The organism is bacterium (assembly GCA_020444065.1).
In the GTDB taxonomy this organism is placed as follows: Bacteria; Sumerlaeota; Sumerlaeia; order SLMS01; family JAHLLQ01; genus JAHLLQ01.
The window spans coordinates 692,059-863,781 of record JAHLLQ010000002.1 but is presented as its reverse complement, the minus strand read 5'-3'; the positions used below and the strand labels follow the sequence as shown (position 1 = coordinate 863,781).

At 59.9% G+C, this 171,723-nt stretch carries 129 protein-coding genes and 2 tRNA genes (1 of these 131 only partly in view); 58 read left to right on the top strand and 73 right to left on the bottom strand.

Going from position 1 to position 171,723, the window contains the following annotated elements; genetic code table 11:
• The coding region (locus tag KQI84_07890; GenBank protein ID MCB2154794.1) for a VCBS repeat-containing protein at positions 1–1,363 on the bottom strand (1,363 nt) is incomplete at its 3' end.
• Positions 1,364–1,559: 196 nt separating this feature from the next.
• Positions 1,560–2,336, bottom strand: coding sequence for a uracil-DNA glycosylase (locus KQI84_07885; protein MCB2154793.1), 777 nt, complete (start codon positions 2,334–2,336; stop codon positions 1,560–1,562).
• A 412-nt stretch (positions 2,337–2,748) separates the two neighbouring features.
• Here KQI84_07885 and KQI84_07880 point away from each other — a divergent pair, with 412 nt between their 5' ends.
• The 14 genes from KQI84_07880 (at position 2,749) to KQI84_07815 (ending at position 17,997) form a co-directional block, all read left to right on the top strand.
• Positions 2,749–3,231 (top strand): hypothetical protein, encoded by a 483-nt coding sequence (locus tag KQI84_07880; GenBank protein MCB2154792.1) that lies wholly within the window; start codon positions 2,749–2,751, stop codon positions 3,229–3,231.
• Positions 3,232–3,243: 12 nt separating this feature from the next.
• Complete coding sequence (locus KQI84_07875; GenBank protein MCB2154791.1) at positions 3,244–3,684, top strand: prepilin-type N-terminal cleavage/methylation domain-containing protein; 441 nt, start codon at positions 3,244–3,246, stop codon at positions 3,682–3,684.
• Between the two features lie 139 nt (positions 3,685–3,823).
• Positions 3,824–4,816 carry a hypothetical protein gene (locus KQI84_07870; GenBank protein MCB2154790.1) on the top strand — a complete coding sequence of 331 codons (993 nt, stop codon included), beginning with the start codon at positions 3,824–3,826 and terminating at the stop codon, positions 4,814–4,816.
• A gap of 30 nt (positions 4,817–4,846) precedes the next feature.
• The gene (locus tag KQI84_07865) at positions 4,847–7,345 is read left to right on the top strand and encodes a lamin tail domain-containing protein (protein MCB2154789.1); all 2,499 of its coding nucleotides are present in this window, start codon (positions 4,847–4,849) and stop codon (positions 7,343–7,345) included.
• Positions 7,346–7,433: 88 nt separating this feature from the next.
• Positions 7,434–8,405, top strand: coding sequence for a type II secretion system GspH family protein (locus KQI84_07860; protein ID MCB2154788.1), 972 nt, complete (start codon positions 7,434–7,436; stop codon positions 8,403–8,405).
• A 13-nt stretch (positions 8,406–8,418) separates the two neighbouring features.
• Complete coding sequence (locus KQI84_07855; protein ID MCB2154787.1) at positions 8,419–9,132, top strand: hypothetical protein; 714 nt, start codon at positions 8,419–8,421, stop codon at positions 9,130–9,132.
• A 32-nt stretch (positions 9,133–9,164) separates the two neighbouring features.
• Positions 9,165–9,962: a prepilin-type N-terminal cleavage/methylation domain-containing protein gene (locus KQI84_07850; protein MCB2154786.1), complete on the top strand. Its 798-nt coding sequence runs from the start codon at positions 9,165–9,167 to the stop codon at positions 9,960–9,962.
• 112 nt (positions 9,963–10,074) lie between these two features.
• The gene (locus KQI84_07845; protein MCB2154785.1) at positions 10,075–10,863 is read left to right on the top strand and encodes a type II secretion system GspH family protein; all 789 of its coding nucleotides are present in this window, start codon (positions 10,075–10,077) and stop codon (positions 10,861–10,863) included.
• A gap of 69 nt (positions 10,864–10,932) precedes the next feature.
• Positions 10,933–11,586 carry a prepilin-type N-terminal cleavage/methylation domain-containing protein gene (locus KQI84_07840; GenBank protein ID MCB2154784.1) on the top strand — a complete coding sequence of 218 codons (654 nt, stop codon included), beginning with the start codon at positions 10,933–10,935 and terminating at the stop codon, positions 11,584–11,586.
• 171 nt (positions 11,587–11,757) lie between these two features.
• Positions 11,758–12,750 carry a S1C family serine protease gene (locus tag KQI84_07835; protein ID MCB2154783.1) on the top strand — a complete coding sequence of 331 codons (993 nt, stop codon included), beginning with the start codon at positions 11,758–11,760 and terminating at the stop codon, positions 12,748–12,750.
• A 46-nt stretch (positions 12,751–12,796) separates the two neighbouring features.
• The gene (locus KQI84_07830) at positions 12,797–14,608 is read left to right on the top strand and encodes a hypothetical protein (protein MCB2154782.1); all 1,812 of its coding nucleotides are present in this window, start codon (positions 12,797–12,799) and stop codon (positions 14,606–14,608) included.
• Positions 14,609–14,641: 33 nt separating this feature from the next.
• The gene (locus KQI84_07825; GenBank protein ID MCB2154781.1) at positions 14,642–15,496 is read left to right on the top strand and encodes an ABC transporter substrate-binding protein; all 855 of its coding nucleotides are present in this window, start codon (positions 14,642–14,644) and stop codon (positions 15,494–15,496) included.
• A gap of 473 nt (positions 15,497–15,969) precedes the next feature.
• Positions 15,970–16,614, top strand: coding sequence for a ribonuclease HI (gene rnhA, locus KQI84_07820; protein ID MCB2154780.1), 645 nt, complete (start codon positions 15,970–15,972; stop codon positions 16,612–16,614).
• Between the two features lie 99 nt (positions 16,615–16,713).
• Positions 16,714–17,997, top strand: a complete 1,284-nt coding sequence (locus tag KQI84_07815; protein ID MCB2154779.1) for a hypothetical protein — start codon at positions 16,714–16,716, stop codon at positions 17,995–17,997.
• Position 17,998: 1 nt separating this feature from the next.
• Here the strand turns inward: KQI84_07815 and KQI84_07810 are convergent, their stop codons facing one another.
• The 11 genes from KQI84_07810 to KQI84_07760 form a co-directional block, all read right to left on the bottom strand.
• Positions 17,999–21,898, bottom strand: coding sequence for an EAL domain-containing protein (locus KQI84_07810; protein MCB2154778.1), 3,900 nt, complete (start codon positions 21,896–21,898; stop codon positions 17,999–18,001).
• A gap of 609 nt (positions 21,899–22,507) precedes the next feature.
• Entirely contained in the window at positions 22,508–22,723 is a 216-nt protein-coding gene (locus tag KQI84_07805; GenBank protein ID MCB2154777.1) for a hypothetical protein, read from the bottom strand.
• Entirely contained in the window at positions 22,723–23,682 is a 960-nt protein-coding gene (locus tag KQI84_07800; GenBank protein ID MCB2154776.1) for an FAD binding domain-containing protein, read from the bottom strand. Before KQI84_07800 ends, KQI84_07805 begins: the two co-directional genes overlap by 1 nt.
• On the bottom strand, positions 23,679–25,754 hold the full coding sequence (locus KQI84_07795; GenBank protein MCB2154775.1) for a xanthine dehydrogenase family protein molybdopterin-binding subunit: 2,076 nt from the start codon (positions 25,752–25,754) through the stop codon (positions 23,679–23,681). The genes KQI84_07800 and KQI84_07795 overlap by 4 nt, the downstream gene beginning before the upstream one ends.
• Complete coding sequence (locus KQI84_07790; protein MCB2154774.1) at positions 25,751–26,317, bottom strand: (2Fe-2S)-binding protein; 567 nt, start codon at positions 26,315–26,317, stop codon at positions 25,751–25,753. The genes KQI84_07795 and KQI84_07790 overlap by 4 nt, the downstream gene beginning before the upstream one ends.
• A gap of 206 nt (positions 26,318–26,523) precedes the next feature.
• Positions 26,524–27,564, bottom strand: coding sequence for an ankyrin repeat domain-containing protein (locus KQI84_07785; protein ID MCB2154773.1), 1,041 nt, complete (start codon positions 27,562–27,564; stop codon positions 26,524–26,526).
• A 132-nt stretch (positions 27,565–27,696) separates the two neighbouring features.
• Positions 27,697–28,668: a hypothetical protein gene (locus KQI84_07780; GenBank protein ID MCB2154772.1), complete on the bottom strand. Its 972-nt coding sequence runs from the start codon at positions 28,666–28,668 to the stop codon at positions 27,697–27,699.
• A 19-nt stretch (positions 28,669–28,687) separates the two neighbouring features.
• Positions 28,688–33,103 (bottom strand): hypothetical protein, encoded by a 4,416-nt coding sequence (locus KQI84_07775; GenBank protein ID MCB2154771.1) that lies wholly within the window; start codon positions 33,101–33,103, stop codon positions 28,688–28,690.
• Positions 33,100–43,464 (bottom strand): carboxypeptidase regulatory-like domain-containing protein, encoded by a 10,365-nt coding sequence (locus KQI84_07770; protein MCB2154770.1) that lies wholly within the window; start codon positions 43,462–43,464, stop codon positions 33,100–33,102. The genes KQI84_07775 and KQI84_07770 overlap by 4 nt, the downstream gene beginning before the upstream one ends.
• A gap of 226 nt (positions 43,465–43,690) precedes the next feature.
• A complete protein-coding gene (upp, locus tag KQI84_07765; GenBank protein ID MCB2154769.1) occupies positions 43,691–44,317 on the bottom strand; it encodes a uracil phosphoribosyltransferase in 627 nt (208 codons plus the stop codon).
• Positions 44,318–44,511: 194 nt separating this feature from the next.
• The gene (locus tag KQI84_07760) at positions 44,512–46,380 is read right to left on the bottom strand and encodes a hypothetical protein (protein MCB2154768.1); all 1,869 of its coding nucleotides are present in this window, start codon (positions 46,378–46,380) and stop codon (positions 44,512–44,514) included.
• 199 nt (positions 46,381–46,579) lie between these two features.
• On the opposite strand from KQI84_07760, the gene KQI84_07755 reads away from it, so the two are divergent.
• The 13 genes from KQI84_07755 to KQI84_07695 all read left to right on the top strand — a co-directional run bounded on the left by KQI84_07755 (position 46,580) and on the right by KQI84_07695 (position 66,217).
• The gene (locus KQI84_07755; GenBank protein MCB2154767.1) at positions 46,580–47,254 is read left to right on the top strand and encodes a hypothetical protein; all 675 of its coding nucleotides are present in this window, start codon (positions 46,580–46,582) and stop codon (positions 47,252–47,254) included.
• 167 nt (positions 47,255–47,421) lie between these two features.
• Complete coding sequence (locus KQI84_07750) at positions 47,422–50,526, top strand: choice-of-anchor D domain-containing protein (protein MCB2154766.1); 3,105 nt, start codon at positions 47,422–47,424, stop codon at positions 50,524–50,526.
• A gap of 196 nt (positions 50,527–50,722) precedes the next feature.
• Positions 50,723–51,238, top strand: a complete 516-nt coding sequence (locus tag KQI84_07745; GenBank protein MCB2154765.1) for a hypothetical protein — start codon at positions 50,723–50,725, stop codon at positions 51,236–51,238.
• A 38-nt stretch (positions 51,239–51,276) separates the two neighbouring features.
• Positions 51,277–52,449 (top strand): hypothetical protein, encoded by a 1,173-nt coding sequence (locus KQI84_07740; GenBank protein MCB2154764.1) that lies wholly within the window; start codon positions 51,277–51,279, stop codon positions 52,447–52,449.
• Between the two features lie 19 nt (positions 52,450–52,468).
• Positions 52,469–55,996, top strand: coding sequence for a hypothetical protein (locus KQI84_07735; protein MCB2154763.1), 3,528 nt, complete (start codon positions 52,469–52,471; stop codon positions 55,994–55,996).
• An 8-nt stretch (positions 55,997–56,004) separates the two neighbouring features.
• On the top strand, positions 56,005–58,200 hold the full coding sequence (locus KQI84_07730) for a hypothetical protein (protein ID MCB2154762.1): 2,196 nt from the start codon (positions 56,005–56,007) through the stop codon (positions 58,198–58,200).
• Complete coding sequence (locus KQI84_07725; GenBank protein ID MCB2154761.1) at positions 58,197–58,973, top strand: hypothetical protein; 777 nt, start codon at positions 58,197–58,199, stop codon at positions 58,971–58,973. The genes KQI84_07730 and KQI84_07725 overlap by 4 nt, the downstream gene beginning before the upstream one ends.
• A 97-nt stretch (positions 58,974–59,070) precedes the next feature.
• Positions 59,071–59,499, top strand: a complete 429-nt coding sequence (locus KQI84_07720; protein MCB2154760.1) for a universal stress protein — start codon at positions 59,071–59,073, stop codon at positions 59,497–59,499.
• A gap of 311 nt (positions 59,500–59,810) precedes the next feature.
• Positions 59,811–61,721 carry an ATP-dependent zinc metalloprotease FtsH gene (gene ftsH / locus KQI84_07715; protein MCB2154759.1) on the top strand — a complete coding sequence of 637 codons (1,911 nt, stop codon included), beginning with the start codon at positions 59,811–59,813 and terminating at the stop codon, positions 61,719–61,721.
• A gap of 5 nt (positions 61,722–61,726) precedes the next feature.
• Complete coding sequence (locus tag KQI84_07710) at positions 61,727–62,593, top strand: hypothetical protein (GenBank protein ID MCB2154758.1); 867 nt, start codon at positions 61,727–61,729, stop codon at positions 62,591–62,593.
• Positions 62,590–63,222, top strand: coding sequence for a methyltransferase domain-containing protein (locus tag KQI84_07705; GenBank protein MCB2154757.1), 633 nt, complete (start codon positions 62,590–62,592; stop codon positions 63,220–63,222). Before KQI84_07710 ends, KQI84_07705 begins: the two co-directional genes overlap by 4 nt.
• 60 nt (positions 63,223–63,282) lie before the next feature.
• Positions 63,283–64,620, top strand: coding sequence for a type IV pilus twitching motility protein PilT (locus KQI84_07700; GenBank protein MCB2154756.1), 1,338 nt, complete (start codon positions 63,283–63,285; stop codon positions 64,618–64,620).
• Positions 64,621–64,639: 19 nt separating this feature from the next.
• Positions 64,640–66,217: a hypothetical protein gene (locus KQI84_07695; GenBank protein ID MCB2154755.1), complete on the top strand. Its 1,578-nt coding sequence runs from the start codon at positions 64,640–64,642 to the stop codon at positions 66,215–66,217.
• Here the strand turns inward: KQI84_07695 and KQI84_07690 are convergent.
• The 9 genes from KQI84_07690 to KQI84_07650 all read right to left on the bottom strand — a co-directional run bounded on the left by KQI84_07690 (position 66,206) and on the right by KQI84_07650 (position 74,134).
• Positions 66,206–66,904, bottom strand: a complete 699-nt coding sequence (locus tag KQI84_07690; GenBank protein ID MCB2154754.1) for a glycosyltransferase family 2 protein — start codon at positions 66,902–66,904, stop codon at positions 66,206–66,208. The two genes, KQI84_07695 and KQI84_07690, sit on opposite strands and share 12 nt — an antisense overlap.
• 8 nt (positions 66,905–66,912) lie before the next feature.
• Entirely contained in the window at positions 66,913–67,785 is an 873-nt protein-coding gene (gene ilvE, locus KQI84_07685) for a branched-chain-amino-acid transaminase (GenBank protein MCB2154753.1), read from the bottom strand.
• 119 nt (positions 67,786–67,904) lie between these two features.
• Positions 67,905–68,834, bottom strand: a complete 930-nt coding sequence (locus tag KQI84_07680; protein MCB2154752.1) for a metal ABC transporter substrate-binding protein — start codon at positions 68,832–68,834, stop codon at positions 67,905–67,907.
• The gene (rpmG, locus tag KQI84_07675; protein MCB2154751.1) at positions 68,834–69,016 is read right to left on the bottom strand and encodes a 50S ribosomal protein L33; all 183 of its coding nucleotides are present in this window, start codon (positions 69,014–69,016) and stop codon (positions 68,834–68,836) included. The genes KQI84_07680 and rpmG overlap by 1 nt, the downstream gene beginning before the upstream one ends.
• Positions 69,017–69,177: 161 nt before the next feature.
• Positions 69,178–69,531, bottom strand: a complete 354-nt coding sequence (locus KQI84_07670) for a PASTA domain-containing protein (GenBank protein MCB2154750.1) — start codon at positions 69,529–69,531, stop codon at positions 69,178–69,180.
• A gap of 73 nt (positions 69,532–69,604) precedes the next feature.
• Positions 69,605–70,006, bottom strand: coding sequence for a type II secretion system GspH family protein (locus tag KQI84_07665; protein ID MCB2154749.1), 402 nt, complete (start codon positions 70,004–70,006; stop codon positions 69,605–69,607).
• Positions 70,007–70,171: 165 nt separating this feature from the next.
• Positions 70,172–70,588: a prepilin-type N-terminal cleavage/methylation domain-containing protein gene (locus tag KQI84_07660; GenBank protein MCB2154748.1), complete on the bottom strand. Its 417-nt coding sequence runs from the start codon at positions 70,586–70,588 to the stop codon at positions 70,172–70,174.
• Between the two features lie 251 nt (positions 70,589–70,839).
• On the bottom strand, positions 70,840–72,285 hold the full coding sequence (locus KQI84_07655; protein ID MCB2154747.1) for a sigma-54 dependent transcriptional regulator: 1,446 nt from the start codon (positions 72,283–72,285) through the stop codon (positions 70,840–70,842).
• Positions 72,286–72,391: 106 nt separating this feature from the next.
• Positions 72,392–74,134, bottom strand: coding sequence for a hypothetical protein (locus KQI84_07650; GenBank protein ID MCB2154746.1), 1,743 nt, complete (start codon positions 74,132–74,134; stop codon positions 72,392–72,394).
• A gap of 227 nt (positions 74,135–74,361) precedes the next feature.
• Between KQI84_07650 and KQI84_07645 the strand changes: the two genes are divergently transcribed.
• Positions 74,362–75,594, top strand: a complete 1,233-nt coding sequence (locus KQI84_07645; GenBank protein ID MCB2154745.1) for a type II secretion system F family protein — start codon at positions 74,362–74,364, stop codon at positions 75,592–75,594.
• A 63-nt stretch (positions 75,595–75,657) separates the two neighbouring features.
• On the opposite strand, the gene KQI84_07640 is transcribed toward KQI84_07645, so the two are convergent.
• The 3 genes from KQI84_07640 to KQI84_07630 form a co-directional block, all read right to left on the bottom strand.
• Positions 75,658–76,779 carry an aldo/keto reductase gene (locus KQI84_07640; GenBank protein MCB2154744.1) on the bottom strand — a complete coding sequence of 374 codons (1,122 nt, stop codon included), beginning with the start codon at positions 76,777–76,779 and terminating at the stop codon, positions 75,658–75,660.
• Between the two features lie 30 nt (positions 76,780–76,809).
• Complete coding sequence (yaaA, locus tag KQI84_07635) at positions 76,810–77,622, bottom strand: peroxide stress protein YaaA (GenBank protein MCB2154743.1); 813 nt, start codon at positions 77,620–77,622, stop codon at positions 76,810–76,812.
• Positions 77,623–77,913: 291 nt separating this feature from the next.
• A complete protein-coding gene (locus tag KQI84_07630; protein MCB2154742.1) occupies positions 77,914–78,678 on the bottom strand; it encodes an ABC transporter permease in 765 nt (254 codons plus the stop codon).
• A gap of 267 nt (positions 78,679–78,945) precedes the next feature.
• Here KQI84_07630 and KQI84_07625 point away from each other — a divergent pair, with 267 nt between their 5' ends.
• The 4 genes from KQI84_07625 (at position 78,946) to rpmE (ending at position 80,366) form a co-directional block, all read left to right on the top strand.
• On the top strand, positions 78,946–79,461 hold the full coding sequence (locus KQI84_07625; GenBank protein MCB2154741.1) for a hypothetical protein: 516 nt from the start codon (positions 78,946–78,948) through the stop codon (positions 79,459–79,461).
• A gap of 121 nt (positions 79,462–79,582) precedes the next feature.
• Positions 79,583–79,658: transfer RNA gene (locus KQI84_07620), tRNA-Ala, on the top strand.
• A 169-nt stretch (positions 79,659–79,827) separates the two neighbouring features.
• A complete protein-coding gene (locus KQI84_07615; GenBank protein MCB2154740.1) occupies positions 79,828–80,073 on the top strand; it encodes a hypothetical protein in 246 nt (81 codons plus the stop codon).
• Positions 80,073–80,366 (top strand): 50S ribosomal protein L31, encoded by a 294-nt coding sequence (rpmE, locus tag KQI84_07610; GenBank protein ID MCB2154739.1) that lies wholly within the window; start codon positions 80,073–80,075, stop codon positions 80,364–80,366. Before KQI84_07615 ends, rpmE begins: the two co-directional genes overlap by 1 nt.
• Positions 80,367–80,464: 98 nt before the next feature.
• Here rpmE and KQI84_07605 read toward each other — a convergent pair whose 3' ends face one another.
• From KQI84_07605 to KQI84_07590, 4 genes are read right to left on the bottom strand one after another with little or no spacing between them, the layout of a single operon-like run.
• Positions 80,465–82,063: a hypothetical protein gene (locus tag KQI84_07605; protein ID MCB2154738.1), complete on the bottom strand. Its 1,599-nt coding sequence runs from the start codon at positions 82,061–82,063 to the stop codon at positions 80,465–80,467.
• A 29-nt stretch (positions 82,064–82,092) separates the two neighbouring features.
• Positions 82,093–82,920, bottom strand: coding sequence for a hypothetical protein (locus KQI84_07600; GenBank protein ID MCB2154737.1), 828 nt, complete (start codon positions 82,918–82,920; stop codon positions 82,093–82,095).
• A complete protein-coding gene (locus tag KQI84_07595) occupies positions 82,917–83,807 on the bottom strand; it encodes a glycosyltransferase family 2 protein (protein ID MCB2154736.1) in 891 nt (296 codons plus the stop codon). Before KQI84_07595 ends, KQI84_07600 begins: the two co-directional genes overlap by 4 nt.
• An 18-nt stretch (positions 83,808–83,825) precedes the next feature.
• Positions 83,826–84,716 carry a glycosyltransferase family 2 protein gene (locus KQI84_07590; protein MCB2154735.1) on the bottom strand — a complete coding sequence of 297 codons (891 nt, stop codon included), beginning with the start codon at positions 84,714–84,716 and terminating at the stop codon, positions 83,826–83,828.
• A gap of 164 nt (positions 84,717–84,880) precedes the next feature.
• Between KQI84_07590 and KQI84_07585 the strand changes: the two genes are divergently transcribed.
• The 8 genes from KQI84_07585 to KQI84_07550 all read left to right on the top strand — a co-directional run bounded on the left by KQI84_07585 (position 84,881) and on the right by KQI84_07550 (position 96,142).
• Positions 84,881–85,516, top strand: coding sequence for a carboxymuconolactone decarboxylase family protein (locus KQI84_07585; GenBank protein ID MCB2154734.1), 636 nt, complete (start codon positions 84,881–84,883; stop codon positions 85,514–85,516).
• 100 nt (positions 85,517–85,616) lie between these two features.
• Positions 85,617–86,141, top strand: coding sequence for a peroxiredoxin (locus tag KQI84_07580; protein MCB2154733.1), 525 nt, complete (start codon positions 85,617–85,619; stop codon positions 86,139–86,141).
• A gap of 191 nt (positions 86,142–86,332) precedes the next feature.
• A complete protein-coding gene (locus KQI84_07575) occupies positions 86,333–87,304 on the top strand; it encodes a GGDEF domain-containing protein (protein MCB2154732.1) in 972 nt (323 codons plus the stop codon).
• A gap of 13 nt (positions 87,305–87,317) precedes the next feature.
• Positions 87,318–90,701, top strand: a complete 3,384-nt coding sequence (locus KQI84_07570) for a PD-(D/E)XK nuclease family protein (GenBank protein ID MCB2154731.1) — start codon at positions 87,318–87,320, stop codon at positions 90,699–90,701.
• On the top strand, positions 90,698–94,477 hold the full coding sequence (gene addA / locus KQI84_07565) for a helicase-exonuclease AddAB subunit AddA (protein MCB2154730.1): 3,780 nt from the start codon (positions 90,698–90,700) through the stop codon (positions 94,475–94,477). Before KQI84_07570 ends, addA begins: the two co-directional genes overlap by 4 nt.
• Before the next feature lie 173 nt (positions 94,478–94,650).
• Positions 94,651–95,328, top strand: coding sequence for a peptidoglycan-associated lipoprotein Pal (gene pal, locus KQI84_07560; GenBank protein MCB2154729.1), 678 nt, complete (start codon positions 94,651–94,653; stop codon positions 95,326–95,328).
• A gap of 2 nt (positions 95,329–95,330) precedes the next feature.
• Positions 95,331–95,966, top strand: a complete 636-nt coding sequence (locus tag KQI84_07555; GenBank protein ID MCB2154728.1) for an OmpA family protein — start codon at positions 95,331–95,333, stop codon at positions 95,964–95,966.
• A 100-nt stretch (positions 95,967–96,066) separates the two neighbouring features.
• Positions 96,067–96,142: transfer RNA gene (locus KQI84_07550), tRNA-Phe, on the top strand.
• A gap of 72 nt (positions 96,143–96,214) precedes the next feature.
• On the opposite strand, the gene yihA is transcribed toward KQI84_07550, so the two are convergent.
• The gene (gene yihA / locus KQI84_07545; protein ID MCB2154727.1) at positions 96,215–96,850 is read right to left on the bottom strand and encodes a ribosome biogenesis GTP-binding protein YihA/YsxC; all 636 of its coding nucleotides are present in this window, start codon (positions 96,848–96,850) and stop codon (positions 96,215–96,217) included.
• A 112-nt stretch (positions 96,851–96,962) separates the two neighbouring features.
• On the opposite strand from yihA, the gene KQI84_07540 reads away from it, so the two are divergent.
• Positions 96,963–97,964 (top strand): KpsF/GutQ family sugar-phosphate isomerase, encoded by a 1,002-nt coding sequence (locus KQI84_07540; GenBank protein ID MCB2154726.1) that lies wholly within the window; start codon positions 96,963–96,965, stop codon positions 97,962–97,964.
• Between the two features lie 158 nt (positions 97,965–98,122).
• On the opposite strand, the gene KQI84_07535 is transcribed toward KQI84_07540, so the two are convergent.
• Together KQI84_07535 and KQI84_07530 are read right to left on the bottom strand one after the other, a co-directional pair.
• Positions 98,123–99,166, bottom strand: coding sequence for a Gfo/Idh/MocA family oxidoreductase (locus KQI84_07535; GenBank protein MCB2154725.1), 1,044 nt, complete (start codon positions 99,164–99,166; stop codon positions 98,123–98,125).
• A gap of 54 nt (positions 99,167–99,220) precedes the next feature.
• Positions 99,221–99,598 carry a hypothetical protein gene (locus KQI84_07530; protein MCB2154724.1) on the bottom strand — a complete coding sequence of 126 codons (378 nt, stop codon included), beginning with the start codon at positions 99,596–99,598 and terminating at the stop codon, positions 99,221–99,223.
• 174 nt (positions 99,599–99,772) lie between these two features.
• On the opposite strand from KQI84_07530, the gene KQI84_07525 reads away from it, so the two are divergent.
• Together KQI84_07525 and KQI84_07520 are read left to right on the top strand one after the other, a co-directional pair.
• Complete coding sequence (locus tag KQI84_07525; protein ID MCB2154723.1) at positions 99,773–101,296, top strand: 8-oxoguanine deaminase; 1,524 nt, start codon at positions 99,773–99,775, stop codon at positions 101,294–101,296.
• A gap of 136 nt (positions 101,297–101,432) precedes the next feature.
• Positions 101,433–105,476: a hypothetical protein gene (locus tag KQI84_07520; protein MCB2154722.1), complete on the top strand. Its 4,044-nt coding sequence runs from the start codon at positions 101,433–101,435 to the stop codon at positions 105,474–105,476.
• Positions 105,477–105,485: 9 nt separating this feature from the next.
• Here KQI84_07520 and KQI84_07515 read toward each other — a convergent pair whose 3' ends face one another.
• The 4 genes from KQI84_07515 to KQI84_07500 all read right to left on the bottom strand — a co-directional run bounded on the left by KQI84_07515 (position 105,486) and on the right by KQI84_07500 (position 111,138).
• A complete protein-coding gene (locus tag KQI84_07515) occupies positions 105,486–107,780 on the bottom strand; it encodes a cation:proton antiporter (protein MCB2154721.1) in 2,295 nt (764 codons plus the stop codon).
• Positions 107,781–107,855: 75 nt separating this feature from the next.
• Entirely contained in the window at positions 107,856–108,716 is an 861-nt protein-coding gene (locus tag KQI84_07510; protein ID MCB2154720.1) for a universal stress protein, read from the bottom strand.
• Positions 108,717–108,856: 140 nt separating this feature from the next.
• Positions 108,857–110,377: an argininosuccinate lyase gene (gene argH / locus KQI84_07505; GenBank protein ID MCB2154719.1), complete on the bottom strand. Its 1,521-nt coding sequence runs from the start codon at positions 110,375–110,377 to the stop codon at positions 108,857–108,859.
• A gap of 17 nt (positions 110,378–110,394) precedes the next feature.
• Positions 110,395–111,138, bottom strand: coding sequence for a hypothetical protein (locus KQI84_07500; protein ID MCB2154718.1), 744 nt, complete (start codon positions 111,136–111,138; stop codon positions 110,395–110,397).
• Between the two features lie 464 nt (positions 111,139–111,602).
• Here KQI84_07500 and infB point away from each other — a divergent pair, with 464 nt between their 5' ends.
• Positions 111,603–114,263 (top strand): translation initiation factor IF-2, encoded by a 2,661-nt coding sequence (infB, locus tag KQI84_07495; GenBank protein ID MCB2154717.1) that lies wholly within the window; start codon positions 111,603–111,605, stop codon positions 114,261–114,263.
• Positions 114,264–114,399: 136 nt separating this feature from the next.
• Here infB and KQI84_07490 read toward each other — a convergent pair whose 3' ends face one another.
• Positions 114,400–115,269 (bottom strand): acyltransferase, encoded by an 870-nt coding sequence (locus KQI84_07490; GenBank protein ID MCB2154716.1) that lies wholly within the window; start codon positions 115,267–115,269, stop codon positions 114,400–114,402.
• A gap of 254 nt (positions 115,270–115,523) precedes the next feature.
• On the opposite strand from KQI84_07490, the gene KQI84_07485 reads away from it, so the two are divergent.
• The 3 genes from KQI84_07485 (at position 115,524) to KQI84_07475 (ending at position 120,789) form a co-directional block, all read left to right on the top strand.
• On the top strand, positions 115,524–118,241 hold the full coding sequence (locus KQI84_07485; protein MCB2154715.1) for a DUF5110 domain-containing protein: 2,718 nt from the start codon (positions 115,524–115,526) through the stop codon (positions 118,239–118,241).
• A gap of 91 nt (positions 118,242–118,332) precedes the next feature.
• Entirely contained in the window at positions 118,333–119,688 is a 1,356-nt protein-coding gene (mgtE, locus tag KQI84_07480) for a magnesium transporter (protein ID MCB2154714.1), read from the top strand.
• Between the two features lie 135 nt (positions 119,689–119,823).
• On the top strand, positions 119,824–120,789 hold the full coding sequence (locus KQI84_07475; protein ID MCB2154713.1) for a polyprenyl synthetase family protein: 966 nt from the start codon (positions 119,824–119,826) through the stop codon (positions 120,787–120,789).
• A 10-nt stretch (positions 120,790–120,799) separates the two neighbouring features.
• Here the strand turns inward: KQI84_07475 and KQI84_07470 are convergent, their stop codons facing one another.
• Complete coding sequence (locus KQI84_07470) at positions 120,800–121,861, bottom strand: peptidase M14 (protein ID MCB2154712.1); 1,062 nt, start codon at positions 121,859–121,861, stop codon at positions 120,800–120,802.
• 178 nt (positions 121,862–122,039) lie between these two features.
• Between KQI84_07470 and rpe the strand changes: the two genes are divergently transcribed.
• The 3 genes from rpe to tkt all read left to right on the top strand — a co-directional run bounded on the left by rpe (position 122,040) and on the right by tkt (position 126,261).
• Positions 122,040–122,807 carry a ribulose-phosphate 3-epimerase gene (gene rpe, locus KQI84_07465; GenBank protein ID MCB2154711.1) on the top strand — a complete coding sequence of 256 codons (768 nt, stop codon included), beginning with the start codon at positions 122,040–122,042 and terminating at the stop codon, positions 122,805–122,807.
• Between the two features lie 71 nt (positions 122,808–122,878).
• Positions 122,879–124,075, top strand: a complete 1,197-nt coding sequence (locus KQI84_07460) for a hypothetical protein (protein MCB2154710.1) — start codon at positions 122,879–122,881, stop codon at positions 124,073–124,075.
• 167 nt (positions 124,076–124,242) lie between these two features.
• Positions 124,243–126,261 (top strand): transketolase, encoded by a 2,019-nt coding sequence (gene tkt, locus KQI84_07455; protein ID MCB2154709.1) that lies wholly within the window; start codon positions 124,243–124,245, stop codon positions 126,259–126,261.
• 86 nt (positions 126,262–126,347) lie between these two features.
• Here the strand turns inward: tkt and KQI84_07450 are convergent, their stop codons facing one another.
• Positions 126,348–127,718 (bottom strand): tryptophanase, encoded by a 1,371-nt coding sequence (locus tag KQI84_07450; GenBank protein ID MCB2154708.1) that lies wholly within the window; start codon positions 127,716–127,718, stop codon positions 126,348–126,350.
• A gap of 186 nt (positions 127,719–127,904) precedes the next feature.
• On the opposite strand from KQI84_07450, the gene KQI84_07445 reads away from it, so the two are divergent.
• Positions 127,905–128,666, top strand: coding sequence for a hypothetical protein (locus KQI84_07445; protein MCB2154707.1), 762 nt, complete (start codon positions 127,905–127,907; stop codon positions 128,664–128,666).
• A gap of 17 nt (positions 128,667–128,683) precedes the next feature.
• Complete coding sequence (locus tag KQI84_07440) at positions 128,684–129,988, top strand: serine/threonine protein kinase (protein ID MCB2154706.1); 1,305 nt, start codon at positions 128,684–128,686, stop codon at positions 129,986–129,988.
• Here KQI84_07440 and ispF read toward each other — a convergent pair.
• The 4 genes from ispF to serS are packed head-to-tail and all read right to left on the bottom strand — an operon-like array spanning position 129,974 to position 133,199.
• Positions 129,974–130,462, bottom strand: a complete 489-nt coding sequence (ispF, locus tag KQI84_07435) for a 2-C-methyl-D-erythritol 2,4-cyclodiphosphate synthase (protein MCB2154705.1) — start codon at positions 130,460–130,462, stop codon at positions 129,974–129,976. The two genes, KQI84_07440 and ispF, sit on opposite strands and share 15 nt — an antisense overlap.
• Positions 130,459–131,160 carry a 2-C-methyl-D-erythritol 4-phosphate cytidylyltransferase gene (locus KQI84_07430; protein ID MCB2154704.1) on the bottom strand — a complete coding sequence of 234 codons (702 nt, stop codon included), beginning with the start codon at positions 131,158–131,160 and terminating at the stop codon, positions 130,459–130,461. The genes ispF and KQI84_07430 overlap by 4 nt, the downstream gene beginning before the upstream one ends.
• A 12-nt stretch (positions 131,161–131,172) precedes the next feature.
• A complete protein-coding gene (locus tag KQI84_07425; protein MCB2154703.1) occupies positions 131,173–131,922 on the bottom strand; it encodes a hypothetical protein in 750 nt (249 codons plus the stop codon).
• 2 nt (positions 131,923–131,924) lie between these two features.
• Complete coding sequence (gene serS / locus KQI84_07420) at positions 131,925–133,199, bottom strand: serine--tRNA ligase (protein MCB2154702.1); 1,275 nt, start codon at positions 133,197–133,199, stop codon at positions 131,925–131,927.
• Between the two features lie 243 nt (positions 133,200–133,442).
• Between serS and KQI84_07415 the strand changes: the two genes are divergently transcribed.
• Positions 133,443–134,096 carry a hypothetical protein gene (locus tag KQI84_07415; GenBank protein MCB2154701.1) on the top strand — a complete coding sequence of 218 codons (654 nt, stop codon included), beginning with the start codon at positions 133,443–133,445 and terminating at the stop codon, positions 134,094–134,096.
• Entirely contained in the window at positions 134,089–134,409 is a 321-nt protein-coding gene (locus KQI84_07410; GenBank protein MCB2154700.1) for a transcriptional regulator, read from the top strand. Before KQI84_07415 ends, KQI84_07410 begins: the two co-directional genes overlap by 8 nt.
• A 280-nt stretch (positions 134,410–134,689) precedes the next feature.
• Here KQI84_07410 and KQI84_07405 read toward each other — a convergent pair whose 3' ends face one another.
• The 13 genes from KQI84_07405 to KQI84_07345 all read right to left on the bottom strand — a co-directional run bounded on the left by KQI84_07405 (position 134,690) and on the right by KQI84_07345 (position 147,610).
• On the bottom strand, positions 134,690–135,277 hold the full coding sequence (locus KQI84_07405) for a hypothetical protein (GenBank protein ID MCB2154699.1): 588 nt from the start codon (positions 135,275–135,277) through the stop codon (positions 134,690–134,692).
• Positions 135,274–135,912: a sigma-70 family RNA polymerase sigma factor gene (locus tag KQI84_07400; protein MCB2154698.1), complete on the bottom strand. Its 639-nt coding sequence runs from the start codon at positions 135,910–135,912 to the stop codon at positions 135,274–135,276. Before KQI84_07400 ends, KQI84_07405 begins: the two co-directional genes overlap by 4 nt.
• Complete coding sequence (locus KQI84_07395) at positions 135,912–136,829, bottom strand: hypothetical protein (GenBank protein MCB2154697.1); 918 nt, start codon at positions 136,827–136,829, stop codon at positions 135,912–135,914. Before KQI84_07395 ends, KQI84_07400 begins: the two co-directional genes overlap by 1 nt.
• 129 nt (positions 136,830–136,958) lie before the next feature.
• Positions 136,959–138,356, bottom strand: a complete 1,398-nt coding sequence (asnS, locus tag KQI84_07390) for an asparagine--tRNA ligase (protein MCB2154696.1) — start codon at positions 138,354–138,356, stop codon at positions 136,959–136,961.
• 111 nt (positions 138,357–138,467) lie between these two features.
• On the bottom strand, positions 138,468–139,991 hold the full coding sequence (locus tag KQI84_07385) for a cation:proton antiporter (protein MCB2154695.1): 1,524 nt from the start codon (positions 139,989–139,991) through the stop codon (positions 138,468–138,470).
• A gap of 143 nt (positions 139,992–140,134) precedes the next feature.
• Entirely contained in the window at positions 140,135–141,745 is a 1,611-nt protein-coding gene (locus tag KQI84_07380; GenBank protein MCB2154694.1) for a phosphodiester glycosidase family protein, read from the bottom strand.
• Positions 141,735–142,037 (bottom strand): EutN/CcmL family microcompartment protein, encoded by a 303-nt coding sequence (locus KQI84_07375; GenBank protein ID MCB2154693.1) that lies wholly within the window; start codon positions 142,035–142,037, stop codon positions 141,735–141,737. The genes KQI84_07380 and KQI84_07375 overlap by 11 nt, the downstream gene beginning before the upstream one ends.
• Positions 142,034–142,324: a EutN/CcmL family microcompartment protein gene (locus KQI84_07370; GenBank protein ID MCB2154692.1), complete on the bottom strand. Its 291-nt coding sequence runs from the start codon at positions 142,322–142,324 to the stop codon at positions 142,034–142,036. The genes KQI84_07375 and KQI84_07370 overlap by 4 nt, the downstream gene beginning before the upstream one ends.
• Positions 142,324–143,151: a nickel pincer cofactor biosynthesis protein LarB gene (gene larB / locus KQI84_07365; GenBank protein MCB2154691.1), complete on the bottom strand. Its 828-nt coding sequence runs from the start codon at positions 143,149–143,151 to the stop codon at positions 142,324–142,326. The genes KQI84_07370 and larB overlap by 1 nt, the downstream gene beginning before the upstream one ends.
• Before the next feature lie 172 nt (positions 143,152–143,323).
• On the bottom strand, positions 143,324–145,243 hold the full coding sequence (locus tag KQI84_07360) for an amylo-alpha-1,6-glucosidase (protein ID MCB2154690.1): 1,920 nt from the start codon (positions 145,241–145,243) through the stop codon (positions 143,324–143,326).
• Between the two features lie 110 nt (positions 145,244–145,353).
• Positions 145,354–146,499, bottom strand: coding sequence for a glycosyltransferase family 4 protein (locus KQI84_07355; GenBank protein ID MCB2154689.1), 1,146 nt, complete (start codon positions 146,497–146,499; stop codon positions 145,354–145,356).
• Between the two features lie 67 nt (positions 146,500–146,566).
• Entirely contained in the window at positions 146,567–146,974 is a 408-nt protein-coding gene (locus tag KQI84_07350) for a PilZ domain-containing protein (GenBank protein MCB2154688.1), read from the bottom strand.
• Positions 146,975–147,169: 195 nt separating this feature from the next.
• Entirely contained in the window at positions 147,170–147,610 is a 441-nt protein-coding gene (locus KQI84_07345) for a PilZ domain-containing protein (protein ID MCB2154687.1), read from the bottom strand.
• Positions 147,611–147,772: 162 nt separating this feature from the next.
• Here KQI84_07345 and KQI84_07340 point away from each other — a divergent pair, with 162 nt between their 5' ends.
• Both KQI84_07340 and KQI84_07335 read left to right on the top strand, forming a co-directional pair.
• A complete protein-coding gene (locus KQI84_07340) occupies positions 147,773–148,408 on the top strand; it encodes a hypothetical protein (GenBank protein ID MCB2154686.1) in 636 nt (211 codons plus the stop codon).
• A 15-nt stretch (positions 148,409–148,423) separates the two neighbouring features.
• A complete protein-coding gene (locus tag KQI84_07335; GenBank protein MCB2154685.1) occupies positions 148,424–149,038 on the top strand; it encodes a hypothetical protein in 615 nt (204 codons plus the stop codon).
• Here the strand turns inward: KQI84_07335 and KQI84_07330 are convergent.
• The 15 genes from KQI84_07330 to KQI84_07260 all read right to left on the bottom strand — a co-directional run bounded on the left by KQI84_07330 (position 149,026) and on the right by KQI84_07260 (position 165,313).
• Positions 149,026–151,194 carry a hypothetical protein gene (locus tag KQI84_07330; protein ID MCB2154684.1) on the bottom strand — a complete coding sequence of 723 codons (2,169 nt, stop codon included), beginning with the start codon at positions 151,192–151,194 and terminating at the stop codon, positions 149,026–149,028. The genes KQI84_07335 and KQI84_07330 overlap by 13 nt on opposite strands.
• 6 nt (positions 151,195–151,200) lie before the next feature.
• On the bottom strand, positions 151,201–152,976 hold the full coding sequence (locus KQI84_07325) for a 30S ribosomal protein S1 (protein MCB2154683.1): 1,776 nt from the start codon (positions 152,974–152,976) through the stop codon (positions 151,201–151,203).
• 143 nt (positions 152,977–153,119) lie between these two features.
• Positions 153,120–153,497 carry a DUF4190 domain-containing protein gene (locus tag KQI84_07320; GenBank protein ID MCB2154682.1) on the bottom strand — a complete coding sequence of 126 codons (378 nt, stop codon included), beginning with the start codon at positions 153,495–153,497 and terminating at the stop codon, positions 153,120–153,122.
• A 166-nt stretch (positions 153,498–153,663) separates the two neighbouring features.
• A complete protein-coding gene (pckA, locus tag KQI84_07315) occupies positions 153,664–155,256 on the bottom strand; it encodes a phosphoenolpyruvate carboxykinase (ATP) (GenBank protein MCB2154681.1) in 1,593 nt (530 codons plus the stop codon).
• Between the two features lie 420 nt (positions 155,257–155,676).
• A complete protein-coding gene (locus KQI84_07310) occupies positions 155,677–155,964 on the bottom strand; it encodes a F0F1 ATP synthase subunit epsilon (GenBank protein MCB2154680.1) in 288 nt (95 codons plus the stop codon).
• A 15-nt stretch (positions 155,965–155,979) separates the two neighbouring features.
• Positions 155,980–157,425, bottom strand: a complete 1,446-nt coding sequence (gene atpD / locus KQI84_07305; GenBank protein ID MCB2154679.1) for a F0F1 ATP synthase subunit beta — start codon at positions 157,423–157,425, stop codon at positions 155,980–155,982.
• Positions 157,426–157,463: 38 nt separating this feature from the next.
• Complete coding sequence (atpG, locus tag KQI84_07300) at positions 157,464–158,339, bottom strand: ATP synthase F1 subunit gamma (GenBank protein ID MCB2154678.1); 876 nt, start codon at positions 158,337–158,339, stop codon at positions 157,464–157,466.
• A 43-nt stretch (positions 158,340–158,382) separates the two neighbouring features.
• Positions 158,383–159,906, bottom strand: a complete 1,524-nt coding sequence (gene atpA / locus KQI84_07295; GenBank protein ID MCB2154677.1) for a F0F1 ATP synthase subunit alpha — start codon at positions 159,904–159,906, stop codon at positions 158,383–158,385.
• Between the two features lie 43 nt (positions 159,907–159,949).
• A complete protein-coding gene (atpH, locus tag KQI84_07290; protein ID MCB2154676.1) occupies positions 159,950–160,510 on the bottom strand; it encodes an ATP synthase F1 subunit delta in 561 nt (186 codons plus the stop codon).
• Entirely contained in the window at positions 160,507–161,031 is a 525-nt protein-coding gene (atpF, locus tag KQI84_07285) for a F0F1 ATP synthase subunit B (GenBank protein ID MCB2154675.1), read from the bottom strand. The genes atpH and atpF overlap by 4 nt, the downstream gene beginning before the upstream one ends.
• A gap of 117 nt (positions 161,032–161,148) precedes the next feature.
• Positions 161,149–161,394, bottom strand: a complete 246-nt coding sequence (gene atpE / locus KQI84_07280; protein ID MCB2154674.1) for an ATP synthase F0 subunit C — start codon at positions 161,392–161,394, stop codon at positions 161,149–161,151.
• Positions 161,395–161,502: 108 nt separating this feature from the next.
• Complete coding sequence (gene atpB / locus KQI84_07275) at positions 161,503–162,609, bottom strand: F0F1 ATP synthase subunit A (protein MCB2154673.1); 1,107 nt, start codon at positions 162,607–162,609, stop codon at positions 161,503–161,505.
• Complete coding sequence (locus KQI84_07270) at positions 162,602–163,030, bottom strand: hypothetical protein (GenBank protein MCB2154672.1); 429 nt, start codon at positions 163,028–163,030, stop codon at positions 162,602–162,604. The genes atpB and KQI84_07270 overlap by 8 nt, the downstream gene beginning before the upstream one ends.
• Complete coding sequence (locus KQI84_07265) at positions 163,027–163,281, bottom strand: TMEM134 family protein (GenBank protein ID MCB2154671.1); 255 nt, start codon at positions 163,279–163,281, stop codon at positions 163,027–163,029. Before KQI84_07265 ends, KQI84_07270 begins: the two co-directional genes overlap by 4 nt.
• Positions 163,282–163,579: 298 nt before the next feature.
• On the bottom strand, positions 163,580–165,313 hold the full coding sequence (locus KQI84_07260; GenBank protein ID MCB2154670.1) for a hypothetical protein: 1,734 nt from the start codon (positions 165,311–165,313) through the stop codon (positions 163,580–163,582).
• Positions 165,314–165,774: 461 nt separating this feature from the next.
• Here KQI84_07260 and KQI84_07255 point away from each other — a divergent pair, with 461 nt between their 5' ends.
• Positions 165,775–166,902 (top strand): hypothetical protein, encoded by a 1,128-nt coding sequence (locus KQI84_07255; protein ID MCB2154669.1) that lies wholly within the window; start codon positions 165,775–165,777, stop codon positions 166,900–166,902.
• Between the two features lie 400 nt (positions 166,903–167,302).
• Positions 167,303–168,427, top strand: coding sequence for a hypothetical protein (locus KQI84_07250; protein ID MCB2154668.1), 1,125 nt, complete (start codon positions 167,303–167,305; stop codon positions 168,425–168,427).
• A gap of 81 nt (positions 168,428–168,508) precedes the next feature.
• Here the strand turns inward: KQI84_07250 and KQI84_07245 are convergent, their stop codons facing one another.
• Both KQI84_07245 and gltB read right to left on the bottom strand, forming a co-directional pair.
• Positions 168,509–169,951, bottom strand: a complete 1,443-nt coding sequence (locus tag KQI84_07245) for a glutamate synthase subunit beta (GenBank protein MCB2154667.1) — start codon at positions 169,949–169,951, stop codon at positions 168,509–168,511.
• Positions 169,952–169,998: 47 nt separating this feature from the next.
• Positions 169,999–171,723, bottom strand: the 3' end of a protein-coding gene (gene gltB, locus KQI84_07240) for a glutamate synthase large subunit (GenBank protein MCB2154666.1). The gene runs 2,877 nt beyond the window's last position; only the last 1,725 of its 4,602 coding nucleotides appear in the window; its start codon lies beyond the right edge, outside the window; the stop codon is at positions 169,999–170,001.

The following is a 171,723-nucleotide window of genomic DNA, read 5'->3' as shown; positions in this document are numbered from 1 at the left end:
CGAAGTCCGCGCTCGCCTCGTCCAGCCGGTTTTCATACCACGCGATCCGGTCGTCGTCATATGAAGCGGAGAGGACGTCCTGGTCGCCGTCCCCATCGAGATCCACTGCAAAGACGGATTTGGCGCCATCGGCGGCAGTGGTGATGGTCTGCTGGGGGCCGAAGTCCGCGCTCGCCTCGTCCAGACGGTTTTCATACCACGCGATCTTGTGGTCGTAGAATGAGGCGGAGAGGACGTCGACATCCCCGTCGCCGTCGAGGTCCGCTGCGAAAACGGATTTAGCACCATCGGCGGCTGTGGTGATGGTCTGCTGGGCGCCGAATGTCCCCGCCCCGTGGGTGTTCTCATACCACGCGATCCGGTCGTCGTCATATGAAGCGGAGAGGACGTCCTGGTCGCCGTCGCCATCGAAGTCCGCTGCGAAGACGGAATAAGCGCCATCGGCGGCAGTGGTGATAGTCTGCTGGGAGCCGAAGTCCGCGCTCTCCTCGTCCAGCCGGTTTTCATACCACGCGATCCGGTCGTCGTACCTCGAAGCGGAGAGGACGTCCTGGTCGCCGTCGCCATCGATGTCCGCCGCGAAGACCGAGTTGGCGCCATCTGCGGCAGTTGTGATGGTCTGCTGGGGGCCGAAGTCCGCGCTCGCCTCATCCAGCCGGTTTTCATACCACGCGATCCGATCGTCGGCAGAGGAAGCGGAGACAACGTCCTGGTCGCCGTCGCCATCGAGATCCACTGCAAAGACGGATTTGGCGCCATCGGCGGCTGCCGTGATGGTCTGCTGAGGGCCGAAGTCCACGCTCGCCTCGTCCAGCCGGTTTTCATACCACGCGATCCGGTCGTCGTAATATGAAGCGGAGAGGACGTCCTGGTCGCCGTCGCCGTCCAGGTCCGCCGCGAAGACGGAATAAGCGCCGCTGGCGGCTGTCGTGATGGTCTGCTGGGGGCCAAAGTCCGCGCTCGCCTCGTCCAGCCGGTTTTCATACCATGCGATCCGGTAGTCGGAACTCGAAGCGGAGAGGACGTCCTGGTCGCCGTCGCCATCCAGGTCCGCTGCGAAAACGGATTGAGCGTCATCGGCGGCTGTGGTGACGGTCTGCCGGTGGCCGAAGTCCGCGCTCGCCTCGTCTAGCCGGTTTTCATACCACGCGATCCGGTCGTCGTAATATGAAGCGGAGAGGACGTCCTGGTCGCCGTCGCCGTCCAGGTCCGCCGCGAAGACCGCGCCGGGAAAGTCGATACCGGGCCCCACGATGTTCCGCATGGGCCCGAAGGACGTTTGTCCCGGCAAGAGCGCCGGCAGCATGGAAGCCAGAATGGCCAGCAGGAAATAGCGGTGAATCCGGTTCGTGAACAGCATCATCACCTCTCTCCAAATCGCCCCGGGGAAAAGGGACGGAACGATCCTGAGTCCTCTTCCGACCGCTTCGTCGCGCCCGGCGAAAAGTCCTCCCCGGCAGAAGACTGGCCACAAGAATGGTTTACATCCGTACAGGATGCAAGCAAAGAAACGATCGCCAGGTGTTTTGAGATGGCAGGATAGGCGCTCGGCCAGGGCGCTACTTCTTCTCGACCGTCTTGCCGAACACTTTCATGACTTCCTGCATGTCTTCCCAGACGTACTTCTTCTGGTTCGGGGAGCGCAGGAGATAGGCGGGGTGGAAGGTCGGCATCAGGGGGATGCCTTCGTATTCGAGCCATTTGCCGCGCATTTTGGTGATGCCGACACGGTTGTGTTGGGGCAGCAGGCCCATGAGGGCGGTCTTGCCGAGGGTAACGATCACTTTCGGGCGGACGATTTCGAGTTGCCGGCGCAGGTAGGGCAGGCAGGCGGCCATCTCGTCGGCCTCGGGCTGGCGATTTTGCGGGGGGCGGCACTTGACGACGTTGCCGATCCAGACTTCTTCGCGGGTAAACTGCATGGCGCCGATGATCTTGGTCAGGAGATCGCCGGCGGCTCCCACGAACGGACGGCCCTGCCGGTCTTCCTCGGCGCCGGGGCCTTCGCCGATGAACATCAGTTCGGCCATGGGATTGCCTTCGCCGGGGACGACGTTGTTCCGGCTATGGCAGAGCCGGCATTTCTCGCAGGTGGCAACCTCTTCGCGTGCGAGCGAATCGAGGGCCTCGACGCGCTCTTCCAGGCTAAGGGGCTCGTGGGCCTGCCAGTCGCTTGGGACCAGGTTATCGGAAAACGGTCCGGGTACCGCGGGCTGGCGTTCGTCCACCGGCTCGGGCTCTTCGGTTGCCAAGTCGACTTCCTCCAGGAAGCCAAAACCCATGTCTTTCAGAATTCGAAGCTGGTTCCGTGCTGGATCGAGGGGCTGTCGAGCCATGCCAAATCCCTGATATTGATTGGTTTAGAAAATCGAACTTCAAGCATCCCGGCAAGCCATGGAGAATATTCCGGCTGCGCGGGCTCTGCAGATTGCTTCCCGGGCTGTGTGCGGCGTGTGGAATCGAATTGTCAAGCATGTTGACACCCCCCTGAGGGTGTCCCACAAATTGCCCAGGTTAAGCTGGAGCAGACTGAGGCGCTCGGCCTGTCGGCAGTCGTTAGACGAATCGGCCGCGAAAGCGGTTTGACTGCCTGCAATTCGGTGTCGCGGAGTTGCTCGAAGGCATTGACACGATCACCGCCATCAGCGAGGATTGCCGTTACGAGTCATGAGTGAAACGTCCGCCCAATCTCGAGCCCTGAAGTCCGGCTCCCCTTCCCTTGGCGGAAGAGGAGCGCGCGGCTTTTCGTTGGCCGAGATCCTGGTCGTTCTGGTGATTCTGGCCCTTGGTTCGACTATCGCGCTTTACAGTTATTCGAATTACCGCAAGTCCCTTTCCGTTCAATCTTCCGCACGCAAGCTGCAGGCTGCTCTGAGCACCGCTCGGGGGTTCTCGATCAACACGAATCGGCGCCACAGCGTCGTTATCGATCTCGATCGTCAGCTCTTCTGGATTGATGCGCTGAACGCGGCGGGGACGGACACGATTCCGAAGGTCGTCCCTGAGGAGGCCTTTGCGGAGTTTGTGGTCGTGGATCAGTTGCGGATCGATTCGAATGTCTACACCGATGGTCGACGGACGATTCCTTTCACACCCGATGGTGGGAATCCGTACGTGGTGATTTTGTTGAGGCGTGAGTTCGACGACCCCTCCGCGGACGAGAGCTTCTTCTCGATACGAATGGAGTCTAACTCCGGCGAGCCCCAGATCCTGCCTAAGCGGAAGCTGTAAAGGAGCCGGACGATGCGCAGGCGATTCCCGCCCGCGGGGAACGGAAGAGGCTTCACTCTCATCGAAGTTCTGGTAGCCTTGGCGATTCTTCTCGCCGGGGTGGTGGCTATTGTCCAGCTCTTCCCCGTCAGCCTGCGCGCCCACACAGATGCGGCCCTGAAGGGCACGGCAGCGCTGCTGGCGCACGAAAAAGTGGAAGAAATTCGACGGGATCGCGACAGGCAATCCCGGATTATCCAAGAGATTGAAAACCGACACGCACCGACGGATCCGATTGTCTGGCCGTTGGATGAGCGATTGACGTATTCCTACTCTGGCGAGTCGTTGTTCTCGAGCAACGATACGCCTGGCGACCCGCGAGACGACGTAAATGTCGCACGAGTCATTGTGCGGTTGGCGCAGGATTTCGATCCTGACCAGCGCGTGGTCTACGAGTTGAGGTTCGATCGGTGATGAGAAAGCCGCTCGGAGGGTTTTGAAGCACGAGATTGGCGTGGCAGCCGGCAGCGGCTGCCCCATATTTTGTCCAGGATCATAAGGTTCAAGAATCGGGGGAAAACCGAGCCCGGAAAACGGAACTCGAAAGCGAAGGATGAGACAGATTCGGCCAAACATTCGCAGGGCTTCGACCCACTCGACGCGCAGAGCGCTGAGCCTTGTGGAATTGTTGGTCGCGCTCGTGATTGCCCTGGTCTTCATGGGCAGTGTCGTTACGGCCTTCGTCCAAATCTCTCGCGCCACCGATGATGCCGAAGCCCAGATCCGCGCTCACACCCGGGCACGCATTGCGGTCGACACAATCGTTCGCGATCTTCGCAAGGTCCGCAAGGATGCAACCCTGGGGACGCAGTACTTCCAACTGACATCCAACACGCTGACCTACGGCGACAATGTCGACAATGATGACGATGGGTCGACCGACGAGGAAACGCTCGACGGATTCGACGACGATTTGAGTTGGAACGCCGCCGATGATGACCATCACGCGGTGATCGGAACCACGACGGAACGCGAGGCCTTTGTCGGCGTGCCGGACGTGGGAGACTTCAACGTCGATGAAGACGTTGTCTTCTCGAACGACATGTTGAGCATCCGTGTCCCGGCGGACCCGGGAATGGGCTCCCCCGCCCAGATCATCACCTACGAGATTGGCAACTTCGACGGCATGGACCATGTGCTGCTTCGCGAAGTCGTGACGAATCCCGGCCAGTTGACAGAGGAGACGACGGTCGCGCCGTTGATCTTCGACGTTGTCAGCCTGGACTTCCTGGCCTGGAACCCGAACGACGATGTGGTTTCACCGACGGCAGCGCCGCATCCGTACTGGCAAGAGAATTGGGACGCGGCGAATTACTTCTTCCCTGCCCAGCGCCCGATTGGCGCGCCCTTCGGCGTTCCGCCGTTCGTTTTCCCGGCAGCCGTCCGGGTGCAGGTGACAGTCAGCGCCGAACGCATTCCGCTCGAGGATATCGGCGGCTGGCCACTCGGATCGCGGGAATTGTTGACCGAATCGCTGGCCACGGTTGTCGACCTGGAAGTTGTGATCAAAGATGTCAGGTATGAGTTGTTTGTCCGCGAAATGTAGACGGGCGCCAGAAGCTGAGAGGCCATCGCAATGAAACGACGCGCGATTGGACAGACGAGGATTCAGCAGATACGGCCCGGTCGCACCGACCGCGGGTCGACGATTCTGTTAGTGATCGCGATCCTGTCGCTGCTCGTCCTGATGGCCATCACGCTGTCGTTCACAAGCCGACTGGAGATTGCCTCGGCCGATAACTTCGCCAGCGGCGTGCAGAACCGCATCGCGTCGCTGACCGGCGTGGACTCGACGTCGTTGCTGCTGGCGAACGACCTGCCCGAAGGCCCAAGCAGCCGGCTGGATCTGTCGCTCGACAAAGAGTTCCTCAAGCTCCGCCCCGGCAAGAACGCCGAGGCCCAGTACGTGCTGGCGCTCAATGAGCCGGAAGCCCTCGGGCGCGAAGAATCCCGGAGTCTTATCCAGGAGGGGACGACCCGCCAGCCCCGCGTGCTGCGTCCCCTGGTCGGGACGGAAACATCGATGGTTTCGCTGTTCGACGCTTCCGCGAAGATCAACATCAACGCTGCGGACGAAGTGGTCCTGGCGCGGTTCTTCGATGCGCTGGGCGACGAGGCGAATATCTCGGTGAATGGCAAGAAAGTGGCCGCCGCAATCATAGACATTCGTTACGGTCCAGATGGAATGCCTGGCGCTGCCAATGTCGATGATGATTTCGATAAGGATGAGTCGGAGCGTCTGCAGCCGAATGAGCAGGCGCTGAACGCGGCCGGATTGGTCGATCATGTCTCGCGCGACCCAAAGAAGTTGATCGCCAAAGTCCGCGAGGACGTCTGGGTCGTCGACGAAGACGAGGAGCAGGCCCGCAGCGAATGGCGCCAAGGCTTCGTGACCGGCGTGGATGAAGCGGATGAGTACATCGCCGACATCCGCCTGCCGGCCTACGGCGACGATGTGCGGTTCTCTTCCGTCCAGGACTTGCTGAACTACCCAAAGATTACCGGCGCCGGCGTTTCGCGCGAACTCCTGAACGCCGGGTCGATTTATATGACAACGCTCAGCATCAGCAAGGACGAGCGCCTGGTCGATCTGCAGCCTGATGATAAAGTCGATCTCAACACGGCGACGCCGATTGAAATCTACAATGCGCTCAAAAAGCTCTACAAGTACGAGGCGAAAGACGACGCGATGCTGCAGCAGTTTGCGGTCAACGTCGTCGATGCGCGCGATTTCGATCGCATCCCGACGGTGTTCCCGGGAACGGGCGGCACGAATCGCATCCTGGGAGTCGAGCGCACTCCCTACATCGTCGAAGCCTATGCGAATTCCCTGACCCCGGATGAAGAGGGCGACGACGGGCAATACGTCGAAATCTACAATCCGTGGGATGAAGACTTCGATCTGACCGGCTGGAAACTGGTCGGCGCGGGCGAAGTGGTCTCGCTGAACGGACGGATCAAGCCGAAGGGCTTCGTGCTGATCACGGACGATTTCGATAACTCAGCCGATGAACTGGATTACCACACGCCAGGGACTGGCAGCGTTTACGATATCTTCGATGTCGTCGCGAACACGGCCAGTCGACGCTCCATCACGGCGCCGGGCTTCAATCTGCTGCACAGCCCGGGCGCGTACACGCTCTCGCTCTTCGATGATGACGGAAACCTCATCGATTCAATGACCTACAAGCCTGACAGCGATGACGACGGCGAGGGCCTGCTGTCTTACCAGCGCGTAAACCCGATGGTTCGCGAAGCCACGAAGCTACACGCGAACCCGTTCGATGTCGCGCCGCGGGATGAATTGCCCGACACGCAGGTTCTGCGGAAGTTGCGCAACTACCCGATGGATGGGCCGTTCGTCTCCCCTGCCGATGTCTTCCAGGTCTTCGCGGGCTACGCCCCGGAGAATGGCGGCGAAGGAATCCGGTGGAATTTCCCTGCTCTGGCGACTCCCCGCAGCGCCGATCTCGAAGACGTCGATCTCGCCAAGAAGCCGAGCATAATCGACGCCCGTCTGCTGGACGTGTTCACCGTCAAGCTGCCTCGCTTGCAATCCAGGGAAAGCACAGAGATGTCGAAGAGCGAGGCGGATCGGCTGGCCGAGGAGATGACCGGCCAGGAATTGGCTCATTATGGCGAGATGAACTTCGCCCACGGCTGGGACGTCCGGCACGGACGGATCAATCTGAATACTACACTTGGGATGGGCTACGTGTCCCTCCCAGGGATCGATTGGGACCAGGCCGAGGACCTGATGGAGCGGCGCGCAGAGCTGGAGCAGGATGCCCAGGATGGCCTTCTGGAGGATGGCGTTCTGTACCGCGGACTCAGCGACGTTCTGGTTGACGACACGCTGTTTGGTGACGCCCCATCGGATGATGACCGGCTGGCTCGCTTCCGCACGCTTCTGCCTCACATTACGTTGAGTTCGGAAGCCTTTCTGCTTGTGGGCCAACCCAAGGTGGAACCAGACTCGCCCGAAGGCATCCAGCAGGCCACGCGCATAGAAGCGTTGGTGACCTTGGATCGGGGCGCGCCGGAGTACGTTTACTGGCACCGGTTGGCGCCGTAAAATCAGTGACGAGAAGTTGACGCCCCTGGTTTTGAGAGCCATTCTTTGGCCAGCCCATAGGACGACTAGTTGAGGAGACAAGCCAACAGTGCTTCGGAAACGCGGACATAGCAGCAATCGCCGGGCTTTCACACTCGTTGAGTTGGTGATTGTGGGAGCGCTGATTGCGCTCTTTTCGGGCCTGGCGATTTTCGGCGTTCAGCAGCAATTCCGATCCAACCAGCGCAAGGCGATCATCGGCGAAACCCGCCAGATCGCATCGGCACTGGATTTCGCATACAACGATGTGGGCTTTTTCCCGAAGCTCTGCTTCATGGATGACAGTAAGGACCTGCTAAAGTTAGCTGGACAGAGGGCCTTCGGCAACCCGGGGACTCAATCTTACGCCTTCATGAGCATCCTCTCCGTATCGACGGTTCCCCAAGCTACTCATATCGAACAGAACTGGCTCGGCCCCTACTTCAGCGCTTCTCAAGCCCGATCCGGAGTCTCTCAAGGACGCGGCGGTTCCAAAGCCATGCGGTTGCCGGACTTCGAAGCGGGCAATCCACCTGTGGGCATTCCGGCGACCACGGCGGAGAATGCGACGTTCCAGTGGCCGGTCGATCCGTTCAACGGTCCGTACATGGTCTATATGCTTAACGTCGACCGGACCGATCCAGCGAATCCGACACTGTATTTCGCGTCGCAGGATTCGACGAACGTGACGTTGTCGTCGTCCGGCGTAACGGGCAATTTCATCAACGCGGTTGTCAGCTACGGTCCGAACCAGTTGCCGGGTGGCGGAGAATTCTTCCGCCCGACCGCTGGCGATATCTTCAACGTCAACGACACAGGGCCATACGGCCTGCGTCTTTTTGTTGGTAATCCGAACGACACATCTTTGTCGCTCACCTATTTGCTGGAAGACCAGTTCACGGACGAACGCGCGAATGCGTGGAGCTGGGAATATGGACAGAACTACGGAATGAACGCAGCGTCGTTCGCCCTTTCGGATGATCAGTCGACCCCGATCGGAATTACCGATCCGGGTTCAGACGACGTGGTCTTCTCCTTCTGAGGAGGGAGTACCCGTGAAGACTCAAGGAGCCGAGAAGCCGATGCAGCAAGCGGCACGTAATCATAAGCGAGGCTTTACCGCGGTGGAAATCGCGATGGTGGCGAGTGTGATCGCCCTGATCGCCTTGCTGATTCTCCCGATTTTCCGCCAGCGCACACGAGAGGCCCGTATTGTGGCCGCCAACGACGAGTTGTCCTCGATTGCAAAGGCGCAGCTTCTGGTCGAGGCGGACGCCGGCATTCAGGCGCGCCTGCAAGACTTGGATAACGGCCCGCGGATTGAAGGTGAGGGTTGGGATCCTCCGACCCACCCACCGCGCCTGTATTCGGAACAGGATTTTGGCGTGGCTTGGAATGGCAAAGTCGCCATCAGTGGCGATGCCATTGAGACGAACTGGGGGGGGCCGTATCTGGCCTTCAAGCGCGAGATATCGATGTCAAACATGCCTGATTTCTACCTGTCTACGTTTGGCGGTCCGATCTTTGTCGATGGGGCCACGCCGGATACTGTTCTGGAGCGCGATCGCTACCCGGTCGACCCGTGGGGTCAGCCCTACCTGTTCTTCGGCACGGAAACGTCCTTCAATTCCAGCGTGATATTCTCGCTGGGTGAAGACGGCATTCCAGGCGATGCATCGGCGCCGGGCGTCTCTTCTGATTACGAGCGCGCGCCATTGCAAAACGCGATTCAGAACGACAATGGCGACGATATCGAGTACCGGTTCTGATGTTTGAAGGACGATGCAGAAGGATTCCGTTGATGGCCCGAAAAGGTGACTCTGTCATGCAACACCGGATGAGGACATATCGCAAGGCAACACGGGGTTTCTCGATCATCGAGTTGCTGATCGCGATCATCATTATCGGCATTCTTGTGTCGATCGCGATTCCGATTATCGCGAATCGCACCAAGCAGGCCCGTGAGGCACGTGCGATGCAGGATCTGGAGCACTACGCTTCAGCAGAAGAGCGCGTGGCGATCGATACGGCCTATTACGTTCGCCTGTTTATGTTGAACGATACGGTGACCCGAGACTCCACTCAGTGGGAGCGTGATGCCCCCAACGACACCATTCAATCCTACAACTATAACACTGTCGGATACTTTGAAAACCAGGATCGACTGTTCCTGGATCCGCAGACCGGTGAGTTGGTCGATGGAAACCCAGTGGGGCGAGGCCTTCTTGATCTGCTTCAGAACAATGAAACATCCTTCAATTGGAATGGGCCGTATGTGAACTGGCAGAAAGATTCGAATAACTATACTAACACGCCGGACGATGATGACGGCGGTTTGCCGGACGGCATTCCGGATGACCCGTGGGGAAATAACTACCTCCTGTTCACGCGCGTGGGCATGGTGCTCGAGCCGAACGGCGACATGGTCCAGACGGCCGACTTCCCGATCGGATCTCTTTCTCCGATCCTGACAGCCGTGCCGACCGATGTGTTTGATCGTATCACGGTACTGAGCCTGGGGCCGAACGGTCTGCCGGGCGACGGAGCCGGTAGCAACCTTGGAACGGGTGACGATTTTGTCCGCTCGTTCGGGCGATAGAGCTGGAAGAAGGTGCAGGAACAGGCAGTTGACGGTTTGATTCGAATGCAGGAAACTCATAGAGAGCCCGAAAACCAGAAGGGCATCGCGACTTTCGGAGGACTTACGTACCATGAAGACTTTTGAAAACAGAGCAATGCGGGCTGTGACGCTGACGGAGTTGCTCGTCGTGCTGGCGATCATCTCGCTACTGGCGACGATCGCTGTGCCGGTATTCGTCCAGAAGACGCACCAGGCGCGAATCGCCACGGCGCGGATGGAAGTTCGTGAGATCGCGATGGCCCAGGACATGTGCGCCATGACTCATGGTTACTATGTCCCCATTCACATCCTGGACAATGTGCCGAATTTGAATGTCGGCAGCACAGGCACGGCGCACGACAACTTCGCCGACTACCCCACCGCGAGCACGACCTACGTCGTGAATCCGTTCCTGGATCTGGCAGAGCAGGTCTCGGCCGGCCAGGATGACCTGGCCGTCGGCACGGCGGATCCGAACGATCGCGTCGCCCAGATGATCAACTATTGGCAGGGTCCGTTCCTGAATGCGAAGCGCGTCTACACGGGCAACGACATCGTCAACGATCCCCAGGATCTGACGCAGCAGGAAGTCTCTTACGACTTCGTGCTCGATCCCTGGGGCCGTCCATATCGCTTCTACTCGCCGATCGGCATCATCAGCACGGCGAGCGAGTCGACAATCAATGCGACGCCGTCCAACAACGATATCGATGATGGCAACATCAACCAGAACCAGGACGATCGGTTCGATCGCTTCGCCATCGTCTCCTTCGGCTCGAACGGCGAATCGGATTCCTCGACGGTGCAGGAATTCGACGATGACATCTTCTACGAATTCGGCCCGGTCGCGAACGAAACGGCTTTCAACTCGATCTTCTAATCGATCCGAACTTGTTGGTAAGTAGTCCCCCGAAACGAACGCTCCAAAAGCCCGGTGGAAAGCTCGAAAATGAACAAGCTCTTCAATAAAGGCGTAACGCTGATCGAGTTGATGGTCGTGCTGCTGATTGTATCGCTGCTTTCGACAATCGCCGTCGGCGTCTATACGAAAGAAGTCCTTCGAGCAAAGGTGGCCAGAACCCGGGCTGAGATCCGGACGATGGAAGTGGCCATCAATCGCTATCAGATCGACGTTGGACAGTTCCCGCCCTCCAGCACGGGGACCGCTATCGCCCCGAGCAATCTGGACCAACTGACGCCCGCGCAGGGCTGTGGCTACATGCAGTTGGCTTTGCGCGGCAGCCTGAACGGGAACATGTACACGCCCCTCAGCACCCGTTGGGAAGGCCCCTATCTGGATTGGGACGATAACAAGCTGGGAACGTTGACCGGCGGCGCCCTGACGACCGGATTGTCGCGCGCTCAGATTCAGTTCCTCGATCCGTTCGGGAGCCCGTACTACTACATTCAGTACCGGGAATACTCCTCCCTTGGCGGCGCCAGACTGCCATCCGATCATCCGTACTACTCGACGGAAACTTACTACAATCCGGCAACGTTCCAGATCCTGTCGCAGGGACCGAATGGAACGACCGGTGTGACGGTCGGCGGCCTGATTCCGGATTCCGACGATATCGTGAACTGGGAAAGCCCGAATATCTGATCGTACTGCTCAGAATTCAGTGCCCTCTGCGCCGCCGAGACTTGCTCTCGGCGGCGTTCCTTTTTCTTCCGGCTCTGCAACGGGATTCTCTCTTGCCGCGGGGCTTCTGTTCTGGCTTCCTGACGATAGTCAATTCTGGTTCGCGGAACCGCTCGGGAAGAGGCCTGTTTGATGATGACTCGGATCGCCTGGATCGCCACGCTGGCAATACTGCTGACGACAGCGAGCACTCACGCTGCGGATGATGACCAGATGTACTGGCGCCTGCGCGGTGGTGGCGAGGTGGTCGGGCAGTTGGTGAAAGAAACGCCCGAGGAAGTTTTCATCGATATCGGCCCGACGATCATCCGTCTGTCTCCCGACAATATTCTCTCTTCGGAGTCGCTTTCCGAAGCAGCCAGCGGGGAGACGACGCCGACGCTGGGGCTTGGCTCCGGGGTCTTCGACCCGGAAACCGGGTCGGTGATCTTCCGTGCCCGCGAAGGCGCCTCGCAGGATGTCATGTCGCGCACCCAGATCGTCGATGAGGCGAAGCGAAGCGTCGTTCTGATCTCGAACCCACACGGATCCGGCTCGGGCTTCATCTACAACGACGAAGGACTAATCGTCACAAACCACCACGTGATCAATGGCGAGAAGTATCACACGGTCAACGTTTTCGAGAAGGATGGCGACCAGTGGCGCCGCGAGACGTTTGAGGATGTCGAGGTCGAGGCCTTCAGCCCGCTCTACGACATCGCACTGCTGCGTCTCAGCCCTGAGAAGGCAGCCGAGAAGGGCGTGACACTACGGCCGCTGCCGATCGCGCCGCCGCGTTCGCTGGAAGTGGGCGATGATGTGTACGCCATCGGCAATCCGGGGATGGGCCGCCGACTGCTCGAGCACACTGTCAGCCAGGGCATTGTCAGTTCGCTGGCGCGCAACGTGAACGACATCCTCTATCTGCAAACGACGGCGGCGGTAAACCCCGGCAACAGCGGCGGGCCGCTTGTCAACGTACGCGGTGAAGTCGTGGGGCTCGTAACGCTGAAAGCCTCCTTCCAGGAAGGCATCGCTTTCGCCCTGCCCGTGGAATTGATCAATGTCTTCCTTCAGAACAAGGAGTCCTTCGCTTATTCCGAGCAGGCAGAGAACGAAGGCTACAGGTACCTGCAGCCGGAGTGAGGCCGGAGGGCATCCAGGCGGCACAAATCGACTAAGGGGAAATACCATGAAGATCATCCGGGATGGGTGGCGGAGCATCGCTCTAATCCTGCTGCTGGCGATCGTTTCGATCGCTCCGGCACGGGCGAAGGATCTGACGAGTCAGTTGCCCGAGGACACATGGCTGCTTATCGCGATCAAGGACATGGGAGCCCTGCGCGAGAAGTGGGCTGCCAGTCCCTATCAAGAAGCCTGGAAGAGCCCCGAGTTCGCTGCCATTCGCCAGACCATTGAGAAAGGTTGGGATTCCTTCAAGGAAGAGGATCTGAAGGAGCTCGACATCGACATCGAGCAAATCCTCGGCATGATGAATGGCTACGTTGGCGTCTACTCCACGATGAACGAGTACCGCGCCGACGGCGACTATTCCATGCACGAATGGGACACGGCATTCGTCGCGGAAGTCTCTAAGAAGGATCACAAGGAGATCCGCCGCGTTCTTGACGAGTTGCTGGCGGATACGCCTGAGGACGCCAAGAAGAGCGTCGAGGAATTCAAAGGCGAGAAGATCTACGTCATCGAGTACTACGAGGAAGGCCCGGCGGAAAACTCACCCGATGAACTCGAGGGCCTTCAGTTGATGGAGGAGATCCCCATTCACATCGAGTACACACTGACGGACAAGTACTTCATCCTGTGCGAGGGCCGAAGCAAGCCGCTCCGGCCGACTCTTTCGGGACTGATGGGCGACAATCAGAAGACCATCGGCGCCGTCGATCGCTTCGAGGACATCAAGCGCAGCGTTGGCGAACAAGGCGATGTGACGGTCTACTTCAATCTTGCGCGCCTGCTCGACCAACAGAAGGCCAATCCGGATCATGAAGAATTGATCGAGGGCCTGGAGAGCCTGGGGCTCTCTGGCACGGGTCCGATGATGGCCTCCTGGGGTTTTCACGAAGGGGGACTTGCTTCCAATGCCGTGATCGCCGTTCCTGAAGAGCACCGCGGCCTGTTGTCGATGCTCTACGCCGGTAGCAAGAATGAACTCACTTCCGCGAAGCTGGTGCCTTCGAACGTTCTGTCTTACGCTTCGTTCACGGCGAATCTCGAGGAGATCTGGAAGACCGTCCGCGCCATGGCTCGCATGGTCAACCCGCAGGCGGACAGCATCCTCAGCGCATATCTGATGTCCTCTGTCAGTAACTTCAACGTCGATGTGGAAGCGGATATCATCAACAACCTGAAGGGCGAGCACGCCTACTACTCGCGGGAATTGCCGAGCGAAGTGAAGACAGAACTGGAGGAAGAGGGAATGTCATCCTCCTCGGTCAGTTCGGAAGTCTTCCTGCTCAAGACGACGAATGGCGAGAAGCTTGTGGCGACCCTGGATCAGTTCTTCGATCGCCTGACCGGCGAACCCTATCAGATCCCGCTGGAGCACTTCACGCAGCGCGGATTCAACATCTGGACGATGAAGCAGATGCCGGGCGAAGAGACGGCGCTGCGCTTCTCGATCGCCCTGACTCCGAGTCACCTGATTCTGACGAATAACCTGATCGAGGCACAGGACGCAGTGCGACGCGTGACGGGCGAGAGCAACAATTCCTTGGCCACAAGCAAGGCGTTTACCGAGACGCTGGCCGACCAAGGACTTGAAGGACTTCGTTTCTTCTCCTACTCCAGCCCCGAAGCGGCAGCAAATGTCTCTGAGCAACTCCAGGAGGTATTTGCACTGGGTCTCTTTGAAGACGTTGATCTGTCGGAAGATGATGTCCCGCCGAAGGAATGGTGGCAGCGGTATTTCCGTTCATCGCGCCAGTCGGCTCAGTTCTTGCCCGACATGATCGTTCTCAGATCGCAGATGTACACTGCCGAATGAGAATCGGAAATTCTTGCACGCAACAGGAGTAAGATGAGCACACCAAACGAGACACGCACACTGACGCTTGGGCACTCGCCCGATCCCGACGATGCCTTCATGTTCTACGGCCTGGCAATCGAGGCGATCGAGACGGGGGAATTGCGCTTTGAGCATATTCTGCAGGACATCCAAACACTGAACGAACGCGCCATGCGCGAGGAACTCGACATCAGCGCAATCAGCATCCACGCCTACGCGTCGGTGTTGGACAAGTACGCTCTGCTGCCGTGCGGCGCGTCGATGGGCGACAACTACGGCCCAATGATCGTCGCGCGCAATGCCTTCCCGGTCGATGATCTGAAGAAGAAAAAGATCGCCGTGCCAGGCCTGATGACGTCCGCCTATCTGGCGATGAAGATCTTTATGGACGGCGAGTTCGATCACGTTGTCGTGCCGTTCGATGAGATCATGGACGCGGTGCGTTCGGGCAAGGCCGATGCCGGTCTGCTGATTCATGAAGGTCAATTGACGTACGAAGCCGAGGGCTTTGCCAATATCGTGAATCTGGGCGAGTGGTGGTACGAGCGGACAAATGGACTGCCGCTGCCTCTCGGTGCGAACGTCGTGCGTAAGTCTTTTGGCAAGCCGATGCTGAGCCGCATCAATCGCATCCTGCACGAGTCGATTCGCTACGGCCTTGAGCATCGCGACGAGGCCGTGAAGCACTCGATGCAATGGGGTCGCGGTATGAGCCAGGAACTCGCTGATGAGTTCGTCGGCATGTACGTGAACGATCTGACGCTGGACTTCGGCGATCGCGGTCGACGCAGCGTCGAGTTGTTCCTGAAGGAAGCGCACGACAAGGGCTTCATCCCGGCTCCCGTCGAGCTGGAATTCGTCGAGTAATCAGCAGCGCAAGCGCTCAATCCAAACCAGGAGTGGAGTTCATGGCCAAGGCCAAGTCACCGGTCGTGTTGCGGGCCGCTGTGCCCGAAGACGCGGAGATGATCTCGCGCATGATTCACGAGTTGGCCGTGTACGAACGCGCGCCGGAGGACTGCTACGCAACGCCGGAGAACGTGCGCGAGCGTCTGTTCGGCCCGCGCCCGTTTGCCGAAGCAATCATCGCCGAGTACAACGGCGAGATCGCGGCCTTTGCGTTGTTCTTCCACAATTTCTCGACGTGGGAATGCGCCCCGGGACTTTACCTGGAGGATTTGTTCGTGCGCCCCGCGTATCGCCGTCGGGCGATCGGCAAGCGCATGCTGGCGCGCCTTGCACAAATCGCCGTCGAACGCGGCTGTAAGCGTTTCGAGTGGGCCGTACTGGATTGGAACAAGCCGGCACGCGACTTCTATCACACGCTTGGCGCACGCGGGATGGACGAATGGGTGCTGTATCGCCTGGACGGTGAGGCGCTGGATCGATTAGCGGCGGGCGAAGATCCGCCTGCTCCCTCCCCTGCCGAAGAGGTTCCGAAAGACAAACCGAAGTTCGATCCCAAGGAGCCGATTGTCATCCATACGGACGGCGGCTCGCAGCCCAACCCGGGCGTTGGCGGTTGGGCGGCGGTGCTTCGATGGGGCGACCAGGTTCGACGCATTAGCGGTGGCGAACTGGGCACCACAAACAACCGGATGGAACTGACGGCGGCGATTCGTGCGCTGGAATCCCTGAAGCGCAAATGTTTCGTTGAGCTCCACACCGATTCGACCTACCTGCGCCAGGGAATCACGAAGTGGATCAAGGGATGGAAGAAGAACGACTGGATGCGGGGTAAAGGCCGAGATCGTTCGCCAGTCAAGAACGCCGATCTCTGGAAGCGCCTCGACGCGGTATGCGAGAAGCAGGATGTTGAGTGGCATTGGCTCCGCGGTCATTCCGGCCATTCGGATAACGAACTGTGCGATCACTTGTGCCAGGAAGAAATCCGCCGACAGATTGCGAATAGCACTCGCGCCGAGCGCGACGAAGCCCTGCAAGTCGAGTACCGCCGCCGCGAGGAAGAAGAAGCGCGCGGCTGAGAATTACGCCTCAAACAATTGCCATCATGCTGAAAGGCGCTTGATGCGAGGAATCCCGAGAGCTAGATTCCTCGTAGAATTCCTTCTTGGGAGTGGGCCATGAAATCGACTCGTTTTGTCGCTTTGATTTGCACGATGCTTCTCTTACACGGGCTGCTGCTTGCCCAACAGATCGATCCTGCGGCGATTCGCCAGGTTGCGGAGGAACGTCTGCTGCAAGGTGTAGCCGCCTACCCGGACGAGGTCGCAGCCGCGATCCTTCAGGTGGCTCAGGATCCGGCAGCGCTCGCCGCCGGCAAGGCACCGGACTCCGCCTCCGGCCAGGCGGCTTACAAGTACCTCGAACAATATCCCGGCGTGCTCGACATCCTGAAGCAGAACCCTGCAAGCACCGCGGCACTGGGCCAGTACGCAAAGAAATCCGGCACGCAGATCTGGGACAAGATCGATGCCGTTCGACAAGACATGAACATCACGAAGTCCGTAGAGAATCAGGCCAATCCGCTCAAGGGAACGGCCTCGCAAGTCCGGCAGGGCGTGGTCGAGATTAACGACAAAGCCGTCGGGCAGTATGAGGGGGCGACCAATGTTGTGAAGGATCGCCAGGGAGACATCTCGTCCCAGAGCGCAGGTCAGGCATCGGTCGGCGGAGGAAATCGCTGGGCCAATGCAAGCCACGAAGGAACGACAAATTACAACCCGAACGAACAGTCGGCAAATTCGCAGCACGCTGTAAACTATAGTGACTCAGCAGGTCGTTCTGGCCAGGTTCAGCAATCCAGTCAATCGGCCGCAACGGAAGATGGATACACTCGGCAAGGCAGCGGCAGCGCAACAACCAACAAGGGCTCGGGCGCGTGGAATCGTACAGCGACTGGCACTCGGACACAAACGGGCGCACGGGTTCAGTCTCAAACACACGTGCAGACGGGGTCCGGCACACAAGTCGACGTCGACCACACGACTGACATCGAGCAGACGAACACGGGCTACGACGTGACGCATTCTGGAAGTGCGACGTCCTCCAGCGGGCAATCCGCGGACTGGCAGCGCGAGACGAGCGCAACGCAGACTGACGATGGCCTTGCGCTGCAGTTCTCTCGTCCGACGGGATCGGCTTCGGGATTCTCGATGCAGAACATGGATGCAGCAGCGATGAATCAAACAATGCAGCGCGCGATGAATCAGCAGCGCCAGGCATTCCAGTCGCAGGAACAGAAGCTCTCCGGCGCCGGGATGAATCGCTCATCGGCGCCCTCGTTTTCTCCGCAGCAAAGCATTGAGAAGAAGGCCAGCGGAAGCCGGGGCGGCGGGAATAGCAGCGGAAACAGAGGTGGCAACAGCAGTCGCGGTGGAAGCGGCGGTGGGCGCGGGCGGCGCTGACTTACCAGTAATGCACACCGTCCGACAAGATGTCATTGATGATGCCGGCTGCCACCGGTTTTGAAAAGTAATTACCCTGGACATGATTACAACGAAGAGCTCGCAACTGTGCGAGCTCTTCTTCTGTCTCAACGCCTTCAGCGATCACAGACATTTCCAGATTGTGCGCGAGCGTCACGATCGTCCGAACGATCTCAAGATTCTCATCGAGGGTGATTCGATTGCTAACGAAAGACCGATCGATTTTCAGGGTATCGATCGGGAAGCGCTGGAGATAACTGAGCGACGAATAGCCGGTTCCGAAATCATCGATGCACAGCCGGATATCGAGATCCTTCAGCCGAGCGAGGTGCTCCATCGCCGCCTCAATGTCCTGCATCAGGATACTCTCAGTAATCTCAATCTGCAGGCTATTCCCATCCAGACCGGATTCATCGAGGGCAGCTTTCACCTGCTCGACGATGTCGGGCTGCATGAACTGCCGGGCGGACAAGTTCACGCAAACGGCCTGGGGTGCGTTCACGCCAAACCGCCGCTTCCACTCCTGCAACTGCCGGCAGGCCTCGCGCATGATCTGCAGACCCATCGGAATGATGAGGCCTGTTTCTTCGGCGGCGGGAATGAAGTCGCCGGGCATCACGAGTCCACGATACGGGTGCTGCCAGCGCGCCAGTCCCTCGATGCATTCGATCAGTCCTGTGCGAAGGGAAACGATCGGCTGGTAGAAGACGCGGAACTCCTCGCGCGCGACGGCGTGCTGAAGATCCGTCTCCAACTGCAGCAGCGCCACGGCGCGATCGTGCATGCCGCGATCGAACACCATGTATCGCGCCTTGCCAAGTTCCTTCGCGCTGTACATTGCCGTATCCGCATCCCGCAGCAAGTCTTCCGGGCGTTGATATCCACTGTGGCTCAGGGCGATTCCAATGCTGCCATTTGTGTAGACAATATGCCCGCCCAGATTGAACGGCGTTGTGATCTCACGCAGGACCTTGTCCGCGATGCTGGTCGCATCGGAGACATCGCTGATGCCTTCGAGGAGAACGGTGAACTCATCTCCACCAAGGCGCGCCACGACATCGCCCGTACGCACGCAGGACTTCAATCGCTCTGCCAGCGCAATCAGCAACTGATCGCCGAGTGTGTGCCCAAGGCTGTCGTTGATGTTCTTGAACCGATCGAGATCGAAGAACAGAACGGCGTACTGATAGGAATCGGAATCGCGGCTGCGGATGATGCTGCGCCACAGCCGATCCATCAAGTAGGCGCGATTAGGCAAGCCGGTCAAAGCATCGTAATATGCTGCCTGTAGCAACTGCTCCTCGGCGACTTTTCGTTCGGTAATATCCGTTTGCGAACCGGCCATGCGGTGAAGCTGTCCCGCACGATCACCGACGGCCAGGCCACGGCATAACATCCAGCGATACGCTCCGTCCCGATGGCGAACGCGGTGCTCGCTCTCGAAGTGGGCCGTGTTGCGATCGAGATGTTGATCGATCTCTGCCTTCACACGATCGCGATCTTCGGGATGAATGCGATCCATCCATTCGCTGGGGGAATCGCCAACCTCGTCTTCATCATAGCCCAACATTGTCTTCCATCGGGGCGACAGGTAAATTCGATTTGTGCGGAGATTCCAATCCCACAGGCCATCGTTCGCGCCGCGGGCCGCCAAGGCGTAGCGCTCCTCGCTCTCGCGACGTTTGCGCTCTTCGCGTTGGCGCTCAAGTTCAGCCCCTGCACGTGAGGCGAAGATGCTGAGGATCGAGCGCATCTGATCTTTCGATTCCATCGTTTTTGTGTCGAAGACGCAAAGCTGCCCGATCACTTCGCCGTGGGAATCTCTGAGCGCCAGACCCATATAGCTCTCGATTCCAAGAGTACTAATGTGGACGTTATCCGGGAATTCTTTCTCTAAGCCGGATTCGCAAACATAGAAGTTGGCTTCGGCAACTCGCGCGCACGGGCTGTTCGCCGGAGGCTGAATCGTCTTCTGCAAGGGATTCTGGGTATCGCAGAAGGCCAAAACGTGCGTGGAATCAGGATACTCGGGATCGCGCTCCGCGATGAGTGCAAAGCGGTTGTCCAGCGCGCCGGCGAGCTCGCTGACGAGAACGTGGAAGAACTCCTCGCCGACGACAGCAGCAGTGCCTGCCACAAGGCGACGTAGCGCTTCTTCGTAACGCTTCTGCTGGGTGACATTTCGGACGACCGAAAGCTTCACTTCGGAGAAGAGAGGATCGCGCAGGCGATTGCTGTTCACCAGGACATCGATCAGTCGACCGTCTTTTCTGACGTACTGATACGGGACCTCACGCACGGAGCCGGTGCGCATGTACTCCGGCATGATCTGCGAGTCTCTTCTATTAGCTGACTCTGGAGTCATTACGGTTTCGAGCTTCTTGCCAATGATCTCTTCGCGCGTGTAGCCGGTCTCCTCCAGCCACTTCTCGTTGACATCCAGTACAGTCCCATCGCGGTCGACCGAGTGCATCATCACGGGCGACTTCTCGTAGATTTCGCGGAAGCGCGCCTCGTTGCGTCGCCTCTCTTCCTCGGCCTGCTTGCGTTCGATTGTCCGGGCAATCTGGTGCGACACGAAGCTGAGCACGTTCATGTCATCTTCGGTCAGCGCCTTGCCTGTCGTGTAGCTTTGCAGTCCGATCGAGCCGACGACTGTCCCGGAAGAGATCAACGGTACGGCGAGCCACGACTCGGCCATGGCGCCGACCTGCTCAATTTCTCCGCGCTCGATCAATTCCTCAATCTCTGCGCGCTGGCAAAGCAGCGGCTTGCCGGTTCGTAAGACGCGACCGGTCAAAGTCTTGCCAAGACGATCCTTCGGGATCCCGGAGATGTGATCTCTTTCGTCAGACAAATAAGGGACGGAGACCATATCGCGATCGGTATCATAGAGCGCGATGAAGAAGTTCTGGGCATCGATGATCGTCGCAAGTGTCTGGTGAATCACGTGAAAGAGTTCGTCCAGATTGTCTACCTGCACCGAGGCTTCGGCAATCTCATAGAGGACCTTTTGAATCATTTCGGCGCGCTTGTGGACTGTCACATCCGTCGCCACGCCGATCACGCCCTCGATGGTTCCATCTTCGGCATGCAATGGGGCAAACAGCGAATCGAAAAGCACGCCACCGACATCGAGGACTTCCGATGCGTGCTGTCCCCGCAGGGCTGAATGGATGTTCTCGATGATTCTAGGGAAAGCCTTGTAGAGCTCGAAAGCAGACATCCCAACGACTTCGCCCGGCTTCAGACCAATGGACTCGAGGCCTTTTCCCTCGGAGAGGGTAAAGTACCCATCGCGATCCAGGGCAAACAGCACAAGGGGCGCATTCGCAACGACGGTCGTGAGGCGATCTTCTGTCTTGCGCAATTCACGTTCAGCGCGCTTGCGATCGGTCACATCGCGAACTACGACGATGCCGCGATCATCTTCGCGCGCGATCGCTCGCGCCTCAAAGTCGCGCAATTCACCGCCGATCGGAAGCTGATACTGAATGAATGTTGGTGAGCCCGTGGCGAAGGCATCCTGCAAGCCTTCCTCGACGACACGTGCCACTTCCGGGGGAAGGACTTCGCGGATGGGCTTGCCGAGAAACTCGCGGGGTGGAACATAGAGTGAGTCCTCTCGTCCGGCCTGGAAATCGAGGAAGACGTTATCTCGGCTGATGTGGAAGATCAAGTCCGGGAGAATCTCAAGGAGAGCCTGGTTTCGCGCCTCCCAGCGCTCCAGATCTTCCTGACTTCTCTTGAGCGTTGTCAGATCCGTCGCACAGCCGATGCATCCTTCAATTTCCCCATCGGGCTTGCGAGAGGGCGCGATGTGAATTCCGTAGATTGTGCCTTCGCGCTCGCATTCGTATGCGACGCTTTCACCTTCCAACGCCCGCCGATGGGCCTCATCCAGGCCTTCGAACTGCAGACCTTGCCCGACTGGACGCTGGAGCGCTTCATCGGGATCGATTCCGGCCGCAGCAAGTCCACTGCCGGACAGGGTCAGGAGCCGACCGTCGCAGTCCGCGGTCCAGAGGATACTGGGAATGGAAGCAGAAATCTGTTGGGCGGGTGCGTTCAGGACGGGAGCCTCCTCTGGCAGAAGCCTGCAGGACGGCAGACACTAAGTCTGTCGCCAACGAGGAGGAGTCTGTGTCCTGCACTCCCCTGCAGATTCTGTCCGGATCTTGCCGTACCCATCGTATCGTCCCTGTCCCTGAACAAGCTCCCACCTGCCTGGAAGGCGTCACAGCCCATCGACCCACCCCACGACTCCCCAATCGCGACGACGGAGTGTTCGATCGCTGAGGATTCTTCTTCGGCCAAAACCGGGATCAGAGCAAGTACTTTCGCCCCGCATTAAGGATGCACATTAGTAAAATCGAAAATGGCTAAAAAAAGGCCAAAAAAAGCCACCTCTGTGAGGAAAAGAAGATGGGCGATTCCCATCATCCGAGGGAATCGCCCATGGTGTTTTTCATTCGATTTCCCAGGCTGATCAGTCTGGTGTTTCGAAGCACTCCCGACCAGCCTGGCATTTGGCAGGACTTGCGACATCCCGATCCGGGCCCAGGTCGTCGCTCGTGTGCCAGCACCAGTAGCTCATGGCATTGCCATCGGGCAATTTCCCCGGGCGTGTATCGGATCGAATGAACATCGCCTTGCAGCGCAACCGCACGCAGCAGCCGCGAATTGGCTCATCTCCGTGGGACATCAGACAGCCTCCTTTCCGTCGGCAGCGAGCAGCGCGCGTCGGACAGCCGTTTTCGCCACCTTCATCCGCCAGGCATTGTCGGACATGGGTTTCGCCTCCTGAAGTGCAGCCGCAGCGGCCTTGTCGGCCAACTCGGCGTCGATCGAGGCCTTGCCTTCCAGGATTCCCTCGGCTGCTTCAGATCGCCAGGGAATCGGTGCGACCGCCCCCAGGACAACGTTCCAGCGCTTGCCATCGTTGACAACCGCACAGGAAGCAATCGGCCAGTCGAAGGACTGCTTCTCGCGGAACTCCACATAGGCGGACTTCGCCGGTGGTTTGATTCGCACTGCGGTGATGAGATCGCCATCCGCGAGGACGTTTTCGCTCCGCATCCGGTCCAGCGGCAGCGCAAAGAACTCGCCCGCTGGGATAATGCGCTCGCCGCTCTTGTTCAGCACGACGATTTCCGCCCCGGCGGCGACCAGCGATGGTGCCGTATTGGACGGATGAACGATGTGACAGGGCCCATCGCTGAAGATGGCGTGGTACCGATTGTCGCCTTCGACGGCAAAGCACTGATACCCGCCCTTCTTCAGGCAGTGGTACTCCTTGTCACGGAAGTACCAGCACCGTGGACGTTGGCAGAGGTTTCCACCGAGCGTCGCCTTTGCGCGAACCTGAGGAGTCGCGGCGTCAGCAGCGGCCTTTGCCAAGGCAGGGAACTTCGACTGGATCAGAGTGCTGGCTCCGATCTCGCGCAGCGTCGTCGTCGCGCCGACCTGAATCATGCCGTCGGCCTCGGAGATCCCGCTGAGTTCCTTGATTTCGTGGATGGTCACGAACTTGTCGTGCTCTTCCGTGCGCTCCTTCAGACGGTCGAGCAGATCGATGCCGTTCGCCTTTACCTTATAGCCTTTGCCCATCGCAACGATGGCCCCGGCCGGGTTCTCGGCAATTGCATAGTCGAACGCTTTCATGCGGAGCCTCCTTTCGCTTCGAGGGCGGCAAGCACACGCGCAGGTGTGATCGGCAAGTCGCGAACGCGCGCGCCGATGGCGTTCGTGACGGCGTTCGCGATGGCGCCGCTGGTCGGAATCGTCACCGGCTCGCCAAGCGACTTCACGCCGGTGTCCTTCTCTGTCCAGTCCAGGATCGGGATGATCTCGGGAATGTCGACAGAGCCGGCGATCTTGTAGGTCTGGAAGTCCGCATTCACGACTCCGCCGGTCGGCCCATCGAGAAGACGATCCTCGAACAGCGCGTAGCTGATTCCCTGGATCACGCCGCCGCAGACCTGGTTCTCGGCGGTCATCCGATTGACGACCTGGCCGCAAGTCTGGATGGCGACGATCTTCTTCACACGAACGATGCCGGTCTCGGTGTCGACTTCGACTTCGGCGAACTGGACAGCGTCGGTGCCGCCCTCGCCCCAGTATTTGCGTTTCGATTCACCGCGAAGGGAGAGCTTCTCGCTGCTTATGAGGGCGGTGGCCTTACTCCAGGCCATTGTGCGATCGCCGTCCTTCTCGCGGAAGATCGAGGACGCGTCGTATTCGACATCCTCCGCATCGATTCCCCACTCGGTGGCCACAAGCGCCTTCAGCTTGTCCAGCGCCTGGTAGCATGCATCCATGACCGCCGGAGCGGTCAAACGCGCCGTCACGGAGCCTCCGCTCATGGGACCTTCCGGATAGTCAGAGTTGCCGACCTTCGCGACAATCTGATCCCGATTCACACAGAGAACCTCAGAGGCTACATCGACGATTACCGTGCGTGTGCCGGTCCCGATGTCCTGCGAGCCGGAACGAAGTTCGACGTTTCCAGTCCGATAGATGTCGAGATCGACAAGGCACTCGCCCGGCCAGATGAACCAATTGCCACCTGCAACACCGATTCCGCGCTTGATAGGCCCTTTGTCCGCGCCGTCGGGCTTGCGCTTGTCCCAACCGATCAGCTTCGCGCCGTAATCGAGTTGAGTCTTGCGACGTTCACTGGATTCATTCAGCTTCCGGAACTCGACCGGGTCCATGCCCAATTTTGCCGCAAGTTCATCCATCATGGATTCGACGGCGAAGATGCCCTGGGGCATGCCTGGCGCGCGGAATGCCCGAGGACGACAGGCCGTGAGAGTGATTTCGGCTTCACTACGTTCGATGTCGCCGAAGTTGTAGTTGCCGGGGTTGTTTGCTCCCCCGCCGCCGGGTTGATGACCAACGATTCCGACACAATGCACACGGCCGCCGAGCAGTTTCCCGTCGTTTGCAACAGCGATCTTCATGTATTGAACGGAGCCAGGGCGATTCCCCGTATCCATCTGATCGTCTTCACGATCAAGGAACACGCGAACGGGTCGCTTGAGCTTCCGCGAAAGGCGCGCTGCGAGGTTTCCTTCGGGTCCCGGGCCGTTCAGTTTACTGCCAAATCCGCCGCCGATGTACTCGCAGTGAACTTGAATATCCGACTGGCGGAGGCCCGTCGGGCTTTGCATGCCTTCAAGCACCGAATACGTGCCCTGGGTCGAAGCCCAGACGGTAGCAGTAGTCCCACGGTGATCGACGACGGCGCCGTGGGTTTCCAGGCAGGAGTGATTCTGGATCTGCGTCGTGTAGGTCGCTTCGACAACGACTGCGGCCTTCTTGTACAGATCGTCCAGTTCCTTCTCCCGGTCCTTGGCGACGTTGGGAACGCCCTCGTAATGATCCTGCCAGCGCGTGCGATTTTCGCCGCGCTCGAACTCCAGTTCCAGAGCCTCCATCGCATCGTCGACCGCTGCACGCGATTCACCGACAATGTGCCCGATTCGAGCACCGGCATAGGGGGCGGACCCATCCTCGAGCTCAATCTCGACGATGCCGGGCATACTTCGCGCCTCGTCGAGCTTCGCGCTCTTCACCTTGCCGGTTCCGTATGGGAAGCGAATGAATCGGGCGAAGAGCATGTTCTTCGGGTAGACGTCGGAGGCGTATCGCGCGGCGCCGGTGACTTTCTCCAGCACGTCGACACGGGGGGCATTGTTCTCAAAGGCAACGTTATTATCGCGCTGCATCACCTGCCTCCCTTCTTGGCCGCGGCGGCTTCAACGGCGGCGAAGATCTTCGAGTACGTTCCGCAGCGGCATAAATTGCCGGCCAGGCCTTCGCGAATCTGTTCGGCGTCAGGCGACGGAACCTGCTCCAGGAAATCCGCCGTGCGAACGACGAAACCCGGGATGCAGTAGCCACACTGCGCGGCATCATGCTCCACAAACGCGTCGATGATGTACTTGTACCTGGGATCGGCGGCGAGGCCTTCGATCGTGACGACGTCGTGTCCCTGGGCATCCATCGCGAGCGTCATGCACGAGCTGACGGCAACGCCGTCCAGCAGGACCGTGCAGGCGCTGCACGCTCCGCGGTTGCAGACTTCCTTGCTGCCGGTCATGTCCAACGTCTCGCGCAAGACGTCGAGCAGTGTCGAGCGGGGCTCCACGTCAACCTTGTGAGCCTTGCCGTTGATGGTCAGTGAAATTGACTGCTTCTTCCGCCCGAGTTCCTTGAAACCGGGCGATTCCTTCGATTCCTGAGCGGTGACGGTGGTTGGCCACACGGCGACTGCTCCCGCCGCGAGGCCCATTCCTTTCAGAAAGGAACGCCTGGAGTGAGGACCCAGGATAGGGGTACCGCCTCCCGCTTCATCCGGAGATTTATCTGCGGACATTCGCGCCTCCTGTTTGAGGTGGAAAACCTGGCGGCGGCAACTCATACAAGGGGACAAGCCAAGTCAAGCGCCCCGGAGGCCGGGCCAGTTGATGGGAAGCATCGCGGAAATGCGCTGACCTGTCAAGGAGGGCCGGAGGACGGCTCGGCCGGCAGGAGCTTGACAACGTCTTCGTGATCCGCCGAGGTGGCCAGTTTGCGCGCCGTCTGGCCAAGTCGCGTTGTCATGGTGGCATCCGCTCCAGCATCCAGGAGCACCTTGACGATCGCGACATTGCCTTGCTGGGCCGCCATCATCAATGGCGTGTAGCCAAGATCCGAAAGCTGGTCGATCTCGGCTCCGGCCTTCAGGAGTTTCTGAACAATGTCGGCCGAACCGACGCGAGAGGCGATATGCAGGCAGGATTCGCCCATGTCGCTGCGCAAGTTTGGATCTGCTCCTGCCTTGAGGAGAAGCTCCACCATGATCGGCTGGTCATTCTGGGCGGCGAACATCAACGGAGTCAGCCCATAGCGGTAGCGCGCATTCGGATTCGCTCCGTGAGAGAGCATCTTCTCCGCGAGATCCGGCTTCTTCGCCGCGACAGCTCCCACAAGGAGTTCATCCCAATCGATGGCGGGCTCGGAAGCCGTCGTTGGAGAATCGTCGACGGCGGGCACATCGCTGGTCGTTTGCTCGCCCAGGAGCGCTTTCATTTCCGCGTGGTCATAGCGTTCGGCCAACTGCACGGCCGTGCGACCTCCCTCGGCTTCCAGCGATGGGTCCGCCCCGCGGGCCAGGAGCATCTTGGCAATCTCAACGCGGTTATCTGCCACAGCCGCCATCAACGGAGTCACTCCATAGAGACCGCGCGAATTGGGGTCGACACCGCGCTCGAGGAGAAACGTCACGGCATCCAGGTGCCCACCCGCGATCGCATGGAAGATGATTGGCGTGCCCATGCGATCGCTGCCCTTGGGGTTTGCACCCGCAGCAACCAGTTGGAGTGCTTCGGTCTTGTCGCCAGCATACAGGGCGAAACCGAGCTTCTCCTCAATGGAGTCCTCGCGATCGATCGCAGCAGGGCCACTCAGCCGATCGATGTTCGAGTGTACCTCGTCCTGCTGGGCCGCTGCGATGGACGTCAGGCAGATAACCAGAAGAAGCGGGAAGAGCTTTTTCACAGGCGTTCTCCGTTGATCGATTCAAAGCACCCATAGGCTATCGGGGTGGGTGCTGTAAAAGCAAATCCCGCCGGCGAACCTTGTGGGAGCCGGCGGAATCTGCCTCAAGGAGGGGAGGAGTGATGGAAAGCGCTACTCTTTGGTGGTTGCAGCCTCGTGTTCGCGGCGCAGTTCCTCGCGATCGATCATCGTGCTGCCGTGAACGATGGTCTCCTTCTGCGGAACCGGCTTGTTCATGCTGTTAGGCAACAGTCGCCAGGAGATGATGCCTCGCTCGAGCGGACGAGCCTGCGCGAAGCCCTGGCGCTGCAGCCTGGTGCAAAGCTGCCCGCCGATTCCCGAACCGTCATCGACGATCACGACTGGGACCTGTGCCCGTGCGGCACGGTCGATGGACAGCGAGCGGACGATTTCCCCCGCCATGGCGTCCTCGACGGCCTGCTTGTCCGACTTCAGGGATTCGGCTGCGCGCTGGCCGGCCTCTTTCGGCAACGCAACGTGTGCCCAAATCGTGTCCGTTCCGATCTGGCTGGATTTCTCCGGGTTGAGCAGGAGGGGAACATTTCGCGAACGACTCACACTATCGGTCTTGAAGGATTTGGCATCGCGAATGTCAACTATCTGGACCGGCATGCCTGTGAGAATCGCCTCACGAAGGTCTTCCGCTGTAATCGGATCCGCGCCGGTATCCTCGACGACGCCAGTCTGTTGGACCAGCGGAACATCGCGATTGAGCTTCGCCTTCTGCAGCCCGCCGCGAAGCACAAACAGCCGCGAGGGATCGATATCCGACGACGCCTCGATCGCGCGCCGGCTGGAGAGGCCGGAAAGGTCGTTGTCACAGAAGACAATATCGACGTCCGGCGGCAGCGAATTGTGCTGCAGCACGTTCAGCGGAATGTTGATCGCTTCGGGCAGGTGCTGGCGCTCGAAGAGGGATGCAGGCCGTACGTCGATCAAGACGTAGTCGTGCCCGGCCGCTTTCCACTGTGCCAGCGTATCCATGTCAACCAGTTGCTCGGCCCGGGCCTGGCCAATCACGAGACAGCAGGCGGCAATCAGAAGTGCAAGAACGAGGTTTCTTTTCATTGTTGTCCGTTCCATTTTGGTCTCCGTCCCTCTTTTACCAGATCGTCATGATTTCCGACGGTGTTGTCGGAAGGATCGTCACAGTGACCTGTTCCGTACTGCCGGTCAAGTCGCCGTCGTTTGTGATCAGTTGGAATGTCAGAATCGTCGATGTGTCGACGCCCGGCGACCAGAAGGTCGGCGTGGATGTGCTGGCGCCGCTGAGTTCGACCGTCGGTCCGCCGATCTGTGTCCACTGGTAGTAGATCGTATCGCCTTCGTCGTCTGTTGTTCCGGTCCCATCCAGCGTCACACGTGCATGCTCGTAGGCGCTGAAGTCGATGCCTGCGTCGGTAACCGGCGGATCATTGAACGTGCCAATGTCGATGTTCACGCGATCCGGCAGCGAGGGCTGCAGATCGTCCGCAATATACAGATCGAAGGCCACCGTGTAGGGCACGCGGCGATCGGTCGCGGTGAAGGTGGGCGTGGAACTCGATGCATCGCTCAGTGTCACCGGAGCGCCGATCTTCTGGATCCAGTTGTAGACAATCGGGAAGCCGTCCGGGTGATAGCTGGCGGTTCCGTCGAGCATCACCAGGTCGCCGGGCATGACGCTCTGGTCATCACCCGCAACGGCAACCGGCTGCTGACGGACTTCACGGACGATGACTTCAACGAAGTCCGGCGCACTGAGATCCGCCTCATCTTCGACGGTCAACTGGAAGCGCATTGTCTCATTTGTCACCACTTCCGGCGCCGTAAAGGTCGGCTTGCTCGCCGAGGAACTGCTGAGCGTCGCCGTTGGGCCGCTGACTTGGATCCAGTGATATGAAATCGGGAGGTTCTCCGGATCGTAGCTGGACGAGCCGTCAAGCGTCACGGCGGTCTTCTCGTTCACGGCCTGATCGAAGCCTGCGCTTGCGATCGGCAGTTGGTTCACGCGCGGCGCGATGCGAACATGCACATCGTCGGGCAACGAAGTGTACTGCCCGTCCTTGACCTCCAGGCGCAGCGTCACCGTCGTCGGCACGGTCACATCGGGTGCCACGAAGCTCGGCTGGAAGGGCTTTGTCAGGTCGAGGGTCACCGTCGGCGACGTGAGCACCTGCCAATGGGCCGTGATGGGATCATCGTCGGGATCGCTGCTGCCCCGTGCATCGATGTTCACAGTCTGCAAACCGAAGGTATCGATGTCTGGTCCCGCATCGGCGATCGGAGGATCGTTCTGCGGACGCACGGTGATCAACACCGTGTCCGGCGGAGAGCTGTGCTTCGCGTTCACGACGACCAGTTGCATCGCCAGCGTCTCCGTCTCGGGGACCGCGGGCATGATGAAGGTCGGTGTTGCCGTGTCGCCGTTCTGCAAGGTCACTGTCGTTCCGGAGACCTGCGACCACACGTACGTCAGGGGATCGCCAAGCGGATCAAAGCTGGCCGTGCCATCCAATTGCACAAGGGCGCCACTGGACGACAACTGATCCGGTCCAGCATCGGCGATCGGGAAGTCCAGCATCGCCACGCGGACCTGCCAGGTGCCGGAGCGCCGGTCCTGCCAGGCAAGTCGGCGATTGTTGGCGGCCACGTAGTCCTGCTCCGAATCGTCCAGAGTGACCGGCAGCATCACGTCTACGCCATCGATCAGGGCGGCGATGTTCGGATCGGCAATGCCCGCCGCGAAGTCCGTGAAAGCCGTGTAGTTGGCCCATGCGGCGGCGTTCTTCTGGTCGATGGTATCGGGCGTCAGAATGTCGAATGCACCACCGGGGAGGAGCATCGAGTAGATGTCGCGGTAGCTGTTGCGCTGGTCCGTCCAGACGATGCGATTGCCGTAGATGTCCGGCTCGCTTTGCTGCGACAGGTTATCAGTGATACGCGTCTCGGTCGCAGTTCCGATGTTGTAGACATAGATCTCTGACAAACCGAAGCGGAAGTCCTCGAAGACAACAAGGTCGCCAACGATTCGCGGATTCTTCTGCGGCAACGAAGCTGTCACAATCGGCGTCGTAACGGCACCGACCAGATCGCGCAGATAAAGATCGAAGCTGCCACTGCTATTGTCCTGATAGACGATGTAGTCGCCTGAAATGTCGGGCTTCATCTGGTCGCCACTGCCCGAGGCAATCGGTGTGATGGCGCTCGAGGTCAGATTGTACATGTAGACGTCGTAGTTGCCGGTGGAATCGTCCTGGAAGACGAACCGATCGCCATCGATGCGGGGATACTCCTGGTTGCCCGCCCACGTGATGAGCGAAAGAGGCGAACTGGTTTCCAGATCGTAGCCGTAGATGTCGGAGTTGCCGCTGCGGTCGTCTTCCCAAACAACGTGACTCGGGCCGACGCTCGGATGCGTCTGATTTGACGACGTCGGATCGAGCGCAACAGAATCAACAGGTTCGTGGGCAGTGAATTCGTGCATGGTGGACGTAGAGTGTCCAAGAGGGTCGGCCACGGTCAGACGCAGCGTGTACTGTCCCGGTGGGATAAGCGCGCCGTTCTGCCCACGACCGTTCCAGACAAGGACCTGCTGGCGACCGCCATCGAGTCGTTCGGTGCTCGAGAAAACCTCAGGCAACGACTCGAAGTCCGCACGCCGCGGAACGCCCGCCGAGCCTCGGCGGATTTCCAGCGTGTAATCCAGAACAGGAATCGCATTGTCGGTCGCCGTCACACGCGTCAGGAACAACGCATCCTCGCCTAAAACAGATGGTGCGGGCGTGAAATCCGTCGGCGCATAGAACGAATCGATCGTCGGTGCGGTCAAGTCGGTCACGAAGGTAAAGATCTTCGACTCCTCGACGTTGCCGGCGCGGTCGACGGAATAGAACTCGACCGTGTGCGGCCCTTCGTCGGGCAGTGTCAGAGGATACGATGGATAGAAATCCGAGCCATCGATGCTCCACAGAACATTCGCGACACCACTGACATCGTCCTCCGGCAAGAGGAAGAACTGCGTCGCATCGGTGCCGTAGTAGAGCGGGAACTCACCGAATTTCGGCTCCTGCACGACTTCCACGGTCGTCGGCGGATTGTGATCCGGCGGAGGCGGTGCGAACTCCAGCATGTATGTGGCCGTCGGATCGAGGTCGATCAAGTGGAACGTCCACTCAACATGATCGGGTTCGCCGAAGCGATGGCGCGGAATACCGACGATCCACGAGTTTTCGGGAATCAACACATCCTTGCCGTCGCTGCGCGTTACGCCGACGAGGTCAAGCAGACCCTGCGATGGGTCGTCGACCTTGGTGTAAACCCATCCGGATGGCGGATTGTCGAGCGTCAGCTCAACGAACGGATCCTCTGCCGTCGGGAAGCGATTCGTCGTGCTGTCGACGACGTTGACCGGGAATTCCTGACCTTCAGACGAGAAGATCGCGTTTGGATCGTAGTTATCGTCCTCGGTATCCGTATCCGCGAGGAAGTCGAAGATGTTGTCAAATCCCGGCTGATCGATCAGCATCGTGTGGACGAGGAACGAGTAGTCGAGGTCTTCGATCAGCGACGTTAGTTCGCCGCCCAGTTCATCGGCGTGCGTGTAGCTGGCGCTCAGCGAGACGAACTTGCCTTGGAGCGTACTGACCATCTTCCATCGTCCGACCACGGTGGATTGCTCGGCAACATCGCCGAAGTCCATGGTCAGAGAAGGATTCGGATCTTCGTCTCCCATCACGTAACTGGCGAGCAGTCGGAACGCGATCAGCAGATTCTTCTCGTTCTCGACGATCTTCGGCTGTGCGCTCTCCAGTTTCATCTTGTTCGCGGGTCCCCATCCGACGTTCCTGATCCGCACACCCAGATCGAACGGGATGGCCGCCTCGATAGTATCGAGGGTGAATGGATCGTCTGCGATCACTTCGTAGGGCTGGAAGTAATCGATATCGAGCTTCGGCTGCGGCAGGATTGTGATGTCGTCCGGATAGACGGGAAGCGAAGTCGGCTCATCATTCACAGAGAGATACAACTCGGCGCCGATGTAGTAGTTCTCGCCGCGAGGATCCGTCCCGCCTGCGTAGCTGGCCGGAATCATCAGGTAAGTCAACTCCGCCGCGGCGCCTGCCGGGATCACACCGGTACCGTCCGGCATACCGGTCATGTTCTTCACTGTTGGATCTTGAATGAAGAGCACAGGCGATGTCGGGGTGTCCCCATTGTCGTCGAAGACCTGCAGGTCGACGCGGACGTCGGTGAGCTCCGACTCAACATTGTTAGTGATGCGCATGCGGCCCTCGAAGCCCTGGCGCTCGAATGTGAGCTCCTGGAGGATTTCGATTTTGACCTGCGCGCACACGCCACGGTCAGGCGGCGGGGCCTGTGCACTGCTGATCGCTGGCGCGAAAACGCAAGCCAGCATCAGCAATGCAGCGGCCCAGCCTGTTGCCGTGTGCGCGTTCATTCTATTCATCATCAGCCGCAAGAGTTTCATCATTCGCACCTTGGTGGCGAGATCGTCAATTCGGGTAACTGTTCTCATTGGTCGCCTCCTGAGGAGCGTCCAACCGGCACACAGGGGCTGAAACCAATGCCTCCTGAGCCGCCGTAGCCACCGGAGTAATTGCCGCCTCCGTCGCCACCGCCGCCTACGACGACGCTATTGCCCGGCGGTGCGGGGAAGAACTGGCCGAGACACTTGGCTGCATTCCAGATGCCCGGACTCAGGATCGCGCTGCAGCAATCATTGCAATTGAATGCCGCACAGGCCACGCCTGTCGGATCCAGTGCACCGGCGGCACCAACGGCGGCCGCACCGACGACCGGATTGATCGCGTGCTGCTGGCCGGTCGTGATGGTTTCCAAGCGGCAGATATAATCGAGGATTGCCAGGATCTGTCCCGCCAGGTGGCAGTCCAGAGGCGTGGACGGAAGATCGCGTTGGCTGCCCCAGTTCGGCAGTGCGATGCCCTTGTCCTTCCAATCCTCGTAGGTCATGTCGGACGAACGCCTCGTTGAGCTGGCCGTCTCATCCAGCACGACGCGATACGGAATCGTCAGGGTCTGCATCGGCAGAATGATGTCGATCTCGTCGACAAGCAATTCCACGCGCATACCTGGAGAACTGGCGATCGGATCGAGGTTGAAGTGGTTGCCAGCGATCAGACCGCGGTTCGTCGCATCGAACTCCGCGTAAGACGTTCCCGGACGATCCATCAAGTGGACCAGCGATGGCGGATCGATGATCAACACCGGAGCCGGAACGTGCGTTTCGAAGGTGGATTCCAGCTTGATCTCGTAACGATCTTCGACCGGATGCGGCTCCACGGTCCATTCCACGGTTACGAACTGGTTGACCAGGAATGCCCGAACGACCTCGGTCTGATCGGCCTTCACGACTACGCGACCGACGACGTTGGTATGGCCCGGCGCGCTGACGCGGTAGCTGTATTCACCCGTCGGCACATCGTCGAGCAACCATTCGCCGTTCTCGTCCGTGTAGCCTTCGTAGTTGAAGAGGCTGGACAGCAGACTGCGAACCTCAACGCGTGCGCCCTCGAGTTGCGGCGACAGAACGTCTTCAACCTGGAAGAGCACGTCGCCCTGCAGAGACGAGGTCAGCGTCGGGAACACGTTGATGTTATACGGAGCGAGGTTGTCGCTCAGGATCTTGAAGCTCTCGGAGTAATTACCCGGATCGACCGTACCCTGCGGATTGATCTGGATTCCGATAATCCGAGTACCGCCGGGAACAATATTACCGAGGTTCGTCTCGGTGGTATACTGAATCCAAGGTACGGACGGATCGGCCAGGCGAGCATTCTTCAAATCGTCGAAGCCCACATTGGTGATCTTGATCTCGGCCGCGTGCGTGTCCTGCGTGCTCATCACGGTCTTGATGAAGCTCGGATCGGCGCGCAGAATCGGATTGGCTTCCGAGAGTTCGAAGTCGATTTCACTCGTCGCATTCAGGCCCTCTGTCGAGGTCAACCGAACGGTTCCATTCGCGATCGAGTTTGCATCGATCGGCGCGTAGACCTGCACGTCGATCCAGCCGGAGCTGTCGCCGTTGATCGCTGTCCCATTGCGCAACGTCATCGTGGTTACGATATCAGTCGCGTTCGGATCGGGCAGCCACTCGGTTGCAAGGCCGGTGAAGTCCAACTCGCCCAGATTCGAGAAGCTGATTGAGAAGTTCAGGTACGAGTTCTTTGCCATGCGCAGCCGTACTGGGCTGCCGATCGTCAGACCGGCGATGTCGAACTCATCCTGGATTGGCTTGTCCAACACATCAGGATGCACGCCCCAGACGAGGTAATGGCCGGACTCGCGCGAGAACGGATAGAACATCGTCGAGTAGTCGCCGTTCGAATCGGTGTGGACATCCAGATAACGCGTAAAGCCGCGCACTGAGAGTCCAACCTTCACGTCGACGTCGGGAACCGGGTTATCGGTGGTGTTGCTGTAGGCCGTGCCGCTGATCGGGATCGGCGTTCCGAGCGAGTAAATCAGGCCGGACACCTCTGCCGTTGCGCGGTAGTCGGTTTCCGTCGGCGTACTGTCCGCGTGCCCGGTCATGCCGGCGCCGATGACCTGGTCGGCCTGATCATAGTGATAGTAGACCTGGTCGACGACGCCCTCGATGCGGATGTTCGTCGTCGCATCAAGAGGAACGACAGGATAGATCGGCCCGGTCAGGAATTCGTCGCCCGGCTGCAGCACCGCGCGAGCATGCGACGGCGTGTTGATCACGTTCGTGCCGGAGAGTTGGAATAGCGACGCACTCTCGCGGAATGTTCCATCGCTGTCGTAGATATTCACATGCACGTCCGGACTCGGGTTGCCGTCCAGAGCCGTCAGGATATCGATCGGCACCGGGCTGGCGTTGACGAGCCTCAAACGAACCTCTGCAGCCGTTCCGCGGACGGTCGGCTCCGGATAGATTTCCAGTCGAGTGCCAACGGGCCGCAGCACGATGGTCTTCACGGCCAGGCTACTCACGGTGGCGCCCGGCTCGCCGGTGCTGACGAACGCCGTGAAGCGCGCCTTCGCGGCGTAGCTGGCAATGGGAACGATCATCGTCACCGGCTGCGTTTCACCGCCGGCAATGACCTGATTCAGGGTCTTCGTATAGTTCTCCAGCACCGTGTCGTCGCCGGCCAGCATCTCGACCTTGAGAGACTGCACCGTGGTCGACGATCCGGCGGGATTGCTCAGCGTCGTATCGAACTGGTGGATTGTGTTCGGTTCGATGGTCAGTCCGGCCGAGTCGACATCGATCTGAATCGGACGGTGCGTGGCCTCGCGCGCATCGCCCGGCGTCCCGCCATCTGTGACGGCGCGCACACCATACAAGGCCGAGCTGTTTGCCGGCGCGGCGGTGTCTGTGTAGCTCGTCGCGGTAATTGCGGACGGAGTAATGCGAACGCCGTCGCGGAAAACAATGTAACCACCGAGCGCTCGCCGCGATACAGCCGGCCACGTGAGCTTCGCACCCGTCGTCTTCTGATAAGCGATCGTCAGGCTGCTCGGTGCGGGCAGCGGCGTCTCAAAGAAGAACGGAGCCGAGTTGGAAGGCGTCGATTCGTTGCCCGCGGCGTCAATCGCCGTCGCGGCAAAGACCTGGTCGCCGACGGTGGCCGGATCGACGAGGGCAGTCAGGCCCGTGACATTCGATGCGACGCGCGATGCGCCGGACGTCGTCGTGATCGGGTTCGTTCCCGCCTTGCGATACACGTGGTACTTCGCGGGGGTTTCACCACTCGGCGCCGACCAATCAACACGCACCTTCTCAAATTCGCCAGTTGCGGTCAGGTTTTGCGGCGGATTCGGAGCAACGCGGTCGGCGGTGGCGGAGACGCTCGATGAGAGCAGTCCCGTGTTCCCGACGCGATCGGTCGCGGTCAGCGCGTAGCTCCACTCGCCATCGCTCGGTGGCAGGTCTGTGTACGCATTCGAGTAGATCGTCCCGTGTACCAACGTCGCACTTCCGAGATTCACCGTGGTCGTGCCGGACTGGCGATACAGTTGGTAGTTGTACGGCTGGCCTGTCGCGGCGTTCCACGAAATGCGAATGTAGCCGTTGGGCTGCGAGGCCGCGCTGACGCTCGATGGCTTGCCTGGCGGTGTCTGGTCGATCGTCCAGTTCTTGCCGTTGTTGATCGTCGTTCCGATATTGCCAACGGCGTCCACGGCAGAGACATCGAACGTCGCAACGCCTTCGCCCATTCCGGCGGCGATTGTCAGACTGCCGGTCCAGTTGGATGGGCCACCGGTGAGTGTCACGTTCACGGGCGAACCCGCAGGCGGCGTAAATGTGCACGTCGGTGCCTGCGAGACGGCCTCGTCGAGGTAGATAGTCACAGTCTTCAGACCCGTACCTACGGAGTAGCTGTAGGAGGGCGACATCGAGATGTTCGTGATCACGGGACCGCGAGAATCGATATTCACCGTGCTGGGCGAAACAACAGTGCCCGTGTTGGTGGCAAGGTCGGTGCCCTCGAAGGTCAATGTCCCGTAGCCATGCTGCACGTTGGTGGGCACATCGAATGCGCCCGGCCAGTTCACTCCGCCATCGGTGCTCTCTGCGAAGACGCCCGGAATCACAACGCCGCTCAGCGGTGTCAGATCCAGCGTCGGCGTCGTCACAAGCGGTTCCGACGCGACGAGCGTAAACGTGCGCACTCCAGGTCCCAGCGGCGGAGCCGGCGCGTCGAAGTTCACCGTCGCCGTCGGCGGAGTCAGATCGACTTCATTGATTGTCAGTGTGCGCGCCTGGTTGAAGACGAAGCCGGAATCAACGTCCTTCAAGGTAACGTTGTAGAGACCGGCCGGCGCGAAGTTGTCGGTGCCGTCCTTGCCGTTCCAGAAGCCCGTGTAGTTGCCCGGACTGCCGGAATCGGAGAGCGCGATCGTGGCGACAAGACCCACACGCGCCTGAAGATTCAGTCCGCCGAGCATATCCACTTCGACCGTCACGCCTGGATCGGCGATCGGCGTGAAGGGGTTCGGGCTGAGTTCGAAGCGCGTGATCGTGGAGATCGTCACTGAAGTACTGATGGGGAACAGGTCTCCCCCGCCGTCGCGGATCTCGATCGTCACCACGCCGTCCGGCATGATGTCGCCGAGGTCATCCTTGCCGTCCCATTCGGCCACGTAAGTGCCGACCGAACCTTGCTCAACGAGCGGCACGTCGACCCGCTTCGGCCCGTTCGGGTGTGTGAACTCTGCGGTCAGCCCCGTCTGTCCCGGATCGGCCAGCACCGTTACGGTGGCGACGTTCGAACCGGTCGGCGTGAACGGATTGGGGGCGACCTCGATATTAAACACGGCTTGTTCAACCGTGAACTCCTGCACTTCGTAGTAGTACTCGGATGGAGCGGTGTTCGTCTTGGCCAGAATTCTGTATTGGTTCGGGCCAGTGAAGTTGCCGTTCTCGTCGCGGCCGTCCCACTCTGCGGCGTAATTGCCGCTGGCTTCAATCGTCGGCAACGTCCGCACGGTGAAGTTCGTCGCCACGTTCTGAATCTCGACAAGCGGATCAAGCCCAGCCACACCGTGCAGCGTGATCGGCAGCAACGCGCCACCGCCAGGCGTGAACGTCGGAGAAGTCGTAATGTCGTTGATGCCCCGGATCTCCAGCGTCTCGGTGTTGTTCACCAGGGCGCCGTTCTCATCGTAAATCCGCAGTTCATACGATCCATCCGGGAACACGCGGCGAATGTTTGACGTTGTCTTGGCAATGCCGTTCCAAGTGCTACGATAAACGCCTGCTTCCACTTCGTCAAATGTCAGGAAACGACCATTATAGTAGTCGGTTCTCTGCGGTCCAAAGAAGTGCGCATAGAGACCCCGCACGGCTTCGCTGCCCTGCACGGTGATCGTCGTCACGTTGTTTCCATCCGCGACGAGAATTGTGGGATTCAATTCTGCACCGTTGATGCGAGTCCCAATCGTCACGTCGCGGTAGAGCGGATAGCGATAACCAGTCTGGTCATGATAGACATACCAGCGGAACGATCCCGGACCGCAGACGTTCCCATCTGAGTCGCGCCCATCCCACCCGTAGGAATATGGCGAGGTGGAACTCAACTGCACCGATGGATAGAGTGTCTGGATCCAACTGCCGATGCTGCCATCGGGATTGATCGGCGCGCGGAAGAAGGCGCGCGAGTAACTCTGACCGGACGTGTTGCCACCGAAGGCATACAGCCAGCCATCGCGCGCAACGCCACCCGCGTATTGCAGGTATGTCGGGAATGCGTTCGGGGAAACTTGCCATGCGCCAAGCGTCCCGTCCGGGAGAATCTCCGCATAGGAGACATTCTGGCGCGCATTGCCGTCAGTACCGCCGATTGCATAGAAGTAGTCGCCGTACTTGACCAGGTGGAAGGACTGGCGATTGTAGTTGAAGCTGCTGAGAGCCTCCCAACTGCCGAGCGTTCCATCTCCCAGAACTTCGGCGCGGTGGACTTCGCTGTCGTGGTAATGGCCGCCGAAGATGTAGAGGTAGCCATTCAGGTAATAGGCCTGGAAGTAGTACATCAGGTCCTGCAGTGTGCCGATGTTCTCCCAGGCACCGAGTGAACCATCGGGATGGATCTCAGCGCGCTCAATCGAGTTCAGGCGACCACTGCTGTAACCACCCATCACATAGAGATAGTTGCCGATGACGACAATGGAATGGCCGTAGCGCGATTGGTTGAGCGAGGCTTCGTACTGCCACTCGCCCAAACGCCCGTTGGCAAGGACTGGTGCACGCTCCACGGTGCCAATTCCCAGACTACTTCCGGAATAGCCGCCGGTTGCGTATGCCCAGCCATTGTAGGCAGTCGCCGCCATGTAGGATCGCGTCTCATTCATCGGCGTCAGCGTCGATCCTCGCAGCTTCCTTCCATCCGGCTGGAAGCCGAAGTACTCGCCGGAGGCCGTGTATCCGACGCTGTATTCCTCGCCGCCAACGATGTAGGCGCGATCGTCGTACAGGAATGTCGAGTTGTTCAAACGTGTCCGGCCGAACAGCAGGCCGGTGTAGCGTTCATTGTAGCCGTACATCGTCGCCCGCAATTCCAGATCCGGCTCGCCATCCATGGTCAACGTGCTGACTTCATCCTGTCCGCTCGTTGGATAGAAGGGACTCGGCGTATTGTTCAAATTGCGGATGTGACGAATGGTCACATGAGTATTCAGTCCAGTGTAGATGCTGTTCGCATCGTAAAGGTAGACTGTGTTGTTGGTCGTCTCGCCATGGAAGATTCCGTTTGTCTGCACGAAGTCGAATTCATCCTCGTAAACGCCTGGAGAGACTTCCTGCAAGTACCGCGTTTCCCCGTAGGAGTAGTACAACCCAACTTGGCCGGGAGAACCCGTCGCGCGGAATGTCGCCGTATTGTTGCCCTCGGGGACAAACGTTCCCGGAACGAATTCGAAGCTCGACAGGACGTCCTTGATCGTAACGTTGGCGTTCCGACCATAGAATGGAACGCGGGTGCGAGATTGAATCAAGCGCCCATTATAGGTGCCGGAAGGAGCCAGGTTGCCAAGCGCATCCCGCCCATCCCATGCGGCGCGATAGGTACTCGTATTGGCGCGACGGCTGCCGGGCTCTTCGACCATCGGCAGTTCGCCCCAGAGATCCGACTGGAAGTCGCCAAGCGTTCCATCCGGTGCGACGTCGGCGTAGTACATGCTGCGATGCTGTCCGTCGCCGCCCATCAGGAAGATGCGGCCGTTACCGTTCTCCACCATCGCAAAGCGCGAGTTCCGCGGACTGCGTATAGAGAGCAGTTCCCAGGCGCCTAGTGTTCCGTCCGGGAGAATCTCCGCACGCTCAATGGTCTGTTGATCTGATTCGCCTTCGCCGCCAACGGCAAAGAGGAAGCCCTGCGATTCAACGAGGCCATAACGATAGCGGTACTTGTTCAGCGAAGAGAGCGCTTCCCAACTGGACAGCGAACCATCCGGCAGAAGAGTTGCCCGATAGAAGTTCTTTCGGTAGCCGGATGCGTATCCGCCGCCCAGGTAAATCTGATCATCAACGAGCACGGCCTGATGTCCGTAGAAGGCATACGGCAAGGTGCCGATCTGAGTCCACGCGCCGAGACTGCCGTCGGCATGATTGATCGGTGCGCGATAGACCTCATTGTGCTGGCCACCGGAGTATCCACCGAAGAAGTAGATGTAGTCGCCGTTTGTCAGTGCCGGAGCGATACCACGAGTGGCGGGCAGTGAGTTCGTCTCCTGCCAAGGCTGAATACCGCCGCTGGGCAAGCGATGGGCGTACTCGACATTGGCGCGATCGGTAGAGTAGCCACCGATGATATACAATGTGGTGGATGTCAGGACCGCCGCAGAGGCTTCGCGCGTGTAAGTCATGCGCGAAAGCGGCGACCAGCCTGTCATGTTGGCACTGCCATCCAGCGTTGTGTATTCGGGAGTCAGATTGGCACTGCCGGTTCCGTAGCCGCCGACAACGTAGATACTCGTTCCGTCCGTCACTCCGGCATGCGTAATCTCATCGCGTCGGTTCACCATCCCCGCTTCTGCTTCGCTGTCTCGCCTGATCTGGATCAGCAGATCCTGTCCCGGTTCGCCGGATAATGTGAATGTCGTCACCTCATCGATGCTTGGAGCGAAGTTCGTGGGCGAGGCGCCGACACCGGCAGTGTGAATAATCTGAATCAGCCCCGTGGTCGCGTTGTATTGATTGTCCTCATCGTACATGTACATCGTGTAGTTATTCGGCTGCACAATCTCACCGTTATCGACGAAATTATGAGTGGTCACATACACGCCCGGCGAGGTCTCGCTGATCGCGAAGGTCTCCCCTGCCGTGCTGATGCGCGTATTGACCATGCCTGGATCGGCAGTCACGGTGATGGTTGTGACGTTATCGCCTTCGGGCAGGAACGGATCAGGATCCGCAACGATGGAGTCGACATGGTAGTCGAGTTCCACATCCCTACTGCGTTGATAGTAATAAAGATTCGCTGCGTTATAAAGGTAGGCAATGTAGCGATCGCGCCGCACGGGATTGCCTGCTTCGTCCTTCAGATCCCATGTTCCGGTGTAAGTACCGGGAGGCGATTCGACCAGGTCGAGAACGGCGTAGTCCGTGAAGCTGGTGCTCCCGCCGGTGATGCTGCCATCGGAGAGCACATCGGCCCACTCGACGCCGCGTGTGTCCGAAGCAGATGTTGTGTACCCGCCGGTCGTGAAAACACGATCACCGACAGCACACATTCCGATGTACTGGCGCTGGACGGAAGTATCCCCCACTGAGGTCCATCCGCCAAGGGTTCCATCCGGCAGAATCTCGGTCGTTTCGATTGAGGAAAGGTATGCGTAGCCATTGTTCTGATTATAGCCATCGGCAACAACGATATGGCCGTTCGCAATGGCGGCACCGTGCCCGTAGCGGCCGGTGCTGAGAGAGGCGACGGCCTCCCAGGCTGCCAGGCCGCCGCCCGGAAGAATCTGGGCACGCTCGACGCTCGCTTCGGCCGAGCCGTAGCCGCCGATCGCATACAGCCATTCATCAGTCGCAACAACGGAGAGATACTGGCGTCCAATCAATAGCTGCGACGTTGCGGCAAACGTACCGAGCGAGCCGTCCGGATTGATTGGCGCGTAGTAGACCTCTTTACGATTACTGTAACCGCCGACGACATAGAGCGTATCGCTCGTGGCGACGGCGTCGTGGTAGTAGCGCGTTGCGGGCAGCGTACTGGCATCGAAGACCCACTCACCGAGCGAGCCGTCAGTGTTCACGGGGGCACGCATCACGGTGCTTTTTGCGCCGCCATCGTAACCGGCCACGCCGTAAAGCCAGTCGTTGTAGTAGACGAGCGCCATGCCGGTGCGTTGTTCGGGCATATAGGTCAGGCGCCGCCATTGCCCTGGCGTGCCATCTGCCTTCAACGGAGCACCCTCCGCCCAACCGGCCGCGGCATTCTGATTGTTGTCGCCTGCCGAGTAAATCCACCCGTAGTCGCCCTTGTCGGGTGCACTGGCGGCAGAGTGGTTCTGGCGCTCGTAGAACATACCGGCCTGGCGTTCGCTGTCCAGTTGGATGATCGCACGCGGAGTCAGTCCCGGAACGCCAGTGGCAGTAAATGTGGCCGTGTCCCCGGCCGTCGGATACTGCCAGTAAGAATCAACGGTGAAGTTCGAGAAGGTCGCAATCTGAAGAGTGGTATTCAGGACCGCGTAGATCGTATTGTCGGTCGTCCGCACGTAGACAGTCCGATTCCCGTTGTTGGGAATCGTCGTCCCATAGGTAAGCGTCGTCGTTGTGTAATAGACGCCGGAGCCGACGGGCTGCTCGGTCAGTGAGTACTCGCGATAACCGCCGTCGTAAAAGTAGATCTCCGTGTCGGTCGCATTGGGAGCGCCCTCGACGCGAAAGGTTACTTCTTCGATCCCGTCGGGCGAGAAGGGATTCGGATCGATCTCGATCAAGCTTGCAATGCGCTCGGTGCTGATGGTTCCGAACGGTCCGATGTAGGTCGTCGTGGCAAGGCTGTAGACGCGCATATAATAATCGCCGGCCGGGACTTCGACATTACTTCCATTCCGTCCATTCCACAGGGCCGTGTACGTGCCAGACGAATCGCCTTGCTCGGTCAAGGTCAGGCCGGAACGCACAAGCGTCGCCTGGTCGTCCTCGAAAATATGGACCTCGAGCCCAGTAACAGCCGGGGTTCCCAAAACAGTGATCGTCGAGTTGTCAACGCGATCCGTGTTGAACGGATCCGGACTCGCCGTCACTGAGGAAATCACCGTCTGCGCGAATGCCCCGTGTGGCAGAAGGAAACTGCCGAGAGCTAGCGCCAGGACTGTCAGATAAAAACGCATCGGGCGACGCAGATGGCCGCCTTCGTTCACAGCAAGTAACGAGTTCATAATCCCGCCAAGAGTCATGTCGAAGTGTCGGCCTTCAATACATAAAGGCCGAGTTCCCGTCCGTTCGTCTACAGGATGGGCACATTGGAATGGTCGTTGTGCTATTTTGCAAGGCCAATCTCCCCGATCCCTGGCAGGGAGAGGACCCGAACAAGCCCCTATGGGGCGACTGGATGGTTTCGTGCGATATTTGGAATGCAGAATATGGCTAGCAAGAAAGACACCGCTACAACGTGCCGAAAATCCGATCTCCTGCGTCGCCAAGGCCCGGCACGATGTAGGCCTTCTCGTTCAGTCGCTCGTCCATGGCGCCGACGTAAACGTTGACGTCGGGATGATCGCGCTCCATGCGAGCGGCGCCTTCCGGAGCGGCCAGAAGGCAGATCGCCTTAATCTCCTGCGGCCGACTCTTCTTAATAAGGTCAACGGCCGCGCTCATGCTCCCCGCGGTCGCAAGCATCGGATCCACCACCAGCACGGTCGAGCCACTCAGATCGGGTGGGATATTGTAGTAATAAGTCCGCGGCAGTGCCGTTTCCTCATCGCGCTGCAGACCGATATGTGCGACCTTTGCCAGCGGAAAGATGTTCAGCATTCCCTGGACCATTCCGAGCCCGGCGCGCAGGATCGGCGTGATCACAAATCGACCGTTTTCAAGCGTGCGAGTCTTCATCCTGCAGATTGGCGTATCGATCTCGCACTCCACCATGGGAAGGTCCCAGGTCGCTTCGTAGGTCAGCAGGAGCGTAATCTCCGAGACGATTTCGCGAAACTTCTTGGTGCTGGTTTCGGCGTCGCGGATGATGCTGAGTTTGTGTGTAATCAGGGGGTGATCGACGATCTTAACGGCCACAGGCGTCTCCTCGGCACGGGCGGGCCCGATGGGTCCGTCCACTGGGTTTTGATGAACCGCATGTCCGAGAGAAAACGCTGTACGACGCGGAGGGGCGATTCAAGGCATTTCGGAGCCGGGTTCACCGATTTGGACTGTGTTAGTGGCGTCGGCGGCATGAGCGGTGGTGGAGATCGTCAGTTTTGGGGAGGACGTCAAAACGTTGGAACAAACGCCACAAATCGCTCATCTCCATAGACTTGCCGCCACGGACGACCAGCCCAATCGAATCCATCCGGGAGTCCTGCAGAGTCTGACAATTCGAGGTATTGCCGCAATTCCAGCCGACTGATCAGGAGATAGTCGGTGTCTGGTGCCAGCGTGTCGGGCCATTCCAGATTGCGCACAATCGTGTCGATCTCAGGCCTCCACATGAGCGCCAGATGATCGCCACCTTCCCCTAGATCGTATGTCAGAGTGGCATCGGGCGGAATCGTTTCGATCGCCCACTCGTACAGGGCACGACGGTGCTCCGGCATCTGTCCAAGCGCGTCTTGCTGGACGGGATATCTCCGGCCGCGATCATTGGCTACCTGCTGCATGTTCTGGGCGATCGTGAATTGCCACAGGTCTCTCGCCGCAGCAACCCCGGTCCCAAGCGCGGATAAGATCCAAACCGCGAGCAGAGTGTTGTTCCAGATCCGTCCACGCCTTCCTTCGCTGCTCAGCCAGAGCGCTGCCAGGGAAAGCGGCAGCATCAGAAAGAAGACAAGATCGAAGCGCGCCCACCAATTGGCTGGAATCGCGAACAGCCAACTCGTCACGAGAAGCATGGCGGCGGAAAGGCGCCATCTCCTCCGAATCATCGAGACAGGAAGCGCAATGAGCCAGATTGGTATCGCAAGATATGCGGCGTGCCAGCCCCATCCGCCTATGCGTTCTCCCCATATGACTGCCGGTACATTCGTCGCGAATAAGCTCTTTGCCAATGCACCCAGACCGGTCCGCCCCTCCAATTGCTCGGCCGTACCGATGTACTCTTCCAAGGTGTAATCTCCCTGGAAGATCGTGTGCCCTGCGAAAGCCATCGTGACAGGGTGCACGGGATTGTCGTAACGGCTGTAGTTAATAAAAAGCCAATAGGATGAGAAGGCAAGAACCAGAGCCAAACCGCCCGCCGTGGTCGCCATTATTGTCTTCAGCCCGCACTTGCGGATTGCAATTGTACCGAGCAGCCCGATCGCTGCAATTCCGCCCAAAATGAAACCACTGGCTTTGACGCCGGGACATAGACAGATCGCAATTAGAGCTGTCGCAATGCGCCCTACATCGGGCGGTTTCGAAATCATCCAAATGTCGAGAATTAGAGCAAGGGCCACCAATAGGAGTGCCGCCTGAATCAGGTCGCAGTCTCCAGCATGCCGTGTCAAAGCCAATAGAACTGGCGGCGCCGCGATGCTCAGAATCATCAGGAGAAAAGCGATACGGGGGCATAGATTCAGCCTCCGAAGGGTATACGTACCCGCGGCAATGGCTGCTGCCCATGCGAATAGGGCCAACAGGTTCAACATCGGCAGCCATTGGCTGACAGGAATAAGCCATGCGGCTGTGATTTCGCCATTCTTGGGGAAGGTGTTGATGTGTCCATACATGCCCGGCAATTGCCAGAAGCGTCCCTCCTGCAAGAACAGGAGGCTGATGGGTTGATGGTAAGAAATCGCATCCCAGTTGGGCACAGGATAGCGAAGGTGGATTGAGACAACCGCCAAGACGGTAAACAAGCCCAGTGCAAGAGCAAACGGAAGAGAGAAATCGGCACTTGACTCTTCAAGAATCAGTAGTCGCCAGCGCCGCCAGGGCAAGCTCCTGGCAACGGCGAACCCCGAGGCGGCAATTCCCAACGGCAAGACGATGAATGCGATTTGACTGAATGCACCGAGAGGCGGGAGCAGCAGTCCCGAACTGATGATCAGTCCTGCCCAGAGCGCGAAACCTCCTCCAATTGCGAGATCGGGAGAGCGTCCCCCGAGAAGTCGAGCAGACCACAATGCGCATCCCACCCAGCCCGTCAGAAACAAGATCATTGCGCAAAGACAACGCAGCAGAACTTCAAGGGGAACAGGGGGTAATACGTGCAGCATATACGACACCAAGTGTATGCGATGAAAAGCAATCTTCTCTGGCATAATTGAACGGAATCAATGGCTTTTCCACTTGTTCACAACCAAAGCCAATGGGAATCTGAAAGCAGCATTGCTCCGTTTTAGACTGGAGGCCCAAGAGGTGGCGGATCCTTCACGCCGGAAGCTTCGAATTCCGCGACGCGGTGCGATCGAGGCGGCCATCGCTGTTGCCGTAGTGATCGCGGCGATTCTCTTCTGGTTCGGGAGACCTCCAGGGATTCGGGCCTCCTGGGATTGCTGGTTGGATGTCTCGAGCGAACTCGCATCAGAGCTGAATGCGCGCTATGAGGCCGATGGCCGCTACCCGGCTGATCCCAGCGATCCGACGAAGCTCGATCCGGCTATTCTGGCAATGCGATTGCGTATCTCCAAGTCGGCCGAAGAAACCGGACGGGGAATCCGATTCAAGGGCCGTGCGCTGGATCCATTTTCAAGAGATCCCGGGCACGCAGATGATGAGCGGAGATGGGGCTACTACTATCATTCAGCTTCTGCTGAGCTCGGGTGCTGGGCTCGAGGCTACCTCCCCCGCTCGGCAGTGTCGTCGGATGGGCAATGGGCAGTCCTGGTCTCCGTGGGGCCGAATGGGGTTCTGGATACGCCGCTTGAGGAGGTCGTCAAGCTGGCTCCTCCGGATGGCGAGGAGGGGCTTACCTTCCTGGTCGAGGAACTCTCGAAGTATCGCGTGACGGGCATGAGCGATCCGGACACCTCCAAGGGCGATCTCATTACCCTTCTTTGGAATGGCGAAGCTTACCGAATCTGGCTCCAATAGGGACACGTGGTGACTCCGTCCCCAGGCAATGAAACGGGTTGACCATTCGCTCCGCCCGTGCTGCCGTTCATGAGTTCAAATACCCCGCATTTCGCGAGATGATCCTCAAGGGATAAACGGGAGGGGGATCGTCCAGCGCAACTCTTCGTTTTCCTTGGAGGAGGACCATGAAACTCAGAGCACTGATGGCGGCACTTGTTGCCGCAGTGGTTTTTGCCTTTCCCAGCAGCACAAATGCATTCTCAGGTTCCGGACTGGGAACCGTCGGAGATCCTTACGTCATCACAGACGTCGGACAGCTTCAGGAGATGAGCGATGATCTCGCCGCGGCCTATGAACTGGGCAATCACATCGATGCCACGGCAACGCTCGGATGGAACGGCGGCGGCGGATTCGATTGCGTTGGATCGACGGCAACGCCCTTCACGGGATCTCTGGATGGCCAGGATTACATCATCACAGGCCTCTGGATCGATTGGCCGACATCCGAGACCGTAGGATTGATTGGTTCTGTCGATGCCGCAGCGGCGATCTCCAACGTTCGCATAGTCGGGGCTGCCGTCACCGGCGAGCAATACGTCGGCATCCTCGCCGGCGTAAATGCCGGCACGATCACGAATTGCGACACGGCCGGAGCCGCCACGGGAGAGCAAAGCGTCGGCGGCCTGATTGGCGGGAATGCTCTGAATGTGCAGGATTGCCACAGCGATGCCGTCGTCATCGCGACATTGGAATCTGCCGGTGGATTGGTTGGTCTGAATTCCATGGGAGGCACAATCCAGGAGTGCTACAGCAACGGTCTGGTTTCCGCTCCCGTGAATGCTGGCGGTTTTGCGGCCATCAACATGCCATTCGCAACAATCATGAACTGCTACAGTCTTGCCACCGTCTCCGGCGAGGTCGGGGCCGGCGGTTTCGTCGGCTCTTCGTGGTATTTCGGGACAGTAGGCGCCTGCTACAGTGCCGGATACGTGACGGGAAACGCGCTGGTAGGAGGCTTCGAAGGCTACACGGTTGGGGGCACGGCTTCCTCCTGCTTCTGGGATATGGAATCATCTGGCCAGCCAACATCTTCCTCGGGGACGGGCATGACCACTGCCGAAATGAAGCAGCAGGCGACGTTCGATCCGCCATGGGATTTCTCGACTGTCTGGTCGATACACGAGAATCGCAGCTATCCCTTCTTCTACGAGGGAAGCCCCACTCAAGACATCGACGTGCAACCGTCCAACGCGATGTTCGGCAACGTCCCGATCAATCAGGGGGCTGCCACGCGCGAGATCTTCATCTTCAACCAGGGCAGCGTGAACCTGACCATCGCGAGTGTCGTACTGACCGGAGATTCCGAATTCTCGATTTCGTCAGACACCGGAGACGCGTTGCTTGCTCCGTCGACGGCTCGCGCGATCGAGATTTCATTCGATCCGGATTCACTCGGGGACAGATCGGCTCTACTGACGATCGTCAGCAATGATCTGGACGAGGCCATCAAGACCATTTCTATCAGTGGAACGGGCTACAACACGGCTCCCATCGCCGCCGAGTACGCCGCAAACAGCGCTGTGGCACTCGACGGTGACAATGAGTCCGTCAGCCTCGCTGCGAATGCGGCATTGCAGATCTCAGGCGACATTACTCTGGAAGCGTGGGTTTACCCAAACACGATCTCCGAGCCAACGCAGCACATCATTAACTGGGGAGGTCCAGGAAGCGGAGAGGGCGATAATTACCTGTACGCCATGCGGATTCGCGACACAGGCGATATCGGGGTCTATCACGAAAACGGCGGAGTGGCTGGAGCCGATGTCATTCTGGACTTTGAAACGAACATCCCGGTCGATCAATGGACCCACGTGGCCGTCGTCCGCGACGCCACGGCGATGACCTACGAGGCATTCGTGAATGGCGTTTCGGCGGGTACGCTCAGTTACACCGATCCGCCGACCGGCGGCGATGTCGGAGTGGCGGCCGCGCACATTGGGGCCAATGCCGCCTTGAGCAACGTATTCAATGGCCTGATCGACGAGGTACGCGTCTGGGATGCTCAACGTACCGGCCCTCAGATCGCTGCCGACATGTATCATGAGCTCAACGGCGACGAATCCAATCTTGTCGGCTACTGGCAGTTAAATGAGGCCGATATCACGAAGGTCACGCCGGATCTGACCGGCAACGGCAATGATGGCACTCTGGAAGGTGAGGCCTATATCTACAGTCCGTCTGAGGCGATGGGAGTCAACTCCGAGGTCGCAGCCACAACGAGCGAAGATGCGGACACGACAGTGACGCTGTTCGGATTCGATGCGGATGGCGATACGCTGGCCGCGGTGATTACGCAGCTTCCGAACGCGGGAGAAGGGCGACTCTATCAACTCGCCGCGCCCGGCCCCGTCCGCGGTGCGGAAATCACAGCGATCGAAACGGCGCTCACGGATTCGGGAATGCGCTTCGTGTATGCGCCCGAGAACCGCACCAGCGATTACGAGTCAATCGTCCGTTGGAAGGTCGACGATGGCTTTGTTGAATCGACAAACGCAACGACCTGCACGCTGTCTGTGATTGCCGACGGCGATGCCCCGGTCCTTGTCGCCGATTCGCTGACAATCGATGAAGGCGGACTGGAGACGCTGGGCACGGTGAATCTGGAAGCAACAGGCGATTGGGCGGTCTCATTCCGCGTCGACACATTGCCTCAGTTCGGAACCTTGCGGCGAAACGCCGTCGCGCTGAACGTCACTGATAGCTTCACCCAGCAGGATGTTTCCGACGGATTGCTCGAGTACGAACACGACAGCTCGGATACAACCGCGGACGATTTCGACTTCTCCTATCAAGATGCCGACTCCGGCTGGATCGGAGGCAACACGTTCACCATTACGGTCAATCCGGTGAATGATCCCCCGGTGCTGACAACGAATAATCCGCTGTCCTGCGAACGCGGCGGATCGGCTGTCATCACGGATTCCTACCTCGCTGCCATCGATGATAATCCTGCTGATGAGGTCATTTATACCGTGACGGCGTTCCCGGTCCATGGATCGTTGACCGTCGATGGGACGGAACTCCTGCCGCGGCGTGCCCCCGATACATTCACGCAGGCCGACATCAACGCGGGGCTGGTCAGCTACACAAACGATGGCGCGGGGTTGGATCCGGACTCCTTTGAGTTTGGTTGCGACAGCGGATCGGGCAGCCCGATCTCGGCGACATTCAATATCACAGTGAACGTGCCTGCCTCTGTCGACGACTGGAGAATCCTCCAAGCCGAATAGGTCACCGAATCAGGTCCTTCCGTCAACTCCCGGGCTTTGCGCAATGCTGGCGAAGCCCGGGATTTCATTGGCCAGATTCGCCGCTGCGGGAAGTTTGTTTTTTTGTCCGATTTTGGTTGGCGCCGGCTTTTGGCTGTGCCTATGGTGACACAGTAATGGAGATCAGACGATATTTTTGGGGATTGGACCGCCGAGGATGAATTGGCTTCCGAAAGCCATGGCGGTTGGTGCGTTCTTAACTCTCGCCGTTCTTGCCGGTGGGGGCAGTGGTAATGTGCATCCAGCCGACACGGACTACGATGGCGTGATTACGCGGAGCGAAGTGCTGGCCTTCGAGGCTCGCTGGCATGCGGGTGAAGAAGGCCTTCTTGATGCTTTAACGAACGCCAGTTACATCGAACAGAATGGCGGATGTTATCGATGGGACCAGGCGGCGGCCAATTATATTCCCGTCTCCTGCGATGCGGGCGTTTCTGCACCAGTGGTCCACTTCTTTCGCGCAGAGCGCAGGACTGAAGTTGTTGCACCGGCGGTACACTTCTATCGCCAGATCCCGGAGAATCAGGAAGTCGTCGCTCCGGCCGTGCATTTCTACCGGCAAGTCGAATCCCAAGAAGTTGTTGCTCCCGCCGTGCACTTCTACCGGCAAGTGGAGCTTGATGAATCCGTGGCACCTGTTGCGCATTTCTACCGCGAGGTGCCGGCACCCTGAAGCCCAGCGGGCAATAGACCGGAAAAGGAAGGTTCGTCATGACGTGGCGCAAACTAATCTCGATGCTGGTGATGCTGATGGCGGTGGCCGCCTCGGCCCCGGCCATTGATTCCGGAAGCGATGGCTCCGATGGGACGTTCAATCCCGTGAAGGGTGCGACGCCGTGGGATGAAGACGGCGATGGAATCGTTGCACTCCGCCCGGAGATCTTCTCGATCCCGGGTGGCCGTTCCTTCGACGCCCGCAACGGAATCTTCAACTTCACGGAAGTCAACATTCCATCCGACATTCAGGTCGTGTTGCGACGTGATCGCCTGACCTCGGCAACATACAATCCGCCGATTCACATCCTCTCCCAGACGACCATGAACATTGATGGTGAAATCAATGCCGATGGCTCTTACCAGGGCGGATTCGATTCCGGCGCCGGCGCTCCAGGCGGATTCGACGGCTCGCCGAATGGCGCCTACGCGATGGGCCCATCGTCGAGCTACTATGTCGGCTCATCGATCGTTCAGCCCCCGATTGGCGGCGGCGGAGATCAGCAGGGCACGGGCCTATACGCCTCCGGCGGTGGCGGCGCGGTCGTTCTTGCAGCAGATCAGGTCATTACGGTCAGCGCCACGGGCCTGGTCCGGGCGATCGGCGCAAACAATACTGTGAACTTCAATGCCGGCGGCGGCCCGGGCAGTATCCGGGTGGTCTCCAGCGAAGTCGTTATGGAGGGTCGCCTGTGGACCCAGAGCGGTCAGGGCGGCTTCAGCGGCCAGTTGACCTACGGACCGATTCGCGTGGAATCCTACCTCCTGAGTGGCAACGGCACTTTCACAGGCAATGTGACCTTTGGCGAACCCGACCCTGTTTTCTTTGAAGCCAACACCGGCGAGCCGCGGCTCTTCATCGATCGCCTGATCGACAACAACGCAGTGGTCGTCGACTTCCCCGAGTGGGATCCGACAAATCCGGATGTCTACAAGCCTCTAGTTCTTCCCGCGACTCTGGTGGAGCCGTTCACGGTCGTGGTGCGTGCAGAGAATATCGCCGAAGGCCGTCAGGTCCGCGTGATTGCGCCCCAGACGACTCGCAACGGCACGCTGGCTCTGAATGTTGAAAATGGTCAGATCGAAGCCGCAGTCGTGTTCAACGGCGGCAGCGATTTTGGCACGTATGAGAACCTGAACACGATTTACGCAGACTTGGTCGCCGAATAAACCGGCCGAAGGGATTCCCGTGAATCGGGTAGCGACAATATCGCGCTCCAGCCTCTCGCGGCGAGTGGCCGCATTTATGGCGCTCTTCGTCGGCGTTGCAGGCCTGTGCTTCGCGCAGGGCGGCGGAACGGCCACGCGGGATCTGCCCGCGGAGATGGTCGCGCTGACGCCCTACGACGTGACGATCTCGGTCGTCCCGACGGACCCGCCGTCTTCTCCCGTGGCAATGGCCGTGGAGGAAGACCTCCCGACTGGATGGTCTGCATCCGCACCGACAAGTGGCGGCCTGATTACAGCTACGGATATTCGGTGGGGTCTGTTCGAAGGCGAAGATATCCATCCCGTGACGTTCCAGTACACGGTGACTCCGTCCCTGGATCATCTGGGGTCGGTGGCGATCAGTGGACGCGCTTCCTTCGATGGGGTGGGAATCACGATTGGGGGCGACACGAGCGTCACCGTCACCGTGCCGGACTCGCTGCTCCAGACGACGGTCGACGTCTACCCCACCGACGGGTCGGCCGATGTCGCCTGGACGGAAGCCCCCTACCCGAATCTCGAACGTTACGACGTGCGCCGCGATGGCGTTGTCATCGGTACGTTGCTCCCGACCGCGCCGGATCTCCTGTGGACAGACAACTCGTACTCCGCCGCTGATGGCGCGACTTACACCGTCCAGGCCATCGGCCCCTCGGATTCGATCCTCTTCGAGCGCCACACGCAGGTGTTAGCTCTGCATCCGTTCGTCGGTCAGAGCGTCGACTCCATCGTGCGAGGCACGTTCCAGAGCGTCGATTACGGTGCATTGAGCGGAAGCAATTCGGAGACGAATGTGGCGTTCGATATGCGCCTCGCCAATCCCTCGCCTACAACGACCGATCCCGCTATGATTCCGAACGCGGTCTTGCCGGCCAACGGATCGACATCGGCAACGACGGTTCTGGCTATCGATCGTGCCGGCTTCACAGACCGCGACATTGCGTTCATCGTCGAACAACTCCTGCCCCAGGAATACGCCGAGGTCTTCTTCCACGAGACAAAGACGGTTTCACAGATATCCGGAGGCCAGGAAATTGAGCTCTTCGCCGATCCCATGGTTCGAGGCGTCCCTGTCGATGTTTCGGTGCGCATCACGAACCCTGGTCCTCTCGATCGCCAGGTCATCACGCAGCGCGACAGCGGACATTCCGACGTCATCGTCGGCCTGTATGATACCTTGGGCAACCTGCTGACGGAGAGTTACCTCGACCAGTCCGCGCCCACCGGCGGCGCGCAGTTTGGCGCTAACAAATCGTTCGCGACGATCGCACCCGGTGAATCGTTCCTGACGGAGCCGATCAGTGTCCTCGTTCCGCTCGATGCGCCGGACGAAGTGCTGCTGCTGGCGACCGTGCCGACATTCTACTACGATATCGATTCTGCCACCGAGCAGACCGTGCCGGGCACGGAAGCAGCCCTCGGCGCGACCATCACCTCGCCACCTTATCTGGCGAACGTTGCAGCCGAGTTCGAGTACTACGCTTCCGGCTCGGAAGTCCGAATCTTCGGCAATGCGTACGATCCCGTCTCATTGAATCCTGAGCCCGGCGTGAATGTGAAGATCGGCATTAACGTCAAGGGCTTCGATCGCTTCGAGTACGCGAAGACGGACGTGTACGGAAACTTCATCTACACATTCCGCCCGTTCACGACCGAGGCAGGCAACTACACAATCTGGGGCGTCCATCCCGACGTTGAAGACCGGCCTGCACAGGACACGTTCATCATTTCCGGACTACGTTTCCAGCCGCCGGATTTGACAGTGACGATGCCGCGTAATTCGACGTTCCCGTTCAACGTCTCGCTGAAGAATCTTGGCGAAGACTTGCAGACGCTGACATCCGTAGAGTTCCTTCCCGCGGGGCAAAGCGCCGACTTGACCGCGACAGTCAACTCCTACCCCGCAACGATCGGGGCGGGCCGGACATCGAATATCTCGGTCACCATCGATGCGACAACGAACAGCCCGACAAACACGCAGTTGATTCTGCTGGCGCAAGGCAATCACGGCAGCCAGGCGGAGTTGACTCTGGACGTCGAAACGTATGTCGGCGGTCCGGTGCTCTCGGCCGATCCGTCCTATATCGAAACCGGCGCCATCGTCGATGAAGTCACCGTCGCGACGACCGAGATTTCGAATGTGGGGACGGAGCCGCTGCTGAATGCGCGCGTGACTCCGCCGACTCGTTCTTGGATCGATTTGTCGATCGATCCGGTGCTGGGCGATATTGCCGCCGGCGCAAGCCGCGAAATTCCAATGACACTGCTGCCCGATTCCAGCGTCACGCCCGGCATTTACTCCGAAACGGTTCGTATCGAGAGCGATAACCTCGCACCGTTCGACGTCTACATGTCGATTCGCGTGATCGGCACCGATAGTGGCGATCTGCTGGTTCGCTGCGGAACGCTGCTTGCCACGGAAGAGCCCATTGAAGGCCTTGAAGTCCTGATCCAGGAAGCCAATCCAGCGGGTCCGACGCCCCTTCGTCTGAGCGGCGTGACCGATGCCGACGGCCTTCTGTTCTTCGAAGGGCTTCCCCCGGGCGACTTCGATTACACGATCGGTGGCAGCGGCTATCAGGTGGAGATCGGAACTGTCACGATCAAGACCGGCGAGCTGACCGAACTGCATCTGCTGATGCGCAAGGACTTCGTAACGGTTGGCTTCACGGTGACGCCGATCACCATCGAGGATCGCTACGAGATCGTGATCGATGCAACATTCGAGACAGATGTACTCGCACCGGTGATGGTTCTGGATCCGCCCCATCTCGAGCTGATGCCGGTCGCCGGAACATCGATGCACAATAACCTGATCATCGCCAACAAGGGCCTGATCGCGATGCGCGATGCACAGTTCCCGGTGATCGAAACCTCGGACTTCCGAGTGGAACCGCTCGTCACGGAGTTGGGCGACATTCCTGCTCGCGATGCGATCCAGGTTCCGTTCCGTATCGTGACGCCCTATCCGGAAGAAGCGCCGACTCGCCGTACGGCCCTAGCCGACATGATGGACAAGGGACACCGCGGAACGATCGGGGATCTCTTCCAGATTGTCTGCGATATCTTCGAAAAGTGCGACTTCGATCCCGAAATTCCAATCACGGCCGGTGCCGATCTCTGCGGTGGTACGGCAACCGTGTACGGTTCTGTCAAACTGAGTGTCCTCTGTAAGATTATCCCGAAGATTCCGACGTCTCTGGGCGACCTCGCTTCGTTGCTGCTTCCGGATCATCCAGCGCTGACGTGCGCGAAGGAATCGCTCCAGGGCGGTGGCGTCCCAGGCAGCGGCTGCCTGTGCGAGTTGGCCGGCGCAATCACCGGCGACTCCGGAGTGACGCCGTGCTGCAAGGCCCTGACCGGTCTCGGCCTGAAGGACATGTACGATTGCATGTGCAAGTACACCAAGTGCGACTGCCCGACGGGCGCCGGAGGCGGTAGAGTCTGGGCGCAAGGCGGCGGTGGCGGCGGCGGTGGCGGCGGCACCGTGAATGATCCGTGCGATTGAGGCAAGCGATGACGTGTAGAGCCACAAACTGGATCGTTCTGTTGATCGCCCTGATGGGCCTGGCGGTGTCACACGCCTCTGCGCAGACGTGTGCCCGCGTCAAGATTCAGATCAAGCAGGAACTGACATTCGAACGCGTCGCCTTCGACGCGCGACTGACGCTTGCCAATAACCTGACCGACAAGGCGCTGACCAACGTCAACGCCGCGATCTCGATTATTGACAATAACGGCGATCCCGCGGATGCCCTCTTCTTTGTCGGCGATGCGGAACTGAAGGATGTCACCGCCGTCGACGGGACGGGCCGGATTGAAATCGGCGATACGGGCGAAGCCTCCTGGCTGATCGTGCCCACGGTCGGCGCAGGCGGCAGCGATCCCGCCGGTCAACGCTACTACGTCACCGTCGACCTTTCGCTCGGGCCGGAAGGCACTGCCCCGGTCGATTTGATCGTTCTTCCCGACTCGATCGTCGTACATCCCCAGCCGCTTCTGAAGCTCGAGTACTTCTTCCCGCGCCTGGTGATCGGTGACGATCCGCTGACCGAGAACATCGAGGAGCGCAGCGAACCGTTCACATTCGGTCTGCGCGTGACGAACGATGGGCACGGTCCGGCCAATAGCATGAAGTTGAAGACCGGCCAGCCCGAGATCATCGAGAATGAGAAGGGCCTGCTGGTCAGCTTCCTGATTCTCGGAACGCAGGTAAACGGCGAGGCTCGCACACCTTCGATGCTCGCGAGCATCGGCGATCTGCAGGCGGCGCAGGCTGCCATGGTTCGCTGGACAATGACGTCCTCGTTGCTCGGCGAGTTCATCAACTTCAATGCGACTTACAAACACGCCGATCAGTTCGGCGGAGAAAAGACCTCGTTGATCGACGGGATCAGCACACGGACGCTCGTGCACAACGTGCGAGTGGACGAGCCCGGCTCAGACGACATCCTCGATTTCCTCGCCGACGAGGACCAGGATCCTGATTTCATTCCGGACAACATCTACGCTTCGGACGGCACCGACATTCCGGTGACGCACGTGGCCGCGGGAGTATCCAACGTTGTCGACTCGGGCAATCCCGATACGACGCTGACCTTCACGGCGCCGGGTGCTGTCTGGGCGTATGTGCGCATTCCCGACCCGGCGAATGGGAATCTCGGTTTCGTCAGCGCGGAACGGTCAGATGGCAAAATCCTTCCCGTCGAGAACGCGTGGGTAGATCAGCTCCGAATCGACCCCAAACGCGCCGCTGCGCTCCGCGTCGATACTGCTCCGTTCTTCCATCTCGTCGATTACGGTTCGACCGGGCAGTACACGCTTCATTATCGCCAGAAGCCGGTTCTCGACGATCCAGGGGACAAGGCAGTGGTCGTTGGGAATTCGCTGGACTTCACGTTGGTCGGCACGGTGAGCACTGGGCTGACGGAAGAATACTCCATGGAGTTCACGGACGGCATTCCCGCCGGACCGGCTCCGACGTTCAACACCGCGACGGGCGCTTTCAGTTGGTCGCCGGACATGAGCCAGATCGGCGTCTACGAAGTGACCTTCCGTCTGAACGACGGCGGCGACCCTCCGCTCGAGGACTTCCGCATTATCCAGATCAGCGTCGACAATCCGAACCTGATCGTAGACGCGGGTCCCGATATGGTCGCCATTCCCGGCCAGGTCGTGACGATCGACGCCACGGGCACGCAAGGTCCATCGCCGCTGGACATTTCCTGGAACCAGACAGTCGGCCCGCCGGTTGTCCTTCTGAGCCCGCAGACCAAGGAGCCGCGCTTCACGGCGCCGGAGGTCACGGAGAATACCCTGATGACCTGGGAACTGACCGTGACCGACAATCAGGCCCGCTCCTCCAGCGACACCATGAACGTCATCATTGCGGTCAGCATGCCGAGCGCACACGCCGGCCCTGATCAGACGGTCGATGGTACCCAGACGGTCTACCTGGATGGCAGCGCATCGATCGGCGATGGCCTGTCTTATTCGTGGACGCAGACATCCGGCCCGCCGGTGACTTTGATTGGCGGCGACACGGCGACCCCGGAATTCACGGCGCCGAGTTCGCTCGTGGTTGAGACGGTTCGCTTCCGCCTGACCGTCGAGGATAGCCTCGGCCTGACCGATGCGGATGAGATTGTGATCACAGTGCGCTCCGTGCCGCCTCCGACGCCTGTGCCTTGGGAAGGAATGATGGTCCGATGATTCGTCTGCTTGTGACATTGCTGGTGCTGGGCTGTGCGTCGACCGCATTGGCCGCCACCCCGATCTCGGTGGAGGACCTTCAGTCTCTGCGCGAGAACGGGCAGCGCGTGATGGTCGTCGACGTGCGGTCCGAGACGGATTTCGCCCGCGGCCACATCGTCGGAGCAGCCTCCATCCCCGCGGCAACGATCCCGTATCGGGCCATTCCGACGGACCTTACGATTGTCGTGGTCGACGACGATCTCAGCGCCCAGACAGCCGACAAGGCCGCGGCCGCGCTGGAAGATGCCGGGGCGGCCGAAGTCCGCACGCTCACCGGCGGCTATACCGCATGGCGTCGCGCAAAGGCCCCCACCGTCTCCCCCGCCGGGACGAGCACCGAATCTGTTGCGACGAAGGTGACCGCCGCGGATCTGCGCGAGGCCCTTCTGAATGAAGCGGGACGCACCGACTCTGGAAAGCAGATCCGCGTGATCCAACTGACCCGCGATCTGAAGCGAGCCCCGGAAGCAGTCATCCCCGGCGCAGAAGTCGTGGCGTTCTCCCGGGACATCAAACCGACCGACTATGTCGATCGCGCCGCACGCAGCGACGAAGTCGTCGTGATCGCGGATGATGGCACCGCAGACGCATCGCGCTGGGCGGCGGCATTGCTGGCCGCTGGCCACGATGCCCGTGTCCTTGCCGGCGGCACGGCGGCGTGGCGCCTGTCCGAGCCTAAGACCGCCACCACAGAAGAATCCGCCAAGGCCACAGACGACTCAGAAGTCTGACCTTCCCCTCCCCCATTACCTTGCGTTTCCGTCCCCGGTCCCTTACGATAGGGCCCATGGGCAGGTTGTGTTTCGCCTGCCGGATCGGAGGGCAGACATGAGTTGGCTCCCAAAGAAGAAAATCGTCGTTCCGCTCGATTTCTCCGACTTCTCGATGACGGCGCTGAAGACCGCACGAGAACTGGTTTCGAAGTCATCGGACCTGTACATTATCCATGTAATTCCGCCGCTGACTCCGATGGAGCCGGGTGTAATCTGGCCGGAGTCCAATGACATGGCCCGAATCGAGCACGCCGAAGAGGCACTGGCGGCCCGGTTGAGCGCTCCGGAATATGAAGGAGCCGCCATGGAAATCCGGATCGGATCGCCATCGCGAGAGGTGGCCGACTTCGCCGAGGAGATCGAAGCGGAACTGATCGTGATCCATTCTCATGGACGAACAGGAGCGGCCCATTTGTTAATCGGATCGGTCGCGGAGCACATCGTGCGCTACGCCCACTGCCCGGTTTTGGTGCTGCGGGACTAACTTTAGTAAAGCCAGTCATTGGGCCGTTTGACCTTGACCGGTGCGGAATGAAACTGGTCCGATGACGACGGGAATCTGGAATGCGGCGGTGTTGTCACACTCCTTGCTACCAGGTTTCGTGGGAATTTCGCTCTGCCGGAATATCGCTCCAAAAGCTGGAAACCAAGGACTCTCACTGACTGATGAATAGACTCAAATCCGTTTCCCTCTGGATCATCATCATCGTGGCCTGTGTCTTCCTGTTCATTCAGATGCAGGAACGCACCGAGCCATTGAAGCTGACGGTGATCGAATTCCTGGACGTTGCTGCCATGAACACGGTGACCGACGACAATGGCGTTGTCGTCGACAACCAGGCTTTCAAAGACGATGTGCGGGATATGGACGGCAAGATCGAGGGGAAGATCGCCGCCAGCGCGAAGCTGCCCCAGTCAGTCTCCGCTCGCCTGAATCGCGCGGCGACGAATCGCAAGGCCGGCGAGCCCATTCCGTTCGTCACGGTGTATCAGCCCCTGCAGGCAGAACTGATTCTCTCGCGGATGCTGGATGACCGCGTGAACAGCTATATGCCTTCACCGCAGTCGCGCGTCTTCACGCAGATCCTGCTGCCGCTCATGATTCCGGTTCTGCTGATCGTGGCCCTGTGGGTGCTGTTCGTGCGCCAGGTCCAGAGCAGCGGCAACAAGGCGATGTCCTTCGGCAAGTCCCGCGCGAAGCTGATCTCAGAGGGCCAAGTCAAGGTCCTGTTCGAGGATGTGGCCGGCGTGGATGAGGCCAAGGAAGAGCTCTGTGAAGTTGTCGATTTCCTGAAAGATCCAAAGAAATTCAGCCGCCTCGGTGGCCGCATTCCGAAGGGCGTTCTGCTGTTCGGTCCTCCAGGCACCGGCAAGACGATGCTCGCCAAGGCCGTGGCCGGCGAAGCCAACGTGCCATTCTTCTCGATCTCCGGTTCGGACTTCGTCGAGATGTTCGTCGGCGTCGGCGCCAGCCGAGTCCGCGACCTGTTCGAGCAGGCCAAGAAGAGCAAGCCCTGCCTCGTCTTCATCGACGAAATCGACGCCGTCGGCCGTCATCGCTTTGCCGGCATTGGCGGCGGGCATGACGAACGCGAGCAGACCCTGAACCAGTTGCTCGTCGAGATGGACGGCTTTGCCACGAACGAAGGCGTGATCCTGATCGCCGCGACGAACCGCCCGGACGTTCTGGATCCGGCGCTGCTGCGTCCCGGCCGCTTCGACCGCCAGATCGCCGTGGATTACCCGGATGTGCTGGGCCGCGAGAAGATCCTGAAGGTCCACGCCAAGAATGTGAAGCTGGCCAACAACGTCGACATGCTGGCGATTGCCAAGGGCACGCCCGGCTACAGCGGCGCGGACCTGGCCAACATCATCAACGAAGCGGCGCTGCTGGCTGCCCGCCAGAACAAGCCCGAGATCGATCAGCGCGATCTGGAAGAAGCCAAGGACCGCGTGATGATGGGTCCGGAACGCCGCAGCATGAAGATCACGGAAAATGAGAAGCACGCCACCGCCGTGCACGAAGGCGGCCACGCAATCGTTGCGCGCTTTACCGAAGGCTCCGACCCGGTGCACAAAATTACGATCATCCCACGCGGTCGCGCGTTGGGTGTGACGCACTTCCTGCCGGCCGAAGAAAAACACAGCCACACGCGCACGGAACTGAAGGCCAAGCTGGTTGCGATGCTGGGCGGCATGGCCGCCGAGCAGATCGTCTTCGCAGAAACCGGCACCGGCGTTGGTAACGACCTGCACCGCGTCACCGATCTGGCCCGCCGCATGGTCTGCGAGTTCGGCATGAGCGAACGTCTTGGGCCTCGCACGTTTGGCGAATCGCGCGGCCAGGTTTTCGTCGGTCGCGACATGAACAGCGACAACCGCGACTACAGCGAAGAAGTCGCCCAGATCATCGACGACGAAGTTCGGTCGCTTGTCGAAGAAGCCCACACACGCGCGGTCGACATTCTGACCGAAAAGCGCGAGTTGCTCGACAAGCTCACCCAGGCGCTGATCGATCGCGAGACGATCGACGCGGAAGAATTTGAGATGCTGATCCGCGGCGAGGACTTGCCGCCGCTCTTCAAGAAGGGCGACGACACGCCTCCTGGGGCTCCACCGGAGCAGGATTCCGGCAAGGAAAAGAAGAAGGCCAAGCCACCGCGCATCGGCGATTTCCTCGACAAGCCGCGACACGTCCCCGGCTGACCGCGATGCTCCATCGGACCTCAATCCGCACTGCGTTCTTTCTGGCCGCGCTGGCGATTCCAACATTCGCCGGCGCGGCGCAGTTGTCTTTGGACGACGTCTTGACCACAACTTCTACGACGACTGCTCCCGAATCGGGGCCGCTTTCTGGCGAAGCCGCGGCACGAATGATTGCCGAGGCAGAAGAGGACCTGGCCGCCGGTCGAATCGAACGCGCCGCTGAAGCCGCCACCCGTCTACCAGAACGAATTCCACCGAACGATCCCTTCTACTCGGATGCACTTTGGCTGTCTGTGAGAGTCTCCGAGGCAACGGGCGATTCCGCGACCGCGATGAACTCGGCCCGCGAGTACCTGAAGTTCGCCCCGACCGGAGCAAACGCCGCCGCGGCACAACTTGCCATTGCGCGCGGCGAGGCAATGGCCGGCAACTGGTCCGCGTCTGCAGACCAGTACCTGGCACTGATAAACTCCTTCGGTAATCCCGCAGAGCACCTGGAGTCGGACGCATTCCTGGGAGCCGCAGAAGCCTGCGTCCAGGCGCGTCGTCCTGCCGACGCTCGGACCGCTCTGAAGTACGCCATGGCGAGTCCGAATCTCTCGGTCGGCGCCCGCGCGTCGGCAGCCTACTGGATGCTGGAGAGCCTTCTCCTGGAAGACGATCCGTCGGTGCCGGTCCCCGCCGGAGTTTCCGAGGGCATGCCATTGCAGCACGCGATCGCACTGCGCCGAGCGCTTCTTTTCGAGATGCGTGGAGAATCCTACCAGGCGCGGCCGCTCTACGCGGAACTGGCCTGGGAGCGCGACAGCCTCTCCCCCGGTGAGCGCCAGATACTTGATGCGCGTACCTCTGCACTGGAATTGGCACAGTGAAAGAGCAGTTCACGCCGGACCACCCCGAATATTGGAACGAAAGCTACGAACAGGGCGCCCGAGCCGCCTGGAACACGGGCGCGCCGGCTCCCCCGCTGCGCCGTTACTTCTCTGATCCGAAAGCTGAACCCGCCCCTCCAGCGCGGATTTTCGTGCCCGGATGCGGACATGGTCACGAAGTCGTGATGCTGGCAAAGATGGGGTACAATGTCACCGGCGTCGATCTGTCTCCGCTGGCGATCGAACATGCGCGTACGAATCTGGGCGATTTGAATGCGACGCTCCTGGCGGCGGACTTCTTCGACTTGGCGCTGCAGCCCGAGTACCGTGGCGCATACGACGCCGTCGTGGAGTACGTCTGCTTCTGCTCGATTCGTCCGGGCCGCCGCGAAGAGTACGTGACGGCAATGGCGAACCTGCTGCGGCCTGGCGGGCTGCTCGTGGGTCTGTTCTTCAATACGCAGCGTCCCGGCGGCCCACCGTTCGACGTGACGGCCAACGAGTTGCGCACGCTTCTTCGAACCAGCTTCGAGATCGAGCAACTCGGCATTGCACCCGATTCGATCAAGCCCCGTGCAGGGCGCGAGCTGATTGCCGTGATGCGGCGCAACGCATCGCCCTTGCGCTGAAGGCCACAAGCCCGACAAGCTGTTGGGCAGTTGACGATTTGAACCGAGGAGGCGCCGCCAATGGGTCTGTTCCCGAAGAAGAAGCCGGATGAGACGCCCCATTCTCCCCCGCCGGAGAAGCGGTCTCCCGATGCACTGAGGCCGCCATCCGCAGCGCAAGGGCCGCCTCCGCCGCCAAACCCGCCGAGCGTAAAGCTGCCGCCGCGGGCCGCCGCGCCGAAGCAGGCGCAACAGGGCCCGATTCAGCCCGGACAGCGCCTGCCCGAGCGCGCTCCGGGAGGCCAGGAAGGCAACGTCGAAGTCGTACGCCCGCACCGACGTAAGGAAGCGCCCAAGAATAGCGATCAGCCGCTGTCGCTGGTTTCGCTATTGAATCAGGCGGTGGAGCGCGGCGCATCGGATCTGCATCTTTCGCGCGGCGTGCCGCCGACTTTGCGTCTCGACGGGTACCTGGTTCCATTGAACTACCCACCGCTGACAAAGGCTGCGTGCGAGCAGTTGATCCTGACACAACTGACTCCCGTGCAGCGCCAGAAATTCGACGAAACATGGGAGCTCGATCTCTCGCTGGATCTTCCCGATGTCGGGCGATACCGTGTTAACGTCCATCGCCAGCGCGGTGGCGTAGAGGCCGCATTCCGCGTCGTGAACGATATCATTCAGCCGATCCGCAAGCTGGGACTTCCGGGAGTGGTTGAAGAGATCGCTCGGAAACATCAGGGCCTTGCTCTGGTGACGGGACCGACCGGATCCGGCAAGTCCACCACAATGGCGGCCATCGTCGATCAGATCAACAACGAGCGCCAGTGCATGGTCGTGACGATCGAAGATCCGATCGAGTACGTGCATTCGAACAAGCGCTCGATCATCAAGCAGCGCGAAGTCACGAGCGATACGCGATCTTTCTCGGCGGCGTTGCGCCACGTGCTGCGCCAGGATCCGGATGTGATCGTGATCGGCGAAATGCGAGATCTGGAAACAATCCAGACCGCGCTGATCGCGGCGGAAACGGGTCACCTCGTCTTCGCCACGCTGCACACGCCCGATGCGTCCCAAACGATCGATCGAATGATCGACGTCTTTCCTCCGCACCAGCAGGAACAGACCCGCATCCAGGTGGCGAACACGATCATTGCAATCGTCGCCCAGCAGCTTCTGCCTGTGCCGGGAAATCGCGGCCGCGTCGTCGCGACCGAGATCCTGATTGCGAACTCGGCGGTTCGCAAGATCGTCCGCACCGGTAAGACGGAGCAGTTGTTCTCGACCATGCAAACCGGTTGGGAGCAGGGCATGGTGACGATGGATAAGTCGTTGAAGACGCTCTACCAGCAGGGATTGATTTCCTTCGAGGATGCAGTCTCACGATGCAAGTACCCGCTTGAATTCGATCAGCTCTAACCCTCTCCGGAGTTCCCCGTTGTCTGAAAACGAAACCAGGCCCTGTCCATGCCGCTGGATTGCTGCGGCAGCGATTCTCTTCTGTGCGGGCGTGCTCGGGCGCGAAATCTACGTGCTGGCCCAAGGCGTCGACTTCCTCGTGCGCCACATCACGATTGACGACACGTTCTATTACCTGAACACGGCATGGTACGCGAAGCAGATGGGCTTTGTGACATTCGATGCGGTGAACCCAACGAACGGTGTGCAGTTTCTCTGGTTCTGGATTCTCTATGCGTTCTCATTCCTGTTCGATTCGCGGGGCGCACTCTTGACCGGCACGATGTGGATGCTCGTTATTCTGAACGTCGCGGCTGTTCCGCTGATGATGGTGTTCGGCAAGCGGCTCTGGGACTGGCGAGGCGCGATCCTGGCCGGCGCGATGGCGTTCTTCCTGGCGTGCCAGGGGAAGTACCTGATGATGGGGCTGGAGAACACAATCCACCTGATCGTGTTCCTGCTTGCGGCGATTTCGCTGCTCCGATTCCTCCAAGATCGATCGCCCACTTGGTACATCACGACAATGGCGCTGCTGGCGTTGAATGTTTGGGCGCGATTGGACTCGGCCGTCGTCAGCGCCATCATCGGCCTCTACGCCACAATCGTTTTGCTGCGGAGCGATTCACTGCCGCTCCCCCGTCGCGCGATGTTCGTCACGATCGCAGCCGCAATCTGTGGCATTTCAGCCGGCGTTCTCTTCTGGGGGAACTACAAGATGGGGGGCAGCTCCGTGCCTGTCTCCGGCTTGTGGAAGAAAGCGCCGATCGACTGGGCGGCCGTGCTGCCAACGTTCTTCGAACTCTGGGGACGAACGCTTCCCGCTGTCTTTCCGATTGATCGTATCACGCCCGACGGGACCGAGAACATCGTCACCTTCCTGCTGACAATTGCAGTCGTCGTGTTTGAGGTGCGTGCAATTCGCAACGGCGATCGCACCGTGGCGCCAGGGGTTCTGGTGCTGATGGGGGCGCTTTTCGTACACACGATCGTGCTCTCCATTGCCGTCGAACCAAGCCACTCGCTGCGAGGCGTCTGGTATCAGAGCCCGCACTTCGCGCTGATGATCGGTCTGATCGTACGCATGGTCAGCCGCATCCCGAATCGGCCTCTTCCGCGATTCGACGGCATCTCCGTCCCCACTTTTTCGGCAGGTCTGCTGGTTATTGCGATCACATTGTTCGCGGCCAAGAACGCTGTCGGCTACGTCGGCGACCACGACGAAACGAATCTTCACGGCGAACGCCTTGTACTCGCGCGGTGGATTCGCGAGAACCTTCCGGAAGATGCTCGCCTCGCGGCGTTCAACACGGGCGAGTTGGGATTCTTCTCCGAGCGTCGTGCGACCAACCTGGATGGACTGATCAACAGCTTCGAGTACTTCGAATACCGCCAGAACGGCGGTACGATTATCGACTATCTGAGATCGCAGGGAATTGATTACTTCGTCGATTACAACATCCCGCCCGAGGTCGCCGCGCGAAGCACCGTGGTACACGAACACCCGCTGCCGGAGCGCGATCCGATTCAGGTTCGCCGCATGGACTTCTCAGCGGAATAGTGCGTACCGGAAGATCGTGAAGAGAATCTTGTAGCCCGCTCGGAAGGTGCCGCTGACCGTGCCGGTGATCTTGGAAACGCCGACGCGTTTGCGATAGCTGACCGGCACTTCCGCGCATCGCAGCCCGTGCTGCATTGCCTTGATCTGCATCTCGACCGTCCAGCCGAAATTGCGATCGCGCATCCCGATCTGTCGCAGGGCCTCGCGGCGGATGGCGCGGAACGGACCGAGATCCGTCCACTGGCGATTCCAGATGATCTTCATCAAGGTACACGCCAGCCAATTGCCGAATCGCGCCTGCGGCAGCAGCGCCCCGGGCTCCGATTCACCGCGCATTCTCGAACCGATGACGAAGTCCTTCTTCCCGCTGAGAATCGGCGCAACAACGCTTCGGAGCTCTTCCGGATGATCGCTGTAATCACCGTCCAGAAAGACAACGATGTCGCAAGGCTCGAGCGCAGCGATGCCGGTCAGACACGCCTGGCCATAGCCGCGACGCTCTTCGCGCACGACACGCACGGGTCCGTCCGCCGCCAGGGCAACTTCGCCCGTGGCGTCTGTGCTGCCATTGTCCACAACGACAACCTCCCGCAGGTGCTTCATCGGCAGGTCGCGAAGCACGAGCGGGAGGGATTGCTCTTCGTTGAAAGCAGGAATGACGACGGAGATGCGCGCCTTTGGCTGCATCGGCGAACTCAGATCTTCGTCCCGTCGGTCGCGGTAATGGCCCGGAACTCCTGCAGCAGTTTGTTCGTGATCGGGCCGGGCTTGCCGTTTCCAATCGTTCGGCCGTCGACCTTCACAACAGAGATGACTTCGGCCGCAGTGCCGGTCAGGAACATCTCGTCCGCGTCGTAGACTTCATAGAGCGCAAACGGTTCCTCGCGCACGGTGTAGCCTTGGTGGCGCGCGATATCGATGGCGGCGTCGCGGGTGATTCCACGCAGCGCACCGATGTACGTCGGTGGCGTCGTGATCATGCCATCCTTGATCAGGAACACGTTGTCGGCGGTGGCCTCGACGACATAGCCCTCGCGATTCAGAAGCAGAGCTTCCGGTGCGCCGGCGTTCTGAGCGTTGATCTTTGCCATGATGTTGTTGAGGTAGTTCAGGCTCTTCACGCGGGCCGAGAAAGTGTCCGGCGCAATACGCCGTGTCGCCGCCGTCACGATCTGCAAGCCGTTCTCGTACAGTTCCTTGGGGTACAACTGAATGCCGGCGGCGATGATGAAAACGCTGGGCTTCTTGCAGATCCATGGCGCCAGGCCAAGATCGCCGACTCCGCGTGTGACGACCAGGCGAATGTAGCCATTCGTCAGCCCATTGCGACGGCAGGTCTCGCACGTCGCCTCGATCATCTCCTCGCGGGACATCGGGATATCGAGCATGATCGAGCGCGCAGACGACCACAGGCGATCCAGGTGTTGCTCGAACCGGAAGATGTTCTTCTCGTACAGGCGAATCCCCTCAAATACCCCATCGCCGTAAAGCAAACCGTGATCGAACACGCTGATCTTGGCGTCGCCTTTGGCAACGAATTCCCCGTCCAGATAGATCACTTCTTCCATTTCCACGGCACCTTTCGTAGAGGCTCTATCTTCGATCTGTTCCTGTTTTGTCATAAAACCCCGCCACGAGCGGAGCAACAGGAACTAGCCCCGGATCGGTTCGAGCGCAACGGCGTTTCCTATTCTGCTGTCTCTGGAATCGAGGAGAGCGCAAGCGCCAGGTTCATGGCATTTCGCTGCATTTCGCGCAGGTAAGCTCCCCGATCGGTCCGGCCCTCGATGATCGGATCGAAAGCAACAACCTGGAGATTCAATTCCTGAGAGAGCGCTTGCACGAGCGGATCGCGGCCCTGGGATGTCATGATGAAGACGCGCGTCGTGCTGGATCCCGCCGCCGCACGGAACTCGTCCATGGAAGGGGTGACCAGTGCGCGCTCAACGCTCGGGAACAGGGTTCCTTCAACTTCGAATCTATACCGATCGAGGAATGGCTGCACGCGGGGATCTTCGATGAGAACGGCGCGTTTGGAAAGACCGCCGAGGAGATTCTCCAACTTGGCGTCGAGGTCTTTCACGCCAGCGCGCAGTCGCTCTTCGTTCTTGGCGATTCTCGTCGCCTTCTTCGGATACAGGTCCTGGAGTCGAGCCGAGAGGTGGGCGATACCCTGCCCTGCATTCTCCGGATTCATCCACAGGTACTCGGGCTCCTTGGGATCTTCGAAGATGCGGACCAGTGTTTCAGGGCTACCACCGAACTCATCCCATTGGTTGGCGGCAAACGCGTCGAGCGTCGTATCGGCGATCACCAGTCCGCGTGCTCGCCGCAGGATGTCCTGTTGGACGGGAGAGAGCTTTGGTTGGGCTGCGGTTACGGTCTCATCCAGAAGGACGACCGGCTGGTCGACGTCATCCAGAAGGGTTGCTGTCCAGTCCTGGACAACGCCGAAGCTTGTTACCAGACGCGCTTCGCCGCTGGCGGGAGACTCCGGCTTGGGAGGAGCCTTGCAGCCCATCGCCCACAAGCAACAAAGCACCGCCCCTGCCCAAAGACAGAGGCGGCGAAAGCCTGCTCGAAGCGAAACGGCCCGGTTGGTCGGGCTGGTCGCCATTACTTGACTTCGCGGTGCACCGTGTGGCGCTTCAGGAACTTGTTGTACTTCTTCAGTTCCAACCGAGCGGTCGTATTCTTGCGGTTCTTGATGGTCACGTACCGGGAAACGCCCGGGACGTCCGAATTCCGCGACTCGGTGCACTCAAGAATCACTTGGACGCGGTTGCCTTTTTTTGCCATCGGTCGATATCTCCTGCGCGTTGTTGCTCTGCGTATTCGCTGTATTCAAGGGGCAGCGCGATGTGCGCCGCATCCAGGGGCGGGAGAGCTTCGGAGAAAGCCCCTTGGCTTGACAAGCCAAAAATGCGTGTTTGCTCGGTATTTCAGGAAGAAAATCGGGTTTAGCGGGCAATCGTGAGCAGTATCGTCGACCCCGGCTTCACCCAGGTTCCGGGGCTGGGGCGCTGGGCCAGGACGAAGCCCTCGTCAAGCACCTCGCTGCTCTCCTCTCCGGCGATCCGGGTCGAGAATCCAAGCTGCGAGGCATGAACAGTTGCCTGGCGTAAATCCAGAGTCAGGAGATCGGGCGCCTGCAGCTCCGGCTGCTGGATCAGATATCGGACGGTCGCGTAACCGCTGACACCTGCCAATCCGAAGAGCAGCACACCGACAATAACAAGACGCCACAGGGTGCCAAAGAGACCCGGCGGGCTGGAAATATCGGAGGAGGATTGTTGTTTCTTTCGCGTTCCCATGATGGGAAAGCCTAGCGCGGGGAAGGTTTACAAGGCCAAGGAGAAACTGAATGAGTTGGAGGAGAAAACACAGCTACGAGCCGTTGCTCTCATCATTCTGAACCTGCTCCAGAACGTGGGGAAACTCCTCGTTCTGGTAACTGCAAACGACTGGCTGGTAAGCATCCGCGTAGGTAACTGTGTAGGTTCCCTGTGAGGGACAGCGTGGCATCGAGCGAATATAGCTTGCCGTACCAACGAATTCAGAAGGCCACATGGGGCCAAGGTCGATGAATCCGGGCGTGGATGTTTCGATGATGTACTGCTGAATCGCGCCATCGATCCTCAGGAGATTGTCCTGGCAGGCAGTCTGGCGCGATTTCTCACGAGCCCTCAAGAATCCTGGCAGGGCAATGATCATCAGTGCGGCGACCATGCCTACGACGATCATGATCTCCAGGAGAGTAAAACCTCGTCTCTTATGTCGGCTTTTCATCGTCTGGCTTCCCCGGTCTCGTCGTGCGTCTGGAGGCAATGGCCCAATCCCAAGCTATACATGCCTCGCGGTTCCCGGTGAATAAGAAAGAGGGCGGGCTTGTGGAGCCCGCCCTCAAGGTCATTGCTTAACTCCACTCAGCGTGGATCAAGTCCTCAACTGAGATCAGGTGCCAGCACCTTCAGCCTGCGGGTACGGGTGAGCGATGTCACTCGTGCCTTCCTTGACGTAATCGCATTCGACGGGCGAAGCGGCATCGCTGGTGTCGGCGATCGAGTAGACGCCGGAGCTCGGGCACTTGGGCGTGTAGCGAATGTACAGGTCCGGGCCAACGAGCACCGCGCCCCAGTCAGCAATCAGGGTGCCGTACTCGGTGACGAACGCAGCCTGGTCAGCGACGTTGTACTCAAGGATGTACTGCTGCACGGCGGAGTCGATCTTCGTCTGGTTCTCCTGGCAGCTGTTACGACGGGACGTTTCACGAGCTTTCAGGAAGCCCGGAACGGCGATGGCGATCAGGATGCCGATAATGGCGACGACGATCATGATCTCAACGAGTGTGAAGCCTTTGGTTTTGCGAATCATTGAAGATTCCTCCTGTCGAGTCTTAGGGGCTGTGTCCGCCCGCTTACGGGGGGAAGAGAAAGCGAGTGCGGTGCCAATGAAAACAAAGGCCTTCCCGTCAGATCGAACCACGCTGCAAGCTTAGTATTACCAGCCATCTACGCCGAAAGGATCCGCCCTGATTTTCCACATTTTGCTTTTCAAGGAGATATTGCGGGGGCGCGGGCTGGGAAACGAGTAACACGTTACACGCCCCCTTGTTTCCTGGCTTACTCATCGAACAGGCCGTAGCGCACCATCTTGTTGTGCAGGCTCTTGCGGCTGATGCCCAGAAGATCCGCCGTTTCCTGTCGCTTCCCGCCGGTTTTCTCCAGCGCGGCTTCGATCAGGAACTTCTCGACATGGTCGGAGATCAACGTCAGGCGCTCTGCCAGGGGCGTGCTGAAGTCGTCTGTGCAAAGGAGAGCAGATAAATCGAGACCATGGAAGGCCGACGCCTCCGGAATCTGATCGATCCGCTGGTCGCTCGCCGCAGACGGAGTGGAGTGGATTGTCGGAGGCAGGTCCTCCAAGGTGATATTCGACCCCCTGGCCATTAGCATGATTCGCTGAACCATGTTCTCCAATTCGCGGACATTGCCGGGCCATGGGTATTCGAGCAACTTCGCCAGGGCTCCCTGACTGAGTCCCTGAATCGTCCGCCCAAGACGTGGGTTGTAATACTGAATGAAGTGATCGATCAGCAGCGGAATGTCTTCCTTCCGTTCGCGAATCGGCGGGAGGTAGATGGGCATGACGTTGATGCGATAGTAGAGGTCTTCCCGGAACTGGCCGGCGGCAACGAGATCTGCCAGATTCTTATTCGTCGCACAGATCACACGAATATCGACTTTGATTTGCTTCGTCGATCCCACGCGTTCGATTTCGCGCTCCTGCAGGACACGAAGCAACTTTGCCTGCAACGGCAGCGGCATATCTCCGATTTCGTCGAGGAACAGTGTTCCACCATCGGCCGCTTCGACTTTTCCGATCTTTTGCTGGATGGCGCCGGTGAACGACCCCCGCTCGTGGCCAAACATCTCGCTTTCTAACAAGGTCTCGGGAATGGCGACGGTATTGACTTTTATAAAGGGGCCGTCGCGCCGCGGGCTGTTGTAGTGCACTGCCGCCGCTACGAGTTCCTTGCCGGTGCCGGATTCGCCGGTGATCAGAACAGAGACATCGTTGTCAACGACTCGCGAGACGAGGTTGTAGACCTCCTGCATGACCCCTGACTGGCCAACGATGCGATCGAATCGATAGCGGGACTGCGCTTCCTCGCGGATCTCGTGGATCAGACGGATCAATCGAACCTTCTCCGCGGCGCGCCGAACGACGACTCGGACCTCGGTCAGGTCGAATGGCTTGGAGAAGTAGTCGTATGCCCCGTTTTGGATCGCTTCCAGCGCTGTCTTCTGCGTTCCGTGAGCGGTGATGATCAGCACGAGAACCTCGGGATTGTGTTCTCGAATCTGCTTCATCGCCTCCATGCCGTCGAGCTTCGGCATACGAAGGTCCATGATGACGATGTCGAATGGCTCGGCCTTGCACTTTTCGACCGCATCGAGCCCATTCACGGCCTGATGCGGCTCGAATCCCTCGCGGGAGAGCACTTCCGAGAGAACAAAACGAATGTTCTCTTCGTCGTCGACGATCAGGATCTTCGCAGAGGTCATGTCGGTTCGTGTTCGCTCCTGAGACTGGCCGGTAGATCGCTCTTCCGTGGAGAGAAATCGTAGAAGTGGAGGCTGCGGGGCGCAAGCCACGATGCAACGACTGGAATCACTCGGGAAGGCTGTCGAGCGCCAGATCCAGACTCCCCCACTGATTGGCGGGAGTGGCCTGAAGCGCTTTTGCGCGCCCGAGCGCTTCCTGCCCTGCGGCGTTCCGATCCTCCGCGAACAGGACGATCGCATAGCCTTCCCATCCCGGAGCGTAAGTTGGCTCCCGCTCAAGGATGTACTTCCAGGTGTTCTCAGCTTCCTCGAAGTTCCCGGCATGGGCTTGGAGCCAGGCGTACTGCGAAGCCAGGACGCGGGAGGGTGGCAGAAGTCGCATGCCCTCGGAGACAACCGCGATTGCCTCGTCGCGCCGCCCGAGCGCTTCGAGGGCCGAAGCCTTGAGTGCCCAGGCATGCTCCTCATCCGATTCGGGGTTTTCATAATAGGGGTAGTTGGCAAGGACTTCCAGCGCTTCCTCCGGCCGGCCGGCGCTGAGCGCCACCTGGGCGTACCCGACCATCGTCTCGCGCGTGTCGGGGGTCGTATTGTAGGCATCGGTCCAAAAGGTTGCCGTGTTCTGCCAGGCAAATCCTCGATTCAGAGACAACCCACCCAGAATGATAAACAGGATGAGCGCGGCGATTTGCCAGAACTCGCGATCGGCAGGCATCGGACGATCGGTGTTGGCAAGCCTGTCTGATGTCGCGACGACTACAATGGCTAGGATCAGCGCCACGCCTGCGAGCGGAAGGTACAAGAAGCGCACGGCCATCCATTGGATCATTGGAATCAGGTTGCTGAAAGGCACCAATGCCGCCGCAAACCAGATGAGACCGGCCGAGATGCCGGGTCTGGTGTTCCTGAAGTGCCAGACGGCCCAGGCCATCGCCGCGATCAAGACAATCCCAATGAAAGGAAGGGGCGACACCAGACCCGACGGCTGGATGTAGGAGTAGGTAATTCGCAGGTGCGCAGGGAAGACAATCAAGCCAATGTATCGAACCAGGATGCCCAGCATCGTCCACATGGTGACGGGGAACGTCCCGCCCATGGGGCGATCGATCTGTGCCGTCATTCCTACCACTTGGGATCTGAAGAACAAGTAAACCAGGACGAATGGAATGGAAACGCCGATGACGGTCAGCGCCCGCTTGAGGGCGGGAGAATCCATCAGCCCCGCACGCCAACGACTCCAGAGTGCGGCCAGTGCCAGCGCCGGGAAGACGACGGTGTGCTCCTTCGAGAGCAATGCCGCGATCAGAAGCAAAACGCTGGAAACAGAGGACTTCCAGCTCGACCCAAGCATCGCCCAAATGGCCCAGATCAGCAACGCCGACCCCATCAGGCCATCACGTTCCTTGGCCCAGAGCACGGATTCCGACTGCACTGGATGCACCGCGAAGAGCAGCGCGGCAAGGAAGGCGACGCGATCATCCAGCCCCATGCGCCGAACCAGGAGGAATAGCCCGAATACGGCTGCCCCGTGCCACAAGAGATTCACCAGATGGAACCAGAGTGGAGACAGGCCGGCGATCGAGTAGTCGATCAGGTACGAGAGATTCCGCAATGGCCGCCAATAGACGTGTTGATACCCGGAGAGGCCATTGGCTTCCCGAGTTGTCAGCAACATCTCCAGATTATCCCAGCTTCGGATCCAGGGATTCTCCGTAATGTAGATCTGATCGTCGTAGATGAACTCGTTCCAGAGACCTGGAAGAAAAACGACGAGTCCCGCCAGAACTGCCAGGAAAGCCAGACGCCGGTTCCATCGCGAATCGTTTGGGGGAGTGGCGGCGACGTCCAACAGAAACTCCGCTGGGGCAGGGGACTTGGGATCTGCCGGACGGTCCCAAAGGCAATGGCCAAGGGCAAGGGGGAACTCGCCGGGAGCACATGAACATTCGGTCACACGCCCCGTTTAGCCGTTGACAGAACCGGCCTGCGGCACGAAATTGTTAGGTGTGCTCGGACGACATGCGTTTCGGGCAATTCGAGCTATTGGTCCGGTTCCACCCGAGAAGGAGTAGCGACATGCCTGAGTTTTTCTACGAAGCACTCGACAAAGGCGGCAAGCAGGTCCGCGGCCTGATCGACGCCTCCAACGAAGACATCATTATCGAAAAACTCCGCACGATGGGGTATTATCCCCTGAAGGTCGTCCAGCATAAGAGCAAGGCGTCGGACCTGGATATCTTCGCGCTTCCCGGTGTTCGTAACATCATGCACCGGATCAAGACGAAGCATATCATGACTTTCTCACGCCAGCTCGCGACCCTGATCGATGCCGGCCTGCCGATTCTGCGCTCGCTGTTCATTCTGACGGAGCAGGTGGAATCGGTCGTCTTCAAAGAGAAGATCCAGGCAATCATGAAAGACATTGAAGGCGGTTCGTCGCTCTCCGAAGCGCTGGCGAAACACCCCAAGGTCTTCGACGCTCTGTACGTCAACATGGTGCGTGCCGGAGAGATCGGCGGCGTGCTCGAGGCAGTGCTCGACAAAATTTCCTACTTCCTGGAAAAACGCCAGGCCCTGAAGGGCAAAGTGAAGTCCGCCATGATGTACCCGCTCGTCGTGTCTGTCCTGGCAATCCTGATCGTGGGCTTCATTCTCTGGAAGATCATTCCGAAGTTCGTCGGTATTTTCGAACAGCTGGGTGCAGAGCTACCAGGTCTGACCATGTTACTTGTGCGAGCATCTGACATCCTACTCCACAAAACCTGGATGATTGTCCTGTTCGCTGTCGCCGTCTGGTTCATCTTCAAGAAGATTAACGGCACTCGCGACGGAAAGTACGTGATCGACAAGATAACCATGAAGATCCCTGTCTTGGGATCGCTGGTTCAGAAAGTCGCTATCACCCGATTCGCCGGTACGTTGGCTACGCTGATCACGTCCGGTGTGCCGATCTTGCAGGCACTCGACATCGTGCGCGATACGTCCGGTAATGAAGTGATCTCGCGCGCGATGGAGCAGGTTTATCAATCGGTGAAGGATGGTGAGTCAATCCACGAGCCTCTGGCCGAATGCGAAGTCTTCCCGCCGCTTGTCGTCCACATGGTCGCCGTCGGTGAAGAAACCGGTGCTATCGATCAGATGCTCACAAAGGTTGCTGAAGCCTACGAACGCGAAGTGGACGATACGGTGAACGCGCTCGCATCCATCCTCGAACCGATCATGATCGTGTTCCTGGGTGCGATCGTCGGTCTGATCGTTATCGCGCTTTACCTGCCGCTGTTCTCGATCCCGAAGGTCGTCGGTAACTAAGTCACGACGAGAATTGGGAGGAAATCCAATGACGCCGAGGCCGTCTGGTCTCGGCGTCTTTCTTTAGCCTGTGGCGCCGTACAGACGAGCGATGAGAGATTCCGGCACGCGAGACTTCGCCAGCAGCGCCAGGTTCTCTCGCACGTGGTCCAGGTTCTTCATTCCGACAAGCGCCGTCGTCACGCCGGCCGCCGAACGGGTGTGCTGGAGCGCTCGCTGAGCATCCGTGTCCAGACCGGGAAAAACCTGCTGCAGCGCGGCCGGCAACCCACCGGCGAGTTTTCCCTGCATGATGGAAGCACTGGTCATCACAAACAGCTCGAGCTCATCCGCAACCTGCAGCACATTCTTTCCTGGGTGATGCTCCGGATCGTGCTCGATGCGCAGGGCCTCGCTCATCATCAGATTCACGGGCAGTTGCACGGCGGCGAAGTGATGATTCGGCCCCTCGACCTCGACGGCGAGACGTTCCAGCTCGTCCAAATCCAAACGTTCTTGTGAATCCGCTTCCTGGCGCAGTCCATTCCACGTCGCTACGCCGTACCACCCGATTTCGCCCTCGACGACTTTCTGCGCAAGAACATCGAAGGCAGCTTTGATGCGACTCAGTACGTCCGCACGCGGCAACTCGGCAAACTGCATCTCGACGTTGTGCAGGTAGTAGATGTCGATGGTTTCCAGCCCGAGATTCCGCCTGCTTCGCTCAATCTGATCCTCGATATAGGCCGGAGCGATGCACTGGCATCCGCCGGCGATCTCATCCTGAGGGCACAGGCCGGACTTCAGAAAAGACTCCGTCAGATACTGGCGCGGGTTGTCCATTCCCTGCTCGAAGTCGAGTGGCAGGAAGCCGCCCTTTGTGCTGACGATGATCTCATCCCGTTGAATCTCTCCGGCATCGACAGCGGCCCGAATCGCCTTACCCAGGTCGCGCTCGCTCATCTGACAACGATAGTTGATGGCCGTGTCGAAAACGTTCACGCCGGACGTGACAATCTTCGCAATGGCGGATTGGAAAACGTCGCTCTCCTCCGGTTCCCCCAGGTACGTCCCCATTCCGATGCTGGAGGCATGCAGCCCCAGTCGTTCGCGGTACGTCCCGACCGGGAAGTCGGGAAAGCGACCGACATAGCGAGCGGTTCCCTCAGCCGTTGCACGGCCGGGCATCAGGGTCTTGTCAGGCATGAGATGTCCTTCGCTCTGTGAAATGGCGCGTCACTCGGCGGCGAATACGAGCAGGGCCTTCCGGCGGTTCTCGACGCTCAGCGAAGGCTCGTAGTGATAGCCGTCGGGATGCGTGAAATCGCGCAGCGCGCGGGGCGAGGTCGCGTCCTTCGAGAGCAGATGGCGGATCAAGGCGCCCTTGAGCGCCTTCGAGTGATGACTGATCGTCTTCCACTCGGCGACGCCGCTCCGGATGACGCGCTTCACGAATTTGACCTGGTGACAGGCTTTGATCTCCCCCGAACCGTCCCACACGCGCCGGTGCTGGTCCGGCAGGAAGTCCCACACGACCTTGCCACGAAGCTCCTGGCGCAAGATCTCACTGACCGGCTGGCGCCAGTAGTTGGTCACCTTACCGATCATTCCGCCGATGTTCGAGTTCATCTTCAGTTTGTAGGGTGGGACGCGGTCGGTCGGCCGAACGAGCCCGAAGAGGCCCGTGAAGATGAGGACTTGCTTGTCGAAACGCTTCTTCTCCTCTTTGCCAAGCGTCTTGTACTCGATCGCCTGGTACATGATTCCTGTGTACAGTTCGCGGGCCGGCATCGTCTTGGATTGCCGAATGCCGCGATTGAGGCGAATTGCCTCTTCCAACGCCTCTCCGCGAACGTCGAAGACGTCTTCCAACCCGCCGGAGCGCTTCAGGACGGCGTCGATCGCTTCCAACAGGCGCTCGCGGTAGGGATTCAATTCGCGAAACGAGTTCGTCCGCTTCTGCTTGAAGGCATTCTCGAATGCCATTCCATTCTTCGGCGGCCTGGCCTTCGATTCTGATGGGGAGAGAAGTAGAACCCAGTCGCTCACAGGAGAACCTCCGAATTAGTCGCGCTGCGCTCCGCCACCCGTTCGAGGACTCCTGAGAAGCCGTCCAAGCTGTTCTGCGTGAGGTGGCACGCACCGAGGATGTCCGACCCATCACCGAGTCGATCCAAGCGTCCTTTGTGCGAGACCAACAACTGTAGAGGTCGACCGACACACAGCAATTGCAGGGCGCCCTCTTTCTTCAGACCGCTCAAGGGTCTCGGCACAGTGAACAAGTTACCAATGCAGGCGAGGGGGTGTCAAGACAGCACACTTGGTGGGACGGTCAGGAAATCAGCCGAACATCGCGCGGGTCAGGAGGAAGTCCGCAACGAGGATCATCGTCAGGGAGACGACAACGGCTCGCGTCGTTGAACGACCGACACCCTCTGCGCCCCCGGTGGTGGAAAGACCATGGTAAACGCAGATGGTCGAGTAAAGCGCACCAAAGACGAGCGCTTTGATCAGACCGTGAGTGATCTCTTCCAGGTCCACGGTGTTGAAGGTCCGAATCCAGAAGACCGAACTGGGAATGCGGAAGTACGCCGTGGCCAAGACCCAGCCGCCGATCAGACCCGTCGCCGTCGAATAAACCGTCAGCAGCGGATTCATGATGAGCGAGCCAACCACGCGCGGCATCGCCAGGAAGCGAGCCGGTGGGATACCGAGAACGCGCAGGGTATCGACCTCTTCGCTGACGGCCATAGTGCCGAGTTCAGCGGTCATGGCGGCACCCACACGGGCCGCTACGATGAAGGCCGTGAAGACCGGAGCGAACTCGCGCACGATGGCGACACTCAGGATCGATCCCAGCCGATCGATCGCGCCGTAGTCCTGCAGCGGAAGACCGATGTTGAGCGAGAAGATCATTCCGGTGAAGAAGCCGATCATCGCCGCCAGCGGCAGCGAATAAACGCCGATCTGGAGCATTTGGCGGAACAGACGCGACAAGTCCCCCGCGCGGAACCGGATGTTCAGCAGGCTCTGGACGAACAGAACAAAAATGCCGCCACTCGTTGCAAAAAGTGTCTGAAAGGCGTTTTCAATTCGCGTCCACATGCCTGTCATGCTGCTCCGGTTGCGGGAATGGCTAAAAATCGAGGTCCAAAAGTCTCCGAACCAGAGTGACGGACGCAAGCGGGATAGTTGCACTCTCACGATCCAGGGCTGTGCCGAGATCCAATCGATCCGTCGGCGGGGAGTTGCTTGTTTGTCCCAGATTGTTCGATTCCATGCCGGGTTCCGCATAAAAAACAAAAGCCCTTGCTCTGCCGCTCAAACGTCAAAATACTGGACGCAAATATATTCCTATGTGGAGGAAGACGGATGATTCGGAAGCGGATTCTGATCGGCACGACATTGCTCGCCCTGGTGATCGCGATGCTATTTCTTGACCAAACTGCAGTGGGCAGCGGGAAAGAGCTCTCCCCCAAAAGCAAGGATACCTCCCGGGGTGCCTTGGCATCCCTGGATCGAGGCAATACTCGTACGGAGTATTCTGTCAACTTACTCTCCGAGACCGTGTCTTCCCAATCAACCACGTTCGATGCTTCGACCGAAATCGACATCACATCCGCGACAATCTCTACATACATTTTCGAAGTGGACACATGTCTCGCGAATGTCTATCTTGGCCAACCTGGATTTGTGTATCCACTCAACGTGGCTGTTAAGGAATCGGGCGTGCAGCATCTGACCTTCGATCCACCAATCAGAGCTCGAGCAGGCGACGCCATCAATGTAGATCGCTTGCAGCCTGTCGTTGGAGACATCCGTGTGGAAGTGAGTCTCTTCGGTACCGTTCCTGCACCAACAAAGTCTGATTTAATGTACGCGCATTGATTCGAATCTGAGGCTTCCAGGCAGGAGAAAAAACCTGCGACAAAGGCCTTGACGCGCCGAGCGGGGTTGGGCTTATCTCCAAGCCCTCGCGGGGGGGAGCCCCTCCGCTGGGCCCTCATGTGGGGCGTTAGCTCAGCTGGTAGAGCACTACACTGGCAGTGTAGGGGTCACCAGTTCAAATCTGGTACGCTCCACCACGAAAGAAACGGCCTCGAAGCGTCTGCTTCGGGGCCTTTTTCGTGATCATGGGCAGAAGCCTGGGAAAAACGCAAAAAACGGCTTGCATTGGGGCCCGTCGTGCGTACTCTCCTGGGCTCCCTGGACAGGGCATCGCACGCGATCCCCCAGGTGAATGAGGGTGCGCCAATGATCAACCCGGAACTGCTCGAAATCCTCGTCTGTCCGGAAACCAAGGCCCCCCTGGTTGTAGATCAGGATGGCAATCTGGTCTCGACCGACGCCTCCAGCCGCCGCAAGTACCGGGTCGACGAGGGCATTCCGATCCTTCTGATCGATGAGTCCGAAGTCATCACCCCCGAAGAACACGGCAAGGCCATGAAGTGGGCGGAAGAACACCCGATCGGAAAACAACCGAGGAAGGCTGACCAATAATGAAAGCGAAGATTCACCCCAAGTACGGCCCGGTTCTCTATCGCTGCGCGAGCTGCAAGCAGGAATGGACCGGAATGTCCACCAAGGACGAAGGCAAGACCGAAGAGATCGATGGCGTTCCGCACACCGTGATCAGCCTCGAAATCTGCTCTAGCTGCCACCCCTTCTACTCCGGCAAGAAGTCCTTCGTGGACTCTGCGGGCCGCGTCGACAAGTTCAACCGCCGCTTCGCCGGAACCAAGGTCATGTCCAAGAAGGCCCAGAAGAAGGCCGAGGCCAAGGCCGGCGAATAACGCCGTTTCGTTCTGCGGAACACGGGATAATGAGATGAAGCAAAGGCGCCCCTGCCTGGGGGCGCCTTCTTGCGTTCTTCATCGACCGATTCGATTGTTCAGGATCGAAGCTTCTCGAAGTACTCGAATACGCCAACTTCCTTCCAGATCTTGAAGTACTCGTTGTCCTCTGCCGCACCAAAGAGGCGCGACAGGCACAAGCCTTCGTAGGTCGTGGCGATGAACTCGTCGAGATTCGCGATACGCTGGCCCTGACCAGGCAACGTGTGCTGGCGGGCTTTCTTCATGAGATCCTCTGCCTTGTTTCGCTCGCGCGGCGTCAGTGAGTCGGCGATCATATAGCCGAACTGGCGCGCGAACCGGAAGTGCTCCGGTCGCAGCGCAAGGAATTCATCAAGGCGAGTGTGAGCCTGAAGCTTCGTCGCGAATGCGCCGACGGCTTTCGGGTTTGTGCCGTCGAACTCGAAACGCGCTTCGACGGGCTTCGGGTAGATATCGCTGAGGCGCACATCCAGCAAATGCACACGCGCGGTCGCCTTCTGGCGGATCATCTGGGCGTGGAAGTTCGCGATCGGCTCGACGGCGGCGCGCACGATACGGCGTTCCAGCCCCGTCATGACGGGCAGGTCGGGACAGAGCTTCTCCCAAGCCTTCCATTCGTCTTCGGTGGGTTCTTCCGGCAGCGCACCGGGGAATTCCGGAACGCGCTGAATCATTTCGCTGGCTGCCCAGCCGAAGTACGAGCCGAAGCACCGTCCGTCCAGTTCCAGTGATTCGCGGAACAGCCGCATGGCCTCGGTGTAGTCCAACTCACGCAGGGCCTTCTCCCCCGCCAGCATGCGGGAAATCGCGTGGCTGTCGAACTGGTCCTCGGCCTTCTGCGCTTCTTCCCCGAGACACTCCTGGGTCAAGAGCTCCGTACTGATCGGCGTGTAATCCTTCCGATCCGCGGCCAGCCGCTCCGCCTCTTTCTGAATGCCGAAGCCGGATGGCTCCATGTGGATCGTCTCGAAGGCTTCGTGCACGCGATCGGCGCCAAGATGATGGCGAGCGGCATCTTCAAGCATCCCGTACAGGCGGCTGAACTCCAACTGTTCTGCCTGCATTTCCTCGGCCAGAACCTCGCCGCGGCGGAAGGCCTGCTCGTACAGTTCGCATGCCGCGCGCAGGTGCGTGACGGCCGCTTCGTGCTCGCCGCGACGGAAGTGGCACTCGCCCACAATCGCGAACAGATACATCGAGTCCGGCGCCGCCTTCAGCGGATCGGCCATCTCCTTCAGCACGGCCTCGTAGTCTTCCTCGCCGAGACGGTAGCGTCCCAGGGCGGCGGCAATCTCACTTTCCGAAGGACGCTCGGCCAGCATGCGCTTTACTGGTGCAGTGACTTCGCCGATACGGTTCTCATTGAGGTAGTGGCGCAGCAGGCCCTTCAAGACCGGCAACGGACAGTCTTCGTCGTGGGCCAGCGCGTGGATGAGTCCTTCGGCCCAGTCGTCCCGATCCATTTCGGAGAGCATGTTGATGATCTCGAGCTTCAGATCCACATCCTTCGGATCCGGTAGAGCTTCATCAAGGGCCCGGAGACTGGACTCGCCTTCACAGGCGCCGGCAGTCAGTTCCTTGATCTGCTCCAGGAGCCGTTCGCGCTCCTCCTCTTCCTTCGTCTTTCCTCCGAACAGTCGCGAAAACAGGCCCATCGTAAGTCCTTGCCGAGTTGAATGAATTGTCAGTCGTTCCGTGGCGCGCCGCGCAGCAGCAGACTGCGCTCGAAACCGCGAATCGTTAGCAGAATGACCGCAACGGCCAACGCCCCAAGGGGCAACACGAAGCCCGCGAGGGCAACACTCTTTAGGAAGGAGATGTTGGTCAAAGCGGTCAACCAGATCCCCAGCCCAAAGATTTCAGCCTTACCAAGCGCCAGCCGTCGGCGCCGCACCAGGTCGCCGAGCGCGCGCCCAACCAGCGCCCCGGTGATGATGCCCGCCAGGCCGAAGCTGGCTACCGATTGCTGTTCCCCACCGCTCAGCCAGATCACCCCCGCCATCGCAAGGCCGAAAATGCCAACGCCGAGCGGGATGAGGCTCACCAACTCGACGATGCTGGCCAGCAGGAAGAGCCAGAAGGTGGTCAGGATCACCTGGCCGACCATGCCGACAGCGACGGTTCCCTTCAGCGGAATCGTCAGAATCGCGATCGAGAATCCAGCGCTGAAGAGTGCAATGCCGCTGAGCAGAAGCCCCAAAGCGTGCCGTTCGCTGCGCGGGCGGCCGAAGTCGCTCAGCAGCGCCGCAATCACCAACGGTGCCGCTGCCAGTGCCAGAGGCCAGAGGGAAGGCCCCATGCGAAGGCCGTCGCTTCCGGGAATGCGGTCCTGGAATACGCCGGCCAGCAGCGTCGAGACCATCAGGCCAACCCACAGCCCGAGGCCGGTTCGCAAAGGTTCGCGATCCTCGCCACCTTCCTTGGGAAGCCACTGGCGTCCCGCCGGCAGAATGGCTTCTGCCAGTAGCGTCACAATCAGCGCACCGAGGAATAACGCGGGGAAGGGCGTCATGCTGTCTTCCTCCCCAGGCGCCTGAAGAATACGCTGACAAGTTGCAGCACGCAGCGAGTCGTCACCATACCGGCCGTCGCGACATCCAGGAAGATCAGCTCGCGGCTGTAGTGCTTCTTGTAGAAGCGATACATTGAGCGATGCCGCGAGAGTATCGGCATGAATGGGTACTTGGCAGACGTCTGGCCGATGTAATGCACGACCGACGCGATGGGCAAATAGATCACACGATACCTGGCCTGCCAGACGCGCAGGCAGTAGTCGACATCCTCGGAGTACATGAAGAAGCGCTCATCCAAACCACCGATGGAGTCGTAGACTTCGCGCCGAGCGATCAGGCACGCGCCGCTGACCCAATCCACGTCGTGGATCTTGTCGTCTTCGATGTCGGACATCAAGTAATTGGCCGAATACGGGTTGTTGGGAAACAGGCGGGTCAACAGACTGTATCGATTGAAGAGCGCCTGCTGAAATGTCGGGAACCGTCGGCAGGAGAGCTGACGCGAACGATCAGGGTTCAGCAGCTTCAAACCTGCCGTGCCAACGTCGGTATTCGCATCAAGGTACTCGACGGCCTTGGCAAATGCGTCTGGCAATGCTTCCGTGTCGTTGTTCAGCAGGACCAGGTATCGGCCGCGGGCAATCTCCAGCCCCTGGTTATTGGCCCGGGTGAAGCCGGCGTTGTCCTTGTTCGGAATCAGCCGGGCTTCCGGAAATTCCTTCTCGACCATCTCGGGGCTGCCATCGGTGCTGCCGTTGTCGACAACGATGGCCTCCCACGTAATGCCTGCGCAGGCCGCCGGCAAGCTCTGCAGGCAGTCTCGCAGGAGTTGCACTCCGTTGCGGTGGACGATGATCAGGCTGATGTCAAGATCCGGCGTGCTCATTCCGGTGATTTCAGCCTCTCAGGATGTGCTCTCGCCAGGGGCGGTCGTCAGGCGCGGACTGTCGTCCGTCAGGCCCCAGTCGAGGCGCTTCATCTTCAGCCAGAACAGGATGCCGCTCTTCAGGTGCGCGAAAGTGAATCGATTGAAACCGGCGCGACTCAGTTGCTGGACCTTGTGAATGATTCGGGCGCTTGGGCAGAAAGCGATCTTCCAACCCAGACGCTTTGCCCGCCAGCACCAGTCGACATCCTCGAACCCGAAGTAGTATCGATCGTCGAACAGGCCGACTTCTTCGATGGCTTCGCGCCGCATGCAGAAACACGCCCCAGCCACCCAATCGCCGAGGAAAGGGCGATCGTGATCGCGATCCAGCATCAGGTGCTGACGATTCCAGGGATTATTCGGCCAGAGGACTCCCACGGGCGAACGCCGGACGGCGATCGTTGCCAGGCTGTAGAAACGCTTCACGTTGTACTCGATCGAGCCGTCCGGACGCCGTGTGTGACCGCCGCAGGCGCCCAGGCGCGCATACCGATCCATGAACTCCACCAGCGCGTCGAAGCAGCCCGGGAGAATCTCCGTATCGGCGTCCAGCATCAGACAGTAGCGGCCGCGGGCAGCCTCGATGCCGACATTGCGCATCTCCGCGATTCCGAAGATCTCGTGAGTGATCAGCCGGACTTCTGGGTACTCAGCGCAGAGCTCTTCGGTGCCGTCTTCGCTTGGCTTGTTGACGACGATGATCTCGCGCGAAATGCGGGATTCCTGGCGTCGAATGCTCGGCAGAACACTGGCGAGGTCCTTGCCCATTCGCCAGTTGATGAGCACGACAGAGAGATCGGGCGAATCCGGACGGAGTTCGTCGGATGCTCGATCCGATTGTTTCTTCGTGACACGCCTTGCCGCCATGCAATGTCTGCCTGAGTCAGATTCCTGCCGCCCGGTCGGCTGGTACAAATGTTGATCCTCCAGCTGCCCCGGCGAGCCAGAGAATCTGTGCGCGGGCGAGGCCGGACGTCAACCTCTCCGCGCGATCAACCGGGGAAAAAGCCGCACGTACGAGAGGAGAAGCAATGAGCGACGAGTTGAGACCATGGGATGGGGCCGAAACAACGGAAAAGGCACAGCGGGCGCTGGAACGCTTGAAGGAGGCGATGAAGGTCGATGAGCTGCCCTCGGGATTGGCTGGTCTGGCCGGTTCCGAGTCCGGAATCCAGGACCTCTGCCAGAACCTGAAGCGGCACCTTGATGGCGGTGAACTGGCCAATCCGACGAAGCTGCTGGTGGCGACAGCCGTTGCTGCGGTGATCGGTTCGCCTGAGGCCACGCGCTTTCTGGGCTCTGCGGCTCGCGAGGCCGGTGCAGAACCCCGGCAGGTCGCCGATGCCATCGCCATCGGAACCACTTGCATCGTGTTCAACGGGTATTACCGATTCCGCGGCTTCGTGCAGGATCCCGATTTTGACGCCCTCCGCGCGCCGTTCAGTGCCAATGCCTTCATCAGGTCGTCTCTGACACAGCTTCAGGTGGAATTCATCTGTATCGCGGTGTCGTCCGCGAACAACTGCTCCACTTGCGTCAAGGCACACGTGAAGAAGGGCCGCGAGTTGGGCATGACGGTCGAGCAAATCGACGAAGCCATCAAGGCCGCCGCCACGGCCGAGGCACTTGACCGGATTTCGAATGCCCTGGCTGCTCCTGCCGGCTAAATGGCAATCGTTTTGCTTGCGATTTTCCGGCTGACACGCAGGCGGCCACCGGGTGGGATGGAACGGCGTTTGAGCTATGCAAGAATGAGAGGAAGTCACCATGATCCAAGTCGGACAGCAGGCCCCGGACTTCAAGGCGGAAGCCCTGGATGGAACTGAGTTCAGGGAAATTACCCTGAGCCAGTATCGAGGAAAGTGGGTCTGTCTGTACTTCTGGCCGTTGGATTTCACGTTCGTCTGCCCGACAGAGATCAAGGCCTTCAGCGACATGACTCCGGAATTCAAGGAACGGGGATGCGAGGTGCTGGGGGGCAGTTGCGACAGCATCTATAGCCACCTGGGGTGGACCCAGGCCAAGAGCGAGTTGGCCGATGTGAGACACCCGATGTTCTCGGACTACACGAAGTCGATCAGCGCATCACTGGGCGTTTTGGACCAGGAGAGAGGCGTCTCCCAGCGTGCCACATTGCTGATCGATCCGCACGGGATTGTCCGTTTCGTCTATGTGACCGATATGAATGTTGGCCGGAGCCCCGAGGAAGTCCTGCGCGTGCTGGATGCGCTGCAGACCGACGAACTCTGCCCCTGCAACTGGAAGGTGGGCGAAGAGACGCTCCACGTCTAAGATTTCCCTCCCTCCCCTGTCATCGATACGGCCGGCTCCGCGACGAGCCGGCCGTTTCTATTTCGCCTTCCTGGCCCGCAAGAGAGATTTTCCTTTGCGCGCGCCCCCCTACTCCGGGAATATACCGTTCTGCTAGAAGGCTTGCTGTGGCGACACGTGTTCGAAACCAATTGGGGAAGACGTCTGGGTTAATGACGGATCACGCCAAAGAGCCTGAACAAGAGTTCAAGTGTGATGATACCGAGTCGACAGCGATCAATGAGAAGTCGCTGTATCGCCATCGGACCGGTCCGGAAACGTTCCGGCCAGTCTTGATATGTCTCGGCGGCCCCGCAAAGGGGCAGCGCAAGTCCCTCCACAAGCCGCAGATCGTAATCGGACGCAGCACGTCGGTCGATTGGGCTCTAAATGATCCGACGGCCTCGCGCATGCACACCAAGATCGAATACGAGAATTACGATAAGCCGACCGAGATGCCTTGCTGCTACATTGAGGATCTCGGCTCGCGAAACGGCACCGAGGTCAACGGCCGGCAGATCGATGCGCGCATTCAGTTGGAAGAGCATGATCGCCTCTTGATCGGTTCGTCGTTAATCGGATTCTTTGTCCGAGACGAAGGCGAATTGCGCCACGACGAGTCGCTCTATGAATCCGCAACACGCGACGTGCTGACGGGACTCGACAATCGCCGCCAACTTCTGGCCCACATGAAACATCACCTGGCCCGCACGGGGCGTCTGGGCATCCAGTTGTCGTTTCTCCTGCTCGACCTGGATCACTTCAAAGAGGTGAACGACCAGCACGGGCATGACGTCGGCGATGAAGCGCTCTGCCATGTTGCGAACATTTTGAAGCAGGGCTGTCGCGAAAGCGATCTTGTCGCGCGTTGGGGCGGTGAGGAGTTTGCCATCTGCCTGCCCGACACGGGGAACGACGAGGCGCTGACACTTGCGGAGCGACTTCGCAAGTCGGTCGCGAGCAGCGAACTCGGCGTAGGCAGCAAGACGTTGCGATTCACGATCAGTATCGGGGGCGCGTCCTATCGCAAAGGCGACGACAGCATTTCCATTTTCCAACGCGCCGACAGGATGCTCTACAAGGCAAAGAACGCGGGACGAAACTGCGTCGAATTCAACGACGAGACAGTCGATCTGAAACCTTAGGAGAGAGCGCGGGATGGGATTGCGATTCGTCGCCGGCCCGCCGGGAAGCGGCAAGACGGAGTGGATGCTGCGCGCCGTGCGGAGCGAGGCGAACCGCGAACCGGAAGGCCCTCCGCTCATTCTCCTGGTCCCGGAACAGGCTTCCTATCAGACAGAGCAGGCACTGATTCGCACCGATCTGAGCGGCACGGTGCGCGCCCGCGTCCTGTCCTTCGCGCGGCTGGCCCAATGGGTCTTCTCGATGACGCCGGGGCCGGCGTTGCCGCGCTTGGGTGACATTCATCGGCGCGTTCTGGTGACCGCGATCATCGCGCAAATGCGCCGGGAGAATCGAGCAGGCCGTCTGCTGCGTGTCCGCAGTATCGACGAGAGCGTCGCCGCCATGCTCTCCGAGATGAAGCAATTCCGTGTCTCGACGGAGCGCCTGCGCGATCTGGCCAACGATGTGGGCACAATCAACGATGTCCTTGCGGAGAAGTTGTCCGAACTTGCGGACGTAGCCGAGGACTATGATCGCCGTATCGCAAACCGTTTTCAGGATCCGGAACAGACACTGATGGAGTTGCGTCGCCTGATCGAAGCGAGCGATGAGCTTCAGGGCGCGCGCGTCTATGTGGATGGCTTTCACGGATTCACGCCGATTGAATTGGAAGTGCTGGCCGGATTGATGAAGCGCGCGGAAGAGGTGAACCTCGCACTGTCCATCGATCTGGATCGTTTCCAATCGGTACGAAATGGCGACGCGCCGGATGAGGAATCGCGCTCCTTTCCAACGGAAGAAACGCTCGAGCAACTTCTGGCACTGGCGACGGACAACCAGGTGCAAGTGTGCGAATCGATCGCTCTTGATGATGCGCCGCGCTTTCAGACTGACTCGCTGCAGAAACTCCAGAAGGCTCTCAAGGCCGAGCCACCGCATCCGCCGGAAAGCGATCCCCCGGAGTGGGTTCGTCTCGTGGTCGCGGCGAATGGACGCGATGAATGCCGTGCGGCGGTTGAGCAATTGCTCGAGTGGAAACGCGATCGCGCCTGGCATTGGGGACGAATGGCGATCCTGACTCGCCAGTTGGATTCATACGTTCAGCCATTGTCGGAATACCTGCACGCGGCGGGGATCCCATTCTTCATCGATCGCCACGAACCCCTGCAGAACCACCCCGCCATCCAGGGATTACTTGCTGCACTGGAGGCGGTTCTCGGCGGCTGGCGAAGCGGACCGATTCTCGAGTTTGCCAAGTCGGGGCTTTTTGCATTCGACCGCGACGCGGTGTCGAAGCTCGACGAATTCGTCGATGCCTATCCGCGCCGAGCCGAAATGTGGGTAAGTCGCAAGGAATGGAAGCCCCCCCCCGCGCGATCTCCCTTCGAAGAGCCGGATCACGTGGAGGAGCCGAAAGGCATCGATGAGTTGGATGCCCTTCGCCGCGAGGTCGTTGCGCCATTGCAGCGGCTGCTGGTTGCGCTTTCGGAGGCGAAAAACGATGCGGGCGAGTATTGTCTCGCGGGTTTCGTGCAGGCCGCGTGCGGTCTCCTGGCAGAGGCAATGCCGGAGCCATCGGAGACCGACGAACCGATCCTGACGGAAATCGGTGAAGTGATGCAGGCCATGGTGGAATCGTCGGCCGATGACGCGTTCGAGGCGGAAGTTTGCCTCGAGTTGATGCGCTCGACGTTGGGCACGCTGACGCTGCCACGAATCCCACCGCGTATGAACCAGGTAATCGTCGGACAGGTGGATCGCACGCGCTTACCCGAAATGCAGGGCGCGATTGTGTTGGGCCTGGCGGAAGGGCGTTTCCCGCTTCCGGGGGCGAACGCGACGCTGCTGACCGATCAGGAGCGCGATGAGTTGCGCACGTTGGAAGGCAAACCTGTCGAGCTCAAAGCATCCAGCCGTCGGCTGTACATGCGCGAGTTGTTCTTTGCGCAACTCGCCCTGACGCGAGCCAGCCATGCGCTGACACTGCTGCGCCCATTCTCGGACGATGCGGGGCAGGCCCTGATGCCTTCACCCTACTGGAGTGAAGTTGAGCGTCTCTTCCCTCAATGTCCCATCGAACACACGGTCCCTGAACTCTCGCCGGATCGCGTGCTGCGAGCGCGGGAGGCCGCGGCGATTCTGTGTCGTGAGATCTTCGAGACGACCGACCGTGACTCCGTCCCCCCTTTTTTCGGCGCCAAAGAGTTCGTCGATGGACTGCCATTGCGAGAACGCGAGGGCTTCCTCCAGGTCCTCTGCACTGCCGGCTTGCGAAATGAAGCGCGAATTTCGTCGGAGATGGCACGCCAGTTCCTTGGCGATGAGTTGCGAACCAGCGTCTCTGCCCTCGAGAGCTTCGCGAACTGCCCGTTCCAGTATTTCCTGAATGCGATGATCCGTCCCGAGGTGGCTCCGGATGCAACGCTGACCCGGGCCGACGTCGGTAGCCTCGCCCACGCCGCGTTGAAGGAACTGACAGACAAGCTGATCGCGGAGTCGAAGAGCTTTGCCGATCTCGAAGACGATGCGATTGCCGCCGAGGTCGCGCAGGCATTTGCCGCGCCCGTCGAACGCATGCAGCAAACCGGTTTGTACGAAACAGCGGGGGGCAAAGCGATCGTCGAACTCGTGAAGCGCCAGGTCACGGACCTTGTGCATTTCATCGTGCAGGCTGCCCGGGCGATGAGCTCGCGGCCAATCGGGACGGAAGTCACTTTCGGCCCGCGCGGCGAGTTGGACGCGTTGCGCCTGGAGGTTCACCTCGATGACGGTTCGGAACTTCCGGTTCTACTGCGCGGACAGATCGATCGCATCGATGTGGCCGAAAGTGGGGACGGAGACAAGTGGCTGATTGTCGTGGACTACAAGCTTGGAAGCAGGAAACAGAACTGGGCGGCCGCCCGAGATGGCAAGAGCCTTCAGTTGCCGGTGTACCTGTGTGCGCTGCAGGCGAATGCGAAGAAGTTGCTTGATGGCGAGGCGGCGAAACTCGGTGGCGCGGTCTACCTGGGAATCGTGCAACGCGACGACACGGGGCGCACGTACCGCGGAATCGTTCCCGCAACGGCCAATGCAACGCTTTGGGTCGACCCGAACGGGATGGCACTTGTTGGTCGGACTCCCGGCGATCCGGCCGTCAAGACGGCGCACTACGGCGATGCGATCAGCGATCCGCAGTTCGAGCGCCTGCTGATCAAGGCGAAAGAGACTATCGGCCATCACGTGAAGGCGATCGCGCGAGGCGATGTGCAAGTGGGGCCCGCTTTGCAGGGAACCTCAACGCCTTGCGGATGGTGTCCTTATCGGCCCGCCTGCCGACTCGACTACTCGATGAACTCGCGGCGACTTGTCCCGAACTTGAAGCGCTCGGATGCCGTCGAATCGTGGCTTGGCCCACCTGAAGGAGGGCAGCCGTGAGCGAGATCAAATGGACAGCGGCGCAGCAGAGCGCCCTCGACGTGCGCGGCCAGAATGTGCTCGTAAATGCAGGTGCCGGAGCCGGCAAGACGGCAACGCTGGTCGAGCGCGTCCTTCGCTTGCTGAAAGATCCGGAGAATTCTGTCTCGATCGAGAACATGCTGATCGTGACGTTCACGCGCGCAGCCGCCAGCGAAATGAAGGAGCGTCTGGGCAAGAAACTGCGTGACGAAATCGCACGACTCCGCTGGGAGGGCGCGGATCACAAGACGATCCGCCATCTGCAGAATCAACTCACGATACTGCCCCGCGCGCCGATTTCAACGCTTCACAGTTTCTGCCTCGCACTACTGCACGAGAGCTCTGCCGAGATTGATCTCGCCCCGGACTTCGACGTCATGGCGGAAGAGGAAGCGATTCTCCTACGCGAAGAGGTCATAGACGAGGCGCTCGCGGACGTGCTCGACGATCCGGAAGAGGGACCTGTTCTGTTTCAGATTCTGGAACAGCTCTCCCCCGCCGATGGGCTGGAAATGATCGGCAAAACGACTGGCTCGATCATCAGTTTCCTCGAGGCCCTCACCGATCCTCACGCCTTCGTGTTCGAGCGGGTTCTGCCCTTCTACGAGGAGGCGGCAAACGACACGATTCCGTTTGAGGATTCCGAAGCTGGGAAGCGCATTTCCAAGTGGGTGCTCGAACCGCTGCGCACCATTGTGTCTGCAATGTCCTCCCTGCGAAGAGCAGCGGGGCTGGATTCCCTCTCTGCAAACTGGGCGAAGAAGTATTGGCAGGCGATCGCCGATCTGGAGAGTCAACTCGCCACTCTGATGACCAATATCGATCCCGCGCAGCCGCTTCCGGACTTCAAGCAGATGCTGAAGCTGCCGCGGCGCAGTGGTCTGACGAAGAATGCTTCTGCGGGCGATGCGGTCCTGCACGCGGCAAGCGCGTCGCTGAAGGAAACCGTTGAGGAGGCGAAGAAGGCGCTCGAAATGCTCGAGCCGGATGTCTCCATGAATGACATGCGGGCGCAGGTCGCTTCCACGATGCCTTTCGTCCGTCTGATGCTCGATCGCCTGGGGCTCAGGCTGATTGATGAGTTGCTGGCGCGCCACAAGGAGCAGCGCCGTTTGACTTACGGGCACTTGGAGCGCCTCGCCCTGCAACTCTTGTCATCAAAGGACGACGCACCGACTGCCGCCGCCAAGCGCATGCAGGAGAGATTTGAGTACGTACTTGTGGACGAGTTTCAGGACGTGAACGAGCTGCAGGCGACGCTGCTGAAATGCGTGTCGCGCCCGGCCTCGGAAGCGGAGCAAGGGAACCAGTTCGTTGTGGGTGATGTGAAGCAATCGATCTACGGTTTCCGGCAAGCCGATCCGACGCAGTTCCAGAGTCTGTATGATCGCTATCGGGATTATGCGCCTGATGTTTTGGCATCGCCTGGTGCGCGAATCGATTTGCAGGAGAATTTCCGTTCCGCCCCGGCGCTGCTTCGCGAGCTGAATCGCTTCTTCGAATCGCTCTTCTGCCCTCGCATCGGAAGCGTTCTCTATGATCATCGCCATACGTTCGTGCCCGGCCGCGCGGAGTCGGGGTCGCAGGCGACACGGCTCGAGGTGCACCTCCTCGAACAGACGGCTGCAGATCATGATGACGAGGCGGAAGAGACGGCAGCGACCGACGAACTGCTGCTCTACGATTCCTACGAGAAAGAAGCGCACTACGTTGCGCAAACAATTCTGTCGTTGGATGTGCCGCGACGCGACATCGCGATTCTGCTGCGATCGTCGTCGGGCTATGCGACAAAGCTGGTCGAGGCGTTCAAACTGCACGGCATCGAGTACTTCACGCAGGAGTCCATCGGCTTCCTGACACAACAGGAAGTCGTCGATGTGCTCTCGTTGCTGCATGTCATCGACAATCCTTATCGCGACGTACAGTTGATCGGCTGCCTCCGCGGGCCGGCGGGTGAATGGACCGAAGACGAGTTGGCGATGCTGCGCCTGCACGATCGCAAGGGGCGCCTGTTCGATAATCTGAAAGCCATCGCCGCAGATTCCGAGCATCCTCTGCAGTCCAGATCGGCCGACTTCCTTGTGCGATTGCGAACGTGGCAGAGCGCCGCGCGGCGCGAAAGCATGGGCGACTTCTTCGCGCGGCTATACGATGAGCTGGATCTTCGGGAACGTCTCGCAACATTGCCGAACGGCGATCAGAGGCGTCTGAATCTGCAGTATCTCCAGGATCGCGCCGTGCAGTTCGATTCATTCCGGCGCACGGGACTCGGCCGATTCCTGGAGTTCATCGAAGATCTGATCCAGCGCGGCGAAGACTTGGGCCAGCCATCGGCGGCCCCGCCCGAATCCGATGTCGTCCGCATCATGACGATCCACAAGAGCAAGGGACTCGAGTTCCCCGTCGTCATCGTGCCGTTCATCGGCAAGCGCTTGAACTTCCAGGACGCCCGCGCCGATGTCGTGTGGGATCGCGAAGCGGGTTTCGCGGTGCGGTATTTGCCCGAACGCCGCTATGGAGAGTCGCGACGTTCGATCGCGCGAGAATTTCTCGTCGATGCGATGCTCGATCGGGCGCGCTCGGAGGAATTGCGGCTTCTCTACGTTGCCATGACCCGCGCGAAGGAGCGCCTCTTCCTGATCGGCTCGGCAAAGAACGTGTGGAGCAAGATCCAAGGGCATCTTCCACTCCCCGCAGTCACGCAACCGGATGGCGAGGGCGATACGGCGGCTGCGAACTCGGTGATGGATTGGACGCTGCAGGCACTGCGCGGGCGCGAGGAGTTCCAGGCAATCGATCGCGACAATCCGATCGGTCCGACCGGCGGCGACGGATTGCATGTGCGCATCGTGGATGTTCCGATGGCTGCGGTGCCCTCCTCCGGCGAAGTCGCTGGAAGCCGCGAGAGCGATCAACTGGATGGCTTGAAGGCCGCCACCCCGATGCTTCTGACGATGATCGAGCGCCTTCGCGGAATCCAGATGCGCGCCACGGATGGGGCTGTGCGCGCGAAGCTCTCCGTCACCGAGGCCAAGCGTGCGTACGAGGCGATTCACTACGAGGACAACCCGCCTGCGCGGCGCCCCGGCTCCGATGCAGAGCCTCCTCCCCCGCCGGTGCCCCCGGATTGGCTGCCGCCATTCATGAGCGGCACGGCCCCCGCGGCCGGAAGACGCGCCGGGACGCTGACGCATCGGCTCTGCGCCCTGCTGGACCTGGTCGCAGTGCGGGATGGGCGCGCCGTGGCCGACGAACTCGCTCGCCTGACGGAAGCCGGCTACTTCTCCCCCGAGGAGGCAGCAATTCTCCGAACCGACGAGGTGCAGTTGTTCTTTGAAGAGCCAATTGGGCAACGCATCCTGGCCTGCGCCGAACGCGTCCGCCACGAGGCCCCCTTTACGATCGGTGTTCCGGCCGGCGATCTCCACGACGGATTCGAGGCTGCGGACGAGCCGATGATCTTCCAGGGCATTGTCGATTTGTACTTCGAGGATGCCGAGGGTCGATTAGTGCTCCTCGATTTCAAGACGGACTGGTGCGGCAAGCACGGCGAGAAGCTCCCCGAACTCGAACGAGCCTATACGCCGCAATTGGTGCTCTACCAGGTCGGGCTGGAGCGGGCTCTTCGGCGGCCGGTGGATGAGGCGTGGATCTACTTCCTGCGCGCGGGCCAGGCATGCCGAATGCCGTCGCCGGGAGCCGAAAAAGACTGGCTGGAATACCTTCGCGCCGGCGCCTGCCTACCGACAGAGTAAATCGCGCTGAAATCCTTTCGTTTTCTCTCAAAAAGTTCTTGATGCTGTTTCCGTCCGGTCCGTAGCTGTTCGGACGGAATCCATTGAGGCGCAGTGGATTCTCTCCCGGTCGAATTATCCCCTTCGCTCCGGCTCGAAACGCCCAGTTGACGTGTTCCCAGGAGGTTCCTTCGATGGTCCGCACCCGTTCCTTGTTCGTAATCTTTGCTGTTTTGGCCTCGGCCCTTGCCGTTACAGGCTGTGGCCACAAGAAAATGAATCCCGAAATCCGGCTTGATGGCGCATCCGCATTTGCGCCAACCGCCGAAGAACTTGCCCAAGCTGGTGCCCGCTCCAGCGAGTGGAATCCCGTCGGTGCCCCGTCTGCCGCGAACCCGAACGGCGTGCCGGATGCCCAGTACGATCCTTTCAGCTTCGATGCGGACGCCACGGGCAGCATCCCCAACACCGCGGACACCGATGGCGTTGAAGATGCCGTCGAGATCGCGGATCTGGAGATGGTCCACTTCGACTACGACCGTTCCGAGCTGAAGCCCGAGTGGCAGACCATTCTTGAGCACCATGCCCAGTGGCTGGTCAGTCACCCGCGCGTCTCTGTACAGGTCGAAGGCCACTGCGACGAGCGCGGCACCGAGGAGTACAACCTGTCTCTCGGCCAACGCCGTGCCGATTCCGTTCGCACCTACCTGGTTGAGAAGGGCGTCGATCCGAACCGCATCTCCACCATCAGTTACGGCAAGCTTCGCCCGTTGACCTTCGACGAGAATGCCGAAGCCAACGCGCTGAACCGCCGCGCGATGTTCCTGGTCTACCAGCCAGGCCCCGACACCATGTCTGCGAGTAACTACTGACGATGTCTCGTGCGCTGACTAATCGAATCTTCCTGCGAGTCGCAGGCGCCCTCCTTCTGGGGGGCGTCTTGCTGCTGGGCACAGCCTGCAAGGGGGAGAAGGGGTTCATCTCCTTCTTCCCGGATCGCGTGTCCGATAAGAAATCCAACAAGGACGCCGTTCAGGTCGAAGAGCAGGCCGAGGCGAGCATCCCCTCCAGCCTCCCCGCCTCGGAACGTCCCGACGCGCGCTGGTACGATCACCTCACGGGGCTTCCTGTCGAAGCCAGCCCTGTCGAGGAGAACCGCCCCGCCGGCGTCGCGATCCCGGAGTTGGCGATGGTTCACTTCGCCTTCGACAGCTGGGAGCTGACCCCGGAATCCAAGGCGGCTCTGCAGAAGAACATCGCGTACCTGAAGGCGAACCCGGAGATCAAAGTCCTGCTGCGTGGCCACACAGACGATCAGGGGACCGAGGAGTATAATCTGTCGCTCGGCAGTCGCCGCGCCCAAGTCGTGCGTCAGGCCCTGATCGAGATGGGGATCGCGCCTGATCGCCTGGAAACAGTGAGCTTCGGCGAGGGCCTTCCGCTTCAGGAAGGCGACGACGATGCCTCGCGCGCCATGAATCGCCGGGTCGAGTTCTTCGTCTACGAGTGACGGAGAAAAAAGGGGAAAACGGGCCATTTCCGCTTGACCCACGAGGGATCGGATCACAGGCTCCCAAACCTGTTTGGCGCATGTCTGACGCGCCGTTCGTGGACAGGTAGCTCAGTTGGTAGAGCACGGGACTGAAAATCCCGGTGTCGGCGGTTCGACCCCGCCCCTGTCCACCACAAGTTTCCGAATAGAGAAAGCGCCGGCACGATGCCGGCGCTTTCTCTATTCCTGAATCTGCTGAGCATCCCTCAGCCCGCTTCGCTCCAGTTTCCGAGCTCATAGATGTCCTGCAGCAACCCGATCCGGCCTTTGCCGGTCTGGGAAGAGTAGACGCGAATCGCCTCACGCGGGATCTCGAGTTTCGTCGAGATCGCGCCCAGGTGCTTGTGCTGGCGGGTGGATCCGATCTTGTCGGCCTTCGTGGCAACTGGCAGGATCGGCACGGCGTTCTCTGCAAGAAACTCAAACAGCTCCGCGTCCTGCCCCGTCGGCGTATGTCGAATGTCAAGCAACGTTACGCAGGCCCGCAGCAGCGGGTTCGCATGCAGGAAGCTGGCCATCATCGGCAGCCACTGGGCCTGAACGGCTTTCGGGGCCTTGGCATAGCCGTATCCCGGCAGGTCGACGAAGTGCATTCGCCTCTCTTCGCCATCAAGTCGAAGCCTGATTTCAAAGACGTTAATGGCCTGGGTTCGGCCCGGGGTCCGGGATGTTCGCGCCAGCGCCTTGCGCCCGACGAGCGAATTCAGTAGCGAGCTCTTCCCCACGTTGCTGCGGCCGGCAAAGCAAACCTCGGGCAATTCCTCGAGTTCGCCCGGCCTCCATTTCGGCCAGGAAACGAGGAATTGTGCGTCGAGGACTTCGACTTGTGGGGATGGAGGCATGTGAATTCGGTTCCTGAGAGGGATGGGCAATGACGAACGGCCATTGTCTTTACTCTTGGCCCTGCTGCGCCGTGGGCGCTAGGTGGATTTGAGTCTGTGAGGTGATTGCATTATGAGCAAGCCGGCAAGTACACAATCCGCCCACGAAGAGGGGCGCCGCGTTCTGGGGTTCGAAGCCGAAACACTGCGGCGGCTGTCCGAGAACCTGGATGGCGAGTCGTTCAATCGCGCGACGGAGATTCTTCTCGGCGCGAAGGCCCACGTCATCGTGACCGGGATGGGGAAGAGCGGCCATGTCGGCGCGAAGATCGCCGCGACGTTTGCCTCCACGGGCACGCCGGCCTTCTTCCTTCACCCCGCGGAGGCCGTCCACGGTGACCTGGGAATGCTGACCCGGGACAACGTCCTGCTGGCGCTCTCTCACAGCGGAGCGACGGACGAAATCCTCAACTTGCTCCCGTATGCGCAGCACGAACGAATCCCGGTCATCTCCATCACGGGACGGATGCAATCGGCGCTCGCAGAACGCTCCGATGTCGTTCTGCTGACCGAAGTGGATCAGGAGGCGTGTCCGCTGAATCTGGCCCCGACGGCGTCGACGATTGCCCAGATGGCCATGGGAGATGCACTGGCAGCGGCCCTGATGCAGTTGCGAGGTTTCCAGGCGGAAGATTTCGCGATTCGCCACCCGTTGGGCTCGCTGGGGCGGCGGCTGCTCGTTCGCGTGCGAGACCTGATGGTCACCGGCGACCAGAATCCGGTTCTGCCGGAGACCGCTACGGTCCGAGAAGCAATTGACGAGATGACAACGAAGCGCCAGGGCGCCGTGGCCCTGACCGACGAGGCCGGCACGTTGACCGGGATCTTCTGCGACGGCGATCTGCGGCGGCTCTTCCTGCGCGGTCCGGTCGACGTCAACTCAGAGGTCCGCGAAGTCATGGTCCGCCAGCCCAAGCGCGTCCATGGCGACCTTCACGGTGCCAAGGCCGTGGACTTGATGGAAACGCACAAGATCACCGTCCTGCCCGTCGTGGATGACGACGATCAGGCGATCGGCATGATCCATCTACACTCGTTGATTGAAGCGGGTATCTGGAGCGAAAAGAACCGATAAATCTAGTAGCGAGAGGCGTGGATTCGTCGCAGCCAGCGGGCTTTTGGGCAGGGAGCACTCGAAGCCGGCGCGCCTGAATCCCCCTCCGCCTCTCGCTGGCCTTATTATCGACCCACGCTATCCAAGTGTCACAATGATCGGCGCTTTTTCGCCCCGAATCAGGGCTCGGGCACTTCCACGACCTTGCCGGACAGCCACGCCTGCTCGATCGATTCGTTGACCAGAATCTGCAGCAGCCCGTCTTCCGCCGGCGACATCGGACGCGTCGGATCCGACAGGCACAGCGAGAAGTGCTCGATCTGGTGCAGGAAGTGATTCGCACCGGGGATCTCGATCGTCTCTGCGTTCATCCCGTGTTGCAGGTAAATCGCCGTGCGCTCCCAACCGGGAATGAAGGGGTGCTCGATCGAAATCCGCCCGAAGGTCCCTTCGATTTCGCAGTACTGGTTGTTGAAGCTCGCCAGGCTGCCGGAGATCAGCGCCATCCGGCCGTAATCGAAATCGAGAATTGCCACAGACGTGCGATCCACCTTGTCCGGCGTCGATGTGTCCGCGCGCGCACTAACGTTGATGGGCTCGCGACCGTATAGCATCCGCGCGACGTTCGCAGCGTAGCAGGTCACGTCGTAGAGCCCCCCCCCGCCGAGAGTGCTGGACCAACGGTGGTCGTGCGTGTTGTGCAGCGGCCCGCAGAGGCCGGCGCGGATGAGGCGGACCTCGCCGATCCGTCCTTCCTTGATCAGCGCACGCACCGTGTCCCACTGCGGGTGGTGGCGGTACATGTAGGCTTCCATCAGCAGCACGCCGGCCTCCTGACTGGCCTCGACCATCCGCTGGGCGGCGGCGCTGTTCAGGGCCAGGCTCTTCCCGCAAAGGATGTGTTTGCCCGCCTTCGCAGCCTTAATGACCCATTCCTCGTGCGTGCCATTCGGCGTGCCGATGAAGACCGCCTGGATCTCCGGGTCGGCCAGGAGTTCTTCGTAACTGCCATAGGATCGCTCGGCCTGCGCCTCGCGCATCTTGCGCTGGGCGGTATCCGCGTCACGACTCGACACGCCCAGCAAACGCGTCATGGGCGACCAGCGGATCGCCGGACAGATCGCGTGGGTAGCAATCATGCCGCAGCCGATGATTCCCCATCGAATGGGGGTATCGAGCTTATCGCGCAGCTTCGGGATTGCGCCGGAAGAAGAGTGGCTCATGGACGGGTGCTCCTGCGACGAAATGGGCCCCCGCGAGGCCGGGGCGCCGGGCCTCTAGTCGACCGTTTCCAGGCCGTTATCGTCGAGCCATTTCTCGACTTCGTCGCGGATTTCCTGCTCATCGCGCCCACCCAATGGAGTAATCGGGAAGTACCGCTGATCGTCCTGCTCGAAGATCATTCCTTCGTCATCGAAGCCTTGCGCGAGCCATTGGATTTCATCGGCGATACGCTGGGCCAGAGGCAAATCATGCGAATCGGAAAGCTGCAGGTCGGTCCCCTCGCCCCGGCCGAGGCAGTACTCGACCACGTCGTGTGGCACCTGGATGATCGCGCCATCCTCGGCGTCCAGGAAAAACCGCACATTGTAAACAGTGAAGCCGGAGAAGGCCTCGATCAGAACGGCTTTGGAAATCGCGATGGGACGCGCCATGAGAGACTCCTCTTCGTCGCGGAATGGACTTCTTCATGCCCCTTCGAAATGGATACGCAAGAAGCGGTACAGGCAGGCGTGGATGGCATTTCGGAGTTGCCGCCCGCGCTCTTGCCGTGTGAAAGAAAAGGTTTGGGCGGCGAAGGGCCGATTTTCACTGGAGATTGAGCGATCATGACGAACGATGCCAAAAACACTCAGCCTGAGAGGTTGTTGATCGAGAACTGCCGATGCCTGGCGACCTTTGATGACGATCAGCGCGAGCTGAAAAATGTCGATATTCTGATCGAAGGACCTCAGGTCATCGCGATCGGCGAGAATCTGCGCCAGGCGAACTCGCTGCCCCCGGATATCCCGGCCATCGACGCCTCCTCGCACCTCGTGATGCCCGGCCTGGTGAACTGCCACCACCACATGTACCAGGTGCTGACGCGAGTGGTCGGACGTGCGCAGAACGCCGAGTTGTTTGAGTGGCTGATCGAGCTTTACCACATGTGGGAGCACGTCGACGCGGAAGGCGTCCATGTCGCGGCGCTGATCGCGATGGCGGAACTGCTGATGACGGGCTGCACGACGACGATGGACCACCATTACTTGCACCCGGAATCGGCCCCGGTCGAACTGATCGACGAGGAAATCCGCGCGGCCCAGTCGCTCGGCATGCGCTTCCACCCGACGCGCGGCTCGATGACGCTGGGAATCGATCGCGGCGGACTGCCGCCGCTGTCGCTGGTCGAGAAGCCGGACCGCGTGCTGGCCGACTACGATCGCGTGATTCAGAAGTACCATGACGATTCGCCGTTCTCGATGCTGCGAATCGCGCTGGCGCCGTGTTCGCCCTTCAACGCCGACGAAACGATCTTTCGCGAAACCTCCAGGGTCGCGCGGCACTATGGCGTGCGCATGCACACTCACCTGGCCGAAACGCTCGATGAGAACGACTACTGCTGGGAGCGCTTCGGCTGCCGGCCGTTGGACTACGTTGCAAAGATGGGTTGGGAAGGCCCGGACGTCTGGTTCGCCCACGCCGTGTACCTGAATGCGGCAGAGCGCAAGCGCTGCGCTGAGAACGGCACCGGTGTCGCGCACTGTCCGGCGTCGAACGGTCGCCTCGGCAGCGGCATCGCTCCGATCCCGCAAATGGTTGCCGCCGGAATGAAGGTCGGCCTTGGCGTCGACGGTTCCTCCAGCAACGACAGTGGCGACATGCTTGGCGAAGCGCGTCTCGCGTTCCTGACGCATCGCGCCGCGCAGGGCGTGCAGGCAATCGATACGCGCAAAACGCTGTGGCTCGGCACACGAGGCGGTGCCGACATTCTTGGCAACGACAAGATTGGTCGCATCGAAGTAGGCTGCGCTGCGGACATCATCATGCTGGACCTCAACCAGTTTGCCTTCGCCGGCGGCGCGAGCCTCGATCCCATCGCCGCGTCCGTGATGTGCGGCACGACGCACCACGTGGACTACTCGATTATCAACGGCAAGATCGTCGTCGAACGCGGCAAACTGAGCGGCGTAACCGAAGCCAGTGTCGTGAAGAAGGCGAACGAGATCAGCGAGAAGATTCTCGATAAGGTCAACACCGAGCGGAAGATGGATTACACCATCCGCGTGGACTGGCCAATGAAGGTTCACCCGCCCCACCCGGGCGACGAAGAAGCGCGTTCCAAAACCCCGGAGAAGAAGCCGGAGAGTTGAAGATAGAGAATACATTGAAGCACTTGCACCGGCCCCCAAACCCAGGGGCCGGTGCTTTTCGATTGTCTGCTTGAAGTGACTGTGATTCCGTTCGGTTACAAGAATCGGACATTCTCGGCCACTCGGGAGCGGGGTTATGAGACGTCTTCGGCTGCTCATTGCAGGAGTGCTGGTATTTGCTGTGCATCTGTGCTGTGCGGATGCACTGACTGCTCTGCCCGATCTCGCCGCGGAGGACATCTGGCGGGATGCGGACTCCTCGATTCCCTGGATCTCGATCACAAACGCCGGCGACCAGGAGGCGGATGGTTCCATCGAATGCACGCTGTCTGTCGATGGGACCGGAGTCGAAACAATCGCCACGGGCAACCTGGCGCCCGGCGAATCCAGGCAACTTGCTTTCACAGCACCGATTGATTTGCCTCCGGGTGCAATCCACGTCTCCGTGCAGGTCGATTCCGGCGGCACCATTGCGGAAGGCGACGAGACCAACAATACGCGTGAGGAGACCTGGTCATCTGACCAAACAGCTCCGAGCTTTGTGACCCTTCCCGTGATCGACTCGATCGCCGCCGATGCGGTTGAGATTTCCGTGGAGGCAAACGAGCCCGTCACGGTTCGGGTTTACTACGGAAAGACCCTTGGGTCGCGTTCGGCCTACGAGGAGATTCTGACACCGAGTGCCTCGCACATCGTGCGCATCGAGGGCTTACTGCCCGACACCATGCACGAGGCCGCAGTGAGAATCACCGATGCAGCGGAAAACGCGACGTCGTCACTGCCATTCAATTTTCGGACGGAGATGACGACGCCCGATGCTGAATCGCCCGTCATCGGACTCCCTCTTCCAGAAACAATCAGCGGCAGAACCATCATCGCGCCTGAAGTCAATGATCCCTCTCTGGATCGTGTAAACTTCATGATCGATGGTGAGTTGATCGCGACCGATTACTCCGCCCCGTTTGAACTCGATTTCGACGCGACTCAGTACCCCAATGGATCACACAATATCAACGTCGAGGCCGTCGACCGTGCCGACAACCGCGCGAGCGATAGCGCGGATGTTTCCATCGCAAATGTCATCGATACCACGGTGCCCACCGCGCAAATTGTCTACGATTTCCTTCCACCAGTCCAAGGATACATCACCTTTGAGGGTCATGGAGATGACGATGTCGCTGTCGCCGAGCTGAATTTCTACGTCGATGGAATCTGTCGCGATAGTAGGAAGTACACGCAGGTCCAGCAAGCTCCCAGCAAGTTCGCTCTCTTCTCCTGGGATACGCGCAAGGAGCAAAACGGCGAGCGCTATCTTGTCGTCGAAGCCATCGATACCGATGGAAAAAAGGGTTATGCGAATCGCCTGGTGAACATCGAGAATCCCCCACCGGTGAAGTACAGCTGGATGCTCTCGAAGCATGACGTGATGTGGCAGAACTTCGGCGGAGAAAACTACGTGCGCGTTGTGATCGAACTCTTGAACAACGGAAACCAGGAACTCAACAACGTCGAATTCCTTCAGTACGAAGTACATGGTTTTCAGATCTTCAACTTCGAGGTTATCTCTTCCGCCGGGCTCTTTTACGATTACAGCCGGACCTGGCACATCGAAGGCGGCTGCCGCTACGAGATGGAAGGCAAGGCCATCAAGACGATGAAGCCTGGCGACACGCTGCAGATCACGCTCGATATGGTTCCTGTGCTGGCGGCACCGATTCCAGCCGTTCCAGCGTTCGGAGAGGCCTTCAAGTTTCGCTATCTCCAGCGCTCATACGGTTCGCCGACTGTGGAAGAAACGTATGCTCCGCAGAATATGGTGGCGGGTGGAATGACGCCCGCAGCGCTTCACAAAGCGATGTGCGCGCAGTCGGATTACATTATCCTAACGTGTCCAGGAGAGCTCTTTCGACAATACGCCGGCGGTTACTCGTTCGGTTCGGAAATGGAGGCCTATCAGGCGGCGAAGTGGCTCAACAAGAAGGTTGAGAAACTGCTTCGCAAGACCGCGGAGCTCGCACGATGGCGAAATGGAGTTCTAGGATTCGTTGCGCCAGAACTGATTGTTGATGACAGCGAGATTACTCCTTTGCTCGCGAAGAACTCTGGCGTGTGGCAGAAGCAAATGGCAAACGGCTATTGGGGAAATGGCTACCTGCTTCTCGTGGGCGAGCCAAACATCGTTCCCGCGAGCGCCTTCAGTGTTCCGAATTACTTCAATGAAGAGCCAGGGGATAACTTGTATTGCTGGCCGTCTGATATTCTCTACGCGAACACTGTTGGCGACTATATCGTTCCTGAGTTGAATGTCGGTCGAATCATCGGCAATACGCCTGACAAGCTGATGAAGCACATTCAGAACAGCCTCGATCTCGATCCTGGCCCTTATGCACTCGGCGGACCGAGTTCAACAATGTATCTGCTGGCGGGCGAAGGGAAGTCCGAGGGGCTATTCATTTCCAAGATCACATCGATGCGCGATTCGCACACAACGATCTATCCACACATAACGGTGCAGGCGGATTTCTTGTCACAGATCGTCGAGAACACAGAGCGCACAGTCTTCGACTCCAAAGCCCCGTCTTCCGGCCTGATCGGATACTTCGGACATGGCTGGACGGATGGCTGGGATGATATCGTTCCGGCATCGTTTCCATTAGGGTATTTCGGCAATACGCGTCCTATCATGATTGGAACGACATGCCTGTCCGGTTCCTACTACCCAAACTCGTGGATCAACTTCTCCGGCAATGGGATGCCCGATGCGCTGGTCGAGCGCGGAGTACCTGCGTACATCGGTGCGATTCAGGTCACCGGCAACAAGGTGAACGATCCGTCGATTGGTCAGCTCTTCTGGTACCTGATCAATTACGACAAGGGTATCGGGTATGCCCTGGATCGCACGCGAAGCGATCTCTATCCCGATTCATCCTGGCACATCACGAATGCCCTGCGAAATGAGTGGATTGTCAGCTACAACCTCTATGGCGATCCGAAGATCGGGAAACACATTCACGATGCCTTCTATCCTACTGGTGGCCCCCGCGTAGAGGCGCCGCAGCGCCTGAGGCGCTCTCAGGAAGTCATCATCGACGTACCAGATTACTCACTGAACGCGACCGACGAGGGAGATATCATCGAGATCGGCAACCAGCCCTTTGTGCTTGAGACGGGCAAGCCCCTCGTGCCGTCCTACACGGAGGAAGTGCTCCTCGACGGAAGCCTGGATGTCTCTGATGTGATCCTGCTGGAGAAGTCCGCGGGCGAAGTCTTCTCGGCCGATGTGGCGCTCGCACTTTTTGGTGGAGCGACGTACTATGATCCGAAGATCTATGCCGGAGGTGCGGGACCTGAGAAGGAAGTCTGGCCGGATCACGAATTCTCATGGAGTACGCGACTCCTTCCATCTGGGGATCGATTGCTCCGAATCACAGTCTATCCCCTGCAGCAATCTCACCTGGATGGGGTCGCCGAGTTCACGAATCAGTTCCGCTTCCAGGTTGAGACTCAAGCTGTGGGATTCGAGCTAACTTCCTTCAGTCTCACCAATCAGCAACCCTTCCGCGGCGACTCGATTGATGCGAACGTGGAGTTCTCTTGGACTGGCGGTGCAGGACCTTTGTACGCCGGAGTTCGAGTTCTTGATCGCGCTGGCGTGGAGAGCACTGCAGGCGGGACGGAAGTCCGAACGCTCGCCGCGCAAACTCCGCTGGGCCTCGTCGCATTCCCTATCGACACGTCCGATCTTCCTATCGGGGCTTATGTCGCGCAGGCAGAAGTCTGGAATGAAGAGGGGACGATCCTGGCCACGACGCAGCAATCGTTTGACGTGCGAGCGGCGCGGCTCGAACTCGGCCAACTGACTGCCAATCACGGCGTCTACTACGCCGGCGATACAATCGCCTTGCAGGTTGATGTGACGAACAATGGGATCGCTTCGACGGATGGCACGTTGATCGTCGAGGCGTTCGACAGCCAGTCCGATGTTGTCCAAAGCTGGGAAATGGCGCTTCCGACTCTGGCGCCAGCCGGATCGATCACCGAGGAATGGTCCTTCACGATTCCAGGCGTCGCGGAGCCGGCCTATCGTGTGACATCGTTTGTGATCTACGAAGGGCGCCAGTCGCCCGCGAGCTCTCTTCTGCTGACGGAACACACGAGCGATTACTGGCTGCTTCAGTAGCCCCTTGCGTCAGATGTTTTCCTCCTCGAACGACCAGCAGAGGTCGAGTACGTGCTGGCGCAAGTCATCGGTTGTCTTCGCCTGGCGCCACGCCTGCTCGAATCCGTCCGACTCGGCGAGTCGCGCAATTGTTGACAGTGCATGCAGATGCATCTGGCGGTCTTCTTCGGAGCCAATCAGAACAAATGCCATCGTGACGGGTTCGTTCTGATCTGGAAACGCGATGCCTTTCTCTGCGCGGACAAGCGCAATGTGCAGGCCAATGACGCCCGGTAGCGAAACATGAGGAATCGCCATGCCCGGTACGAGCACCGTCGAGAATTCGCGCTCACGCTCGCGCAGGCTGTCGGCCAGATCGCTCTCCGTCACGTCGAGGCGCGAACTCAGGCTGCCGGCGACGCTGACGAGGAACGTCTCGAAGCTCGTCTCGTTCTGAAAGTCCAGCACTGTGCCCATCGCAACGGATTCCGCGAAGCGGCGTGTGAGTTCTCCCCCACCGGTGTCACGCCGCATACAAATGATCTCGTCCCCCGGCTTGAGCTTGTCGTCTTCCGCAGCAAATCGCGCGCGATCTTCGCGTCGAATGAACAGTGGAAGTAGGGCGCGCGACTTCGCGAGTCGCAGGCATGCCTCGCTCCAGGTTTCGGTTTCTTCCGCTTCGACGGTTTCTGTTTGCGCAGGATGACGCCCTGCAACGCGCGTCCATGGATCGAGCAAGTGTGCGCCCTCCAAGTGCGGCCAGATCGGGGCGAGGGTTGATCCGTGGATGGCGCTTTCTTCCTCTGGCGAAGGACGCGCTGTGCGGACGCGCGGAATGCCGAACAGTTCGCGGGCGCGCTGGGCGACCAGTGAATTGATCGTCGCGTTCGTGGTCATGGCAAGAAGCGTCGACGCTTCGCGCGCTCCGGCCAGGATCAGTACTTCTTCACGCGTGGCACTTCCGCGAATGGCCTCCAATCCCTCTTCCTGCGCCGCTCGACAGTGATCAGGATTCGTATCGATCAGGCACACGGGTTCCTTTGTCTCGTGGCGGATTCGCTGTGCGACCGCTCTACCAAGTGCATCCGCGCCGACGATCACGATGCCTTCGCGTTCATCGTCCATGCGCGCCAGCTCGCCGTGCTTCTCAAGCCACTTCACGCCGAGTTTCAGGCCAATTGGTACCGTCAATGTTGTGAAGAACGCCATCAGAACAAGTGCCGAGAACAGGTTGGCATCGATGATTCCGAGACCAAGAGCGATCTCTGCGATGATGATCTCAACGGCACCCCGACCGTTCATGCCGGCACCAATCACCATACCTTCGCGCCATCCATTGCCGCTGAAGACATAGAACCCTGCCGTGCCGAAGATCTTCGCCAGCGTGGCGGCCGCGATGACAAGAATCACAAACACCGGCTCCGCAAACACGACGTCGAGACTAACATGGAAGCCAACCGTGACAAAGAAGATCGGTGCCAGGAAACCCAGCGACATGTCTCGCACGACACTCGCGATTTCGTGTGAGAGTTGGTGCCGCAGGACTCCTCGACGCATGAATGCGCCGGCCATGAAGGCGCCAACAATCGCGTGCAATCCCAGCAGATGGGCCAGTTCCGCGTACACCAAAGCAACGAGCATCACGTAGGTGAAGCTGCCCGTGCGCTCCGACATGCCGAGTCGCTGAAGCAGACCTTCACTAAAGGGAAGAACCTTTACGCCCAGGACAATCGCGATGGCAAAGAAGAGTATCGCCTTCACCACAACGAGCACCAGATCCATCGCATTGAATCCCTCCGGCCCGACGATGCCGATTGCGAGAGCAAAGACGACGAGCGCTCCGACATCTGCGAGCAGCGCGCCGGAAAGAAGAACGTTCGCGATACGCGTCCCAAACAGATTCAGATCCGCAAGGATGCGAGATTTCGTTGCAAGCGATGTAACGGCCATCGCCAGACCCAGGAACAATCCGCCGCCGTGACCGGCTCCCCACAAGTAGGCCATCAGGTAGCCTGCCCCGAATGGAACGATGAAGCCGCCAATTGCGCCAAGCAACCCGGCTTTGCCGCAACGCAACATGTCGCGATAATCGACTTCCATTCCGATGTAGAGCATCAGTGCGAACACGCCGATCTGTGCGAGCACGTCCAGGCCTGGAACGGCTTGTTCGAAACCGATCCCCCACTGCCCTAGCAGTGCGGGACCGATGATGATACCGGCGGCCAGTTCGCCAAGAATCGCGGGAAAGCCAATTCGGTTGGCAATGATACCGGCCATCCAGGCGACGAGGAGAATAGTTAGTAAGGAGAGCATCGAGAGTTCCATCGGTGGACTCCTGTTCCGGGGATTGAAGTGTTTTGGGGTTCTGATTCGAGGTGCGGTTGGTTGCGATCGATGCCGTCAGTTGCGGGCCATTGATTGATCGCGGAAGAGAAGAAGCGAGCAACTCTCCTCTTGAAGCAATTGATCGAAGGGTTCGCCGAAGAAATGGCTCCAGAACTTGCTCTTCTGGTGCGGAGCGGGAAGCGCCAGCAAGTTCGCTCGGATGCGACTGGCGAACTCGACGGCACCGCGGCCACAAAGCCCGCGGATGGCCTCCATCGTCACGTTCAGATGATCGAGGTTCGGCAATTCCAGGAAGTCCTTCATCAAGTACAACTCCATGGACTTCCATTCGTTGTAGGACGAATCCGCCTTCGGATCGTTCGCCGGATCATCAACGCCACGATAGCCGTAGAGATCGTATTCGCGAAGGATATGAAGACGATCGGCGAACTGCCGTCGGGCAAGTGCGCACAGGAAGTCCAGCATCGCGAGAGAGCTGCTATCGTACTTAATCGCTGCCGCGAGATTTCGGAAGCGCGTGCCATCTTGCTGACACGCGGGCATCAGAAGCATCGAGCAGGGCAGCACGCGCGCGAGCTTTGCCAGGTCGCCCCGCGTCAGGACGCCCTTCTCGCTACGATGCGCCGGCGGCCCCAGAACGACGAGATCAGCCTTCAAATCAATGGCTGCGTTCTCGATGGAAGCGGCCAGCGCGCCTTCGGCGAAATGGAGCTCCCAATCGACAATCTTCGTGCTGTGAAGCAGCGACGCGACCGTGTCTCGCATGCCGTCCGATTCCGAACCGGCAAAGAGGAAATCGAGCGTTCCTCCGAGCAAATGACAAAGATGAGCGGCCTCGGACGCAATCTGACGCGCGGCCCGATCGAGGGGCAGAAACGCCAGCATCCGGATTGTCGATGTCTCCGTCTTGGTCATCGTAATCAAGCGCCGCGCGAAATGGAGGGCAGGCGGTCACTTAAGCAGTATATCCCTGTCTGACCATTCCTCGGTCAACAGAAACCGGTTTGGCTTTATTCGATTTTCGGATGCGATGTAGGGTGGAGTTCAGATGTAAATCAGGAAGCTCGGCGCGCGACTTCTTCCCAAAGTACGGCGATACTTTTCCGCCACTTGGCTGAAGCAACGGCGATCTCGTCGTGCGCGCTCCGCGCTTGCGCTTCCAGATTCTCGATGGCTTCGGCCACCTTCTCCGGGTTGGGCGAGCCGGTCTGCGAGCGTAGCGAAAGCAATTCGACCGGATCGTCGAACTGCGCCCATTCCGCTTCGGTCATCGGCTTGGTGTCGGGCTGCTGTTCGGCAAGCGCTGCATTCAGCGAATCGCGATCGAGATGGCCTGCTTCTTCGCAAGAAGCAACTGCCCGTCCCAGCAACCTATAGCAGTCACGGAAGGGTAACTCCCGCGTGCGCGAGAGGAAATCCGCTACGTCCGTCGCATTCAGGAAGCCCTGCGCGCAGGCCGCTCGCATGGCCTCCACGTCGACGGCAAGAGTCTCGAAGACTCGGGCGAACAGTGTCGGCGCGCCTTCGGCCTCGGCCGCGGCGTCCATGACCGTGTACTTTGTCCACTGGCTGTCGCGATTGTATCCAGCAGGCACTGCGGTGCCGACGCCAATCAGTGCCTGCAAGTGCCCCGCAAGCACCGCCGCCCGGGCGCGGGTCACTTCCGCGAAGTCGGGATTGCGCTTCTGCGGCATGATCGAGCTGCCGGTTACAAAGGCATCGTCGAGACGAATCCACTGACGCGGCGGCGAAGAGAGAAGGATCAGATCCTGGCCCATGCCGGAAAGATGGCCGAGCACCTGCGCGGCAGCGAAAACGTACCGTGCTTCCAATTCGCCGCGGGCCCAAATGGAGTCCGTCGAGTTCAACGTCGGACCGCCAAACCCCAACAATGCAGCGGTGCGTTCACGATCGATTGGCCAACTGGTGCCGAACGAGGCTGCGGAGCCGAGTGGGCACTCGCGCAACTCGGCAAGCACGGTTCCGAGATGCCGGAGATCGCGGACGAGGCGAGCCAGATACCCCGCGGTCCAGTGCCCCCAGGTCGTTACCATCGCCGGTTGCATGTGCGTCATGCCCGGGCAGACGGATTCGGCGTGAGCGCGCGCGTGCGCAGCCAACGATCCTGCCAGGTCAGCCAGTTCGTCGCTCAACGCCGCGATGCGCCCCCGCAGCCAGAGACGCATGTCCGTGGCAACCTGGTCATTGCGACTGCGGCCGGTGTGCAGGCGCCCGCCCGCGCCCGGACCGGCCTTGGCAGTCACAAAAGACTCGATCGACATGTGAACATCTTCGGCCGCGGGATCGATGATCGTTTCACCGCGCTCGTACCGGGCCTTCACATCGAGAAGAGCAGCCAGAATCGCCCGTTCCTCTTTCGAGCAGAGGATTCCGCGATCCGCCAACATCAGCGCGTGGGCGGCGTTTGTCGCCAGATCGTGCTCGATCAGATCATGATCGGCCGCTGGGCGGCCACGAACGTCCCGCCCGGCGCAATATGCGACATTCACGGCGTCGATTCCGCCGGCGGAGACGCGCTTGGCCCACACGGGGCCCGTAGGTTGGCGATCGGTCATGGCTGTGGCAGTCCTTCTTATTCGAAGAGAGACCGCTCGTTCATCAGCGGAATGTTGTTGTCCATGTGCTTCAACGCGCCGCGCAGGAACTTCTCCAGCTCGGTCGTCGAGACATCATAGGACTCTTCTGCCAACGTATTGATGTCGATATTGATGTTAAGAAGCAGATCGGGGTTGCCGGGCTGATTCGTGCGCATGGAACGAATGCCGAGGCGACGGTTGATTCCGATCCCGCCTTCCAGTTGGGTCCGGGAAGCCGCGGACATCTGCAACTCGCTCAGTCGTTCGCCGAAGATATTCGGATTCCCCAGAATATGCTGCTGCATGCGCTGATTGGCGCTGCTCGGCACAGGGGAGATGATATCGGTCACGACTCCCACACGCAGGGCGGTCGCACCGAAGTGCTCCGATAGAGTCGTGTGGATGCGCATGGCCTGGGGAATGAACTGGTCGAAGGCCTCGGCAACCGGCAAGGCCTTCAGATTCATGCCCTGCTCCGTCTTGGTCACTTCGCCGGGCATCATGCGGAATTGGATCCTGGCAGGGGCGACCTCCATCATTAGACGAGTGTCCTTCGACATGAAGCGTACACGGCTCATGTCCGGCTTGGCATCGGGGGGAACCGGAGCCAGTTGGGGCTCGTTGTCGAATTCGGGCAGTCGCCACGGAAGGGTGTCCGCGAAATTGCGGTAATCCTGGACCTCCAGCTTGCGCAGGAAGAGGCCGAGGAAGATTGACGTCGTCTGGAAATTCTTAAGCATTCTGGGGAAATCTCCCAAGATCGAGTTAGTCGGACGGGCGCGCCGGGCGTCCAGACGCCGATCCCGCACCGGCCCGCAGTCAAAGGCCCCTGCCCCCCACGGTGCAACCTGAACCTCGCGCCAGAGGGGCGAGAGAGTGGAACATGGGCTTGCATCGGCCGCCCCACCGTGCCCACAGTGCGCGCCTTGGGATGGCGGATGGACGCGCGCGAGAAGAGCAGAGGAGGACTATGCCTTTCACCGGGGACAACTGGTCAGGGGTTTCCCTTGACGGGCCCCGGGGATCACGGGTCAGATAGCCCCGTTTTTGCCGGTGGGTGCTCCGGAACGCCCACCGCGACAGGGACGTATGTGGTCAAGTTCTCTTCTTTTGGCAGGTCTGTGCCGACAGCAATTACTGCTCACGTCAAATCGTCCACAACGCACGACACGTCGTCGCCGGAATTATCATACCGGGAGAAAGTATGCGCATTAGCGAAGTTGCCTCGATTCTGAATTTGTCGAGCAAAGAAGTCATTCAGGAAGTCGAATCCATGCGTGATGATCTCACCACGCAAGGGTTCAAGCTCGCCAAGCGCCTGACCGCTTCCAGCGGACTGGATGAAGAAGCCGTTAAGCACGTTCTGGCTCACATCGATTTGCGCCAGCAGGAAGCCAAGAAGGCGGAAGAAGAGGCGAAACGCCTCCGGGAGCAGGAAGAGATGGAGCGCCGCCGGGCCGCCGAGGCTCAGCAGCGTGCCCGCGAAGAAGAAGAGCGCAAGCGCCAGGCGGAAGAAGCCCGCAAGCGCGCGGACGAGGAATTGGCTCGTCGCCAGCAGGAAATGGCCGCTCGCATGGCGTCCCAGACGCCGGCAGCTCCCCAGCAGGTCGCAGAACCCACGAAGGCGCCGCCCCCACCTCAACCGGTCCAGCCGAAGGAGGTCGTGGCAGAGCGCAAGCAGAAGGAAGAGCGCAAGCCTCAGCAGCGTCCCGAGCGGCAGCAGCGCGACCGCGATGAGAAGCCACGCAAGCCCAAGCGCCGCGATGATGTCGACGGCGATTCCGTGAGCGATAAGTCGCTGGCGCGGTTTATGGCCGAAGGCCTCCAGTCGGTCGTCTCTCCCGATCAGCGCGAGCGCCGTCGCCCGCCGAAGGAACGTCGTCCCGCCGGCGGCCCGCAGAAGGATGACAGCCAGCCGAAGCGGCGCCGTCCGAAGAGCGCTCCTTCTCAAGATGGCGGAAAGCGGTTCCGCCCGACTCAGATTTTCAACCGCGAGGTCGTTCAACGTCGGCCATCGCCGCGCCCGCACCAGGGTGGCAGGAAGTCCAAGCCCTCCTCCGGTCAGCGCAACCAGAAGCCGCAGCGTCCGACTCATGTCGTCCTGCGTGGAGACATCACGGTCGGTGAGTTCGCCGATAAGCTTCAAGTTCCGAGCAGCGAAGTCCTCAAGCGCCTCATCCTGATGGGTGAGATGCTGACGATTAACCAGGTCCTCAGCGAGGATCTGGCCGAGTTGCTGGCGACCGAGTTCGAGGTTGAACTGGATGTTCGCCCCGAAAGCGACGAGCACGATGTCGAGGAATACGTGACGGCCGAGGATTCGGAAGACGATCTGGCGCCGCGTCCGCCCGTCGTGACCGTCATGGGGCACGTCGACCACGGCAAGACGACGCTCCTGGACCGCATCCGCGAGGCCAACGTGGTCGAGCAGGAACACGGCGGCATCACCCAGCACATCGGTGCCTATTACGTGAAGACTGAGAAGGGCGACCTGGTCTTCCTCGATACCCCGGGTCACGAGGCCTTCACGGCCATGCGTGCCCGCGGTGCGAACGTCACGGACGTGGTTGTGCTCGTGGTAGCCGCCAACGACGGCGTGAAGCCCCAGACGATTGAGGCGATCAATCACGCGAAGGCCGCAGAGGTCCCGATCATTATCGCGATCAACAAGACCGACGTGGACGGCGCCAACGCCACTCGCGTGAAGCAGGAGCTGATGCGCTTCGAGCTCGTCAGCGAAGACCTCGGTGGCGACACGATCATGGTCGAAGTCTCGGCCTTGCGTGGCAACGGCGTCCCAGAATTGCTCGACATGATTCTGCTGCAGTCGGAAGTCCTCGAGCTGCAGGCCAATCCGTCCCGCGAAGCGATCGGTACAGTGATTGAGTCGCACGTCGATCCAAATCGCGGTGCTGTCGCAACGGTTCTGATCGAGAACGGCACACTGAAGCAGGGCGACCACTTCGTTGCCGGGTCGATTTCCGGTCGTGTTCGCGCGATGCGCAACGACCGCGGCGATATGCTGAAGGAAGCCGGTCCGTCCTGGCCCGTGGAGATCATGGGTCTTTCAGGCAGCCCCGGTGCCGGCGAGCAGTTCGTCGTCGTGCCGGATGAAACGCAGGCCCGTGATATCGCCGAGAAACGTCTCGTGCGCCGCAAGCAACGCTCCGTCCGGGGCGGTGCTCCTCACGTCACGCTCGACAACCTGGTCGATCATCTGACTGAAGGCGAAGTTAAGTCGCTGAACCTCATTATCAAGGCCGACGTGCAGGGGTCAGTGGAAGCGATTGCTTCCGCTCTGCTGAACATCAAGTCCGACAAGGTGATGCTGGATATCATTCACTCGGGCGTCGGCGCGATCACCGAAGGCGATGTGCAGTTGGCAGATGCGTCCTCCGCGATCATCATCGGATTCAATGTACGCCCCGAGACCGTTGCCCGCGATCTGGCTGCGCAGGAAGGCATCGAGATCCGCACGTACAACGTGATCTACGACCTGCTGAACGACATCGAGAAGTCGATGGTCGGCATGCTGGAACCGGTGTACGAAGAAGTGGAAATGAGCCGCGTCGAGATCCGACAGATCTTCAAGGTCACGAAGCAGGGCAACATCGCCGGCTGCTTCGTCCTCGAGGGCACTGTCGGTCGCGAGCACCACGCCCGTCTTGTCCGCGAAGGCAAAGTTATCTGGAATGGCAAGATCCAGTCGCTTCGCCGCGTGAAGGACGAGGTCAAGGAAGTCCAGTCCGGTGTCGAGTGCGGCATCAAGTTGCTGAACTTCAACGACATCAAAGAAGGCGACGTCATCGAGTCCTACACCTTGAAGGAAAAGGCCGCGACGCTGGTCTCCACCGCCAAGGAATAGCGCTTCGTCAACCAGATCAAATCAACGGCCGCCGGGTTTCCTGGCGGCCGTTTTCATTGTGCATTCGCAAACAGAAACCGCCCGCCGGTCGTGGACCTTGGCGGGCGGCATATCTGTCGGGGGAAAGCGATCTTTCTTACGGGGCCACGATTGCGTCGTAGGTTTCCGGGCGACGATCGCGGAAGAACTGCCAGACGTTGCGCACTTCGCGGATCATGTCGAAGTCCATGTCGGCGATGACGATGTCGTCTTCCACACGAGCGCCTTCGGCCATGATCTGGCCGCGCGGGTTGCAGAAGTAGGACTGGCCATAGAACTCGCCGAATTCCCAGGGCTTCTCGACGCCCGGACGATTGATCGCGCCGACGAAGTACTGGTTTGCGACGGCGTGGGCGGGCTGCTCGAGCTTCCAAAGGTATTCGCTGAGGCCAGCAACAGTGGCCGACGGATTGAAGACGATCTCGGCACCGTTCAAACCAAGGATGCGGGCGCCTTCGGGGAAGTGGCGATCGTAGCAGATGTACACGCCAACGCGGCCAATCTTCGTGTCGAACACAGGGTAACCCATGTTGCCGGGCTTGAAGTAGAACTTCTCCCAGAAGCCGGGGTTGCAGTGCGGGATGTGGATCTTGCGGAATTTGCCAAGATACGTTCCGTCGGCATCGATCACGGCGGCCGTATTGTAGTAAACGCCGGTCAGATCTTCCTCGTACATCGGAACGACGATGACCATTTTGTACTTCTTGGCCAAGTCCTGCATCAGCTTGGTCGTGGGTCCGTCGGGAATGCGTTCGGTGGATTCATACCACTTAGCATCCTGCTCGCAGCAGAAGTATGGGCCGTAGAAGATCTCCTGCAGGCAGACGACCTGGGCGCCCTTGTCGGCAGCCTGCTTGATCATATCGACGTGCTTGTCGATCATGTTTTTCTTAATCTGAGCGACCGGTGCGTCGCCGCTGTCGGGGGTTGTTGCCTGGATCAGTGCACCGCGGACGTTTCGTGCCATGACTTTCTGTGCTCCTTGGTGATTGAGGCCATTCTCATCGGAATAGCGAACGGAAAGCCTCTCCGGAGGGGCGCTCCGATGCAAGCATTTCTTGCGACTGCCATCTGGCCAGCCGAGATGGGTGCCGTTCCCACCGTCTTTCGGCGAACTTTTCCCAATAGGGATGACAAATCGACTTGGAATCCACAACGTGTCTGATCAAGATCGTCGCCGGGCTTGAGACCCGAACGGTTTTCCCCAGGGGTTGAGAGGTTATGCGCAGGCGTTTCACCAAAATTCTCTCCGTTTTCGGCGTCGCGGCAGTGCTGGCGGCCGGTGGGAATATTGCCTCCGCCGAGCCCCAGGAGGCCTACTACGATCAGTTCGACTGGGGTATGGCGATGGGAGATCCAGGGTCGCTGAACGTGGACTTTTGGAAAGGCAATCGCCAGCTCTTCCGCTACGATCCGCGCGTGGAGATGGGCGGGACCCGCGGCGCCGCCCGCATCGGCAACGGCGCCGTCTATGCCGGCCTGCTCGGGACTGGCAGCATTGCGCATGTTCTCCCGAAGAACGATTTCGAGCTCTATACATCAATCCGAATGACCGACTTCGTGGATTCCGGTTCCGGAGAACGGAACGCGGAAATCGCCTTCCGTAGCGACAAGCAGGAAGGCTACCTGATCACGCTCGATGGTTTGAACGATCGCATTCGGCTTCGTCGCCAAGGCGGCGGTTTCAACGACCTGATCGAACCGCATTCGTGCGAGATCAAGCCCGGCGATCTCTTCTATGTTCACTTGAAAGTCGAAGGCGCCGGCCCGGTGCGCATCACAGCGCAGGTGTCGACCGACCCGACGTTTGAAGGCGATGCGCTCGTCTTTGACGAAACCGTCGTCGAGTCCGTGTGGGTAATGAACAACACGGAACTGGTCCTGATCGGCTTCACGCCGGAGGGACCATACACGTTCGACTTCGGCTACTTCTCCATCGGCGAGATCGGCTACGAGCATCCGCCGTCGGCATGGACTCGCCGGCACTTCACGGATTCTCCGCCGATGCCGGACTTCGTGCAGCTCGGGAATCTGACCAGCTACGACGCCGGCACGACTTGTGTGGTCTTCCAATCCGATCAGGGCTCGATTCGTTTGGTGCCGCGCCTGGAAGGCACCGTGCAGATGGACTTCTCCCCCACTGGTGATTTCGGGCCCCGGGAGTCCTGGTCCGTTACGCGCGAGGACTGGCCCGAAACGCCGTTCGAGGTCACCGATGGCAATCCGATCGTCATTGAAGGCGCCGGATGGCGCGTCGATATCGAGCGCGATCCGATTCGCCCGATTTACAGGTCCCCGGATGGGACAATGCTGGTTGAGCATCCCGTCGGCCGCCCGCCACTGGCCGCAGGGAAGGCGCGCGAGATAGCATTTACCCTGGAGCCCGACGAGGACGTGTACGGCTTCGGCGGAGGCCCCGGTTCATCGGGAATCGAACTGAGCCGCCGGGGATATCTGCTGCGAGTTCTCAGCACGCGTCAGCGGCTTTCGCACACGATCGTGCCGTTCTGGGTCACGCCCCGGAATTACGGGATCTTCGTCGACAACCCCGCGATGGGTTGGCTGGACCTGGGGTTCGGCAATCCGGAGCAAGCCGTCTACTCTTCGGACGAAGGCGAACTGACCTGGTACGTGATGGTCGGGGAATCGATGTACAGCGTCCTCGAACAGTACTCCGACCTGGTGGGTCGCGCTGATATGCCTCCGCGTTGGACGCTGGGGAATGTCCACCTTTCCACGACGCGCGATTCGATCGCGGACATTCATCGCCTGGTCGAGGAATTCCAGATTCGCGCCCTGCCGTTGGATGCTGTGACGGTGGATTCCAGCCAGGTCAATGGCATGGAATTACCGCAGCAGCACATGGACGTACGGATCGTATCGAACCCGCAGGTGCAGTCGGCGAATGGGACACATCGCCCCGGAGAACGCGACTGGCGCGAGGCGGACGGAACCCTGGGTGGTCTTCCCCACTGGAACCCGGACCTGGGGGGATACTGGGGCAAGCCATCAGGCGAGCTCTATCTGCGCTGGGCACAGTTTGCGTTGTTCGACCAGCTGTTCCAGCCGCGCGGGCGCGAGACGATCGAGCCGTGGAGTTTCGGCCCGGAAATCGAAGCCGGCGTTCGAGATGCGCTCGAACTTCGTTACGAGTTGCTGCCGTGCCATTACACGTTGGCAAGGCAGGCCTACGATTCGGGAATCCCCGTGCTGCGTCCGTTGGTCCTGGAGTGGCCTTCCGATCCGCAGGTTCGGGACTTGGGGACGGAATTCCTGTTCGGGCCACACCTACTGGCTCGCCCGGTCACCGACGAACACGGCGATCGCGCGGAGGTCTATCTGCCGCAGGGCAGGTGGTTCGATTGGTTCACCGGCGCGGCAATCGACGGCCCGACCAGCATTTCGGTCGCAGAAAGATCGGATCGCTTCCCGCTGTATGTGAAGGCCCCCGCAATCATTCCACTGGGATCCTCGTTAGGTGAAACCGGAGAGACCGTGAAACTGCGGATCTGGCCACCGAAGCGCGGACGCACCGTTCACGGCCGTCTCTACGAAGACGACGGCCTGTCGATGGAATACAAAGACGGGCGCTTCGCCACGACGACGTACGAGGTGGAAGCTGCCCCGATGGGCGACGCCCTGAAGATTCGCATCGGCGGTGCAGTCGGATCTTACGACGGCCAGCCTGACTTGCGGCGGTACGAGGCGGAGATTCACCTGCTCGATCAGCCCGAGAGCGCGCAGTTCCAGGGCAAGCCCCTACCCCAGATATCCGATCCAGATGCGTGGGACACTGCGGAGCGGGGTTGGGCCTACGATTCGGAGAACCACTGGCTGCGATTGCGCGGCACGCCGTTGGCAATCGATTCCGGCCAGGAATTCACTGTCGCAGGCGATCCAGTCTCCAATTGGGACGGCTGGTCTCGACGAGAGCCGTAATCCGCCGCAATCTCTGCCATTTCAACTTTCCCGGTTGAGCCACAGAGGCTCCAGGGTTCTACTCCCGCCACTTCCTGGGAAGCGAGGCGCCATGCTGGGTAAGCTGCTCTCTCCAGAAATCGAGGAACTCGTGCGGCGGAAGGACTTCCGTGCGCTCAAGGATACCGTCCGGGAAATCCCCGCGGCGGACCTTGCAGAGTTGATCTCGGATCTGGAAGAAAGCGATCTGGTCGTGGTCTTCCGGCTGCTGCCCAAGGCGCTGGCCACCGATGTCTTCGAGTACCTCGAGTTCCCGCACCAGGAAGCCCTGCTGCAGCGCCTGACCGGCGGAACCGTCGGGCAATTGCTCGAGGATATGTCGCCGGACGATCGCACGGCTCTGCTTGAGGAACTGCCCCCCAAAGCCGCGCGCCAGTTGCTCAAAATGCTCTCCCCGGAAGAACGCCGCATCGCGACGGCGCTGCTGAATTATCCGGAGGAGAGCGTCGGCCGTCTGATGACGACCGATTTCGTGTACCTGCTGCCGGAAATGACGGTCACGGATGCACTGACGAAAGTCCGGCGCATCGGCATCGATCGCGAAACCGTGTACGCCCTTTATGTCGTCGATCGGTCTGGAAAGCTGCTGGGCCTCGTCTCGCTTCGGCACCTCGTGACCGCTGAACTTGAACAGATCATCGGCGACATCATGGAAACCGACCTGATCTACAGCCACACCGACACGGATCAGGAAGAAGCCGCCGAGATGCTGCAGCACTACGACCTGCTTGCGCTGCCGATCGTGGATAAGGAAGACAAGCTGGTCGGAATCGTCACTTTCGACGACGTGATGGACATCTTGGAAGAGGAGTTCACCGAGGACGCCCAACTGCAGGCTGCCGTCTTGCCGGGCGAGGAATCCTATCTGGACGCTTCGATTCTGAGCCTCGCCGGCCGCCGCGTGGTGTGGCTGGTGATCCTGCTCATCGCTGAAGTCGGTGCAGTCCTGGTGCTGCGCAGTTACGACAAGTTGCTGGAATCGATGATCGCCCTGGCGTTCTTCCTGCCGGCGATGACGGCTACGGGCGGAAACACAGGCACACAGTCGGCAGCGATGGTGATTCGTGCTCTCGCGACGGGCGAGGTGGCTGTGCGAGATGCCTTGCGGGTGATGCTGCGCGAGGTCTTCGTCGGCATGATCCTGTCGGTGGCTCTGGGGACGTTGGCCTACGTCCTGGCGGTGCTCATAAATGGGGATCCGATTCTGGGAATTTGCGTGGCCCTTGGATTATCGACTATTGTCATCGTCTCCAATCTGGCAGGCACGTTGCTTCCGCTCTTGTTCGAGCGCCTGAAGATGGACCCGGCGCTGATGTCCGGCCCTTTCATCAGCACGATTGTCGACGTGTTTGGCCTGGTGATCTATATGGAGATCAGCCTGCACGTTCTGCGGTGGTGGGGAAACTGAGGAAAATCGGCTTGCGGGCCGAAGTTTCAGCCGACTTTGTGAAAGAAATCACAGAGATGCGCCGTGCGGATGCGCGTTGACCTGCGTCATGCCCCACGGCAGAAAATGACCCCCCAAACGCTGGAGGATCGCTCTTTGGAGTTTCTGTACGAATACCTGGCGAAGGATCTCGAACGCGTCCAACAAACTATGGACGATGCCTTCGACGTGAATGGCGACCTGATGCAGGAAGTGGCGGAATACGTCCGCCAGGGCCGGGGGAAGATGCTGCGGCCGTCGATGGTCTGCCTGTCCGCGCGCGCTCACGGCCTGGATGCCGACAATTCCGACGGGCACATCCATCTCGGCGCTTCGATCGAGCTCTTCCATGTCGCGACCCTGCTGCACGACGACGTGATCGACAAGGCTCCCACGCGGCGCGGCCGCGAAACGGTCAATGAAAAATGGGGCGACGACGTCGCGATCTTGATGGCGGATTACCTCTACGCGACCTCCTTTGACCTCGCGCTCTCAACGCTGAATCCGGAGACACTCCGGGTCCTTGCACAGACAACGCAGCGCATGACCGAAGGCGAGATGCTGCAGATCGAACGCCGCGGCGATTGGCTTTCGGTCGATGACTACATGGAAATTATCACGAACAAGACGGCGTACTTGTTCAGCGCCGCGACGAGCCTCGGCGCATTGATCGCCGATGCACCGATGGAGGCTGTCAAGCGCATGGCGCGTTACGGTCTCGACTTCGGTCTGGCTTTCCAGATCACAGACGACACGCTCGACTACGAAGCGCAGAAAGATCGCTGGGGCAAACGTGTCGGAGCCGACCTCGCCGAAGGCAAGCAGACGCTTCCGCTACTGAGAACGCTGATGACGGCGAGCGAAGAGGATCGTGAACTGATTCTGAATATCCTCAACAACGGCCGAGACTTCGAGGCGATTCACCGCATCGTGCGGAAGTATGATGCGATCGAATACTCACTCGAAGTGGCCGCCAAGCACGCCACAAGCGCCGGCGAAGCGCTCGATGCGCTCGATACCGAATCAACGCCGGTGAAGTTGCTGCGCCAGATTTCCGATTCCGTTACGGTGCGGCAGTACTGATCCCAATCCGCTACTGCATTCCTACCAGCCGCACGCCTTCGCGGATGAAGGCGAGCTGCAGGTCGCGGTGCGATTCCCATGACATCGGTTCGATCCCGAATTCCTTCACGACTTCATCGAGTGGATTCTCATCGCCGTGTTCCAACGCAGCGCGCACGTGAGGCAGTTGCGCGCGAAGTCGGAAGTATGGCCGTGAATCCAGCGGCTCGTCGGATGATTCCGCCGCGCGCAAGATGAAGTACGGCATTTCGCTGACCAAACAGAGCGGATCGCCACCGAGCGATTGGACAAACTCCATCGAGCTCGGGCGGAAGAGCGCCGCCGTTTCAAGATCGTTCTGTTCCAGGAAGAATTCGCGCATCGCATCGGAACGTGGGGTTGTGCAGAAACCGGGGGCGATTCGGCTGAAGCCTTTCTCGCCGTGACGTTCCATGTCGTGCAATCCCACGCCGTGTCGACCGGCGATGTTCGCAAGGCGTTCGAGCATACCCGCGTTGCGCGCGCGCTCCACCCACTCGCGGCAGATTAAGAACCACGCGCCTTCCGCCACGCCCATGCTGTGCAGAGAAAGATGCAGATCGAACGGCCCATTGGCCGAGCGAAGAAACTTCGCGACAGCAAGATTCTCCGGGCGTGCCTCTTCATCGTCTTCGCTGCGCGGGTAATTGAATTCGACATCGTCGCCGGGGAGTTCGCGGTGCACATGTTTCATGCAGGCTTCGAAATCGCCGGGAGCTTCTTGCCAATTTGCGTTCCGAAGATCGCCGTCAGGGTTGACATGGGGGGCGATCCAGAAGGTACACCTTTCCGCCAGTTGGCGAGCCCAGGGCAAATCGCCCACGGCCATTTCCGCTGCGAGATACACGGCGGTACGCGGACCGACCGGTTCGTCCGCATGAGCGCCGGCGGTAATGCTGACGCGAATTGGACCGGACCCAACGGTAAGACCGAATAACGGAAGGCCTTGCCGCGATTGGCCGATTGTCTGAACGGTGCAATGAGGAACGGAGGCGAGAGACCAGTGCCCCGGGTTCATTGTTCCCAGAATTGTGTGATTCAAGTCCGCACTCATGTCGCGTCCCCTCTCTGTTTTGTGAGGTCATGCGAGGATTTGTTTGCGGACAGCATGAAGACAAATCGGCCTGGGCCCAAGGAAAATCGAAACACCCAAGGCTGTCCTTGATTCCTGCAGTTTGCTTGTGCAGGGTCATCGATACGCTTGCTACTCTGAAACCGTCTTCCGTGGGGGAATGAACGTGGAACAAGCCGCTAAAGCACGCCGTTCAAAGGTGTCTGCAGGCCGCAAGAGTAAGAATCACAAGACAGTGAGGCGTACCGGTCGGGGGACCGGAGTTCGTATCGCGCCTTCACTACTTGCAGCGAATTTCCGAAATCTCGAAGATTCCATTAAGCCACTGAAGGCGACATCTCTGTCGTGGCTGCATCTTGATATCATGGATGGGAACTTCGTTCCGAACATCAGCTTCGGTCCGGACGTCATCCGTCAGATTCGCCCCATCAACGAGCATCTCTATTTCGACTGTCACCTGATGATCGACGATCCGCGCAAGTACGTGAAGCAGTTCGTCGAAGCGGGCGTCCAGAATTTGACCTTCCACGTCGAGGCCGCGGGTGAAGACAGTGTGAATCTTCTCAAGTACATCCGGCGCCAGGGCATCCACTCCGGCATTTCCATCAAGCCGAAGACGAAGGTCGCGGAGATCCGCGATTGCCTCGAGCACGCAGACCTCATTCTCGTGATGACGGTCGAGCCTGGCTTCGGCGGACAAGAGTTGATCCCCGCTACGCTCAACAAGGTGCGCGAATTGGTGCTCCTTCGTGAGGAGTTGGGCCTCGAGTACCTGGTCGAGGTCGATGGCGGCATCAATCCGAAGACTGCACCCCTGGCCGTCGCCGCAGGCGCCGATGTTCTCGTGGCAGGAACGTCCGTCTTCCGCGATGGGAAGATCCGCGAAAACACGCGCGCCCTGCGCAAGGGTCTGATGAAGCTGCAATAACCCCTTGCACACACGTCCAGCATGTCGCATCCGAGGGCACCTGATTTTGCCCCGAAGGAGAGGACTCGCCCATGAGACACTCTGCCTGGATGCTTGTATCGATGCTTCTCCTCTGGGGATGTACCGTTTCCGCCTTTGGCAGCGAGCCCACTTCCTCCGATGAAGCGACAACTATGAGTACACTGCGCATCACAGCAGAAGTCCCCGAAGGTCTCGGGCCAGTCTTCCTGGCGGGCAGCCTCAAGGTGCTTGGCCCCTGGAACCCGCGGTTCTTCGAGATGACCGGCAAGGGAACGCAACGCGAAGCGGTTCTCGAGGTCCCAACCGGCACGCAGGTGGAGTTCAAGTTCACACTCGGCGATTGGGGACAGGAAGCGCTGGATGAGCAGGGCAACATCCCGCCGAACTGTGTCGTGGTCGTCGATGGCGATACGGACTTCGAGATTGAAATCCCCGAATTCGGTTCCAACGAACAGCCGCAACCTCCCGAGCCGCTGGCGTCGGAGATTCCGGGCAAGCTGATGTATTGGCTCAACATGGAGTCGAAATATCTGAAGCCGGACCGACATGTCGCGATCTGGTTGCCGCCGAGTTACGAGACGGAACCGGAGCGCCGCTACCCCGTGCTATACATGCACGACGGGCAGAATGTCTTTGAGCCGCGGACCAGTACAGCGGGAGTCGATTGGGGTGCGGATGAGAAAATCGCACAATTGGCCGGCGAAGGAATCATGCCGGAGATGATTGTGGTTGCCTCCTTCTGCACCTACGATCGCATGAATGAATACTCTCCATACGCCCTGGGTCCACTGTACGCCAAGTTCATGGTCGAGGAACTGAAGCCCCGCGTCGACGCGGAGTTCCGCACGCTGCCTGATCGCGAGCACACGGCCGTGATGGGCTCGTCGATGGGCGGATTGATCTCGCTCTACATCGGATGGAAGCACTCCGACACCTTCAGCGCCGCCGGTTGCCTGTCGACCCACTACCCGTGGGAGAACGGACTGATCATCCAGGAAATCCAGGAGAGCGGCTACTACCCCACCGATGTGAAACTGTACTTCGACTACGGAACCGAGGGCATCGATTCAGAATACGCCGCCTACCAGGCCAAGATGACGGCCCTGCTCGAAAGCTGGGGTTGGACGCAGCCGGAGGACTTCATGGTCTACGTCGCGGAAGGCGCCAATCACAGCGAAGCCGACTGGCGCGCTCGCCTGCAGATTCCGCTGACCTATCTGTTCGGTGAATTGCCGAAGGACAAGTAGCCCAGCTTACGATCCCGTGGCCAGGAAGCTGACCGGCGATCATTGCTTTCATTACGCCTGCGAACCTTACTCAGCCAGACTCATCGGTTGACAACTCGGCATGCCGTGCGTTGACTCATGCGCTTGTCGAGGGGCCGACAAATCCGCACCAAACAGGTATAGAACACATGACGACAGAAGCTGGCAGTATCCAAACTGTGGACGACAAACTCCTTCGCCGTTTGGCCAACACCATTCGTGGCCTTGCGATGGACGGCATCGAGAAGGCAAACAGCGGACATCCGGGCCTTCCGATGGGCTGCGCGGACTTTGCGGCTCTGCTTTTCCTGCATCACCTTCGGTTCGATCCGACGCACCCGGATTGGCCGAATCGCGATCGCTTTATCCTGTCCGGCGGACACGGATCGATGCTCCTCTACTCGTTGCTGCACCTCTGCGGCTACGAAGATATCACAATGGACCAACTGAAGAATTTCCGTCAGTTGCATTCCAAGACCCCCGGACACCCCGAGAATTTCGTCGCGAAGGGTATCGACACAACGACCGGCCCACTGGGCCAAGGCTTCGCCAATGGCGTCGGTATGGCGCTGGCCGCGGACATGATGGCCGCGCGCTTCCCGGATCTCGTCGATCATCGCATCTATGCAATCGTGACCGATGGCGACTTGATGGAAGGCGTCGCCGCGGAGGCCGCTTCCTTCGCTGGGCACCATCGTCTCGGCCGCCTGGTTTACTTCTACGACGACAACCACATCACGATCGAAGGCGACACGGATTTGACCTTTAGCGGCGAGGATGTGGGCAAGCGTTTCGAGGCCTACGGCTGGCACGTCCAACACGTCGACGGTCATGACTTTGAGCAGATGCACCATGCGCTGACGGCTGCAGAAGAAGAGACGGATCGCCCGTCGATTATCGTCGGCCGCACGAGGATCGGCTTTGGCGCACCGAACAAGGTCGGAACGGCGGGCATCCATGGATCGCCGCTGGGTGCCGAAGAGCTAAAGCTGGCGAAGGAGAACCTCGGCCTTCCCGTCGATAAGGATTTCTACGTTCCCGACGGTGATTACGAAATCTGGAGCAACCGTGCCAAGGAAGGCGCGGACGGCTACGCCAAGTGGGAAGCGATCGTGAACGGTGCCCCGGCCGAGCGGCGAGACGCCTTCAACGCCATGTTCGAACAGAAGGTGCCGGACCTGAAGGCTCTGCGCCCGACGTTTGAGGCGGGCAAAGGCGTGGCTTCGCGCAAGAGTGCCGGCGCCGCGCTGAACGCGTACGCCCCCGCGGTGCCATGGCTCGTCGGCGGGTCGGCAGACCTTGCGCCGTCGACGAACACTCTGATCAAGGGCTCGGACAGCATCGGCCCTGGCAAGTTCAGCGGCCGCAATTTGCACTTCGGCATCCGCGAGCACGCGATGGGCTCGATCATGAACGGCATGAGCCTTTACGGCTCGTTCAAGCCCTACGGTGCGACGTTCATGGTCTTCAGCGACTACATGCGCCCGGCAGTGCGTCTGGCATCCCTGATGAGCCTGCCGGCAGTGTTTGTCTTCACGCACGACTCGATTTTCCTCGGTGAAGACGGCCCAACGCACCAGCCCATCGAACACCTGGCCGCGCTTCGCTGCATTCCGAACCTGACCGTCATCCGGCCGGGCGATGCGCATGAAGCTGCCGTGGCATGGGAAGTGGCCATTGAAGAGAAGGATGGCCCGATCGCACTGGCACTCACCCGCCAGGGCATTCCGACGCTCGATCGCGGCGAAGGCAAACTGGCCGCCGCAGATGGGTTGACGAAGGGCGCGTACGTGATCCGGAAGGAAAACGGCCCGAAGCCCGAAGTCATTCTGATCGCGACTGGCTCCGAGCTCAGCCTTGCGATCGCCGCAGCGGAGAAGTTGGAGGCGGAAGGCAAGAGCGTGCGTGTTGTCAGCATGCCGAGCCAGGAGTTATTCCGTCGCCAATCGGACGACTATCGCGAAGAGGTTCTCCCGAGTAGCGTTCGCAAGCGCGTCGTCGTTGAAGCCGGAATCCGCCAGGGCTGGGAAGAGTTCGCGACCGATTGCGGCGCGTACGTCGTCATCGAGGATCGCTTCGGCGCATCCGCCCCGGCCAAGGATCTGGCCGAGTACTTCGGCTTCACGGTCGAGAACGTCGTCGCCAAGGCGAAGGCGCTATTGAGCTGATTGCCCGAGCGACTTGAGACACGAACAACAGGAGCGCCGAGCAAAAACTCGGCGCTCCTTTCATTCATGGGCGACCTTCATTAACATTACACAATCTCGAAGTCCGCCGTGAAGTGTCGCAGGAAAGGCGCCTCATCAACGATGCGCAGGCCGCGGAGGTTCTCACGTTCGGCGTAGACTTCCAGAATGGCTTCAATCAGGTAGTCGACGTGGCTCTGTGTGTAAACGCGGCGCGGGATCGCGAGGCGCACGAGTTCCATCGGCGCCGGCAAGTCATTGCCATCCTTGTCCTTCTTGCCGAACATCACGCTGCCGATCTCAACAGCGCGAATCCCGCCCTTCAGGTACAGCGCGCAGACGAGCGACTGCCCTGGGAATTGCAGCGGCGGAATCTGGGGCAACATGGCCTTTGCATCGATGAAGATCGCGTGCCCGCCGGGAGGTTGCACGATCGGCACGCCGTTCTTGCTGATGTGTTCGCCCAGGTAGCGAACCGACGCAGTGCGATACTCGAGGTAGTCTTCGTCGAGAGCTTCCTGCAGTCCGACGGCAATGGCTTCCAGGTCGCGCCCGGCCAGGCCGCCGTATGTCGGGAAGCCTTCCGTCAGGATCAACAGATCCCGCTCCTGGCGCGCCAGCTTCGGATCGTTCATCGCCAGGAAACCGCCAATATTTGCAAGCCCGTCCTTCTTCGCCGACATCGTGCAACCATCGGCGTAGGAGCACATCTCCTGGGCAATCGACTTTGCGGTGCGATCGGCATAGCCCGGCTCGCGCATCTTGATGAAGTACGCGTTCTCCGCGATTCGGCACGCATCGAGGAAGAACGGAATACCGTGCTTACGACAGACGGCGGAAACAGCCTTGATGTTCTCCATCGAAACCGGCTGCCCGCCGCCGGCGTTATTCGTCACGGTCAGCATGCAAATGGGGATGTTCTCGACGCCTTCGGTTTCAATCAGTGCCTCCAGCTTCGCGATGTCCATGTTGCCCTTGAAGGGATGGCGACTGGCCGGATCGAGACCTTCCTTGATCACGAGGTCCACGGCCTTCGCATCGGCGAATTCGATGTTCGCACGCGTCGTGTCGAAGTGCGTGTTGTTCGGCACGATGTGGCCGGACCGGCAGACTGTGCTGAAGAGAATGCGCTCGGCTGCCCGCCCCTGGTGCGTGGGAATGATGTAGTCGAAGCCGAAGATGTCTTTCACCGAGGCCTCGAAGCGCTCCCAGCTTTGGCTGCCGGCGTAGGACTCGTCGCCTCGCATCAGGGCGGCCCACTGCTCTGCGCTCATCGCTGCTGTGCCGCTGTCCGTCAGCAGATCAATCAGCACCTCCTCGGCGGGGAGCTTGAACACGTTGTAACCGGCGCGCTTCAGGTACTCCTCGCGCTCGGCGGGCGTGGTCATGCGGATCGTTTCAACCGTCTTAATGCGAAATGGCTCGATGATGGTCTTCATGGAGAAACCTCCGGGCATTTGGCGGTTTATGACACAACCCCCTGGCGGTGTCTACCGGGAAGGGTTCCCGGCGGCGTTGGGCCTGGAAGCGGGTCGCCGACGCTCCGGCGTAGTCGACGTTTGAGATGGCTTGACTTCCCAGCCTCCTCCTTTTTGCATTGGGTATTCTCGTGAGGATTGAGGCTCATGTCGAAGCCCGCACGTCTGCTGTTCTCGCTCCAGCGTTTCCAGGCCGAGGCACCCACCTCGAACGTGGATGTGATCGCCGAGTGCCCGACCGGCATCCCGATTGGCTGGATTTTCTGCTTCGGCGGACGGAATATCTGGGAACCGGATGATCATATCGAAGACCGCGGCGGCTCATCGGCGTTGCGAAATCGGTACGAGACCCCGGTCGAAGTCGCCGAGGCGCGCATGAGCAACGTCGTTGGTGCCGTGCAGAGTTCGCCGCACCTTTGGGTCTGGCTCAGTTCCCTCCAACTGCTGCAGCGCCGCCTTTCCAATCGTGGCAAGAAGGGCTTCATCCGCGTCGACGCGAACTGGGCGTTCAAGCAGGAGAAGTCGCGCGAGAAGATCGTAATCCTGACCGCGCAGGCCGAGAACATCGTGAACCTGATCCTGATGGGACGCATTCGCGAAGTTCCGAACGTCCTGCCCAGCTTCGATCCCTTCTGCCCTTTCGTTCCACACATCGAAGAGAAGGACGCCAAGCGCTTTGCAAAGGCAAAGGGCTTTGAGAACCTCGACGGCGCCCGACGTGCGGCGGCGTTAACCGTGGGGTTGCCTCCGCGGGATCAGGAGCGGTTCCTCACACAAGTCGATGAGGTCTGCCAGCCGGAGTACGAGAAGCTTTCCTCGTTGCCGCCTTACCCGATGGCCGCCCCAGCCACGAAAGTGGACGACGACGGGCTGCTCGGCAAAGTCAAAGGCCTGTTCCGGCGCGGGTGATCTGAGGCGAACGGGTCATGGAAACTGCCGTCTCGCAATCCCCATCCAGTTCGTTCTTCGAAGGACGCGTCAGCGAGGCGTTCGAGTCTTTGGCGTCCATCGCAACCAGCGGTCCGTACGTTGGGCGCGAAGAGCTCTCGCTCACAGACAAACTGGCGGCCATCGCCCTTGAGGCTGGATTCGAAGCGGAGCGCGTCCTTGGCCAAGGCGGAATGGGCGCGGTGGTGCTGGCGACGGATGTGCAACTCGGCCGTCGCGTTGCACTGAAATTCATTGCCTTAGGCCCGCACTCCGAGAAGCATGTTGAGGATTTGAAGCGCGAAGCGGAGCGCATGAGCCGCCTCACTCACGAAAACATCGTCCAGGTGTATTCGTGGCATCGCGCGGGCGACATCGTCTTCTTCGCCATGGAATACATCAACGGCCAGACGCTGTACGACTGGGTGCGGCGAGAGCCGATCGTCTCTGTGCCGCAGGCGCTGCGCATCATTGCCGAAGCGGCCTCCGGGATCGCGTTCGCCCACGACCAGGGCATTCTGCACCGCGATATTAAGCCGCAGAACATTCTGATCGGACCGACTGGTCGCGTGAAAGTGGCGGACTTCGGTCTGGCATCGAGCATCGAGGAAGCCTGGGCGGGCGGCGGCTCGGTATGCGGAACATTGGGCTATATGGCGCCTGAACAGGCACGCGGGGAGGCGTTCGGACCATCGAGCGACATCTTCTCGCTCACCGCGACGCTGTACTTCGCCTTGGCGCGAATGACGCCGTTCGGGCGCCAGCGCGACATGGAGGCGTTCTTCTACGCAAACAAGAACGGCCTGGTTCAGAACCTGGAAGACACGCGACGCGACTTGTCGCCGGGATTGCTGCGACTGGTCAGCCGCGGCCTGCATCCGAATCCTCTGCGACGATTCGCCGATGCAGACCAGTTCCGTCGCGAGTTAGAACGCGTTCTGATGGATGAGTCATCGAGTTCCGGCCTGATGCTCCGTCGGCGCATTCGTGAGTTCTTCCAACGTTGGGCACTTGCGATCGGGTTGCTGATCGGATTCGCAATTGGCGGATTCGTCGTCTGGCAGTCGGTCAATTCGGGTCTGATGGATGTATCGCAGGAACCGGAAATCGATCAGTCGCAGATCGAGCGACGCCTTCGCCTGGTCGACCGCTACCTGCAAACATCCGGCGGGCAATTGACAATGAGGGCGTTCGAACGCCGCAATCAATTGGAGGCCGCACGGGCACGCGGAGACTGGCAGGAAGTCGATCGATTGATGGCGTTGATCGAGGCGGAGATTCTCGGCCCATCAACGGAAGAGTAACGCCGTCGCCATCGCGGCAATGCCCTCTCCCCTGCCGACAAACCCCATCCCTTCGTTCGTTGTCGCCTTGATCCCGATGCGGTAAGGCGGGATCCCAAGATCCTCCGAGATAATCGCGCGCATCGCGTCGATATGTGGCGCGATCTTTGGACGCTCGGCAACGAGAGTCGCGTCCACATTTCCAACCGACCAGCCATGAACGGTCATCTGGCGACGAACTTCGCGCAGCAGGACGCGGCTATCCGCGTCTTTCCACTTGGGATCGTCGTTTGGGAAGAAGTGCCCGATATCGCCCAATGCAGCCGCGCCGAGCAACGCATCGCACACCGCGTGCAAGAGAACGTCCGCATCGCTGTGGCCGAGAAGACCAAGATCTGAGCGGATCTCGACACCGCCCAGAACCAGGCGACGTCCCTCTGCGAAGCGATGAACGTCGTAACCGAAACCAACTGCAAATGGGGGCGAATCGCTCATGACTGTTCTCCCTCGCGCCGCGATCGCATCCATGAATCGGCAGCGTTCAGATCGGCGGGCGTTGTGATCTTCACATTATAGGAATCGTGCATAACAGCAGCGGTCCGCAGACCGAGTGCCTCAAGCGCCTGCCCCTCGTCGGTGAATCGATATGCGCCCGGCAGGTCCAGCGCCTTCAGCAACAACTCGCGCCGGCAAACCTGCGGCGTTTCTGCACGTGCCATGCGCGACCGATCGATGGTTTCGGCGATTGTCAGATGATCGGAATTGAGCGCCTTCAGCGTGTCCGTGACGGGCGAGCAAACAATGGCCGCCGCCAGTCGCGGATCTTTCTCCATCAAGGCGACGGCTTCCGAAAAAGCACCGAGCGGTACGAACGGACGCGCGCCGTCATGAACGGCCACGACATCGCAGAAGGGCATAATGCCCTCCAGGCCCTCGCGGACGGAATCGGCGCGTTCATCTCCGCCCAGCACAACGCGCACGGGGTAGCGCAGTCCGGCCCGGATGCGCCTCCACTCTTCGGTGTCGCGCAAGTCCGGGGGCAGAACAACAACGCGGTCTGCAATGCTGTCGAATTCGTCAAAGGCCTCCAGGCAGTGCGCAAGGATTGGCTTGTCGTCGAGCAGGGCGAATTGCTTCGGACCGCCGAAACGTTTCCCCGAACCTGCCGCCACGACAACCAGTCCTACTCGCATCTCATCGCTCCATCAGGATCGGCGCTCGAATCCGAGAATCGCGTTCAGCACCCGGCGGTAGATTCCACGCAGGATTTGCACTTCGCCGTGACGCAATCTGGCACGGAGGGCAACGCGACGCAAGACTCGCTCTGGGTACTTTACGGGCACACCGCGCTCGTACCCCGCGGCGTCGAGAACCTGGCGCAAGTGCGCGAACATGGCCTCGACTTCTTCGTGCGGCGCGGGTGCCTCCGCATTCTCGTCTCCGGCACCGCGAGTTTGCGCTTCAGAGACGCCGACCAGCGCCGCCGTGACGGCCTGGGCGAGATTCATCGAGGTGTACTCGGGCTGCGTCGGGAATCCCCACAGGTTTCCGCAGAGGCCGCACTCGTCACTTGTGAGGCCGCTGTCTTCGCGACCGAAGACCAACGCACGGGTCTCCGCCGCCGGGCGATCGCGCAGCAAGGGCTCGGGAACGAAACCAATGAACTCGCGACGACGGTCGTCGCCTTCTTGAGCGGTCAAGGCGATCGAGAAGTGGACATCGGCAAGTGCTTCGCCGAGCGTCTCTACCTCGCGTCGGGAGGCGATGATATCGTAAGCGGAACGGGCCAGTTGGCCCGCAGGGCCTTCGATTCCAAGATCGCAACGTGGATCGACAACGGCCAGGTCGTGGCAACCGAAGTTCTTCATCGCGCGCGCAACCGCTCCGACATTGGCTGCGGTTTGGGGGGAGACCAAAACCACACGCCAATTCGTGAGAGGAGCGGGCGCCGTCATTGTCAGCCCCCGATGCGATCCTGGCCGAACATTGGCACCAACACGTCGGGAATCTTGATGGAGCCGTCGGCCTGCTGGTAGTTCTCGATCACAGCAATCATCAGGCGCGGCAATGCGAGACCGCTACCGTTCAGCGTGTGCGGGAACTCCGGCTTGGCGCCCTGCTCGCGGCGGAACCGGATGTTTGCGCGGCGCGCCTGGAAGTCGCCGAAGTTCGAGCAACTGCTGACTTCGAGCCAGCGATCCATGCCCGGCGCCCACACTTCGAGGTCGTAACACTTCTGTGCTGCGAAAGACAGGTCCGCGCTGCAGAGTTCCAGCACGCGATAGGTCAGGCCGAGCGCTTCGAGCAACTCCGCCGCATTGCGCGTCAGCGATTCCAGCGCGTCGCTGCTATTCTCCGGAAGAACGAACTGAACCATCTCGACCTTGTCGAACTGGTGAACGCGGGAAATACCGCGATTCTCTCGACCATAGCTGCCCGCCTCGCGGCGATAGCACGGAGTGTGGCCGACGTACTTGATCGGCAACTGCTCCGCGTCCAGAATCTCGCCGGAGTGCAAGTTCGTTACCGGAACTTCCGCCGTTGGAATCAGGAACAAGTCGTCCGACTCGATTCGGTACATGTCCTCTTCCAACTTCGGCAACTGGCCGGTGCCGGTCAGCGTCTGGCGCGTCACGAGATGCGGTGCCGCGATTTCGGTGTAGCCGTTCTTGCGTGTGTGTGTGTCGAGCATCCAATGCACCAGCGTGCGCTGCAGTCGCGCGCCGGCGCCTTTCAGTGCGTAAAATCCGCTGCCGGAAATCTTGGCGCCGCGCTCCAGATCCAGGATATCCAGCGCCTGGCCGAGGTCCCAATGGCTCTGCGCGTCGAAGTCGAACTTCGCCGGTTCGCCCCACGTGCGGCGGACGACATTCTCGTCCTCGCTCTTGCCGATCGGCGTATCGGGCCCGGGCATGTTCGGCAGGCGGAGCAGGATGTCATGCTGCTCCTGCTCGATTGTGCGCAGACTGTCGTCCAGATCCTTCAGCTTGTCGCCGATCCCGCGAGATTCAGTCTTCAACGCCTCGATGTCGCCGCCGGCCTTGGCGACCTGCGGAATCTGCTTCGAGACCTCGTTCTTGCGGCGCTTCAGCTCATCCGTCTCCTGGATCAGGCTGCGACGCTGCTCGTCGAACGCCAGCACCTGGTCAACCAGGGCCGGATCGGTCAGTTTGGCCTGCAGGCCTTTGCGGGCATCATCGGGGTTTTCGCGAACGAATCGAATATCCAACATGGGGGCGTGTTCTCGTCGAGGAATCGGGGCGAGTTGGGCTCGCCAATGCCTGAAAGGGCTGGCCTTCGAGCCTGCCAGTCGTCAACCCAATTGGCTGGGACCGGGGCTTCCGGCAAGGTGCCCAGTCATTCCATTTGCCGCTCCCTGCAATTTGGTTTGCGACACAAACTAAATTCCGTTGACAACCAGAAGGGCAATGGGTTCACTCAATCCAGATGAGGAACGTGAACAGGAGGACCCATCATGGAAGATACACTGAATGCGCAACAGATCGAACGCCGAGCGTACTCCGCAACGCGCAACACGGGCTTGTTCGAAATCTACGTCGGCGCGCTGGTCATGGCGGTCGGGTTCTTCATGACGATGCTCGACTGGAAGATTGGCGTCGGCTGGTCATTTGCGATCTACCTCGTGGTGATCGGCGCCGCCGTGGGGATCCACCGGTACGCATTCCACCGCATCAAAGCCCGCCGCCTGGGGAATGCGGTTTTCGGCGAGGAGCGGAAGAAGAAGGAACGCAAGGTTCGCCTCGCGTTTGTGGCCGGCTTCATCGTGACGACTGGAATTGTGCTCGCGACGATGTTCCTGTGGAAGCACCCGACGACTGATGCGCCGCTGAACATCCCCATGCTGATGGCCGCCATCTGGGCGTTTCAGATCATCGCCGTGTTTGCGGTCCTGGCCTACTACTGGGATCAGCCGCGGATGTTCCTCCTTGGCGTGATTCTCGGCGCCACGGTGCCAACAGACCTGGCACTGCGCGAGTTCGCCGAAATCGCTGCATCCTGGATCGTCTACGGCGCGGGAGGCCTCATGCTCGTTCTGCTGGGAGTCGCTCTCTTTGCGCGATTCGTCCGCGAGAATCCGGTGTATGAACCGGAGGCATCCGATGAGTGACCCGCTTCCTGACAAGACGCCTGATCCGCAAGCGTTCGCATCCGTCGATCGGCTGGTTCACGAGCCGGCCCGCCTGGCGATCGTCTCTCTGCTCAGCGTCCTGGAAAGCGCCGACTTCCTGTTCGTCATGCGCCAGACAGGACTGACGCAGGGCAACCTGTCGTCCCATTTGTCGAAGCTGGAAGCGGGCGGCTACGTGGACGTCGAGAAGCACTTCGAAGGCAAGCGACCCGTCACCACATTGCGACTGACTCAAGCTGGACGGCGGGCATTTGAGGAATATCGTTCAACGATGCGGACACTGCTCCAATGACACTTTAGTTTCCGGATGCAGCCCAATAGAAACGCTTGCGCCACAGAACGTGCCCCCCTAGATTCACACCGATCAATGTAATCACAAGCGCGAATCCAGGGGGATAGCATGGAGTTCATTCTGTTGGCATGCAGTGTGGTTCAATCAATCTGTTTCATTTGGGTGCTTGTAGGCATCTTCTTGCAGAAGGGCATTATCTGGGGAATTCTTGGGATCTTCTGTGGGATCTACACGCTTCTGTTCGGCCTGCTGGAATGGGAGTCGTCATACAAGTGGCTGGTCATGCTCGCCTGGATCGGTGCGTTTGCTGCGCAGATCGCGATTCTCGCGTCGGGGTAGGTGGCGGGGAATCCTCCGGCAGGCGCGGGAGGACCTTCACCACACCCGCTAACAGTCCTTCCGCGGATTCAATTGCTCGATCGCGCTTTTGGCGAACAAAGTCTCCAGGGGCTTTCAGTTCTTGAGAAATGGTGAGTTCGGAGAAGTCCAGATTTGGAGCAATCTGCTCGGTCGATGAGTTTTTCGGCGAGTGGCGGGTGATGGGTTCCTGCTTCATTGGCTCGAAGTTCAGCGCCAGGAACAACACGACGGCAGCAGCGGCAGCCAGCGGGGCGAGCAGAAGCACACGGACCTTCGCACGACGGCTCGGAGCAGGCGCGGCGCCGATGCCGTGCATGATTCGATCATGAAGCCCCTCGGGCAATTCATCGGTCTCGCCCAGCATCTCATCAACCGCCTGCAGTTCCTCCCACAGCGCGCGCAGATTCGGATCGCCATCGACTTCTCGTTGCAGAACCGGAGAGAGCGGCTCATCCGGATGCGTATCGAGATATTCCTGCAGTCGGCGAATCGTTTCGCTGTTCATCATTCACCATCCCTTCTGTCGGCATTGCCAAAAACAATTTCTCTCAAGCGAAGTCGCGCCCTGTGCAGCGCGACCTTCACGGCTCCTGGCTGACGCCCAAGGGTTCGTGCCACGTCGTCGATCTTCATCTCCTCGCCGTAGAACAGCGCCACGGCCTCGCGACTGGCCTCCGGCAGTTGTGCAACGGCTCGGTCGAGTTGCTCGTGGCGCTGGTCCGCCTCCGCTTCCTCACGCGGCGAGGGGCGCTTGGAGCTGTGCCATTGATCCTCCAGCGTAGTCGTCGGCTGACGCCTTCTTCGATATGAAATGGCCGTATTGACAGTGATACGCGCAATCCACGGGCGCAGTGGTTGGCGGGAGTCGAACGAGCCAAGATTCGTGAACGCTGCCGCGAAGACTTCCTGCGCCACATCCTCTGCGTCCTCGCGATTACCGAGGATCCGACGCGCAATGCGGTAGACGGAATGCTCGTGGGCAAAAACGATTTCTTCGAACGCCTGGCGATCGCCATCCAGGACACGCCGTACGGTGGCCGCGTCCGCGGCACGCGACTGCGACGACTCCACTCGCGAATGCGAGGAAGTCGTCGCCAGAGGCTCGATGGCCGCAGCCATGATGGGCGAATCCTGCCGAGTCATCAGTCCACTGCCTGCTTGATCAGATTCAGTGCGGCATCGTTCGGGATCTCCACCGTCAGCCGGGCGGCCTTGCCGTCTTCGGACTTTTCGGCACGCGCCCGCTGAGAGAGGAGATCGATGACCTTTTCTTCTTCGCGCAAGAGCTGGGCGAATGCAACGGCACCTTGTTGGATCTGAAGGTAATTCTCGACGAGCTCCTTGCGATTCGGCTGAAGCTGGACGCTCGCGGAGACATTGCTTGAACCAAGATCCACCGTGGCGATGGCGTGGTTCAGGTCGATGGCGTGAGAGATTTCGCCGAACTCTCCCTTGGTGTTGTCGGTGGAGCGCAACGCGAACCAGAGATCGTGCGAGTTCATGTCGTTGGGCAGTGCTTTGCCTGCCGGGGTACTCATGAAGGAGGCGTGATCCTTGTTCCGAGTGTCGAGAAGGACCCGCATCGCCTCCTCGCTGCCCGCGAAGGCCAGAAGGTTGTCATCGAGGAATGCGCCGTACTTCTCATCGCCATCCCGCCACTTGTGAACGGTCACGCCGTCGACCTTGTCTGACTGGTAGGACTCGTTCAACTTCACCAGGTCGAGCAGCTTCTCCTGGTTGAAGTTACCGCGCGCCAGGATGACGATTGACTCATCACGATCGACGATTCCGAACAGATAGAGCTCCTGCAGATCGGTGAAGATGTCCAGATCGGTGGTGTTCTGGAGGACTTTGGCCTGGTTGCGAGCCTTCTCTTCGCCGTAGGACTCCAGCACCTTCTGAAAGAGCGGGGAATCGATGGCGCTGCGAACATCCAGGCGGGCGACGATTTCCGCCTCCTCCGGCGCCAGGGCCAGGAGGTTGTCCTGTGCATACGAGATGGAAATAGAGCAGAGCGTCAGTAGGACGCCAAGAGCGGGGATCAGCCGTGGGAAGAACATGGGTCTTCTCCTTCGTAGAATCGGGTGAGGCGAAACGTGATCACGTTCCAGCGTTCGTGGCCTGCACCCGATAACTACGCAGGAGAATCGAAAAGGTTACATCGAAAACGCAGATTTCTCTGCCAAGGGTCAGAATTCGGCAGAGTTTGGCGTGCGCGGGTACGGAATGACGTCGCGGATGTTGCCCATGCCGGTGGCGAACTGGATGATGCGTTCGAAGCCCAGCCCGAAGCCGGCGTGGGGCACACTGCCGTAGCGCCGCAGGTCCAGGTACCACCAGTAATCCTTCGGATCCAGGTGACACTCCTTCATGCGACGGATCAGGACATCCGTGCGCTCCTCGCGCTGGCTGCCGCCGATGATCTCTCCGATCTTCGGCACCAGCACGTCCATCGCGGCAACGGTCTTCTCGTCGTCGTTGAGGCGCATGTAGAAGGCCTTAATCTCTGCGGGATAGTCGTAAAGAATCACCGGCTTCTTGATGTGCTTCTCGGTCAGGAAGCGCTCGTGCTCCGACTGCAGATCGAGCCCCCACTTCACAGGGTATTCGAACTTCTCGCCGGATTTCTCCAGGATATCGACCGCTTCCGTGTAGGTGAGGCGCTCGAACGGCGTATCGATGATGTGCTTCAGTGTCTCGATTGCCGTCTTGTCGATCCACTTGTTGAAGAACTCCATGTCCTCGGGGCACTTGTCCAAAATCGTGCGGAAGAGGTACTTGATGTACTCCTCGGCCAAATCCATGTCGCCCTGCAGATCGCAGAAAGCCATCTCCGGCTCGATCATCCAGAACTCCGCCAGGTGGCGGGACGTGTTCGAGTTCTCGGCGCGGAACGTCGGGCCGAACGTGTACACGTTCGAAAGCGCCAGGGCGTAGGTTTCGGCGGAAAGCTGACCGCTGACGGTCAGGTTCGTCCGACGGCCGAAGAAGTCCTGGGCAAAGTCGATCTGCCCCTTGTCCGTACGGGGCGGCTTGTCCAGGTCAAGCGTCGTCACGCAGAACATCTCGCCGGCGCCTTCGCAGTCGCTACCGGTGACAATCGGCGTGTGGAGGTAGATGAAGTCGCGTTCCTGGAAGAAGTCGTGCGTGGCCTTCGCAAAGGCGTTCCGCACGCGTGCGATCGCGCCAAAGGTATTCGAGCGCGGCCGCAGGTGTGCGACTTCGCGGAGGTACTCCATCGTGTGGCGCTTCTTCGCCAGCGGATACGTGTCCGGATCGTCGATCCAACCGAGTACCTTGACGGACTTCGCGCCGACTTCGACAGACTGTCCCTGTCCGGGAGACTCGCGCAGTTCGCCGAGGACCTCGACGCTACAGCCGGTGGTCAGCTTCTTGATTTCGCTCTCGTAATTCGGCAGCGCGCCGTCGGCGATCACCTGGATGCCACGCATGCACGACCCGTCGTTGATCTCGATGAACGAGAATCCGCCCTTGGAGTCGCGCCGGGTGCGCACCCAGCCCTGCACAGTGACTTCCGCCCCGTAATCGGTGCGGTTGAGAATCGATTTCACACGTTCCTGGATCATGATTCCATCTCCCGGTTATGACAAAGCGCTCTTTGGGTACCAGCCAACGAACGCGGCCGCCACGAAAAAGTGCGTGGCGGCCGCAGGAGTTCTCTTCGGTTTTGCGACTGATCAGTGCGACTCTTCCGGGATCCGGAACATCGAAACGCGGAGGAGCGGCGGCGTAATCAGAGTGGTCACAATAACCATGATCACGACCGCGGAGAAGACTGATGGGCTGACAACGCCCAGGCCGCGACCGATGGCGGCGAAGATCAGGCCGACCTCGCCACGAGGGATCATCCCGAAACCAACGGTCAGTTTCGACCAGATACCACCCTTGATGGGCAGACCGCAGACTTGCTTACCGACGATGGCTGCAACGGTTAGAAGCGCGGCCAGCACGAGCACATCCACTTGAGCGAAGGTCTCGAGCTGCACTTGGATGCCCATCAGAACGAAGAACACCGGCACAACCAGGGCGGAGAGCGGGTGCAGTTGGTGGCCAAGAGCGTCATGTGCATGTTCCTCGTCATCGCCCGTCAAGAACGGGCGGATGTGGGATTCTTCCAGAACAAGGCCGGCCGCGAAGGCACCGACGATCGTCGCAAGACCGACCGCATTGGCCAGATAGGCAAGCAGGAAACAGAAGATCAGCGCTGTCGCCACTAGCAGATGAGCGCCGCGAAGCTTCGCCATCAGACGGAATCCGTACGGCGCCAACTTCAGCCCCAGGAAGATCGCCAGACCGAGGAAGACGATGGCTTTCAGCGTGGTGATGCTGGCAATCGTGACGACGCTGGCTTCCACCCCGTTCTCGTCTGCGACGATAATGCCGGCGACCACCGCCAGGATAACCAGGCCGATGACGTCATCTATCACAGCCGCACCAAGGATCACCTTGGCTTCGCGAGTCTGCAGTTTGCCCAGGTCCTTGAACACGCGCGCTGTAATGCCAACACTGGTGGCGCAGAGAATGGCACCGACGAACATGTGGCCGTGGCCGGGTGGAAGGCCCGGAGGGAAATCCGTGATCAGAGCAACGCTGACGCCGTAGCCGATCAGGAAGGGAGCCACAACGCCGACGACGGCGACGATAAACGACAGCCAGCCGACCTTCATCATCTCCTTCACACTCGTTTCCAGGCCGACCTCGAACAGCAACAGGACGACACCCAGGCGAGCGACCATGTCCAAGTAGGATCCCTCTTCGCGCACGGCGTGGATCGTCTGGGATAAGGCGCTGCCATCCCAGAAGAGCGTGGCCGATCCGATCGCAACGCCGATCAGAAGTTCGCCGAGGACCGCCGGCTGATGGAACTTCTCAGCGAAGTGCCCACCAATCTTGGCTGCGAGCAATACAAGGAGTAGCTCGAGAAGCACGAGCGCGATGGGATCGGAGTGACCGGCGCTGTGTTCTTCGCCGTGTTCGGCTTCCATTTCAACCAGTGCATGTTCCTCATCAGCCAGGGAACCATGCTCTGCTACGGCAGCTTCGATCTCTTGGACGGTGTCATCGGGGAAGTTCTCTTCGACAGCATTCTGGCCAAAGCCAGTCGACTGTACAGTCAAGAACCAGATCAGCGTACCCAACAGAATCGTGCTGATCATCCGCCAGCTTGGAAGCGGGCGGCGCTTAAAATCCGGTCTTAGCAATGGGCGTCTCCTCAAGAAAATAACGGTCTATCCAACCCCCTCATGCGCCATTAGGATCAACCAAAATTCGGGGGGAAATGAAGGGGGACCGGTCCGGAATCCAGCCGGAACCGATTTCTAGAACACGGAAACCCTCTGAATGATCATCCTCCAGGGTTGCTGACGACCGTCAGTGCCACCGGCAGAATGCGTTCCCGCGATCCGGGGTCGGAGGGGATGTTCGTGACGGAACTGGCAATGCCGGGCCTCAACTGGTCAAGCTGGCTGATGCCTTCGATCGCCATGACGCTCGAGCCGCCGCCGTCCAGGTTCATCGAATGATAGCAGCCGAGGTGATGCATCAGGCGGGCGAGCTCGCACAGTGTCAGGCCCACACTGTGAGCCATATCGGTCCGTCCATCGATCACGGTAATCACCCAGTCTTCGCTGGTCGTCAGGCCAATGGCCGTTCGGGGACCGCGAGTACGATCGGCATCGTAGGGATAGCGACTCGGTGGCGGGCCATTCGGGCGGAACTCCCCCGCCGCCCAAGGCGACAGCAATGCGTCCGCGTCAAGCACGCGGCCGTCTGAAAGCAACTTCGGCCCGGATGCCATCACCCAGTCGAGAGCCATGTCGCGGGAAGTGATCAGGCGAAGCTCCCACTTCGGGAATGGCGCCCGCCCGGGATCATCCAGCCACTCCTGCCAGGGAGCAGCCAGGGAGCCCATCAGGCGTACAATCGCCCCTCCGATGGGAGGATGAGCAGTGCCCGGAGCGGCAACCTTGGCGAGTCCAGTACCCGAGAACACCAGGTCGACGACCGGTTCGCCAGGCTCGACACTCGGCATCGGGCCATCGAATTCGCGCCACACCGTTGCGGCGGCTTCTGGCTCCTGAATGCCTGAGACCAGTTGGAATACGCCGTTATCATTCACGCACATTGTCAGGTTCTGCGGACCGAGAACTTCGATCCGGCGAACGCCGTCTCGCCACTCCACCGCGCAGGGACGCTCGATCCACGGAGGCATGTGCAGCATCCCGTCGGCATACAACGCGCCGATGGGTTGATGCAGCGCGCTCAAATCGTCCTCGTATTCTTCGGGGAAATTCAGGAAGTACCCGCCGTTCGTCGCCGCCAGCACGTTCGCATCTGCCTGGACGGACCAGGAGGGCGGATAGGCCGGCAGGTAGCGCGCGACCTCCAACTGTGATCCGTTGAAGCGTCTCAGGCTTGGCTGCATCGTGGGAATCAGATCGAGCAGATCGTCGTTCCACTCGCCGGAATCGACACTGAGCTGAAGAGCTTCGAGATCTTCCCACGGACCGCGCGGAGCGCCGGACTTCGAGCAAGTCAGCGCGCGCATATTGACGAAAAGGCGCGATTCTTTCTCCCCGGGGGATTGACCGCGCAGCGCGCCGGCCGCCCAGTGCGTCTGCCAGTACGCATACTCGATCGCATCGATGTCCAGCAGCCCGGGATAGGCCATGGCAATGCTGGGCTGGAGCTTGGCCGGAAAGCCGCTCTCGACGCGCAACTCGTTGAGGCAAAGACCCATGTCCTCGCCCGTGAAATGGTCGGACCACCCAAGGCGACGGCGTCGCCAACTGACACCCGGAGCCAGGAAACGTCGCGTATCTTCCACGATGACGAACGAGTCCTTCTCGCAGCGCGTGCCGAGAATCTTCTCGATCGCGCCCTGATCGAAGGGCTTCGCGCCGGGGGGAAGCGGCGGAGGAGTCTTTTTTCTCAAGAAATCGATTTTATCGAACACTGTTCCCGTATGCCTCGTGTACTCCACCGGAGTCGACCCGATCGACGATTCCCATGATCAAGTCGTTGATGGGTGCGCGTTCGACGTGAAAGACCAGCGATGCCAGGCCCGGTGCGGCGCCGACGAGAACTGTGTCCCCGGGGCCGGCACCCACGTAGTCGATGGCCATCGTCACTTTGCCCAGGGGCTCGTGATCCAGCCCCAGTTCCTCGACAACCATCAGCTTGCGGGTCTCGTAGGCGGGGAGTTTGAACGTAGAAACAAGGTTCCCCACTACGCGGGCGACTCTCATGTCGAATTACCTTCCATGCCCTCGACGTTCAACGAATCAACGATGCCGGCAATGGCACAGTCCGTCGGCGCGTAGTGCGTGCCGTAGTGTGCAAACATCGCATCGCCACTGCGAACGATGTAGACCAGTTCGCCTTCGGAGCGATTAAGCTGGTCGATTGCAACGGCAGGCGAACCCATGTCCTCGAGCCGATGATTGATCGGCTGAACGATTGCAAGTCGCAGATTGTCGAGTGCCGGGTCCTTGACGGAACACCACAGTGTTCCGATCACGCGCGCCATATCCATCAGATCGATTCTCCGGATGGTGCGTTTGGTTTGTCTTCCTCAACCTCGCCAATTTCATTGATGACGTCGGCGAGGTAACCGGCGCCGTAGCCGTTGTCGATATTCACGACAGAGACTCCCGGCGCGCAGCTATTCAGCATTCCCAGCAGGGCCGCCAACCCTCCGAAGGAGGCGCCGTACCCAACGCTGGTCGGTACTGCGATGACCGGTGCGCGCACCAGCCCACCCACAACGGAGGCAAGTGCCCCCTCCATGCCTGCGGCGACGACGAGGACGCGCAGGCGCTCCAGTGCTTCGCGATGGCGCAACAATCGATGAATCCCCGCAACGCCCACATCGTACAATCGCTCGACGGGACTTCCCAGCGCCTCGGCCGTCACAGCAGCCTCTTCCGCAACGGGAATGTCCGTCGTGCCGGCGCAAACCACACCCACAGTGCCGCTCTTGCGAGGTGGTTCATTGACAGTGACCAGCAACGTGCGCGCCCGGTCGTTTCGCTGGGCCTTCCAGCCCCGGAATGCCTCCGCGACTTCATCCAGCTTTCCAGGATTCAGCCGCGTAACCAGGACATTCTGCCCGGCCTGCACGAGTGCCTCTGCGATGTCGATGATCTGCGCGGCGGTCTTGCCCTGGCCGAAAATGGCTTCCGGACGTCCCCGACGGGCGAGCCGGTGCGTGTCCACCTTCGCGTAACCGAGATCCTTGACCATCAGGTCGCGAACCTGGTCCACGGCGGATTCGGGGTTGTAGTCTCCCTGTGCGACTTTCTGCAGGAGTTCGCGCAAATCGTTGCGGAATGCCTCTTCAGGCGGTGGCTGCTTCGTCATCTTCACCAGGTCGTCAGCGGGGATCGAAATACTCACGGTGCAGTCATTGATTGGAGCACAACCGGGCTGTCCGATGCAAACTATTTCCGCCCCTAAAAATCCCTGCCCGTAAGGCAAATGGATCCAAAGGTTCAGGCAAGAAGAGACACGTGTCGCTAGCGTGTGGCTTTTCTCAGCGCTTCCAGTCGTGCGTCAGGACCTCGACGAGGGCCGCGACGGACCACGCCTGGGCAAAACAGCCCCGCGGTTTATGGGGCGCATCCGCGTCGAAGATTTCGGAGCAGCTTTCCATGCAGCCTTCGTTGTGGAAATGCTCCAGAAGCTCGCGGATCAGGCCTGGAACAGCGGACCGGAGTTCACGAACACGATCGCCTTCGGAGTGCACGCCGGCCAGGTACGGCGCCAACAACCACATCCATGCGGTGCCCTGATGGTAGGCCCGATCACGCGCCAGGCGATCGCCGCAATAGATCCCATGATAGTTTGGATGATCCGGATCGAGCGTTCGCAGACCCCTGGGAGTCAAGAGCTTATGTGCCGCAGCTCGAAGTACATTCGCGCGGTGATAGGACGGGATGATGTTGTTTGTCAGGCCGAACGGGATGATCATATTGGGGCGGATCGTTTCGTCCCGCGTGCCCGGCCCGTCACGATCGACAACATCGGCCAGGTGATCGGCTCCATCGATCAAGAAACGGGAGGCGAAGGCGCTGCGGCAGCGCTCGGCCATCACGCGCCACTCGGCCACGGTCTCGCCGCCGATGCCGAGCTCGAACTCAGCGTCCGCGAGCAATGTCAGCGCGTTGTACCAGAGGCCCTGGATTTCGACCGGCTTGCCATGGCGCGGCGTCGGAACTTCCCCGTTCACCTTCACATCCATCCAGGTCAACTGACTGCCCGGATCGCCGCCGCGAAGCAATCCGTCGCGATCGACCTTGATCCCGAAGTGTGTCCCCTCGCGATGCCACCGAATGATGTCGGCAAGCTTATCCAGGTTGTCCTTGATGAAGTACCAGTCACCGGTTGCCCGCGCGTAGCGGAACGCCGCTTCGAAGAGCCACAGCGTCCCGTCGATCGTATTGAACTGGGGCTCGTCGCCGCCTTCCTCGGGAAAGAGGTTAGGGATGATCCCCTTGTTCGCGTGGTCGAGGAAGTGCGAGATGATCGAACGCGCATCCTCGAACCGATACGGCAGCAGGCAAAGCCCGGTGAGAGAGATCATCGTATCGCGTCCCCAGTCCGTGAACCAAGGATAGCCGGCCAGGATGGTATAACGCCCATCGTGGCGACGAACGACGCAATCGTCCGCGGCCTTCGCCAGGCTGTTGCGCTGCGAAGCAGTCAACAAGTCCGAGCCGGAGAGGCCAGGAATTTCCAACTGCGCGCGGCGCGAGCGTTCCTGGTGGAACGCCTCGGCGGGTTCGAAGTCGGGCTTCTTGCTGGTAAACACGATCCACGTCGGCATGTCGGGCTCAACGGTGAAGCGGAACGATGGCGCTTTCCAGAGGTCTCCGACAGCGTTCTCTTCACAGTCCGCCTCAATCGCGTGCACGACGGCGAATGGTCCTTCGGTCTGTGCGTCGCCCGCGATTAGTTGGGACGCAGACACGACCTTGAGGGTCGTGCCATCGATGGAACCGAGTTTGCCAGCCTTTGGCCACTTCTTCACTCCGGGATCGTGCCCAAGTATCGGACGCAGTTCGAGAGTCTGCGACTTGGACCCGTGGACTTCGCCGTCGAGTTCGTACTGGACGACAACGGCATCGCTGAAGCGCGGCATGAAGACGCGCTTTACGAGCGTCCCCCCGCCCGGCAGCGGCCAGGTCCACGTAGCAAACGGATGCGCGTAGAAAGTGGCCTCCAGTTCAGGATCTGACCACTCGGTCCCCTGCAGAGTATCCGTCAGCGCGATGCGCTTATCGTCATCGCCGAGGGCATACTCCTCAAGTCCCGCAACGAGACGCACGCGTGCCGTGGGTGGTTTGCGAGCGACCCAGAGCAGGCCGTGCCAGAAGCGCTGAATCTCGCCGTGCTCCGTCCCGCACGCAAAGCCGCCACTGCCATTTGGTTCCAGCCATTCGCGTTTCGTCATGTTCAGATCACCTGGGTGTGTTCTTCGCACATTCCCCTTCAGGGAAACGGACACGGGCGGGCAGCGCAAGGGGCGAGTGGGGGTTGTTGGGCGTTCGCGCCGCCCATGCGTCATCGTGCGGCGAGCGTCTCGTAGTAGAGCGCCTCGATTTCCTCGGCCATGCGCGCGGGAGAGAACATCGGAACAAGACGCTCGTGGGCCTGGTCAGTCAGACGCCTGCGAAGTTCCACATCGGCGACGGCGCGCTCGAGAGCTTCTTCCATCGCATCCACGTTCTCGGGCGGAACGAGAAGGCCTGTTTCGCCATCGTCGAAAATCTCCGGAAGTGCTCCAACGCGGGTCGCGACAATAGCAACGCGACTGGCGGCGTACTCGGCGGCAATTCGGCTGAATCCCTCGCTGCCGCGGGAAGCGATCACCCCGATGTCCAACGAGGCGACAAGTGGTGCGGCATCGTCCAGCATCCCGAGGAAGTGGGCGCGGTCGCCCAAGCCGGATTGTTGATGTAACTCACGTTGGCGCGGATGATCTAATGTGATTTTGCGGCCCGCGACGACGACTCGAACATTGGGATGGCGAGCCGCTACACGCGCAACGGCGGGCAGGAAGATGTCGTGGCCCTTGATGCGCTGCCAGCGGCCCAGGCACCCGATCAGAATCTCGTCGCCCGGAGCGCCCAACGAGGCGCGCAGTTCCGGATCGCGCCGATCCGGCCGAAATCGCGTTGTATCGACGGCACCAAGAACGACCCGACGGCGTGAATCAGGCAGCCAGTCGCCCAAGTCTCCCAGGCCGGAGAAAGCCGCCTGCGAGACGGCCGTGACTCCGTCCGTACATCGGCGGAAGAGCCACCGGTTCGCAACGCTCTGCTTCATCGGCAGAACAACATGACGCGTCCGAACAATCCGGCTGGAGGGCGTCGCGAACGGGCGGACCAGCGCCACGCACCAGTGCTCCTTACCGCGACCGACATGGATGATGTCCGGGCGGAACTTGCGAAGGAAGCGTGCCACGGCGCGGTACTGACGCGGGCGATTTGCTCCCCTGCCACCGGCGAGACGCCAGGGCACGCGCATGATCGGATAGGTCGTCTCGCGCAGGTTCTTCGAGAGCCAACCACGGTTCGGAACGACCATGCGCACGCGGTGACCGCGATCGGCCAACTCGCGCGCAAGCAGATCCGTCCCGGCCGCCTCGCCGATCCAGCGATGGGCCGTGTTGAACACTGCAATGGAAAGACGATCCCCAATGGTCACGACCGTGCTCCCGCCTACGGTTGGATGCCGTGGGACGGTGGCCCGTCAGGGGGTCTGTTGTCGAGCCTCAAGTGTGTGCGTAAGGCGTGATGGGGCGCGGTGTGGATTGGCGTCCACGAGTCAGCACATATTCTGCGCTTCGTTGCGATGATGGATCGCGAATATCGAAAGCGATCCCCAGTTCATCGTACTTGCGTCCCTGATCCGGATTGCGCGGAGAACGCCAGACGACTCGGCAGGAAATCTGGTGCAGACATGCACCATCGCCGAGCGTCAGGAGGGCGATACCTCCTTCGCGTGGCATCCAGTTTTCAGCGCCGGTCGGGCAGCGCAAACGCGCCCCGGCAGTGGAAACATCGGACATCATGACGAGGAAGGTGTGGGGACGCAGCTCGCCCCCTGGTTGCAGATAAGCCAGTTGAGCGGGCAGCAGGCACGTTTCGCGTAGGTGGGTGCGACGGTTACTCTGGCTCATGTCGAAGTGTACTCCTTCGGCCTTGGCCGGCGAGGCGCAGGTATCGACAAAACGCCTCATGCACAACCACACGTGCGAATACCGGACCAATTTATGGTCTAATTCCTATCCGAATTGACCGGGCCGGTCAATTCGGGAATTTAGGGGAATTGTGAAAAACCGACGAAAATCGACCCGCGCGCGGTGTTGAAGCGCTTATTCATCGCCTTCCGGGAATGTCTGGTGGGGCGATAGCTCGCCGGAATCGGCGTTTCCAGCCTCTCGGGCCCGCTCAACGATGAACTGGATGTCGGGCTGGGTGTTCCGTTCGTTCTTCTCGAAAAAGAGCCCCAGCTCGTGAAATCCCCGTCCGTCAGAGTCCTTCCGCTCGCCGATCCACACGATCCGACAATAGACTTTCGCCTTCCGCTCGCCGCCCCGAACGATGATTCGTGCGAACCGAACAGAGGTAAGCAGGAGCCGATACTGGTCCTGGGGAAGGTTCGGAACCTGAACTTTCATCCCGGACTGTGAAACGTCTGCAACCTGGCACATGTAGGGGATCGGGCGGAATGTCTCCTCTGGAAAGAGGATGTAGAGCTCAGCGCGAAAGCGGCAACGGACTCGTGGGAGGCGACGACGTTCGGGAGAGGACATGGGGCGAGGAGGCTCCTTCCGACAGCGAGACTTCGATTCTGTTTCGTTGTAGTCGAGCGAGCAGTTGGGACCAAGAAGAAAACGGACAACAGTGAAAAACGCGCGTGGATTTTGGGTGGCGCCCTGGAGCAATGGGTGTAGACAGAGTCGAGGAGCGCGGAGATGGGCAGCGCGATCATATTCTTCGTTGTATGGATCGGAACGCTGACGGCGTTCGCAGCAATTTCCTGCCACGGCCTGCGCCGAGAGGTTCAACCGACGCGCCGCCGCGACGTCACCATGGCGTGCGCAGACAATGAGGCCGATCTGAAGGAGCGGCTACGGAAGACGATCAGGCGTTCCATCATGCTACCCGCTGTTGTGGTCGGAGGGGGTTTGATCGCGATCTACTCGCTCATCTTCCTGGCAATGGCAGGGATTTCTGAGGGAATTCTACTGCGTGCCTTCAACGCGTTCCTCGGTCCCATCCTGATGGGTTCCATCTGCCTCCTTCCTGCTCTTCCTGTCTGTTGGGGGATCATCGCATGGAACTGCGCGCAGGCGTGCGAGAAGAATCAGGATTTGCCGCATCGGACGGAGCCTGTCGCCATTCTGCTGTCTTCGCCGGCCGTCGTCTTGGTTCTTTTGCCCTGGGCTCTGCTGTCCATGTTGTTGTGGAGTGTTATCTCGACGAAACTCGGGGAAATCCTGGCTTTTCCCTTGGTAATCACTGCCTTCTGGCTCACGACCCGCCTCATCTTTGCTTTCCCCCAGCGGATGAAGGCTCGCTTCGTGCGCGCTTATCCGTATCGCGAGTAGGGATGCACGATGACTGTGGCTATGATCTCCTTCGTGATCATGCTCTTCGGCAGTCTGTCGATGATAGCGGGCTTGCTGTGTCACGGAATGCGCCGCGAGTTGAATCCCACGCGCCGGCGGGACTTAACGCTGGCCGGCGCAGCGACTGCGCACGATCTGGCAGAGCGAACGAAGAGAACGTCGCAGTGGGCCTTGAATGCTGCGATTACGATGGGGGGAGTCGGCATTGTGGGGGGCTGGATTGTGGGACCGATCGTCCCCAGCAACCTGATCTCTAAGGTCTTCGTGGGGCTATTCGTTGGCGCGGCATGCCTGCTGCCAGCAACCTTCTGGTGTTACGGAGTTGTCTGGGGCTGTTGTCTCCAGGCGTGTCGGCGGAACAAGGACCTCTCCTACTGGACAGAACCTCTCGCAGTGCTATTCTCGTCGCCTGCCCTTGGCATTGTCTGGCTACTAAAGGAGGCGGTCTTAATCATCGCATTGTGGGTGGCACCGTGGGGCAGAACCGCTGTGATCTTCGTCAGTTTCCTGACAGTCTTGTTCGCACTCGTTGTTGGAGTGGCCGTGATAGTCTTGATTCCGGGGGTATTGCGCGGTCACTTCGTGCGCGCCTATCCCTATCGCGAGTAACACTCGCGCCGGCGTTTGGCCAGGCCGGCGCCGAGGAGGAGGAGTGCGCCGAATGTGATCATGACGCCCTGCTGAAAAGACTTCGGCTCGTAGCGAAGGCGAATCATCGTGGTGCCAGGATCGGCGAGGATGCCGATGATGACTCCGTCCGCCGGGACGAGTTCCAGCAGGTCTCCATTTTCATTCTCTGCCTGCCAGCCACGGCACCATGGAATTGAGACGACGACCGTCGCGATGTCGGGCAGTGGCGACTCCAGAGTCACATCGAATGTTCGCGCATCAACCCACTCCGCGGATGTCACGGCAGGGATGGCTCCTCGGAGCCAAGGCGCGATTTCGCTTTCGACGAATGCGATTTCGTAAGGGTCGTTGGCCATGGCTCCGCGAAGGGCTTGCTCGGGCGTCTCTACCGCCACGGCGCGCGGAACGATCCACGCCATCGGTCGGTCTTCCTTGAAACGCGAAAGCGGCCAGCGGGGGTTGTCGACGATGACTTCCACATTCTGCGCGAGTTGCTCGATTCCAATGCCACCCGTCCCGGGGAAGCGGTACTCGGGACGGAAGTAATCCCACCTTCCAACCAGGTGCTGCACGGCGAGCACGCGAAGCAGGTTCGAGTTCGGGTTCGTCATGAATGCGCCGTGCGAAGGGTACAACTGGATGACTCGGCCGGATCCAAATCGCGTGGCGACAGCATACCGTTCGAGTAGAAGCGGATTGTAGCCTTGCGCATCCTGCACGTCTTGCCACGCCGCGAGATCGGGCAACAGCGACAGGCCGAAGTCCGGTCGGCGCGAATCGTAGGAGTACGCCATCGTGGGATCGAGCGTCAGGAAACGCCGCCCGCTGTCGCGGATGATCGAGGCGATCTCAGGATCGGGATCGAATCGCTCCGGCGTTGTGAAGACGCGTTCGAGGCGCGGCAGAATCCACACTCCCCCGCCGAGCAGAATCATCAAGGCCGCGATCGCTGCGATGCGCGGAAGTCGCCGTCGACGGAAGAACACGATCAGATTCGCTGCGCCCAGTCCGGCCGCCGCCGGTCCGACAACGGACCAGATGATGAGCGCTCGCCGCGGTGCGTGAAACCCGTCGTACAGCGGAAGGATCTTCGCCCACACGGGTGCCAGTACGCCCAGTGCCAACACGTAACTGAGCACGCCGATCACAAGAAGCAGAATCGCCGGCTTCGCGGTCTTTCGGCGGAAGAGTGCCAACGGGATGAGCGCCAGTGCTCCGAAGCCGATCGCATTGATGGAGTCAGTGTCCTCAAGCGGCGTACCGGAGAAACCAATCAGCGAAGTCCACAGGAAGGATCCTCCGAGGCCTTGCGTGCGAAGTTGATCGAGGCCGATCTCGCCGCGGCTGGCCTGATCGAGAAAATCGAGCGTCGGAAGCAACTGGATTGCCGCCAGCGCAGCCGCGAGGGCACCGGCTGCGAGGCCTTGAGCGGCGGCAAGAGCGAGCACGCGTCCTCGGCGCCGTTTGGGGGCTTGCTGGAATGCGCGACCGAGCCAATAGATCGGCAAGAGGATTGCGGTGTAGTAGCTGATCTGGGGCGCTCCGGCCAGCAATTGCAGCGCGATGAAGACCGAGGCCGCGAGCACTCCCCCGCTGCGCCAGGCACCGCGCCTCTGGTGCGCAGCCGCATGGGCGGCGAACTCAGCGCTCAGGAAAATCCAAGGCACCCAAGCGACGGCGAAGAGATGCGGCTGAAGAGCGATTCGACTGACCATCATCGAGCCAAACTGGAAAGCCAGCGCCGCGAAAAGCGCTGCGCTTCGCCAGTGGCCCAAGCGGCGGGTCCAGGCGTACATTCCCCACCCGGCCCAGACGTAGTGAAATAGAATGACGAGTCCGTTCGTCAGAACGCCTGGCACCAGGAAGAGCAGCCAGAGCGGTGGGTACCAGACAGCGATCTGTGGGTCGGCGGCCAGCGGCGTGCCGGACAAGAGGGTCGGCATCCAAAGCGGAAGCGTGCCGCTGTGGAACTGGCGGGCGGCTTCGAGGCGCATGGGATAGAGCTGCGCGACAACGTCCATGAAGTCGGGCAGGTATCCCGCCAGTAACGGCCACCAATAAAGAACCGGCGCCACGACGAGCACCAGCAGAAGCGGGCCGTCGTGGCGCAGGAACGTTCGAAGTCTGGCGGTCACGGGAACTTACTTCTTCCCCTTCTTCTCCATCGCGGCACGCAACAGATCGCCGAGGCCGGAGCCGACGGTCTTCTCGTCTTCCTTCTTCATGTACTGCTTGATATTCTCGCGCTCGATCTGGTCAAGAGCCTGCTTGCGAGACAGCGAGATCCGTCCCTTGTCCGGGTCGATCTTCAAAACCTTGACGGGAATCTCCTGATCCACGCGGACGACCTTCTCGGCCGATTCGACGCGGGCAACGTCGAGCTCGCTGATATGGACTAGACCCTCGACGCCGGGGGCGACTTCGACGAATGCGCCAAAGCCGGCGACGCGAGTGACCTTGCCGTTCACGACGGAACCGGCGGGATGCGCATCCACGAATCCCTGGAATGGGGACTCACTGAGCTGCTTCATTCCAAGACTGATTCGCCTACGGTTACGGTCCAGCTCCAAAACCACGACTTCAATCTCCTGGCCTTCTTTCAGGAGATCGCTCGGGTGGTTCGGCCGCGTGGTCCAACTCAGATCGCTGATGTGCAGAAGTCCCTCAACATTGTCGGAGATCTTCACGAAAGCGCCGAACTCACGCAGGCCGGTGACGGTGCCTTTGTGGCGCGTACCGACCGGGTACTGGGCCTCAATGTCCATCCACGGATCGCGGGAGAGGTGCTTCAGGCTTAGGGAGAGACGCTTCTTCTCCTGGTCGACTTCAATGACCTGGCAGGTCACTTCGTCGCCCACCTGGAACTCGTCTTCGACCTTCTTTTCGCTGGACTCCCAGGACAGATCGGAGACGTGGAGCAAGCCGGTAATGCCTTCCTGGAGTTGAACGAAGGCGCCGAAGCTCTGGATTCCAACGACCTTGCCCTTCACGGTGGAGCCGGCGGGGAAGATGTCGTTGATCGTCTCCCACGGATCGCGATTCAGGCGCTTGCGAGAAAGCGTGATCTTGCCCGTTTCGGGTGAAACATCGAGAACCTTGACGTCGATTTCCTGGCCGGGTGCAACGATCTCGCTGGGATGGCTGGCGCGATCCCAGGATAGTTCGCTGCGGGGGACAAGGCCCTCTGCGCCGCCTTCGAGTTCAACGAATGCGCCGAAGTCCAAGACGTCACGAACCTTGCCCTTCAGATTCTGGCCGGCGGCGACAGTGGAAAGGAACTCCAACTGGCTCTTCTCGCGGCGCTCCGCCAGGAGTTGACGGCGAGAAAGCACGACGCGCTTGCGGTCCGGGTCGAAATCCAGAATGTGCGCCTCGATATCCTGTCCAACCATGGTCGACAGATCGCCAACACGGAACAGGTCGACATGGCTGCCCGGCATGAACGCGCGCATGCCAATGTCGACAACGACGCCACCCTTCACAGCTTCGGAAATCACGCCGCGCACGGGGACCTTCTTCTCCCAAGCTTCAGCAACCATGCGCACGGCCTGGGCGGCGCGGGCTTTCCGGTAGCTCATATCCGGATTCCCGTTCTCATCCCAACCTGTCATCAGGATGCGAACGCGATCGCCGATGTTGACGGTCGGATTGCCGCGGGCATCCAGGAACTCGCCGATCGCGATGGCGGCTTCTTCCTTTGAGCCGTAGTCAAGAAGCACGGCGTCTTCGAGGATGCCGACAACCGTGGCATCGAAGAGCTCGCCCATGGTCTTGGGGGCGGATTCCGGGAGGTGTTGGTCCAGGAGGGCGGCGAACTCGTCGTCCTCTTCCGTGGATTCTTCGCGAGGCTCGTCCTCGGGGATGTCCGAGTTCTTTTCCTCGTCGAACATGGCGTCTTTCATCTGATCTTCCGACATGGGGTCCTCTGGTGATGGGTTCATTTTGGGGAGTGGGCACGGGGTGCCCCGAAACGGGAGCAAGCGTCTTCCCACGCCCCCCGGCGTTTCAACAAGAGATGCACCACTGCGGCGAGTTTTTCGCCCATGGGGAAGACGGGCGCCTATTGCCCGGAGAGCGCAGGGGCTGCAGCCGCGCCCACGATGACGAAAAGGAAGATGACCGCGGCGATGAGAATGCCAACAACTGCTAAGATGATGTTGATCCACCCCAGGATTCTGCCGGCCTTGGCCATGCCCTCGCCGGTTTCCATGTTCTGACTTCTGGCGATCTGATCGTCCGCGATATTCGCGAAAATGATGGCAAGGATTCCACCGATGCAGCCGAGGCCGAAGAATCCGAGGATCCCCATAACGAGGCTCATGACTGCCATCGTATTGGTTCGAACCTGCTGCGGCCAAGGCTGGGGCTGCTGGTACCCATATCCCTGATCCGGTGGATAGGGAGGTGGCGACTGCGGATTCTGGGGATCGTAAGACATATCGAGTAGCCCTCCGGGCAAAGAGACGTTCTGGCTATTCTACGGGAAACCGGAGGGAGTATTCAGTCTCAAGCAGGGAGGGGGCAATCAGAGCCGTGCGTCGTGACAGAAAACCGGCCCCGGGCGAACCCGGGGCCGGCGAGGACTTCAGTTTGGTCCAAGGAGATCAGGCCTTGGCCTGGCCCTTCGGCTCGGCGTCCATGATTTCCTTCGAGGCCTGGTCTGCGTACTTCTCGAAGTTCTTCCGGAACATGCCAGCCAGTTTCTTGGCCGTCTGATCGTAAGCGTCCTTGTCCTGCCAGGCATTGCGCGGGTTCAGGACTTCGGTCGGGACGTTCGGGCAGGTCTTCGGGAGCGCGAAGCCGAAGAACGGCTCGGTCTCGAACTCGACGTTGTCCAGAGCGCCGCTGAGGACCGCATCGACAATTGCGCGCGTGTACTTCAGCTTGAAGCGTTGGCCAACGCCGTAGGCGCCACCCGTCCAGCCGGTGTTGATCAGCCACACGTTCGAGCCATGCTGCTTCATCTTCTCGGCCAGCATCTCGGCGTACTTCGTCGGGTGCCAGACCAGGAAGGCGGCGCCGAAGCAGGCGGAGAAGGTGGCCTCGGGCTCGGTCACGCCGACTTCCGTGCCGGCGACCTTGGCCGTGTAGCCGCTGATGAAGTGGTACATCGCCTGTCCCGGGGTCAGGCGGCTAACCGGAGGCAGAACGCCGAAAGCGTCGCAGGTCAGGAAGACGACGTTCTTCGGGTGGCCGCCCACGCAGGGGATCTTGGCGTTCTCGATGAACTCGACGGGATAGCTGACGCGCGTGTTCTGGGTCTTGGAGACGTCCGTATAGTCGACAACCTTCGTGCGCGGATCGTAGCCAACGTTCTCCAGAACGCTGCCGAAGCGGATCGCGTTGTAGATCTGCGGCTCGTTTTCCTGGGACAGATTGATGGTCTTGGCGTAGCAGCCGCCTTCGAAATTGAAGACGCCGTCATCGGACCAGCCGTGCTCATCGTCGCCGATCAGGGCGCGCTTCGGGTCGGCCGAAAGCGTCGTCTTGCCGGTGCCGGAAAGGCCGAAGAAGAGGGCGACGTCGCCGTCGGATCCTTCGTTGGCCGAGCAGTGCATGCTGAGGACGCCCTTCTTCGGAAGGACGTAGTTGAGGACGGTGAAGACACCCTTCTTCATCTCGCCGGCGTAAAGCGAGCCCAGGATGATCATTTCCTGGTGCTTGAAGCTGAGGTTTACGCTGACCTCGGTCTTGACTTCCGGCAGTTCCATGTTTGCGTACATTTCGCCGGCGTTGTAGATGACCCAGTCGGGATCGCCGAAGTTCTTGAGTTCTTCCTCGGTCGGGCGGATCAGCATATTGTGCATGAACAGCGCATGGTACGGCAGCGTGCAGATGATGCGGACCTTGATGCGATGCTTGGGATCCCAGCCGGCGAAACCATCGACCACGTACAGTTGCTTCTTGGTGTTCAGGAAGCTGATCGCGGTGCCGCGGTTGAAGGCGAACGAGCTCTCACTGATGGGAACGTTAATGCTGCCCCACCAGATATCGTTCTTGGTGGAATCTTCCTCGACGATGCGCTTGTCCTTGGGGCTGCGGCCGGTGCGGGGAACGGAATCGGCCATCAGCGCGCCGTTGTGGGCGAGATCGTGGCCCGGGGTTTCGAGGGCCAGTGTGTAGAGCTTCGCCACGGTTGGATTGCGGATGTTCGAAGGAACTTTGGTGATGCCGTGCTTGGTGAGATCGATACTCATTGCCCTGCTCCTGAGAAAATGGCGTTCTACCGAATTCTTGGCCGAACCCAGGGGTGTTCCCGATGATTCTGGCCGGGTTTTTGTGCAATCTCGGTACAGAAGTGGTGTTCTGCGGCGAGATTGGCTGAACTTTGCTAGAGTTTCCCGTCAAAGTTTTTGCCCTGCCCTAAAGCAGGGCGGAAAGTAATCGAGGCGCTGGCAGCCAGTCAAGGCCCAGTTTGTGAATTTTTTCTCAAGGCCTAACCACTTCCACGCGACAATTCGTACTTGGGTTATCCACACGGTTCCCCCGCACTAAAAGCGTAATCGTACGATAGTACGCAAATTCCGCAGATTGGACCGTGGAATGCCAAAGAAAACGGACCGAGAGGTGTCTCTCGGCCCGTCAGATTGTCGTTATACTGAGGATATCGCGGCGACCTATTCGTCTTCCGAGGCCGCAGCGGCGGCCTGCAATCCCTGCAAACCATGACACAAAAGGGTCGCCCGATTGTGGCTCATCTCGAGGAATCCGCCCTCGATGTGGATGGTCTGCTCTCGGGTGCCCTGCCGGAGGACGGCATCGCCTTCCTTGAGCACCGAGACGATCGGCGCGTGATGGGCCAGGATGCCGAAATAACCGTCCTCGCCCGGCAACGTCAGTGCGGTGACGGGTTCGTCGAACACGGCCTGCTGGCGCGTCACGATCTGGAGATGAAAGTCAGCCATGGGTTACTCTTTCGGTCAGGAGTTCATCTTCTCGGCGTTTTCGATGGCTTCATCGATCCCGCCGCACATGTAGAAGGCCTGCTCGGGGTACTTCTCGTTGTCGTCGAACTCGCCGTCGACGAAACGCTCGAAGGCGGTGATCGTGTCTTCGACCTTCACGTAGGCGCCGGGGCGGCCCGTGAAGATTTCTGCAACGTGGAAGGGCTGGCTGAGGAAACGCTGCATCTTGCGCGCGCGCGCCACGGTGATCTTATCGTCCTCGGAAAGCTCGTCCATACCGAGGATGGCGATGATGTCCTGAAGGTCCTTGTAACGCTGAAGCGTCTGCTGGACTTCGGTGGCCACGCGGTAGTGGCGCTCGCCGATGATACGCGGATCCTTGATTCGGGACGTGGAGTCGAGCGGATCCACGGCGGGGTAAATACCGAGCTCGGTCAGAGCACGGTTGAGAACCGTCGTAGCGTCGAGGTGCGCGAAGGTGTTGGCCGGCGCGGGGTCGGTCAAGTCATCCGCCGGCACGTAAACGGCCTGCACGGAGGTAATGGAGCCCTTGCGCGTGGAGGTAATGCGTTCCTGCAGGTTACCCATTTCGGTCTGCAGCGTGGGCTGATAACCCACGGCAGAGGGCATGCGGCCAAGAAGCGCGGAAACTTCGGAACCGGCCTGCGTGAAACGGAAAATGTTATCGACGAAGAGCAGCACGTCCTGGCCGAGCTCATCGCGGAAATACTCCGTCATGGTCAGAGCGGACAGGGCAACGCGGAGACGAGCTCCAGGGGGCTCGTTCATCTGGCCGAACACCAGGGCGGCCTTGGAGGACTTGCCTTCGTTCTTCGGATCGGTCGGATCCACAATAACGCCCGCGTCGTTCATTTCGTGCCAAAGGTCGTTGCCTTCACGAGTACGCTCGCCGACGCCCGCGAAGACCGAGTAGCCGCCGTGGCCCTTCGCGATGTTGTTGATCAGCTCCATGATGACGACGGTCTTGCCGACGCCGGCGCCGCCGAACAGGCCGATCTTGCCGCCCTTGGAGTACGGGCAAAGAAGGTCGATGACCTTGATTCCGGTCTCAAGAATCTCGGTGGCCGGCAGCGTATCGACGAAATCGGGGGACTTGCGGTGAATCGGCAAACGCTGCTTCGGGTCGGCCAGTCCGCCGCGATCGTCGAGGGGCTCTCCCAACAGGTTGAAGATGTGGCCAAGAACCTGGTCGCCGACGGGAACGGTGATGGGCTCGCCCGTATCAACGACCTTCATTCCGCGAACCAGGCCGTCGGTGGAGGCCATAGAGACGCAGCGCACGGTGTTGTTACCGATGTGCGAGGCCACTTCGAGAACCAGGTCGATTCCGGCGGCTTCATCGATGACGCGCAGGGCGTTCAGAATGTCCGGCAACTGGTCCGTCGGGAATTCGACGTCGGCGGTCGCGCCGATGACTTGTTTGATTACGCCTTCCTTCATGTGCTCTTTCCTTGCGGGCGGCAGTTTTGGTTGATGCGTCAGCCGAGGGCTTCTGCACCACTGACAATCTCAGTAATCTCGGTCGTAATTGCGGCCTGGCGGGCCTTGTTCATCTGCAGCGACAGCTTGCCAACCAACTCGTCGCTGTTCTTCGTGGCGTTGTTCATGGCGAGCATTCGCGCGGAGTGCTCGGAGGTGAACGTCTCCGCCAACGTCAGGTAGATCTTGCTGCGCAGGTACTGCGGCAGCAGCGCCTCGAACACACGCTTGGGCGAGGGCTCGAGAATGTAATTGATCGGATGCGAGGCTTCTTCTTCAGACAGTCCGAATGCTTCGGGCTGGAGCGGAAGGTACTGCGTGATCTCGGGCTTGTTGGAAGCGGTCGAGATGAAGTGCGGCGCGATCAGCTTGATCTCCGATACCCGGCGATCCTGCCAGAGCTTCAGAAGCAAATTCCCCAGATCGTCGGTGGTGGAGCCTTCAACACGGCCACCCAGATCGACGACGGAATCGACAAGACGCTCATTGAGCCGACGGCGGAAGTAATCGCGTCCCTTCTTGCCCACGCAAACCATCAGCGCATCGGGATGCGTGCGCAAGTAGACCTCGGCGGTCTTAATGAGGTTCGCGTTGAAGCTGCCGCAAAGGCCGCGATCGCTCGTGAACAGAACGACCAGCGTCGGCAGTTCGGAATCCTGACGATTCTCGAACAACTCGTTCTCCCCCGCCAGCGGGCTGAGGGCGAGTCGCCCAAGCAGCAACTGGAGCTTTCGGGCGAAGGGCCGAGCCGCTTCCATCACGCCCTGGGTCCGGCGCAGCTTGGCAGCCGCCACCATCTCCATGGCACGCGTGATCTTGCGAGTGCTCTTGATCGACCGGATTCTCCGGCGCAGTTCTTTGATTCCCTTGGCCATCGTTACCTATCGCCTTGATGCGAGGGTGTGGGTCCCGTTTCGGTTACTCGGACGCGTTTTCCTGCAGGAACTTCTCCTGATACTCTTTGCAGGCCTTGTGCATCTTCTCCTGCAAGTCGTCGGACAGGACCTTCTGCTCCTGGATCGAGTGCAGGATGTCGGGATATTTCTCGTTCACATAGGCCTTCAGGCCGGTGATGAACTCAGTCGTCCTCTCAACGTCGATGCTGTCCGCGTAGCCATTGGTACCAGTGAAGATCTCGAGCACCTGCTCGGAGAGCGGAAGCGGCGCGTACTGGCCCTGCTTCAGGATCTCGACGAGGCGCGCACCGCGCGTGAGCTGCTGCTGCGTGGCTTTGTCGAGGTCGGAGCCGAACTGCGCGAAGGCTTCCAGTTCACGGAACTGGGCCAACTCGAGGCGCAGCTTACCACCGACGGCCTTCATGGCCTTCGTCTGGGCGGAACCACCCACACGAGACACGGACAGACCGACGTTAATGGCCGGACGAACGCCACGATAGAACAGGTCGGGTTCGAGGTAGATCTGTCCGTCGGTAATCGAGATCACGTTGGTCGGAATGTACGCGGACACGTCGCCGGCCTGTGTTTCAATGATCGGCAGAGCCGTCAGAGAACCGGCGCCCAACTCGTCGCTGAGCTTGGCAGCGCGCTCGAGCAAGCGGGAGTGCAGGTAGAAGACGTCGCCGGGATAAGCTTCGCGGCCGGGCGGACGACGAAGCAGCAGCGAAAGCGTACGATACGCAGCGGCCTGTTTCGACAAGTCGTCGTAAACGACGAGCGCGTGCTTGCTCTGATCGCGGAAGTACTCCGCCATCGTAACGCCGGTGTAGGGTGCGATATACTGCAGCGAGGCGGGCTCGTCGGCAGACGCGCAGATCACCGTCGTGTAATCCATCGCCCCGTTTTCCTCAAGCGTCGCAACGACGCCTGCCACAGACGAGGCCTTCTGGCCGACAGCGACGTAGAAGCAGTGAACGTCCTGCCCCTTCTGGTTGATGATCGCGTCGATGGCGATGGCCGTCTTGCCGGTCTGGCGGTCGCCAATGATGAGCTCGCGCTGTCCGCGGCCGATGGGGATCATCGAGTCGACGGCCTTGAGACCAGTCATCAGGGGCTCGTGCACGCCCTTACGAGCGAGAACGTTCGGCGCGGGGCGCTCGATGGGCCAGTGTTCCTTGGCCGCGATCGGGCCCTTGCCATCGATGGGCTCGCCGAGGGAGTTGACCACGCGGCCGATGACGGCTTCTCCGACGGGCACTTCCATGATGCGGTTGGTGCGCCGCACCGTGTCGCCCTCTTTGATTTCCGTGTCGATTCCGAATAGAACGACGCCCACGGAGTTCTCCTCCAGGTTGAGCACCATTCCCTTCAGTCCGCCGGGGAATTCGAGCAACTCGCCCATCATGGCGTTGTTGAGTCCGTACACGGTGGCGATCGAGTCGCCCACTCGCAGCACGGTTCCAACGCTATCGACGTCGAGTCCCGTTTCGAAGCTTTCGAGTTCTTTTTTCAGAATCGAAGCAATTTCGTCCGCATGAATTGCCATTGGTATTAATACTCCCGAGAGCGATGGCTGGCAGTGGTTCCCGTCAGTTGACGGGCGCTTTCATCAGTTCAGTGCGAAGTCTGGCCATTTGACCTTCCAGACTATCATCGATCAGGAGATCGCCGGCTTTGAAGACGACGCCTCCGATGATGTCCGGATCGACCACGTAATCGAGGTTGAGCGAGAGCCCGGTGAAATTCTGCAGGGCGAGCTTGAGCTCGGCCTGCTGTTTCTCGTCCAGAGCGACAGCCGAGGTGACTCGGCCGTGAGAGATCCCGCGGGATTTCTCGAACAGCCCGCGATAGAGCTCGAGAGCCTCTTCGAGAGCAGTGATTCGTCCGCGCCGCAGAAGAAGCAGAACGAAGTTTCGCAGTAGCACATTGAAGCGCCCCTTCATCACATTGTCCACGTGGGGAATCTTCTTCCCCTGCGGAATGTGCGGGCCTTCCAGAAACGCCACAAATTGCGGCGTGTCCTGAAGAGCCTTCAGGAAGGCTGCTGCCTCTCCGTCGATTTGCTCGTCGATGCCCTTGTCACGGGCGGCTTCGAAAAGCGCTTCGGCGTAGTTCTTCGCGGCCACGAGATCTCCTCGAGTTCTGCTCATGAGCTCTTCCGCTTCTCCATATCGGCGATGAAGTCATCGACGAGCTGGCGATGCTTGGCATCGTCAACCGAGACGGAGAGGAGCTTGCCGGTGGCCGTGAGAGTCATCTCGACGACTTCGCGGCGAAGTTCCAGGCGTGCCTTCTCGAGCTCCATGTCCATAGCCTGCTTGGCCTTGACCGTGATGCTCTCTGCTTCGTGGCGCGCCTTCTCGATAATCTCGGAGGCCATTTGGCGGCCTTCGTCGACGGCTTTGTTGTGGCGCTCGCGCGCCTCGTCGTCGATTCGCTTCAGCCGCTCTTCGTAGTCGGCGATCAGCGTGTTGGCTTCACCCATCTTCCGATCGATTTCCTCGAACTTGGACGAGACGGTTTCCCGCCGCTGGTCGAGTAATTCGAGAATCGGCTTCCACGCCAGGAGCTTCAGCACCCAAAGCACGGCGAGGAAGGTAACGATGGTGGTGAGAACCTGTCCGCCGATCTCCGCCATCGGAGATGCGGCCAACAACAATGTCCCGTTCATGGTCGAAGTCCCTAGTAAAGAGTGCGGGTTGCGCCGAATCCGGCGAGCGGTTTCGAGCGCGCGTGCTTCACTTCAAACAACCGATGGCCTGCGAGGATTTCGCAGACAATCGGATGCTTAGCTGAACATCCCGCTGGCCTTGGCGACGAACGGAGCAACCAGGGCGTAGATGGCGAGAGCTTCGATGAAGGCCGCGCCGATGATCATGGCGATCTGAATGCGGCCAATGGCTTCGGGCTGACGGCCCATGGCTTCCATAGCGGAGCCGACGGCCTTGCCCAGGCCAAGTCCTGCGCCAAGCGCGGCGATGCCCAAACCGATGGGATAGGCAATACCAAGAGTTTGTTGAACTGTCTCCAGCATCGAAAAAGCCTCCAATGAGGTAAAATGGTTCCAAATTCTATTCGGTTAACCGTTCGCCCAAGCGATCGGGATTACCCAGTATCTTGTGGGCGTTTCACCCACCCTTCGTTAGTGCTCGTGCTCCTCGTCGTGCGGCAGGACCAACAGAATGTAGATCGCCGAAAGGAGCGCGAAGATCAGTGCCTGGATTGCGGACAGCAGCAGTCCCAGGAAGTAGAACGGGAAGGTCAGCGGCACGCCAAACCACTCGCCGGCGCTGCCGAACATCCCCGTCGAAATCGTGAAGCCAAGACCCAGCATAACACCCATCAGGATGTCCTTGCCGAGGATATTGCCGAACAGACGCAGCGCAAGGCTGACGGGCTTCGCGAAGAAATCGCTGACCAGTTCGATGAACATGATCAACGGAGCCATGATCCACGGAATCAGATTCTTGTGGAACGGCGTCGGAGGGCTGCCCGCAAGGTGGTGCAGGTAATTCAACGGCCCCAAACGGAAGATCGCGACGGACATGTAGTAGATAAACGTGCAAAGCGCCAGGCTGCCGGTAATCAGAAGCGATGCGGTCGGGGCCTTCATCAACGGAATCAGACCCATGAAGTTCATCATCAGAACGAAGAAGAAAAGGGAAGCGACGTACGGCATGTAGCGCCGTCCGTTTTCCTTACCAAGAATGCCCTGACAGAAACTGTCGACGCCGTCGACAAGTGCTTCCATTGCCGACTGTGTACGCGTGGGCTTACGCATCACGATGTCTTTGCTGCGTCGGAAGGGGGCCGTAGCAAGGAAAGCGACCACGATGATGATGAGAGCGGCTATTCCGGCGAAGAGATTATTTTCCCAAGGCGCGTAATCGACGAAAGGCGCGGGCTCTTCGAGGCGACCAACGTGCAGCGTCTGCGCGACCGTCAGACCGTCCTTGGGATTGCCGTAGGGATCCTTCCCTTCGGCCTCCATCTGCTGCGCTTCGGCCTCCCACCAGATCTGAACGAAGTGCGGCAATTCGGGCGGGTGCGTGACGTGACGTCCGTGGTGCGCTTCGGCTCCGTGGGCGGCATCGGCCGCACCGTGAACGGCAGCAGTGGCATCGTGAGCAGCATCCGTAACGTGACCGAGAGTCGCTTCGCCGTGCGAAACGGGGTCGGAAGCGTCGTGGCTGTTCGCGTTCTCGCGAACCAGCAGAATCTCGTGTTCACCTTGTGACGATTCAGGCATCGGTTGCCGTTCCCATAAAGAAGGATCGAATGTCCTTGGGCATCTGGCGCCCATCCGGATTCTGCTTCCGGCTATCCACAATGATCTGGCCGATGCAATCCATCAGGGCCACGATCAGAAACATATTGAATCCACAGAGAAAGCTCGTTGCCTGCAGGCCGGTCACCGGGAGAACGGCGAACACCAGGGTGCCGAGCAGCGCGATCTTGATGGAGAGCCAGATGAGCGGGCTGACGATGTTCTTCTCGGTCAGGCCGACGAGGATTGCGCCAAGAGCAAACCAGTTCAGCAGGCCGAAAAAGGCTGCGATTGCGAAACGGGAGCCCCAGTCGAAATCGACCTGAAGCGCCGTGATCATCGCCACCGCGGCGCTGACCAGACCCGTCTTCCAATACAACCAACGTAGTGCCCGGTTCTTCACTTCTTGGAATCCGTTTCGTCTTCCCGGGCCATTGCCCGCAAGATCTTAGCGCTTTCCCAAACGGCGACAATCAATCCGAGGACAAATCCTACGAAGAAACCAGTCGCTGAATCTCCAAAGTGCTTCCCGATGAAGTAGCCGACGGCTCCGACCCCGAGCGGCCCGCCGAGTATCAGACTCGGAATTGCGAGGGCCATGGACTGCCTGCGCAGCTTCTCGCCGTTTTTTCTCCAGCGGTTGTCTTCGCTCACACAATTTGCCCGGCGCGACAAAATTCCATCCGTTGCGCTGGCGACCTCCCAGCGCGCGGGGCCGGAGGTCTAGGAGAGCGGGGGCTGACACTTCAACCGAAAAGTTTGTGATTTTTTTCTCATGCCCCGAGGGCCGGCTGGGGAGCGAATCTCGTGCCCGCGGGAAACGGCCAAATACCGCCAAATCTCCCCAAACGGCCGCCGAACACATGGCATCGCGCCGAAATCGAAGCACAAGATAAAGGCGCCCGACGATACCGCCGGGCGCCCAGGAAACTGCAGGTTGGATACTGGAGGATTACTGTGCGGCCGCCTGCGGAACCATGAAGACCATCTTACCCTTCTGGCCGCCGTCAACCATCGATGAGCTGCTGTACATTGTGCCGAGGCTCTTGACGAGATCGATGACTGCGAAGCTCATCTGCATCTCTTCCTGGCCCATGCTCATCATACCCATCAGCATCGGAGCGATGCCCTGGAGCGTGTTACCAGTGCCTTCGAGGTTGACGATAGACATCTGGTTGGCAGCGCTGGGCAGGTATTCGCTGGCACGATTGAACTTCGCGCTCTTGTTCAGGCCATCCTTCTGGCCCTTCTTGGTATCGATCGCGGAACGAATCCCGGCTTCGGTGATCGAGACGACGACATAGCCGTCGACCTTTGCGCTGTAGAGGCCCATCTGGACCGGAGAGCCCGGAGGGGTTGCGTTCAGGGCACGAATCGTCGCGCCGTTGTAGGCCTCTTCGACAACCTTGGGGGCGGGAGCATTCGGATCCATCTGCTGCTGAGACAGTTGCGCGACAATCACGTTCTCGAGGCCGGTGAGGACCTTATTCAGCTTCTCGTCGTTGTTGATCTGACCGACCAAGGCCAGGTCGATGTCCGGCGCCATCATGTTGGCCACCGAGAAGGAATTCAGGAAAGCACCAACGTTCGGGCCGATGGCGGGGAGAAGGTCTCCGCTGACGGTGAAGCCGAGCATGCCCTGCGACTGTGCGTCGATCATCTCAAGCGTGGGCACGTTCGGGTTTGATTTCTGGGCTTTGGCAAGCTGCTCGTTGATGATGGCCTTGACCGTGTCGCTCTCGAAGATGTTGCCCGACCAACCGAGCAGGACATCGGACCCGGCGAAGTCGAGTGTCTTGAGTTCACCCGGCTTTGCGGTGGCAGCGAGCTTCTGTACTGCCGCGTCTTCGACGACGGCGAAGGAGTTCGCCTCGATGCGATCGGGAGCGAACAACATGGTGGCCGAGAAATCGCCGGCCTTCATGTTCAGTTCCGCCAAGGCCTGCTGAGCCTCGGGGGGCGCGTAGGCAGTGACCAGATTCATCAACTTCTCGCCCTTGCCGAAGATCAGCACCTGGGAGTTGCTCATCTGGACTTCCTTGTAGGCCTTGGCAAAGCCAGCGACCTTGTCCAGCGAGCCGCCGCCCGAGAGAGCGCCTTCGATGGTCGGAACAGAGGTCGACATCAGGAGGACGTCGCCGACCGGGGCCATGTTCAACTTGTACATCGGGATGCTGGTGACGTGGTTCGTTCCGATCTTCTTGGACTGAATGGCCCCCTCGGGTGCCTCGCCGCCCATCTGGGCCGTGATCTTATTGACCAGGTAGTCGTTCAATTTACCCGCGTTGGCCGCGTCATTAAAGCGCGCTGCGAGGAGAACTTGTGGCTCAGCTCCCTCTGCGCCGGGGATCAGGTAGAGGTCGAGGCCCTTGAGGACTTTACCCAGCAGATCGTCCGGATTCAGGCCAAAACCGAGCTCAAGTTCGGCCTTCTGGAGATCGAGCTTGAACTGCTTGAAATCGGCGTCGTCCGCGATGGTAGGCAGGGCGAGGATCGATTCGACCTTCTCGCGCATCGGCATGGCGGAAATCGACTTCCACATGCCGTTTGCATCATTGATGCTGATCATTGCGTCAAAGTTGGCTGGAACATACTGGGGGGCAGCGACGGACTGGGCCCGTACCGCGAATGGAACCATCAAAACAAGTAAAGCCAGTACAGTCAGGCATTTACGATATGCGAACATGAATTTCTCCTTTAGTCGACATACTGTGGCGGATGCTCCGCCCGCTGGAGACTATACGCGGTCGCGGCCGAAGCATTCACTCCCATAGACCGGAAAGTGGAATGTAAGGATAGGTTACGTCATCCGTGTTTCTTGTGTGCCCCCGCCAAAATGCGGCGTCAACAGGGGAGAACAGGGCTGGTGCCAGCTCCAAGCCTGAAGAGTCTCAGCAATATTCTTTCTGGCTTAATATGCGTATGGTGTTGACAGTGAGAAAGGGCGGCCCTCACAATTCTAACGCTAACCTAGCAACTGTAGATTTCTGGCGGCATCGGCTTGGCATACTTGTCGCTCCCTTGCTGCCAAGGCATATCGCAGTGACCATTTGGTGAGGTCTGCGGCCTGCACCGGTCTTTGGGAAGGGACCGATGCGGTTCAAAGGACGCAGTGCTCACTGACAATATTCTAAGGGGATCGATACAATGATGGAGAAGACGATTAGCACTCGGGCAACGCTCATCGGAGCAGCGGCGGCGCTTGGCATTTGCGCCCTCCTGCCCACCGCGGCGTCTGCCCAGACCTACAAGGTGATTCCGAACGAGTTCAATCGCGACAACGGAACACTGGCGGATACGGAATACGTTGAAATCCTGCTTCTGGAGCGCATGACGGCTGCAGAACTCGGGAATTACGCTTTCGGCGACTCTATCGCAGCAACGACCGCGAAGAACGCCATATACCAGTTCCAGAACATGGATCTGATCGCGACGCACTTCGAGGCAGGAACCCTGATCGTAATTGGCGGAACAACGGCGATCCCGACCGAGGACCTGACGTATAACCCCTGGAGCGGCAACAACGACTGGGAACTGCTGATCCAAACCAGCAACACGACCTATATCAACTCCCTCACCGCGAATACGATGGACGGGGAAAGCAAGGACGTTGTCTGGGTTGACCGCACGCTGAATACCACTACCACCCCTCCCTATTCAACTACATCCGTTTCGCCGGATGGGTTCGCCGCCCACTATGGTGGTGGCTCCCTCGGCGCGTTTGCGACGAACGCCTCGGTGCAGAACGTCGGCGGCACGTTCGGAAACGGCAAGTGCATGCAGTTGCTGGTCGATCCGTCGCTGGCACAGGATCCGAACAATTGGTCTGATATACAGACATGTACACCAGGCGCAGCCAATGGTGGCGACAACACAACCTACATCGATTCGCTGCAGAATGGCCCGCTCCTGGTCGACATGCTGAGCTTTGAGATCACCTCGATGGAGCCCGGCCAGGGCGTCGAGATGACCTGGCAGACGGCAGCGGAAATGGACAACGTGGGCTTCAAGGTCTACGCGGCCAAGGAAGGCCCGGGTGGCAACTACCGCACCGGCGAATCGCTTTCCGGCCTGATCCCCGCCAAGGGCGATGCCTTCCGCGGCAACACCTACACCTGGACAGATCCGACCCCTTACTCCGAGGGCGAGTCCCGCGGCTACTTCGTGACCGACGTGGACATCGAGGGCTTCGAGACCCCGCACGGCCCGGTCTGGACGGTCGTCCCGACAACCAACAACTCCTCCGTCAACGAGTGGCGCGAGTACGGATTCTAATCCGCCTGCCCCTCCCAAAACGACTTCCCCAAGCCCGAGCCGCTTCCGGCTCGGGCTTGTTCTATATTATACGCATAATATAAACATACTTGCCAGATGACTCAAGGTTTCAAAAATGCCGTTGCATTGGTGGGCCGACCCGCATAGCCTGACCCCATAAGTGACAGAAATGGCACACGAAAGACTGCTGGGCCCTTTTCCGGGTGAGAGAAATTCCGGATCCTGGAGGTACGTGCCCGGTAAACGAGAAGAAGGATATTCCCGGTCGGGGTTGTCCAATCTGTTACGGACGAATGTAGCGGAAGTCAGACGGCGGTCAGCGGCGCATGCGTCTACTGGGAAGAAGACCATGCACAAGGTATCCGGGGACCGTACACTATAACTGAAGGGGATCGATACAATGAGGGAGACGACGATTACGACTCGGGCAACGCTCATTGGAGCAGCTGCGGCGCTTTGCATTTGCGCCCTTCTGCCCGCAGCAGCGTCTGCCCAATCTTTCAAGGTCATTCCGAATGAGTTCAATCGTGACAACGGCACACTCGCGGACACGGAATACGTGGAAATCCTGCTTCTGGAGCGCATGACGGCTGCGGAACTAGGGAATTATGCCTTTGGCGACTCTCTCGCAACAACGACCGCGAAGAACGCCATCTATCAGTTCCAGAACATGGATCTGATCGCGACCCACTTCGAGGCCGGAACTCTGATCGTAATTGGCGGAACAACGGCCATCCCGACCGAGGATCTGACGTATAATCCCTGGAGCGGCAACAACGACTGGGAACTGCTGATCCAGACCAGCAACACGACCTATATCAACCCCCTCACCGCGAATACGATGGACGGGGAAAGCAAGGACGTTGTCTGGGTTGACCGCACGCTGAATACCACTACCACCCCTCCCTATTCAACTACATCCGTTTCGCCGGATGGGTTCGCCGCCCACTATGGTGGTGGCTCCCTCGGCGCGTTTGCGACGAACGCCTCGGTGCAGAACGTCGGCGGCACGTTCGGAAACGGCAAGTGCATGCAGTTGCTGGTCGATCCGTCGCTGGCACAGGATCCGAACAATTGGTCTGATATACAGACATGTACACCAGGCGCAGCCAATGGTGGCGACAACACAACCTACATCGATTCGCTGCAGAATGGCCCGCTCCTGGTCGACATGCTGAGCTTTGAGATCACCTCGATGGAGCCCGGCCAGGGCGTCGAGATGACCTGGCAGACGGCAGCGGAAATGGACAACGTGGGCTTCAAGGTCTACGCGGCAAAGCTGGGCCCCGGCGGCAACTACCGGACCGGCGATTCGCTTTCCGGTCTGATCCCCGCCAAGGGCGATGCGTTCCGCGGCAACACCTACACCTGGACGGATCCGACCCCGTACGTTGAAGGCGAGTCGCGCGGCTACTTCGTCACCGACGTGGACGTCGAAGGCTTCGAGACGCCGCACGGCCCCGTCTGGACGGCGCTGCCCGCAAACTTCACCAACGTCGATGAATGGCAGCGGTACAACTTCTGATCCAGAGTTGATTGCCCCGAATGAGAACCGCCCGGACCGATGATTGGTCCGGGCGGTTTTCGTTTCTTCCGTATCAGTGGGTCACCCCGGCAGGTCGCTGGTTCCCATCAGGTACGCATCGACGGCGCGCGCCGCTTTGCGTCCCTCAGCGATGGCCCAGACGACGAGCGACTGGCCACGCCGCATGTCGCCGGCACTGAAGATTCCCTCGACGCTCGACATGTAGTTCTCGTCGGTCTTGATGTTGCCACGTCCGTCGAGCTCCACCTCGAGTTGCTCGATGGGACCCTTGTGTTCCGGATGAAGGAATCCCATCGCGAGGAACACGAGGTCGACATCCATCTCGAATTCGCTGCCGGGGACGTCGCGCATCGACATGCGCCCGCTCTCCTCGTCGCGATACCATTCGATGCGGTTGGCGAAGAGCTTGGTGACCTTCCCATCCTTGCCTTCAAAACGTTTGGTGTTGATGCACCAGTCGCGTTCGCCGCCTTCCTGGTGCGCGGACGAGTTGCGCAGAATCATCGGCCAGTTCGGCCAGGGATTGTCAGCGGCACGCGCAGCCGGAGGCTTTGGCAGGAGCTCGAACTGGTGAATGGACTTCGCGCCATGGCGGTGTGCGGTCCCGAGACAATCCGCGCCGGTGTCGCCGCCGCCGATAATCACAACGCGCTTGTCCTTTGCGTTGATGACGCGGCGGCCTTCCTGCAGGTCGCCGTGATTGAGTTCATTCTGCGCAGTCAGGTAGTCCATCGCGTAATGAATGCCGTCCAGTTCGCGACCCGGCACATCGAGGTTCCGAGGCTGGGTCGAACCGCCGCACATCACAATCGCGTCGAAGTTCGATCGCAATTCGTCGATGCTGACGTTGAAGCCGACGTTGGCGTTCGTGCGGAACTCGATTCCTTCTTCCTCCATGATGTTGAGGCGACGCTCAACGATTCGCTTCTCGAGCTTGAAGTCAGGAATACCAAAGGTCAACAAACCACCGATTCGCTGTGCACGCTCGAAGACAACAACCTGGTGCCCGGCGCGATTGATCTGCTGTGCTGCGGCCAGACCAGCCGGTCCCGAGCCGATGACAGCAACGCGCTTACCCGTGCGCGATTTGGGCGGACGAGCGACAACCCAGCCTTCCTGGAAAGCGTGTTCGATGATCTCAACTTCGATCTGCTTGATCGTCACGGGATCGTCATTGATCCCAAGAACGCAGGATCCTTCGCAAGGAGCAGGGCAAACGCGGCCGGTGAATTCCGGGAAGTTGTTCGTCTTGTGTAGTGCCTCGATCGCATCGCGCCACCGATCATTATAGACGAGATCGTTCCACTCCGGGATCAAATTCCCGAGCGGGCAGCCCTGGTTACAGAACGGAACGCCGCAGTCCATGCAGCGCGAGGCCTGCCCATTGAGCTTGTCTTTCGGGAACTCGATATAGATCTCATTCCAGTCGCGAACGCGTTCTTCGACCGGACGCGATTGAGGCGTCTCTCGAGTCACTTCCATAAAGCCGGTCGGCTTACCCATGTCTTGCTCTCTCCGTCGTTCGAGTTGGCGAGTGTTCGTAGTCCTGATTAGTTGCGGCTCGGCGTGCCGAGTTGCTGTGCAGATGGCGCTGCGGCTCCGTTGCTGCCATCTATGGCATTCGCCTGCTTTTCCACGGCGGCGCGCCGCTCGAGGAGCACGCGCTTGTAATCGCGCGGCATGACCTTGACGAACTTCGCACTCTTGTTTTCCCAATCAGCCAGAATGCGCCCCCCCACCGTGCTATCGGTGTATCGCACGTGATTCTCCAGCAAGCGGCGAATCGTTGCGATGTCCTCGGCTTCCTCGGGGCTTTCCAGATCGACCATTTCCGTGTTACAGCGAATACGGAACTGGTCGTGCGGATCGTAGACGTAGGCGATGCCGCCGCTCATGCCCGCTGCGAAGTTGCGCCCGGTGGTTCCGAGCACCAACACACGGCCGCCAGTCATGTATTCGCAGCCGTGATCGCCAACGCCTTCGACGACGGCGATCGCACCGCTGTTACGAACGCAGAATCGCTCGCCAACAACGCCGCGCAGATAGACCTCTCCAGAAGTTGCGCCGTAGCAGATGACATTGCCCGCGATGATGTTCTTCTCGGGGACATACGCCGCGTTCTCCGGCGGATAGACGATGATGCGCCCACCACTCAGCCCCTTGCCAAGGTAGTCGTTTGCGTCACCGACAAGATTCAGCGTAATGCCGCGCGAAAGGAAGGCGCCGAAGCTCTGGCCGGCACTGCCCCGCAGGCGGAAGTTGATCGTGTCGTCCGCGAGGCCATCGTTCCCGTGTGCCCGCGCGATCAGGCCGGACAACATCGTGCCGACGGTGCGATTGATATTGCGAATCTCTAGATCCGCTTCGACCTTCACGCCGTTCTCGATCGCCGGTTTCGCGATTTCTATCAACTTGTTGTCGAGCGCGTAATCGAGACCATGGTCCTGGACCTCCGTGCAAAGCACGGATGGGGCTTCCGGATCTGGCGTCGGCACATGAAGCATCTGCGAAAGGTCAAGCCCACGGGCCTTCCAATGATCCTGCGGCGGATCGTAGACGAGGCGATCGACGCGGCCGACCATTTCGTCAACGGTGCGGAAGCCGATGCGCGCCATGATCTCGCGCACTTCCTCGGCGACGAAGAAGAAGAAGTTGATGACGTGCTCGGGGGCACCTGCGAATTTCTTGCGCAACACAGGGTCCTGCGTCGCGATGCCGACGGGGCAAGTGTTCAGATGGCACGCACGCATCATGATACAACCGCTCGCGATCAGCGGTGCGGTGGAGTAACCAACCTCTTCCGCTCCGAGCAGGAATGCGATTGCGGCATCGCGGCCGGTGCGCATTCCGCCGTCGCACTGCAGGCGAACGCGACCGCGCAATCCGTTGATCACGAGAACCTGCTGCGTCTCAGCGAGACCAAGTTCCCACGGCACGCCGGCGTGCTTGATCGACGTCAAAGGAGAGGCGCCCGTCCCGCCACCGTCACCACTGATCAGAATGTGGTCGGCCTTGCCCTTTGCGACGCCGGCGGCGACGGTGCCTACGCCGACTTCTGAAACGAGCTTCACGGAAATGCGCGCATTCGGATTCACATTCTTCAGATCGTGAATCAGTTGCGCGAGATCTTCGATCGAGTAAATGTCGTGATGCGGAGGCGGCGAGATCAGACCCACACCCGGCGTCGAGTAACGCACGCGGGCGATCACGTCGTTGACCTTATGGCCGGGCAATTGTCCGCCCTCGCCCGGCTTCGCTCCCTGAGCCATCTTGAT

What these genes read in the sequence shown, in the direction of transcription:
- KQI84_07885 (MCB2154793.1), bottom strand. Translation starts at nt 2,336, where the DNA reads ATGGCTCGACAGCCCCTCGATCCAGCACGGAACCAGCTTCGAATTCTG.
- KQI84_07875 (MCB2154791.1), top strand. Translation starts at nt 3,244, where the DNA reads ATGCGCAGGCGATTCCCGCCCGCGGGGAACGGAAGAGGCTTCACTCTC.
- KQI84_07870 (MCB2154790.1), top strand. Translation starts at nt 3,824, where the DNA reads ATGAGACAGATTCGGCCAAACATTCGCAGGGCTTCGACCCACTCGACG.
- KQI84_07865 (MCB2154789.1), top strand. Translation starts at nt 4,847, where the DNA reads ATGAAACGACGCGCGATTGGACAGACGAGGATTCAGCAGATACGGCCC.
- KQI84_07850 (MCB2154786.1), top strand. Translation starts at nt 9,165, where the DNA reads ATGGCCCGAAAAGGTGACTCTGTCATGCAACACCGGATGAGGACATAT.
- KQI84_07845 (MCB2154785.1), top strand. Translation starts at nt 10,075, where the DNA reads ATGAAGACTTTTGAAAACAGAGCAATGCGGGCTGTGACGCTGACGGAG.
- KQI84_07840 (MCB2154784.1), top strand. Translation starts at nt 10,933, where the DNA reads ATGAACAAGCTCTTCAATAAAGGCGTAACGCTGATCGAGTTGATGGTC.
- KQI84_07835 (MCB2154783.1), top strand. Translation starts at nt 11,758, where the DNA reads ATGATGACTCGGATCGCCTGGATCGCCACGCTGGCAATACTGCTGACG.
- KQI84_07830 (MCB2154782.1), top strand. Translation starts at nt 12,797, where the DNA reads ATGAAGATCATCCGGGATGGGTGGCGGAGCATCGCTCTAATCCTGCTG.
- KQI84_07825 (MCB2154781.1), top strand. Translation starts at nt 14,642, where the DNA reads ATGAGCACACCAAACGAGACACGCACACTGACGCTTGGGCACTCGCCC.
- rnhA (MCB2154780.1), top strand. Translation starts at nt 15,970, where the DNA reads ATGGACGAATGGGTGCTGTATCGCCTGGACGGTGAGGCGCTGGATCGA.
- KQI84_07815 (MCB2154779.1), top strand. Translation starts at nt 16,714, where the DNA reads ATGAAATCGACTCGTTTTGTCGCTTTGATTTGCACGATGCTTCTCTTA.
- KQI84_07805 (MCB2154777.1), bottom strand. Translation starts at nt 22,723, where the DNA reads ATGTCCCACGGAGATGAGCCAATTCGCGGCTGCTGCGTGCGGTTGCGC.
- KQI84_07800 (MCB2154776.1), bottom strand. Translation starts at nt 23,682, where the DNA reads ATGAAAGCGTTCGACTATGCAATTGCCGAGAACCCGGCCGGGGCCATC.
- KQI84_07790 (MCB2154774.1), bottom strand. Translation starts at nt 26,317, where the DNA reads ATGGGCCTCGCGGCGGGAGCAGTCGCCGTGTGGCCAACCACCGTCACC.
- KQI84_07780 (MCB2154772.1), bottom strand. Translation starts at nt 28,668, where the DNA reads ATGGAACGGACAACAATGAAAAGAAACCTCGTTCTTGCACTTCTGATT.
- KQI84_07775 (MCB2154771.1), bottom strand. Translation starts at nt 33,103, where the DNA reads ATGAGAACAGTTACCCGAATTGACGATCTCGCCACCAAGGTGCGAATG.
- KQI84_07770 (MCB2154770.1), bottom strand. Translation starts at nt 43,464, where the DNA reads ATGAACTCGTTACTTGCTGTGAACGAAGGCGGCCATCTGCGTCGCCCG.
- KQI84_07760 (MCB2154768.1), bottom strand. Translation starts at nt 46,380, where the DNA reads ATGATCTTGTTTCTGACGGGCTGGGTGGGATGCGCATTGTGGTCTGCT.
- KQI84_07750 (MCB2154766.1), top strand. Translation starts at nt 47,422, where the DNA reads ATGAAACTCAGAGCACTGATGGCGGCACTTGTTGCCGCAGTGGTTTTT.
- KQI84_07745 (MCB2154765.1), top strand. Translation starts at nt 50,723, where the DNA reads ATGAATTGGCTTCCGAAAGCCATGGCGGTTGGTGCGTTCTTAACTCTC.
- KQI84_07740 (MCB2154764.1), top strand. Translation starts at nt 51,277, where the DNA reads ATGACGTGGCGCAAACTAATCTCGATGCTGGTGATGCTGATGGCGGTG.
- KQI84_07730 (MCB2154762.1), top strand. Translation starts at nt 56,005, where the DNA reads ATGACGTGTAGAGCCACAAACTGGATCGTTCTGTTGATCGCCCTGATG.
- KQI84_07725 (MCB2154761.1), top strand. Translation starts at nt 58,197, where the DNA reads ATGATTCGTCTGCTTGTGACATTGCTGGTGCTGGGCTGTGCGTCGACC.
- KQI84_07720 (MCB2154760.1), top strand. Translation starts at nt 59,071, where the DNA reads ATGAGTTGGCTCCCAAAGAAGAAAATCGTCGTTCCGCTCGATTTCTCC.
- ftsH (MCB2154759.1), top strand. Translation starts at nt 59,811, where the DNA reads ATGAACACGGTGACCGACGACAATGGCGTTGTCGTCGACAACCAGGCT.
- KQI84_07710 (MCB2154758.1), top strand. Translation starts at nt 61,727, where the DNA reads ATGCTCCATCGGACCTCAATCCGCACTGCGTTCTTTCTGGCCGCGCTG.
- KQI84_07700 (MCB2154756.1), top strand. Translation starts at nt 63,283, where the DNA reads ATGGGTCTGTTCCCGAAGAAGAAGCCGGATGAGACGCCCCATTCTCCC.
- KQI84_07690 (MCB2154754.1), bottom strand. Translation starts at nt 66,904, where the DNA reads ATGCAGCCAAAGGCGCGCATCTCCGTCGTCATTCCTGCTTTCAACGAA.
- ilvE (MCB2154753.1), bottom strand. Translation starts at nt 67,785, where the DNA reads ATGGAAGAAGTGATCTATCTGGACGGGGAATTCGTTGCCAAAGGCGAC.
- KQI84_07680 (MCB2154752.1), bottom strand. Translation starts at nt 68,834, where the DNA reads ATGGCGACCAGCCCGACCAACCGGGCCGTTTCGCTTCGAGCAGGCTTT.
- rpmG (MCB2154751.1), bottom strand. Translation starts at nt 69,016, where the DNA reads ATGGCAAAAAAAGGCAACCGCGTCCAAGTGATTCTTGAGTGCACCGAG.
- KQI84_07670 (MCB2154750.1), bottom strand. Translation starts at nt 69,531, where the DNA reads ATGGGAACGCGAAAGAAACAACAATCCTCCTCCGATATTTCCAGCCCG.
- KQI84_07665 (MCB2154749.1), bottom strand. Translation starts at nt 70,006, where the DNA reads ATGAAAAGCCGACATAAGAGACGAGGTTTTACTCTCCTGGAGATCATG.
- KQI84_07655 (MCB2154747.1), bottom strand. Translation starts at nt 72,285, where the DNA reads ATGACCTCTGCGAAGATCCTGATCGTCGACGACGAAGAGAACATTCGT.
- KQI84_07645 (MCB2154745.1), top strand. Translation starts at nt 74,362, where the DNA reads ATGCCTGAGTTTTTCTACGAAGCACTCGACAAAGGCGGCAAGCAGGTC.
- KQI84_07640 (MCB2154744.1), bottom strand. Translation starts at nt 76,779, where the DNA reads ATGCCTGACAAGACCCTGATGCCCGGCCGTGCAACGGCTGAGGGAACC.
- KQI84_07630 (MCB2154742.1), bottom strand. Translation starts at nt 78,678, where the DNA reads ATGTGGACGCGAATTGAAAACGCCTTTCAGACACTTTTTGCAACGAGT.
- KQI84_07625 (MCB2154741.1), top strand. Translation starts at nt 78,946, where the DNA reads ATGATTCGGAAGCGGATTCTGATCGGCACGACATTGCTCGCCCTGGTG.
- KQI84_07615 (MCB2154740.1), top strand. Translation starts at nt 79,828, where the DNA reads ATGATCAACCCGGAACTGCTCGAAATCCTCGTCTGTCCGGAAACCAAG.
- rpmE (MCB2154739.1), top strand. Translation starts at nt 80,073, where the DNA reads ATGAAAGCGAAGATTCACCCCAAGTACGGCCCGGTTCTCTATCGCTGC.
- KQI84_07605 (MCB2154738.1), bottom strand. Translation starts at nt 82,063, where the DNA reads ATGGGCCTGTTTTCGCGACTGTTCGGAGGAAAGACGAAGGAAGAGGAG.
- KQI84_07600 (MCB2154737.1), bottom strand. Translation starts at nt 82,920, where the DNA reads ATGACGCCCTTCCCCGCGTTATTCCTCGGTGCGCTGATTGTGACGCTA.
- KQI84_07595 (MCB2154736.1), bottom strand. Translation starts at nt 83,807, where the DNA reads ATGAGCACGCCGGATCTTGACATCAGCCTGATCATCGTCCACCGCAAC.
- KQI84_07590 (MCB2154735.1), bottom strand. Translation starts at nt 84,716, where the DNA reads ATGGCGGCAAGGCGTGTCACGAAGAAACAATCGGATCGAGCATCCGAC.
- KQI84_07585 (MCB2154734.1), top strand. Translation starts at nt 84,881, where the DNA reads ATGAGCGACGAGTTGAGACCATGGGATGGGGCCGAAACAACGGAAAAG.
- KQI84_07580 (MCB2154733.1), top strand. Translation starts at nt 85,617, where the DNA reads ATGATCCAAGTCGGACAGCAGGCCCCGGACTTCAAGGCGGAAGCCCTG.
- KQI84_07575 (MCB2154732.1), top strand. Translation starts at nt 86,333, where the DNA reads ATGACGGATCACGCCAAAGAGCCTGAACAAGAGTTCAAGTGTGATGAT.
- KQI84_07570 (MCB2154731.1), top strand. Translation starts at nt 87,318, where the DNA reads ATGGGATTGCGATTCGTCGCCGGCCCGCCGGGAAGCGGCAAGACGGAG.
- pal (MCB2154729.1), top strand. Translation starts at nt 94,651, where the DNA reads ATGGTCCGCACCCGTTCCTTGTTCGTAATCTTTGCTGTTTTGGCCTCG.
- KQI84_07555 (MCB2154728.1), top strand. Translation starts at nt 95,331, where the DNA reads ATGTCTCGTGCGCTGACTAATCGAATCTTCCTGCGAGTCGCAGGCGCC.
- yihA (MCB2154727.1), bottom strand. Translation starts at nt 96,850, where the DNA reads ATGCCTCCATCCCCACAAGTCGAAGTCCTCGACGCACAATTCCTCGTT.
- KQI84_07540 (MCB2154726.1), top strand. Translation starts at nt 96,963, where the DNA reads ATGAGCAAGCCGGCAAGTACACAATCCGCCCACGAAGAGGGGCGCCGC.
- KQI84_07535 (MCB2154725.1), bottom strand. Translation starts at nt 99,166, where the DNA reads ATGAGCCACTCTTCTTCCGGCGCAATCCCGAAGCTGCGCGATAAGCTC.
- KQI84_07530 (MCB2154724.1), bottom strand. Translation starts at nt 99,598, where the DNA reads ATGGCGCGTCCCATCGCGATTTCCAAAGCCGTTCTGATCGAGGCCTTC.
- KQI84_07525 (MCB2154723.1), top strand. Translation starts at nt 99,773, where the DNA reads ATGACGAACGATGCCAAAAACACTCAGCCTGAGAGGTTGTTGATCGAG.
- KQI84_07520 (MCB2154722.1), top strand. Translation starts at nt 101,433, where the DNA reads ATGAGACGTCTTCGGCTGCTCATTGCAGGAGTGCTGGTATTTGCTGTG.
- KQI84_07515 (MCB2154721.1), bottom strand. Translation starts at nt 107,780, where the DNA reads ATGGAACTCTCGATGCTCTCCTTACTAACTATTCTCCTCGTCGCCTGG.
- KQI84_07510 (MCB2154720.1), bottom strand. Translation starts at nt 108,716, where the DNA reads ATGACCAAGACGGAGACATCGACAATCCGGATGCTGGCGTTTCTGCCC.
- argH (MCB2154719.1), bottom strand. Translation starts at nt 110,377, where the DNA reads ATGACCGATCGCCAACCTACGGGCCCCGTGTGGGCCAAGCGCGTCTCC.
- KQI84_07500 (MCB2154718.1), bottom strand. Translation starts at nt 111,138, where the DNA reads ATGCTTAAGAATTTCCAGACGACGTCAATCTTCCTCGGCCTCTTCCTG.
- infB (MCB2154717.1), top strand. Translation starts at nt 111,603, where the DNA reads ATGCGCATTAGCGAAGTTGCCTCGATTCTGAATTTGTCGAGCAAAGAA.
- KQI84_07490 (MCB2154716.1), bottom strand. Translation starts at nt 115,269, where the DNA reads ATGGCACGAAACGTCCGCGGTGCACTGATCCAGGCAACAACCCCCGAC.
- KQI84_07485 (MCB2154715.1), top strand. Translation starts at nt 115,524, where the DNA reads ATGCGCAGGCGTTTCACCAAAATTCTCTCCGTTTTCGGCGTCGCGGCA.
- mgtE (MCB2154714.1), top strand. Translation starts at nt 118,333, where the DNA reads ATGCTGGGTAAGCTGCTCTCTCCAGAAATCGAGGAACTCGTGCGGCGG.
- KQI84_07470 (MCB2154712.1), bottom strand. Translation starts at nt 121,861, where the DNA reads ATGAGTGCGGACTTGAATCACACAATTCTGGGAACAATGAACCCGGGG.
- rpe (MCB2154711.1), top strand. Translation starts at nt 122,040, where the DNA reads ATGAACGTGGAACAAGCCGCTAAAGCACGCCGTTCAAAGGTGTCTGCA.
- KQI84_07460 (MCB2154710.1), top strand. Translation starts at nt 122,879, where the DNA reads ATGAGACACTCTGCCTGGATGCTTGTATCGATGCTTCTCCTCTGGGGA.
- tkt (MCB2154709.1), top strand. Translation starts at nt 124,243, where the DNA reads ATGACGACAGAAGCTGGCAGTATCCAAACTGTGGACGACAAACTCCTT.
- KQI84_07450 (MCB2154708.1), bottom strand. Translation starts at nt 127,718, where the DNA reads ATGAAGACCATCATCGAGCCATTTCGCATTAAGACGGTTGAAACGATC.
- KQI84_07445 (MCB2154707.1), top strand. Translation starts at nt 127,905, where the DNA reads ATGTCGAAGCCCGCACGTCTGCTGTTCTCGCTCCAGCGTTTCCAGGCC.
- KQI84_07440 (MCB2154706.1), top strand. Translation starts at nt 128,684, where the DNA reads ATGGAAACTGCCGTCTCGCAATCCCCATCCAGTTCGTTCTTCGAAGGA.
- ispF (MCB2154705.1), bottom strand. Translation starts at nt 130,462, where the DNA reads ATGAGCGATTCGCCCCCATTTGCAGTTGGTTTCGGTTACGACGTTCAT.
- KQI84_07430 (MCB2154704.1), bottom strand. Translation starts at nt 131,160, where the DNA reads ATGCGAGTAGGACTGGTTGTCGTGGCGGCAGGTTCGGGGAAACGTTTC.
- KQI84_07425 (MCB2154703.1), bottom strand. Translation starts at nt 131,922, where the DNA reads ATGACGGCGCCCGCTCCTCTCACGAATTGGCGTGTGGTTTTGGTCTCC.
- serS (MCB2154702.1), bottom strand. Translation starts at nt 133,199, where the DNA reads ATGTTGGATATTCGATTCGTTCGCGAAAACCCCGATGATGCCCGCAAA.
- KQI84_07415 (MCB2154701.1), top strand. Translation starts at nt 133,443, where the DNA reads ATGGAAGATACACTGAATGCGCAACAGATCGAACGCCGAGCGTACTCC.
- KQI84_07410 (MCB2154700.1), top strand. Translation starts at nt 134,089, where the DNA reads ATGAGTGACCCGCTTCCTGACAAGACGCCTGATCCGCAAGCGTTCGCA.
- KQI84_07405 (MCB2154699.1), bottom strand. Translation starts at nt 135,277, where the DNA reads ATGATGAACAGCGAAACGATTCGCCGACTGCAGGAATATCTCGATACG.
- KQI84_07400 (MCB2154698.1), bottom strand. Translation starts at nt 135,912, where the DNA reads ATGACTCGGCAGGATTCGCCCATCATGGCTGCGGCCATCGAGCCTCTG.
- KQI84_07395 (MCB2154697.1), bottom strand. Translation starts at nt 136,829, where the DNA reads ATGTTCTTCCCACGGCTGATCCCCGCTCTTGGCGTCCTACTGACGCTC.
- asnS (MCB2154696.1), bottom strand. Translation starts at nt 138,356, where the DNA reads ATGATCCAGGAACGTGTGAAATCGATTCTCAACCGCACCGATTACGGG.
- KQI84_07375 (MCB2154693.1), bottom strand. Translation starts at nt 142,037, where the DNA reads ATGAGAGTCGCCCGCGTAGTGGGGAACCTTGTTTCTACGTTCAAACTC.
- KQI84_07370 (MCB2154692.1), bottom strand. Translation starts at nt 142,324, where the DNA reads ATGGATATGGCGCGCGTGATCGGAACACTGTGGTGTTCCGTCAAGGAC.
- larB (MCB2154691.1), bottom strand. Translation starts at nt 143,151, where the DNA reads ATGACGAAGCAGCCACCGCCTGAAGAGGCATTCCGCAACGATTTGCGC.
- KQI84_07360 (MCB2154690.1), bottom strand. Translation starts at nt 145,243, where the DNA reads ATGACGAAACGCGAATGGCTGGAACCAAATGGCAGTGGCGGCTTTGCG.
- KQI84_07350 (MCB2154688.1), bottom strand. Translation starts at nt 146,974, where the DNA reads ATGAGCCAGAGTAACCGTCGCACCCACCTACGCGAAACGTGCCTGCTG.
- KQI84_07345 (MCB2154687.1), bottom strand. Translation starts at nt 147,610, where the DNA reads ATGTCCTCTCCCGAACGTCGTCGCCTCCCACGAGTCCGTTGCCGCTTT.
- KQI84_07340 (MCB2154686.1), top strand. Translation starts at nt 147,773, where the DNA reads ATGGGCAGCGCGATCATATTCTTCGTTGTATGGATCGGAACGCTGACG.
- KQI84_07325 (MCB2154683.1), bottom strand. Translation starts at nt 152,976, where the DNA reads ATGTCGGAAGATCAGATGAAAGACGCCATGTTCGACGAGGAAAAGAAC.
- KQI84_07320 (MCB2154682.1), bottom strand. Translation starts at nt 153,497, where the DNA reads ATGTCTTACGATCCCCAGAATCCGCAGTCGCCACCTCCCTATCCACCG.
- pckA (MCB2154681.1), bottom strand. Translation starts at nt 155,256, where the DNA reads ATGAGTATCGATCTCACCAAGCACGGCATCACCAAAGTTCCTTCGAAC.
- KQI84_07310 (MCB2154680.1), bottom strand. Translation starts at nt 155,964, where the DNA reads ATGGCTGACTTTCATCTCCAGATCGTGACGCGCCAGCAGGCCGTGTTC.
- atpD (MCB2154679.1), bottom strand. Translation starts at nt 157,425, where the DNA reads ATGAAGGAAGGCGTAATCAAACAAGTCATCGGCGCGACCGCCGACGTC.
- atpG (MCB2154678.1), bottom strand. Translation starts at nt 158,339, where the DNA reads ATGGCCAAGGGAATCAAAGAACTGCGCCGGAGAATCCGGTCGATCAAG.
- atpA (MCB2154677.1), bottom strand. Translation starts at nt 159,906, where the DNA reads ATGGCAATTCATGCGGACGAAATTGCTTCGATTCTGAAAAAAGAACTC.
- atpH (MCB2154676.1), bottom strand. Translation starts at nt 160,510, where the DNA reads ATGAGCAGAACTCGAGGAGATCTCGTGGCCGCGAAGAACTACGCCGAA.
- atpF (MCB2154675.1), bottom strand. Translation starts at nt 161,031, where the DNA reads ATGAACGGGACATTGTTGTTGGCCGCATCTCCGATGGCGGAGATCGGC.
- atpE (MCB2154674.1), bottom strand. Translation starts at nt 161,394, where the DNA reads ATGCTGGAGACAGTTCAACAAACTCTTGGTATTGCCTATCCCATCGGT.
- atpB (MCB2154673.1), bottom strand. Translation starts at nt 162,609, where the DNA reads ATGCCTGAATCGTCACAAGGTGAACACGAGATTCTGCTGGTTCGCGAG.
- KQI84_07260 (MCB2154670.1), bottom strand. Translation starts at nt 165,313, where the DNA reads ATGTTCGCATATCGTAAATGCCTGACTGTACTGGCTTTACTTGTTTTG.
- KQI84_07255 (MCB2154669.1), top strand. Translation starts at nt 165,775, where the DNA reads ATGATGGAGAAGACGATTAGCACTCGGGCAACGCTCATCGGAGCAGCG.
- KQI84_07250 (MCB2154668.1), top strand. Translation starts at nt 167,303, where the DNA reads ATGAGGGAGACGACGATTACGACTCGGGCAACGCTCATTGGAGCAGCT.
- KQI84_07245 (MCB2154667.1), bottom strand. Translation starts at nt 169,951, where the DNA reads ATGGGTAAGCCGACCGGCTTTATGGAAGTGACTCGAGAGACGCCTCAA.